Annotated in this window: 229 protein-coding genes, 2 tRNA genes and 1 pseudogene (1 of these 232 cut by a window edge); 104 read left to right on the forward strand and 128 right to left on the reverse strand. The window is 59.5% G+C overall.

Features of this window, described 5'->3' with window-relative positions; all coding sequences use genetic code 11:
* The 4 genes from V5N12_RS00005 to V5N12_RS00020 form a co-directional block, all read right to left on the reverse strand.
* Window positions 1-2,186: NADP-dependent malic enzyme (locus V5N12_RS00005; RefSeq protein ID WP_332897097.1), on the reverse strand; the 2,186-nt coding region annotated here is incomplete at its 3' end.
* 24 nt (window positions 2,187-2,210) lie between these two features.
* Window positions 2,211-2,957, reverse strand: a complete 747-nt coding sequence (locus tag V5N12_RS00010) for a hypothetical protein (protein ID WP_332897098.1) — start codon at window positions 2,955-2,957, stop codon at window positions 2,211-2,213.
* Between the two features lie 136 nt (window positions 2,958-3,093).
* Window positions 3,094-4,266, reverse strand: a complete 1,173-nt coding sequence (locus V5N12_RS00015) for an MFS transporter (RefSeq protein WP_332897099.1) — start codon at window positions 4,264-4,266, stop codon at window positions 3,094-3,096.
* Window positions 4,267-4,292: 26 nt separating this feature from the next.
* Window positions 4,293-6,002: a Na+/H+ antiporter gene (locus V5N12_RS00020; RefSeq protein WP_332897100.1), complete on the reverse strand. Its 1,710-nt coding sequence runs from the start codon at window positions 6,000-6,002 to the stop codon at window positions 4,293-4,295.
* A 599-nt stretch (window positions 6,003-6,601) separates the two neighbouring features.
* Between V5N12_RS00020 and V5N12_RS00025 the strand changes: the two genes are divergently transcribed.
* On the forward strand, window positions 6,602-7,708 hold the full coding sequence (locus V5N12_RS00025) for a PKD domain-containing protein (protein WP_332897101.1): 1,107 nt from the start codon (window positions 6,602-6,604) through the stop codon (window positions 7,706-7,708).
* Between the two features lie 33 nt (window positions 7,709-7,741).
* Here the strand turns inward: V5N12_RS00025 and V5N12_RS00030 are convergent, their stop codons facing one another.
* The 4 genes from V5N12_RS00030 to V5N12_RS00045 all read right to left on the reverse strand — a co-directional run bounded on the left by V5N12_RS00030 (window position 7,742) and on the right by V5N12_RS00045 (window position 11,707).
* Window positions 7,742-8,041: a winged helix-turn-helix domain-containing protein gene (locus tag V5N12_RS00030; protein WP_332897102.1), complete on the reverse strand. Its 300-nt coding sequence runs from the start codon at window positions 8,039-8,041 to the stop codon at window positions 7,742-7,744.
* 328 nt (window positions 8,042-8,369) lie between these two features.
* Window positions 8,370-9,401, reverse strand: coding sequence for a glycosyltransferase family 2 protein (locus tag V5N12_RS00035; protein ID WP_332897103.1), 1,032 nt, complete (start codon window positions 9,399-9,401; stop codon window positions 8,370-8,372).
* Between the two features lie 32 nt (window positions 9,402-9,433).
* The gene (locus tag V5N12_RS00040) at window positions 9,434-10,378 is read right to left on the reverse strand and encodes an NAD-dependent epimerase/dehydratase family protein (RefSeq protein WP_332897104.1); all 945 of its coding nucleotides are present in this window, start codon (window positions 10,376-10,378) and stop codon (window positions 9,434-9,436) included.
* 324 nt (window positions 10,379-10,702) lie between these two features.
* Window positions 10,703-11,707 carry a GNAT family N-acetyltransferase gene (locus V5N12_RS00045; RefSeq protein ID WP_332897105.1) on the reverse strand — a complete coding sequence of 335 codons (1,005 nt, stop codon included), beginning with the start codon at window positions 11,705-11,707 and terminating at the stop codon, window positions 10,703-10,705.
* Between the two features lie 247 nt (window positions 11,708-11,954).
* Here V5N12_RS00045 and V5N12_RS00050 point away from each other — a divergent pair, with 247 nt between their 5' ends.
* Window positions 11,955-12,926, forward strand: coding sequence for a class I SAM-dependent methyltransferase (locus V5N12_RS00050; RefSeq protein ID WP_332897106.1), 972 nt, complete (start codon window positions 11,955-11,957; stop codon window positions 12,924-12,926).
* A complete protein-coding gene (locus tag V5N12_RS00055) occupies window positions 12,927-14,003 on the forward strand; it encodes a Kelch repeat-containing protein (protein WP_332897107.1) in 1,077 nt (358 codons plus the stop codon).
* Between the two features lie 3 nt (window positions 14,004-14,006).
* On the opposite strand, the gene V5N12_RS00060 is transcribed toward V5N12_RS00055, so the two are convergent.
* Window positions 14,007-15,053, reverse strand: coding sequence for a DUF1616 domain-containing protein (locus V5N12_RS00060; protein WP_332897108.1), 1,047 nt, complete (start codon window positions 15,051-15,053; stop codon window positions 14,007-14,009).
* A 185-nt stretch (window positions 15,054-15,238) separates the two neighbouring features.
* Complete coding sequence (locus V5N12_RS00065; protein WP_332897109.1) at window positions 15,239-17,170, reverse strand: hypothetical protein; 1,932 nt, start codon at window positions 17,168-17,170, stop codon at window positions 15,239-15,241.
* Between the two features lie 504 nt (window positions 17,171-17,674).
* On the opposite strand from V5N12_RS00065, the gene V5N12_RS00070 reads away from it, so the two are divergent.
* Together V5N12_RS00070 and V5N12_RS00075 are read left to right on the forward strand one after the other, a co-directional pair.
* The gene (locus tag V5N12_RS00070; RefSeq protein WP_332897110.1) at window positions 17,675-18,781 is read left to right on the forward strand and encodes a DUF354 domain-containing protein; all 1,107 of its coding nucleotides are present in this window, start codon (window positions 17,675-17,677) and stop codon (window positions 18,779-18,781) included.
* Window positions 18,778-19,773: a glycosyltransferase gene (locus V5N12_RS00075; protein ID WP_332897111.1), complete on the forward strand. Its 996-nt coding sequence runs from the start codon at window positions 18,778-18,780 to the stop codon at window positions 19,771-19,773. Before V5N12_RS00070 ends, V5N12_RS00075 begins: the two co-directional genes overlap by 4 nt.
* Window positions 19,774-19,783: 10 nt before the next feature.
* Here the strand turns inward: V5N12_RS00075 and V5N12_RS00080 are convergent, their stop codons facing one another.
* Window positions 19,784-20,749, reverse strand: coding sequence for a polysaccharide deacetylase family protein (locus tag V5N12_RS00080; RefSeq protein WP_332897112.1), 966 nt, complete (start codon window positions 20,747-20,749; stop codon window positions 19,784-19,786).
* Window positions 20,750-21,009: 260 nt separating this feature from the next.
* Here V5N12_RS00080 and V5N12_RS00085 point away from each other — a divergent pair, with 260 nt between their 5' ends.
* The 4 genes from V5N12_RS00085 to V5N12_RS00100 all read left to right on the forward strand — a co-directional run bounded on the left by V5N12_RS00085 (window position 21,010) and on the right by V5N12_RS00100 (window position 26,537).
* Window positions 21,010-22,815, forward strand: coding sequence for a hypothetical protein (locus V5N12_RS00085; RefSeq protein ID WP_332897113.1), 1,806 nt, complete (start codon window positions 21,010-21,012; stop codon window positions 22,813-22,815).
* A 109-nt stretch (window positions 22,816-22,924) separates the two neighbouring features.
* Window positions 22,925-24,505: an alkaline phosphatase family protein gene (locus V5N12_RS00090; protein ID WP_332897114.1), complete on the forward strand. Its 1,581-nt coding sequence runs from the start codon at window positions 22,925-22,927 to the stop codon at window positions 24,503-24,505.
* Window positions 24,506-24,623: 118 nt separating this feature from the next.
* Window positions 24,624-25,961, forward strand: a complete 1,338-nt coding sequence (locus tag V5N12_RS00095; protein WP_332897115.1) for a hypothetical protein — start codon at window positions 24,624-24,626, stop codon at window positions 25,959-25,961.
* Window positions 25,962-26,072: 111 nt separating this feature from the next.
* Window positions 26,073-26,537: a hypothetical protein gene (locus V5N12_RS00100; RefSeq protein WP_332897116.1), complete on the forward strand. Its 465-nt coding sequence runs from the start codon at window positions 26,073-26,075 to the stop codon at window positions 26,535-26,537.
* A gap of 33 nt (window positions 26,538-26,570) precedes the next feature.
* Here the strand turns inward: V5N12_RS00100 and V5N12_RS00105 are convergent, their stop codons facing one another.
* From V5N12_RS00105 to V5N12_RS00135, 7 genes are all read right to left on the reverse strand, one after another.
* Window positions 26,571-28,100: a flippase gene (locus tag V5N12_RS00105; RefSeq protein ID WP_332897117.1), complete on the reverse strand. Its 1,530-nt coding sequence runs from the start codon at window positions 28,098-28,100 to the stop codon at window positions 26,571-26,573.
* Window positions 28,101-28,292: 192 nt separating this feature from the next.
* Window positions 28,293-29,438: a GNAT family N-acetyltransferase gene (locus V5N12_RS00110; RefSeq protein WP_332897118.1), complete on the reverse strand. Its 1,146-nt coding sequence runs from the start codon at window positions 29,436-29,438 to the stop codon at window positions 28,293-28,295.
* A gap of 163 nt (window positions 29,439-29,601) precedes the next feature.
* A complete protein-coding gene (locus tag V5N12_RS00115; protein WP_332897119.1) occupies window positions 29,602-30,405 on the reverse strand; it encodes an FkbM family methyltransferase in 804 nt (267 codons plus the stop codon).
* A complete protein-coding gene (locus tag V5N12_RS00120) occupies window positions 30,402-31,691 on the reverse strand; it encodes a carboxylate--amine ligase (RefSeq protein ID WP_332897120.1) in 1,290 nt (429 codons plus the stop codon). The genes V5N12_RS00115 and V5N12_RS00120 overlap by 4 nt, the downstream gene beginning before the upstream one ends.
* A gap of 225 nt (window positions 31,692-31,916) precedes the next feature.
* The gene (locus V5N12_RS00125) at window positions 31,917-33,059 is read right to left on the reverse strand and encodes a GNAT family N-acetyltransferase (protein ID WP_332897121.1); all 1,143 of its coding nucleotides are present in this window, start codon (window positions 33,057-33,059) and stop codon (window positions 31,917-31,919) included.
* A gap of 106 nt (window positions 33,060-33,165) precedes the next feature.
* Window positions 33,166-33,303 (reverse strand): hypothetical protein, encoded by a 138-nt coding sequence (locus tag V5N12_RS00130; RefSeq protein ID WP_332897122.1) that lies wholly within the window; start codon window positions 33,301-33,303, stop codon window positions 33,166-33,168.
* A gap of 242 nt (window positions 33,304-33,545) precedes the next feature.
* Window positions 33,546-34,403 carry a TrmB family transcriptional regulator gene (locus V5N12_RS00135; protein WP_332897123.1) on the reverse strand — a complete coding sequence of 286 codons (858 nt, stop codon included), beginning with the start codon at window positions 34,401-34,403 and terminating at the stop codon, window positions 33,546-33,548.
* Window positions 34,404-34,491: 88 nt separating this feature from the next.
* Here V5N12_RS00135 and V5N12_RS00140 point away from each other — a divergent pair, with 88 nt between their 5' ends.
* Together V5N12_RS00140 and V5N12_RS00145 are read left to right on the forward strand one after the other, a co-directional pair.
* The gene (locus V5N12_RS00140; protein ID WP_332900111.1) at window positions 34,492-34,623 is read left to right on the forward strand and encodes a hypothetical protein; all 132 of its coding nucleotides are present in this window, start codon (window positions 34,492-34,494) and stop codon (window positions 34,621-34,623) included.
* A gap of 198 nt (window positions 34,624-34,821) precedes the next feature.
* Window positions 34,822-36,120, forward strand: coding sequence for an alginate lyase family protein (locus V5N12_RS00145; RefSeq protein WP_332897124.1), 1,299 nt, complete (start codon window positions 34,822-34,824; stop codon window positions 36,118-36,120).
* 48 nt (window positions 36,121-36,168) lie between these two features.
* Here the strand turns inward: V5N12_RS00145 and V5N12_RS00150 are convergent, their stop codons facing one another.
* Window positions 36,169-36,909, reverse strand: a complete 741-nt coding sequence (locus V5N12_RS00150) for an alpha/beta fold hydrolase (RefSeq protein ID WP_332897125.1) — start codon at window positions 36,907-36,909, stop codon at window positions 36,169-36,171.
* Between the two features lie 209 nt (window positions 36,910-37,118).
* Here V5N12_RS00150 and V5N12_RS00155 point away from each other — a divergent pair, with 209 nt between their 5' ends.
* A complete protein-coding gene (locus V5N12_RS00155; RefSeq protein WP_332897126.1) occupies window positions 37,119-37,964 on the forward strand; it encodes an alpha/beta fold hydrolase in 846 nt (281 codons plus the stop codon).
* 11 nt (window positions 37,965-37,975) lie between these two features.
* Here the strand turns inward: V5N12_RS00155 and V5N12_RS00160 are convergent, their stop codons facing one another.
* On the reverse strand, window positions 37,976-38,398 hold the full coding sequence (locus tag V5N12_RS00160; protein WP_332897127.1) for an ArsR family transcriptional regulator: 423 nt from the start codon (window positions 38,396-38,398) through the stop codon (window positions 37,976-37,978).
* Window positions 38,399-38,536: 138 nt separating this feature from the next.
* Window positions 38,537-38,968, reverse strand: coding sequence for a pyridoxamine 5'-phosphate oxidase family protein (locus V5N12_RS00165; RefSeq protein ID WP_332897128.1), 432 nt, complete (start codon window positions 38,966-38,968; stop codon window positions 38,537-38,539).
* Between the two features lie 280 nt (window positions 38,969-39,248).
* Between V5N12_RS00165 and V5N12_RS00170 the strand changes: the two genes are divergently transcribed.
* From V5N12_RS00170 to V5N12_RS00180, 3 genes are all read left to right on the forward strand, one after another.
* Window positions 39,249-40,658 (forward strand): sugar transferase, encoded by a 1,410-nt coding sequence (locus V5N12_RS00170; protein ID WP_332897129.1) that lies wholly within the window; start codon window positions 39,249-39,251, stop codon window positions 40,656-40,658.
* A 171-nt stretch (window positions 40,659-40,829) separates the two neighbouring features.
* Window positions 40,830-41,600 carry a glycosyltransferase family 2 protein gene (locus V5N12_RS00175; protein ID WP_332897130.1) on the forward strand — a complete coding sequence of 257 codons (771 nt, stop codon included), beginning with the start codon at window positions 40,830-40,832 and terminating at the stop codon, window positions 41,598-41,600.
* Between the two features lie 39 nt (window positions 41,601-41,639).
* Window positions 41,640-42,854, forward strand: a complete 1,215-nt coding sequence (locus V5N12_RS00180; protein WP_332897131.1) for a glycosyltransferase — start codon at window positions 41,640-41,642, stop codon at window positions 42,852-42,854.
* 161 nt (window positions 42,855-43,015) lie between these two features.
* Here the strand turns inward: V5N12_RS00180 and V5N12_RS00185 are convergent, their stop codons facing one another.
* Window positions 43,016-44,230, reverse strand: a complete 1,215-nt coding sequence (locus V5N12_RS00185) for an O-antigen ligase family protein (protein ID WP_332897132.1) — start codon at window positions 44,228-44,230, stop codon at window positions 43,016-43,018.
* 328 nt (window positions 44,231-44,558) lie between these two features.
* Between V5N12_RS00185 and V5N12_RS00190 the strand changes: the two genes are divergently transcribed.
* The 3 genes from V5N12_RS00190 to V5N12_RS00200 all read left to right on the forward strand — a co-directional run bounded on the left by V5N12_RS00190 (window position 44,559) and on the right by V5N12_RS00200 (window position 48,059).
* Window positions 44,559-45,707, forward strand: a complete 1,149-nt coding sequence (locus tag V5N12_RS00190; RefSeq protein WP_332897133.1) for a glycosyltransferase family 4 protein — start codon at window positions 44,559-44,561, stop codon at window positions 45,705-45,707.
* A 75-nt stretch (window positions 45,708-45,782) separates the two neighbouring features.
* The gene (locus V5N12_RS00195) at window positions 45,783-47,003 is read left to right on the forward strand and encodes a glycosyltransferase (protein WP_332897134.1); all 1,221 of its coding nucleotides are present in this window, start codon (window positions 45,783-45,785) and stop codon (window positions 47,001-47,003) included.
* A gap of 123 nt (window positions 47,004-47,126) precedes the next feature.
* A complete protein-coding gene (locus V5N12_RS00200) occupies window positions 47,127-48,059 on the forward strand; it encodes a glycosyltransferase family 2 protein (protein ID WP_332897135.1) in 933 nt (310 codons plus the stop codon).
* 8 nt (window positions 48,060-48,067) lie between these two features.
* On the opposite strand, the gene V5N12_RS00205 is transcribed toward V5N12_RS00200, so the two are convergent.
* The 7 genes from V5N12_RS00205 to V5N12_RS00235 form a co-directional block, all read right to left on the reverse strand.
* A complete protein-coding gene (locus V5N12_RS00205) occupies window positions 48,068-49,366 on the reverse strand; it encodes an MJ0042-type zinc finger domain-containing protein (RefSeq protein ID WP_332897136.1) in 1,299 nt (432 codons plus the stop codon).
* Between the two features lie 168 nt (window positions 49,367-49,534).
* Window positions 49,535-50,344: an FkbM family methyltransferase gene (locus V5N12_RS00210; RefSeq protein WP_332897137.1), complete on the reverse strand. Its 810-nt coding sequence runs from the start codon at window positions 50,342-50,344 to the stop codon at window positions 49,535-49,537.
* 441 nt (window positions 50,345-50,785) lie between these two features.
* Window positions 50,786-52,582, reverse strand: coding sequence for an ABC transporter ATP-binding protein (locus V5N12_RS00215; protein WP_332897138.1), 1,797 nt, complete (start codon window positions 52,580-52,582; stop codon window positions 50,786-50,788).
* A 289-nt stretch (window positions 52,583-52,871) separates the two neighbouring features.
* Complete coding sequence (locus V5N12_RS00220; RefSeq protein WP_332897139.1) at window positions 52,872-53,795, reverse strand: GDP-L-fucose synthase family protein; 924 nt, start codon at window positions 53,793-53,795, stop codon at window positions 52,872-52,874.
* Window positions 53,796-53,824: 29 nt separating this feature from the next.
* Window positions 53,825-54,886 carry a GDP-mannose 4,6-dehydratase gene (locus V5N12_RS00225; protein WP_332897140.1) on the reverse strand — a complete coding sequence of 354 codons (1,062 nt, stop codon included), beginning with the start codon at window positions 54,884-54,886 and terminating at the stop codon, window positions 53,825-53,827.
* A 70-nt stretch (window positions 54,887-54,956) separates the two neighbouring features.
* Window positions 54,957-55,415 carry a GDP-mannose mannosyl hydrolase gene (locus V5N12_RS00230; RefSeq protein ID WP_332897141.1) on the reverse strand — a complete coding sequence of 153 codons (459 nt, stop codon included), beginning with the start codon at window positions 55,413-55,415 and terminating at the stop codon, window positions 54,957-54,959.
* Window positions 55,416-55,519: 104 nt separating this feature from the next.
* Window positions 55,520-55,681, reverse strand: a complete 162-nt coding sequence (locus tag V5N12_RS00235; RefSeq protein ID WP_332897142.1) for an HVO_A0556 family zinc finger protein — start codon at window positions 55,679-55,681, stop codon at window positions 55,520-55,522.
* Window positions 55,682-55,919: 238 nt separating this feature from the next.
* Between V5N12_RS00235 and V5N12_RS00240 the strand changes: the two are divergent.
* Together V5N12_RS00240 and V5N12_RS00245 are read left to right on the forward strand one after the other, a co-directional pair.
* Window positions 55,920-56,462 (forward strand): annotated as a pseudogene (locus V5N12_RS00240) (dTDP-glucose 4,6-dehydratase); the annotation flags it as partial.
* A gap of 192 nt (window positions 56,463-56,654) precedes the next feature.
* Entirely contained in the window at window positions 56,655-56,924 is a 270-nt protein-coding gene (locus V5N12_RS00245) for a DUF7571 family protein (RefSeq protein WP_332897144.1), read from the forward strand.
* 44 nt (window positions 56,925-56,968) lie between these two features.
* On the opposite strand, the gene V5N12_RS00250 is transcribed toward V5N12_RS00245, so the two are convergent.
* The 5 genes from V5N12_RS00250 to V5N12_RS00270 form a co-directional block, all read right to left on the reverse strand.
* Window positions 56,969-57,319 (reverse strand): hypothetical protein, encoded by a 351-nt coding sequence (locus tag V5N12_RS00250; protein ID WP_332897145.1) that lies wholly within the window; start codon window positions 57,317-57,319, stop codon window positions 56,969-56,971.
* Between the two features lie 1,024 nt (window positions 57,320-58,343).
* A complete protein-coding gene (locus tag V5N12_RS00255; protein WP_332897146.1) occupies window positions 58,344-58,844 on the reverse strand; it encodes a hypothetical protein in 501 nt (166 codons plus the stop codon).
* 195 nt (window positions 58,845-59,039) lie between these two features.
* Entirely contained in the window at window positions 59,040-59,444 is a 405-nt protein-coding gene (locus tag V5N12_RS00260; RefSeq protein WP_332897147.1) for an SWIM zinc finger family protein, read from the reverse strand.
* 106 nt (window positions 59,445-59,550) lie between these two features.
* Window positions 59,551-59,982, reverse strand: coding sequence for a PIN domain-containing protein (locus tag V5N12_RS00265; RefSeq protein WP_332897148.1), 432 nt, complete (start codon window positions 59,980-59,982; stop codon window positions 59,551-59,553).
* The gene (locus V5N12_RS00270) at window positions 59,983-60,234 is read right to left on the reverse strand and encodes an AbrB/MazE/SpoVT family DNA-binding domain-containing protein (RefSeq protein ID WP_332897149.1); all 252 of its coding nucleotides are present in this window, start codon (window positions 60,232-60,234) and stop codon (window positions 59,983-59,985) included.
* 764 nt (window positions 60,235-60,998) lie between these two features.
* On the opposite strand from V5N12_RS00270, the gene V5N12_RS00275 reads away from it, so the two are divergent.
* The 4 genes from V5N12_RS00275 (at window position 60,999) to V5N12_RS00290 (ending at window position 66,342) form a co-directional block, all read left to right on the forward strand.
* A complete protein-coding gene (locus V5N12_RS00275; RefSeq protein ID WP_332897150.1) occupies window positions 60,999-63,533 on the forward strand; it encodes a PAS domain S-box protein in 2,535 nt (844 codons plus the stop codon).
* Window positions 63,526-63,975 carry a response regulator gene (locus tag V5N12_RS00280; RefSeq protein WP_332897151.1) on the forward strand — a complete coding sequence of 150 codons (450 nt, stop codon included), beginning with the start codon at window positions 63,526-63,528 and terminating at the stop codon, window positions 63,973-63,975. The genes V5N12_RS00275 and V5N12_RS00280 overlap by 8 nt, the downstream gene beginning before the upstream one ends.
* Window positions 63,976-63,981: 6 nt before the next feature.
* A complete protein-coding gene (locus tag V5N12_RS00285; protein WP_332897152.1) occupies window positions 63,982-65,673 on the forward strand; it encodes a bacterio-opsin activator domain-containing protein in 1,692 nt (563 codons plus the stop codon).
* A 189-nt stretch (window positions 65,674-65,862) separates the two neighbouring features.
* The gene (locus V5N12_RS00290; protein WP_332897153.1) at window positions 65,863-66,342 is read left to right on the forward strand and encodes a helix-turn-helix transcriptional regulator; all 480 of its coding nucleotides are present in this window, start codon (window positions 65,863-65,865) and stop codon (window positions 66,340-66,342) included.
* A 43-nt stretch (window positions 66,343-66,385) separates the two neighbouring features.
* On the opposite strand, the gene V5N12_RS00295 is transcribed toward V5N12_RS00290, so the two are convergent.
* Entirely contained in the window at window positions 66,386-66,601 is a 216-nt protein-coding gene (locus tag V5N12_RS00295) for a hypothetical protein (protein WP_332897154.1), read from the reverse strand.
* 353 nt (window positions 66,602-66,954) lie between these two features.
* Entirely contained in the window at window positions 66,955-67,242 is a 288-nt protein-coding gene (locus tag V5N12_RS00300; protein ID WP_332900058.1) for a glyoxalase superfamily protein, read from the reverse strand.
* On the opposite strand from V5N12_RS00300, the gene V5N12_RS00305 reads away from it, so the two are divergent.
* Window positions 67,192-67,320, forward strand: a complete 129-nt coding sequence (locus V5N12_RS00305) for a hypothetical protein (protein WP_332900112.1) — start codon at window positions 67,192-67,194, stop codon at window positions 67,318-67,320. The genes V5N12_RS00300 and V5N12_RS00305 overlap by 51 nt on opposite strands.
* Window positions 67,321-67,680: 360 nt before the next feature.
* On the opposite strand, the gene V5N12_RS00310 is transcribed toward V5N12_RS00305, so the two are convergent.
* Entirely contained in the window at window positions 67,681-68,574 is an 894-nt protein-coding gene (locus V5N12_RS00310; protein WP_332897155.1) for a hypothetical protein, read from the reverse strand.
* Window positions 68,575-69,479: 905 nt separating this feature from the next.
* Here V5N12_RS00310 and V5N12_RS00315 point away from each other — a divergent pair.
* Window positions 69,480-69,680 (forward strand): DUF7557 family protein, encoded by a 201-nt coding sequence (locus tag V5N12_RS00315; RefSeq protein ID WP_009365528.1) that lies wholly within the window; start codon window positions 69,480-69,482, stop codon window positions 69,678-69,680.
* Window positions 69,677-70,072 carry a type II toxin-antitoxin system VapC family toxin gene (locus tag V5N12_RS00320; RefSeq protein ID WP_332897156.1) on the forward strand — a complete coding sequence of 132 codons (396 nt, stop codon included), beginning with the start codon at window positions 69,677-69,679 and terminating at the stop codon, window positions 70,070-70,072. The genes V5N12_RS00315 and V5N12_RS00320 overlap by 4 nt, the downstream gene beginning before the upstream one ends.
* 264 nt (window positions 70,073-70,336) lie before the next feature.
* Here V5N12_RS00320 and V5N12_RS00325 read toward each other — a convergent pair whose 3' ends face one another.
* Window positions 70,337-70,783, reverse strand: coding sequence for a VOC family protein (locus V5N12_RS00325; RefSeq protein WP_332897157.1), 447 nt, complete (start codon window positions 70,781-70,783; stop codon window positions 70,337-70,339).
* 338 nt (window positions 70,784-71,121) lie between these two features.
* Here V5N12_RS00325 and V5N12_RS00330 point away from each other — a divergent pair, with 338 nt between their 5' ends.
* From V5N12_RS00330 to V5N12_RS00345, 4 genes are all read left to right on the forward strand, one after another.
* Window positions 71,122-71,559: a hypothetical protein gene (locus V5N12_RS00330; RefSeq protein WP_332897158.1), complete on the forward strand. Its 438-nt coding sequence runs from the start codon at window positions 71,122-71,124 to the stop codon at window positions 71,557-71,559.
* Window positions 71,560-71,765: 206 nt separating this feature from the next.
* Window positions 71,766-72,206: a TRAM domain-containing protein gene (locus tag V5N12_RS00335; RefSeq protein WP_332897159.1), complete on the forward strand. Its 441-nt coding sequence runs from the start codon at window positions 71,766-71,768 to the stop codon at window positions 72,204-72,206.
* Window positions 72,207-72,692: 486 nt separating this feature from the next.
* Window positions 72,693-72,872: a hypothetical protein gene (locus V5N12_RS00340; protein ID WP_332897160.1), complete on the forward strand. Its 180-nt coding sequence runs from the start codon at window positions 72,693-72,695 to the stop codon at window positions 72,870-72,872.
* A gap of 171 nt (window positions 72,873-73,043) precedes the next feature.
* The gene (locus V5N12_RS00345; RefSeq protein WP_332897161.1) at window positions 73,044-73,547 is read left to right on the forward strand and encodes a universal stress protein; all 504 of its coding nucleotides are present in this window, start codon (window positions 73,044-73,046) and stop codon (window positions 73,545-73,547) included.
* Window positions 73,548-73,616: 69 nt separating this feature from the next.
* Here V5N12_RS00345 and V5N12_RS00350 read toward each other — a convergent pair whose 3' ends face one another.
* Entirely contained in the window at window positions 73,617-74,360 is a 744-nt protein-coding gene (locus V5N12_RS00350) for a hypothetical protein (protein ID WP_332897162.1), read from the reverse strand.
* A 306-nt stretch (window positions 74,361-74,666) separates the two neighbouring features.
* Between V5N12_RS00350 and V5N12_RS00355 the strand changes: the two genes are divergently transcribed.
* From V5N12_RS00355 to V5N12_RS00370, 4 genes are all read left to right on the forward strand, one after another.
* Window positions 74,667-75,317, forward strand: a complete 651-nt coding sequence (locus V5N12_RS00355; protein ID WP_332897163.1) for a helix-turn-helix domain-containing protein — start codon at window positions 74,667-74,669, stop codon at window positions 75,315-75,317.
* 94 nt (window positions 75,318-75,411) lie between these two features.
* Window positions 75,412-75,771: a group I truncated hemoglobin gene (locus tag V5N12_RS00360; protein ID WP_332897164.1), complete on the forward strand. Its 360-nt coding sequence runs from the start codon at window positions 75,412-75,414 to the stop codon at window positions 75,769-75,771.
* Between the two features lie 67 nt (window positions 75,772-75,838).
* Window positions 75,839-76,288, forward strand: coding sequence for a universal stress protein (locus tag V5N12_RS00365; protein ID WP_332897165.1), 450 nt, complete (start codon window positions 75,839-75,841; stop codon window positions 76,286-76,288).
* Between the two features lie 53 nt (window positions 76,289-76,341).
* Window positions 76,342-76,899 (forward strand): metal-dependent hydrolase, encoded by a 558-nt coding sequence (locus V5N12_RS00370; RefSeq protein WP_332897166.1) that lies wholly within the window; start codon window positions 76,342-76,344, stop codon window positions 76,897-76,899.
* On the opposite strand, the gene V5N12_RS00375 is transcribed toward V5N12_RS00370, so the two are convergent.
* Entirely contained in the window at window positions 76,900-77,730 is an 831-nt protein-coding gene (locus tag V5N12_RS00375; protein ID WP_332897167.1) for a ZIP family metal transporter, read from the reverse strand.
* 86 nt (window positions 77,731-77,816) lie between these two features.
* Entirely contained in the window at window positions 77,817-78,686 is an 870-nt protein-coding gene (locus V5N12_RS00380; protein ID WP_332897168.1) for a hypothetical protein, read from the reverse strand.
* Window positions 78,687-78,870: 184 nt separating this feature from the next.
* Between V5N12_RS00380 and V5N12_RS00385 the strand changes: the two genes are divergently transcribed.
* Entirely contained in the window at window positions 78,871-79,584 is a 714-nt protein-coding gene (locus tag V5N12_RS00385; protein WP_332897169.1) for a YqjF family protein, read from the forward strand.
* Window positions 79,585-79,596: 12 nt separating this feature from the next.
* On the opposite strand, the gene V5N12_RS00390 is transcribed toward V5N12_RS00385, so the two are convergent.
* The 4 genes from V5N12_RS00390 to V5N12_RS00405 form a co-directional block, all read right to left on the reverse strand.
* Window positions 79,597-80,547: a DUF4352 domain-containing protein gene (locus V5N12_RS00390; protein ID WP_332897170.1), complete on the reverse strand. Its 951-nt coding sequence runs from the start codon at window positions 80,545-80,547 to the stop codon at window positions 79,597-79,599.
* Window positions 80,548-80,630: 83 nt separating this feature from the next.
* Window positions 80,631-81,605, reverse strand: coding sequence for an NAD-dependent epimerase/dehydratase family protein (locus V5N12_RS00395; protein ID WP_332897171.1), 975 nt, complete (start codon window positions 81,603-81,605; stop codon window positions 80,631-80,633).
* Window positions 81,602-82,534, reverse strand: coding sequence for an NAD-dependent epimerase/dehydratase family protein (locus V5N12_RS00400; RefSeq protein WP_332897172.1), 933 nt, complete (start codon window positions 82,532-82,534; stop codon window positions 81,602-81,604). Before V5N12_RS00400 ends, V5N12_RS00395 begins: the two co-directional genes overlap by 4 nt.
* Window positions 82,535-82,537: 3 nt before the next feature.
* The gene (locus V5N12_RS00405; protein ID WP_332897173.1) at window positions 82,538-83,707 is read right to left on the reverse strand and encodes an NAD-dependent epimerase/dehydratase family protein; all 1,170 of its coding nucleotides are present in this window, start codon (window positions 83,705-83,707) and stop codon (window positions 82,538-82,540) included.
* Between the two features lie 151 nt (window positions 83,708-83,858).
* Here V5N12_RS00405 and V5N12_RS00410 point away from each other — a divergent pair, with 151 nt between their 5' ends.
* Together V5N12_RS00410 and V5N12_RS00415 are read left to right on the forward strand one after the other, a co-directional pair.
* Complete coding sequence (locus V5N12_RS00410) at window positions 83,859-84,548, forward strand: DUF7504 family protein (RefSeq protein ID WP_332897174.1); 690 nt, start codon at window positions 83,859-83,861, stop codon at window positions 84,546-84,548.
* Between the two features lie 100 nt (window positions 84,549-84,648).
* Window positions 84,649-86,739 (forward strand): hypothetical protein, encoded by a 2,091-nt coding sequence (locus tag V5N12_RS00415; protein ID WP_332897175.1) that lies wholly within the window; start codon window positions 84,649-84,651, stop codon window positions 86,737-86,739.
* A gap of 6 nt (window positions 86,740-86,745) precedes the next feature.
* Here the strand turns inward: V5N12_RS00415 and V5N12_RS00420 are convergent, their stop codons facing one another.
* A complete protein-coding gene (locus V5N12_RS00420) occupies window positions 86,746-86,880 on the reverse strand; it encodes a DUF7503 family protein (protein ID WP_332897176.1) in 135 nt (44 codons plus the stop codon).
* A 242-nt stretch (window positions 86,881-87,122) separates the two neighbouring features.
* Here V5N12_RS00420 and V5N12_RS00425 point away from each other — a divergent pair, with 242 nt between their 5' ends.
* Window positions 87,123-87,665, forward strand: coding sequence for a hypothetical protein (locus V5N12_RS00425; protein ID WP_332897177.1), 543 nt, complete (start codon window positions 87,123-87,125; stop codon window positions 87,663-87,665).
* On the opposite strand, the gene glmS is transcribed toward V5N12_RS00425, so the two are convergent.
* From glmS to V5N12_RS00440, 3 genes are all read right to left on the reverse strand, one after another.
* A complete protein-coding gene (glmS, locus tag V5N12_RS00430; protein ID WP_332897178.1) occupies window positions 87,666-89,465 on the reverse strand; it encodes a glutamine--fructose-6-phosphate transaminase (isomerizing) in 1,800 nt (599 codons plus the stop codon).
* A complete protein-coding gene (glmU, locus tag V5N12_RS00435; RefSeq protein WP_332897179.1) occupies window positions 89,465-90,658 on the reverse strand; it encodes a bifunctional sugar-1-phosphate nucleotidylyltransferase/acetyltransferase in 1,194 nt (397 codons plus the stop codon). The genes glmS and glmU overlap by 1 nt, the downstream gene beginning before the upstream one ends.
* A gap of 61 nt (window positions 90,659-90,719) precedes the next feature.
* Window positions 90,720-91,535, reverse strand: a complete 816-nt coding sequence (locus V5N12_RS00440; protein WP_332897180.1) for an undecaprenyl-diphosphate phosphatase — start codon at window positions 91,533-91,535, stop codon at window positions 90,720-90,722.
* A 155-nt stretch (window positions 91,536-91,690) separates the two neighbouring features.
* On the opposite strand from V5N12_RS00440, the gene V5N12_RS00445 reads away from it, so the two are divergent.
* From V5N12_RS00445 to V5N12_RS00465, 5 genes are all read left to right on the forward strand, one after another.
* The gene (locus V5N12_RS00445) at window positions 91,691-91,990 is read left to right on the forward strand and encodes a DUF3303 family protein (RefSeq protein ID WP_332897181.1); all 300 of its coding nucleotides are present in this window, start codon (window positions 91,691-91,693) and stop codon (window positions 91,988-91,990) included.
* Window positions 91,991-92,033: 43 nt separating this feature from the next.
* The gene (locus V5N12_RS00450) at window positions 92,034-93,140 is read left to right on the forward strand and encodes a mechanosensitive ion channel family protein (RefSeq protein ID WP_332897182.1); all 1,107 of its coding nucleotides are present in this window, start codon (window positions 92,034-92,036) and stop codon (window positions 93,138-93,140) included.
* 68 nt (window positions 93,141-93,208) lie between these two features.
* Window positions 93,209-93,478, forward strand: coding sequence for a hypothetical protein (locus tag V5N12_RS00455; protein WP_332897183.1), 270 nt, complete (start codon window positions 93,209-93,211; stop codon window positions 93,476-93,478).
* 215 nt (window positions 93,479-93,693) lie between these two features.
* Window positions 93,694-95,454, forward strand: a complete 1,761-nt coding sequence (locus tag V5N12_RS00460) for an outer membrane protein assembly factor BamB family protein (RefSeq protein WP_332897184.1) — start codon at window positions 93,694-93,696, stop codon at window positions 95,452-95,454.
* 199 nt (window positions 95,455-95,653) lie between these two features.
* Complete coding sequence (locus V5N12_RS00465) at window positions 95,654-97,408, forward strand: outer membrane protein assembly factor BamB family protein (protein ID WP_332897185.1); 1,755 nt, start codon at window positions 95,654-95,656, stop codon at window positions 97,406-97,408.
* Between the two features lie 7 nt (window positions 97,409-97,415).
* On the opposite strand, the gene V5N12_RS00470 is transcribed toward V5N12_RS00465, so the two are convergent.
* Window positions 97,416-97,925: a hypothetical protein gene (locus V5N12_RS00470; protein WP_332897186.1), complete on the reverse strand. Its 510-nt coding sequence runs from the start codon at window positions 97,923-97,925 to the stop codon at window positions 97,416-97,418.
* A 106-nt stretch (window positions 97,926-98,031) separates the two neighbouring features.
* Between V5N12_RS00470 and V5N12_RS00475 the strand changes: the two genes are divergently transcribed.
* The 4 genes from V5N12_RS00475 to V5N12_RS00490 are packed head-to-tail and all read left to right on the forward strand — an operon-like array spanning window position 98,032 to window position 100,791.
* A complete protein-coding gene (locus tag V5N12_RS00475; RefSeq protein ID WP_332897187.1) occupies window positions 98,032-99,315 on the forward strand; it encodes a tRNA pseudouridine(54/55) synthase Pus10 in 1,284 nt (427 codons plus the stop codon).
* Window positions 99,316-99,356: 41 nt separating this feature from the next.
* Window positions 99,357-100,004: a ribonuclease HII gene (gene rnhB, locus V5N12_RS00480; RefSeq protein ID WP_332897188.1), complete on the forward strand. Its 648-nt coding sequence runs from the start codon at window positions 99,357-99,359 to the stop codon at window positions 100,002-100,004.
* Window positions 100,005-100,050: 46 nt separating this feature from the next.
* Complete coding sequence (locus tag V5N12_RS00485) at window positions 100,051-100,374, forward strand: DMT family transporter (RefSeq protein ID WP_332897189.1); 324 nt, start codon at window positions 100,051-100,053, stop codon at window positions 100,372-100,374.
* A gap of 39 nt (window positions 100,375-100,413) precedes the next feature.
* Window positions 100,414-100,791 (forward strand): hypothetical protein, encoded by a 378-nt coding sequence (locus V5N12_RS00490; protein WP_332897190.1) that lies wholly within the window; start codon window positions 100,414-100,416, stop codon window positions 100,789-100,791.
* Here V5N12_RS00490 and V5N12_RS00495 read toward each other — a convergent pair.
* Window positions 100,788-102,344, reverse strand: a complete 1,557-nt coding sequence (locus V5N12_RS00495; RefSeq protein ID WP_332897191.1) for a preprotein translocase subunit SecD — start codon at window positions 102,342-102,344, stop codon at window positions 100,788-100,790. The two genes, V5N12_RS00490 and V5N12_RS00495, sit on opposite strands and share 4 nt — an antisense overlap.
* Complete coding sequence (gene secF / locus V5N12_RS00500) at window positions 102,341-103,213, reverse strand: protein translocase subunit SecF (protein ID WP_332897192.1); 873 nt, start codon at window positions 103,211-103,213, stop codon at window positions 102,341-102,343. The genes V5N12_RS00495 and secF overlap by 4 nt, the downstream gene beginning before the upstream one ends.
* A gap of 110 nt (window positions 103,214-103,323) precedes the next feature.
* Between secF and V5N12_RS00505 the strand changes: the two genes are divergently transcribed.
* The gene (locus V5N12_RS00505) at window positions 103,324-103,638 is read left to right on the forward strand and encodes a hypothetical protein (RefSeq protein ID WP_332897193.1); all 315 of its coding nucleotides are present in this window, start codon (window positions 103,324-103,326) and stop codon (window positions 103,636-103,638) included.
* On the opposite strand, the gene V5N12_RS00510 is transcribed toward V5N12_RS00505, so the two are convergent.
* Genes V5N12_RS00510 through V5N12_RS00520 form a run of 3 tightly spaced genes read right to left on the reverse strand, consistent with a single transcriptional unit; the run spans window position 103,626 to window position 105,527 of the window.
* Entirely contained in the window at window positions 103,626-104,087 is a 462-nt protein-coding gene (locus tag V5N12_RS00510; protein ID WP_332897194.1) for a DUF5812 family protein, read from the reverse strand. The two genes, V5N12_RS00505 and V5N12_RS00510, sit on opposite strands and share 13 nt — an antisense overlap.
* Window positions 104,088-104,132: 45 nt before the next feature.
* Window positions 104,133-104,927: a helix-turn-helix transcriptional regulator gene (locus V5N12_RS00515; protein ID WP_332897195.1), complete on the reverse strand. Its 795-nt coding sequence runs from the start codon at window positions 104,925-104,927 to the stop codon at window positions 104,133-104,135.
* Window positions 104,928-104,969: 42 nt separating this feature from the next.
* Window positions 104,970-105,527 carry a hypothetical protein gene (locus V5N12_RS00520; protein WP_332897196.1) on the reverse strand — a complete coding sequence of 186 codons (558 nt, stop codon included), beginning with the start codon at window positions 105,525-105,527 and terminating at the stop codon, window positions 104,970-104,972.
* Between the two features lie 147 nt (window positions 105,528-105,674).
* Between V5N12_RS00520 and V5N12_RS00525 the strand changes: the two genes are divergently transcribed.
* From V5N12_RS00525 to V5N12_RS00535, 3 genes are read left to right on the forward strand one after another with little or no spacing between them, the layout of a single operon-like run.
* Window positions 105,675-106,964: a glucose-6-phosphate isomerase gene (locus tag V5N12_RS00525; RefSeq protein ID WP_332897197.1), complete on the forward strand. Its 1,290-nt coding sequence runs from the start codon at window positions 105,675-105,677 to the stop codon at window positions 106,962-106,964.
* Window positions 106,965-107,003: 39 nt separating this feature from the next.
* Window positions 107,004-108,101, forward strand: a complete 1,098-nt coding sequence (locus tag V5N12_RS00530; RefSeq protein WP_332897198.1) for a CPBP family intramembrane glutamic endopeptidase — start codon at window positions 107,004-107,006, stop codon at window positions 108,099-108,101.
* A gap of 32 nt (window positions 108,102-108,133) precedes the next feature.
* Window positions 108,134-108,280, forward strand: a complete 147-nt coding sequence (locus tag V5N12_RS00535; protein ID WP_332897199.1) for a CopG family transcriptional regulator — start codon at window positions 108,134-108,136, stop codon at window positions 108,278-108,280.
* On the opposite strand, the gene V5N12_RS00540 is transcribed toward V5N12_RS00535, so the two are convergent.
* A complete protein-coding gene (locus V5N12_RS00540) occupies window positions 108,277-108,741 on the reverse strand; it encodes an NOB1 family endonuclease (protein WP_332897200.1) in 465 nt (154 codons plus the stop codon). The genes V5N12_RS00535 and V5N12_RS00540 overlap by 4 nt on opposite strands.
* Window positions 108,742-108,987 carry a PRC-barrel domain-containing protein gene (locus V5N12_RS00545; RefSeq protein ID WP_332897201.1) on the reverse strand — a complete coding sequence of 82 codons (246 nt, stop codon included), beginning with the start codon at window positions 108,985-108,987 and terminating at the stop codon, window positions 108,742-108,744.
* 106 nt (window positions 108,988-109,093) lie between these two features.
* Between V5N12_RS00545 and V5N12_RS00550 the strand changes: the two genes are divergently transcribed.
* The 4 genes from V5N12_RS00550 (at window position 109,094) to V5N12_RS00565 (ending at window position 112,634) form a co-directional block, all read left to right on the forward strand.
* The gene (locus tag V5N12_RS00550; protein ID WP_332897202.1) at window positions 109,094-109,621 is read left to right on the forward strand and encodes a cupredoxin domain-containing protein; all 528 of its coding nucleotides are present in this window, start codon (window positions 109,094-109,096) and stop codon (window positions 109,619-109,621) included.
* 156 nt (window positions 109,622-109,777) lie between these two features.
* Window positions 109,778-111,577, forward strand: a complete 1,800-nt coding sequence (infB, locus tag V5N12_RS00555) for a translation initiation factor IF-2 (RefSeq protein ID WP_332897203.1) — start codon at window positions 109,778-109,780, stop codon at window positions 111,575-111,577.
* Window positions 111,578-111,646: 69 nt separating this feature from the next.
* Window positions 111,647-112,297, forward strand: coding sequence for a hypothetical protein (locus tag V5N12_RS00560; protein WP_332897204.1), 651 nt, complete (start codon window positions 111,647-111,649; stop codon window positions 112,295-112,297).
* Between the two features lie 79 nt (window positions 112,298-112,376).
* Entirely contained in the window at window positions 112,377-112,634 is a 258-nt protein-coding gene (locus tag V5N12_RS00565) for a hypothetical protein (RefSeq protein ID WP_332897205.1), read from the forward strand.
* Here V5N12_RS00565 and V5N12_RS00570 read toward each other — a convergent pair.
* The 10 genes from V5N12_RS00570 to V5N12_RS00615 form a co-directional block, all read right to left on the reverse strand.
* On the reverse strand, window positions 112,603-112,986 hold the full coding sequence (locus V5N12_RS00570) for a DUF5811 family protein (protein ID WP_332897206.1): 384 nt from the start codon (window positions 112,984-112,986) through the stop codon (window positions 112,603-112,605). The genes V5N12_RS00565 and V5N12_RS00570 overlap by 32 nt on opposite strands.
* 81 nt (window positions 112,987-113,067) lie before the next feature.
* The gene (locus V5N12_RS00575; protein WP_332897207.1) at window positions 113,068-113,547 is read right to left on the reverse strand and encodes a pyruvoyl-dependent arginine decarboxylase; all 480 of its coding nucleotides are present in this window, start codon (window positions 113,545-113,547) and stop codon (window positions 113,068-113,070) included.
* Window positions 113,548-113,592: 45 nt separating this feature from the next.
* Window positions 113,593-114,813 carry a proteasome-activating nucleotidase Pan2 gene (gene pan2, locus V5N12_RS00580; protein ID WP_332897208.1) on the reverse strand — a complete coding sequence of 407 codons (1,221 nt, stop codon included), beginning with the start codon at window positions 114,811-114,813 and terminating at the stop codon, window positions 113,593-113,595.
* A gap of 116 nt (window positions 114,814-114,929) precedes the next feature.
* Window positions 114,930-116,717 (reverse strand): oligoendopeptidase F, encoded by a 1,788-nt coding sequence (gene pepF / locus V5N12_RS00585; RefSeq protein WP_332897209.1) that lies wholly within the window; start codon window positions 116,715-116,717, stop codon window positions 114,930-114,932.
* Between the two features lie 37 nt (window positions 116,718-116,754).
* Window positions 116,755-117,567: a tRNA pseudouridine(38-40) synthase TruA gene (gene truA, locus V5N12_RS00590; protein WP_332897210.1), complete on the reverse strand. Its 813-nt coding sequence runs from the start codon at window positions 117,565-117,567 to the stop codon at window positions 116,755-116,757.
* Between the two features lie 47 nt (window positions 117,568-117,614).
* Window positions 117,615-118,919, reverse strand: coding sequence for a histidine--tRNA ligase (hisS, locus tag V5N12_RS00595; protein WP_332897211.1), 1,305 nt, complete (start codon window positions 118,917-118,919; stop codon window positions 117,615-117,617).
* A gap of 40 nt (window positions 118,920-118,959) precedes the next feature.
* Complete coding sequence (locus V5N12_RS00600) at window positions 118,960-119,550, reverse strand: DUF7411 family protein (protein ID WP_332897212.1); 591 nt, start codon at window positions 119,548-119,550, stop codon at window positions 118,960-118,962.
* The gene (locus tag V5N12_RS00605; protein ID WP_332897213.1) at window positions 119,550-119,903 is read right to left on the reverse strand and encodes a DNA-binding protein; all 354 of its coding nucleotides are present in this window, start codon (window positions 119,901-119,903) and stop codon (window positions 119,550-119,552) included. Before V5N12_RS00605 ends, V5N12_RS00600 begins: the two co-directional genes overlap by 1 nt.
* Before the next feature lie 82 nt (window positions 119,904-119,985).
* A complete protein-coding gene (locus V5N12_RS00610; protein WP_332897214.1) occupies window positions 119,986-120,441 on the reverse strand; it encodes a 30S ribosomal protein S19e in 456 nt (151 codons plus the stop codon).
* A gap of 39 nt (window positions 120,442-120,480) precedes the next feature.
* Window positions 120,481-121,500 carry a lysylphosphatidylglycerol synthase transmembrane domain-containing protein gene (locus V5N12_RS00615; RefSeq protein WP_332897215.1) on the reverse strand — a complete coding sequence of 340 codons (1,020 nt, stop codon included), beginning with the start codon at window positions 121,498-121,500 and terminating at the stop codon, window positions 120,481-120,483.
* A gap of 97 nt (window positions 121,501-121,597) precedes the next feature.
* On the opposite strand from V5N12_RS00615, the gene thiL reads away from it, so the two are divergent.
* Entirely contained in the window at window positions 121,598-122,473 is an 876-nt protein-coding gene (gene thiL / locus V5N12_RS00620) for a thiamine-phosphate kinase (RefSeq protein WP_332897216.1), read from the forward strand.
* On the opposite strand, the gene V5N12_RS00625 is transcribed toward thiL, so the two are convergent.
* From V5N12_RS00625 to V5N12_RS00635, 3 genes are all read right to left on the reverse strand, one after another.
* Window positions 122,470-123,585, reverse strand: coding sequence for a site-2 protease family protein (locus V5N12_RS00625; protein ID WP_332897217.1), 1,116 nt, complete (start codon window positions 123,583-123,585; stop codon window positions 122,470-122,472). The genes thiL and V5N12_RS00625 overlap by 4 nt on opposite strands.
* Window positions 123,586-123,778: 193 nt before the next feature.
* Complete coding sequence (locus tag V5N12_RS00630; RefSeq protein WP_332897218.1) at window positions 123,779-124,030, reverse strand: DUF7123 family protein; 252 nt, start codon at window positions 124,028-124,030, stop codon at window positions 123,779-123,781.
* 270 nt (window positions 124,031-124,300) lie between these two features.
* Complete coding sequence (locus V5N12_RS00635; protein WP_332897219.1) at window positions 124,301-125,089, reverse strand: molybdopterin synthase; 789 nt, start codon at window positions 125,087-125,089, stop codon at window positions 124,301-124,303.
* A gap of 87 nt (window positions 125,090-125,176) precedes the next feature.
* Between V5N12_RS00635 and pyrH the strand changes: the two genes are divergently transcribed.
* From pyrH to V5N12_RS00660, 5 genes are all read left to right on the forward strand, one after another.
* Window positions 125,177-125,893, forward strand: coding sequence for a UMP kinase (gene pyrH, locus V5N12_RS00640; protein ID WP_332897220.1), 717 nt, complete (start codon window positions 125,177-125,179; stop codon window positions 125,891-125,893).
* Window positions 125,890-127,506 (forward strand): lysine--tRNA ligase, encoded by a 1,617-nt coding sequence (lysS, locus tag V5N12_RS00645; protein WP_332897221.1) that lies wholly within the window; start codon window positions 125,890-125,892, stop codon window positions 127,504-127,506. The genes pyrH and lysS overlap by 4 nt, the downstream gene beginning before the upstream one ends.
* A gap of 54 nt (window positions 127,507-127,560) precedes the next feature.
* Complete coding sequence (locus V5N12_RS00650) at window positions 127,561-129,333, forward strand: site-2 protease family protein (RefSeq protein ID WP_332897222.1); 1,773 nt, start codon at window positions 127,561-127,563, stop codon at window positions 129,331-129,333.
* Between the two features lie 40 nt (window positions 129,334-129,373).
* Window positions 129,374-131,197, forward strand: coding sequence for a heme-binding protein (locus V5N12_RS00655; protein WP_332897223.1), 1,824 nt, complete (start codon window positions 129,374-129,376; stop codon window positions 131,195-131,197).
* 213 nt (window positions 131,198-131,410) lie between these two features.
* Window positions 131,411-131,857: a CBS domain-containing protein gene (locus V5N12_RS00660; RefSeq protein ID WP_332897224.1), complete on the forward strand. Its 447-nt coding sequence runs from the start codon at window positions 131,411-131,413 to the stop codon at window positions 131,855-131,857.
* A gap of 42 nt (window positions 131,858-131,899) precedes the next feature.
* On the opposite strand, the gene V5N12_RS00665 is transcribed toward V5N12_RS00660, so the two are convergent.
* From V5N12_RS00665 to V5N12_RS00675, 3 genes are all read right to left on the reverse strand, one after another.
* Window positions 131,900-132,667, reverse strand: a complete 768-nt coding sequence (locus V5N12_RS00665; RefSeq protein ID WP_332897225.1) for a methyltransferase domain-containing protein — start codon at window positions 132,665-132,667, stop codon at window positions 131,900-131,902.
* Between the two features lie 54 nt (window positions 132,668-132,721).
* Window positions 132,722-133,093 carry a DUF6176 family protein gene (locus V5N12_RS00670; protein WP_332897226.1) on the reverse strand — a complete coding sequence of 124 codons (372 nt, stop codon included), beginning with the start codon at window positions 133,091-133,093 and terminating at the stop codon, window positions 132,722-132,724.
* Between the two features lie 247 nt (window positions 133,094-133,340).
* Window positions 133,341-134,399, reverse strand: coding sequence for an aldo/keto reductase (locus tag V5N12_RS00675; RefSeq protein ID WP_332897227.1), 1,059 nt, complete (start codon window positions 134,397-134,399; stop codon window positions 133,341-133,343).
* A 133-nt stretch (window positions 134,400-134,532) separates the two neighbouring features.
* Here V5N12_RS00675 and V5N12_RS00680 point away from each other — a divergent pair, with 133 nt between their 5' ends.
* The 4 genes from V5N12_RS00680 (at window position 134,533) to V5N12_RS00695 (ending at window position 137,777) form a co-directional block, all read left to right on the forward strand.
* Window positions 134,533-135,435 (forward strand): acyltransferase, encoded by a 903-nt coding sequence (locus V5N12_RS00680; protein WP_332897228.1) that lies wholly within the window; start codon window positions 134,533-134,535, stop codon window positions 135,433-135,435.
* A 201-nt stretch (window positions 135,436-135,636) separates the two neighbouring features.
* The gene (locus V5N12_RS00685; protein WP_332897229.1) at window positions 135,637-136,716 is read left to right on the forward strand and encodes a PQQ-dependent sugar dehydrogenase; all 1,080 of its coding nucleotides are present in this window, start codon (window positions 135,637-135,639) and stop codon (window positions 136,714-136,716) included.
* 50 nt (window positions 136,717-136,766) lie between these two features.
* Window positions 136,767-137,048, forward strand: coding sequence for a DUF7577 domain-containing protein (locus V5N12_RS00690; protein WP_332897230.1), 282 nt, complete (start codon window positions 136,767-136,769; stop codon window positions 137,046-137,048).
* Window positions 137,049-137,078: 30 nt separating this feature from the next.
* Complete coding sequence (locus V5N12_RS00695; protein ID WP_332897231.1) at window positions 137,079-137,777, forward strand: hypothetical protein; 699 nt, start codon at window positions 137,079-137,081, stop codon at window positions 137,775-137,777.
* Between the two features lie 10 nt (window positions 137,778-137,787).
* Here V5N12_RS00695 and V5N12_RS00700 read toward each other — a convergent pair whose 3' ends face one another.
* Window positions 137,788-138,411 (reverse strand): RAD55 family ATPase, encoded by a 624-nt coding sequence (locus tag V5N12_RS00700; RefSeq protein WP_332897232.1) that lies wholly within the window; start codon window positions 138,409-138,411, stop codon window positions 137,788-137,790.
* Between the two features lie 366 nt (window positions 138,412-138,777).
* On the opposite strand from V5N12_RS00700, the gene V5N12_RS00705 reads away from it, so the two are divergent.
* The 5 genes from V5N12_RS00705 to V5N12_RS00725 all read left to right on the forward strand — a co-directional run bounded on the left by V5N12_RS00705 (window position 138,778) and on the right by V5N12_RS00725 (window position 144,615).
* Window positions 138,778-140,592, forward strand: a complete 1,815-nt coding sequence (locus tag V5N12_RS00705; RefSeq protein ID WP_332897233.1) for a hypothetical protein — start codon at window positions 138,778-138,780, stop codon at window positions 140,590-140,592.
* Window positions 140,593-140,653: 61 nt separating this feature from the next.
* Window positions 140,654-141,889, forward strand: a complete 1,236-nt coding sequence (locus tag V5N12_RS00710) for an MFS transporter (RefSeq protein ID WP_332897234.1) — start codon at window positions 140,654-140,656, stop codon at window positions 141,887-141,889.
* 148 nt (window positions 141,890-142,037) lie between these two features.
* Window positions 142,038-143,291: an RNA-guided endonuclease InsQ/TnpB family protein gene (locus V5N12_RS00715; protein WP_332897235.1), complete on the forward strand. Its 1,254-nt coding sequence runs from the start codon at window positions 142,038-142,040 to the stop codon at window positions 143,289-143,291.
* Window positions 143,292-143,463: 172 nt separating this feature from the next.
* Window positions 143,464-143,534, forward strand: a tRNA-Gly gene (locus tag V5N12_RS00720).
* A gap of 247 nt (window positions 143,535-143,781) precedes the next feature.
* Complete coding sequence (locus V5N12_RS00725) at window positions 143,782-144,615, forward strand: NAD+ synthase (RefSeq protein WP_332897236.1); 834 nt, start codon at window positions 143,782-143,784, stop codon at window positions 144,613-144,615.
* On the opposite strand, the gene V5N12_RS00730 is transcribed toward V5N12_RS00725, so the two are convergent.
* Both V5N12_RS00730 and V5N12_RS00735 read right to left on the reverse strand, forming a co-directional pair.
* Entirely contained in the window at window positions 144,612-145,193 is a 582-nt protein-coding gene (locus V5N12_RS00730) for a hypothetical protein (RefSeq protein WP_332897237.1), read from the reverse strand. The genes V5N12_RS00725 and V5N12_RS00730 overlap by 4 nt on opposite strands.
* 24 nt (window positions 145,194-145,217) lie before the next feature.
* Window positions 145,218-145,916, reverse strand: a complete 699-nt coding sequence (locus V5N12_RS00735; RefSeq protein WP_332897238.1) for an enoyl-CoA hydratase/isomerase family protein — start codon at window positions 145,914-145,916, stop codon at window positions 145,218-145,220.
* Between the two features lie 60 nt (window positions 145,917-145,976).
* Here V5N12_RS00735 and V5N12_RS00740 point away from each other — a divergent pair, with 60 nt between their 5' ends.
* The 4 genes from V5N12_RS00740 (at window position 145,977) to V5N12_RS00755 (ending at window position 148,171) form a co-directional block, all read left to right on the forward strand.
* A complete protein-coding gene (locus V5N12_RS00740) occupies window positions 145,977-146,651 on the forward strand; it encodes a DUF7114 family protein (protein WP_332897239.1) in 675 nt (224 codons plus the stop codon).
* 48 nt (window positions 146,652-146,699) lie between these two features.
* Window positions 146,700-146,771: transfer RNA gene (locus V5N12_RS00745), tRNA-Thr, on the forward strand.
* A 150-nt stretch (window positions 146,772-146,921) separates the two neighbouring features.
* Window positions 146,922-147,407, forward strand: a complete 486-nt coding sequence (locus V5N12_RS00750) for a DUF1269 domain-containing protein (protein WP_332897240.1) — start codon at window positions 146,922-146,924, stop codon at window positions 147,405-147,407.
* Between the two features lie 113 nt (window positions 147,408-147,520).
* Window positions 147,521-148,171: a DUF3267 domain-containing protein gene (locus V5N12_RS00755; protein ID WP_332897241.1), complete on the forward strand. Its 651-nt coding sequence runs from the start codon at window positions 147,521-147,523 to the stop codon at window positions 148,169-148,171.
* Here V5N12_RS00755 and V5N12_RS00760 read toward each other — a convergent pair.
* Window positions 148,147-149,007, reverse strand: coding sequence for an alpha/beta fold hydrolase (locus tag V5N12_RS00760; RefSeq protein ID WP_332897242.1), 861 nt, complete (start codon window positions 149,005-149,007; stop codon window positions 148,147-148,149). The genes V5N12_RS00755 and V5N12_RS00760 overlap by 25 nt on opposite strands.
* A 148-nt stretch (window positions 149,008-149,155) precedes the next feature.
* Between V5N12_RS00760 and V5N12_RS00765 the strand changes: the two genes are divergently transcribed.
* Both V5N12_RS00765 and V5N12_RS00770 read left to right on the forward strand, forming a co-directional pair.
* Window positions 149,156-149,461, forward strand: a complete 306-nt coding sequence (locus V5N12_RS00765; RefSeq protein ID WP_332897243.1) for a DUF5789 family protein — start codon at window positions 149,156-149,158, stop codon at window positions 149,459-149,461.
* 410 nt (window positions 149,462-149,871) lie between these two features.
* Entirely contained in the window at window positions 149,872-150,549 is a 678-nt protein-coding gene (locus tag V5N12_RS00770) for a potassium channel family protein (RefSeq protein WP_332897244.1), read from the forward strand.
* Here the strand turns inward: V5N12_RS00770 and V5N12_RS00775 are convergent.
* The 3 genes from V5N12_RS00775 to V5N12_RS00785 are packed head-to-tail and all read right to left on the reverse strand — an operon-like array spanning window position 150,546 to window position 152,971.
* On the reverse strand, window positions 150,546-151,298 hold the full coding sequence (locus V5N12_RS00775; RefSeq protein WP_332897245.1) for a phosphate ABC transporter ATP-binding protein: 753 nt from the start codon (window positions 151,296-151,298) through the stop codon (window positions 150,546-150,548). The genes V5N12_RS00770 and V5N12_RS00775 overlap by 4 nt on opposite strands.
* Window positions 151,295-151,984, reverse strand: coding sequence for an ABC transporter permease (locus V5N12_RS00780; RefSeq protein WP_332897246.1), 690 nt, complete (start codon window positions 151,982-151,984; stop codon window positions 151,295-151,297). Before V5N12_RS00780 ends, V5N12_RS00775 begins: the two co-directional genes overlap by 4 nt.
* Window positions 151,985-152,032: 48 nt before the next feature.
* Entirely contained in the window at window positions 152,033-152,971 is a 939-nt protein-coding gene (locus V5N12_RS00785) for a substrate-binding domain-containing protein (RefSeq protein WP_332897247.1), read from the reverse strand.
* A 141-nt stretch (window positions 152,972-153,112) separates the two neighbouring features.
* On the opposite strand from V5N12_RS00785, the gene V5N12_RS00790 reads away from it, so the two are divergent.
* On the forward strand, window positions 153,113-154,318 hold the full coding sequence (locus V5N12_RS00790) for a putative sulfate/molybdate transporter (protein ID WP_332897248.1): 1,206 nt from the start codon (window positions 153,113-153,115) through the stop codon (window positions 154,316-154,318).
* Entirely contained in the window at window positions 154,311-154,781 is a 471-nt protein-coding gene (locus V5N12_RS00795) for a DUF7384 family protein (protein ID WP_332897249.1), read from the forward strand. The genes V5N12_RS00790 and V5N12_RS00795 overlap by 8 nt, the downstream gene beginning before the upstream one ends.
* Here V5N12_RS00795 and rdgB read toward each other — a convergent pair.
* The 10 genes from rdgB to V5N12_RS00845 form a co-directional block, all read right to left on the reverse strand.
* A complete protein-coding gene (gene rdgB, locus V5N12_RS00800; protein WP_332897250.1) occupies window positions 154,778-155,341 on the reverse strand; it encodes an RdgB/HAM1 family non-canonical purine NTP pyrophosphatase in 564 nt (187 codons plus the stop codon). The genes V5N12_RS00795 and rdgB overlap by 4 nt on opposite strands.
* Before the next feature lie 79 nt (window positions 155,342-155,420).
* Complete coding sequence (locus V5N12_RS00805) at window positions 155,421-155,696, reverse strand: DUF5808 domain-containing protein (RefSeq protein ID WP_332897251.1); 276 nt, start codon at window positions 155,694-155,696, stop codon at window positions 155,421-155,423.
* Window positions 155,697-155,726: 30 nt separating this feature from the next.
* Window positions 155,727-157,304, reverse strand: coding sequence for a bifunctional N(6)-L-threonylcarbamoyladenine synthase/serine/threonine protein kinase (locus tag V5N12_RS00810; protein WP_332897252.1), 1,578 nt, complete (start codon window positions 157,302-157,304; stop codon window positions 155,727-155,729).
* A gap of 3 nt (window positions 157,305-157,307) precedes the next feature.
* On the reverse strand, window positions 157,308-157,442 hold the full coding sequence (locus V5N12_RS00815) for a 30S ribosomal protein S27ae (RefSeq protein ID WP_332897253.1): 135 nt from the start codon (window positions 157,440-157,442) through the stop codon (window positions 157,308-157,310).
* Entirely contained in the window at window positions 157,443-157,760 is a 318-nt protein-coding gene (locus tag V5N12_RS00820; RefSeq protein WP_332897254.1) for a 30S ribosomal protein S24e, read from the reverse strand.
* 63 nt (window positions 157,761-157,823) lie between these two features.
* Window positions 157,824-158,375: a GTP-dependent dephospho-CoA kinase family protein gene (locus V5N12_RS00825; RefSeq protein WP_332897255.1), complete on the reverse strand. Its 552-nt coding sequence runs from the start codon at window positions 158,373-158,375 to the stop codon at window positions 157,824-157,826.
* On the reverse strand, window positions 158,375-158,575 hold the full coding sequence (gene spt4, locus V5N12_RS00830; protein ID WP_332897256.1) for a transcription elongation factor subunit Spt4: 201 nt from the start codon (window positions 158,573-158,575) through the stop codon (window positions 158,375-158,377). The genes V5N12_RS00825 and spt4 overlap by 1 nt, the downstream gene beginning before the upstream one ends.
* A gap of 2 nt (window positions 158,576-158,577) precedes the next feature.
* A complete protein-coding gene (locus tag V5N12_RS00835) occupies window positions 158,578-159,147 on the reverse strand; it encodes a DNA-directed RNA polymerase (protein ID WP_332897257.1) in 570 nt (189 codons plus the stop codon).
* Window positions 159,148-159,149: 2 nt separating this feature from the next.
* On the reverse strand, window positions 159,150-159,518 hold the full coding sequence (locus V5N12_RS00840; RefSeq protein WP_442904948.1) for a twitching motility protein PilT: 369 nt from the start codon (window positions 159,516-159,518) through the stop codon (window positions 159,150-159,152).
* A 16-nt stretch (window positions 159,519-159,534) separates the two neighbouring features.
* Window positions 159,535-160,767, reverse strand: a complete 1,233-nt coding sequence (locus tag V5N12_RS00845; protein ID WP_332897259.1) for a translation initiation factor IF-2 subunit gamma — start codon at window positions 160,765-160,767, stop codon at window positions 159,535-159,537.
* 175 nt (window positions 160,768-160,942) lie between these two features.
* Between V5N12_RS00845 and V5N12_RS00850 the strand changes: the two genes are divergently transcribed.
* The 6 genes from V5N12_RS00850 to V5N12_RS00875 all read left to right on the forward strand — a co-directional run bounded on the left by V5N12_RS00850 (window position 160,943) and on the right by V5N12_RS00875 (window position 165,644).
* The gene (locus V5N12_RS00850) at window positions 160,943-161,857 is read left to right on the forward strand and encodes an ArsR/SmtB family transcription factor (protein ID WP_332897260.1); all 915 of its coding nucleotides are present in this window, start codon (window positions 160,943-160,945) and stop codon (window positions 161,855-161,857) included.
* 97 nt (window positions 161,858-161,954) lie between these two features.
* Window positions 161,955-162,221, forward strand: a complete 267-nt coding sequence (locus V5N12_RS00855) for a hypothetical protein (protein ID WP_332897261.1) — start codon at window positions 161,955-161,957, stop codon at window positions 162,219-162,221.
* Window positions 162,222-162,286: 65 nt separating this feature from the next.
* Window positions 162,287-163,195: a winged helix-turn-helix domain-containing protein gene (locus V5N12_RS00860; protein ID WP_332897262.1), complete on the forward strand. Its 909-nt coding sequence runs from the start codon at window positions 162,287-162,289 to the stop codon at window positions 163,193-163,195.
* Between the two features lie 110 nt (window positions 163,196-163,305).
* Entirely contained in the window at window positions 163,306-163,551 is a 246-nt protein-coding gene (locus V5N12_RS00865) for a hypothetical protein (RefSeq protein WP_332897263.1), read from the forward strand.
* A 39-nt stretch (window positions 163,552-163,590) separates the two neighbouring features.
* A complete protein-coding gene (locus V5N12_RS00870; protein WP_332897264.1) occupies window positions 163,591-164,274 on the forward strand; it encodes a haloacid dehalogenase type II in 684 nt (227 codons plus the stop codon).
* A 404-nt stretch (window positions 164,275-164,678) separates the two neighbouring features.
* A complete protein-coding gene (locus tag V5N12_RS00875) occupies window positions 164,679-165,644 on the forward strand; it encodes a DUF5787 family protein (RefSeq protein ID WP_332897265.1) in 966 nt (321 codons plus the stop codon).
* Here V5N12_RS00875 and V5N12_RS00880 read toward each other — a convergent pair.
* Together V5N12_RS00880 and V5N12_RS00885 are read right to left on the reverse strand one after the other, a co-directional pair.
* Window positions 165,639-166,463: an MBL fold metallo-hydrolase gene (locus V5N12_RS00880; RefSeq protein ID WP_332897266.1), complete on the reverse strand. Its 825-nt coding sequence runs from the start codon at window positions 166,461-166,463 to the stop codon at window positions 165,639-165,641. The genes V5N12_RS00875 and V5N12_RS00880 overlap by 6 nt on opposite strands.
* Window positions 166,463-167,821, reverse strand: a complete 1,359-nt coding sequence (locus V5N12_RS00885; RefSeq protein ID WP_332897267.1) for an ATP-binding protein — start codon at window positions 167,819-167,821, stop codon at window positions 166,463-166,465. Before V5N12_RS00885 ends, V5N12_RS00880 begins: the two co-directional genes overlap by 1 nt.
* A gap of 117 nt (window positions 167,822-167,938) precedes the next feature.
* On the opposite strand from V5N12_RS00885, the gene V5N12_RS00890 reads away from it, so the two are divergent.
* The 3 genes from V5N12_RS00890 to V5N12_RS00900 all read left to right on the forward strand — a co-directional run bounded on the left by V5N12_RS00890 (window position 167,939) and on the right by V5N12_RS00900 (window position 171,210).
* A complete protein-coding gene (locus tag V5N12_RS00890; RefSeq protein ID WP_332897268.1) occupies window positions 167,939-169,075 on the forward strand; it encodes a thiolase family protein in 1,137 nt (378 codons plus the stop codon).
* A 451-nt stretch (window positions 169,076-169,526) separates the two neighbouring features.
* Window positions 169,527-170,141 carry a molybdenum cofactor guanylyltransferase gene (locus tag V5N12_RS00895; protein ID WP_332897269.1) on the forward strand — a complete coding sequence of 205 codons (615 nt, stop codon included), beginning with the start codon at window positions 169,527-169,529 and terminating at the stop codon, window positions 170,139-170,141.
* Between the two features lie 46 nt (window positions 170,142-170,187).
* A complete protein-coding gene (locus V5N12_RS00900) occupies window positions 170,188-171,210 on the forward strand; it encodes a BtrH N-terminal domain-containing protein (RefSeq protein WP_332897270.1) in 1,023 nt (340 codons plus the stop codon).
* Between the two features lie 26 nt (window positions 171,211-171,236).
* Here the strand turns inward: V5N12_RS00900 and V5N12_RS00905 are convergent, their stop codons facing one another.
* Both V5N12_RS00905 and V5N12_RS00910 read right to left on the reverse strand, forming a co-directional pair.
* On the reverse strand, window positions 171,237-173,099 hold the full coding sequence (locus tag V5N12_RS00905; protein ID WP_332897271.1) for a cation:proton antiporter domain-containing protein: 1,863 nt from the start codon (window positions 173,097-173,099) through the stop codon (window positions 171,237-171,239).
* Between the two features lie 149 nt (window positions 173,100-173,248).
* Window positions 173,249-174,157, reverse strand: a complete 909-nt coding sequence (locus V5N12_RS00910; RefSeq protein ID WP_332897272.1) for an MBL fold metallo-hydrolase — start codon at window positions 174,155-174,157, stop codon at window positions 173,249-173,251.
* A gap of 86 nt (window positions 174,158-174,243) precedes the next feature.
* Between V5N12_RS00910 and serS the strand changes: the two genes are divergently transcribed.
* Window positions 174,244-175,605 (forward strand): serine--tRNA ligase, encoded by a 1,362-nt coding sequence (gene serS, locus V5N12_RS00915; protein ID WP_332897273.1) that lies wholly within the window; start codon window positions 174,244-174,246, stop codon window positions 175,603-175,605.
* Between the two features lie 42 nt (window positions 175,606-175,647).
* Entirely contained in the window at window positions 175,648-175,827 is a 180-nt protein-coding gene (locus tag V5N12_RS00920) for a hypothetical protein (protein ID WP_332897274.1), read from the forward strand.
* An 18-nt stretch (window positions 175,828-175,845) separates the two neighbouring features.
* Here V5N12_RS00920 and V5N12_RS00925 read toward each other — a convergent pair whose 3' ends face one another.
* From V5N12_RS00925 to V5N12_RS00995, 15 genes are all read right to left on the reverse strand, one after another.
* Entirely contained in the window at window positions 175,846-177,612 is a 1,767-nt protein-coding gene (locus tag V5N12_RS00925) for a PhoX family protein (protein WP_332897275.1), read from the reverse strand.
* Window positions 177,613-177,706: 94 nt separating this feature from the next.
* Entirely contained in the window at window positions 177,707-178,054 is a 348-nt protein-coding gene (locus tag V5N12_RS00930) for a nuclear transport factor 2 family protein (RefSeq protein WP_332897276.1), read from the reverse strand.
* Between the two features lie 119 nt (window positions 178,055-178,173).
* A complete protein-coding gene (locus V5N12_RS00935) occupies window positions 178,174-179,115 on the reverse strand; it encodes a branched-chain amino acid transaminase (RefSeq protein WP_332897277.1) in 942 nt (313 codons plus the stop codon).
* An 87-nt stretch (window positions 179,116-179,202) separates the two neighbouring features.
* A complete protein-coding gene (gene ribB / locus V5N12_RS00940; RefSeq protein WP_332897278.1) occupies window positions 179,203-179,856 on the reverse strand; it encodes a 3,4-dihydroxy-2-butanone-4-phosphate synthase in 654 nt (217 codons plus the stop codon).
* Window positions 179,856-180,563, reverse strand: coding sequence for a DUF120 domain-containing protein (locus V5N12_RS00945; protein WP_332897279.1), 708 nt, complete (start codon window positions 180,561-180,563; stop codon window positions 179,856-179,858). Before V5N12_RS00945 ends, ribB begins: the two co-directional genes overlap by 1 nt.
* 168 nt (window positions 180,564-180,731) lie before the next feature.
* Window positions 180,732-181,712, reverse strand: a complete 981-nt coding sequence (twy1, locus tag V5N12_RS00950; RefSeq protein WP_332897280.1) for a 4-demethylwyosine synthase TYW1 — start codon at window positions 181,710-181,712, stop codon at window positions 180,732-180,734.
* A 126-nt stretch (window positions 181,713-181,838) separates the two neighbouring features.
* A complete protein-coding gene (locus tag V5N12_RS00955; protein ID WP_332897281.1) occupies window positions 181,839-182,273 on the reverse strand; it encodes a metal-dependent hydrolase in 435 nt (144 codons plus the stop codon).
* An 18-nt stretch (window positions 182,274-182,291) separates the two neighbouring features.
* Window positions 182,292-182,813 (reverse strand): DedA family protein, encoded by a 522-nt coding sequence (locus tag V5N12_RS00960; protein WP_332897282.1) that lies wholly within the window; start codon window positions 182,811-182,813, stop codon window positions 182,292-182,294.
* Between the two features lie 80 nt (window positions 182,814-182,893).
* Entirely contained in the window at window positions 182,894-183,958 is a 1,065-nt protein-coding gene (locus V5N12_RS00965) for a lysylphosphatidylglycerol synthase transmembrane domain-containing protein (protein ID WP_332897283.1), read from the reverse strand.
* Between the two features lie 2 nt (window positions 183,959-183,960).
* Window positions 183,961-185,442 (reverse strand): sulfatase, encoded by a 1,482-nt coding sequence (locus V5N12_RS00970; RefSeq protein WP_332897284.1) that lies wholly within the window; start codon window positions 185,440-185,442, stop codon window positions 183,961-183,963.
* 21 nt (window positions 185,443-185,463) lie between these two features.
* Window positions 185,464-187,326, reverse strand: a complete 1,863-nt coding sequence (locus V5N12_RS00975; protein ID WP_332897285.1) for an ArnT family glycosyltransferase — start codon at window positions 187,324-187,326, stop codon at window positions 185,464-185,466.
* Between the two features lie 398 nt (window positions 187,327-187,724).
* On the reverse strand, window positions 187,725-189,152 hold the full coding sequence (locus V5N12_RS00980; RefSeq protein ID WP_332897286.1) for an arylsulfotransferase family protein: 1,428 nt from the start codon (window positions 189,150-189,152) through the stop codon (window positions 187,725-187,727).
* A 199-nt stretch (window positions 189,153-189,351) separates the two neighbouring features.
* Window positions 189,352-190,476, reverse strand: coding sequence for a helix-turn-helix transcriptional regulator (locus tag V5N12_RS00985; protein WP_332897287.1), 1,125 nt, complete (start codon window positions 190,474-190,476; stop codon window positions 189,352-189,354).
* A gap of 272 nt (window positions 190,477-190,748) precedes the next feature.
* Complete coding sequence (locus V5N12_RS00990; RefSeq protein WP_332897288.1) at window positions 190,749-191,312, reverse strand: HalX domain-containing protein; 564 nt, start codon at window positions 191,310-191,312, stop codon at window positions 190,749-190,751.
* Between the two features lie 91 nt (window positions 191,313-191,403).
* The gene (locus V5N12_RS00995; protein WP_332897289.1) at window positions 191,404-192,414 is read right to left on the reverse strand and encodes a helix-turn-helix transcriptional regulator; all 1,011 of its coding nucleotides are present in this window, start codon (window positions 192,412-192,414) and stop codon (window positions 191,404-191,406) included.
* Window positions 192,415-192,943: 529 nt separating this feature from the next.
* Between V5N12_RS00995 and V5N12_RS01000 the strand changes: the two genes are divergently transcribed.
* Both V5N12_RS01000 and argS read left to right on the forward strand, forming a co-directional pair.
* Window positions 192,944-193,387, forward strand: a complete 444-nt coding sequence (locus tag V5N12_RS01000; protein WP_332897290.1) for an HTH domain-containing protein — start codon at window positions 192,944-192,946, stop codon at window positions 193,385-193,387.
* A gap of 39 nt (window positions 193,388-193,426) precedes the next feature.
* Window positions 193,427-195,175 (forward strand): arginine--tRNA ligase, encoded by a 1,749-nt coding sequence (gene argS, locus V5N12_RS01005; RefSeq protein ID WP_332897291.1) that lies wholly within the window; start codon window positions 193,427-193,429, stop codon window positions 195,173-195,175.
* A 157-nt stretch (window positions 195,176-195,332) separates the two neighbouring features.
* On the opposite strand, the gene V5N12_RS01010 is transcribed toward argS, so the two are convergent.
* A complete protein-coding gene (locus V5N12_RS01010) occupies window positions 195,333-196,358 on the reverse strand; it encodes a P-loop NTPase (RefSeq protein WP_332897292.1) in 1,026 nt (341 codons plus the stop codon).
* 390 nt (window positions 196,359-196,748) lie between these two features.
* Here V5N12_RS01010 and prf1 point away from each other — a divergent pair, with 390 nt between their 5' ends.
* Together prf1 and V5N12_RS01020 are read left to right on the forward strand one after the other, a co-directional pair.
* Window positions 196,749-197,993, forward strand: coding sequence for a peptide chain release factor aRF-1 (gene prf1, locus V5N12_RS01015; protein ID WP_442904917.1), 1,245 nt, complete (start codon window positions 196,749-196,751; stop codon window positions 197,991-197,993).
* 127 nt (window positions 197,994-198,120) lie between these two features.
* On the forward strand, window positions 198,121-198,879 hold the full coding sequence (locus V5N12_RS01020; protein ID WP_332897293.1) for a helix-turn-helix transcriptional regulator: 759 nt from the start codon (window positions 198,121-198,123) through the stop codon (window positions 198,877-198,879).
* Here the strand turns inward: V5N12_RS01020 and V5N12_RS01025 are convergent.
* The 10 genes from V5N12_RS01025 to ahaH are packed head-to-tail and all read right to left on the reverse strand — an operon-like array spanning window position 198,876 to window position 207,895.
* Window positions 198,876-199,268 carry a DUF6276 family protein gene (locus V5N12_RS01025; RefSeq protein WP_332897294.1) on the reverse strand — a complete coding sequence of 131 codons (393 nt, stop codon included), beginning with the start codon at window positions 199,266-199,268 and terminating at the stop codon, window positions 198,876-198,878. The genes V5N12_RS01020 and V5N12_RS01025 overlap by 4 nt on opposite strands.
* A gap of 45 nt (window positions 199,269-199,313) precedes the next feature.
* Complete coding sequence (locus V5N12_RS01030; RefSeq protein ID WP_332897295.1) at window positions 199,314-199,988, reverse strand: V-type ATP synthase subunit D; 675 nt, start codon at window positions 199,986-199,988, stop codon at window positions 199,314-199,316.
* A 24-nt stretch (window positions 199,989-200,012) separates the two neighbouring features.
* A complete protein-coding gene (locus V5N12_RS01035) occupies window positions 200,013-201,419 on the reverse strand; it encodes an ATP synthase subunit B (protein WP_332897296.1) in 1,407 nt (468 codons plus the stop codon).
* On the reverse strand, window positions 201,419-203,179 hold the full coding sequence (locus V5N12_RS01040) for an ATP synthase subunit A (RefSeq protein WP_332897297.1): 1,761 nt from the start codon (window positions 203,177-203,179) through the stop codon (window positions 201,419-201,421). The genes V5N12_RS01035 and V5N12_RS01040 overlap by 1 nt, the downstream gene beginning before the upstream one ends.
* Before the next feature lie 3 nt (window positions 203,180-203,182).
* Window positions 203,183-203,506, reverse strand: a complete 324-nt coding sequence (locus V5N12_RS01045) for a V-type ATP synthase subunit F (RefSeq protein ID WP_332897298.1) — start codon at window positions 203,504-203,506, stop codon at window positions 203,183-203,185.
* A complete protein-coding gene (locus V5N12_RS01050) occupies window positions 203,503-204,564 on the reverse strand; it encodes a V-type ATP synthase subunit C (RefSeq protein ID WP_332897299.1) in 1,062 nt (353 codons plus the stop codon). The genes V5N12_RS01045 and V5N12_RS01050 overlap by 4 nt, the downstream gene beginning before the upstream one ends.
* Window positions 204,561-205,139, reverse strand: a complete 579-nt coding sequence (locus tag V5N12_RS01055) for a V-type ATP synthase subunit E (protein WP_332897300.1) — start codon at window positions 205,137-205,139, stop codon at window positions 204,561-204,563. The genes V5N12_RS01050 and V5N12_RS01055 overlap by 4 nt, the downstream gene beginning before the upstream one ends.
* Before the next feature lie 20 nt (window positions 205,140-205,159).
* Window positions 205,160-205,423, reverse strand: coding sequence for a F0F1 ATP synthase subunit C (locus V5N12_RS01060; RefSeq protein ID WP_276246214.1), 264 nt, complete (start codon window positions 205,421-205,423; stop codon window positions 205,160-205,162).
* 11 nt (window positions 205,424-205,434) lie between these two features.
* Entirely contained in the window at window positions 205,435-207,576 is a 2,142-nt protein-coding gene (locus V5N12_RS01065) for a V-type ATP synthase subunit I (RefSeq protein WP_332897301.1), read from the reverse strand.
* Complete coding sequence (gene ahaH / locus V5N12_RS01070; protein WP_332897302.1) at window positions 207,563-207,895, reverse strand: ATP synthase archaeal subunit H; 333 nt, start codon at window positions 207,893-207,895, stop codon at window positions 207,563-207,565. The genes V5N12_RS01065 and ahaH overlap by 14 nt, the downstream gene beginning before the upstream one ends.
* A gap of 151 nt (window positions 207,896-208,046) precedes the next feature.
* On the opposite strand from ahaH, the gene V5N12_RS01075 reads away from it, so the two are divergent.
* Window positions 208,047-208,670 (forward strand): methyltransferase domain-containing protein, encoded by a 624-nt coding sequence (locus tag V5N12_RS01075; protein WP_332897303.1) that lies wholly within the window; start codon window positions 208,047-208,049, stop codon window positions 208,668-208,670.
* Window positions 208,671-208,673: 3 nt separating this feature from the next.
* Here the strand turns inward: V5N12_RS01075 and V5N12_RS01080 are convergent, their stop codons facing one another.
* Together V5N12_RS01080 and V5N12_RS01085 are read right to left on the reverse strand one after the other, a co-directional pair.
* A complete protein-coding gene (locus V5N12_RS01080; protein ID WP_332897304.1) occupies window positions 208,674-209,129 on the reverse strand; it encodes a type IV pilin in 456 nt (151 codons plus the stop codon).
* A 31-nt stretch (window positions 209,130-209,160) separates the two neighbouring features.
* Complete coding sequence (locus tag V5N12_RS01085) at window positions 209,161-210,354, reverse strand: DUF7094 domain-containing protein (RefSeq protein WP_332897305.1); 1,194 nt, start codon at window positions 210,352-210,354, stop codon at window positions 209,161-209,163.
* 155 nt (window positions 210,355-210,509) lie between these two features.
* Here V5N12_RS01085 and V5N12_RS01090 point away from each other — a divergent pair, with 155 nt between their 5' ends.
* The 3 genes from V5N12_RS01090 (at window position 210,510) to V5N12_RS01100 (ending at window position 213,471) form a co-directional block, all read left to right on the forward strand.
* Window positions 210,510-211,595 carry a helix-turn-helix transcriptional regulator gene (locus V5N12_RS01090; protein ID WP_332897306.1) on the forward strand — a complete coding sequence of 362 codons (1,086 nt, stop codon included), beginning with the start codon at window positions 210,510-210,512 and terminating at the stop codon, window positions 211,593-211,595.
* 66 nt (window positions 211,596-211,661) lie between these two features.
* Window positions 211,662-212,456 (forward strand): electron transfer flavoprotein subunit beta/FixA family protein, encoded by a 795-nt coding sequence (locus tag V5N12_RS01095; protein ID WP_332897307.1) that lies wholly within the window; start codon window positions 211,662-211,664, stop codon window positions 212,454-212,456.
* A 58-nt stretch (window positions 212,457-212,514) separates the two neighbouring features.
* Complete coding sequence (locus V5N12_RS01100) at window positions 212,515-213,471, forward strand: electron transfer flavoprotein subunit alpha/FixB family protein (protein ID WP_332897308.1); 957 nt, start codon at window positions 212,515-212,517, stop codon at window positions 213,469-213,471.
* A 160-nt stretch (window positions 213,472-213,631) separates the two neighbouring features.
* On the opposite strand, the gene V5N12_RS01105 is transcribed toward V5N12_RS01100, so the two are convergent.
* Entirely contained in the window at window positions 213,632-215,137 is a 1,506-nt protein-coding gene (locus tag V5N12_RS01105; protein WP_332897309.1) for an amidase, read from the reverse strand.
* Between the two features lie 154 nt (window positions 215,138-215,291).
* On the opposite strand from V5N12_RS01105, the gene V5N12_RS01110 reads away from it, so the two are divergent.
* Together V5N12_RS01110 and V5N12_RS01115 are read left to right on the forward strand one after the other, a co-directional pair.
* Window positions 215,292-216,134 (forward strand): polyprenyl synthetase family protein, encoded by an 843-nt coding sequence (locus V5N12_RS01110; RefSeq protein ID WP_332897310.1) that lies wholly within the window; start codon window positions 215,292-215,294, stop codon window positions 216,132-216,134.
* Entirely contained in the window at window positions 216,131-216,643 is a 513-nt protein-coding gene (locus V5N12_RS01115) for a GrpB family protein (RefSeq protein ID WP_332897311.1), read from the forward strand. The genes V5N12_RS01110 and V5N12_RS01115 overlap by 4 nt, the downstream gene beginning before the upstream one ends.
* A gap of 143 nt (window positions 216,644-216,786) precedes the next feature.
* Here V5N12_RS01115 and V5N12_RS01120 read toward each other — a convergent pair whose 3' ends face one another.
* From V5N12_RS01120 to V5N12_RS01130, 3 genes are read right to left on the reverse strand one after another with little or no spacing between them, the layout of a single operon-like run.
* The gene (locus tag V5N12_RS01120; RefSeq protein ID WP_332897312.1) at window positions 216,787-217,074 is read right to left on the reverse strand and encodes a hypothetical protein; all 288 of its coding nucleotides are present in this window, start codon (window positions 217,072-217,074) and stop codon (window positions 216,787-216,789) included.
* A 44-nt stretch (window positions 217,075-217,118) separates the two neighbouring features.
* Window positions 217,119-218,204: a DUF373 family protein gene (locus V5N12_RS01125; protein ID WP_332897313.1), complete on the reverse strand. Its 1,086-nt coding sequence runs from the start codon at window positions 218,202-218,204 to the stop codon at window positions 217,119-217,121.
* 43 nt (window positions 218,205-218,247) lie between these two features.
* On the reverse strand, window positions 218,248-219,558 hold the full coding sequence (locus V5N12_RS01130) for an MFS transporter (RefSeq protein WP_332897314.1): 1,311 nt from the start codon (window positions 219,556-219,558) through the stop codon (window positions 218,248-218,250).
* 88 nt (window positions 219,559-219,646) lie between these two features.
* Between V5N12_RS01130 and V5N12_RS01135 the strand changes: the two genes are divergently transcribed.
* A complete protein-coding gene (locus V5N12_RS01135) occupies window positions 219,647-220,639 on the forward strand; it encodes a radical SAM protein (protein ID WP_332897315.1) in 993 nt (330 codons plus the stop codon).
* 38 nt (window positions 220,640-220,677) lie between these two features.
* Here V5N12_RS01135 and V5N12_RS01140 read toward each other — a convergent pair whose 3' ends face one another.
* On the reverse strand, window positions 220,678-221,937 hold the full coding sequence (locus tag V5N12_RS01140; RefSeq protein WP_332897316.1) for an outer membrane protein assembly factor BamB family protein: 1,260 nt from the start codon (window positions 221,935-221,937) through the stop codon (window positions 220,678-220,680).
* A gap of 152 nt (window positions 221,938-222,089) precedes the next feature.
* Between V5N12_RS01140 and V5N12_RS01145 the strand changes: the two genes are divergently transcribed.
* From V5N12_RS01145 to V5N12_RS01155, 3 genes are read left to right on the forward strand one after another with little or no spacing between them, the layout of a single operon-like run.
* Window positions 222,090-222,536, forward strand: coding sequence for a TRAM domain-containing protein (locus V5N12_RS01145; RefSeq protein ID WP_332897317.1), 447 nt, complete (start codon window positions 222,090-222,092; stop codon window positions 222,534-222,536).
* A gap of 12 nt (window positions 222,537-222,548) precedes the next feature.
* Window positions 222,549-223,025: a Tfx family DNA-binding protein gene (locus tag V5N12_RS01150; RefSeq protein ID WP_332897318.1), complete on the forward strand. Its 477-nt coding sequence runs from the start codon at window positions 222,549-222,551 to the stop codon at window positions 223,023-223,025.
* A 39-nt stretch (window positions 223,026-223,064) separates the two neighbouring features.
* On the forward strand, window positions 223,065-223,850 hold the full coding sequence (locus V5N12_RS01155; protein WP_332897319.1) for an SDR family oxidoreductase: 786 nt from the start codon (window positions 223,065-223,067) through the stop codon (window positions 223,848-223,850).
* Here V5N12_RS01155 and V5N12_RS01160 read toward each other — a convergent pair.
* On the reverse strand, window positions 223,847-224,092 hold the 3' end of the coding sequence (locus V5N12_RS01160) for a mannose-1-phosphate guanylyltransferase (protein ID WP_332897320.1). It continues 735 nt past the right edge of the window; the window shows 246 of its 981 coding nt (coding positions 736-981); its start codon lies off the right edge, out of view — the gene reads right to left on this strand; the stop codon is at window positions 223,847-223,849. The genes V5N12_RS01155 and V5N12_RS01160 overlap by 4 nt on opposite strands.

Consider the following 224,092-nt stretch of genomic DNA (forward strand, 5'->3'; position numbering starts at 1 on the left):
CGCTGGAGGACGTGGACGGGTTTGTCCATGCCAACGAGCATCGGCCCAATCGCCTCTGCGCCGCCGAGGCGCTGGAGGAGTTTGTACGCGATGTTCCCCGCCTCAAGGTTCGGGAACACAAGGATGTTGGCGGGTTTGTCTAAGGCCGCAAACTCGTAGGTACCGTGGAGCATGTCTTCGACGACGGCGGTGTCCGCCTGCATCTCCCCGTCGACGGGGAAGTCAACGGTCGAGTCAGCGCGCAGGAGTTGGGCCGCACGCCGGGGTTTTCGGGTGCCGTCGTTGTCCACCGAGCCGAAATCGGAGTACGAAAGTAGTGCCGCGCGCGGTTCAACGTTGAACTTTCGGGCGAGGGTCGCGGTGTGTTTCGTAATCTCTGCGAGCACCTCCTCGGTCGGGTCGAGATTCACCGTCGTATCGACGCAGAACACCACGCGGTCTTTGAAGGTGAGCATGTACACCCCAGCGGCGTACTCGGCGTCCTCTGCGGTGCCGATGACTTGCAGGGGCGGGCGCAGGGCGGAAGGATAGTGGTGGGTGAGGCCCGTGAGCATCGCGTCTGCATCGCCCATTTCGACCATCACGCTGCTCAGATAATCGCCGTCTGTGATGCGTTCTGCTGCCTCGCGACGGGTGACGCCCTTGCGCCGTCTGAGTTCGTACAGCCGGTCTGCGTAGGCGTCGAGCGAGTCGCCGTCGGGGTCGACGATTTCGACTTCGTAGTCGAGGCCGAGTTCGGCCATACGCGCCCAGATTTGTCGCCGGTTCCCAATCAAGACGGGCTCTGCGATGCCCTGTTCTTTGAGCTGGGCGGCAGCGCGAATCACTTTGTCGTCGTCGCCTTCCGCGAACACGACCCGTTTCGGGTCGTTCTGGGCTTTGTTGAGGACGACGCGCATCATCTCACGGGATTTGCCGAGGCGCGCTTCGAGCCGTTCGCGGTAGGCATCGAGGTCGATGTGGTGGCGGGCGACGCCGCTTTCCATCGCCGCCTCAGCGACGGCCGACGACACGTCGAACAGGACGCGCGAGTCGAGCGGTTTCGGGATGATGTAGTCAGGGCCGAACTGGAGCGGGTCGTCGCCGTAGGCCTTGACGACCGCGTCTGGGACGTCCTCTTTGGCGAGGGCGGCGAGGGCTTCTGCAGCGGCGACTTTCATCGCTTCGTTGATTTCGGTGGCGCGCACGTCGAGTGCGCCGCGGAAGATAAAGGGGAAGCCGAGGACGTTGTTCACCTGATTCGGGTAGTCAGAGCGCCCCGTCGCCATAATCACGTGGTCGTCTCGGGCGGCTTTCGCCTCGTCGTAGGTGATTTCGGGGTCGGGGTTCGCCATGGCGAAGATGACCGGGTCTGCAGCCATCGACTGAACCATCTCCTGGCTCACGATACCGCCGACAGAGAGACCGACGAACACGTCTGCACCGTCGATGGCGTCTTCGAGACCACCTTCAGGCAGGTCTTTTGCGAACGGTTCGTTGTGCGGGTTCAACTCGCCCGCCTCGGCGCGCGTCTCGGTGAGGATGCCGCCGATATCGACCATCGTGATGTTCTCGCGTTTCGCGCCGAGCGAGACGTAGAACTTGGCCGTCGCGGTGGCCGCCGCACCCGCGCCCGAGAACACGATGTTCACGTCTGCGATATCTTTTGCTGCGATTTCGAGGGCGTTGAGGAGGGCAGCCCCGGAGATGATGGCGGTGCCGTGTTGGTCGTCGTGGAACACGGGAATCGACATGCGCTCGCGGAGTTTCTCCTCGATTTCGAAGCACTCGGGAGCCTTGATGTCCTCTAAATTAATTCCGCCGAAAGTAGGTTCCATCATGGCGACCGACTCTATCATCTTCGCCGGGTCGTCGGTATCGAGTTCCACGTCGAAGACGTCGATGTCGGCAAAGCGTTTGAACAGCACCCCTTTTCCCTCCATCACGGGTTTCGAGGCCTGTGCGCCGATGTCGCCGAGGCCGAGCACCGCAGACCCATTCGAAACAACGCCAACGAGGTTGCCTTTCGCGGTGTAGGCGTAGGCGTCGTTTTCGTCGTCGGCGATTGCGAGACACGGTGCGGCCACACCCGGAGAATATGCTAGGCTCAGGTCGCGCTGGGTGTTCGTTGGTTTCGTCGTCGAAATTTCGAGTTTGCCGGGCGGGTCGGTCCGATGATATTCAAGTGCGTCCTCGTCGAGTCCCATACCTCATGTGGGACGGGCAAGCACCTATAAGATGTTTGTCAGCGAGGTGTTTCGTGCAGGGGTGGCATCCCACAGCGTAAGAGTGAACAAAATGCCGCCGCCGTCGCCATCTTCTCTGCTCTCGTGGGCTTGCTCTTGAGCGTCGTGTTCGTCTTGTAACTGGCTGTGTTCTGCCTCACGGTCTTCGTGATGTTGGATGTCGGCTTGGTGAGCGTCGTAGTCACCGAACTCTTCGAGGTGTTTTTTGAACTCGAAACGGTGGTCTCTGAACTTCTCGCGGTGGTCGTAGTATGCCTTTAGGTGTTCCTCGTGGGCTTTCTCGTGTTGCTTCCACTCGCCCTCTGAGGCGTTCGTCTGCACCAGATACTCGTGTTCCTGTTTCAGTTGCTCGTGGCGCTCTACGAGTTCGTCGTGTTCTGCGTCGAGTTCCGCACGCACTTTCTCGAACTCCTCGTGTTCCTTTCGGGCGTCTTCGTCTATCTCAGTCGTGGTCGCCGCCGTGGTCGTCGTGTCGAACGGGTCGTCCGTGGTGGTTGCAGTGGTCGTCGTGGTCGTGCTCATCGGCGTTGCGGTAGTGGTTGCCGCCGTCGTGGTCGCTGCCGTGGTCGTCTCGTTCGAGACAGGCGTGGAGACCGGTGCGGACGGGCCGAGCGAGGCGAGGACGACGGTGGCCGTCGCGCCGAACAGGGCCGCACCCAACAGCATGAGCATGAGGTTTGCTTTGCCTCGCTTGCCGGTCACGAGGGGCGTTACAGTCGAGAGGCCGCGCATAGTCGGGGCTAGTTCCCTGACCACCATTATTACGCGGCGGATAAGCGAGTCAGTAGATTGACCTGTGTGAACCGTCCAGTCTGCGTCGTGACTGGTTTATTTTCGAGTGGCGAAGCCGGTTTCGGCGCGATTCTTACTAGAGGCCGAGATTGAACAGTCGGTTCGTGAGAACGCCACCCATGCCAATCGCCATCACGCCCGCGAGAAGCGCGAACGCAACCGACCACCCAGCCACGTCAGAGAGGGTGCCAACGACGACGCTTCCGAGTGCGCCAAGGAGCACGTAGACTGTCCGCATGAAGCCAAATCCCGCGCCTTTCTCTGCGCTGGTGAGCGTGTCCATCAACCGCGCTTGGAGGGGTGCCCCCCAACTCATCGAAAGGCCAACACAGACGATGGCCCCGCCGAGGGTGAGCCACGAATCTCCGACGACGAGGAGGGTATAGCCCACCACGCCAGCCCCCATACACACCGCGACGGCGAGGTCGCGGGGGATGCGGTCTGAGAGGCTTCCCATGAGCGGTTGGGAGACGCCCTGTACCACGAAGTACGCGGAGAACACGAGTCCGGCCGTCGTCCGAGAGGTTCCCTGATACTGCTCGAAAAAGGCAGAGAGAAACGACGCCGTTGCCTGCCACGCGAATGCGCCGAGCACCGCGAGTGCCACCATAAACGCGATGTCCGGGCGGGCGAGCAACGAGAGTAAGGGTCCCGGAGCGAGGCGGTTTCGAATCGAGGCGTCGGGCTGTGACGGCGGAGTTGGGTGCACCCGCCACGCGAACACGAGAAACACCGGGAGCGCGACGACGGCACCGAGACCGAGGGCGTACCGCCAGCCGTAGACCGAGCCGACGTAGGCGGCCACGACGGGGGCGAGGAGGCCGGCAACGGGCGCGCCGGCTCCGTGGACGCCGATTGCGCGGCCGATACTGTCGAATTGCTTCGTTAGGAGCATCGTCGCGGGGCTGTAGTGGAGGCCCGCACCCGCTCCGAGCACGATGGCGAACACGACGAATGTGAGAAACGAGGGTGCAGCGGCGAGCAAGAGGCTCGCGGCGGCCGTGAGACCAACGGCCGTGAGAATGATGCGGCGTTCGCCGTAGCGGTCTGCGACGATGCCACTCGGGAACTGCGAGAGGGCGTAGGCCATCCACATCCCCGTGAGTGCCGCGCCAACAGCGCTGTTTGTCACGTCGAAATGGGCCGTAATCGCCGGAACGACGGGGCTGATGACGAGACGCGCCACCATCGTGCCGAAAAAGGCGAGCGTACAGAGAAAGAGGATCGAGCGGCGATAGGGCCAGCGCATCTATCGGGAATCAGTGATGGCGCGGTTTACCCGTTCGGTTCGCGGTCAGTTTCGTTTTCGGTCGGTGCGTCCACGTCGAGGCCGAACTCGGCTGCCTTTGCCCGCCAGAACTCCTCGTAGCCGTCCACGTCGGGTGAGGCGGTCACGGTGCTCTCCCCCGCGTTCACGCGGCTGAGTTTGAGGTCGACTTCTTCGAGCAGTTTCTCACCCACGTCGTCGCTGAGCGTGCCAGTGCGCATCGCGTCCATGATGGCGCTTTTCTCGCGTTTGAGCACCTGTCGCTCCCCGATGAGCAGCTCCTCGCGATGGATTTGGGGGTGTGAGGTGAGCAGCGAGGAGATGGCCCGGTTCAGGTCGTCTTTCTCGGCTTCGTACTCGGTGGTGAACTGCTCGTACACGTCGGGGGGAATGGCACCCGTCCGGCGGAGTTCCTCTGCGGCTTCGAGGGCGTTGTCCACTGCGCGGGCGCGGCCGACGAGCAGTTCGTACAGTTCCTCCTCGTCAGACCGGGTGACGATATCGAGTGCGTCGAGCAGGCGCTCCATCGAGAGGCCTTGGACGACGAGGCTGAACGCCGCGACGCCGAACACCATCGCACGCAGTTCCTCGCGGAAGGGAATCGACGGCGGCAGTCCGAGGACGAGCGCAATCGGAATCGAGGCGTGAAGCCCGCCCCACACGGCGACGTGCTGATACGAGCGGGGGACTGTAACGTCGAGTCGCAGGTTCGTAAGCGAGAGCAGCGGGTAGACGGTGAGCGCGCGGACGACGACGACGAGCACGATTGCGACGGCGATGAGCGGGAGGTGGGTCACCAGTTGGGTGACGGGCGTCTTCGCGCCGATGAGCAGGAAGATGAGCGTGTTCACGAGGAACGCCGCCGTCTCCCAGGTGTTGAACACGGCAATCTTCGTCTGCGGGCTCATCGCGTACTCCGCGCCGCGATTGCCGATGAACAGGCCTGCGGAGACGGTGGCGATGACCCCACTCACGTGCAGGTAGTGCTCTGCGAGCAGGAACGAGCCGTAGGCGAGGATGAGCGTGAGGACGATTTCGGTCATGTGTTCGTCGAGGTTGGCCATTACGCGGAAGACCGCGTAGCCCGCCGCGAGGCCCACGACGAGTCCGCCAAGACTGGCGATGGCGATGTCTACCCCGACGGTAGCGAGTTTTTCGGGTGTGAACAGCGCAGCCGGGTCGGTGCCAGTCTCGACGATGATGGCGAGCAGCGCAGAGAAGACGACGACGCCGACCCCGTCGTTCAGCAGGCTCTCGCCTTCGACGAGGATGGAGAGTCGCCGGGGGGCACCGAGTTCTTCGAACAGTGCGAGCACCGAGACGGGGTCGGTCGGGAGGATGGTCGCCGCAAACAGCAGAGCGATGAGCAGCGGGAATCCGAAGGCGAACTGGCCTGCAAAGCCGAGGATGAGCACGGAGATGATGAGGCCGGGCACGGCGAGGACGAGAATCGGGACGATGTTCGCACGAAATCGCGCAAGGTCAGTCGTCGCGGCCCCTTCGAACAGCAAGGGTGGGAGGAGAACGAGCAGAATCATGTCGTGAGAGAGTTCGAGACCAATCTCGACGCCGAGGATGGAGACGGCGAGTCCGGCGAGCAGGAGCGCAATAGTGTAGGGAAAACGCCCCACTTTCGCGACGAACACGCCCACACCGGCCGCGAGAATGAACACGGCAAGCAGTGAGAGGAGGCTGGCTTCGATTCCGGCAGCAGTCATTGCCGGGTCTTTTCGCGTCAGCGTGTTAACTTGGGTGGCCGCGGCGAACGGCCGACGGCGTGCGCGCCAGGATTTTTTCGACCACATCATGACGTAATAGATCTATGTCCTGATTGGTTATCGTGGCACAAGTGAGGGTGGCCGTTGCGCGAGATCGGTCGTGTTACTCACAGAGACTGCCAGCGTGACAGACCAGTCTATGCAGCTGAACTATTGGCACCCGGTGTGGGCCACACGCACGACCGCAGAGGCAGACAGCGGTGAGACGCGGCCAGGAAACCGAGCTTTCACCGTGTTTGTCCCCTCCGACACCCTCGGCCGCTGGACACACGCACAGAGAAGCGGCAAACCGCGTGTGAGCGCATGGTGTCTGAAGCCACAGAAATCCAAACCGAAGAGGTTGTGAAAGCTACAGAATCGCTAGAGATACCAACCAAAAAATAAATAGAACTATTCAATTTAATTCACGCATTTTTAGCCAATCGTTTCTAAAATACTCCTGTCAACCATATTTATTTGCTATTGAGATACAAAATGTAGTGAATGTCCACATTAGTAGGTGGATAATAAACACCGACACGGACGAAGCAACCGATGGAATGTCAGATACGAACTATCCTCGAAGAGCAGTTCTTGCGATGGCTGGGGTTGCGCTTGGTGGCGCGAGCCTCATCCGGGCAACTGGAAGTGCGAATGCAGCTACCCGCGAATCATTTTTACTCCTCGAAGGCACCGAACACGAGACGGAAGTGTTCGTCACGCAGGGTGAAGCAGACGGCCCGACCGTCCTCGTGATTGGTGGCATCCACGGGAACGAAACGGCAGGCTACGAAGCAGCAGCCGAAATTGCTGAGTGGGACATCGAGTCTGGAACGCTCGTGACGATTCCGCGCGCGAACGAGGTTGCAATCAGCAACGACTCGCGAATCGGTGACGGCGGCGACCTGAACCGACAGTTCCCGACCGGCGAAGAGCCAACGACAGCCCTCGCACGCGCCATCTGGAGCGTCGTCGAAGAGTACGAACCAACCACGGTTCTCGACCTCCACGAGTCACAGGAAATCTACGACGGCAGCGACTTAGACGGCGTTGGCCAGACCGTGTTCCACTCCGCTGGGGAGAAAGCAACGCGTGACGCAGAAGACGCCGTCAACTTCGTGAACAACAACTACATCGACGACAGCACGTACAACTTCAAACTCGGCGGTTTCTCCAGCCCCGATACCGACCCGAGCGGCTTGTTCGTCCACAAAGCCGCACGCGATGCCGGTGCGGACGCCTTCCTCGTCGAAACCCTCTCCACGGACATCGCTCTCGACACTCGAATTGAGTGGCACAGCGTGATTACCCGCCGCGTGACCGGCGAAGAACTGTTCGCAGGCGACGAATCCACCCCGACGCCAACACCCGAACCGGAGCCGAAACCAGAACCGCCAACGGCGAGAATTACGACGGACCCAGCGAATGCAACCGACGTGACCCTCGAAGAAGACACGACTGTCCAACTCGACGCCTCTGGCTCTGAAGCCGGAAGCAGTGAAATCGTGAAGTTCGCGTGGGACCTCACCGGTGACGGCGCGACCGACGCGACGGGCGCACAGACGAGCCTGACGCTCGGTGAGTGCCAGAAGTATCCCATCGTGCTCACCGCGACCGACGCCGAAGGGATGACGGATACGACCGAGATTACACTCTCGACGCTCTAAACGCCTCGGTGGGTGTTTTCGTGCGCGGTGGGACTACGCCAGTCCCTTTGAGTCAATAACGTCCCAGAGCTTCTCGCCGTCTTCGGTTATACCGTAGACGCGTCCCTTTCGTTGTTGCTCTGAAACGAGCAACTCGACGAGCGAGCGGCGACGAAGCTGCCCAAGCGCCCGCGAGATGTGTGAAATCGCGTTGTCAGAGTCACTGGCGAGTCGAGACGGTGTTGAGGGGCCGTCTGCGAGTTGTGCGAGAACGATAACCCGGTACTGTGAGCTGATTATGTAGCTGACTTCGTCCCAGTCATCTACCGATTGTGTCTCCTGCGTCCAGCTCATTGGTTGAATTCGGAACGGCCATCGCACTGCGCCGCACGTCGGCGTGGCTCCGGTGCGCAGGTACGCCAGCTACGTCTCCGCGGGTACTCACGAGCGCCAGACGAGGACGCCCTCAGCGGCGCTGCTACGTGTATAAGTCGGTCACTTCCCAGTTCGCGTGCCATTACGTGGGGTAAGCCACCGAAAATTACATAAATCTTCCGTCCGCAAATATTACAGATTTTGTGAATGTCTTTCGTGATTGAGCGTGAAAGTTCGATATAACCGCCAACGAGCGCCCAAAACGACCGATTAAAAGAGAGTTGGAATAGTCAGAAAGTCACGCATTCTATGGTGTTTGTGACCGCGTCGCAGGGGGCGCGTCAACACGCCCGTCTTCGACTGGCAGCAAGGCCGTATCGAGGTGGTCGTTCGCACGCTTGTCGAGCAGCATGCCAAGGGCAGCGAACGTCGAGATGAGGACGAGTCCACCGAGGGCTTGGAACGGCCGCGAGATGCCAGTCGTGCCAAGGACAATCGAGACCAGCGCGAACAGGCCAATCACGACGGCAAGCGTGTAGCAGCCAACGACCGAGAACTCACCGTTGTTCAGGTACCGAGCTCGGAGCCGCCAGAGGAAGTTGCGAAACAGCATCTTAGAGACGTTTGGGATGTACGTCGAGTAGCGGATGTGGCTCACCTCGTCGCCGTAGATGGCGGGCATCGGCACGTCCACGACGCGGAGTTTGTAGACGTTGAGCCGGACGAGCAGGTCGTTGCAGTAGCCGTAGAACTCGTACATGTTCTCTATGTCCACCGTCTCAAGGGCGGTGAGCGAGATGGCCGTGTAGCCGCTCTGTGGGTCGCCAATGCCCCAGTACCCGCTGGCGATGCGCGTGAGATAGGTGAGGATGACGTTCCCAATGTAGCGGAACCTCGGCATCGACTGGCGGTGATCTGCCCGCAGGAGCCGATTGGTTTTGACGTACTCTGCGTCGCCTTCGGCAATCGGGTCGATGACGAGCGTCAGCAGCTCTGGGTCCATTTGCCCGTCGCCGCCGAGGACGGTGACGATGTCGACCTTGTCGTCTCTCGCCCGGAGATAGCCCGTCTTGATGGCCGCGCCTACACCCCGATTCTGTCCGTGTTGGATGGCGATGACGCGTTCTGCGCTCGACCCCCCATCGGTCATCGGCTGAGCGAGCGGCGTCCGGCTCGCAGAGACTGCAGCCTGAATTTCCGCCCACGTGTTGTCCGTAGAGCCGTCGTCGATGACGTAGATGTGGTCGACGAACGCTGGCACTGATTCGATAACTTTCCCCACAAACCCCTGTTCGTTGTACGCCGGTATGACGACGCCAACTGATTTTCCTTTATACATCTGTAGTTCTCCGCTGTGTGCGTGTGTTCTCCCTATTCCGCGAGCTGTTCGCGCTGATTCGTTGCGACGAGACGTCGTAGTCCGTCGTCGAGTGCGACCTGCGGGTCGTATCTGAGGCGGTCGCGAGCCCGCGAGATGTCGGCACAACTGTGCTGAATATCGCCCGTCCGTGCGTCGGTAAACTGAATCTCCGCCCGCAGGCCGGTCGCCTCACGAATCAGCGTCGCGAGGTCGAGAATCGAGAGCGCCACGCCCGTCCCGACGTTGAATGCCTCGCCCGTGTGGTCGGTGGTCGCCGCGAGCAGGTTTGCCTGCACGACGTCATCGACGTGGACGAAGTCACGAGTCTGCGAGCCATCGCCGTGGACGACGAGTGGCTTGCCGTTGGTGGCGCGGTCGACAAACGTACTGATGACGCCGCTGTAATCGCCCGCGGTCTGGCGCGGGCCGTAGACATTGAAGTAGCGTAGCGCAACCGTGTCCAACCCGTAGAGCCGGTTGTAGGCGCGGGCGTAGTGGTCGCCTGCGAGCTTGTCGATGCCGTACGGTGAGTCGGGCGCGGTGGGCGCGTCTTCGGTGATAGGCACCGTTTCGGGTGCGCCGTAGATGGCCGCACTCGATGCCGTCACGACGCGAGCGTCGTTCTCGCGGGCCGCTTCGAGGACGGCGACGGTGGCGTTCGCGTTCACGAGATTGCTGAAGTACGGCGCTTCGACCGAGCCTTTGACGCTCACGAAGCCCGCCTCGTGGAACACGAGATCAACGCCCGCCATCGCCGCGGTGAGCGCGCTTGCATCGCAGACGTCGCCCTCGATGACCGTGATGTTCGTGGGTAGATTTGCGCGGCGTCCCGTCGAAAAATCGTCTAAGACGCGAACCGTGTTCGACGGTGCAAGCGCGTCCACGAGGTGGCTCCCGATGAACCCAGCGCCACCCGTCACGAGGACGGTCTGACCAGAAATCGGTGAGTCACGCATTGTGGCCCCCCGGCGAAGTGTAGGCCACCACGACTCGCTGTGGAGCGGTGGTGGGTGCTGTGCCTATCATCATACCAATACAGCGAATAGTAGCGTGATTGTTATATTCGGGCTATAACCCAGCAGCCTCAGCTTGAAAATGAAAACCATACCTAATCGAACAGGTCTTTTCGGTTGCCATGCGCCTGCGGGATGGAACGATGCGATGGGGTCTCGCGCGGGCGCAAAGTGACTACTGCGGCGTGGTACAACCGACGGGTAAGCGCGCATTACAGGTGGGTAGACGTCGATTTCCCATCCCGAATCGAGCGATGAAAAGACCAGCTATCGTTTGACCACGTTGTAGGCGGTCTTCGCCACGTCCATGAGCGGGTTGTTGGTCTCGACGACGTAGTACGGCACGAGGTGCGCGCCGAATTTCGACTTGTAATCACAGAGGCGTTTGGTGTTCGCACCGACCATGTCGTAGGTGGTAATCGACGAGAGCGCCGGGTCTTCTGCCATGTCCTTGAGGATTGCCCAGTGCAACAGCGTGTTGACGCTCACGTTCTCGTAAGAGGCGCGCATCCCGCCAAGCCAGTAGTACGCCGTGTCGTTCGAGTAGAGCGTGACGATGCCGTTCAGGTACGCGCCCGTGCCGTCGCGGGCGACGTAGACGCGACAGCGGTCGCCAAGCGAGAGCAGCAGGTCGCGGACGTACTCCCACGAGAGGGTGAACGTCTCACCTTGCTCTGCGTAGCGCGCGACCTGGTCGTCGTAGATGATTTTGGCCGACTCGATGCCTTCGACGCTGAAGGTCAAATCGAGGTCGTCGAGGCGGCGAATCTCGGTGCGTAGACTCCGGCTAAAGGAGCTCATGACTGAGTCGAGTGACCCGTCACCGACGGTGAGGTGGTAGGTGAAATCCGACGACACCCGAAAGTCGTCCCAGCGATACGGCCGCGGGTCGTGATACGACGGCGAACACACCATTCGCAACAGCGTCCGTGGGCTGTTTGCGTCGAGTTCTTCTATCACCCCCTCGGTGAACTGCTGGTTCAGTTGTTCGTGTTTGCGGCGCTTCGGGCTGTTTGGCATCAGGACCGGCCCGAGGTGGGGAATCCCCATCGCGGGTGGCGGCGACATGATGGTCCGCCCGACCGAGCGGTCTTTGACGAACGTTGGCAACAGCGCGACCGGCTCCTCGCCGTTGAAGCCGCCAAACAGCTGCATCTCCGCTGAGGTGTGGTCGTCGATGACCCGGAGTGCCTCTGGCGTGTGAAATACCTCAAAGCCTGCCGCGGGGAGGGCTGCCTCCCACTCCGACAGGTCAAGTTGCTCTATACGCATGTGAGTTCAGCCTGTGTATGCGTGAGGGATACTCTTTGTAACGCAGAACCTACCGGGAGAAGGAACCGATTACAGGCGACAGTTGTGCGATACGATCACAAGTGCAGCGGTCTCGTAGACGGCCGGTAAGAACGGCCATCAGCGCATAGTGAGTCCGTAACTATACTCATGGTTTTCGAACATACAGGTGATTCAAACTGACTGCTGTGCCGGATGGTTCGTCGTCACAGCCAGAGAGTGATTCCACGTGTTCCAAGAAACAATCAATAAGGTGTATCTACAGACACCAGAAGCCTATCAGGAATTCCTCCGGAAATGGTACTACGTCCTCAACCCGAAGATGTCGTGGCGCGACCGAAAGAAGACGCTCCAGACGACAGCCCAGTTCTCCGGCCGCTTTTTCGACTGTGAAGAGACGATGCAAAAGTACGAAGATGAGTTCAACGAGAGCATCATCGGCCCGGCCATCTACGAAGGGATACAAGAACTCCCCGAAGGCGTGTCGCTGTTCGATGCACACAAAGACGAGTGCATTCGACTGTACGCGCTCATCCGGGAGTACAAACCCGCCGTCATCGTCGAAACCGGCGTCTACAGCGGTGTCTCGACGATTTCGATTCTCGCCGCGCTCGAAGCAAACGAGTTCGGACGGCTCTACTCGATTGACTACTCACACGTCCTGAGCGACGAGTCTGCAGCAGTAGACCCGATTACAGAACAGAGCTACTACCGTGGTCGCCCGTCGTGTGCAGAGGAAGGAACGCATGTCCTCCCGAAAGGCAAACAGCCGGGCTGGCTGATTCCAGCCGACATGCGCGACCGCTGGGAACTCATCCCCGGCAGACCACAGACCGAGTTACCGCGGCTGCTCGACCGTCTCGGTGAAATCGACCTGTTCCACCACGACTCATCACACGCCGCCTCAAGCATGATATTCGAGTTCGAACTCGCCTGGCAGTACCTGCGGCCGGGCGGCCTCATGGTCTCTAACCACATCGGCTGGAACGACGCCTTCGAGACGTTCGTCTCCGAGCACTCTGATGACTACGGCCTCATGACGTGGCACTACAATCCCGGCGCGGACTACCCGTGCCCGGGAAGCAGTGGCTACATCGTCAAATCGGCAGCCAACACCAACGCCACCGACAGCAGCGGCGTCGTCCAATCGGTGGTGCACGTCCAGCCACCGGAGCAGGTGGCAGAGCCAGCAACTGACTGAATGACCATTCCCCCATCGTTTTCTCACCCGACACGGCGCTCGTTTCTGACCACGACAGGACTCCTCTTTGGGACGCTCTCGGTCGCGGGCTGTTCATCGCTCATCGCGCCACCATCGCTCGACACGGAAACCTCGTGGGAGCGCGGCGCGTCGCTTTCGCTCGACCGAACCGAAGTCGCGGCCACCACGCTCGGCACGTCGCTCTACGTCATCGGCGGCATCGAACCCGGGAGGCAAGCAAGCCGGGCGGTCGAACGCTTCGACCCCGAACGCGGCTCGTGGGAGCGTGCGCCCTCGCTCCCCGTTGGACTCCACCACACCGCGGCCGTCAGTGTCGGTAACGCCATCTACGTCATCGGGGGCTACCAGAATCAGTGGGACCCCGTGAACACCGTCTATCGCTTCGACGGGACGGCGTGGACCGAACGGGCGACGATGCCGACCGTCCGCGGCGCCCTTTCGGCGGCCGCCCACGACGGCATTATCTACGTCGCCGGTGGCGCAGGTATTGATGGCGTCCTCGCCACGTTCGAACGCTACGACACCGCGAGCGATTCGTGGGCGCGTGGCCCGCCAATGCCCACCGCGCGCGAACACCTCGCATCCGCGGTCGTTGGCGGGAAGTTCTACGCCATTGGCGGGCGAACCGGCGGACTGCGCACGAATCGCAGAACCACCGAAGTGTACGACCCAGAGACGAACGAGTGGCGCGCGGTGGCAGGAATGCCCACCGCACGCAGCGGCTTTGGGGCCACCGTGTTCGACGACACCATCGTCGTCGCAGGCGGTGAAGGGGCTGGCGGGACGATCGAAGAAGTCGAACTCTACATGCCAGAAACAGACGAGTGGCTCAGACTCCCCGACATGCCAACGCCGCGCCACGGCCTCGGCGTGACGGCGCTCGGAAATCGTATCTTCACGACCGCAGGTGGGCCTGAGCCGGGCTTTTTCTACGCGAACTCGGTCGAAGTGCTGACCTTCGAAGCCGGGAGCGTGCGCCCGGTCGTGAAAACCTCACAGTCGCTCGCCTGTGACCTGCCGTTGCTCGGCGGGTTGCTTCGCGGAACGCTGTGTTAAAAATTAGTTCGCTGCCGTAACGTTCACCCAGAGATAGAGGTGACGGTAGGCGTTATCTTCCGTTGGATTTGCGGGGACGTCGCCCTTATACAGCATGTAGCTGAGTCTGAGGTGGTCGCCGGTCATGGTTGGCGTCAGTGAGTGTGATTGGTACCACGTCCGGTCGTTTGCGACCAGCGCGGCGAACCGGTTGAGTTCCTCTCGCTCGACAACGGTGAGCGTGCCATCGCCCGTCTCGACCCGTTGGAGTTCGACCACCACGGTGTAGTCGGTGGTCGCACCCTCCTTGTTCTCGATGGCGACGTAGAGCTCCTGTGGAACGCCCTGGACGAAGTCAGTTGGATAGTCCGCGAACACGAACGACCCGGCGTCGTTCTGTTGGACCAGCGAAAACTCCGTGTACTCCTCGCCGTAGTTCGGCACCGCGAGCGCGTACGTAAAGCCAGTCATCGCGAGGATGACAGTCACCGCAAGGGCGATGTTGAGCGTGGTGTCGAGGCGCGTATCGGCGTTGAACAGCCACGCAGACATGTCGGAGTAGTACTGTTCGAACGGAAGCGAGAATCGCTCTTCTTCCGGCAGCGATTTTCTGCGCATCGAGCCGATGACGAGCGTGACCGTCGCAAAGACGCTGAGGCTCCCGAGGAGCGTTTCGAGCGTGAATCCGAAGCCAAACAGCGCGAGGGCGATGGCGAGTGGCGCGAGCAGCCCGAGGCTCAGCCCAAACGATAGGGCAAGTCGGGTGCTGAGTTTGATGCCGCGCTCTGCGGTTCGCGTCCCCGCCGGAACCGGCCCTTCGACCGTCGGGTCGCTGAACCAGCCTTCGATGTACTCTTCGACGAGATATTTGTGCGGGTACAGCGCCAACAGCAGCGTGTATCCGGGCACGAACAAGATGAGTGGCAACCCAACCAACGTTCGCGTGATTGGTTCATCTACGTACATCACAAGAGAGATTGTGAGGAGCAGATACACGAGACCCATCCCGAGGTCCATCCCGGGAATGTGCATTTGCGAGGAGTCGTGGCCAAGCGTCGGTTCGTCAGTCATTGTAAATCTAAAGCGGTTCCGGCTCTCTGACCAGTCCCGTCCACGAGAGGTAAAAGGACGCAAACGCAGTTTGTTATACGCCTACTTCCGGCGCTCACCGACGCTGAAACAGTCAAAAAAATTAACGGGAAAAATAAGCTGATGTCTGTCGATTTAGTCGCGTTTTAACGCCACATTATCGAGGTTTACAGTGAACTTGCGTCAATCGCTGAGTCGTTGAGCACGACCGACACGGTGTCAGAGGCTGAGAAGTCCGTGATTTCACCGGAGAACTCGTAGCTGTCGGTACCGCCACCGAGCGTCCCGGTCGCCGTGCTACCGGAGATCTCGTCGTCAGGGTTGATCGAACCGCCGTTTGCCTCGCTTTTTGTGATGTCACCGGTCACGGTGAACTCGTAGGTGACCGTGTTCGATGGGCTGCCGCCGCTTAGGCTGATGACGTTGTTTGACGAAGTCGAATCGAAGTTGTCCGGGTTGATTTCGGTCCCGTCTACCGTGACCGTCGCCTCGCCGTCGAGCGAGAAGTCGACGATTTCACCGACGATTTCGTAGCTGTCGGTACCGCCTGCGACCGCACCCTCTGCGGTTGCGCCGGAAACGTCGTCGCCATTGTCGATGGTCGCGTCGTTCGCATCACTCTTCGTGATGTCCTCAGCGACGGTGAGTTCGTACTTGGCAACACCAGCGCCGCGCTCACCGGCGATGCTCAGGATACGCGGTTCAGTGGTGGTCGTGGTGTCCTCCACAACGATGTCTGCCGGGACGACTTCGTCGCCGTCAACCGTAACCGTCGCGTCGCCATCGAGGGTGAACGCCGTGAAATCACCGTTGAAAATGTAGCTGTCGGTGCCGCCTGCGACTGCACCGGTCGCGCTGGAACCGGAGATGACGTCGCCGGAGTCGATGGTCGCGTTGTTGTCCTCGCTCTTTTGGAGCGAGCCAGTGACCGTGAACTCGTAGTTCGTGACCTGCCCGTCTACTCCCGTGATGGAGAGGACGCTGCCGCCGGTTGCCTCGTCGGTCGTACTGTCCGTCGTGCTGTCCGTGGTCGAGGTCGTACTGTCCGTCGTGCTGTCGGTCGAAGAGGCCGTCCCGTTTGCGGCTTCTTCGGGCGTCGTTGGGACGCCTGCAGGCACGCGAATGTTCGGCGCGTCGGAGCCGGTTTCGGTCGAGGAGGCGACTTCGACGAAGTCACCGTAGGTGTTGCCGTTGATGCGCGAGTTCTCGAAGCGGACGGTACTGCAGTCGCCGTAGGTGCTGTGGGTGGTCGATTGCGCCACGGACGCCCCACACACGCTGTAGTCCCAGTTATCGCTGTTACAGGTGTTCTCGCCGATGATGTTGAAGTCACAGTTGTCGACGGTGATGACCTGCGATGGGTCACCGTAGCCAGTGTAGATACCACGGCTGTTCACAACGTCTGAGTCGCCTGCGGACGTGTTCATCTCTGGCCGAACGTTGTTCGTGTTGTGGAACACACAGTCACGGACGACGGTGCCGTCTGCGGCGAGCCGCAGGTGGCTGATGTTGTTGTCGCGGAAGTAACAGTTCTCGAACGTGTAGTTGCCGCCTTGGCCGTCGGTCGTGCCGGGACCGGTCGTGCGTCCGGAGCCAGCGGCGTAGATTGCGTTGTCGCTCCACCCAGCGATGTACATGTTGCGAAGCGTGACGTGCCCTGCGTGTTCTGGACCCGAAAGCATCGCACCTTTGCTCGAAATCCCCCATTCGAAGCCGTCACCCATATACACGTTCTCGATGAGGCCGTTGCCGTCGAAGCGGAAGACGTAGCCAACACCGCTTTCTTCACCGTTGGAGAACTGGCCGCGAATCCCGATGTTTCGGATCACCCAGTCGTCGCCTTCTGCTTTGATGTGGAGGTCTGCGTCCTCTGCCGTCACGTCGATGAGCAGGTTTTCGAGCGTTTCACCACTTCCAACGCGGTAACTCTTCATTTCGCCTGCGCCGACTGTAACGGTGGTGTACTCGGCTGCTGCAGTGCCACTTGCAGCGCCGACTGCACCCGCCGCGACGGCCGAGGTACCTAAGACTTTGAGATAGTCTCTGCGGTTTATTAATTTATCATTATCACCGAATGTCTCACCACTGCGTCGTTCCATATTTGGGGAATCTACACGCTATTAAAGACAGTTACGCCTAGTTACCTACCACCTGATTGCGCACGGCGGTCAGTTACCTTTTTTTCACTACCACTTACATGGATATCAGCCATTAGTCGCAGCATAACGGGCGTGAAATAAGCAAAACTCACTGCAATACATGTGATATCAAACCTGCGGATATGTGGCGACACGCGCCCGTTACCGGGGTTTTCCCATTTTTCTAGGCTGGCAAGTCCATTGACACACCCCCAAATCGCGCACACTCAACGAAATCTGGCACCGTTGCTGTCGGGCGAATCGAACGCACCCCCTTCCGTGATACCCCCTCACACGGTTGTGTTACGGTGTCTAGGCAGGCGGTAGCACGCGACGAGGGCGACAACGAGCCGGGGCATTTGTGTCAGTCGTAGCATAACAATAGGCCAGTGTCGCATTTGTTTCGAAAATGCACCACGTACGGTCAGATAACGCAGCCAGCGCATTGACGGGGGGTGGACCACGGTGAAAGTCCTCTTCGACGTGAACCACCCGGCACACGTCCACCTGTTCAAGCACGCCATCTGGGAACTCGAAGCAAACGGCGTTGAAGTACTCGTCACCTCACGGCACAAAGAGATGACCACCGAGTTGCTAGACGCCTACGGCATCGAGCACGTCCCGCTCTCGGGTCGCCGCCCCGGGACACTCGGGCTGTTCGCAGAGTGGGCCATCCGCGAAGCCCGGATGCTGAACGTCGCCCGCAAGTTCAAGCCAGACGTGGTCGTTGGCCGACTCAATCCGCCGCTCGTCCACGTCTCGAAGCTCCTCGGCGCACGGAACGTCATCGTCATGGACACGGAAATCAAGTCCGCGACAATCGACCGCATCTACTCGGTCATCACCCACCCGTTCATCGACGTCTACTGCACGCCACCGAGCATCGAGCCGCCGACCGACCGCATCGACCACCACTTAATGGACTTCCAAGAGCTTGCGTATCTCCATCCGAACTACTTCACGCCCGACCCGAGTGTGCTCGAACGCTACGGCGTGAACCCGGAAGACACCTACTTCGTCCTCCGGTTTGCGGGCTGGGACGCCTTCCACGACGTGGGCTTTAGCGGCATCTCGCCGGAGACGAAACGCGAACTCGTCGAGTATCTCTCTGCCCACGGCAAGGTCTACATCACGAGCGAGGGTGACCTCCCCGAGGAGTTCGCTGAGTACGCCCTGCCGCTTCCCTCGCATCTCGTCCACCACCTGCTCGCCTTTGCAGACCTCTACGTGGGCGACTCGGGCACGATGTCCTCTGAGGCAGCGATTCTCGGCACGCCCGCCATCCGCGCGAGTTCGATGGTGAGCCACGACACAGAGAGCATCTTCTACGAACTCGAACACGAGTACGGTCTGATGTTCGCGTACGCGGACGAGCAGGCCGCACTCGACAAGGCAAAGGAACTGGTCGAATCGCCCGCAACCGCCGACGAGTGGCGCGAAAAGCGCGAGCGCCTCCTCGCGGAGAAAGGCGACGTGACCACGCAACTCGTGGACATCATCTGGGAGGCAGGACGCGCCGTGCGCCCGAACGCCACCGACGCACAGACGCCCACACCGGAGGCGCAGCTATGACACAACAGATTCTCATGCAGAAAGAAGACAGCGTACAGGACGACGAACAGCTCCGGGTGCTGAATCTCGTGACGAGCAGCGAGTCGACGTTCTTCAGACAGCAGGTTCGCTCGCTCGAAGATCGCGGCGTCTCGTGTACGAACCTCGCCGTCTCTCCAAAGCGGCCGAAAACGGACGAGAAAACCGAAACCCGTCCCGTCACCGACTACATCCGATTCTTTGGAACCGCAACCAAGGAGTCGTTCGGTGAGTACGACCTCATCCACGCCAACTCCGGGTTGATTGCGCCTGCGGCAGTGTTCCAGCCAAACCTTCCCGTGGTACTCTCACTGTGGGGCTCTGACCTCATGGGCAAGTTCGGGCCGGTGAGCAAGTTCTGCGCCCGACACGCAGACGAAGTCATCGTGATGTCAGCAGAGATGGCGGAGTTGCTCGGTCAAGACTGCCACATCATCCCGCACGGCGTGGACACAGAACGGTTCAAACCCATGGACAAAGCCGCCGCACGCGCCGAACTCGGCTGGGAACAAGACGAAACCTACGTCCTGTTCCCCTACGCCGCGTCGAAAAGCGTGAAAAACTACCCGCGTGCAGCGCGCGTGGTGGACGCCGTCCGCGAGCAGTACGACGGCACGCTCAACCTGCAGACGGTGTTCCGTGTGCCCCACGAACAGATGCCCCTCTACATGAACGCCGCGGACGTGCTGTTGCTCACCTCACACCGCGAAGGCTCGCCAAACGCGACCAAAGAGGCGCTCGCGTGCAACACGCCCGTCGTCTCCGCCGCGGTTGGCGACGTGCGCGACCAACTGCGTGGCATCTCGCCGTCTGCCGTCGGTGAAACCGACGAGGAACTCATCGATGGCCTGCTCTCGGTGCTCGAATCCACCAAAGAGCCAAACGCGCGTGAGAAAGTGCTCAAGGAGATGAGCGCAGAGCGCATGGGCGAGCGCATCCACGAAGTGTACGAACTCGCGCTCGCAAAGCAATAACACGGTAAAATCAGGGGGACGTGACCCGGGTGGTCGCGTCCGGCGAATTTTCTAACTGTTCATACAGGTCGCGTGGCGGGCCAATCCACGCGCCGAGTTCCTGGGCGTATTCGATGATGCGTTTGTAGAGTTCTCCCTGGCCGGGGAAGTCGCGGGCGGCGAACTTCATCGGGTGCCAGAGAATCGTCATGACGGCGTTGTTTGCTGCGGCTTCGTCGAGAACCGCCTTGCACTCGCTCCACGCGTACTCGAAGTCCACCCCGGGGTCGGGGATGGCGTTTTCCATGAACGTGAGCGGGAACACCACGAAATCGTCGTCGAACGGTCGGACGATGTCATAGCCGTGCTGGAAGCCGTACTCGCTGCTCGACCCGAGCGAGGCGTCGTACTTGAGGCCGAGGGCGGCGTGGTACTCCCACGTCGTCGGAACGTCGAGGTTGAGGTAGTGCTGGCGACCGCCCGTAATCTCGTGGCCGAGGATGGCTTCGAGCGTTTCTTTCTCGTAGGTGAGCCGCGCGAGGTCGGTGGGCGAATCGTACGAGCCGTGTATCCCGACCTCCCAGCCGCCGTCGTCTAAGCGGTGGATGACGTCCACGATGGCCGGGTCGGTAATCGCGTATCGCCCGGCGTACAGCTGCCAGCTTTTCGGGCGAAGCCACTCGCGCGGGTGTTTGTCCCCGAACAGCCGCTTTTCGTTCAGGAAGTAGAACGCAGAGCGCACCCCGAGGGCAGCTTCGAGTTCCATGATGGTCTCGAACTGCCAGTAGGGGTTGTGCCCCGGTACCAGCGTCTTCAGGTGGTACGGGTCGCGGTTTTTGAGTGCGTAGTAGAGCGACTGGTACCGCTTGTACGGCCGGTCTACGTCGTGGGTGAGACAGAGCCAAAACGTCGGGGCTGTGTCCTCTGGCGTGACCGGCTGTGCTGCGTCCTTCGCCTCCGGTGCGTGCGCGTGTGAGGGCTTCGGTACGTGTGTCATTCCGTACATAGAATCCGCGATAAACGCCCATTGTTATGGACTGCGTTCGAGTGGTCGAGAGTCGGAGCCCCTGAACACGCGGACACGGAAACGGCGTTCTCGACAGTTTCTGGCTGGTAAGAGCCCCATAACAAAACAGGTTGCAAGACTATGACAGGTAACACGCAGCTATGACTCATGCTACCCGAGGGAGACACGCACGCCAGAAATCTGGTGGACACGCATTCAGGAATACGCGGGTTAGCAAATTCGCCTTGATTGTGGGGTTCGCAGCACTGTACATCGGCCTCATGGCGGCGCGGAGTGCGCCTGCCCGCGGCTACGAGATTTCCATCTACGACGCCACCCCCGTCGCGTTTTGGGTGTGCATCGGCCTCGCCACGTTCATCGCGCTCGCCGTCTCGTTTTACGTCGCGCCAGAGAGTAACCTGCGAAAGCTCGCGGTGGTGCTCGCAATCAGTGCCATCGTCGCCGTCGCCGCACTGCCGATCGTCCGCGGCTATTTCTTCGTCGGCGCGGGCGACTCGCTCACCCACCTTGGCTGGATGAAGGATATCGGAAACGGCGTGCTCAACCCCGTGAACTTCCTCTACCCGGGGATTCACACCTCCGCGTTGTTCATAGAGCGCGTCGCGGGGATGCCGCTCGAACGCGCGACGGAGTTCCTCGTGCTCGCCTACTTCGTGGTGTTCATCGTGTTCGTCGGGCTCACGGTGCAGCTCATCGCCAAGACCAAGTACGCGCTGGTGTTCGGCGTGTTCTCGGCGCTGCTTGCGCTCCCCATCAACAACATCAGCGTCCACCTCCAGCCACACCCGTCCACGGAGGCGATTTTGTTCGTCCCCGTCGTGCTCTATCTGACGGTTCGCTACCTGACGAACACCGAACAGCCCCTGTTCTCTGTCGGGCCGGTGTCGGTCGCCCCAACGGGGATTTTGCTCGCCATCGTGTTACCCGCGATTCTCTTTATCCACCCGCAGGTGACGGCGAACGTCATCCTCATCTACGCCTCGATTGCGTTCGTACAGTTCTTCCTCCGCCAACTGCGCAGTGAACACCCCATCAGCCAGCACCGCCCGCTTTATCTCCACACGACCTACCTCATCACCATCTTCGTCCTCTGGGCACCGCGCAACCCGCGGGCGAGCAATACGGTTGATATCATCATCAACGCCCTGCTCTACGGGTCGTCGGGGGTAAACGCGGTTTCCCAGCGCAGTTCGACGCTCTCTGAGATTGGGGGCAGCCTCACTGAGCTGTTCTTCAAGCTGTTCTTCGTGAGCCTCATCTTCGGCGCGCTCGCCGCGTTGCTCATGAGCCTGAGCCTCCGCAAGAAGTTCGCCCAGTCGTTCCCCTTCGGAGACGGCGTGGTCAAGTATTTCACCCTCGCCATGTTCCCGCTCGCGGGGATGTTCCTGCTGTTCTCGCTCCTGCAGAGCTCAACTCAGCGGTTCCGCTACATCGGCTTCGTGATGGTGCTGCTCACCATCCTCGGCGCGATCATGCTCGCGTGGGGCTTCGACTGGCTGTCGAAACACGTCTCGACGCGGCGGCTCAAACAGGTCGCCGTCATCGCGTTCGTCCTCATGTTGCCGGTGAGCACCATCACCATGTTCGCCTCGCCGTACATCTACCAGCCGTCGGGGCACGTAAGCGAGATGCAGATGAACGGCTACGGGACGGCGTTTTCCTATCAGCCAGACGCTATCCCCGTGACCGGCGTCCAACAGGGCTCAACGCGCTACGTCCACGCCATCTTCGGGACGCCGTTCGTGAACGAAAATAGCTACGTGCCGGGGGCTGACTCCACGGTCCAAGACGAGGTGTTCGCAAACGGCACCTTGCTCACCTACTACGACGAGAGTCGCTACATCATGTTCAGCGAGACGACCCTCGAACTGGAACTCGATGTGTACAAGGGCGTTCGCTACCCAGCGATTGGGTTCGACTACCTCGAAACGACGCCCGACATCGCCAAAGTGCACACGAACGGGAACGTTCGCGTCTTCCTACTCCACGAGAAGCAGGCGACTAACCAGCCCACAAATTCGACGGCCAGCGCGTAAGTCACGCATAACAAAATGAGAATCTGCTGAACGGAGAATACGAACACAGACGTGTAACATTCTGGGTTGTCAAACCGACAGTTGCAGAGTTCTCACGCAGTCACACATCATGTCACACCAAGCACAATCGAAAGCGTTCGTCCTCGGGTTAGACGGCGTTCCCTGGTACCTTATCGAACAGTGGGTCGAAGCTGGCGAGCTCGAACACTTCGCCACCCTCATGGAAGACGGGGCCGCAGGCTCCCTCGACAGCACGACGCCCGCGACGACGCCGCTCGCGTGGCCGTCGATTGCAACGGGCGTCCGCCCGGACAAACACGGTCTTTACGGCTTCAGACGCCTGAGCGAGAGCTACACGCATCACGTGTACACGGGCAACGACCTGCAACGCCCTGCGCTCTGGGACATGGTCTCGCCTGCGGTCGTCGGCAACGTCCCGATGACCTACCCCGCCCGCGAGATTGACGGCGTCATGGTCACGGGGATGATGACGCCGGAAATCGGCCCCGGTTTTACCCACCCGGAGAGTCTCACCGACGACATCCGCTCGCGGATTCCAGACTACCGCATTGGCCTCAACTGGAGTCAGTACTTCGACGCGAAAGACCAGTTCCTCGCAGACCTAAACGACCTCGTCCGCACCCGACGGCAGCTCATGGAACTGCTGATGGAGCAAGACGACTGGCGGCTGTTCTTCTTCGTCTACACCGCGCCAGACCGCCTCCAGCACCTCATCTGGGACGACGACGTCCAGCTCACCCACTACAAGCTGCTCGATGAAATCCTCGGGCAGGTCATGGACTACGCCACAGAGCGCGACGCGACGCTCTACGTCGTCTCCGACCACGGCTTTGGCCCGGTGCACACGAAAGTCGCGCTCAACTCGCTGCTCACAGAAGAGGGCCTTCTCAAGCCGCGCACCGAACGCGGCGTCCGAGGCGCGCTCTCGCGGCTTGGCGTCACCAAGGAGGGCGTCATGGGCGCGCTCTCAAAAGTCGGCATCGACGAGGAGATGGTCGTCGAACACCTGCCCCAGTCGCTCACGACGCAGGTGGCAAAGCAGATTCCGGGCGACCACCCGCTGTTCGACGTCGATTACGCGGAGACCGCGGCGTTCGTCTACTCGCTCGGTGAGGTGTACGTAAACGATTCCCGGCGGTTCACTGCGGGTATCGTCGACCCCGTCGAGGTGCCTGCGGTCAAACGACAGGTCAAGGCACTGTTCGAGGGCGTCACCGACCCGGAGACGGGCGAGCAGATGCTCATGGTGTTCGACGGCGACGACCTGTTCCCGACCGACCCGAACTCACCAGACCTCGTGGTCGAACCACGCCCCGGCTTCGACATCTCGACGGCGCTCGCAGACGACATCATCTCGCCGACGCGGATGGCCGCAAACCACCTGCCAGAAGGCATCTTCTTCGCGTGGGGACCGAACATCGAAGCCGGTGTCTCGACTCACGAAGCGACCGTCTACGACGTTGCGCCAACCATACTTCATGGCCTCGGTGAGGCGGTGCCAGACGACACCGACGGCCGCGTGCTGAGCGAAATCTTCACCACCGACTCTGCAGCCGGGCGCACCGCGGTCAAACGCGGCTCCTACACGAAAGGGGCGGCAGCGGCGACGGCCAGCGACGACTTCAGCGACGTGGAAAATCGCTTGCGCGGGCTCGGATATATCGAATAAGGCGACGGTTTCACCAACTGCGGATGGCGGTCGTATCAGGTGGTTTTACACCGCTCACGGCGGCTGTCACGATTAGTCTCGCTATAACAAAACGAATTCTCTGAGAAGTTACTCTCCTATGACTGGGACGCCCGAGAGTCGACCGAGCCGCCGCGACGTGCTTCGCCTCGGCTCGCTCGCCGTCGTCGGGGCGCTTGCGGGGTGTTCGAGCAATCGACCGACCGAGCAACCGCCATCCGACGGTCCCGACTCACCGGGCGAACAACCCAGCTACCCGTACGACGTGAGCGAGTTCGACCGCGTCGTGAACATGCAAGAGGTTGGCGCAGACCCGACCGGCGCGACCTCGATTGTCCCGTTGCTCACGGCACACGCCGCGTCGAACACGGTACTCTACTTCCCGCGAGGGCGCTACCTGATGGACGACATCTGGGAGTTTCCTCGATTCGATACGTTCGGCATCATCGGTGACGGCGCCGTGATCGTCCCCGAACGCGGGTACGACCGCTATCTGTTCAACATCGGGACGGGCCGGGCGTCGCCACGGGGCTTTCTGTTCGCTGGCATCGAGTTCGACTTCTCCGCGCCGAACACCTCACCGCGTCCGCTGCAGGTGACGGTCGCAGACCGACTCGTGGTGCGCGACGTGCGCGCCTTCGGCCCGAGCGGTGCCGCCCGCTTTAGCATCACCGACCCGGAGGGAACCGGCCTCGTAGAGCGCCTCTCGCTCCACAACGACGGCGACATGGAGGCGTTTTCGGTGGGTATTTTCGTCGGCCCGGACAGCGTTGGCGAGCTCACGTTCACCGACTGTGAAGTGAGTGGCTTCCCGAACAATGGCCTCTATGCGTCGAGTTCGGTTGGGCCAGTGTACGTCTTCGGCGGCTCATACCAGAACAACGGGATTGCGAACGTGCGCGTGAGCAGCCCCGCGGAGGTGCGCGGCGTCCACGTCCGGTGTGATGCCTCGCCACCGGGCTTTCAGAACATGCGCGGGATTCGCCTGCGAAACGGCGACAGCATCCTCGTCGACGACTGCACCGTCGAGATGCTTGATGTGACCTACAGCGAGGGTGGCATCGTCATCGAATCCGACATGGCGTCTGCGTTGATTCGCAACACGACCATCATTACCTCAGCAGACCGCGTCCCCGCGATTCACGCGAAAACGCTCGGCGACGTCGTTGGTAGCGTGGATGGAGCCATCCGGTGTGAGTCGGTGACGATTAGCGGCGATGCGAGCGAGGATGCGGCCATCCGCATCGTCGACCGCGACAACAGCGTCCTCGAAGACGTCCACATCACCCAGTCGGGGTCGAATCGAAACGGGATTCACCTGCTGCGGGCGAACAACACGCTGCTTCGCAACGTCGATATTACCGTGACGAGCGTGCCCGTCGTCCTCGAACAGTCGGGGTTCGTCAGCGAAAATGTGACCATCAACACGGCACGCTGAGCCCGTGAGGTGATTGGGTCAAGGGCCAGCAGAGCGTCGAAGCGTCGGTGTTCTCCAGGGCACGTTATAACCGGCGGTACATATGTTACACCGCGAAATGACAATTATCTAATGGACATCTCTCGACGGAAGGCGCTTCTATCTGCAGGGAGCCTTGGTGTCTCCCTGTTCGCGGGCTGTGCGAGCCTCCCCTTCACATCGCAGCGGCTGACGCTGAAGCTCTACAATTTTGATTCAGAGCAACACGAGCTTGATGTCGAGATGCTGCGTGCAGAGGGAAGAGAGCATAGCGAATCGGTGGTACTGCGAGAAAGCTACGAGATGCAGCCCCCGAACGGCCAAGGGAGGTTTGAAATCGTAAAGTCGGACGTGCTCGAAAGTAGAAAATACGTCGTCCGTGCGGAGCTTAACGACAATCGCTCCGTGCGAGCGCGCTACCTGTTCTATCCGGATTGTACCGAGTCCGATAGAGTGGACGAAGAGCTCTATGTCGAGATTCATCGAGACAATGCAACTGAGGAGCCCTACATTCGATTCCAACAGAGTGCCTGTGGCTCAGATTCGTGGTGGTACTAGCAGAATGAATCGAGCCGTCACTGGGGTCGAACCTCACTCTTCTACGGGTTTCGGGAGGTAGTTTCTGAGGAACGTGAGTTCCCTGCCAATCGACTTCTCGACGAAGTCTAAGAACACGGCGTCCTCAGGCTGGAGGCAGCCAGCGAACGTAATGACGACGAGTTCTGCGAGGCCGATGCCGACGACGAACGCGACGAACGTGAGCGGCGTGAGCGCCATAACCGTCGAGAGCAGATACGCAATCGGCCCGAGGACGAGGGGCACCACGAGGTAGGTGGTGACGGTGATGCGCGAAAACGGCGTGATGCCGAACTTCAGCTTCAACACGAAGTAGACGACAGTGTTGCGGGCGACGTAGGCCGCCGTGGTGGCGACCGCCGCACCCACGAAGCCGTAGCGTGGAATCAGGTAGATGTTCAACACCAAGTTGAGCGAGAGCGTGATGATGTCCGCGAACAGCATGTGGGTCGTGTAGCCAAGCGCGGCGAGCGTCGTCCGGTTGTGGCCCATCGCGGCGTCCGTGAGGAAGCCAAGCGAAAGGATGGTGAGCGCGAGGCCCGCGGGGGCGTACTCGGGCGAGAAGAACATCGTGAGCAGGTCACTCGAGAAGATGAACACGGCGGCGAACGCCGGGAACGAGGCGATAAAGCCCCACTTGGTCGTGACTTGGTAGATAGAGGAGATCTCCTCGTGGTTGCCCTCGGAGTCGAGTCGCGAGACGATTGGCAAGTAGAGGTAGCCAAACGCGGAGACGAACAGCATCAGGCTGCTCGCAAGCGGGTAGGCGGCGTTATAGAGGCCAACCTCTGCCGACGAGCGGAAGAAGCCGACCATGAGCGTGTCCATCTGCGTGAGCAACACGGTGAGAAACATCGCAAGCGTGAGCGGAGCCGAGTAGGCGACGATTTCGCGGGTGTGCGTTTTCACCGGGCCGAACAGCGGGACGAGGCGGTTGGCGTAGTAGTGGACGACGAACAGCCCGAGCACCGACGCGATGGCGTAGGCGTAGCCAACTGCGATGATGGAAAAGCCCATCGTGAGAATCCCGATGAGCAACAGCAGGCGGACGCCGGGGCGGATGAGGTCTTCTGCGTAGAATTTGTACTTCGTGTTCTCCATGCCCCGGAGGAAGCCAACCCCGATGTTGACGCCGACGTTCACGGGGATGAGGATGATGAAGATGGTGAGCAGGTCAGTCGAGACGGCATCGTCGAACAGGTACGTCGTGAGCAGGTCCATGTTCACGTAGAGCGCGACTGCAATGAGGAGGCTCGTCACCATCGACGCGAGCAGGCCAACGACCCACACGCCCCGGATTTCAGCGGGGTCGTCGTAGCGCGAGACGAACCGCGGCATCCCGTGGTTGAGGCCGATAAGCGAGATGGTCAGGCCAACAGAAAGGATGGCGAGGCCGATGGTCACCTCGCCGTAAACGGCTGGCGTGAAGGTGCGGGCGATGATGATGCGCTCTGCGAATCGGGATACCGATGAGAGCCCGACGCCGAGGAAGATGAGCGCCGAACTCGCAAGGAGCGCTAAGAGGTTATCATTCTTTGCAGACATATTTTGACAGGTGACACCGTCCCCGTGCCAGCGAACCGGTGGGCAGGTGGGTAGCGTGTGGGCACTGTATGGCTAGATACACTCCCAATCCACATTTCGTTATTCGTCGGCTACCAGCCACCGTCGCGATTGTTGCGGGCGTTACCAGCCGCCAAACGGGCGAATTGACGATGAAGAAGAAAACAGCCGCGCTTAGCCGAACAGCCGTTCGCAATACGACATGTTCCATCCGGGCGGGTTCACGAGCGCCGCCTCGATACCCGGCTGTGAGTGGTCGAGTCCGCCGAGCGGGCAGACGAGGAACGACGACGCCTCGACGAACTTAGAGAGCGGGTAGGAGTTCCAGCGGGCGAAGCCGTGGGCCGCGAGAATGCGGTGGGGGATGACGTTGCCCGTCGCGCTGATGTGGTCAACGAAGTCAACCTCCGAAGTGATGCGCGAGAGGAGACACGAGAACGCCGCGCCGAGTTCGAAGCCGCCTGCGAGCGGTAAAATCTCCGTCAGGTTGGCCGTCGTTGGCCCATCGACGGTCTGGTCGAAGCCGACGACGATAGCTGCCTCTCGCACGCCGTTGCGGCTGGCAGAGTACATGACGAATTCTGTGTCGGGTTCGGCAAACCGCCAGTTGTAGAACTCCGCGTCCCGGCGGACGTGTGGCTGGTCTGTGTGTACCCTCTCGTGAATTTCGAGCAGGATGTCCGTCCGAACCGAGTCGTGGCGCGTGACGACGATGTCGTTGTCCGTGAGCTTGAGCATGTCTTGCACGCGGAGTTTGAGCGTGCTAACCGGGTTTGCGACCTTCGCGCCGAACTGGAGGGCTGGTGGGTGCTCGTCGGTGGTGAACGCCGTAAAGTTGTGAATCCGTTCGTACTTGTCGAACTGGCCGAGGTCGTGGTGTGTCCAGCGCTCGTCGTTCATCTTCATCATCCCCCGGCGTGAGGGCTCGTTTGCGTAGGTGAACGTCGCGGCGTAGTCGTCCCAGCACTCGTCTCGCATCCACTCGTACATCTTCGTCATCAGCCCCTGGCGGCGGTGGTCTGGGTGTACCATCAGGTCGATGAGCTGGAGCGCCATGACGGTCTCATTGCCTACTTGAATCGGGAGGGGCAACACCGGCCGGAAACCCCCAATCTCGCCGTCTTTCTCCGCGACGATGATGGGGACGAAATCCGCGTAGGGAAGCTGTTCGTACTTCCACGCGAACCACTCTGGCGTACAGCCGCTGAACGCGAGATTGTACAGGTTGAGAAACGCCTCTCGGTCGCGCTCATCGTACCATCTAATTGAATATTCGTCATTTGAGGAGTCGAGACTCGATGCCGTTCGTGGGACGGACATATGGAGAGAGGTTCTGCTGGAACCTGAATAAGAATGAATCTCCTAACGAGTGATGGGTCTGAGAGGTAAGTAGAGGTTAATCGCCCGCAGCAACCCGTGTGGCGAAAATCGGGCAACGAAGCGACACGACGGGCGGCATGTCGCTCGTTTTGTCACGAGCGACTCACGAACTGCGAGCCGCCCGCACGTAGTAGACACCCTCTCGACTCCCGGCTGGCGTACCCAGGTTCGTGAGGGTGAATCCGGCGTCCGTGAGGAACTGTTCGACTTCCTCGACGGTCGTTCCGTACCGCTGCGGGCACTTTTCGGTGTGGAGTTCGGCGTAGATGAGCGAGACGTCTGCGAGCGCATCACCCATCCCTTCTAACACCTTCATCTCCGCGCCTTGGACGTCGATTTTCAACACGGTAGGCGCGGGAACCCCCTCCGTGATGGCCGTCTCGCCGCGCCGACACTCGACGGGCAGCCAGCCATCGGGAGCGAGATAGTGGTGGCCCGCTCCTGCCTCTGCGCCCTTCGCTCTGTCGTCTGCAGACGCCATCCGGCCGGGCCCGTCGTCGTCTGAGAGCGCAACCGACGAGGTCTGCCACCGTTCGGATGGGGCGTTTGCTTCGAGGTTGGCGCGCAACCGAGCTTCGTTCACTGGCTCCGGTTCGAAGCCAACGACGACCCCCGTGGTGAGTTTGTTCGCGATGAAGCAGGCGTAGATGCCGACGTTTGCGCCGATATCCCAGACGACCTCGTCGCCGTCTAAGTCGGCAAGGAGCGCCGCGAGGATGTCTTCTTCACCGAACAGCGTCGTCACCCGCTGGTATTCGAGCAGCGACGTGGTCGCAAACTCAGCCGTGACGTCGCCAACCTGACCGCGATGTCGCCACCCTTTCGGGGCAGCGCGCACCAGCAGGTAGCTTTTCCGGGCGAGCGGAGCGAGTCCCGCAGCCTCGACGAACTGCCAAACGCGGCTCATCGGTCGTAGACGGAGATACCTTTCTTCCGGTTCGACCGCACCTTAAGCGAGCGCGGAATGAGCCCGAGGAAGGGCAGCGGATCGTCAAGGTTGAGGAACACATCGCGCGTCGTGAAAAACGACGTCGTGAACGGGATGAGCGCCTGGTATTGGTTGCGCGAGAGCTGCTCTCGCAGCCACATGATGTCCGTGTAGAACAGCTTTCGCTGTTTGACGTCCGTCCGATACTCTGGCTCCGGAATCGTCTGCCAGTTGGCGATATCGACGCCGCCACTCGTCGCCACGACGGGCTGTTCGGCACGCGGCTTGTCGAAGGGGAACTGGCCGGTCAGTTGCTTGTAGTGAAGCCACGGCACGTCAACGCCGCTGTTGATGGTGAGCGCGAGCGACCCCCAGTAGCGACCGTTCACCTCGAGCAGGTAGAAGTCGCCGTCTGGCATCTTCATGAACTCGACGTGTACCGGCCCGTTCCAGTCGAGCGCCCGGACGATTTCGTCCGCGTAGACTTTCATCCGCGGCTCCCACGTCCCCTGTCTGACTGCGCCAATCCCACCGGAAGGTGGATAGACGCGATACTTCTTGTGCTGGAAGAACGTCACCAACTCGCCTTCGTGTGCGAGACCGACCGTCGCCATGGTCTCGACACCGTCTTTGAACTCTTGGACGAGTGGGTACTCGAACTGGCGTCCCGACCACTTGCCGATAATTCCTTCGAAGCGTTCGACGAGGTCTTCCTCTGGACCGACGTAGTTGACCCCCGACATCCGATTCGTCGTCGACTGGCCACTGTCCGTGGTGAACGTCGTCCGACGCGGTTTGATGACGACCGTATAATCGCGGTCTTTGTCGATTTCCGCGACGTCCGCAAGCGACTGCGGCGAGAACGTCCTCGGGCTCGGGATTGGCAGCCCTTCTGCCAACTCGAACAACCGCTTTTTGTCGTTCGCGTTGAGGTGGGTCTCCCAGTCTTCGGCCCCCACTTTCGTGCCCGTCGATTCGAGCCGCTCTTTGTGCCGCGACAAAACCGTGGTCATCACGTCGGTTACGGGGAACACCGCCGCGTAGTCATTCGTGGCTAAATGCTCATACAAATGGTCGACGAATACACCCTCGTCTTCTGAAACGTCTGGATAAATGTACGACCCGTCGGTATACTTAGAAAGCATTCCGGGCAGATATTTCGTGTTGCCGCCTGAAATCACCGAAACCCCCTTCTGCCCAAGCGTCCGACACAACGCCAGCGAATTTGGCCCCTGTCCATCAAGGACGAGAACTTTGTGCCCCATTACACCCGCATATACAGTGTAATCTTGCTTAAGTAGTAATCACATATACATGACTTTCTTCGTAATGCCAACAACTAACGCCCCCATGCCCACTGTGGGTTTGGCAAAATCATGCGACGAGAAGGCCGCAACCCCATCATCCCACCCGAATACCCCCCTGAGTGAATGGCGGTTATTAGTTGTATAACGAGCGTATTTCCGCGAGATCGAGGCCACCCTTTGGCCTCAGCCCAACAACCGTTCGCAGTAGGTCGTGTTCCAGCCGTTGTGTCGTGTCAGGCCCTCAGTAACTACGGCGTCATCCGCCGAGCCGCCGAGCGGGCAAACGAGCAGGTACGAAGGAGTCACGAGCTTCGAGAGCGGGAAGGAATCGGTTGGCGAAAAGCCGTGGGCTGAGAGCACGTCCCTGGAGAGTGCCCCGCTCGTCGCACAGATGTGGTCAACCCCGGCATAGTCGCGCGTGATGTGTGAGACGAGCGCGGAGAATTCGGGGGCGCGTGCCTCACTACCGGTGAGTGGCACCACCTCGACGAGCTGTGCGGTCGAGGGCGACTCGGCGACGTGGTTGGTGCCGACGACGATGGCGGCGACCGGCAGCGCGTCGCGCATGGCAACGTAGGTCACGAACTCCCGGTCCGGTTCGGCAAACCGCCAGTTGTAGAACGTTTCGTCGCGCAGGATGTGTGCCGTTTCTGGCACGGCCGTCTTGTAGAGGCTCGCGAGCAACGAGACGGGCACCGACTCGTGGCGAACGACGCGAATCGTCGGATCGACCGTAGCGAGGCGGTCACCGAGGCGGTGTTTGAGTCGGTAGGCGGGCGTGGCGAGAGTCGCGCCGAGGCGGACCGAACGCGAGTGGTCGTCGCCGACGAACGCAGCGACGTTGTTCAGGCGTTCGTACTTGTCGAACAGGCCGAGGTCATGGTCGGTCCACCGCTCGGCTTGCATCTTGAGAATCCCATCGCGCGCCGCTTGCGTCGCGTAGGTGAACGTCGCGGCGTAGTCGTCCCAGCAGGTGGTTTTCATCCAGCGCGAAAGCGTCGTCATCAGCCCATTTCTGCGGTGGTCGGGGTGGACAACGAGGTCGGCCAATTGGATGACGGGGACGGTTTTCTCCGCCACGCGGAGCGAAAGCGGGATGAAGGGCCGAACCGCGCCAATCTCGCCGTCTTTCTCCGCGACGATGATGGGGACGCGCTCTGCGTACGGGTTTTGCTCGTATTTCCACCGAAACCACTCCTCGCCGCGGCTGGCGAATGCGAGCGAATAGAGGTCGATAAACGCTGCTCGATCACGAGTCTCGTACCACCGAATCGTGTACTCTCCACTGTCCGCTACAGCAGTTTGGACATCCCCTTTAAGTGACATACACTCTTGGTTCTGCTGGAAATAGGTTAAGAATGAATGTCTTAACAGCGTAGTTGAATCTCAGAAACCGCGGTCTGTCTGTGAAACGAGTGCGAGAAAAACCGGCCTACGACGTGTGCGTCGCGTCTGATTGTGTCTCTGCAGTAACTGGTTCTGCATCGAATGCACAGCAGTACATCGCAACAGAGAGGTCTGCTCGCCGGTGGGCCGGTCGAAGCGCGGAGAGGAAAGTGAACACGCCCATTTTAGGCTAGCCTAAAACACGGACGAGGAAAAAGCTGTTGGCGGCGATACGGAGATAAGAGTCGTCCTCATAACAGGTTACAATGGGCATCCTGACCAAACTCCTCGGCGCAAAATGGGAGTGTGCCAACTGCAAAAAGGCCTACCGAAAGGCACCACGAAAATGTTCGAACTGTGGGCACACAGTGTACAATCGAGTCCGTGACGACTGACGATAAGAAGAGGCGCACACACGCGCTGTTCTTAGCGGGAGTGGCCAACGTCATTGACGCTTTCGTAGTTCCAGATGAGGTCGAAATAGCGCTTCAGCCCCGCGACGAACGAGCCGTTTTCCGTGACAGCTGCCTGCCGCATGTGGAGGGGCACGTTTAGCTCTTCGACGAGTAAGATGGCGCGACCCGAATCGTAGGCCATACTCGGGTCGATGAACGTGCCGCGCCACGGCAGCTTTTCTTCGCTATAGCGAATCGAAACGTCAGGATACGCCGTTTCGAGCGTGTCAACCCGCGCCTGTTGGATGTCGCGGTTCTGCTCGGTGAGGTGGTCGGGATGGAGGAACAGCACTTGGAGTGTGACGCCGCGGTCGAGGGCTGCCGCGAGGGCGGGTTCGATGCTCGGCAGGTACTCAAAGCTCTTGGTGAGGACGGACACGGTGTCTGTTGCATCGTGGTACAACTGGCGGGTTTCTGTCTCGCTTGGGTCGCCCACATCGACCGCCCAGAACAGCTCTTCGGTCGGGCGGATGTCCTCGCTCGCGCGTTCGTAGCGTGGCTCGAAGGTTTCGAGAAACTCCTCGCGGATGTCGTCGAGCGAGGCACGATACGACTCGAACTGTTGGCGCTCGTTTTCCTCCGCACGGGCGAGGATTTCAGCGGGTGCTTTTGGCTGGTACTGCTTTGGTCGCCCGGGAATGATTTTGATGAACCCACGGTCACCGAGGCCATCGAGGACGCTGTAGATGCGTGCCCGGGGGATGCCCGTCGCCTCAGCGAGATTCGGCGCTGTGGTGCGCCCGAGCGACAGCAGATGTTCGAGCGACTGCATCTCATACTCCTTGAGATTGAGCCGTTCGAGCAAGCGCCGCGTGTCGTCGTCGGTCATGTAGTCGTACGCATGGGATGCAGGGATAACAGCGGTTCGGGTTTGAGAAACGTTTATACTATCAGCCGAGACATTCGTTACTAAGATTGTGAGTAACATAACTGACTGCCAAACTGACGACCGAGCACACCTCGCCGATATCGAAGCGGGAGCCGGCTGTGTCGAAATCTGGGAGAAACTCAGCGAGCGGCGCGCAGCGGCGGAGAACGAAGAAGAGTAACTCGGCAGATTCGGCAGGCGAGTCGGTCTGCGGTTTGTGTGAGTTGGACGGTTTCTACTGGCACCGTACGGAGTCCGTGCGGGATGCTATCATTGAGTGGGAAGGTGCATTGCTAAATCTGTGGCCCACGTATCTGCAGACAATTCACCGATTGCAGACGGTGTGTACCGAGTTCTGCAGGGGTATGGGGTGTCTCACTTGGAAACTGCGGATGAAAGCGATGGGGGAGACGGGTTACGGAGTGACGATGAAACGCCGCGAGGGCTGTATCGACGGACGTTCCTCGCAGCCGCACTCGGGGCGGGCGTCGCGCTCGCGGGCTGTGGCCAGCAACCAACCGAACAGCCAACGACAACAACACAAACGGGAGACGACCTCGAGCCGACGACGACAATCACGCCGACTGAGCCAGCGTACGTCACCTATGCGGGCTTTCTCGACGAAGACGAACTCACTGCGATTCAGCGGAAGGTTGCGGCGCGCGAAGACCCGTGGTACAGCGGCTTTCTCGCACTCAGACGGAGTGCGAACCGGGCACTCGGGACGAGGCCGACGAGCGTGGTGACCAACGGCGCGCCTGATGGCGTGGCGGCAAACCGGTTTGCGACCGATGCAGACCGCACCGACTACTCGAACGCCCTCCAGATGAGCCACGCCATCCGCGACCTCGGGATGGGATATGCGTTCACCGGCGACGACCGCTACGCACAGAAGGCCATCTCGCTGCTCGACCACTGGTGTCTCGACCCCGAGACGGCGATGTACCCCTCCGGGCGAAATCACGGAGAGGCGTACTTCTCGATCGAGATTTACATCACCATCCCCACGATGATTTATGGCGCGTCGTTCCTCTCGGGTCACCAAGCGTGGGCAGAGACCCACGGCGGCGAGACGGCCTTCAGAGCGTGGGTCGAGGCGTTCCGCGAAGACCTCGAAGCCGGGCGCGAGCAGAACCGCTATACTGGCGTGGTCAAGAACAACATCTTCGCGTGGTGGATTTTCTCGCGTGCGACCGCTGCCGCGTATCTGGACGACAGAGACGCGCTCGACACGGCGTTCGACGACTGGCGAAGTGGCGCACTCGACCAAATTACCGAAGACGGACTGCTCGAATACGAACGCCAGCGCGAAGACGGCCTGCAGTACTCGATGTACGGCCTGAAAGCGCTCACCATGACCGCCGAAATCGCGCGCCACTACGACGAAGATCTCTATGACTATCGGACAGCGGATGTTCCAGAAACGAGCGCCCTCAAGCGGGCGTTCACCTACTACGCGAGATACGTCGCAAGCAGTGACGGCTGGGAGTGGGGCATTGGGGATAACGGCTATACCAAAGACGAACAAGAGGAGGGTGCATCGGTGTACGAACTCGCCTACTCGCAATGGAGCGATGATGCCTACCTCGATGCGGTCAATGCGGTGGGCAGGCCAGTGTTCGACCGTCGGATTTTGGGGTGGACGTCGCTCACGCACGCGAATCGGTTTGCGTTGTAACGTGGTGATTTCGAGTGTTGGAGTTGGTTCAAATAGTGCTCCACCTCGTTACGCAACCTGCTCGATGAAACCCAGCACTGTCTCTACAAACAGTTCCGGGTTTGTGTAGTAGGCGACGTGTTCCTGGCCGTCCAACGTGACGATTCGACTGTTGGAGAGCGCGTCAGCCACCGCCGCCGTCGCGTCACGGAAAGAAGATGGACTGTTTCCACCATCCAGCAAGATGGTTGGCGTCGTCACCGCAGCGAATCGGCGTGGGTCGAACACATACGCCTCTTCTGCGTACGCCTCGCGGAGCACTGTGTGGGCCGCCTTCACGCGAGACGGCCAGGCGGGAGAGGCGCGCAGTGCGTCAATTTGGTCACCCGAGAGTTCCGCTATCTCCCGCAAGAACAAGAGGAGCATCTGTTCGTTTGCTCCGTCAGTGAGAAGCGACTGCATCTCGGCGAGCACCTCTTCGTCGTAGAGATGGCCGCGCATCGGAATCGCTGGTTCGTAGAGGATGAGCCCGCAGAGCGTGTTCGTGTGCACGGCCGCCTCCAGCGCACAGAGTCCGCCGAACGAGTGGCCGAACAACACCACGGGTTGGTCGATGGCTTCGACGAGCGCCACAACGTCTTCTGCCTCCCGTTCGAGGGCGTACTCGGCTGCATCGCCGCTCTCCCCGCGCCCCCGGCGAATCATCGCGTACAGCGTGACGTGGTCTGCAAGCAAGGGACTAATCGCGCGCCAACTCGTGTGATCCGCACTCGTCCCGTGAACGAGGACGAGTGGAGGACCACGTCCCATTCGTTCGTATGCAATCTGCGTTCCATCCGGCGATACTACCGTCTCAAAGGTACCTGAAGAGTTCATCACCACTCACCGCACCCCATTTGCCTGCGCCTGAGCAGGCACTAACCGCTAGTAGGATTCGCAGAGTGGTAACCATTCGCAAACGTCGGGAGAGGTGTAGTCTTGGCGAGTCTCTTTGACAGTGGAGAAACAAGTCTCTCTGAATGAGTGACCCGCAAAGCCACTACGCGACTGTCGATGGGCACCGACTCCACTACCTGCGAGCGGGAGAAAGCGGCCCACCCGTCGTCTTGCTCCACGGTGGCATCATCGACGCCGCACATCTCTCGTGGGGTGCCGTCATCGAACCGCTCGCAGAACAGTTTCAGGTGTACGCCCTCGATTTGCTTGGCTACGGCAAGAGCGACATTCCCGCGGGCCCGTACACGACCGACCGTCACATCGGCATGCTCGACGGGTTCCTCGATGCAGTTGGCCTCGACGAGACAAATCTTGTGGGTATCTCGCTCGGTGGGGGCATCGCGTTGGGATTCGCCCTGCGAGCACCAGACCGCGTCTCTCGGCTCTGTCTCATCGACAGCTACGGCCTCGGCAGTGAGTTGCCAAACGGCCGCCTTTCGTACGTCCTCGCGCAAATCCCGCAGTTCAACAAGCTCTCGATTGGGCTGTTGAAACGCAGTCGTGGTCTTGCGCGGGCGAGTCTTGGGTCGATTGTCTACGATCTCGACACGGTGAGCGAGCAGGTGGTGGACGACTTCTACGAACAGTTACAGCGACCCGGCGTGGCGACGGCGTTTCGAAGCTGGCGCAAACACGAGGTTACTCCTTCTGGGTACAGAACCGTGTACACCGACCGGCTGGACGAAGTCGAGACAGAGACACTGTTGCTGCACGGCGCGGCAGACGAAGTGTTTCCCGCGGCGTGGAGCGAACGCGCTGCTCGGCAGTTGGCGAATGCAGAGTGTACCGTGATAGCCGAGTGCGCCCACTGGCTCCCCCAAGAAAAGCCCGAGTTGTGCGTGGAGCGACTCACAGACTTTCTGGAGTAGGTGTGAGAACCCTATGCGTCCTCCCCAACTGCGGGGCGAGGCATCGACTGCATTTCGAGGATTTCGGGCGTCTTTTCCACCTTCGCGTAGGTTTCTCGCCACACCGATTCCGCAAAGAGGTTGTTGCGGTCGAACAGTTCCCGGACTTCCGGCGTGATTCGGTAGAACTTGTACGGGAGGTCACGACTGCGTTCACCGGCAGGGAGTTCGACCGCCTCGATAACACCCGCCTCGATGAGTTTCCGGAGGTGGCCGTCGATGGCGCTCCGGCCGATGCTTGGGTTGGTGTAATCGAGTTCGGGAACGCTCGGCATCCCTTTTGGGTGACCAACGATGTCGGCGATGAGGTTAGCGCGCGTGTCCTGCTTGATGAGTTTGAGCGCCGTCCACGTGTCGAACCCATCCGAGTCAACCGACTGGCTACTGTTGGCCATTAGCTACGGGTAAGTCCGTAGATTGAATAATTGTACTGGTCATGACCAGTATGGTTGAAACTGGTATGGTTGTGACTGTAATGGCTACTGTCGTGATGCCCCGTACGCTCACAGTCAACCACTGTTTGAAGGTTTGACTTACTCAGCCTCGAACCCAGCCGGAAGCCCGAGGTGCTTGATGCCCGTCGACTCCGTGATATCGAAGCGATAGAGCACTGTCTCCTCTGCGTCGATAACCTCCTTGAACAAGTCGGGACGCTGTGGGACAGCCAGGAGTTCCTCAACTGCATGTTCATCGGTGTCCTCGACCCGATTGATGCTGCCCGTAAGGAGAACGCTCCGCCAGTTGAACATCGCCTCTGCACGATACACGAGGAAGCGTGCGGTGTCGGCCGCGTCGCTCAACAGCGCTTTGCGTCCGGTCTCACCGCCAACGTAGAGGAAGTAGAGACCCCGCTCGCCGTCGAACCAGAACGACAGCGGGCGCATGCTCGGTGCACCCTCGGTTGGAAGCGAGAGCACGCCAACGTGCTGGCTTGCGAGGAATCGAGCCACCTCGTCGTCGTCCATTTGAACTACCCCATACTCCCCCAGGTCGTCAATTGTCATCAGGTGAATAGACGATGATACGTTGGATAAAGCGGGCCGCTGAGTCTCAGCGAGTGAGATTGATAGCACGGGACAGGGTATGGGAAATGCCGCACGAAAATACAGGACGGCTCACGCGAGGATAACATTTCGTGACGAAGGGAGACTGAATCAATTAGTAGAATTCATTGAAAATTAGAACCCCTGACCGGTCACATCATTTACAGAGAATTTATGCCGTATGAGTGCAGTTTTATTGACAATGGTATCAGGGTGGGCGTATCGCACCGCGAGCGTCGCGGGCACGCTGCTGTTAACGGTTTTGGCCGTCCAAGTGGCCAATCATCCGATTGCTCAGCAGCTGTTCACGATGCTCCCTGTTTTAGAGCGGCTGCCCGCAACGACGCTTACTGGTGGGTCGCTCGTGTTGGCAGTTCTGACTGCAGTACTCGTCGTGATTGGTGTGATGTTTCCGCTGTTCAAGCCTCAGCCACGGCGCATCCTCGACGTGATTGCCGTCACCCACAAGCGCGTCCTGATCGCGGGGCTCGCCCTCGCCGCGATTGGCTACTTCGACTATACGTATCGCCTCCCGCGGACGACGCTGTTGTTAGTGGTTGGTCTCTTGTTCGGCCTGCTCCCCGCCTGGTTCGTCAGCATTCGCAAATCACCGGACGTCGGGGAGCGAGCCATCTTGGTTGGGGACGACCTCCGTGGCATGATAGAGCTGTTAGACGAGACGGAGCTGCCGGTGCTCGGGTACGTTGCCCCGCCCATGCCCGACCGCGGCATGGAACACGCACGCAAACAGTCGGTGACGCCGGGAGCTGCGATGGCAGACGGCGGCGTGAGTTTCTCGGAATTGCCGTGTCTCGGTGGGCTGTCTCGCTTGGAGAGCATTCTCGTCGAGTACGACGTGGACACCGTCTTGTTGGCGTTTTCGAGTACGGACAGAGCCGAGTTCTTTGGGACGCTTGAGACGTGTCATGCTACGGGTGTGAACGCGAAGATTCACGAGCGCCACGCAGACGGCATACTGACCAGAGGGACGACGCACGAACCGATTAGGGATGTGGACATTGAGCCCTGGGACTGGCAGGACTACATTGTCAAACGGGCATTTGACGTGGTGTTTTCGCTGGTTGGATTAGTAGTGTTAGCGCCATTGATGCTCCTGATTGCACTCGCAGTGGTACTTGATAGTAAAGGGCCGATCCTCTACAGTCAAGAGCGGACTGCAGAGCGTGGTGAGACCTTCCGTATTTACAAGTTCCGGACGATGCTTCCAGAAAGTGAGGATACGGCACCCATCAGAGATGCTGAAAACACGCGAATCACACGGGTCGGTCACATGCTTCGGGTCACGCACCTTGATGAGATTCCACAGCTCTGGTCTATTTTGAAAGGCGATATGAGCGTCGTGGGTCCTCGTGCTGTCTGGACGGACGAAGAGTTCCACTTAGAAAATGGGATGGGAGCGTGGCGAAAGCGGTGGTTCGTGAAGCCAGGACTGACTGGGCTAGCGCAGATTAAAGGTGCATCCAGTACAGCACCAGATGCAAAATTACGTTACGACATCGAGTATATTCAGCAGCAATCGTTTTGGTTCGATATAAAAATAGTAACGCGACAAATGTGGTTAGTCGCTGAATCAATAGTATTCAATCAGTAGGGATCTACTTGATCTTGTCAACACTTCTGAACCGATTTCCAGCCAACGTTATACACATGTCATATGAGTCATATAGTTTGATTCGTCCGTATCTTCGTAAGGTACGTTTCTTGAAGAGAGAACCCGAAAACAATCTATCGACTACTGGTAAACTAATTAGAACCGGTGAAAATGAAAGTTAGTATTATTACACCTGTATATAACGACCCCCGCGTCAGTGAAGCACTCAAATCGATTCGTAAACAGGAGGGTGTCTCTAGCCCAGAGATTATAGTCGTGGATGGCGGCTCAACAGATAAGACCAGTGAGATTCTCGAAAACCTTCGAGATAATATTGATGTTCTCATTCGGGAACCTGATGAGGGGATTTACGACGCGATGAACAAGGGCATTCAGAAAGCCAGTGGGGACATTATTGGTGTACTGAATGCTGATGACCAATACCAAGATGAGTATGTTCTCCGAGATGTACTCTTAAAAATGGAGAAGACAGGGGCTCAAACGTGTTACGGAGATCTTGTCTACGTAGACAATACTGACGACGTAGTAAGATATTGGAATAGTGGTCCATTTAACCAAAGGAGAGTATTTTATGGCTGGATGCCACCACATCCGACGTTTTTCGTGAAGAAAGAGGTCTACGAGAACCACGGCTTATTTGATTTAGACCTGCAGATTGCAGCAGATTACGAACTGATGCTTCGTCTATTGTTGAAAAATAACGTATCAACCACTTATATTGACAGAATACTTGTCAGGATGGCGGTCGGGGGGAAAAGTAACGAATCTATGTTGACTATTATCAAAGCAAATTGGGAAGTGGTCAAATCTTGGCGAAAGAACGATCTCAAGGGAGGTCTGCTCGTAGGTGGAATCAAACCTCTAAGAAAAGTTCCACAGTACGTGAGGAAGCCAGCCAGAAAAGTGCAAAGAAGTGGATAAAAACATTCTATAATGAGGAAGAAACCAGCACCAATTTCAGTGGAACATTTTGCCACAACGACAGCAGGCGGCGCAGGAACAGCTGTAACACGCTTAGACGATGCATTAAACAAAGCAGGTGGTGTGGATTCTAACATTACCTCCTTATTTGATGGCAAATATTCTAGTGGATACATTCGGTACGTACTCAATCACCTCCCAATTGGTCATAAGTTACTAAGGGGTCAACTTGACCGAAAATTCACACCTACATGGTTGCCAAATCTGAGCCATCAAACAAACAATGCTGATGTTGTTCATCTCCATTGGGTTGCAGGATTTTTGTCTCCAAGAACCATTAGAGAATTTGAAGCGCCAATTGTATGGACGTTACACGATATGTGGCCGCTGACTGGCGGATGCCATCATGCTGAGAATTGTGATGGATTTATCCAGCAATGTGGCCAGTGCCCAGCGTTGAATAGTACACACCAACAGGATATTTCGACTAATCAACTCCAAGCTTATCAAGCGGCTTTGTCCGGGAAAAAAATCTACTACATTGCGCCATCTAAATGGATGGCAGCTAAGGCTGAGGACAGCTCCATAGTTCAGGGGCCAGTCAAAACGATACCAAACGGTATAGATACAGAGTTATTTTCACCTAATGACAAGGAATTGGCTAGGAAGGAACTTTCGATTCCAACTGAAGCAAATATTATCCTGACTGGAGGGGTGAACATGAAGGACGATCACATAAAGGGAGGAGATCTCTTGCGAGAGGCATTGGGTGATTTGAAAAACAACGTAAAAGTTGATCAAACCATCGTGCTTCAGTTCGGGAATGGAACAATTGATAATATTCCATTCAAAACTCGCTCACTTGGTTGGGTTAATCCTGAGCAGCTTCCCCAAGTTTACTCTCTCGCCGACGTCATGGCGGTCCCATCCCGTTACGAATCGTTCGGTCAAACCGCAGCTGAAGCATCCGCATGTGGCACTCCGGTTGTTGCCTTCGATACGAGTGGGCTACGTGATGTAGTAATTGACGGTGAAACAGGGCTGTTGGCGAAATGCTACGACATCCAAGATTTTTCGACAAAACTTGCAAAAATACTAACTAGCAGAAAGAACAGGAAAATATTTGGGCGCCGTGCTAGGGACCACGCCGTCACATCCTGGTCATTCGAGACGGTTTCCAGCAAGCATACTAGACTTTATCGAGACCTATTCACATCTGTTGAAGACGAAGTTAATAAGTTGCAGCAATATTGATAGCTCGGTCGGCAAATAATAATCAAAATAATCAACCACATCCTGCTGTTATATATTTTCTTAAGAGATGCTAAAACAGAATTTTTCGATGAAATCCAAAATCTTCTATATGTATCTATCCTGTGAATATTGATGATTGTCACAAGGAGTGGGACACTCTGCTAAATAGCCCTATCCATTTCAGAAGAGACTGCTAAAAGTCCGAGAATTGAAAATAGGTATTTGTTAATGTAAATATCGCCAGAAAACTGTGCATTAATCATCATGTATGTGGCAAGACCTAATATTGTAACGTGTTCCGGTCGCTTAAGGGCCGGTGGAGAAGTAGATCCCCTTACAACAAATGTTAGGAAAGTTATAAATAGTACGAGTGCAACCAACCCACCTCCGTGAGCAAGTTCTACGAAGATATTATGAGGGTATGCATACCATGACGCATTGGAGTAACTCTCAGCAAATGCTCCCATCCCATTTCCAATTACAGCAGATAGCGGTGAGGATAACCACGATTTAATAGACCAAGTATAGAAATCAACCCGATTATTTAATGATGGGCCACCCCCCTCGAGAAGAAGTGAAAATCGTCTCATAGTTGGAAATGACTCTATTTGATATGTTAAAATTGGAATCATAAGGATTATGCCAGAAATTGCCAGAACAACTTTTTCCAAGATTTGCTTGGGAAAGCGATCTTCTCCTCGACTCAGATACATTCCCACTCCTGCAATACAAGAAGCGATTATTGAAGCGCCGGTCGGTCCTCTTGCACCAGTCTGAAACAATACAATGAATAGTAATAAAGCTAGGATCCCCCATACAACTGACGTCCTACCTTTTTTTCCAACTGCCATAACTGTCAGGATTACAGCAGCAAGTCCGATAGGCCGAGAGAGTGAGATTCGATTTGGAACTATCCCCGGAACGTAACCATATATTCCATAGGCAAGCGCTAAGAAAACTCCGAACCCAGCGATGAACCAAAGAACTCTAACGAGTCGATCTCGGTCTGGTCCAATCATCCATATTGGATACACAAATGCGACAGAAACTCCTATGATTGCCCGTAACATCGCGGAAGCAGCAATATTAGATGGTGCCCAAAATAGTGTCATTGCAAGCCATCCAAGTAGTGTAAATAATAATACTTGCGCAAAAATACTCTTCTGAGAGAATACAATTCTTGATTGAGAAGCAAATGTGAGTGCCATACCAAGACCAAGAATAACACCAACTATGATTGTTACATCAATGGGAAGTTTGGAAAGTGGTGGCCCACTATCTACAACCCCAATAAAAAGAAACATGAGATAGAGTATATCCAAGACGCAACTACGGATTTCAGGCTTTCTTGACGGCCTGAGACTCAAACTGGACATATCAAATAATAATATACAGGTACAAAATACGCTTTGGTTCTTGTACCAGCATCAAAAACAGACAAGAATTTGTAATTCGAGTATCGTATTAGAGATACGTCAAGTGCACTTGCGGAAACAAATAATTTTATTCGCCACAACTACTGAAAAGCTGCGGTTGCATCTGTAAATTATTGCAAGAAATAGTGTGAATCGATATACTAATCAAATTTGAGCTGGTAGATTTATTACCTGACTCACTCCACCGTTGATAAAACTAAGGTTGACTAATGTGCCCTACAATTGAATTACGACATCACCAACGATTTCACCTAAGGCCATACTTACGATGAGAGTAGCACTTTATGATCCTACATTATCAGGTCATCATCCAGAATATGCAGCGAATATCGTCCGATATCTTTCAAATATAGGGGATGATGTTCTATATATAACACCAGATCAGTCAAATCGCGCTACAATCGTAAAGAACGCCGGTGCAAAGATTCTGTTCGTTGGTCGCCCATCAGTAGGTAATGCTATTCAATCGTTTCATCGTACAGTATCTAATGTACGATCTGGACTTGAAATCGCACGTGAATGGAACGCAGATATATTCCATCATTTATTCGTAGATACACGTGAACCAGCCATTACTACAGCGCTTTCTACGACATCAACTCCGATATTGTTCACACTCTTCAACCCACATTATCATCGAGAGGGGGCAATTCGTCAAAGAGTATATGGGAATTTTTGTTTCAAATTTATTGATATTTTCTCATTAAAGAGTAGTTTTATGGGGATGTTTGTCCATACCCCTCAAATTAAAGAGCGTATTCACCAACGATCACAATTCCTCGAGGAAAAGGACTTGCACGTCGTTCCTGACCCAGTAGCTTTACCTGACCACAGACTTTCAAAAGAGGAAGCTCGTAGAAATTTAAATATTAAGGGTGAAGATCCTATTTATTTATTTTTTGGAGGGTTACGAGCGGAGAAAGGAGCAAAGTTATTAATGGAGGTGATTGGAAATTTAGATAGGGATGCAACGTTCGTAATTGCAGGTTCAGAGGGTGTGATTGGTCAAACAGAAATAGAGGTGGCTAACAACCAATCACGGGCAGTAATTGACGCTAGACTTGATTTCATTCCCGATTCAAAGGTCTACACCTACTTTTTTGCATGTGACGCAGTTGTATTGCCGTATCTATCTGAATATTCTGGCACTAGTGGCGTATTACAGCGTTCTGCTGCAGCCGGACGCCCTGTTATTGCTACTAACGTTGGAGAAGTTGGGCCGCTGGTCAAAGAGTACGACTTGGGCTATGTGGTCCAGTCGGATGTTCAATCAATCACTCGAAAGTTAAAAACCTTCGATCCTCAAACTGCGCTCAAAAAATTTGAATCAGCGCTACTCACATATGCCGAAAAGCATTCTGTTGATCGATTCTCGCGAGAAATTCGGTCTGTGTATTCAGATGTTACCCACGAGTAGATTCATATCACTGTAGATTGAGTTTAGGTGTGATTATAAAGGATGAAATAGCCACGTGTTCACTTGGTAGCCAGTGTGAGAGTCCTTCATATAAATACCACAACAACAGGCGGGGCAGCCAGAGCAGTATTTCGTCTTCATAGGGGGCTTCGGTCTCAAGGTGTTGAATCAAGAATGTTGGTAGAACAAAAGAAGGGCAATGACGCCTCGATATTTGGATCAGAAGGATTAACTGGAAAGGTAAAGTCACGAATTCGAAGAGAGATTGATCAACTACCCTTGAAACGGTATCTAAATCGAAAACCCGAAATTTTCTCACCGGCTTGGACACCAGAATGGAGGGCTAAGCAAATTGCCCGACACGATCCAGATATCGTGCATCTCCATTGGATTGGTGGTGGGTTCATGCGTCCAGAAACCATAAGCCAGATAAATGTACCTATAGTGTGGACGCTACACGACATGTGGCCGTTTACGGGTGGATGCCACGTGTCCAATTCGTGTACGAAGTACCAGGAAAGTTGTGGTGCGTGCCCACACCTGGCAAGCACAAAGCGAACCGACTTGGCTAATTCAGTTTGGACACGGAAGCAAATTGCGTGGGAAGAAAATACATTCAATCTTATTGCACCCAGTCGATGGATTGCTAGTTGTGCAGAAAAGAGTTCATTGTTTTCAGGCCAACCAATTACAGTTATTCCGAATGGTTTAAATACAAATTTATTTCGTCCACATCCTTCTGGTGTATTTCGTGAGCAACTAGATGTTGATCCCTCAGAAGACCTTGTTTGCTTTGGCTCATCGCATCAAGCTCAGTATAAAGGGTATGATTTATTACACGCCGCGTTATACCAATTGGTTGATAGAACGGACTCAATAAAATTGCTTAGCTTTGGCGCTAAACCAAAGAAAAACATACTATCTAACATTCCAGTAAAACATCTTGGCTATTTAGAGGGAAGTTCTCTCCATGAATTATATAGTGATGCAGATGTAATTGTGGTTCCCTCAAGAAAGGAGTCTTTCGGCCAGATGGCCTCCGAAGCACTTGCATCGGGCACGCCAGTTGTTGCTTTTGATGCAACGGGATTACAAGATATTGTTGAGCATAAGAAGACGGGGTATCTAGCTGAACCCTATGATCCAAAAGCACTTGCCGAGGGGATAATGTGGGTTCTTGAAGAAAACAAAAAGAGTCATCGCATGAGTAAAAGAGCGCGTAGGAGTGCCCAACGTGAATTTGCTATTGAGAATGTTGTAGATCACCATTTAAAACTGTATAATGAGCTTGTGTGACTGTGGCAAAAATTTGGGAAATCGCCAGAATATTTTAGTCCAATTCGAATAATCTCAAAATCAACTATTGTTGTAGACGCTACATCAAAAAAACCAAGCGGGCCGACTGTGAGTGAACCATAGATGAAGTCAACCGGTATTGCCGTATTCGCATACAATCGTCCAGACCATTTGAAGCGTGTGCTAGCTGGATTGCAAAAGAATAATGTCGACCACATATATTTTTTTGCGGACGGGCCAAAAAACAAGCAGGACAAGCGCCAAGTTGAGGCAGTCCGAGAAGTAATTGATAAAGTAGATTGGTGTCAAAAAAATGTAACATGTTACGACCACAATCTCGGGTTGGCAAAGGCAGTTGTGCGTGGGGTTAATAGAGTATTTGAGGATCATGACCGTATTATTGTAATTGAGGACGATTGTGTCCCAGCGACAAATTTTGTATCGTTTATGAACACCTGTCTTGACCGGTATGCAGAAGACAGTCAAGTGATGAACGTAAACGGCTACAGCCTACCCATCGAGATACCTGAAGATTATCCATACGACGTGTACTTTACTTATCGTAGTTCCTCTTGGGGATGGGGCACCTGGAAATCAGCGTGGGAACATTTTGAACAGAACCCAATGACTCTAGCGGAGTTAAATGCAAGAGAAGACGAGTTAACGGAAAAGATTAGAAAGGCGGGTACAGATCTTTTCCCAATGATGCGCGATCAACTTAGTGGGCGGATTGACTCTTGGGCTGTATGGTGGTCATTTGCTATCGCTTCGAATGGTGGAGTTTGTGTTAATCCAGTCAATTCCAAAATACGCAATATTGGGCATGATAATACCGGTACTCATACTGGAAGATCCGATAGGTATGACGTAACCCCGGATACTACATCTGTAGGACTAATGTCATTTCCTAAGAGTGTATTCGTGGACGACCGCATTAATTCGAGGCACAACCGATTCGTTATTGGAGGCACTCGAGGGAAAATGAAACAACTCGGGGCAGAGTTACTCAAAAGCGTTGGGCTATGGAACACGTTTCAGAAGCTTCGATCTCTGTGAGGATATTGTCATCCCCTGTCTGACCATTCAAACCTGAGATCACTATAATTTACAATTCCATGATGGTTCCACTTACGTTCCATATGAAGTGAATGTCGTAACCTATCCTTTATAAGCGATTCAACTATTGAGGCAACTCGCTCTGGTGGAGTAGAGGTTGGAATATGTCTGTTTACAAAAACAGATTGTCGGTAGTCAAATTCATTTTCAAAAAGCAAGTCCTGCATCATGTTCCCCCATCGATCCGGTGGGACTAATTCCACAACACTACCAGCATGTGCTGATGGAAGTAACATATTAGAACCGTGCACACCCACAACAACGTGACTATTTGAATATTGTCTACAGAGTTCACGTTCCGCATTCGCGTTTGGTGATGGAGTTCGAAGGTCAGTAATCGAATCAGATAAACCACCTGGTTCGCCAATTCCTGCAACAGCGAAATTAATTTCTGGAAAAGCAGATTTGAGTTCCGTCGCTAGCGTTTCTACGTTATGGCGTTGCTCGTATATAGCTAGATTTTGTCCGAGTTTCTCTCCGAGACGGTATGCCGTTCCCCTTGCGCGACGTAGAAACTGAACTGAAGAACGAGTCGGAGCCCATAATCGATCATCTCGCCAAATATATGTCACCGTTGGCGTTGTCTCTGGCCACGAGTTGAGAGCAAATGGTTCAACACCAGTGAACCGAGAAATGTTGTAGTCATCTGGGTGTGGATGGGAGAACGCCATACTCGCCCAAGCTTCATCAAATTCCGTGAGGAAGGATTTGATCTCTTTTGCTAGCCAGTCGTTCCACTCTTTCCCACGGGGGAGTGATATTTCAATACTCCACACCATGGCGACACCATCCGGAACCAACCATTTGAGGTTCGAAGGTACGATGACGAAAAGATCGTACTCTGGTGTTGAGTCAAGATAATATTGGGCGTTTAATAATTTCAGTAGACTATGTCCGTATAGCCCATCAAGACAGTTGAGAACGATCGGTCGATTAATCGTCTTATTCTTTGTTTTCTCAATTTGTATTGACTCGTGTTTCTGTTCGCTATAGCAAGTTTCTAACCAGTTAGCAAACCAATCCCCTCCAAACTCGTTGTAGACTTCTCCACTTTCTATATCAACCAATGCTGGATAAACAAGGCCGTGACCGACGGGAAGATCTCCGTAGAATTTGCGGCCGCACTGAGGACACTTGACTTCCGCTAACATTCGCATGCCAGGGATATACCAGTCTTTTACGAGGAGCGCTACGTCACACTCCGGGCAGTTCAGATCGAATTCCGGCACAGGGTGGAGCTTAATCATTTGTAGAAATAATTTGATTGGTTAATATAATCATATTTTGAGGTCATTTCAGACTTGCGAAACTCGAATAATCTGAAAGCCCGCCATTGGCTTTCCAGCTTAGAAGGAATACAGATTCAACCAAATTCTCATTAATTTTCCCGATGTCCAGAGTTGTCATCCCTAATTTCACAGTGATGCACTTGCCCTGGGGGAGATGGCTAAGTAATTTGTTGTTCGGAATTTTTCATCTATCTCCCTATATCGATCTATTTTGGATAAATCTGAAGAGGGTAATATTCGATATATATTGTAACCATATTCCTCAAAGAAATACCAGTAATCCTGGAAATACGTTCTCGTATCGATGTTCGCCCCTCCAAATTCAAAAGAAATATAATCAACAGAATGGCTGGAAATCATTTGTTTTGCGCCTTTTAGGACATTCAACTCATACCCCTCAACATCAATCTTTAACAGATCAATATGATTAATATCATGTTGTTCGCAGTACCAGTCAACAGTTCTCACATTTACTGATTCACTTTTTTCGAAAGATATGTTGAAATGGTCAAGATTTCGCTTCGACAATGATGCTAATCCAGAACCCATTATATCGTAATATAAGGTATCTTCACCGCTTGCATCAGATAGAGCAAATGAGTTGACCATTTTCCTATCATCTTTAAGATATTTAGTCTCTAAATCATTCACCAGATTCTTCTGAGGTTCAAATAAGTGGAATGTCGCCGGGAAGACAAATGAATCTGCCATTTCAGTAAATCCACCAATATTGGCACCAACATCAAATATTGTCTTATGACCATCTATATGCTGCAATTGCTTTGCGATTACAATTTCCCCACTTTTTCTTATGCCAGCCCCAGCTCCTATACCTTGCAGATATTCAAATTCGGAAACAAGATATCTTAATAGTGATTGGACAGTCGGTAGTGACGCAAACTTTTTGGTGAATTTACTTCGAATGAGTCGTGTCATGCATCTCGTCAAGATTGAATTACTACTCTTCATTAGATATACCTATAGAGTTCACCACTTAACGTTTTACAGATGAGCCCCTGAATGTTTACACCGTTTTGCAAGGAATGTTCTGTGAGATGGCAACATCCCATCTGCTTCAGTAAGGGGAGAAATGTCACTTAAATGATACCGGGCGATTTCGGAGGGGGGGAGGCTTTCTGTTAGTTTGAACGATATGCAGAGAATTAACTCGAAAGTTGGTGGAACAGAATGAGAATCAGACACTGGAGTAAGAATATTGGTTCGAACCAACGGGAGTCTACAGAGAAGTACATTCCTATAAACCCCAAGATATATACACAGTGCTTGTTCACCACTCCCCTAAGTGAGTGTCGACACAGCCGGTAATAATTCCACTCTCGAGAAGTAAGACGTCCACTTTAAGAGCCTGATATAGGTTTATGGCCGATGAGTCTGTGTCGCGTACAATTCGGAATATTTGCCATCGTCGGCCACAAGTTCCTCATGCGAACCAACCTCAATAATCTCTCCGTGATCCATGGTATAGATACGGTCGGCGTTCATGACCGTAGAGAGACGGTGTGCGATTACGAGCATCGCCCGGTCGTTATCTATCGCCTCAATTGCCGAATGCACTCGCGATTCAATCGTACTGTCGAGGTCACTCGTCGCTTCATCAAGCACTAACACGTCGGCATCCTTCAACAGTGCGCGGGCAATAGAGATTCGCTGTCTTTGCCCGCCAGACAAACGAACCCCGTTGTCACCTAGAATCGTATCGTACCCGCACGGAAGATTCTCGAGAAACTCGGTGACTTGAGCAATTTCGCATGCTTGTTCGATTTCCGCTTGTGAAGCGTCACGATTTCCAATCGTAACGTTGTACCGAAGTGTGTCATTGAACACGAACGGGTCTTGTCGAATCACCGCAATCCGGGACCGCCACGCCTCAATGCCGAACTGCTCGATTGAGGTTCCATTCGCCTTAATCTCTCCCGAATCTGGCTCGTACATCCGGGCAAGCAACGAAACAATAGTTGATTTTCCGGCTCCCGAGGAGCCGACGAACGCGACGAACTCGTTTCGATTTACGTTGAAGGAGAGGTCCCTGAGGACGTAGTCATCCCCCGAATACGCAAAGGAAACCTCCGAGAATTCGAGCCGTTCGATTTCGGACGGCAATTCTTCGATGTTTTCGCCTGGTTCGGCCATCGTGTCCAATTCGCTAATAAATGCCTGTGTCCGAACGATATGTGGTAAATTTCCTTCGACTTGGTAAATAAGATTGTTAAGCGTACTCACGCGAGGTGCAAGCCGGAACATGGCGAACAAAAACACACCCAGCGACGCAATCGACATCGAGGCGACTCCTACGGCGACATAGATGAGCCCAAAGACTGTCACTGCCGTTACCAGCTCATTAAAGCTTTGAACTGCTGCCTGATTCCGACGTAACGTGATAATAGAGTCCTCAAACTGTCTAACGGCGCGCTCGAAATCCGCGAGAAGCTCACTGGCCATCCCGAACAACTTCACGTCACGGATTCCCTGTGTCCCCGCTTGGGCAGCCTGTTGGAGTCGCTCGTTTGCATCGGCGACGCGGTCACCGACTGCGTACCCAGATTCAAGTCGCCCCCGTATCACGACCGTGAACCCCCCAAGAGATACCGCAGCGATAATTGTTAGAAGGGGAGCGAAGTACAACGCAACAACGAGATACATCAAGCTCAAAAAGCCTTGTTCGACAATCCTGACAATGTACACAATCGCTCGTCCAGCATACGTCGCTTGGGTAACAATCGCATTCAAGATGTCATCTGATCCCTCGTCGTCAAAGTAGCTAATCCTCGCGTTGAGTGCATTGTCGAACGCTCGGGTCTGGAGGTCACGGACGTACATAGTCTGAAGTGTTGCCCGTAGCCAGGCCACCAGAAAGCTCGATGTGTAGCGGACAATCATCACCACAGCGACACCGATTATCGCGGTTTCAAGCGAAAATGGGATGCCGACCAACTGATATACGGAGACGAACATTCCAAGCACTCCATCGGCATTCCCGAGGCTCCCGGAATGTTGCGCCAACTGGATGATTGGCAGCAAAAAGCTCACGCCGATGCCCTCAAGAAGCGCCGCGAATATACTCAATCCAATAATACCAACAGTTAGCACGGGTTGAAACTGCCCAACTTGCACAAGTGCACGGGCTTGTTCACGTCTTGAGAGATTGTCGCTCATAGGGTGTAGAAGGGTTAGTGAAACCCTTGGTAAGTGGTCAGAATTCGATTCTCTCTGTATAAAGGATATGCGGTTTGCTAAAAGCTATGGTGGCAACCTATCAGACAGCGACCCGGTGCAAACTGCGATAGGGGTCTGTAATAATTCCTCAAAGTTCTCTAACTCAATTAGCTGCCGACTTACGAATATTTGAGCAAGATCAATATTGAGAATCTATTAAGACGGTTTCAGGAGAGGGTAGGCGATAATTACGGGGGTTATTTATATTTGTATGTGAGTAGGATTGGTTCTATTCGGAAAAGCGTCGACTATTACTAAACCACTCGATTGTCTCTTGAAGTCCCATCTCAAACTCGGTCGAGGCTTCCCAACCGAACAGTTCCTTCGCAAGAGAGGTATCAAGCCGCCGCCGAGGCTGTCCATCTGGCTTCGACGTATCCCAGTGGATTTCACCCTCAAACTCAGTGAGTTCAGCGATGAGGAGAATAAGGTCCTTGATACTAATCTCCATTCCACTCCCGAGGTTTACTGGAACACTTTCGTTTAGTTGTTCGGTCGCATCGAGGATACCCTCTGCAGCATCTTTCACATACAGGAACTCTCGAGTTGGTTCTCCAGTCCCCCAGGCAGTAATAGACTCGTCACCCTGATCACGAGCCTCGATACACTTCCTAATTATTGCTGGAATCACGTGACTTGTCTCTAAGTCAAAGTCGTCCCGTGGACCGTAGAGATTTACCGGCATCAGGTAGATACTGTTGAAATTGTATTGCTCACGGTAGGCTTCTGATTGAGTCAACAGAGCTTTCTTCGCAATCCCATACGGAGCATTCGTTTCTTCTGGATACCCGTCGAAGAGATCTTCCTCACTAAATGGAACAGGGGTATGCTTCGGATACGAGCAAATCGTTCCGAGGATGGTAAACTTCTCCACATCCATCTTCCGAGCCATCTCCATGAGCTCGATGCCCATTATCGCATTATCGTAGAAATAGCGACCCGGATTCTTCTGATTAGCCCCAATTCCCCCGACCGATGCGGCAAGGTGGATAACGATATCTGCCGCTGAATCCTCAAACGCTCGACGGATATCGGACTTCTCACGAAGGTCGTACTCGTTACTACGAGGAACGAATATGTCTACAGAATCTGAGCGAGCCTCGAGCTGTTCAACGAGGTGGCTCCCGAGGAAGCCAGCGCCACCCGTGACCATGACTGTCTTCTCGTCCCAATATCCACTACTCATCGCCAATCAACCCGCCCGTCCCACCGTTCCTTATTTGCTGCGTACCACTCAATTGTCTTGAGCGCACCTTCACTCCACGAGACTTGGGGCTCCCAGCCGGTTTGTTCATTCAATTTTTCGTAGCCAACGAGCAGTTCCTCTACGTCACTGTCTCCCGGTCGGTATCGGTCGTCTCGTTGCACGATTTCAGGCTCGTCCCAGTATCCATTTTCGCTCCCTACCGAAAGGAGCAGTTCAGTCCAGTCGCGCATCGAAATATTCTCACCGTACCCATAGACGTACTCTTCGCCAGGATTCCCCTCAAGTGCGACGTGCATGTGTCCTCGGACACCATCACTCACAAAGCACATGTCGCGTTTTGGCGTGAGGTTTCCAAGTTCGACAATATCGCGCTCAAGCGCTTGCGTAATGATGGTTCCTGTAATATAGCGAGGGTTCTGCCGAGGACCATAATTGTTGAACATACGCGTGGTGACGCCCGGAACCGAGTAGGCGTCGTGGTAGTTCATCGTCAGGAAATCAGCAGCCAATTTCGAGGTGGCGTAGATAGACGTTGGATTGACTGGTGAGCGTTCACTTAAGAGAACACCACCATCCTCTGAATAATCGTGTTTATCGGACATTTGATCGTCAACGTTACCGTACTCTTCAGAGGTTCCAGCCGTATCGAACTTGTAGATGTCAAGGTCGAGGTCGACCACTGTCTGGAGAAGGTTGAGCGTCCCAGTGACGTTCGCGTCAATGGTTTCGTAGGGACGTTCCCATGATTCACCGACGTGTGCTTGCGCACCTAAATGGAAAATAATTGTATCTGAGTACTCTTGGAGCGATTTCATTGCTCGCTCAACAGAGTGTTTGTCTCTTAAGTCACCTCGATGAACCGTGATGTAATCCCGCAAGTGGCGGATATTCCGAAGTTCTCCACTCGAAGTTGCTCGGACAAATACGTGTACATCTGCACCGAGTTCGACAAGTTTCTCGGTTAAGTGAGAACCGACAAACCCGTCAGCACCAGTAACGAACACGGGTCGGTCTGTGAATTCAGAAGCAAGTTCCATTGTATAGGTCAGTGTGAATATCCGTTATCTAACTTTTCATTTGCCAGTAAATCAGTATTATTGAGGAGACTTACGGCCACTCCGGTAGCGAAGTCGCGTCAGTCAGAAATTGCTTGATATACTCATGGAGTGGAGTCGGAGGTGAGTTGAACAGGCGAAGAGATTCGTGTTGGTCGTCAGCCTCTAACTCCCCACTCAAGCAGGTTACCACATACCCATTTGCGAGATAGTGTTTACTATCAACTCCAGCAACGTCTGCCGTATCGTAGAAATGTTCGTAAGCACCAAGCGATTCAACAATCTCTATTTCTAATCCAAGTTCCTGCTCAGCAATTCTGTGGGCGGCTTCTTCTCGGGTTTCTCCCTTGTAAACACGGCCACCAGGAACAAACCAATAATCCTTGGCTGGTTCATTTTGACGTTTTCCGAAGACAAGCTTTCCCTCATAGACTACGAGCAGATCGACCGAGACGATTGGGACATTTTCGACAATTGTGTGCCACTCTTCTGGGGAAATCCATTGTGACATGCATCATAGCGAGTGGGTGCAGGTATTGATTCCTCTGATACAGTTTGAGTGAATCAATCAGCGCAGCCTCAGTCACTAAGCTGTTCTCTTCCGGAGAACCGAGATTACCAAAATCGTGCAGCGGGTGTCCCACATCTGTCACAGACAACAGCCTCAGTTCCTTTGAACGTTGTTGATGATAATGAGCCAGCAGAACACCATTGACACTCCTGACCGGAAAGAGACTTGATAACTGAGCTTGAACCCTGAAATTGCATGTTTTCCATTACTGATACCGTGAACGCATACAATATCAATGTACTGATGTTATTAGAACAGCAACAGTGCACTGACGATATAACTGAAACTGTTCTGAATTAGGAGAGTATCCATGGGCTGTTAGATGTTTGAGTTGAGTGGGAGACAACCTCCTTGGACAACGGGGCCAGTAGTCATTGGTACTGTAAGCCCTACCTCGTCTATTCTAGCAAACTCGGAGAAATTCGAAGCCACAGACGCGAATACCAAATCATCGACGGCGAATCCACCGGAGCCGATGCGCTGAATCCACGAAATCCATATGCTGCGACGAAAGCAGGTGCAGACCTTCTCGCACTCAGCTATTACACAACGCACGACGTTCCAGTGAAAATCACTCGCTCGTCGAACAACTACGGCCCACGACAGCACGCAGAAAAACTCATTCCAAAGCTCATCCACAGAGCAAGCCAAGGAAAAGCACTTCCAATCTATGGGGATGGCACCAACGTGCGAGAATGGACGTACGTTGAAGACAACTGTGCGGCGATCGAAGTGGTTCGTAACGAAGGGACGGTTGGTGAGATATACAATATAGGGAGTGGCTATGAACGGACAAATATTGAAATTGCAAAAGCGATTATTGAGGGTGTAGGTGCAACTGAAGAGCTTATCGAGTTCGTCGAAGATCGACCTGGCCACGACCAACGCTATGCACTAGATGCAGGAAAACTCAGAGACTTGGGCTGGGAGCCAAAATGGTCGTTCGAAGAAGGGTTAGCGCGGACGATTGATTGGCACTTGCTGTAGAGTACCTCTGCGGGAGTAATCCACCAACCTGTGTTTCGGTTTTATTAATCGTCAACACTTCACCAACCAGGGCCTTCCCGACGAAAATTCGAGTATATTAGTAAGCGAGTAGTCCATGGGATGCCACCGATTCGCCATACTCACGGGGAACAACTATTTGTAGCATGGTAACATCCGCCAGTATGTACCGCTATGAAACCGTGCCACAGTTGTCAGTCGGTCATCGACGAGTACTACTTGGACAAACAACTCGAACCCCTCCGTGACCTCACCGTAGACGATTTCAACCTCTGTGCGGACTGTGTGGTCATTGTTGCAGATGCGTGCGTAGAATGCGACGGCGGCGTGTACGTTCCCCGAGCCGAAGCCGCCACACCCGACTACTGTCCGGCGTGTCGAGCTGACCTCATCGCCGACACCGGCCACGACCCTGGCTGGCATTGCGATGCCGTGTCCCTCTGACTGACACCCCATTTTTGGAAACGACACTGACGACTAAATTCGACCTACAGAGACGTCCGTATCTCCTGACTGTCGTTACGGGAAAGTCCGTCTCGGATTGCATCCTCAACTGAGTAGTCCGGTTGCCAGCCAAGTACTGCGGTTGTTCGAGATGTATCGACGTCGAAGCGCTCTACCAGCGTCTCAGTTCGTGGATTTTCGAGCAGACGACGAGGCGGTTCGTCTCCGAGAATAGCTGTCGCGTGTTGTTGGACGAGCGATGCAACCTTGGCCACAGAGGAATCTTCCTTACCAGCGAGGTCAAACTTCGAGACACCGGTCTCGTTTGCGTCCAAGGCCTCCAGTAGCTTCTCCGCGCTCAACACGTACGCCTTTGCCACGTCCTTCACGTGCACGAAGTTCCGCGCCTGAAAATACCTTCATAATCGAGACGACGGTGTCTCCGGCCACGAGACGCCGTATTCTCGGATTTACACCGCTCACGAACGGTTCATAATCGAATCCTTCTCCGCAAGGAAAGGAGAGCAGCTACTTGGCAATGCATTTTGAGAGGAATCCCGTGTTCACAGCGTAAGGCAGTAGAGGTATCAAGAGAAGGGAGGAGGAAAGCAGCGCGTCCGCTGTCGAATCCGACTTTTCGATGTGTGCGGGCTCATCTCACCAACGCGGACAGAAATGGCAGACGGGAACCGATTATGAAGAATTGAGCCCCCCCTTGAGAGAAACTGAGAGTAGGCGAGAACAGCCACTCATGCAGCCACAGCGTTTCTCCGGCCGGAATTCGGCAGCGAGAGGGAATACAACCAGTTCCACTAATTTTCATAGTTCCCTTCGACGGAGGTCTCCACAGTTCACTTCCGGGGAATTGAGCCGATTATGAACGACACATGGCGGCTTTACTCCACCCTAAAACTCTCATAATCGGTTCTCGTGTCCTGATTCCAATTATGATAGTGGGAAGCAATACCCAGTCCACAGACGGTGAATAAGACACCATTGGCCACGAAAAGATGCCGTTCCACCCAGTGAATGGGTAGAAACGAGCAATATTGGGGGATTGGAGGCGGAATATTCAATCACAAAACACCGGACGAAAGCCGATTATGAAAATCAAGTGTGGTAGCATCAACTTGAGAAGCAAGAGTTGCAAAAATGTTGTTGTGGCTTTTGCCCAGATCCGTTACTTATAGTGATAGCTCTAACTCACGGAATTCGAGAGAAGGGTTTGAATCCAGAAATGAGAGAGTACATTTCGTATGTTTTAGTGGGAGACGCAAACCCATTCTTGCACCTGAGTGAGAGTACGTTTCGTATGTTCTCACCGCCCATTTGCTCAGTATCGACTAATACAGAGAGCCAAGCCTGTACTGAATCGAGCGCCAACGGTTGAACCATCGAGCGTAACGTGCTCAGTACCGCTTACTGCAACTGGAGCATCGCTCGTCGGTTCACCAAACAGTCCGTACACACCCAGTGGCCCTCGGGACAGATCAACCCCGCTCTGAGTGCGAGTACGATGGGGTCTTCTGGGTCGTCATCCGCAAGGTCTTGCTCGTAGTCGTCTCGGTCGATGGGGGGTTCGCCGTTTGCGATTCGGCGGGTGGTTTCGACTTTTGATTTCCCACACACCATGCACTCAGCGTCAATCGCAGGGATGGGAACGAGTGACCGCTTGCAGTAGGCACACTCCATCGTCTGGGTGGGGTCTTTCCCCATCGCGTGTTCATCGGGGAGTTTCCGAGAGAGCGTATCCCAGAGTTCGAACCACTCGGCTTGCGACAAGCGGTAATTCGTATCCGATTCGATGACGATATCGCCGTCGAGGAGTTTGTTGAGCTCATCTGTCAGCGTGTCATCGTATCCAATATGGACGGTGACCGCTGGAAGTAGGTCGATGGTTGAAACACAGGTTTCGCACATGGGTTAACGCATTGCGTGCACGTTGGCGGACGTCGTCCCCCGAGAGGAGACGGTAGGTGAGAGGGGCACACGCGATGATAAATTGAAATGTGTGTAAATATTATATAAAAGTTCGGTGTACACAGTGAAAGTTGACTAATTCGACCGCACTGTGGAGCCGGGTAGAAGAGGTGGAGATGTGAGCCAAGCGGCAGGCTAGTCAGGGAGTTCCTTCTTCCCACTCCGATAGCACTCCCAACACGGAATTTCCTCAAGACACATCTCACACTCAACTGGTTCTGCGCTCGATGTGGGTTCGACAGCCCCACCATCGGCCATGATACGCTCGACCTTCTGAGCTGCCTGCAAGATGGGAGCGCGAATCGCGACGGCGAGTCGATGCTTGCACGCACCCTTGAATCGGGCATTAGCAGGACAGGTACAGGCCACTGGACTACCGTTCGTGACGGTGACGAGGTACTCGTGATTCTCAGGGTCTGCGTAACTGCCGTTTCTGACGAGGACGCCGCGATTGGTGAGTGAGAATTCGAAGGCTTCGTACTGGGCGCGTTTCAGTGAGCGATTCGTGTACTGCAGTCGGTCGAGAATGTGTTTCGACATGGGGATTCAGTGGAGCCGGTAAGTGGCCCCGCACCCCTCGGGGGCGGATAAACTCCCAGAATTGTGTATCTAACTTAGTGAATTCAAAATATATCCACCTCCGATATCAGGGACTGTACGGGTTCGTGGGAGTAGCGAGGCGATATACATCATCTGCAGCGTCGAAATCGTCGTCAAACGCATACAGATGCCCCAACCCTTCAGTTTGCATATAGGCTACAATACACGCATCAACGAAAGAGAAAGGTGCATGTTGTTTGAATAGCGCTTTTGCTGTCGCAAACGCATCCGCAGTCAGAAACTCGACGTGAAACCGTTGATTCTCTTCAATCCGGTTCAAGAGGTCAACTGACGCAGCATGTCCCGCATGCGTTGTAAGGCCATTCAGCGTTTCAGCCAGCACATAGTCGAGGACGACACCTTCTGGCAGAGCGTTTTCATCGATACCTTGGATAATCGGAAGCGCCTCAGCGTGTGCGTTGTCCCGGCGATATGCTGCTGCAAAAAGAACGGATGTATCGATGAGTGCACGGGGCATCTACTCGACGTCAACTCCCCAAGCATCATGCTCCGATGTGACATCCGTTTCTTCAGCCCCATCGTATCCATCGAAATTGGCGAAGGTCCCCGTCCGCTGCTGAACAACTTCGATCCTGACGCTCCCATCCGATTCAACATGCCACCGAAGGCGATCGCCATCATTAATCCCAAGCTCACGACGGATCCGAGCAGGGATGTTCGCTTGATTGCCCGAGACTTTACTCTCAGCGTCAACCCGTTCACTACTCATATCGCTCAGTTTGTATTCCAGTTACAAAAGGGTAGTGTGCAGGCACACTACGCGCACTGGCATTCGGATTTGAGTCAACACAACGGCTACCCTCGACGATTGAGTACTGGGTCAATTTCATATGTAGCGATGGCTGACGGGCCACAGTACGGACACGGGTCATCGAAGCCACCGACAGTCGTCACACACCGTCTCGTGTGAATTTGTAGTAACGCGTCCCGCAATTCAGGGCAGGTGTTCATTGGCTGTACGTCTTCGTCGAACGATGTTTCGTAGATGTTGCTCGTCGCCATTCGAAGTCACGAGGAACTGTGAGAAGCCCCTCGCCCATCAGGGGCAGATAAACTGGCATTCGCCACACCGGGCAAGATACACACGTCGCCCGACTGCACAAGAACCCCAGTCGCCAGACTGCCAGAGTGGTCACGACCGGACGTCGGGTGTGTGGAAAGTACCCTGACGATGGCCGAACCCCAGCGACGGATTCTCGACGATGCGAGCGAGCGTGAACCCGTGAACATACATGAAAACAGATTGTAAAATAGAGAGCTCCACCACCGTCTCGTGAGACTCCGTCACGATAATTCGGGACGATACGCCGCTGAGAATGGAAAACAGAGCATGTTGAGATGGCGTGTCCAGTGATAGCAGTCACGTTAGCTAGGGAACACGTTTATTATCGAACATTGTGTTTTACCCGTATGGAAACTCCTGAGAAAAAATCCCCCACCACGCTCGAGGGCACACTACGGGTGTTCGACGATATGGATCACCCCTGTACGCCACATACCGCTCAGGAGGTGGCAGACGAACTGGGAAGTACCCGCAACATCGTACAAGAACACCTCGCTCGACTTACAGAACGGGGCACGCTTGGCTCAAAAATCGTCGGCGATACGCGCATCTGGTGGCGCCTTGCCGATCGGACACACCGGGAAGCAGAACTCCGCCGCGAGCGCGAGCTGACCGAACAACTTCTGAAGACGGCGCCAGTCGCCATTTCCGTCCAGAATGCAGCCGGTGAGACGATACTAGCGAATCGGCGCGCCCAAAACCTCCTCGGGTTGTCAGAACGAGAAATCCTGGACGAACCCGAAGACATAGACGAGTGGGAGATTTTCGACGCCAATGGCGACGTCCTGAACCCCAAGGACAAACCAGCAACACGCGTCCAGCAAACGGGTGAGCCGGTGTTTAACGAAGAAATCGCCATCAGACGCCCATCTGGAGAGCAGATGTGGTTCTCGGTCAACGCCGCTCCGATGTTCGACGCCAACGGCAACCTCGACCGAGTGGTTTCCGCTGGTGAGGATATTACCGAACTCAAGAAACGAGAGCGACAGCTCGAACACCGAAAGAGCGAACTCGAGACGGAATTGAGCGAAATTCTCGGGCGGATTTCAGACGGCTTCTACGCACTCGACGACCAGTGGTGCTTTACGCACGTAAATGGCCGCGCAGAAGAAATTCTCCAGCACACAGAAACGGAACTTCTTGGAACGCAAATCTGGATGGCGTTTCCGAATGCCGAAGACGGTCCTTTTTGGGAGCAGGTTCACAACGCGATGGACACTCAGGAGCCCGTCTCGTTCGAGGTGCACGACGCGGGAGTAGACCGCTGGCTCGAAGTGAACGCCTATCCATCGAAGACGGGACTTTCAGTGTACCTCAGAGACATCAGTCAGCGTGTCCAGCGCGAACACCAGCTCGAGCGCTACGAGAAGATTTTCGAGACGATTCAGGATGGCGTGTACTCCGTCGATGAGGACAACCGATTTACTATGGTTAACGACGCCTACGCCGAGATGATTGAATATTCGCCAGAGGAACTCATCGGGGCGCATTCCTCGACAGTGGTTGATGCCGAAACAACCGCAGCAGCCCAAGAGATCAAACAGAACCTCGAAAGGGGCGAGGCGGAGACGGCAAAGCTCGAAGCAGACGTGCATACTGCCTCCGGAAGAACGATTCGAGCAGAAGCGACGTTCGCCCTCCTTCCCGCAGACGGTGACAGTTATGAGCGAGTCGGCGTCGTTCGTGATATCAGTGACCGCGTTGCACGCGAGCGCACCCTCCAGTCGTACGCTCGCCAGCAACGAGCCGTCTCGGAACTCGGCCAACTCGCCCTCGAAAATCCCGATCTCGATGACTTGTTTACGCACGCGGCACAACTCGTCGTAGACGTCCTCGACACCGACTACTGCAAAGTGCTCGAACTCGACGCCGCGGCAGAGCGCCTCCTGGTACGCCACGGAGTCGGGTGGCGTGACGGAGTCGTCGGCTCGGTCTCGGTTTCGAGCGTCGAACCGGAGTCACAAGCCTCGTACACGCTTCTCTCTGGAGAACCCGTCGTGGTGACCGACCTTCCGAACGACACGCGATTCTCCGGGCCCCACTTGCTCACCTCACACGGCGTCACCAGCGGTGTCAGTACCATCATCGGGTCACTCGAGTCGCCGTGGGGAATCCTCGGAGCCCACGATACAGCACAGCAGTCGTTCACCGAAGAGGACGTCTCCTTCGTCCAGAGCGTTGCCAACATCCTCGCAGAAGCCATCGAGCGCCACCGATATCAAGACGAACTCGAAGCCCTCATCGAAGAACTCAAAGAGTCGAACGAACGCCTCGAACAGTTCGCCTACATCGCCTCACACGACCTGCAAGAACCCCTGCGGATGGTCTCGAACTATCTCCAACTCATTGAACGTCGATACAGCGATACACTCGATGAAGACGCTCGCGAGTTCATCGAATTCGCGGTCGATGGAGCCGAACGAATGCGGGCGATGATCAACGACCTGCTCAGATATTCACGCGTCGATACAGAAACCGAGCCATTCGAACCGACAGCAAGCGAGGCGGTGGTCGAGCGAGTGCTCTCGAATCTCCAGATGCAGATTGAGCAGACTGGAATCGAGGTAACTGTCGAGTCGCTACCGACGGTCATCGCAGACCGCAACCAACTCGAACAGGTGTTCCAGAACCTCCTCTCAAACGCCATCAAATATCGGAGCGACGAGGCACCACGCGTCGAAATCGACGTCACAGAACGCGAGACCGACTGGCTGTTCGCCATCTCAGACAACGGAATCGGAATCGCGGCCGACCGCCAAGAACGCATCTTCGAAGTGTTCAGACGTCTTCACTCTCGCGAAGAATATCCAGGAACGGGCATTGGCCTCGCCCTCTGTCGGAAAATTGTCGAACGACACGACGGCCGCATCTGGGTGGAGTCGACACCCGGCGAGGGGTCGACGTTCTACTTTACGCTCCCACGAGTGGAGGCTCACCATGAATAACCGCGACACACGGCCAATCGACATTCTGTTAGTCGAAGACAACCCGGGCGACGTACGACTCACAGAAGAGGCGTTCAACGAGGGCAAGATCAACAACGAACTCCACGTCGTCACCGACGGCGTGGAAGCCCTCGATTTCCTGTATCGACGTGGTGAGTACGAATCGGCGATTCGACCACAACTCATCCTCCTCGACCTCAATTTACCGAAGATCGACGGCCTCGAGGTGTTAGAGCAACTCAAATCGGATGCAAAGTTGAAACACATTCCGATCGTCGTCCTGACGAGTTCGGCAGCAGAAGCGGACATCGTCAAAAGCTACGAGTTACACACAAACGCCTATCTGACAAAGCCAATCAATCCTGATGAGTTCATCAGCCTCGTCCAGACGTTCGAGCAATTCTGGTTTGAATTCGTCCAGTTGCCACCGCAGGAGGACTGACTCCACATGGCCGAACACGAATCCACGTTCGACAACGCACTCACGATACTTATCATCGAAGACAATCCCGGTGATGCCCGATTCATCAGAGAGTTACTCCGTGGGGTTGAAGAACTGTCTGAGCGTGCGTCGCCTCCGGGCGGACCCTCACTCACCGACCAGGCCGTTACGGTGTCCCCGGCTGAGCCAGCGTTCGTCCACGAAACGCGGCTGTCAGACGGTCTCGAACGGCTCTCAGAGAGCCCAATCGATGTTATTCTGCTGGATCTGAACCTGCCAGACAGCGATGGGCTCGCGACGGTCGAAACGGTTCGAGCGCACGCGAACGACACGCCGATCGTCGTGCTCACTGGGCTTCGTGACCGGAAACTCGGATTGGAGGCCCTCCGCAGAGGGGCCGAAGAGTATCTCGTCAAAGACGAAATCAACGCGGATATGGTGATTCGGTCGGTGCACCACGCAATCGAGCGGAAAGCCCACGAACGTGAACTCGAGCGACAGCGAAACCAGCTCGCGACGCTCAATTCGCTCAACGAACTCGTCCACGAGATTTCGCATCTCGTGATCGAATCGACCACCCGCGAACAGATCGAACAACTGGTCTGTGAACACCTTGCGGATGCAGATGCGTACGAATTCGCCTGGATTGGCGAGATAAACCCCACCAAAGAGACAGTCACCATTCGCGCCGAAGCCGGCGTCACTGGCTATCTCGATTCGACGACTATTCGAATCGACGACAGCGACGAAGGGCAGGGCCCAACTGGGAAGGCGATTCGAACCGGCGAGGTACACGTCGTCCAGAACATCTCAGAAGAGACGAGCTATGCACCCTGGGTAGACCATGCCCGCGAACACGGCGTGTGTGCGTCTGCGGCCATTCCAATCGAGTACGAAGACACCATCTACGGCGTGTTGAACATCTATTCTGCGGTTGCGAATAGGTTCGATGAGAACGAACGGCTGGTCGTCGCCCGGCTTGGGAAAGTGATTGGCCACGCGATTAACGCTATCGAGCGAAAGCAAGCGTTGCTCAACGAGGAAGTGGTCGAACTCAGATTCAAGGTACAGAACGTGCTTGGCCTCCCGACCCCGTCCACTGGAAAGATAACCTTCGATCGGACGATACCGATTGGTGAGGACAACTTCCTGCAGTACGGTACTGTGACACAAGACGCGATGGAGACGCTCACGGCCCTCGTTTCCGAACAGCCCCACTATCGAAACGTGACGATTGACGCTCCCGAGGCAGACGAATCTCGATTCGACCTGCAGCTTTCAGCGCCGCCCGCCATCTCCTCGATAGCCGCGATTGGAGGACGAATCAACACGGTAACCATCGAGGATGGAGATATCAACATCGTGGTGCACATTCAACCGGGGGCAGATGTTCGCCGGATTGTTGACGCCGTCAAAGCTGAGTACCCGTGTGCGGAGATGATAGCCAACCGTCAGACGGTTTGCACCACAGCGGCAACACCCAATCTCCACCAGGTATTACACGACCAACTCACCGAGAAACAACGAACGGCGCTCGAAACCGCCTACTTCGCTGGCTTCTTCGACTGGCCGCGCAGGAAATCAGGCGAGGATATCGCCACGTCAATGGGGGTATCCCCGTCCACGTTCCACGAACACATCCGCACGAGTCAGCGCAAACTCATCCGCTCAATTTTCGACAATTCCGGACGAACATAGTGTGACGTCGGGCGACATAACTGTGAGAGACTCGAAACCAGATAGATTTCTAATGCAGCCAAATTCGCCCAGAAAAGGCAGTATGAAGCCTGTAGAGTGAATTTTCCAATAGTTAGAGATACTGAAAGAAAATAAATCCGAAAATATTGGGTGGTGGAATATTGGGGATCCCCCATATATGATACATCAATGATGCACTCAGGTTTAGGCCTCGCTGAACACTTACAGCACTTCAAGGCTCAGTTGCGAAAGTGGCAGCCGACCCACACCGGCGCGACAAGTAGCGACACAGCGGACGCATCGACCGAGAGTGAGCGGGCTGTCGAACGAACCGACACGCCCGAAGAGGGAGCCGAACTAACGGGTATCTCTGCTAACATAGAGACCCCTGCTGACGTGCTGATTGAACTAGGACAGCTGCCAGCAGAGTTCGTCGTTCACCTACTCGAAGAGAATGGTGGACAACTGAAGCAAAAGGCGTTCACCGAATACACCTCCTGGTCTCCCTCGACGATTAGTCGCCTCCTCACGGAAGTAGAAGAAGAGGGGCACATCGTCCGTGTGCAGATCGGTATCGAAAAGATCGTCTATCTTCCCGAAGCGGCACCAACTCCCGAGATCGACGCACACGGTGCGCCCAATCGCAATGTGTCAGTAACCCACGATTGAATTCGTGGGTGTTCTCACGAAACTGGAGAGTCTTCCTCAAAGGTCAGAAATCGGCGCGCTTGAGCCACTCGATGGCGATGAGAACGAACCAGGCCATCCAGACGGTGAAGCTGACCAACAACGCGCCGTAGTAGGCCTCATTCGACCCAATCAGCCTCGCACCGAAGAACGCGATGGCGACGACGAGAAGTGCGGCCACGTTACGTTGCCAGTCACTGAGCGCCTCGATTAACGCAGTCGTCCCAGTGTGTGCGCCCATACAAACTAATCGGCCAGCGACCGCATTAGTCTACGTCCACCACGCACCCCGCTCTGGGAACGCCGTGTTACTACGCTGTTCGACCGAAGCTTCTTGTCCGATAGTGCGTTTAGTGCTCATTGGTAGTTCTCCAAGAGGGATTACCGCAGAAGGCGCTCACTCGGCGTCTTCTTTTGAACCACAACTCACTGGTCGTGGCTCTGTTGAAACCCACAGCAGTTGCGAGAACGTACGTGGTGAACACAGAGGGTGGAGTCAGCAGACGGGCCCGCTTCTCTATCGACAACGGAGTAGTGAGATGAACTGCAACAGTGTTGTGCTATCGTTTCGAAACCAATCTGTTTTGAGCCCCCTCAGTCCGTCGGCGTACCGCTTCGCAACCGATTGCCGTCGGGGTCTCGAAGCTCTATCTCGCGGGCCCACGGCGCGTCTTTGATGTCTGCGTTGAACTCGGTGGCAATGGATTCGATGTCATTGACGCGGAGATACACGAGCGTGTCGGGACGGGCGTCACCTTCGTGCTCGGAGAGGAAGAGGCACATTCGTCCCCGTTGGATGGTCAGAAACGCTGGCATCCCAGGTCCGTATCGATGCACAGACTCCTGTTCGAACCCCAGGCGTTCGTACCATTCGACGGCCACGGCGGCATTCTCGGTATGGAGAATGGGAATCACTTCCCCATCTATCGCTCGTTCTTTTTCATCGGCCTTGCAATCTGAGCGGGAGAGCGGCTTCATAAGCTGTGATAGAAGTAGAAGAACACTGCGCTACTTCATTGCTGACTATGCGCCCTGAGTTCAGCACGTCTACAGAGACCTCTCCAGGCACTGTCAGTAGCGGCGTGCACCACACAGAGGGTGTGTCAACCGGCTGATTATGACCACAGAGGCTACAATATATTTATACGTCACCGAACCACTCGTTCACCTAAGCACCATGGACTTCAAGAAGACCGTTCGAAACCTCGAACGTCGGTACAACTTTGAGAACGGAGAGTACTGCCGAGCGGTTGGTCGGTCGAACGCTCACCTCCAGGACTGACTCGTCGTCCATTTTCAGCTTCAACACCACGTCAAGAGCTACGGTTCGTGTCCGGCAAGTAACGACGCAAAGTCTGCCTGAGAGAGTCCAGCCCGCTCGCTCAATTCAGGAACGCCCGCTCGCTCAGCGATTTCCTCGGCAAATAGAACACAGAGTTGTTCGTGCTTTCGGGCGTAGTGGGTCCACGCGTCTCGATAGTGCATGCCGAGGTTCCATTCACCCAACGCGATCTCGATACCGCCTTTCCGGATTACAGTTTCAACACCGTACTCACTGAGCTTCTGGAACCGAACGTTGTTCCGTCGGACTGTCAGAATCCGCTTCGACTGTGTGATGTACGGATCGACCCACGCTCGCCACTCGTTGTCAGCAGTGTGGAGTCGAAGTCCGTTGTACTCAACTTCACGGCCGAACGTGCAGAAGTCGAGATAAATCTGGAGCATCGAGATGCTGGACCGATGGTTTGCGTTCGGAAGGACATGTCTCAGGATGAGGTTCGACATCAGTTCCCCGGCCACGTTGGTTGCTGTCCCGTTCCAGTTCACTTCATCGAGCGCTTCCGGGACACGACTGAGTTCCAACTCTTTGTAGATCTCTAGTCCATCACCGGTTTCTTCGGCTTCCTCACGGACGCCTTCCCATGCCTCGAATAGACCGATTGCAATCGGACGCTCCCGATCTGGATGCATATCGTCCAATGCAGCAACAATCTCGGTCTCGCTGGTTTCGAGGTCGTCAGCTGTCCCAGACTCGCCAGTCTGCGTGTACAGACAGTAGATTTCGGCCTCTCCAATCGGATACCCGAGTGCCTTCACCGTCCCTGAGTCGTATCCACCGTATCGCTCAGCGAACTGTGTCGCATCGTCGTCAACGTACTCTAACGAGTATCGTTTATCGAGCGGATAGTGATAGTGGACAACTCGGTGCTCCATACTAGAGAGCCTCAACCGAGTGGGAAAATGGTTCCGTCGTGGGTTTTCCAACCGAAACTGAGCGCTCAAATCAGCGAGCTTACAGAGACCTCACCGAATGCTGTCAGAAGTGGTGTGCAACACTCAGAGGGTGTATTCAGCAGCGTACCATGTGGGGGAACGCAGGATTAGGACGGGCAAGGATTGTTGACGGGTCCTATAGTCGCAGTACCATCAGGGACTTCTGTGGGAGAGACTGCACGGCATCTGTAATACCCATCTTGCGTACGAATGTAGTAGAGGACACTCACAGGCTCGTCCCAGAAATCCTGTGACTCGATGGTGACAAAGGATGGAATCGTCGTACTGTTAATCGAAATATTTCGCTCCTCTTTAGCTGCGATTGTCCCAAGCGAATACGACCGCATTGGGGTTTCTCCGTCGTCATAGAGTCGAACCGACACACCATGGTACAACTCTTGGTCGGGGTGACCAACTATGTAGATCACACCATCCATGTGAAATTCGGAGTCCGTAACTCCGATTGTTCCAGTGTGGCCAACGAGCATCTGACTATCACTCGGTACGTAACATCCCGCGAGAGCCACTGCTAAAACGACGAGCAAAATTGAGGTGACTCTCGATTTCATGGCTCCCTTACGGTGATTACCTCTTTAGGGCAGAATGCGAAATACTTCACGCACATTAGGGAACCGAGTGAGCATTCGAGTACCCTGAGCCTATGATGGATGACCGACTTGCGCCCTGTATTCAGCACTGTCGTAGAATTCTACTCAGAAGGTGTCAGAAGCAACGTGCGAGATACAGAGGGTGTATGCAACAGCCTTGACCCCGAGAGTCACTGTCACAATCCAACAGTGGCGGTTTGCTCAAATTACTTCTGTCTGCATACACAATGTATGCATATGAGCACATCAATCCGCGTCTCTGATGAGACGAAGGCGAAGCTGGCGCGGCTGAAGCGTGAAGACGAGAGTTGGGATGAATTCCTCGATCGATTGGCGAATGAGGGATCGGGAATGAAGGCCGGTGCGTGGAAAGGAACTGATAAAGCTGAAAAGGCACGCGAAGCAATCAAACGTTCCCGAGAGAGCTTCCAGCAGTGACCGTTCTCGATTCGTCGGTTATCATCGATTACCTCGATGGTGTCCAAGACGTAGTCAAGTTCGTCGATGAACAACCGACTTTGGTCACTTCCAGCATCTGTATCTATGAAGTTCTTACTGGTGAGGTGTTTTCAGCGGGTGAGACAGACCTCATCGGGGCGCGTGAGAACTTCGGGCGAGTCACTGCTCATGACTTCTCCGAAGAGGTCGCGTTTGAAGCTGCCCGGATGCAGAACCGCCTTCTCGAATCTGGCAACCCTCTGTCGTCACGTGACCTCATGATTGCAGCTACGGCTCGATCTGAAGGGAAGGAACTGGCCGTCTCCGACGCTGACTTCGATACAGAAGGCCTCCATGAACTCCTCTCTGTCCGCATATTTGGGCCGTATTAGTCTCTCTGGACAGTTCTTGGGCGTGTTATTATACATGGCCGCACCCAATCATCCCAACCGTTGTCAGAAGGTGCGTGCTGAATAGAGAGGGTGTAGTCAGCAATCCGACGCTCTTTGTTTCACACTGCAGGGGTGTACCACTGATAGGAAAAATGTGCGTAGTTACTGCTAGGTAGCGACTAGCCGCCCTAGTTCTGGCTAGTCATGATTCTCGCGGATGCTTGGGGTCAAAACAGTGACTGCCAAGAACGCGGGGGCGACCAGCTAGGCTTCGTCGAGCTCCTCGGCCAACCCGACGATGATGCCTTCGGGGCCGCGCACGAAGCAAAGACGGTACACGTCCTCGTACTGGGCGACTTCTCCCACGAGTTCGGCTCCGTGGGAGCGGAGGCGGTCAAGGACATTGTCGACGTCGTCGACGGTGAACATGATGCGGCGGATCCCCAGCGTGTTCACCGCCGGTTCCTCGGATCCGTCTTGGGTGGCCTTGGGCGTGATGAACTTCGAAAGCTCGACGCGGCCGTGGCCGTCGGGGGTCCGCATCATGACGATGTCGCTCTGGACGTTCTCAAGGCCCACGACGCGGCCCGCCCACTCCCCCTCGACGCGCGTCTCGCCCTCCAGCTGCATACCGAGCTCCACGAAGAACGCCTTCACAGCTTCGAGATCCTCGACCACGATGAGGACGTTGTCCATCCGCTTGATCGCCATAGGCTGGAAAAATAGGTGAAGGATGCGCAAATATGTTTTGCTGGCGGGGGAAGCGAGGCGGGAAGTTTCGTCGCGTCCGTAGACTGACCCATCTGCTAAGTCAGGTGAGTCGGTACCAGATTCTCCCTATGCCCACTCCAGCCGGGACGTCGATATGCGCTTGAACTGAATCCAAGGATACCTCGTTATTTGACGGAACCGGTCTGACCGATACGCGCTCTGTATTCAGCAGGATTGCTGAAACCGATCACTGATTGAGGGGGTCAACAAGGCCAGCTCGGTAGAGCGCGCCACTAGCCCGACAGAATCGTTACGATTTCGCGTCGCCTACAAGCACCATGAATCAAGAGTCTCGGTTTTCGAGAGGAACCAGCGCAGGGCTTCTTGGGTTGGGACTGGGCGTGCTCCTGTCGCTCGTCATCATGTTCATCCCGCTCGGAACAGGCGAAGAGTGCACGATTGGTGGCGAATGCATCCCTGTCCGGGGTGCGGTTGGAATCGACTATCTCCTCGGCGTGGAAGGGGCAGAGCCCGTCCTCTTTTTCTGGTCGCTGTTCATCCTCGGGTTCGCGCTCCTCGGCGGCTATGGCGCGTGGCGTGAACGCCGCGTGCTCGTGTGGGTGGCTGCCGTTGTTCTCCTCGCGTTGACGATTGTTGGCCTCGCCAGCATCGGCTTGCTGGTCGCGCCTGCAGCCCTGTTGTTCCTGCTCTCGGGGTTCTGGCTCCGTGAGACACAGCCACCGACCACCAAGGGACGGTCGGTACCTCGCTCGTGAATGCTAATCGCCGGGATTCGGTTGTTTGTGGGCCTCAGAATGGCGTGAACAGACGAGAGCGAAGGAATTCGAGGCACTTGCGGTGAGTCGCTGTAGAACAGAGAAGGGCTGTGGTGAATCAACCTCGCTGGAGAGAACGAGCGACAAATGCTAAGCGGTAACTACAAGCATCACCCCTCGAAATTCTGCCAGAAGAGGCGATAAAAATGGAGTTTTTAGAGCAATTTCAGTGTCTGTTTTCTGCACAAATCGAGAAGCACGGAGAGGCGTACCACATCGAAGTTCCAGAACAGGAACTACGCGTTGGCGACCTCGAAGCAGGGAAAACGTACCGCGTGGCGATTGTCTCAGAACCGACTGAGACTGAGACGGAGCCCGCGTCTGAACACCGCGAGGGAGAACCAGTACAATCCTCAGCATCGGGTGTGTCTGTCGAGGCGGAACAGCCGGTTTCAGAAGGCGAGCAGCGCACGGTCGAAATCGAGAGTCTCGGTGAACAGGGTGACGGCATCTCCCGTGTCGAACGTGGGTTTGTCGTCATCGTTCCCGACACTGAACAAGGCGAACGAGTCAGGGTCAAAATCACCGACGTGCGACAGAACGTTGCCTTTGCCGAGGTCATAAAGCGTCTCAGTTATTACGAGTAAGGAGGCGGATCAGGTAGCCCACCCGATGGTTTGTGAAAACCTCGCGAAAATCGGCGAGTTCGTCATCAGTATTGAGACCAGACAGGGGATAGAGTTCGGCTGTTCGAGATTCGCGAGAAAGCAGTCCAACTAACCGTCGCTCATCGAGATGTCCGCACGGACTGGGTGACGTTGCACGTCATCGCACAGCAGAGAGGGCGCGGCCAGTTTTTCGTACCAAACATAGGCCACAGAGTCAGTTCCTGCTGGTTGATACGATTCCGTTAGCCACCGGAACCGGCCGGTTCCTGCAACGAAGCTCAACCGTTGGAGCACTCATCTTGAAGGGGGGTTGCAGCCAGAACGGGAAGGCTGTCGCTTGCAAAATGAGGAGATGGAGCAGGGGCGCAAGCCGGATGACCCACAAAGATGCCTCCGAGACGTGAGGTCACGACCGCTCTCCCACCGAACGCTTATCCCCAGTATCCCCCTTTCTTGAGAGGACACATGGGGTTTTTCAAGCGCGTTGGCCGGCAGGTCGAACAGTTCACGCAGACAGCCAAACAGACAGCCGAAGAGAACGCAGCGTATCGCTGTCAGGCGTGTGACGCTCGATTTCACACCTCGCATGACCAGTGCCCAGAGTGCGGGGCAGAGACCGTCGTTCGGGCGTCGACCGAAGAGTGAGTTCAGTGATGTATGCCTTCGTTGGCGTCCGTCTCCAGCATACCTTGTGACTGCCACGCGCGACTAAGAGTAACAATAACAGACTGTTCAATATACTTATATTCCTGACGTGCGTTTTGTGAATCAATAGACTCCGCTCGAGGGAGCAATTCCCCACTCAGGAGAACAGCCATGACCGACCGTACAACCATCCTCGTCCCCATCCGATATCCGCTAACCCAACAGAGTGCACACACGCTTCGATTCGCCGCGAAACTCGCTCGAGAAGCCACCGCTGCTGAGCTTGTAGTGTTACACGTGAACCTCTTTCAAACGAATGACAAAGCACGCATGAGCGAGATCAGTCAATCGATTGTTCCGCTCTTAGACGGAGTTGAGGCAACGGTACTCACCCGACGGGGGTTCCTCGTCGAGGACGTTATTCTCGAAGAAGCCGCCCAAACGGAGGCGACCACCGTCGTCGTCGGCGCGAATCAACGCCCGACGTGGCGAAAACTGCTCAGTCGGCTAACCGGGAACGAAATTGTCGTCGCCGACTACCTCCGTGAGCGGCTCACAAACGTCGAAATCGTGGAGGTGAACTCGCAAGGTAAAACGCCGGCTGCCACGACAAAGCGAGGGGCGAACCGGAGCCACTGGAACCGAACCGTCGACCGCGCAACCGACCTCGATTGAGTCCACGCAGCACGTAATCACCTACGGGTTCGCATCTTCCATCCTTCGTAAAAACATGAGGTTTCGCGCTTACAGCGTCAGGTCTTCCCACGCGACCGACCCTTCGCTCACGATGTTCTCCGGGGTGAGTTCCGGTGCGCCGAGGACGTCCCCAGCGTTCGGAATTGGGAGTGGTCCGTAGGTGTCAGCGGGGACGTTTCCGTCGCCGGAGACCACGATTCGCACGACCATCCCGAGTTCGAGGTGTGGTAGACACAGGATGTCGTACACGCCTTGGGTAGTGAACCGGTAGAGCCACGAATCGGCGGTCGACATTGGCGGTGACGTGAATCCGTAGTTCGTCGCCACGCGGTCTGGGAGGGTGAAGAACGGTGGTTCGCTAAACTTCGGGTGGAAGGAGGTCACGGTGTGCAGCCCGTTGTGGTCGGTGAAGTTGACGACTTCGCCCGGTCGGACGTGGAGTCCAACTGGGTCGAAGAAGGTCTCGACGGGGATCTCCTCGCCATTTTCATCGAGTGGGAAGTCCGGGTGGTCGCCCGCCCCCTCGTGGATGTGAAGCGTTACGGTGTGGTCGACGAGTCCTGCGGGGACGTTGTCGTCGGCCGAATACGGTGCCCCATAGGTTTTATCGATTTTCATACCCTGCCGTGAGTCCGGCAGTGCTGCTGCGGTCCCGCCGAATACCGAGAGGGCGGCTCCCGCACCGAACACCTTCATCAGGAGCCGGCGGCTCACTCCATGGTTCTTCAGTGCAGTAATGAGTTCTGCGTCACTGAGTGTCAGGTCGTCTACTGCGTCGTTCTCAGGCCTCATCGCACTACGTAAATTCGCCCAATCGATGGAAAGTTATGCGCGGACGTGACCCATTAATGTACAATAAATAGAACGAGTTAGACGAACGTCAAATTGCACGCACTGTTCTGGTTAGAGAGATGGTTGGAAAAGTTCAGTCAACATTGTTGTTATGAAAATGGGAGTCAGAATATATGTCCAATTAGACATTCGGATGAAGTGGCCAAACTGTCAGCAAATCTTCGAACAGTCGCAATCGACCTTGTCGGGGACGCGTGGTCGAACGCAGCCAAGACCCATTTATCCATGCGTCCGATAGAGTGACCAATGGACGCTGGAATCCACGTCCGTCTGGTTGTCCGCGGTGTTGATGCATGTCCCGTTGCCTCCTTGAGCGAGGACTTCGAGGTTGAGTCAATCACCACTGACCGCCGAGCTGACGCTGCAGGCGGTGGAATCGTCGGTGAGGTCACGATAGACCACACCGTCGCGTCTGCAACCGAACCGAAACAAGCAGATCTTGTCTTCCGTGACGGCGACCGCTCGGTGTACAGGTACACGAACGAAAGCGGTGAGTGCCCGTGTGGACGTATCCCTGACTCCGGGTGTCCGATCCGAGACCTCCGCGCTGGGGCTGGGGTACTTGTCGTGACTTTCATCGCACCGGACATAGAGACAGTCCAATCGGTCGTCGCAGACCTCCACTCGTGCTGTGCAAGCGTCCGCGTACAGCGACTGACGCAGCGGACGGCGGACGACCGAACGGCACTCCTGTTCGTCGATCGAACCGCGTTCACCAACCGGCAGTTCGAAGTGCTTCAGACCGCCCACGAGATGGGGTATTTTGAACAGCCAAAGCAAGCTGACTCGGCGGACGTGGCCACAGCACTCGGTATTTCGGTCGCGACGTTTAGCGAACACCTCGCTGTCACCCAGGAGAAACTGCTCGACCAGCTCCTTGCCGAGTCAGAGGTGTGACTGTGTGATGCGTTTTCTTAGCACGGAGGTATAAAGACCCGAATAGCTTCGCAATCGGTCGTATCCCCATTCGGCTCTGAGACACACCTAGTCAATGTCCCAGACCGTATACCGAGAAATCGGCGGACGAGAGGCAATCGAGAACGTCGTTGAAGACTTTTATTCCTCCGTGCTCGCAGACGACCGACTCGTTGAATTCTTCAAGGGGATGGACATGCAAGCACTCAGAGCCCACCAGGTTCAGTTCATCAGTTCAGTCACTGGTGGCCCCGTCGAATACGCTGGGGCAGACATGCGAGAAGCGCACGCGCATCTCGATATCGACGAAACCGACTTCGATGCCGTTGGCACACATCTAGAAGGTGCCCTGCGAGAAAACGGAGTCGAGGAAGACGCGGTCACCGACATCATGTCGAAGGTGGAATCGCTCAAAGACCCGATTATCGACGCGTAGATTGTCGAACAGATGCCGGGTTCGCGCCACAACAAGAACAAAGAGACTCCCCCACAATGGGTGACACATGGTACTCCTCGTTCCCTTCGATGGCTCCCCACTGGCTGAAACCGCCCTGCAACGGGCCGCAGCGTTCGGGGAAGCCTTCGAGAAAGACGTCGTCGCGCTCGTCGTCGTCCCCGACGACGAAACGTACGCAGAAGAGCGCGGCTGGACGGATGGTGACGGCTTCGATGCAGAGGCGTTCACCGAGAACCTCCGTGAGCGCGTCGAATCCCTCGCCCCTGAAGCGACCTTCCGCGTCGAGGAAGCGAGCGACCCCGAAGACGAACCGTACTCGTCGGTGACGATGAACATCGTGCGCACCGTCCGAAAGGTCGCAGCCGAGGTCGATGCGGACATCGTCTTCATCGGCAGCGAGAACGCCGGGCGCGTCTCCCAGCCGCTCACGAGCGTCGGCGCACCGGTTTCTGCAGACCCGCAGTACGACGTGCACATCGTCCGTCACGCGAAGTGACGCGACAGCGGACAAACAAAGTGCGTAAACCCCCCGGCTGAGAACTCCCTCGCATGTGGCCATGGGGACATCTCGCGGTCGGGTATCTGCTGTACTCGTTGTTTTATCGCGCGAAAGGCACGGACATCCCCAGTGCGGGCGTGTTCCTCGTCGCCCTCGGCACGCAGTTTCCCGACCTCATCGACAAGCCACTCGGCTGGACGTTCGGCCTCCTCCCGAGCGGACGGTCGCTCGCCCATTCGCTCTTCACGACGCTCGTGGTCATCGCCATCGCCGTTGCCATTGGGAAACGCCTCTCGCGGGTGCGGTTGGGGTGGGCGTTCGCGCTTGGCTACCTCTCACACCTCGTGGCCGACGCCCTCTATCCCGTGCTCGACGGGGAGTTTATCTTCCTCTCGTATCTCGGCTGGCCGCTGCTTCCGGTTGCGCCCTACGAACACGAACCGGCGAGCATCCTCGCTCACTTCCTCTCGATGCAGTGGTCTGCGTACTTCGCCCTCGAACTGGTCCTCACGGCACTGGCGCTCGTCGTGTGGGTGACAGACGGCCGACCCGGCCTCAACGTACTCAGACAACAGGTCAGTGGACGCAGGCAGGCGAGCGACGAGTAGCTACCCAAGTGAGATGTCGAGATACAGCATCACGACGGCCCCGAAAATCACGCCGAGGGTGGCGACGCGCTCGTTGCCGCTCGTGTGCGTCTCGGGGATGATTTCGTCACTGATGACGAACAACATTGCACCCGCGGCGAAGCCCATCGCGTAGGGGAGGAGGGCAGAAACAGTCTGGACGGCGTACGCGCCAAACACGGCGAGGGGGATTTCGACGACGCCCGAGCGAATCCCGGCGAACGCGGCGTAAAAGCGCCGGTCTAATCCGGCGTTGATGGCGGCGACCGACACCGCAAGCCCCTCTGGAATGTTCTGGATGCCGATGGCCAGCATGAGCGGGATGGCCGTGTCGATGTTCCCACTGCCGAAGCCGACGCCGACGGCGAGCCCCTCTGGCATGTTGTGAAGCGTGATGGCGAGGATGAACAGGATGACGCCGGACAGTCGCTCGTCCGTCACGGGCAGGTTCGTCGAAGGGTGGGCGGCGTCCGGACGCGAGCGACCCGAAAGCAAATAGTGAGCGTGCGGGACGAGCATGTCAGAGCGGTCTAAAAACAGCGCGCCGAGGACGACGCCCACGAGGACGGGGACGGGATTGCCGTTCGAGTACTGCTCGATGCCGGGGATGATGAGGCTCGTGAAACTCGCCGCAAGCATGACACCCGCAGCGAAGCCCAGTGCGGCGTCGAGCGCTTTCTCAGAGGGGTTGCGCCAGATGAGCACCAGCGACGCACCGAGCAGGTTGAACGAGGCGATTATCATCCCGCCAATCAGCCCGTGGACGACGGGATTAGACCCAAACAGGCGGACGAATTCGTCAGCGAGCACCATTGCTACTCTTGGTCATACGAGAGGATTGCGAACCAGCGATTAAATCGTTGTGACATTGGCATATCCGGCGGCTGTATCGCGGAAGGTCAGCGCGGGTCGCCACGAGAGGTCATCGATTCAGCCGTGTCGCGGCGTGCGACGCTGGTCGGTTCTATCGCCCGAAGGAAGCGAACGACCAACACCAACCCGAGAAGGCTCAACACCGCGAAGATAACAACCTGCGGGAGGGCGACCGGCTGTCCATCGCGCACCATGAACGCAATCATCGCAAGGACGGCCAAGCCAAGCGTCGTGCCTTTCACGAGGAGGATGCCGGTGAAGACGTAGCCCCACGGCCGACGCTGAGACAGCCAGTAGGCAGTGAGGGCAAACGCGGGGACGACCACGCCAAGGTCGAGCGCGTAGATGACGTTGGTCGGAAGGTTCGCCGCCACGATGCTTTCGGGAACGACCCCCGCGACGGTAGCCGAGAGGATATCACTCAGCCACAGCCCGGAAATGAGGATGGCAACGAGCAGGTGGAAGCCAACGTAGGGACGAACCGACCGATCGCCAATCGACTGCGTGAGCACCGCTGGGTCGAGGTGCACGAGTCCACCAACCAACGTAATCAAGGTGAGCGAAAAGAGCGCGACGTAGACGAGAAACAGCTCGTTGAACGCCGTCATGAACGCGTAGGAGGCGTAGGTATAGCACAGGTAGCCAGTCATGCCGAGCCAGACCACATACCCACGAAGCGACCCGCGAATGGCCGCACGCACGGAGAGCGCAAAGGCGGGGACTGCGACAACGAGCGTCAGCACATCCTGTCCGTACACTTGCGGGAGCAACACCGCTGCATCGTGGTAAAACCCCTCGACGAACAGCCCAACGGTGGTCGCAAGCACGGCCAACACCAGGATGGAGAGCGACGTTACGAGATACGGCCGGGGAAGCGAGACGCGCACATCGTTCATGCACGCACCTCAAAGCGGTCAAACACCCTCATACGTAGTACGTGGGTCGCACTGACCCTAACTGTGTACGCAGAATCTCTAGATGTGAGACTGCGAAGCCACCACCGCCGTCAACGGTTATGGCAGTAGTCTGAGTATGGAGCCTGTACAGAGTCACACCCAACAGCCCTCTCTATACCCACTAATGTCACGTTTTTACAACCTCCTGTCACTCCCCGTCTCGATGGGGTGGCGACACGTCCTGTTCGCAAACTGGCCGGTTGCCCCCGAAGTCGTCGCCGCACACCTCCCCGACTCGCTGTCGGTCGATACGTTCGACGGACAGGCGTGGCTCTCTGCGGTTCCGTTTACGAACGTCGCGGTGCGCCCGGCCGGTGGGCCACAACGGATGGGCTTTCGACTGCCGGAGCTCAACTTGCGCACCTACGTCACCCACGACGGCGAGCCGGGGGTCTACTTTTTCAGCCTCGACGCGCAGGGCGTCTTCGGCGTGGTCGGCGCGCGCCTCTTTCACCACCTCCCCTACTACTACGCCCGGATTTCCCTCACAGCCGAAGCCGACCGCATCAAGTTCTCGAGTCGGCGCGTCCACCCGGGCGCGCGGCCGGTTCGCTTTCACGCGACCTATGGCCCGACCGGCGAGCAGTTCCGCGCAGACCCGGATTCGCTCGAAGCGTTCCTGACCGAACGCTATCGCTACTACACGGAAGCCCTGAGCGGGGAACTTCGCTACGCGGCGGTGAGCCACGAACCGTGGCCACTCACGGAGGCGAGCGTCGAGTGGGGTGAAAACGGGTTGTTTCGGGCGAACGGGTTTGCCGACCCGGCGAGCGACCCGGTGTATCTCTACAGTCCGGGCGTGGATACCGTCGCCTCGGGGAGCAAGCGCATCGAATAGCAAAACGCCGATTCAGAGCATCCAGAATGCCTTGGCGTACTCGGCATCGAGGTTGTACCAGTCGAACATGAAATAGCACGCATCGCGGTCGATTGGGACGTGAAAGGCGAGTTCACCCCGTTCGGTCGCGCCCGCGTCGATACGTCCCTCCTCGAAGCCATTTCGCAGCGACGCCCACGCCGCGAGGTCTGCGGTGGCCACCAATCCATTCGCTCGTTTCAGCCGTATGTTCCAGAGCGGGGTGATGGGAATTGAGTCAGAGCGGTCATTTGTGAGTTCCAGGGTAGGAAGCACGAATTCGTGACTCTCCTTCGCTGTCAGCTCTCCGAGTTCGGTTGCAGTCCGAACGTCAGTGACGGTCACGCGCACGTCATTGTTGGACACTGCTTCGCCAAGCGGATGAACCGTCTTCAGGGACTGTTCGAGGTCAGCCACCGGTGTTACCGTTGCTTCGAGGTCGATTGAAACAGTCGAAAGCGCCACTTCCGAACGGTTGCTGAAGTCGAGCGAGTAGGTGAGGTTCTGGGCGGTTTCCGGGACTTCGTACACCACGTCGCCCCGTGAAACTTCACCAGGGAGGAGGTCGTGGTTTTTCGGGAGGCCGTGGGTCGTCGTCGCGTCGGCCAGATAGTACGTGTTTCCCTTGCCATCGGCAATGTACGGCTCTATCCGCGGGAACCAGTGGACGATTTCGTCGCTCGTGTTCCTCGCGGCGAATCGAAGGACGACGTACGTGTTGCCACGGCTTGCTTGGCGTGTGTCGGTGAGCGCCGTCGTCTTCGTCACTCCTCGCAACACGAAGCTGAACGACGACGTTTCGATGAGGTCACCAACGGCGACCGTCAGCGGTGTCGCAGTGTCGGTCTCCTCGCCAGTCGAATCTGTACCACCGACACACCCGGCGAGGAGCGACGCGGCTCCGGCACTCAACACCCGTCTCCGAGTGACTGGGCGGAACGTCATGCAAGCACCTACACCGCAAGCTGTTAAAATACTAGACACACAAGAAGTTCGACCTATCGGTAGGGAGTGGGTGCGGTCTGTGTTCAGTGCTCGGCGTCCGACAACAGGTCGCGCACGCTCTCTTCGATGGAGTGTCTAACCTCCCAGCCGAGGCGCTCGTGGGCTTTCGAGGTATCGACCGTGAACGAATCGACGAGCGTCTCAGTTCGCGGATTGTCGAGCAGCTTGATGTCGAGGTCGGTGCCGAGGAGGGAGACGGCGTGGCGCTGGACTAGTTCAGCCACGTCCATCACACTCGGGTCTTCGTCGCTCGCAATCTCGTACTTCTCGACGCCGGTTTCATCCGCGTCGAGCCGGTCGACGAGGCGCTCTGCGCTGCGGACGTAGGCGTTGGCAACGTCTTTGACGTGGACGTAGTTTCGCGCTTGGGTGCCGGGTTTGTACACCGTCAAGTCCTCACCTGCGAGCGCGCGGTTGACGAAGAAGTTGATGACCGTGTTCTTCGAGATGGGCTGCCCGTCGAGTTCGTGTTTGCCGTACACGTTCGAAATCATGAACAGGTGAGCCGGAAACGCACCCTCGGCCATCGTCTCGATTGCGCGCTCGCCGAGCAGTTTCGTCCGCCCGTACCAGTTGAGCGGGGCGCGCGGCTGGTCTACGGTGATGGGGAACGTTTGGGGGTCGCCGAGCACGGCCATACTGAATGGGAAGACGAGCGCTGCGCCGGTTTTCTTACAGAACCACGCGACGTTGTTCGTCCCCTGGACGTTCACCTCGTAGGCGAGGTCCGCGTTCTGGTCGCAGTCTTTGACGCCGCTCACGGCGGCGAGGTGGATGACCACGTCCACACCCTCTAGGGTCTCCTCTAGGCGGTCGCGCTGGCGGATGTCGAGGTGGGAGATGTCCACGTCGCCGACCGAGCGAACCTGCCCGAGATAGAAGTTGTCGAAGGCGACGAGGTCCCAGTCGGGGTGTTCGTCCTGTAGTTTCGAAATGACGCGACTGCCGATGTAGCCCGCGGCCCCCGTGATGGCGACGCGCGGCGTGTCCGTGCTCATGGTTGTCTGAAGTGGTCTGCGAGTTCGCGGACGCCCTCGCGGAGCGTCCATTCGGTCCTGAAGCCGGTGTTCGCCAGCCGGTCGAAGTTGACGTGGTACGACGGGCCGGGGTGTTTATCCTCTAAGTAGGTGATGGTGACCTCGCCCACCTCCTCGCTCACGACCTGTGCGATTTCTGCGATGCGGAAGTTCTGGTCGTTCGACCCGACGTTGTAGACGAATTCGTCCCAGTCGTCGGGGTTGAGCGCGGCGTGGGCGTAGGCGCGCGCGGCGTCTTTGACGTGGATGAACGGCCGCCAGTTGCTCCCGTCGCCGTAGACGGTCAGCGGGCGGCGCGTGAGCGCGCGAAAGACGAAGTGGTTGACGACGAGGTTAAACCGCACGCCGGGGGCGTAGCCGTAGTTCGTACTCATGCGGAGTGCGACCCCTTGCATCCCCGACTCGTCGATGGTGTCGCGCAACAACTCCTCTGCGGCCTGTTTCGACTCGGCGTAGGGGTTGAGCGGGTCGGTCGGTGTGTCCTCGGTGAGGTCCATGCTCGTCGCCCGGCCGTAGTTGTTACACGACGAGGCGAAGACGACGTTTTCGACGTCGAGCTTGCGGGCGGCAGTGAGGACGTTTTTCGTCCCTTCAAGGTTCACGTCGAAGGTCTCCTCGCGGCGGTCGTGGGTGCTGTCTGCGCCCGTGATGGCGGCGAGGTGAATCACCGTCTGCACGTCGCGCATGGCGCTTTCGACGTCGCCGTACTCGCGGACGTCGCCCCGGCGAAAGTCGATAGAATCGTCTAAGTTCGCCCCCATCAGGTTGCGCGGCGACCCGAGCGAGTAGTTGTCGAGGATGACGATGTTCTCGATTTCAGGGCTCTGCTGGAGCAGGGGGACGAGCGCGCTGCCGATGTAGCCACACCCGCCGGTGACGAGCACGTTCATGGCTTAGTCCTCTAAGACGCTCGGAAGGAAGCGGTCTTCGTAGGCGGTGATGGTGTCCTCATAGCGTGCGAGCGTCGTGAGGATGTCGCGGGTGCCGCTCTCGAAGTCCTGGGCCTGCTCGCCGATGAGCGCCATGTACTTCTCGTTTTCAATCTCCATCTTGTGCGTCTCGTCTTCGTCGCGTGGGTTCTCGAAGTGTTTGACAGCGGCGTCGTAGTCGAACTCCTGGGCGACGTCGGAGATGGTGTTCGCCATCTCGACGATGCTGATGGCGCGGGTGACCTGATTGTAGACGGTGAGGTCGTCAGGTCGGTCGTCTGGGTCTGCGAGGGCGAGCTGTGCGAGGCCCTCGACGGCGTCTTCTAAGCTAATGAACGGCTTTCGCTGTTCGCCTTTCCCATAAACCGTGAGCGGGTAGCCCGCGACGGCCTGGGCGGCGAAGCGGTGGGAGACAACGCCGAAGTAGTAGTCGAAGTCAAAGCGCGTCTTCAGGCGGTTGTCCTCGCGGGTCTCCTCGGTTTCCGTACCGTAGGTGATGGCCGTGCGCACGTCAGAAATCGGGATGCCGAACTGCTTGTTTGCGAGGCGAAGGTTCGCCGCGTCGTGGCTTTTCGTGAGGTGATACCAGCTGCCGGCCATGGCGGGGAACGGCACCTCGTCTCGCTCGCCTTGGTTCTCCATCGTCGCGCCGCCTTCGGGAATCGGGAAGGTCGGTGCGCCGTAGACACCGGTCGTCGTGGTCTCGATGAAGTGGGTGTCGGTCAGGCCGTGTTCCTCTAAGCCCCAGACGAGGTTGCGGGTGGCCTGCATGTTGTTGTGCTGGGTGTAGTTCGCGCGCTCGCCGTTGATTTGCGAGTAGGGCGCAGACGGCTGGGCCGCGGTGTGGACAATCGCGCGCGGCTCGTGGACGGTCAGGAGTTCATCGACGAACGACTTCTCGGTGAGGTCGCCTTCGATAAACGAGAGGTTCGAGAGGCCAAGGGATTCCTCTGCGGCCGCGAGGCGCTGGTCGATGCTCATGATGGGGACCGCGCTCGTCGCGCCGACCTCTTCGACCCAGCCGCGGCGGGCGAAGTTGTCGACGAGGATCACGCGGTCATCGGTTCGGTCTGCGATGCGGAGGGCGGTTGGCCAGCCGATGTAGCCGTCGCCGCCAGTGACGAGAATGGACATTAGTTACTCTAGTTCTGAGTAACTGAGCTTTTCAATAAATACTTTCTCGTTGTCGGCACAATGGCGTGATACCACACCACATCGATGGTGCGATTCGTCTGACAATCATAATATTAGAAACAATTATGCTGCTTGCGAGAGGGTATCAGCCATGAGCCCCGGTGCGCTGGAGGAGGCGGACGTACTGGAGTTTGGGCGGGCACTGACCCAGCTAAAGCAAGCTGGAAGCATGGTTCTCGTGACCGGAAGTGTCCCTCAGACTGCCTTTAGCGCCGTCTCGCGCCAGATGCTCGGGGATTCCACGCTACCACGACGACGGCTGTTCGTGCTCACAGACACCACCGCAGATGCCATCCGCGAGCGCGTGCCAGGAACCGCAGACCCACGCCAGACGCGCATCATCGAGCAGTGTTCGGTCACGCGAAGCGTCGCCACCGCGACGACGGGGAGCGACCACACCGTCGAGTACGTCTACGACGACGAGTTGTCAGCGCTCATCGAGACCGTGTTCGACGCCATCGGTGCGCTCGAAGTGGGCGCTGCGCCCGCAGAGTTGCGCGTGTGTGTCGATTCGCTCACGCCGCTCATCGAGCGCTATGGCAACCAGCAAACCTTCACGGCGTTACACGCGCTGTGTTGGCGCGTTCGCCACGCTCGCGGGCTTGGCCACGCCCACTTGCAGACGGACGCAGCGGACGTCGTCGCGCTCTTTGCCGAGCTGTTCGACGCTCATGTCGAGCTTCGGGAACGAGCGGGCACGTTCCAACAGCGCTGGCATCTCCGCGACGATGATGTGACAACGGCGTGGCTGACATTCGAGGCGGTGGACGACCTACAATGACCACACACAGAATTTCTAAGCTAGTAGATACATTTTTACCTTCATACAACAGTAAGGTAGCAACGACTGTCAGGTATGGGAGAGCCGGACAATCACCGAGGTGAGCGCACACGTGTACATTACGTATCGAGAATTAGACGGGGGAACCGGGCTAGAGATTACGGATACCATCGAACGGAAACGGTATTCACTACTTTCTGAGACGCCCGTCACACCAGCGGGTATCGACACGGACGAGTTCGTCTTTCCAATAGACGAGGCAACCGCGATCCACACCGAACGGCTAACTCTCCCAACCGTTGTGCCGGTGTACGTCCGCAACGTAGCAGGCGAGATGGTTGCGGAAGCAGAACACTTCGCAGATGTTGAACTCCCCGACGGCGAGTACAGCCTCGAACTGTGCGCGCCGATGAAGATCTACTTGCGCGCACGTGGGCCGCTCACCATCACAAGCGACGCACAACAACTCCACATTGAGTTCGACGAACCAACTGAGGTGCTCGTGGGTGCACGCTCACACCACAAACAACCGGCTGGAACCATTACCACGACCGAAGACCCACGCGACTTGATGGCGGCCATCTCGACATTTGGCTCTGCGCTCAAGGTGACGAACGCCGAGCGATCGTACCCAACGCTCAGAGGCCACCCGCCGCTGGTCGAACTCGGTGACGAACTCCACATCCCCGAGAATCTGGTGCGCCCCGACACGGGCGTCGCCATTGAGGTGCCCCCAGAGACGGGATACATCTTCTGTGCTGCGCCGCTGGTTTACTACCTCGGCGCAGAACTCGTTCCCGGCTTCGACGCCCGCATCGTCACCGACACAGGGTTTACCTACTCGCTTGGCGACACGCCACTGGAGTTCGAGGACACGGTCGAAGCCGTGCTCAAACATGTGTTTTTCCTCGACTGCATCACGCGCACGGAGGGACTGTATAAGCTGAATCTTCACGAGCGCAAAGAGGTCGAAGCGCTCGTCTCACTCGATTTCGCCGAACTCTACGACCAGCCACTCACCGAGCAACTCGAAGCGTATCTGTCGGTTCCATTCGACGTTGTAGAGCCGTTCTTACCAGAATGGAAGCTCACCTCGCACGTCTCGTTGTCGCCAACCAGCGTCGAGACGCTGCCGTTCCTCGTAAACGACCTTGCCGTTGTCCGGACGCCACAGGCAGAGCAGGTCGCGCACAGCGACGCCCAAATGGCGCTCGTCGATGAGTTCCTCCGCGATGGGAGTTTCATGCGGAGTTCGTCGGCTGCGTCCGCCGCACCGTCCTCGTACGTAAAGCCACAAGCGGCCCAGTCGCTCGAACAAGCGTGGGTCGGAGAGGGCGCACCGCTTGGAGCGAGCAAGACAACGGCCCAAGCATTCCACAACCGCCTGGCACGTGAGGTTTCTGACGGCGACATCGATATCACCGTCGTCTGCAACGACCCGCAGATGGACGAAGAGCGCGATTTCGTTGACCGAGTGTACGGGTCACGCTCTGAACTCCTGTTTGACATCGAACTCAAACACGACCTCACGATCGAGGAACTCAAGACAGTCCTCAAAACGCCGACGGAGTTCCTCCATTACATCGGTCACATCGACGCGGAAGGCTTCGAGTGTGCAGACGGCAAACTCGACGTGTCCACGCTTGACAACGTGGGTGTAGACGCCTTTTTCCTCAATGCGTGTTCCTCCTATGACCAGGGAATGGCGCTTATCGAAAAGGGTGCAATTGGCGGTATTGTCACACTCTCTGACGTTATCAACAGCGGCGCAGTGCGCATTGGGGCAACTGTCGCGCGACTGCTCAACGGTGGTTTCCCGTTGGGAACCGCCTTGAAAATCGCAAAAGATGAGAGCATCGTCGGCGGCCAGTACGCAGTGATTGGTGACGGTGGGCTTGCCGTGGCGCAGGCGGACGGCGGATTCCCACTGTTGTGGACGCTTAACAAAATGGACGGGAGTGACGAATACGAAGTAGAGATGCGCACGTTCCCGACATCAGACCGTGCGATGGGAAGTCTAGTCGTTCCGTACATCCAAGAGAACGGTAATTATTACCTTGGTTCGAGTGATATTGAGCCGTTCTACGTGAATCGGGCTGAGCTCCTTCGACTCTTCATGCTTGAAGATTTCCCCGTTAGAATAGACGGTCAGCTTCGGTGGTCGAGCGACGTAACACACAGCGACTTATAACATTTTTTACGGTCCAGTAACGGAACCGGACACGCCAGCGGCTGCAGTCCCGACGGAGCTGAGCAAGAGCATCAGCATGAACAGCGCGCCGGTCATCTGTGGGTTCTCTGCGAGGTATGCTTTGAATGAGCTGTTGGACATTACAACTTCTCAGATGCAGGGAGAGAATATATAATTATTCTAATATATCTGCTAAGTAATTAATGGAACAAATTATTCGTAATAAAAGTTACTGCTGGCACTAGCAAATGACACAGAGAAATAGTCGGGAAGTAAGAACAAAATTCTTTTCCCCGTATAGACACGACGTAGACGTAGAAATTCCGCGCTTTCCGTTCTTCCATATTTCCATGAACTCGGACACCTCCCGTCAACAAAACTCCATGACAGCGCGGCTTCGAGCGGCGATTGCCGAATCGAAAGTTGGCCGATTCAGCGCCACGATATCTCTGGCAATCGAAAACTCGGCCATCTCGCGCGCTGGACAACAGCTTTCGCAGTGGGTACAACAGTCGTACCTCTTTCGCTGGCTCACGGCGGAGCCGGAACCGGAGGTTATCGTCGTCGACCTGCGCGAGTCGTGGTTCGTTGGCCCCGTTATCGCCGCGCTCGACCGGTTCACGAAAGCGGTTGTACCCGCCGTAGAGACGTCGAGGGTGCGGCGCGCGACGAAGCGGCTTACAGCCCGTCTCTCGCGTGCACCACTGCGGTTCGCTGGCCTCGCGGGCGTGGTCGCCTTCTCCGCGCTGGTCGCGGCTGCGCTCCTCACTGGGACGCTCACACGGCCCGCAATGGGTGCGTATGCTATCTGTCTCGGCCTCGCACTCGCTGGGACGCGCGTGGAGCTGTCGTGGCGGGAACTCGGCGAGACGAAAATCGGAAAAGCAGTTTCGGCGGCGTTCGTCCCGCCCGAATACGACGACTGATTATTCGACCGTCACACTCTTTGCGAGGTTGCGCGGCTTGTCAATCGACCGCCCGAGCTGTGCGGCCGTGTAGTAGGCGAGCAACTGGAGGGGCACGTTCGCGAGAATCGGCGCAGTGCGCGGGTGGCTCTCGGGGATGCGAATGACGTGGTCTGCGTAGCGTTCGACGTCCGACTGGCCGTCAGTGACGGCGATGACCGGGGCGTCGCGCGCCTCGACTTCTTTGACGTTGCCGATGGTTTTGCGTGCAATCTCGTCGTCGCCGGTGACGATAGCGATGACTGGCGTCTTATTGGAGACGAGCGCGAGCGGACCGTGTTTGAGTTCGCCTGCGGCGAAGCCCTCTGCGTGCTTGTAGGTAATCTCCTTCATCTTGAGCGCGCCCTCAAGCGCGACGGGGAAGTTGAGTCCCCGGCCGATGAAGAAGTACGCATCGGCATCGAGGTACTCCTCTGCGATGGCTTCGGTGAGCGGCGCTTCGTCGAGAATCGCCTGCACCGCACTCGGGAGGTCGCGGAACGCCTCGATGATGTCGCGCTTGGTCGAGGATTTGACCGGCGCGGTTGCCATGACGAGCAGCGTCATCGCCGCGAGTTGCGAGGCGAACGTCTTCGAGGCGGCGACCCCGATTTCGGGGCCAGCGCGGATGTAGAAGACGTGGTCACACTCCCGCGAAACAGTGCTCCCGATGACGTTGGTGACCCCGAGCGTGGTCGCCCCACGGCGCTTTGCCTCGCGCAGCGCAGAGAGCGTGTCTGCGGTCTCACCGGATTGGGTGACGCCGATGACGAGGTCGTCGCCCGCGGGCGGTGGCGACGTGGTGAACTCGCTTGCGAGGAACGCTTGGGCCGGAATCCCGGCTTCGCGGAACAGTTCTGCGCCGTACATCGCGGCGTGATACGAGGTCCCACAGGCGACGAACTGGACGCCCGTTGGCTGTAACTCACCGAGTTCTTCGATGGTAATCGAGCCGGTGAGTTCGTTCATCCGACCGCGGAGACACTGACGGAGCGCGCGGGGCTGTTCGTGAATCTCCTTTATCATGAAGTGGTCGTAGCCACTCTTGCCCGTCTCCTCTGCGTTCCACTCGATGGTGTGAATCTCTTTGTCGTGGTGCGTCCCCGAGTGGTCGGTCACGTACCACTCGCGCTCGTTGATGACGGCGATTTCACCGTCTTCGACGTACACCACCTGGTCGGTGTAATCGCGGAAGGCGGGCACGTCACTGCCCAGGTACGTCGCGTCTTCTGCGATGCCGAGGACGAGCGGCGAGTCTTGGCGCGCCGCGTAGATGGTGTCGTGACCCGCGAACACGGCGAGAATCGCGTAGCTCCCCTCGATGGTCTTGATGGCGTCATAGAACGCCTCTTTCTGCGTCATACCCGCGTCGAGATTTCGCTCGATGAGGTGGGACACCACTTCCGTGTCGGTGTCGCTTTGGAACTCGTGGCCCTGGTCTGTGAGTTCGTCACGCAGCGTCTGGTAGTTCTCGATGATGCCGTTGTGAATCACCGCCACATCGCCCGTGCAGTCTTGGTGTGGGTGGGAGTTGCGGTCGTTTGGCGGGCCGTGCGTTGACCACCGGGTGTGGCCAATGCCGAGGCGCCCGCTCAAGTCGGTTCCCTGAATGGCCTGCTCTAAGTTTACGAGTTCGCCCTGGCGCTTGACGACGGAGATGTCGTCGTTTACGAGCGCGACACCCGCCGAGTCGTAGCCGCGGTATTCGAGCTTCGACAGCCCGTTCATCAGTACATCTAACGTTTCCCCCTCTCGGCCAACGCAGCCAATAATTCCACACATTATCTCATCACCTCTGCCCCTTCTACGATGTAGCCCGAAATCTGCACCCCCGTGTGGAGGTGGGCTCCCGAACCCACGAGCGTGCCCGGTGCGACGCTGATTGCCCCCTTTGCTCTGACTCGGTCTGCGAACACCGCGCCAAGTTCTTGATTTTCGTACACCTGTGCGTTGATGCGCACGTCCGCTGGACCACCGGGCACGATGGTGCTCGCGCCGAGGTGGACGTCCTGACCGGTCACACAATCGATGAGGACGCTGCCGGGGCCGACCCGGGTGTCCGCGTCGATGACCGACTGCTCGACGGTCGCGTTGGCACCAATCGTGACGTTGCGCCCGAGGGCGACGTTCGGGCCGACGACCGACCCGGGGCCGACCACACAATCGGGACCGATGACGACGGGGCCGAGCAGCGTCGCATCCTCGTGGACGAGCGCGCTGTCTGCGACCCACACCTCACCGTCTTCGCTTGGCTCCTCGACGCGCCCACGCGCGAGCAGTTCACGGTTCATGTGGAGGATGTCCCACGGGTAGGTCGCATCCACCCACATGCCTTCGGTGCGCACGCCGCGAACCACGGTGCCCTCGTCGATGAGCCGCGAGATAGTCGCGGTGAGCGCGAGTTCGCCGTCTTCGCGGGGCGTCTGGTCGATGGCGTCGAAAATCGACGCATCGAAGGCGTACACCCCGGCGTTGATGAGCCGTGAGATGGCCACGTCCGGCTTCTCGACGAGCTGTTGGATGCGTCCGCCATCTAAGACGACCGTCCCGTAGCGGTTCGGATGGTCGCGTTCGAGGACGGCGAGCGCGGGTGTGCCGTACTGTTCGTAGGCATCTATCACGTCTTTGATGATGCCCGCCTCAAGCGCGCGGTCGCCGTTTACGACGATCATCGACTCGGTGACGGCCTCCTGGACCTGTAACAGGGCGTGGCCGCTCCCGAGCTGTTTTTCCTGAACGTGGTACGTAAGTGGCACGTTCCGGTAGGAGTGGCCGAAGTACTCCTGGACGCGGTCGCGCTTGTAGCCGACGACCACGTGAATCTGTTCGATGCCTGCGTCGATGAGCGCATCAAAGACGTAGGCCATTACCGGACGGTTCGCCGCCGGAAGCATCGGCTTCGGACGGTTGCGCGTCAACGGATGTAACCGAGTCCCCTCCCCTGCCGCCAGCACGACGGCTGTTCTAACACCCATGTACACTACATTGACATCAGAGAGTAAGAACGTTCTGTGTAAAGACCTATAATGCGACAGGTCAGGCGAGTGTAAGCACCCCGCCAAGAATGGCGAGTGAGCCAAGCCCAACACACACCGCCCAGAACGCAACCCGGTGGACGACTCGCATGAGCGCGTCGATGGTCAGATAGCCCACGACGGCGGCGACACCGAGGGCGAACAGCGCCGGGCCGGGGTCAATGGCCGGAACGCCCTCGGTGAGCACGGTGAGCGCACCCGCGGCGAACGCCGCCGGAATCGAGAGCAAAAACGAGAGGCGAAGTGCAGAAGGCCCGTCGTGGCCGCGAAGGAGCAGCGCGCTCGCGGTGGTTCCAGACCGCGACACACCCGGGAGGATGGCAAGGCCTTGGAGGCCGCCGACGAGCACGGCGTCGAACAGGGTTGGTTCCTCGCGAGTCCCGAGCGAAAGCCGGTCTGCGCTCCGGAGGACGATGCCGGTCAGGACGAGCAAGACGCCGATGAGCGCGACGAACGCACTGCCCGTGAGCGCCGAGGCGAGGTCCATGAGCGCAGTGTAGGCGACGAGGCCGACTACGCCCGAGGCAAGTGTAGCGAGGGCGAGAAACGAGAGGTCTGCCGTGTCGCTCTCGAAGGCCTCGCGCGGTCGCCACTGTGGGAGCGAGGCGAGCACCGAGACCACCTCGTCTCGGTAGTACGCGAGCGCGGAAACCGCTGTCCCGCCGTGGAGAAACAGCGAGAACTGGACGGCAACCTGCGGCGAGACGCCCTGAAACGCCGTGAGAAAGAGGGTGATGTTTCCCTCGCTGGAGATGGGGAGCCACTCGAAGATGCCCTGTAAGATGCCAACGACGAGGGCAAGCAGCCACGAATTCATATCCTGACAGATTCGCGGGAGTACAAAGGTAGTTCGGATTTCCTGAGCGGGAGGTTTTCAGCCCAGCCACCGTATCTCCATAGAGAGGTGAACGGTGAGGGTGCTAGGTGAACGGATGGGATGGAGAATAGAGAGGTGAAAAACCAGACACAATCATGCAATTCATCGCAACGCTCACACACAGCCCAGACCATTGCTGGGCGCGCGAAGACCGAGCAGACGACGCCCGCGAGTGGATTTCGACCATGCACACCCGTGCAGAGGAACAGGGAATCCACCTCCAGGGCGCGTACGTCGCAACCAACGAACACACGTTCTACTTCATTCTCGAATCTGACGACTTTGGGGCCGTCTCTTCGTTCCTTGGCCCACCACTGCTGACCGACCACACGGCTCATATCACGCCCGTTGGAAACCTAGAGGAAATCGCCCGCATCTTCATCGAGATGGAGTGACGGCGACACCACGTTTTATCTCGCGTCTGCCCAACTGTCAGCTATGACAACGGTGGCGGAAATCGAACTGTTACTGCGCGAGGCGCTGCTCGCGCTCCCGCCGTGGCAAGGGGTGTTGGTGACGATTACCGTCTCGCTCCTCGTCGCAAAAGGGATTGAACTACTCGGGAAGACGGTCATTCCGCATCTGACCGCGCGCATCGAGGGCGAAGTCGATGATGTGATTTTCAAGACTATCCAAGCGCCGCTCTACGTCTCGGTCGTCCTCATCGGGGCGTACATCGCAACCGTCCCGCTCGGCCTCGCGCCGACGGTGGATGCACCACTGCTCGCCGGGACGCTTTCGACGCTCACCGTCCTTTGGGCGTTCACGCTCACCCGCCTCGGGCGGAAGGTGTCGAAAGTGGTTACCAACGAACGTGAGTTCGACCAAACGGTTGTCCCAATCTTCCAAAACGTCTGGACGGCGGTCATTCTCGGCGCAACCATCTTCCTCTTGCTTACACTCTGGCAGATCGACATCACGCCGTTTCTCGCGTCTGCGGGGATTATCGGTATCGTGGTCGGCCTCGCCGCCCGCGACACGATTGCGAACTTCTTCGGCGGTATCGCGCTCTACTTCGACGGCACCTACGCCGTGGGTGACTACATCGTCTTAGAGTCGGGCGAACGCGGTCGAGTCGAGGATATTTCGATTCGCAGCACCGTCATTCGCACGCGCGACGACATGCTCGTGACGGTGCCAAACGCCGTGCTCAACTCCGCGCGCATCGTGAACGAATCGACCCCCGAGCGCGAGCGCCGGATTCGTCTCCCCGTGGGCGTTGCCTACGGCACTGACATAGACCGCGTCGAGGAGGTGTTGCTCGCAGAGGCGGATGCTGAAAACCTCATCCTCGAACAGCCCCACCCGCGCGTGCGATTCCGGAGCTTTGGCGAGTCAGCGCTCGACTTTGAACTGCTGTGTTGGATTGGCGACCCCGTCTTGCGCGGCCGAGCCACCCACGAGATGAACAAGCGCATCTATCAGGCGTTCACCCGCGAGAGCATCGAAATCCCGTTCCCACAGCGCGTGGTCACGATGGCCAACGAGCTGCCAGCAGCGCCGGTTGCCACCCCCGACAGCGTCGTCGGTGACGGCGGCGAATGACCCGCCTCGAATAATGTATGTTTTTGGGATAGTCACAGTTCAAAGGATGACCCTATATCGGTCTCCATATGACACTGTTCGATAACGTCCGCAAGATTCTTGCTGTGACGGGCAGAACAGAGGATATGGGGGAGTACGGGATAATCACCTGTCCAGTCTGTGGCCAACGTTACGTCCGGAGTGGGGTGGAGGCAACAGACCGAACGACGTTGAAAGAATTGGCTCGAACCCACCTCAAGACGCATCGACTAGACGAGAGCAAGCGCGGCATCTACGGCGTGTTGATGGTTGAACAGATGGAGCGAGTGGGAGCCATCGAGGACGAAATCGCCACCTAACCGTGCACCGATACTGCCACGACGTGCCACCAATCGGATGAGACCGCTGTTTTTCGTCCCGAGAGACGCGAGCGGCCGCGACGGGATAGTTCAGAAAAATAACCCGAAATTGCCCGTCTGCGAGCGCTGAAACACCGGAAACGCAGATGAACAGTCAGCCCAGTTGATGTTAGCTAACCTATAGTTAGGTGTGAGATTCGTCTCTTGTCAAACACATGCCTCGACCCTCCAGACGGACGTTCCTGAAAGGTATCGGCATCACCGCCGCAACCGGCCTGCTTGGTACGAACGCGCTCGCAGTCGCTCCGGCCGGTGAGGAGCCTGACTGGCCTGTGAGCCGCGGCACAGTCGGGCGGACGGGGGAGACTACAGGGCAGGGGCCACGCCCCTATGCAGCCCCCGGCTGGACACCCGGCGACGATCTCTCCGGAGACCCGACCGACGTGACGGTGGTCTCCGGAACTGCCTACATCGGCACGGTCGCCTCCTACGACATCGACGAGAGTCGCGGCGAAGTTGCGGCGTACAATGCCACCAGTGGCGGCGTCCGGTGGATTCGCTCTGACGACACGATTGGCGGGGTGATGGCGGCTCCGACCGTCGCTGACGGCCGCGTGTTCGTCGCCGCAAAACCCGCAGTCGTCTACACGGGCGGCGACCGGCAGGACGAAACCCCGCCGAACGGCGGCGTCATGGCGCTCTCAGCAGAGACCGGCGAGACGCTCTGGACGAGCATGGAACCGAGAGAACCCGATGACGCGGTGCTCGTCCGCGACGGGACGGCCTACGCCGTCTCAGGGGCGACAATCTACGCCCTCGACACGGCGACGGGCGACGTGCAGTGGACGGCGGAGATAACCACCGACAACAGCATTCGCGCCCAAGCGGCGGGTGGGGACGCACTCTACGTCGCCACGCCACAGACGATTGGTGCAGTTGGCTTTGACGGCACCGTCCAGTGGGAAGCACCGCTGCCAGACGGCGCGGACGCCACGTCCCTCGTGGCCACCGACGCTCACCTCTATCTGACGATGAGCGACGGCGCGGCACCGACTTCGGACACGGTCTGGGCGCTCTCGACTGGAGATGGGTCGGTCGTCTGGGAGACGCAGGTGTTTGCGAACTTCGCAGACAGCGTCCCGAATCGGCTGAGCGCGCCCGCCGTGGCAGACGGGACGGTGTACGTCGCAAGCGACGACAGCACCGAACGCGCCGCAAACGGGCCGGCCGCACCGGAAGACAACGAACGCGTTGGCGCGCTCCACGCGCTCTCCGCAGAGACGGGTGAAGAGCAATGGCAGTTCACGACGGCAGCCGAGTTGCGAAGCATCCCATCGGTCAGCAACGGAACGGTGTACGTCGGGGGGACGTACCCCACCGAGGCTTCGGTCGAAGACGAAAAAGAGCTGGGCTACTTTGAGCACGGTTCGACGTACGTCGGGTCGAGTTACGCCCGCCCGGTGGTGTTCGCCATTTCCACTGACGGCGAAGCACAGTGGAGCTACGGCGTAGACGAGAACGCAGACGACAGCTACGTCAAAACGGCCGTCCCGGCGAACGACCACCTCTACGTGCAGGTGACTGGACCAGGAGTGCCACCGAACGGCGAGGCCGGAAGCATCCACGCGCTCGCCGCAAGCGAGAGCGCCCCAGGCCCGGAACACACGCTCGTAGACGACACGCCGTATCAGGAAACCGCACCCGTCGAGGCGATCATCACGACCGACCCGGAAAATGCGGAGAATCTTGACTTCGACTCGGGCGCGGTGGTGACCCTCTCAGGGAGTGAATCGAGTTCGCCAAACGGTGAGATTGTCTCCTACGAGTGGGACATCGACGGAGACGGTGAGTACGACGCCTCTGGGGAATCCGTGGACATTACACTCGACTACTGTGGAATCCTCGAAGTGACGCTGCGAGTGACAGACGGAACCGGGGTTACCCAAACGGCCACGGTTTCGCTTTCGACAGTATAACCTGCGTACGCTTTTCGCCATTTTAATTGCCGGAAAATTCGGCCTACCGCGTCGAAAAACGCTGAATTGTGCACAAACACACACAATAAATACACCCCATTATAGTTCGAATAAAACGGGAGAGTAAATGTGAAAAGGTTAACCAATTCGATATTAGTCACCCGATAGTTAGTAACCCGACACGTCTCTGGTCGAATGCATGGTACGACCCTCCAGACGGACGTTCTTGAAAGGCATCGGCGTGGCTGGCGCGGCTGGTCTCGTCGGAACGAACGCACTCGCAGCAAGCCCAACAGGTGAGTCAGCAGACTGGCCCGTAAGCCGTGGCACGGACGGGCAGACGGGGTACACTACAGGTCAAGGGCCACAGCCCTATGCTGGCCCCGGCTGGTCACCCGGCGACGAACTCTCAGACCCCACAGAAATGACGGTCGTAGACGGTTCGGCCTACGTTGGGACAGTTGGCTCGTACGACCTCGACGTGAGCACCGGCGAGGTCGCCGCCTACGACGGCACGGGCGGCGGCCTCCGCTGGATTCGCGACGACGACAGTATCGGTGCGGTAATCGCGGCCCCGACGGTCGCAGACGGCCGCGTGTTCGTCGCCTCCCGCCCAGCAATCAGCTACACAGAAGGTGGCCAACAAGATCAGACGCCGCCAAACGGCGGTATAATGGCGCTCAACGCAGAGACCGGTGAAACGCTCTGGACGAACAAGGAGTTGCGGTACACGAACGGTGCAGTGCTCGTTCGTGACGGCACGGCCTACGCCATCTCAGGGGCGACGGTGTACGCCCTCGACGCCGCGACGGGCGACGTACAGTGGAGCGTCGAAGGAGACGACACCAACTTCCTCAGCACGCTGGCTTTCGGTGGGGAGACGCTCTACGCGGCAGGCGGCCAAACGATTGTGGCGCTTGGAACCGACGGAACTACCCAGTGGCAGTCGGCTGCCCCCGACGGTGTCGATGCAAACACGCTCGCCGCCGACGACACCCACCTCTACTTGACGATGGCAGCTGGCGCGGCACCGACCTCGGACACGGTGTGGGCACTCTCACAAGCGGACGGTTCGGTGGTGTGGGAGACACAAGTCGCTGCCGACTTCGAAGACAGCAAGCCAAACAACCTGAGTCCCCCTGCAGTGGCCAACGGCACGGTGTACGTCGCCTCCGAGGACACGACTGACCCGAACCAGAACGATTCCGAGGATGACGACGAACGCGTCGGCGCGGTTCACGCGCTCTCGGCCGAGACGGGAGCAGAGCAGTGGCAGTTCGTCACGGCTGCGAAACTCGTGGGCAAGCCCGCCGTCACCGACGGCACCATCTACGTCGGGGGACAGTACACGACCATGGCCGCCGTCGAAAGCGAACGCGAAGCAGGCTACTTCGAACACGGGTCTGACTACGTCGATACGGCCTACGCCCGACCCGTCGTGTACGCACTCAACACGGACGATGGGTCAGAGCAGTGGAGTTACGGCATCGACGATGGCGGGGCTAACTACTTCGCCCTCTCGACCGTACCCGCAAACGAACATCTCTACGTGCAGGTCTCCGGTACGCGAACCCCACCGTATGGCGCAGTCGGTGGTGTGTACGCGCTCGCTTCGAGCGAAAGTGTTCCGGGCCCCGAGCACACGCTGGTGGATGATTCACCGTATCAGGAGGAAGAACCCGTAAAGGCGTTCATCACCGCTGACCCGGAGAACGCAGAAGAGATAGACTTCGACTCGGGCGCAACCGTCACACTCTCAGGGAGTGAATCGAGTTCGCCAAACGGTGAGATTGTCTCCTTCGAGTGGGACATTGACGATGACGGCGAGTACGAGCGAACGGGTGAAACCACTGAGGTCGAACTTGACTACTGTGGTGTCCTTTCGATGACCCTGCGGGTCACCGACGAAACCGGTGCGACCCAGACGACCAGCATCGAACTCTCGACCGTATAACCTGCACTCACTTTTTGCTCGTTGCCGCGAGCCAGTCGCCGTCCGTGCCAATTGGTTCGTGAAGCCCCTGTCTGAACGCCCTCACTGTCCGAATCACGACCCAACAGAGCGCAAGAACGACCGCCCCGATGAACACTAAATACACTGTATTGCCGGTGTCGACACTCCAATGGGTGATTGCGACGAGCAATGAGCCGACGGCGAAGAGCGTTGCGAGCGCCACGAGGACGTGGAGGAGATGACGTGCGAGGCGCAACCCTCGACGGCCTTGGTGTAGGTACGCGAAGCCGTGGAGTCTGACCGCAGCGATGTCGGAGGCGACTTGCGCACCGACGATGACCGCGGCGAAATGGAGCGCGGTTCCCGCAGTCCCGGTGAGCAGCGACGCTGCGCCTGCGGCTCCTGCAAGCAGTTCAACGCTGTAGACGAGAACGGACGCAGTCGGAAGGGTGAACAACAAAAATGCGCCAAACCAGACGGCTGCGGTGGTGAGAAGCGAACGGTTGGAGGACGCCATACACGCCGGTTCGTGAGCAGCACCCAAATATCTTAACCAACTAACACGTTCGCGCAAGCTACGGCAAAACCAAGACTGTTAATCCGAGCGGGACACAGATTCGATAATGACGATTCTCGACGATGCGCGAGCGGTCGGAGAGAACGGCCCCGTCTGCGATTCCTGTCTGGGCCGGGTGTTCGCCGAGCGGAGTTTCGGCCTCACCAACGAACAGCGCGGGAACGCGCTGCGGACCGCCGTTGCATTGGCAGACGACGAACCCTACGAAGCGACCGACGTTGCGGAGTGCTGGGTCTGTGAAGGCCTCTGTGCGACGTTCGACGAGTGGGCGCAACGCGCCGCCGAATCGGTCGAGGGCATCGAGTTCGACACGTATCAGGTCGGCACGCGAACGCCGCCGCTCATCGAGGAGAACGAACTGCTCTTGCGCGAGAGCGCGGGCCTCCCCGAGGACGCAGGCGAGCAGTTCAAATCCGAGTTCAACCGCGAGGTGGGCAAGCGCATCGGGCGGCTCACCGAGACGGAGGTTGACTTCGGCCGCCCGCACGTGATGTTCACGCTCGATTTAGAGGGTGATACAGTCGAGATGCGCAACCACTCGACGTTCGTTTATGGACGCTATCGCAAACTCGAACGCGACATCCCCCAGACGAAGTGGCCGTGTTCTGAGTGCAACGAGACGGGGACGATTCGCGGCAAGCCATGTCACGTCTGTGCCGGAAGCGGGTATCGCTACCCCGAAAGCGTCGAACAGCTCGCCGCACCGCCGCTGCTCGACGCGATGGATGGAGAGGCAACCACGTTCCACGGCGCGGGCCGCGAGGACGTAGACGCGCTCATGCTCGGGACGGGCCGCCCGTTCGTGATGGAGATTTCGAATCCGAAGGTTCGCCACGTCGATTTGGCCGCGCTTGAGGACGCGGTCAACGAACAGGCAGACGGCAAAATCGAGGTTGAAGGCCTGCGCGCGTGCACCTACGAGATGGTCGAGCGCGTCAAGGAACACGACGCGTCGAAGACCTACCGCATGGACGTGAAGTTCGCGCATCCGGTGACCGTTGAAGACTTACAGGCCGCAATTGGCGAACTCGACGGCGCGACCGTAGAGCAGTACACGCCCCAGCGCGTCGACCACCGCCGGGCGAACCTGACCCGCGTGCGCGAGGTGTACGACATCGAAGGCGAACTGGTGGACGAATACCACGCAGACCTCACCATCCACGGCGCGGGTGGGCTCTACATCAAAGAACTCGTGAGCGGGGACGACGGCCGCACCGAACCGAGCTTGGCCGGCATCCTCGGCGTGAATGCCGTCGTGACCGCCCTCGACGTGCTCGCGGTCGAAGGCGAAGACGAACCGTTCGAAGCCGAGGAGTTCTTCCTCGACTAGCGGGCAGAAACGTTTTTTAGTTGCTCTGCAACGTTCGGGTGATGACTGGGCACTTTGGTGCTGACGAGGCCGGGCGCGGGCCCGTCCTCGGGTCGATGTTCGCCGCCGCCGTGAGCGTGCCCGACGAGGACGTGCTCCCGGACGGCATCACCGACTCGAAGTTTCTCACGCCCGCCCGCCGCGAAGAACTCGCAGACGCCCTCCGCGCCTCGCCGAACGTCGCCATCGGCATCGCGGAGGTGACGGTTTCGCAGATTGACGACCCCGAAACGGACCTGAACACGCTCACCGTCCGCGCGCAGGCAGACGCCCTCCGCCAGATTCTCGAAGACGATATGGAAGGCATCGTAGACGCCTGTGACACCGACGAAGCGCGCTTCGCCCGTCGCGTAGCCGGCAAGCTCGACAAGAACGTCACCCTCCGCGCGGAACACGGCGCAGACGAAAATTACCACATCGTGGGCGCGGCGAGCATCATCGCCAAAGTCGCCCGCGACGCCCACGTCGCGGAGTTAGCCACGGAGTACGGCGAGGTTGGTAGCGGCTATCCGAGCGACCCGACAACGAAGACGTTTCTCACGGAGTTCGTCGAACATCACGGCGAACTACCCGACTGTGCGCGCGCGTCGTGGCAGACGAGCAAGGACGCGCTCGCCGCCCGCGAGCAAGCGGGCTTGAGCGAGTTTTAGAGCGAAAACGGCAGGTATAGCGGGCGGGCGGACAAAGCAGTCGGCAATGTCGTGGAACCTGCTGTTCGTCGCGGGGCTGTTCGAGATTGCGTGGGCAATTGGCCTTGGCTACTCTGAGGGGCTTACGAAACCCATTCCGACCGCCGGCACCGTCGTCGCGCTCGTCATCAGCATGGTGCTCCTCGCAAAAGCCGTCGAAAACCTTCCTGTTGGGACGGCCTACGCGGTGTGGACGGGGATTGGAGCCGTTGGAACCGCGATTCTCGGGATGTACCTGTTTGACGAACCAGCGACGCTCTCTCGACTCGGCTTCATCGGCCTGATCGTCGTCGGCGTTGTGGGATTAAATCTCGTCTCGGGTGGGCACTGAGCGCGGCGGAGTTAAGTGATGATGTACTGAACGGTTCGTATGGAACGGTCTGTTCGCTACGCCCTTTCGGTCGCCGTCGCCATTGGCGTCACGGGGTTCGTGTATCTGTTTGCGCCGCCGCCTGAGACCTCGTGGTTGGTGTTGCTCGGCGTCGCCCAAGTGTACGGCGTCGGAACGGCGCTCTGGATTCGCTATGCAGAGCTGCTGCGAAGCACTGAAGGGCCGAACTGGGTGAGCGGTGCGTTCGCCGGGGTGACGACGTTCGGGAGTATTGCATTGCTGAACGGGAGTGCGACCGAGATGACTATCGGGATTGCTGCACTCGGATTCGGATTAGCGTCGTTCGGGTTCGCCGCGGGCGTGGGCTTCGAACACGGGCGAGAGGCGAGTGCAGAAATTAAAAACGAGCCGCGTTAGTCGATGTTCATCAGGTTGCGCAGCACGTCACCGTAGGCCGGGCGGGTGACGAGCACGCCGATGAGCACACCAACGATGGTGATGATGGCGAACCCTTGGAGGTCACCGAGGCTGAGCACCGCGAGCGGACTCATGGCGACGATGGTCGTCGCGGCGGCCGCACCGATGACCCAGAACGCCTTGCGGAAGCGGTCGCGGAACACGCGACTGGTCTTGATTTCTCCCGACTGGATGATTTCGTCTGCGATGATCACCAAGTCGTCCACCCCGGTCCCAATCACAGCGATGAGCCCCGCGATGTGCGAGAGGTCGAGCGCGAGGTCGATGGCCGCGGCGAAGCCGAGCAGGATGACGACTTCTGCGAGCGCGGTGACGACCATCGGCGCGGCGATTTCGAGTTTGCCGTAGCGCAGGTAGGTCATCCCGGCGACGGCGAGGACGGCGATGATGCCGGTGATGAGGCTGAACAGCTTGAACTCGGAGGCGAGTGCGGGTTCGAGGAAGTACGTCGTCCCTTCACCCTCGATGTCGAGGGATGTCGGGAGCGCACCGGCCTGCAGGTTGACCTGCAGGGCGCGCGCCTCGGACATGTTCGTCGTCGTCATCGTGAACGACGGGTCGTTGACGAAATCGCCGTTCTGGATGATTCCCGCGAGGCCGGATGACATCGACGCCGAGTAGACGACTTGGCCGTCAACGACGGTGTGCAGACAGTATCCGGGGTCGTCGGGCGTCGATTCGTACCGACAGTTCTGGATGCCCTGTTGGCTCGTGAATCCGAACTTCTGCATCCCGTCTGAGAAGTTCTGGGCGGCTTCGTCGTTCAGCGCGACGGGTACGGATGGCGGGTCGTTGCCCTGCCCCTGCTGGGGCGCGCCGATTTCGGTGAAGTCACCCTGCGTGAGCATCGAAACCTGTCGATACTCGGTCGTGCCGTTGCCTTGGGCGGGGAACTCGGCGACGATTTCGACCTTCCCGCGGTCGCCGATGAGGTTGATAACGTCAGAGCGGTTCTGGTTTGGCACCTCAATCAGAATGAACGTCTCCTCTGTGGTCTCGACCTGCTGGACCGTCCCGCCAGAGAGACCGATGCGGTTGATTTTCTCCGTGAGCACCGCAACGGCCGTTTGACGGGTCTCTGCGGTGACGCCATCGCGGATGCTTTCCTCGCTCGCATCGAGGCCCGCCGCTTGCAGGGCGCTTGCGAACTCGGCTTTCGTCACGTTGTTCGTGAACACTTCGACCGTCCGGGTCTGGGGCGCAACGCGAACGTCCGTCCGCGAGATGTTGAGTTGGGAGGCGACGGTGCTTGCGACCTCGCGGTCGTTGTCGCCGGTGACCGCAACGTCCTCTGCGGTGAAGCCGACGAGCGGCGCGCGGATGCGCGTCCCGCCGGAGAGTTCGAGGCCGTACTTGAGGTTGGTCGGTCCTGTATCAGCAGTTCCGGCTTGACCGCCGCTTGCGCCGCCGGGCGGCGCGAACAGGGCGACCCCCGAGAGGACGATGAGGATGACCAACAAGAAAATCCGCCAGTTTTCGCGGACGGAAATCATCGAGCCACCCCCTCGAATTTGTACCAGCGAAGCAGGCTCAGATTGAGCATATATGTGTTCATCAGGTCAGCGGTGAGGCCAAAGACGAGGACGATCCCAATTGACGGCAGCAACGGAATCCCGAAGAGGAACGCTGTGACCGTCATCACAGCCATCGCGGTGAGCGATGTGAGCGTCATCGTGACACCCGTACGCATCGCACGATACGTGGATTCATAGAAGTCTCCGCTTCGGCGCAGGATGTGGTTGTTGAGCAGGAGGTCAGAGTCGACGCTGTAACCAATCAGCATCAACAGCGCAGCGACCGTCCCGAGCGAGAGTTTGATGCCGAAGATGTTCATCAGCGCAATCGGAATCACGATGTCCGAGAACGCAGAGAGGACGACGGCAATCGACGGGACGAACGAGCGAAACAGGATGAAGACGATGGTGCTCATCCCGAGGAACGCGATGAGCACGCCAAGCAGCGCGAGTCGCTGGGTCTCAGCCCCGAAACTCGGGGAGCGACTCTGTGAGGACTCGACGGTGTAGCCTGCATCCCGCGCCTGTTGCTCGATGGCGGTGGCGGACGTGCCGTCATCGGTCGCTTGGAACGTCACGATGTAGGTATCGTCCGTGGAACGAATCGGTTGGATTGACTCGACCGGCGTGTCGAACGTCGCTTCGATTTGGGCCGGTGAATCGGTCGTCTGTATCTGTAATTCGGTGCCGCCGGTGAACGCGATGCCAGGGGTGACCGGCGCACCCGTCATCGCGGTCCACCCAGCGATGATGAGCAGCGCAACGGCGAGCACTCCGAGGGGCACCGCCGCCAACTGGCGGTTGGTGTACCGGGAGAAATCGACTTCCGGTACCTCGAACTCGACCATACCTGTGGGTCCTTATTCCCGTCGAATAAGCCTTCTTATACGAAATTGTAATGTGAACGAAATTCGTCCGTCCCACAAGGTGCTTGTGGATGGCACGCATAGGGGATGCCATGAGCGATGCAGCGCGCGTTGTCGTCTCCTACCCGGCAGACCTGAGCGGGTGGGGACGGGGGCAACTCGACACGCCGTGGTTCCGCGCGTATCTCACGAAAACCCTCGGGAAACCCGCCGTTGGCGACGTATACGACGAGTTTCTCGACGTGGGCTGTTGTGGCGATTCACTCGACGTGCCGCTCAGAATAGAGGCCATAGAGGGTGGCGAGCGCGTCGGCAAAACCACCGAAATCGAGTACGTAGAGCGCGAAGCCTGTGGGATTCGGGGCGGCTGGCTCGTCCAGAGTCAGGCCGCGCCTCAGGGCAAGTAACGAACCGCCACGACGCCCGCCTGCGCACGGATTTCGACGCGGTTGACCCCGAGGCGCGCGGCGCGCTCGCGGGTCGCTTGGTCTTCAAGAACGTCTTCGACGGCCGCGTCAGTTCGGTCGGCGTCGACGGTCAGGACGTGAATCTCGCCGATGCCCGCGCGTTCGCGTGTGGTGAGTTCTCCTGTTTCTTGTGCCGCAGCGAGGTCTTTTTCGAGTTGCGTCGGCGTCTCGTCGCTGCGTTCGACCGGAATCTGCCAGCGGCGTTCGACGGAGACGAGTTCCCACGACACCTCCATCGGTGGTTCGGGCGCGAGGGTTCCCTCAATGGCGTCGCCCTCCTCGATGCCGGGGTTCGACCCGAGGGTGTGTACCTGCCCGGTCGAAACGTCGGTGAGAATCGCAGACTCCGCCTCGGCGTGCGTACAGAGAAACGTGCCCGTCTGTTCCATGGGCGGCGCTAGGCGCTCGCGGGTTTTCTGCGTTTCGTGTATGCCTCAGCCAGTAAACGACTCGACCGACAGCTCCATCGATTGCTCCCGATACCGGGCGATGGTCTGTTCTGCCCACGACCGCACCTCCTCGTCTACGACCTGGATAAGTCCCCGAGGGAGGCCGCCTTCGTCGGCAATCGCAATATCGACGAGGTCGTCAGCCACGGCGACGATGAACGGAATCTCGCCGTTGTAGCGCCGGATTTCCGCCTGTCCGGAGGCCAAAATATCGCGGAACATGGACGCCATCTGCTCGTCGTTCTGGATGGTGTCGATGACATCGTGGGTGAGGATGGCGTCGATGGTCAGGTCACCGGCGGTGGTGCGCCGCCAGATGACCTCGATGTTCTGGGGGGCGGTTGCGTTCGTGAGCACCGTAAGCGACGACGCTTGGCGCTGAGTGTGAGCGGCGCGACGGTAGGGTGCAAGCGGGTCTGAGTGCGTGGGGACGGTCACCGAAGCGTCCTCGAGTCGGTCGATGTCGAAGCCGAAGTCCTCGACCGGCAGCCACGGCGCGAGTGGCTTCAGCTGGGCGACCGTCTCCATGGTTTCGAAAAATGTCTTGTACGCGTTGGCGACGAGGCGACCAAGCCCGGTCACCTCGTACTGTCGCCCACGACGACGTATCCACCCCCGGTCGGTGAGGTCTGCGAGAATGCGGCCGAGCGTCACGCGAGATGCTCCAGTCTCTGCTTCGAGTTCGTCTCGGGTGTGCGGTCGCTCTGTGACGGCGAGTAAAACGGCAGGCCGATTCTCAGACCCGGCGAGAAACGCCAAGTCGTCGAAGGCTGTGCCCATGGTGGATGCTAGGAGGGCCCACACTTAAACCGTTGACAAATTTTAACGCAGGCGGCGATGGACTGCAAAGATAAGGAGAGCGGCCAGAAGCGGTGGCAGTAGGCTCGTGAGTGGTGGCAGTGCATAGAGGAGAGAGATTACCGGCGCAAACAGCCCGGTTGGTGGGTCACGACACGTCAGCTGGCCATCGAGGACGAAGCACTCTGGCACCGAGATGACGAGGCCGATGTAGAGCGAGCACAGAAACACGTAGCCTGCAACCGCGAGGAACGTGTCGTAGTTGTCGCTCACGGGCAGGTTGCGGCGGTGGCGACGGGCGACAAAGAGGATGGGTGCGAGCAGCGGGCCGAGGACGAGAATCCCGATGACGACGTAGAACGACCGCGAGAGAGTGAGCGAACCGCCGGGAACGTTCGACGTGGCGGCGATGAGTACGATAAGCGCGAACGTGATGATGAGCGTGACGAGCACCGAGGCGAGCGAGCCAACGACGACGTACGACCGAAACAGCAGTGAGTCGCTCGCCCGAAGCGCGTAGGGAATCGCGCCGAGCACGCCACGGTAGGCGTCGTCCGACTCGTTGGTACCACCGGCTGTCATGACCCGACGTTGGCGAGCGACCCGATTAAACCACGCGATATGCTCGTTCTGTCGGGCAACCGGAGACGGCGGCTGACAGCTTCTGTCGCATACCTCTCACGGCCGTGATACACCAATCATTTTATCCTTCCACCCGAGGGGTTCCCTATGCACCTGGACGTCGGAAACGCACTCGCCTCGGTCGCAAAGCCCGGTGTGACCGAAGCGGCCCTAGAACGATTAGATGCGCGTGTCGCGCTCGCCCACGAACGCATCGAACAGGGCCGCACTGCGCACGAACACGGCTACGAAGCGCTCAACCTCCCGCAGCGAACGGACGCAGCCGAGATTCGTGACGCCGTCTCCTCGCTCACGGACGCAGAAGCCGTCCTCACCGTCGGTATCGGTGGGAGCGCCCTCGGTGCGGCCACCATCTCCACCGCACTCGGCATCGAGAACGCCTACGTCCTCGACAACGTTGACCCCGAACACACCTCCGCCGTCCTCGACAACCTCCCGCTCGACAAAACCGCCGTCAACGTCGTCTCGCGCTCGGGCACGACCGTCGAAACGCTCGCCACCTTCCTCATCGTCCGCGACGCGATGGAAACCGCAGGCGTCGATTGGGCCAGCAGGACGCTCGTGACGACGGGTGACGAGGGACCGCTCCGGGAACTCGCAAACGCCTACGACCTCCCGACGCTCAAGGTTCCTGACGGCGTTCCGGGCCGGTTCTCTGCACTCTCTGCGGTCGGGCTCGTCCCGGCGGCCATCATGGGCGGCGACATCGAAGGCGTCCTCGAAGGTGGTAGAGATGCGATGGAGTCGCTCTCTGGGTCGCTGTTCGACTCGCCTGCCTACGCCTACGGCGCGATTGCCTACGCGCTTGACCTCCGGGGGGCGCGCATCAACGCGATGGTGCCCTACGCAGAGGCGCTAGAGCCGTTCGCCGAGTGGTTCGCCCAGCTCTGGGCCGAAAGCTTGGGTAAAGACGGCATGGGCCAGACGCCGGTGCGCGCGCTCGGAGCGACCGACCAGCACTCACAACTCCAACTGTACCGCGCCGGGCCGAACGACAAGCTCGTGACGCTCGTTCGCCCGCGCGACCGCGAAGACCGCGAGATTCCGGAGACCGACGCAGAAGAGCTTGCCTACCTCAGTGGGAACTCGCTTGGCGACCTCTTAGACGCCGAGTTCCGCGCGACCGAAGCCTCGCTCGCGGCGGCGAACCAGCCGAACGTCCGCATCGAACTCGACCGCGTCGATGCGGAAGGTATCGGGAACCTGCTCTACCAGATGGAAGCCGCGTGTGTGCTCGCGGGCGAACTCTACGGCGTCGAGACGTTCACCCAGCCCGCAGTCGAGTGGGGCAAGCGCGCCGCCCGCGGCCTGCTCGGTGGTGGCGACTTCGAAGAAGCGCAGGCCGTCGCGGACAAAGAACCGTATTGGATTCAGTGAGACCGTAGCGATTTTAGCCGTCCCCGCCTACCACCCGGTATGTCACAGAGCCCTGCGGCCAGCGTAGGGGTCGCGCTCGCGGGCGTCGCCCTCGCCGCCGCGTTCCTCCCGTGGATGGGCGCGGGAACGACCGTCGCTGGCCTCACCGTCGGCAGCGTTGTCGGAGCCGCTCTCGCCGGCGTTGCCCTGCTCGCCTTCCTCCTTCGCCGCCACGAACTGCTCCCCCGGGCATGGGGCGCGCCCCTCGCGGGACTCGCAAGCGGTGCCGTCGTCTGTGCCGCCATCTACACGCTTCTCGCGCCGGCGCTCACCGATGCAACCGCTGGAGCGCTCGGCAGCGGCCTCCCAGTCGCCGCGTTTTCCGGGCTGTTCGCCCTCGGGGCGGCGGTCGCAGACGGCGCGGACATCTCCGCAAAGCGCCTCTCACGGATGGTTCGCGACGTGGCGATTGCGTCTGCGGTCGGCCTCATCAGTTTCCTCGTCGGGATGGCACTTTCTATCATCCCAACCTCGATTGTCGCAGACGTTGGCTTCGCCGTCCAGTTCGGCGTGTTCACAACCTTCTTCGGCCTCGGACTCGCCCTCTCTGCGATTGCGTATCTGAAACTCCGGGAGATTGGCCTCGACTACATCGACATTCGGATGCCGAGCAAACGCGACCTCGCCTACGCCGTCGGTGGCGTGGTCGTGCTCTATGGCGCGGCAATCGCCATCAGCATCCTGCTCCAATCGCTCGGGCTGTCGGGCGCAGAGAGTAGTATCGAGCAACAAGCGCGCGAGGGGAATCCGACGCTGTTGCTCGTGCTCATTCCGCTGTCGTGGCTCGTCATCGGCCCGGGCGAGGAACTCGTGTTCCGCAACATCGTCCAAAAATCGCTCTACGACAGCTTCTCAGAGCGCGCGGCCGTCGTCGTCGCAAGCTGTATCTTCGCGCTCATCCACATTCCCCAGTACTACAGCGCGACGAACCCCGCCTCTACGTTCACGACGCTCGTCGTGATTTTCATCCTCTCGCTGCTGCTCGGTGAGACCTACCGGCGAACCGGCAACCTCGTCGTCCCCATTCTGATTCACGGAACGTTCAACGCAGTCCAATTCTTCCAACTCTACATCCAGCTGGCTGGCAGCCCGGTCTGACGGTTGTCTGACGGAAATTTATATGTCAAAGTGTGGTACAAACCCTCATGCGCCACTACTCACTCGTCTGTGAGGACCATCTTGCAGAGCAGGTCGCTCGGCTGGCGCAAGAGTACGGTCTCACGGAAGAAGAGGTGCTCAGGCAGTTGATTTCTGCCGGGCTTTCCTCGCTCGATTAGGCACTACTTGGATTCTTACGGGTGAGTCCAGTGCCGCAAATCGGACAGCGGTCTTTGTTCTCATCATAGACGCGGCCACAGCCCTGACACTGGAACTTCCAGTCGCGCTGTTGGTCAATGCCGTCCTGTGCGATGACCTCGACGGTGACTTCGAGGCGCTCTGCGACGTTCTGCATCGCGTAGTCGTCGGTGACGAGAATGCCTTCGAGTTCGTAGGCCGCCGCAATCAGCCGGATGTCCGTATCTGAGAGCTCGGCTAAGTCGCCCGACTTGCGCGCGGCGCGCTCGACGGTTTCGACCGACTGCTCGTCGGGGATGTGGATGTACATCCCAGCGCCTTCCATCGCGTCGAAACGGAAGGCGTGTTCGGCTTCAAGCTCCTCGCGGACGAGCGGGATAGAGGCCTTCTTCGCTTGCGTATGATACTCGTGGATAAAAGCGGACGTGTCGAGAACGTGCATTTAACGACGGATGACGATGTGGTCTTTGACTGCCTGGACGCGGTTTACGGGCACCTTGAACCGCCCGCTGTCGTTGACGCTGAAATCAACGTTGCGCGTGTTGGTCTGTTCTGTTGGTTCGACGATGAGTTCGTGGAGCGACCCCGTTTTGAGGTCCATCGTGATGTTGTAGAGCATCCCGATTTCAGCCCCGTCTGAGCCCATCACGGCCTTCCCCGACAGATTCTCGGCGAGTATTTCGGGCATACCCACCAGTTCCGAGCCAATTCATATAAACGGCACGGGGATGTCTGACACCCGTCGGCCAACACCGTAGCAAACGTTGATACATCGACACTCCGTATCCTGGGTTATGGATAGACGAACCCTCCTCAAACGCGGCGTCACGGTCGCTTCGCTCTCGTTTCTCGCCGGGTGTAGCGGCGGCGGTGGCGAAGAGACGACGACAACGGCGACGACCACAACCAGCGAAACCACCACCGAGACCACAACTGCCCAAGAGACGACCACGACCGAAGCGACCACGACGACCAGCGAAACCACCACTGAGGCGACGACTACGACCGCAGAACAAACGCCCGTCCAGTCGGCCATCACCATCACGGTCGGCCAAGGCGGCAACCTACGCTTTTCGCCCACCCGCGCGTCGGTCAAAGTCGGCGGCGAGGTGACGTGGACGTGGGATTCGTCTGGTCACAACGTGCGCCCGCGTTCGCAACCAGACGGGGCGAATTGGGAGGGAACTCCCGGCGGTGACGGCACCACGTACAGTAAGGGCGAGGAGTTCAGTTTCACCTTCGACGTTCCCGGCACGTACGAATACTACTGTGCGCCCCACCAGAGCTTTGGGATGGAAGGCATCCTCGAAGTCGTCGAATAGCGCCGGAACACGGCGACACGGTCGCCGTTCACCGTCCCTGTTGTCGGAGAGCCACGAGCGAACTTGGACAGCGACACCCACGTGTACACCCTTTTGAAAGACTTTTAAGCGGAGAATTGCTGGTCTAGGTAAGAACCTTTGTTACGGGTGGATTTCATGTCGGACAATAACACACCAGATACACATTCACTGCGGACTCCCATCGTCGCCGTCCTCGGTCACGTAGACCACGGCAAGACGAGTCTGCTCGACAAGATTCGCGGCTCCGCCGTCATCGAAGGCGAAGCCGGTGCGATTACCCAGCACATCGGGGCGACGGCCGTCCCCCTAGAGGTCATCTCTGACATCGCCGGTGACCTCGTCAACCCCGATGACTTCGACCTGCCGGGCTTGCTGTTCATCGACACGCCGGGTCACCACTCGTTTTCGACGCTCCGCTCGCGCGGTGGGGCGCTCGCAGACATCGCCGTGCTCGTCGTGGACGTAAACGACGGCTTCCAGCCCCAGACGCTCGAAGCCATCGACATCCTGAAACGCACCCAGACACCCTTCATCGTCGCGGCGAACAAAATCGACACCACGCCCGGCTGGAACGCCCAGCCAGACGCGCCCGTACAGGCGACGTTCGACAAGCAGTCAGACCGCGCCCGCCAGAAGCTAGAGCAGAAACTCTACGAAGTCATCGGCAACATGAGCGACGCGGGCTTCTCGGCCGATTTCTACTGGCGCGTCCAGAACTTCCAGAAGAACATCGGTGTCGTCCCCGTCTCCGCGCTCACCGGCGAAGGCGTGGCCGACCTCCTGACCGTCCTGATGGGCCTCTCCCAGCGCTACATGAAAGAGGCCATGGAAATCGACGTGACCGGCCCCGGCGCGGGGACGGTCCTCGAAGTCAAAGAAGAACGCGGCTTTGGCGCAACCCTCGACGTGGTGCTCTACAACGGGAGCGTACGCGAAGGCGACACCATCGTCGTCGGTGGGAAAAACGACCCCATCGTGACCGACGTGCGCGCCTTGCTGAAACCGCGCCCGCTCACCGAGATTCGCACCGAGAAACGCTTCGACCGCTTCGACGAGGTGACCGCGGCAGCGGGTATCAAAATCGCCGCCCCCGACTTAGACGACGCGATGGCCGGTGCACCCGTGCGCGTCGTCCGCGACCGCCCAATCGAGGAGGTCATCGAGGAAGTCGAAGCCGAACTCTCCGAAATCGACGTCCACACCCAAGACGACGGTGTGGTCGTGAAAGCCGACACCCTCGGCAGCCTCGAAGCAATTGCGAGCGCACTCAAGGAGGCAGAGGTGCCCATCATGCGCGCCGAGGTCGGTGACGTTGCCCCGCGCGACATCTCCGTCGCCTCCACCGCAGACGAAGAGCTGAATCGCGTCATCCTCGCGTTCAACGTCGGCATCTTAGACGACGCAGAACGCCGCGCAGAGGAATCGGAGGTCAAAATCTTCGAATCCGACGTCATCTACCAACTCATCGAGGACTACGAGGAACACGTCGATGAGATCAAGCGCGCCCAGCAAACGGCCGTCCTCGACAAGATTCGCCGCCCGGCACGCTTCCAGATTCTCCAAGACCACGTCTTCCGCCAGTCGAACCCGGCCGTGGTCGGCGTCGAAGTGCTCTCGGGAACGCTCAAGCGCAACACCCCGGTCGTTGACTTCGAAGGCGCAGAACCGAAGCGCGTCGGCATGGTCAAGGGCATCCAAGAACAGGGCGAAGACGTAGACGAAGCCCGCGCCGGAACCCGCGTGAGCGTCGCCATCGACGGCCCAACCGTTGGCCGCCAAATCGACGAAGGCGACACGCTCTGGGCGGAACTCCCCGAGAAACACGCGAAGATTCTCGAACAAGAGCTGAAAGAGGACATCCCGGCAGACGAGCGCGAGGCGCTCAGCATGTACCTCCAGAAACACCGCAAGCGCGACCCGTTCTGGGGGAAGTAGCCTCAGAAATCGGTTTTGCGAGTGTGGCCCGCGAAAAGAGCTAAGTGACAACAGTTTGTAGTTTTCATCATGCCCCTCACGCGACGAACGCTCCTGCTCGGGAGTCTCGTTGCCTTGGCCGGTTGTCTCTCAGAGAGCGACGAAACTCAACAGCCGACAGAGCAAACCACGATACAGACGACGAGCCAAACGACTGCGACAACGCCCGCAACAACGACGACGGAATCGACACCAACAGAGACGAGCAAGCCAACCACTACCAAGCCCGATGAAACACGAGCGTTTGGCGACTCATATGCGTTTTCTGGACTCGAAATTACAGTTGGCACGCCAGCTATCTCGACGACCTTTGACCATGACGGAGAAACGTACACGATGCCCGACGGGGACGCATTGCTGTTCGCTCCGTTGACCTTCTCCAACACCGCAGACGAACTCCGTCCGATTGCTGGCCCAGTGTTCACGGTGTTCGATGGCGAGGCGAGCAGCCGTGAAACCCACAGCGTTAGACACCCCGTGTTCGACCCCTCAATTCGAATCCGCGAGATGGACGACGTGCCAACCACGGGTCGCTGGAACGCAGAAGGAAGCGTGGTTGAGCCAGACGAGCAACTGTCAGGAACCGCGGTTTTTGAGGTGTCAGAGCGTATCGACGCAACGGATGTCAGTATCGTATTCGACTCTCAATTCAGGGAAACGATCGTTGCGTGGTCCGGCTGAGTTGAATCCGAGTCACACACCGAGATAGCTGACCGCTAGCCGCCACTGCTAAAAGGGTTCAGTCGGTCACTTGGATACAATGGTACTGAAGCGACTGGGCCACCGCCTGCTCTCGCTCGTCGTGGCCGTCTGGCCCGGCGAGACGGCGTACGACGCCGTGCTCGTGGTGATTCCAGTCGGGCTCGTCGTAGGTGTCGTTGCAGGCTGGTGGTTCGCGGTGCCGATGTACCTCGCCGTGTTGCTCGGCGCACTGCCGGTGCTCGCGGCGATGGGCTACGTCTTGTTTTATAATCCGCCCGACCCGGCTACCGGGCCGTCGCGTCAACGTCAGAATTGAGCGATTGTTTGACCTGCAGCGCCGCCTGTGCGGCGAGGCTGCGAGCGACTTCTTCGCGGTCTTCGGCGCTGATGATGCCGCCTTCGCGCTCGAAGTCGTCGTCGTCCGGCGAGATGCCGGCGCTTACGGGCGAGCCAATCGGCGGGTGGACTGCCACGAGGGCGTGGGGCGTACCGTCGAGTCCGGCGGTGAGCTCCGTGCCGATGACGTACTCGTCGGGCAGAAACGCCCGCGTTCGCGTCGCAACACCGACGACGCCCCGCCGGAGTTCTCGGCGCTGGTCGGGCGTCAGCACGGCCTGTGCTGCCCGGTCGGTGCTGTCGTCGCCCGCATACGGGGTGTTTCCATACATAAAATTGCTATCGTTCGTAGCAACTACTGAGGTAAAAACCCTCCGACGGCGTGCGAGTGGTTCGCACGGTTGTGTCGGCTATCAGATGATTGGCTCGCTCTCGCCGTAGGCGGCCACCACGAGCGCGGTGACGTACTCGGTCGAATCGGCCGGTGCGGACGCGAGTTGCACGTTCGTCTCGCCAAACTCCCAGTTGCGGATGGCTTTGCCCGCTTCCAGCCCTTCTTCGACCCGGGTGCGCACGTCCGCTGGGTCGTGTCCCGACGCTTCGTAGAAGATGCCTTTCCCCGAAGGCGTCTGTGCCCATGCGAGTGCCGCGACGGCGGTGTCACCAGAAGCAGGTGCGACGGTTGCCTTGCCTTCGACCACTGTCAGGCGATTTCCGACGGGCCCGAGGTCGGGTGCCGTGCCGACGGCTTCGACGGCCACGTCGTCTGGAATCACCGACGAGACGGTGACGAGGTTGTAGTTGTGGATGTTGGCCTCTCTGAGCGCGGCGTCGAACGAGGCCATGGGGGTGGGTGCGCTCGCCGTCCCCCAGACGACGCGGATGTGACTCATAGGTGTGGAAAACAGCGAAACAACGTAAGCGGTTACGATTCTCCCTCAGTAGAACGCAACCGGCTGGCCGACCGTCTCCTCTTCGGACGTGAGTTTCTCGAGGGCGGCATCGAAATCTGCCATCTCGACTTCCGTCCGCTCGTCACGTAGTGCGAACATCCCGGCTTCAGTGGTCAGACTTTCGAGTTCTGCGCCGCTGAATCCCTCCGTTTCAGCTGCGAGCGTCTCGAAGTCAATCTCCTCTGCCAGATTCATCCCGCGGGTGTGAATCTGGAGAATCTGGTGGCGACCCTCCTCTTCCGGTGCGGGAACCTCGATGAGGCGGTCGAACCGACCCGGCCGAAGGATGGCGGTGTCGAGCATGTCGTAGCGGTTAGTCGCCGCGATGATGCGGATGTCGCCACGGTCGTCGAAACCGTCCATCTCGGAGAGCAACTGCATCATGGTGCGCTGGACTTCGGCGTCACCCGACGTTTTCGAGTCCGTCCGCTTGCTCGCAACGGCGTCGATTTCGTCGATGAAGATGACCGCGGGTTCTTTCTCTGCGGCGAGTTTGAACAGGTCGCGGACGAGCCGTGAGCCTTCGCCGATGAACTTCTGGACGAGTTCCGAACCGGCCATCTTGATGAAGGTGGCGTCGGTCTGGTTGGCGACGGCTTTCGCGAGCATCGTCTTCCCCGTGCCCGGTGGGCCGTATAGGAGGACGCCACCCGGTGGCGTAATCCCGACTTCTTCGAACTGCTCTGGGTTCACGAGCGGCAGTTCGACGGTTTCGCGCACTTCGCGGACTTGGTCGTCAATGCCGCCGATGTCCTCGTAGGACACCTGCGGGTTGGCGGTGACTTCCATCGCCTGTGCGCGGGCGTCGGTTTCCTGTTCGAGGCGCGTCTGAATTCCAAACGAATCGTTGATAGCGACACGGTCGCCGGCTTCGAGGCGCTCTTTGAGCTGCTCCGAAACCTCGACGAACACTTCCTGATTGTTGCCGTGTTGCTTGATGACGACACCGTCCTCGGTGATGTCTTCGATGGTAGCGAGGTACAGCGATGCCGTCTTCAGCGCCTCGTTTTCGCGTTCGAGTCGCGAAATATCATCGCGCAACGTCTGGCCGTGTGCTTTGGTTTTCTCTATCTGTTCTCCGAGTTCGCGGTTCACTTGCAGTATTTCGGTGAAGTGGTCTTCGAGAACCGCGAGACGCTCGTCTTCAGACAGGTCGCTATCCAAATCCAACCGCGGCCTGTCAGGGAGAGAGGGACTACGTGACATCAGACAACGCCGACTAAGAACTCACCGTTAGAAGTGCTTTTGGGTCGCGGTTGATTTCGGCAACACTTGCTTGGAAACGTGAAAATCGACCGCCTGCACTCGAAAAATGGCGGTGATTACTGCAGGCTGGCGAACTCGTCGAGATAGTCGCCGTACACCGAGAGCGCGGCTTCGACTGGCTCTGGCGAGGCCATATCGACGCCCGCCCCACGCAGGAGTTCGAGCGGATAGGCCGCAGAGCCTCCGCGCAGGAAGTCGATATAGTCGGTTGCGGCGTCGTCGCCGCCGTCTAAAATCCCTTCTGCGAGCGCGACCGCCGCGCTGATACCCGTCGAATACTGGTAGACGTAGAAGGCGCGGTAGAAGTGCGGGATGCGCATCCACTCACGCGCGATGTGGTCGTCTACGACCGCTGGCTCGTAGAACTCCTTTTTCAGGTCGCGGTAGAGTCCGTCTAAGCGGTCTGGCGTGAGCGGTTCGCCGTCTTCGACCAACTTGTGCGTCTGGTGTTCGAAGTCAGCGAACATCGTCTGACGATAGAGCGTCGAGCGGAACCGTTCTAGGTACTCGTTTAAGATGTGTCGACGCAGGTTCTCGTCTTCGACCGTGTCGAGCAGATGGTGGGTCAACAATGTCTCGTTGACCGTACTCGCCACCTCGGCGACGAAGATTTCGTAGCCGCTGTAGACGTACGGCTGGGAGTCGCTCGTGTACTCAGAGTGCAGCGAGTGGCCGAGTTCGTGGGCGAGCGTGAACATCGAGGAGATGTCGTCTTGGTAGTTCATCAGGATGAACGGCTGGGAGTCGTAGGTGCCCCCAGAGTACGCACCCGACTGCTTACCCTTGTTCTCGTAGACGTCAACCCAGCGCGAATCGAGGCCCTTCGTGAGCCGCGACTGGTAGTCCGAACCGAGTGGCGCGACCGCGTCGATGATGTACTCACAGGCTTGGTCGTACGGAATCTCAGGAGTCTCTGAGTCCACCATCGGCATGTAGATGTCCCACATCTGGAGTTCGTCGACGCCGAGGCTGTCGCGCTTGAGTTCCGCGTGCTGGTGAAGCAAGTCGAGGTTGTCGCGCACCACCGACAGCAGGTTGTCGTACACCGAGACGGGGATGTTCGAGGAGTCGAGAGCCGCTTCGCGCGCGGAGTCGTAGTTGTGCGCTCTGGCGAGTTTCACGTCGGCTTTCACGCTGTTTTTGTACGACGAGCCAACCGCGTTGCGGATGGTCTCCCACTCGCCGTAGAACGTCTCGTACACCTTGCGGCGAAGTTCGCGGTCTTGTTCCTGCTGGAGCTTGGTGAAGTTGCTCTGAGTAATCGAAATCTCGTCGCCGTCGTGTTCGACAGCGGGGAACGTGAGGTCTGCGTTGGTGAGCATGTTGTAAATCTCACCGGACGCACCGGTCACCTCGCCGAGTTCTGCGAGCAGGTTTTCGACCTCAGCAGAGCGGGTGTGGGGCTTCATCCGCAGCACTTCGTCGAAGTAGTGGTCGTACTCCGCGAGCGCTTGTTCCGCTTCCATGAACGCCTCTAGTTGCTCGGTAGAGGACTGTTGAAGCTCTGGCTCGATGTAGCTCGCTGCACTGGAGGCTTGTGAGATGAGCGTCTGTGCCTTGCCAAGCAGGGCTTGAGCGTCCTGGTCGCGGGTGTCTTCGTCGCGGCGCATGCGGGCGAACGACGCCACGTTCGACACCGTCCGCATCACGTCTTCGCGGAGCCGGAGAATCGCAAGAAGCGTCTCCGCGTCGTCGGTGACGTGCCCTTCGTACTCCTCTAAGTCAGAGATTTGGGCGGCGGCCGATTCGTAGCGCTCCTCCCACGTTTCGACGGAGGCAAAGAGGCTGTCGAGGTCCCACTTGTGCTCAGCAGAGATTTCACTTCGTTCGGGAACCGAACTCATGGCTCACTCTTATACAGAGAGGGAAGTAAGCCTTCGGTCAGTTTTCGCCCGACACGCCCGCCCGAAGCTGGTCTGCAACGCGGGTTGCCGCCCGGTGATACTCGGCGTCTGCGGTGAACACACGACGGGCGCTTTTCGCCGCTTGCTCGTCCACCACGAAGTCGAGCATCGGGTACTCGACATGGCGCAACACGAGCGGTTCTGGAGCCGCCGGGCCGATGCCGTCCCCACCCGACAGCACCTCATCGGAGAGCGCCCGGTCGATGAAAGAGCGAGGGCGCTGGCCCGTCGAAACCTCTTCGACCACGGTCACGAACCGCCGGACGAACTGGCGTGGAAAACCATCCGACGAGATTTCGAGCACGAGAAAGTCACCGGCGCGTTCGACGGTTGCCTCGACGACGCGTTCAGTGTTGCGCGAGTCGGGCGTGAAGTTGTGATAGTCGTGTGCGCCCGTGAGTGTAGCGAGAAGCGCGGAAACGTGGTCACAAGACCGGTCGGGCGCGTAGAGATGGTAGGTGTAGTGACGCCGCGTCGCGTCGTGGGTCGCGTGAAAGTTCTCCGGAACCTCCGCCATCGCCCACGCACGAATCGACGCGGGCAACTCGCCGTTGAACGCCCGTGGTGTGAGCCAATCTGGACACTCGAAGGCAACGGTTTGTCCGAGCGCAGAGACGCCTGCGTCCGTCCGACCCGAGCCTGCGTAGTACGGTGGAACACGGGCGTCTTCCGGCATCGCACCGAGTTTTTTGAGATTCCGAAAAATGGTATCTTCGACGGTCTGTCCGTGTGGCTGGCGCTGGAAGCCGCGGTACTGCTTCCCGTCGTAGGCGACCCGAAACGCGCGCATGGCTCAGCGTTGGGAGAGCGAACTAAAAGCGTACTAGATTGTATCGGCTATTCGAAGTCAGCGACGCGCGGTTCGTCGTACTCCTCGGGGAAGCCTGCGACCGGAACCTGCACTTGGTCGCCCGATTTCATGTCCTTCAGCGTGACTTCGTCGTTTGCGAGGTCTTGCTCGCCGACGATGACGACGGTTGTTGCGTTGATGGAGTCTGCGTACCCCATCTGCGCGCCGAAGCTCCGGCTCGACACGTCAGATTCCACGACGTGGCCCTGCTCGCGGAGCGCGCGGGCGATGTTCGCGGCCTCTTTGCGCGTGTCACCGACTTGCAGGACGTAGTAGTCAGTTGAGAGTTCTTCTTCGGGCCAGACACCCGCGCGCTGGAGGAGCAGCGAGAGCGTTGCGTCACCGACGGCGAATCCGACGGCGGGGGTTGGCTGGCCACCGAAGCCTTCGATGAGGTCGTCGTAGCGCCCGCCGCCGAACACGGCGCGGCTTACTTCCCCAGTTGAGTCGAAGCACTCGAAGACGACGCCCGTGTAGTAGTCGAGCCCGCGGGCGGTTTCGAGCGAGAGGGTGCAGTACTCGCGCGCGCCAAAGTCGTCTGCGGCGGCGAGGACTTCTTGAAGGTTGGTGACCGCGTTCTCGACGCGCTCGGTTCCCGCGAACTCGATGAGATCGTCTAACTCGTCCGGGTCGCACTCAAGCAGGTCATCGAACTGCTCTGCCTGCTCAGCGGAGAGGCCCGCCGCGACGAGCAGGTTCATGTACTCGGCGTGGCTGATTTTGTCGCTCTTGTCCACCGTGCGGATGGCTTCCTCGGTGTCAACGTCTGCGTCGAACGATTCGAGGAGTCCTCCCAAAATGTCGCGGTGGGAGACGCGGAACTCGAAGTCATCGTTTTCGAGGCCGAGGTTGGTGAGCGCATCTGCGGCGGTAGCGATAATCTCAGCGTCCGCCTCCGGTTCTGCGGAGCCAAAGATGTCGATGTTGGTTTGGTAGAATTCGCGAAAGCGACCCTGTTGAACCTGCTCGTAGCGCCAGAAGGGGCGCGTCGAGAACCACTTGATTGGCTTCGAGAGTTCTTGTTGTTTGGCGACGACCATCCGCGCGACGGTCGGCGTCAGCTCCGGCGTGAGCGCAATGTCGCGCCCGCCCTTGTCCTCGAAGCTGTACAGTTCCTCGACAATTTCCTCGCCGGACTTGTCCACGTACATCTGCGTGCGTTCGAGCGCGGGCGTTCCGATTTCACGGAAGCCGTAGCCTTTGGCCGTGGCTTCGAGCGTGTCGAAGGTGGCGCGGTAGGCCTGCATCTCGTCGGGGTAGAAATCCCGAAAGCCCTTGATGCGGTCGTACATGCCCGCCCGTTGGGGCAGGGGTCGCTTGAAGCCTTTTGTTCTAGCGCCGCGCGACAACGCGCGTCTGGGTGTGGGCGGGGAACACCTGCGAGACGGTCTCGTCGTCGTACAGCTCGGCCATCAGCGCGCGCAAATCGACCTCGTAGTCGCCTTTCGGAATCTCCTCGCTCGGCCCGCTCTCGATTTCGAGCGTCTTTTCGACCATTTTATCGACCGCGTTGCGCCCGATGCCGGTCAGCGGGGCGAGGTAGTCGATGCCGTGGCGATCCTCTAAGCTCTGGGCTTGGGCGCGCGAGACGCTCGGGACGCGATCGTCGCGGCGCGTGCCGTCTGCGATGGCGTCAAATTCCATCGCCGCGACAGTCTCTAAGGTGTGGCGGTGAACCTGCTGGATGCCGTTTCGCGGAAAGCCGTCTTCGACCATCTGCTCAACCGCCGTCCGCGCAATCTCTCGGTCGAGCAGCACCTCCTCGAAGTCATAGCCGAGGGCGGTGGCGGTTTTTCTGGCGTGTTTCCACGCGCCGGTCACCTCGAAGTGCGCGCTCACGAGCGTCACGTCGAAAAATTCGTCTAAAAGCAACGCGGTGAGCGAGGAGTCTTTCCCACCGCTGAACAGTAAGCCGACCTCCATCAGCGACGACGGATGTTGAAGCTCTTGTCGTCGGGTTTCAGTTCACGCAGGAGGTTTTTCATCTGGTCTTCGTCGATGCGTCCGTCGAGACGGCCGCTCTGGGCGAGGGCGAGAATCTGTTGTTCGACTTGGTCTGCGAAGTCCGGTTTCGACATGCGCACAGAGTTGAGCCGCTTGCGCGCGCCGTCGGTCAGGTACTGGCGAAGCAGGGCGGTCTTCTGGGCTTCTGCCTGCTGTCGCTGGGCTTCCTGGGCGGCCTTGTTGGCTCCGCCCTGGCCCTGTTGGTCCTGTAGTTGCTGCATTTTCTTGCGTCGAAGCTCCTCAAGGTCATCTTCGTTCGGTGCGCCACTCATGGCTGTCACTTATAGATTGGTCGCCAAAACAATTACGGAGCGCTCAGAACGCAGAAAGCCTCAAGACCGCCGGCAGACGGACTTAGGCGTAGCGTTCGAGGTCGGGGCGGTCTAAGTCCGAAAGAACGTCGCCCGCGACGGAGTCGAGCAGGCTGCGGCCTTCGGCGGTGACGATGCGCCCGGCGCTGCCTTCGGTGCCGACGTAGCCCGCATCCTCTAGTTGCTGGAGGATGGTGCGGATGATTTTCTTGCTGCCCGAGCCTTTGTGGGCGGGAGCGACTTGGTAGCGGTTCGACCCCTTCTTGGTCTTCCCGTAGGCCGTCGAGAGACGGTCGACGCCGACGGGGCCGTCGGTGGCGACTTTGCGGAGCAGACTCGCGGCGCGAATGTGCCAGAAGTTGTCCTGTTCTGGCGGCAGTTCTCGGTCCGAGCCGGTCTTTGCGACGGCGGCCCATTCGGGCTCCTCGACTTCGTCTGCAAGACGTTCGGCGAGCGCCTCGATAAGCGCATCTGCCGGCACGTCATAGAGCGTTGGCATGGCTACGCCTTCCTTCGCACGAGGTTTAAATTCACTGTTTCACGTCCGGTTGGCGATGACTGCGGTTACCCCGCCGCCAAGCGCGGTTGGTAACCAGTAGGTGCCAAGCCGGTGGAGCACCACCGCCGCCCCTGCCGTCGCCGGGTCGATGCTCGTCACCGGAACGAGCAACCCAACCAAGACCGCCTCAACGCCGCCGAGGCCACCGGGCAGCGGCGTGATGCTCGCGACGCTCCCGAGCGGGATGACGAGCAACACCACCGGGAAGGGGACGGCGTGACCGAGCGAGAACAGTGCGAACCAGAGCGAGGTCGAGAGCGCGACCCACCCGAGCGCAGAGAAGCCAAGCGCACGCGCGAGCGACCACCGACTCGACGCGACGCGCTCGATGGAGCCAAAGAAACTGTCGATGCGCCGGATAACGCCTTCTCGCTCTGGCGGTTCGACGCGCGGGAGCACGCGCGCGATGAGGCGCGCGGTCGGAGTGAGTGCATTCACAATCCAGCTTTTCACCGTCTCACGGTTCTGCCAGAGGAGAAAGCCCGCGACGGGGACGGCAACCGCGAGCACGCCAACGGCGACGATAGCGACTTCGAGGCGGCCGCCGACGGTTGCCGTTGTCAGAAAATAGCCAACGGCGAACAGGCCGAGGCCAATCGAGGGCACAAAGTTGAGCGTATCGACGCTGGCGATGGCGGCAAGGCCAGTTTCGTACTCCGTCTTCGTCGTCCGCGAGATGAGGAGGGCGCTGAACGGTTCGCCACCGGCCTGCCCAAACGGCGTGATGTTGTTCGCGAAGATGGCCGCAGAATAGAGCAAGATGGCACGAGCCGCGCTCATCGGGCCGTTGAGCACGTTCACGACCGTCCAGAGCGCAAGCCCCCACGCCACAATCCAGACCGCCCCGGAGACGAGCACGCCGAGGAAAATCACCGGATTGGCCGTTGAGAGTGCTGCGACGATGGCGTCGATACCAACGAGCCAGAACACCACGGCGAGAACGACGAGCGCGCTCAGAAATCCGAGGATGATGGTGCGAACGTCGGCGTCGAGGCCCATTTGGTCAGACGAACGAGTGTGGGGCGCTTCAACCCTCCGACTACGGAATTTCGGGCAAACCGGACGCATTTTTGCCTCGGCACTGAAACCTCACAGTATGGACGAGCGGGCCGCCCTCAAACGCATCGCAGCAACCCTGCCAGCCGCGGGTGACGACGCCGCTGTCGTAGACGGGCAGGTCATCACCACCGACATGCTCCACGAGCGGACGGATTTTCCCGAGGGGACGACCCGCTACACCGCCGGATGGCGCGCCGTCGGCGCATCACTTTCTGATGTGGCCGGGATGGGCGCACAGGCGACGGTCGCGGTGTCTGCCTATGCCGCGCCGTCGTTCGACGAGGCGGAACTCGAAGCCTATCTCGAAGGCGCACGCGACGTGTGCGACGCCGTGGGCGCAGAGTACGTCGGCGGCGACTTAGATACGCACGCGGAGTTCACCGTCGCGACGACCGCGCTTGGCGAAACCGACACCCCGGTGTTGCGCTCGGGAGCGAATCCGGGCGACATCGTTGCAGTGACTGGCGGCCTTGGTCGGTCTGCGGCGGCGCTTCGCCTGTTCGAACAGGGCGAATTCGACCGCGCGAACGACCGCTTTCGGTTCACTCCACGCGTGGCCGCAGGCGTCGCACTCGCCCCGCACGCGAGCGCCATGATGGATATCAGCGACGGCGTCGCGCGGTCGCTCCACCAGCTTGCAGAAGCCAGCGACTGTGGCTTTGCGGTCGAAGAAGCCGCGATTCCCGTGGTTGATGCAGTAGAAGAGTTGGCAACCGACGCGACAGACCGCCGTGAGTTGAGCCTCTTTTTCGGCGAGGACTTCGAGTTGCTCGTGACGATTCCCGAGACCGAATGGGACGCGGCGGTCACCGCGTGTCCAGACGCGCTCACCAAAATCGGTGTGGTCACTGGTGGGGGGGTTGAGTTAGACGGAACCCCGCTCCCAGACCGCGGTTACACCCACGGCAGTTAGAGAAACTCGATTGGGACGGGCGTGAAACAGAGCAGTCCCAACACAAACGTCAACACGCCAATAGCGATGCGTTTGGTGTCGAGCGGGTCGTCGTGAACCGGGTGGGCGGGGCCTGCGTACGCAATCCCCATCGAGAACAGCCCCCAGAAGAACCAGATGCCCGCGGCGTTCGAGGAGGCGTGGAAGTAGTAGAGGTAGCCCGCAAGCCCGAACAGCACGGCGGGAACGAGCGCAGCGAGCGTCTCTTGGCGTTCACCAAGCATCGAGCGGACGAGGTGGCCCCCGTCAAGCTGTCCGACGGGGAGCAGGTTGAGGAACGTGACGAAGAAGCCAACCCACCCGCCCATCACGACGGGGTTCACAGACATCGCGGGGTCTGCGTATTCGAGTGGCCGCCCAACCGCCGTCGCAATCAGTTCGAGGATGAGGGGATTGTTGAAGCGAATCTGGACGGAGCCAGGGTCATTGAGGACGGCGGCGGGCGCGGTGACTGGGTCCATGTATAGGCCGATGATGGTCACGACGACGGCGGCGACGAGTCCGGCAAGCGGGCCCGCAACGCCGATATCGAACAGTGCCTTGCGGTCTGGCATCCGCCCGCGCATGCGGATGACCGCGCCCATCGTCCCGATGAGCGTCGGGAACGGGATGAAGTAGGGCAAACTCGCGTCCACGCCGTGATACCGGCTCATGGCGTAGTGGCCGAACTCGTGGACGCCGAGCACGCCAAGAATGGCGAGCGCGAACGGGAGCGCCTGCACGAGGTCGAGCGGGTTCTGCGTGATGTCGATGTAGTACCACGCCGTCCCGGCGTAGAGCGTCGAGAGAATCGTGAGCAGCGCCATGAGCACGTTCGTCCACGGGAATCCCCGAGAACCGCTCGTGTGTGGCTCTGCGACGAGGACGTGTTCGCCTGTCTGTTGGGTGAGCGTTACTTCGTAGCCGTGGTCTCTGAACAGCGGCCAGAGCTGTCGTTCGACGGAGTCTGCGGTGTCGAGGGGGACGCCGTAGTAGAAAAGGCGAGTGCCGTCGGTTCGCGTTTCATACACATGAAACGCGTTCGAAAACGCATCCACCGGAGGGCCATCGGCCGGTGGACTGGGGGTGTCCATTGGCACTCAGTAAGAGTGGAGTAGTGATAAATCCCGTGACGGGGACCACGGGAGGGTCTGGAACGACCTAGTGGTTTCCGTTGCGTGTGGTGGCACGCGGTGCCGGTCACGGTTGTGGCACGCAGTGACCGATTTGGAACGTCAGCGTGTGGTGGCACGCGGTGACTGTCTGTGTAAGGTGCAGTGTGACGCGTTATGCAGTAGCCTGTTGGACACGCCAGGTGGTGGCGCTCGTGTACGACCACTTCTCGATGGTGAGATCAGTGGCGGAGTCACAGAGCTTGACCATCAGCGCGCCGATTTCTTTTGGCGAGAGGCCAACGTCGTCGGCGATGAACTTCCCTTTGAAGAAGAATTCGCCCTTCTCCATCGCGCGTTGCTTTAGGTAGCTCTTGAGCCGGTCTTCTTTGCTGACAGTGGAGGGTTGCTCCGTTGTAGCGCTCATCTCTAACACCTCGACTACTCGTAGCCACTTCCAGAGCATATAAGCGGCAGAACCTTAGGATTGATTTGAGTCGTTTTAGCGAAGTCGAGGGGGTCAGACAACCTTTTACGAAGCCCTGAAAAGGCGTTTAATATTTTAAAACAGCAGGAGAATGCGTAACTCCCTATACAAAACCTTTCACGAAATACGCCCGAAGTTGGGTGTCAGACGGCCGAATACCCGGCAAAATATTCCTTGAAATGCTAGTTTGGCCGACTGCGCGCGCTCAGCTTACTGTCGTTCGTGGACCCAAAACTCCTCATCGACCGTCACTTCCTTTTTAAACAGCGGCACTTCGTCTTTGAGCCGGTTGATGCCGTCTTCGACCGTCTCGAACGCCTCCCCACGGTGGGCGGCGAGCACCACGACGAACACGATGTCCTCGCCATACTCGATGACGCCGGTTCGGTGGTGCATCACGACGGAGAGGACGCCCTCTCGCGCTTCGAGTTCGCGCGAAATCGTCTCCATGCGCTCCTCTGCGACGCCTTCGTACTTCTCGAACTGGAGATATTCGGTGGGTGCGTCGTCGGCCGACTCCTTTGCGCGGACGCGGCCGGTGAAGGTGGCAATTGCGCCCGACAACTCGGCCTTGTCTGAGGCTTTGACCTGTGCGACCAGCGATTCGAGCGTCTCGTAGGGTTCGAGTTCTCCGATGGCGTCGACGATGGCCCCAATGTCGGCCGAGGCTGCGTCTGCGACGCGATAGAGTACGTCGCCCGCGTGGGACACGTCGCCACAAACGACCTGTGGCAGGCGGACGCCGGGGTCGCCGTGGATGATGGCGTAGTCGTGGGTCGCCGCAAGGCGGTCGATGAGGTGGTCGAGGGAGTCGTCGCCAGCACCCGCCCACCCCGACTCAGCGAGGGTGTAGGCGGTCGTCACGCCGGTCGGTCGGTCGTCCATAGGGAGCGCATCGACGCAGGAAATCGTGGCCACGCGAGCGTCCGAGCCGAGGCGGGTAGCCAGTTGCTCGGCCAGCGCCGCCGCGTCGTCGCCGCAGACTGAGAAGACGTACATACCCCCGCAAACGCACGCGAGTCGCTTGTACGCTTCGCCGTCCAGTTGGCAACTCTTAAGGCTAACTCTGGGCAACCACGAACAGACATGAAGGTCGTCGTTTCTATCGGTGGGAGTGTGCTCGCACCATCGCTTGGGTCAGAGCGAGTGAAGGCACACGCCACCGTCGTCGAATCGCTCGCATCGGAGGGTATAGACCTCGGCATCGTCGTCGGTGGCGGCGGCGTTGCCAGAGAGTACATCAAGGCCGCGCGGAACCACGGCGCAAACGAGATTCAACTCGACCAGTTGGGCATCGACGTGACACGCCTCAACGCGCGACTGTTGCTCACCGCGCTCGGGGAGAAGGCTGCCCCAAGCCCTGCGCTCACCTACGAAGCCGCCGGTGAAGCCCTGCGCCGCGGCGATATCGCCGTGATGGGCGGGGTCACGCCCGGTCAGACGACCGACGCCGTGAGCGCCGCGCTCGCAGAATACGTGAACGCAGACCTGCTCGTTTACGCGACGAGCGTCAATGGCGTCTACTCGGCAGACCCACGCACGGACGAGGATGCGACGCGCTTTGACGAGATGAAAGCCGACGAACTCGTGGACGTCATTGCCAACATCGAGATGAACGCGGGTTCGAGCGCGCCGGTCGACCTGCTCGCGGCGAAACTCATCGAGCGCTCCTCGATGCGCGCCATCGTCCTCGATGGAACCGACCCAGAGCGCATCGGGACGGCCGTGCGAACGGGCGAACACGACGGCACGGATATCATCCCCGAAGGTGCGAAGGACGAACCGACGTTCTGGGTTCCATGAGCGACGCAGACGACCACCGCGTCTTCTGGGCCGACGAGGTAGCAGACCAAATCGAAGCACGCGACCCCGAAGACCCCATCATCATCAAGGGCGGCGTCTCGCCCTCCGGCATCCCGCACATCGGCCACCTGAACGAGATTCTGCGCGGCTACTTCGTCGCGCAAGTACTCAGAGAACGCGGCCACGAGGTGCGCCAAATCTTCACCTCCGACGACAAAGACCCGCTCCGCAAGATTCCCCGCCGCCTCGCAGACCTCGACTTCACCATCAAAGACCTCGGCGACCTCGAAAATCCCGGCGCGCTCGGGCGCAACCTCGGCAAGCCCCTGACTGCGGTTCCTGACCCGTTTGGCTGCTGTGGGTCGTTCGGTGAACACCAGACGAAACTCTTAGAAAAGAACGCCAAAGCCGTCGGCGTGCCCATCGAAGTCGTCTCGAACACTGAACTGTACGCAGACGGCAAGTTCGACGACGTGGTTGCCTTCCTGCTCGAAAATCAGCAGAAGGCCGCGGACGTGCTCTCCGAGTATCAGGATAAGGTTGACGCGGACTACATCCCGTTCAACCCGGTCTGTGAGAACTGTGGCAAACTCACCGAGACGGTGCTCTCGTTCGATTTAGAGGCGAGAACCGTCGAGTACGAGTGTACCGACCTGAAAGCCGGTGGCAACGTCATCGACGGCTGTGGCCACACGGGCACGGCGACCTTCCGCGAAGGCAAGCTACCGTGGCGCTTCGAGTGGCCCGCCCAGTGGCAGGTGCTGAAGGTTGACCACGAACCGTTCGGCAAAGACCACGCCGCAGGCTCGTGGCCCTCGGGTAAGGACATCGCAGAGAACGTCCTCGGCATCGACGCGCCCGTGCCGATGGTGTACGAGTGGTTCACCTACAACGGCGAGGCGCTCTCGTCGTCCGCAGGGAACGTCGTCACCGCCCACGAAATCCTCGAACTGCTCGAACCGGAAGTGTTCAAGTACTTCTTCTCACTCACGCCGAAGAAGGCCCGCGACTTCGACGTCTCGCGGTTGAATCAGTTGGTCGATGACTTCGACCGCTTCGAGGGCATCTACTTCGGCCGCATCGAAGACGAGGACCTGAAACCGCTCGCAGACCGCGTCTATCCGTTCCTCGTAGACGAAGTCAAGGCAGACCGCGTGCGCCTGCCCTACACCTTCGCGGCCGTCCTCGGGATGACCGACGACGTGGAGCTGCGCGAAGAGATGGCGCGAAACGAGGAGCACTTCACCGACGAGACGCCCGCGTGGGCAGTCGAAGACGCCCTCCAGCGCGTTGAGAAAGCGCGCAACTGGGCTGAGCGGCTGGACAACGAGTACAACTACCGCCTGCAGGTCGAATTGCCAGAAACGGACTTCGATGCGGCAACAAAAGCCGCGCTCTCCGACCTCGCGGAGTTCGTCGAAGCCGGACATGACGGTGAGGAGATTCAGGGCGAAATCTACGAGACGGCAAAGCGCCACGACGTTGGCGTTGGCGACTTCTTCAGCGCTGGCTACCGGCTGTTCTTCGACGCAGAACAGGGGCCGCGACTCGGCACGTTCCTCGGGGAACTCGACCGCGAATTCGTCGTCACGCGCCTCCGTCGAGAAGGGTAGGCTCAAACGACTGCCCCAAAACCCTCTTTGCGGTAAGGCACCTGATTCAGCGTAATGGTAAACACCCTCGTGTGGGTGCTCGCCGGTCTCGCCCTCTATTCGCTGGTTGCGATGGGCTTGCGAGCACGTGGACTGCTGCCCGACTCGGTTCGGGTGCAAGGTCCCATCACGACAATTCACACACAACGCGGCAAGGCATTTCTCGACTGGCTCGCGGGGCCAAAGCGGTTCTGGCGCGCGTGGGGCAATCTCGGCATCGGCATCGCGCTCGTCATCATGGTCGGGTCGTTCCTCGCCGTGCTCTTTTCTGCGTACACCACGCTCACCCAGCCAACGGCAAGCGCCATCACCGAGCCGCGAAACGTGCTCGTCATCCCGGGCGTCAACGACTTCCTCCCGCTCTCTGCGGCCCCCGAAATCGTCCTTGGCCTACTGATTGGCCTCGTCGTCCACGAGGGCGGCCACGGCCTGCTCTGTCGGGTCGAAGACATCGACATCGACTCGATGGGGCTTGCGCTGATTACGCTCCTCCCGGTCGGCGCGTTCGTCGAACCCGACGAAGAGAGTAGGCAGAAAGCAGACCGCGGCGGCCAGACGCGCATGTTCGCCGCCGGTGTGACGAACAACTTCGCCGTCGCGCTCATCGCCTTCGCGCTCCTCTTTGGCCCCGTCGTTGGCTCGATCGCCGTCGTGACGGGTGCGCCCGTGGGCAACGTCGCTGACGGCTCTGCGGCTGCGAACGCCGGCATCCAGTCTGGCGACGTGATTACCCAAATCAACGGCGTTGACGTGACGAGCGCGGGCGACCTCCCTACAGTCCTCGCAAACGAGAGTCGAACCGTAGAGGTCACCCTCAAGGACGGCGAGCAGAAAACCGTCGAGCGGTCGCTGATTATCACCGGCGCGGTCCCGCGAGTCGTCGACGGCATCGACCTCTCCGGAGAGGCACCGCCGACGATACAGGCGGTAAACGGGACGGAAGTCCACACGCGAAGCGAATTGCGCGACGCCCTCCAGAATCGGACGGTCGCGACCCTCCAGACCGACAAAGGGAGCGCCACCTTCGCCGCCGGGGCGCTCGTGCAAGTGAGCGCTGACGGCCCGCTCGCCGCGGCGGGTGCGCCCGCAGAGGAGACGATGGTCATCACCGCCGTGAACGGCACGCGGACGGTCGACCAAGAGGCCCTCCAAGCCGCGCTTGCGAACACGGAAGCCGACCAGCGCGTCACCATAGAGGGCGTGCTTGACGGCGAGACCGTGAGCTACGACGTGACGCTCGACGAGAATCCGCGAACCGGCGGCGGCTTACTCGGCGTGTTCACCCAACCCGGCATCTCGGGCGTGACCGTCGATGACTTCGGCGTCGACCCGTACCCCGCAGAGCAGTACCTCGCGGCGCTTGGCGGTGACGGCGAGGATGGCTTCGGCGCAGTGTCGTTCATCCAGCGCATCGGCGTCATCCTGTTCCTGCCGTTTGCGAGCGTCCTCTCGCCGGGGCTGAACTACAACTTCGCCGGATTCGTGGACATGGTCACGAACTTCTACGAAATCCGTGGCCCACTCGCGTTCATGGGCGGGAGCCTGTTCACCGTGGCAAACGTCCTGTTCTGGGGTGGCTGGGTGAACTTGCAGTTGGGCTTTTTCAACTGCATCCCCGCCTTCCCGCTCGACGGCGGCCACATCTTGCGGACCAGCACGGAGGCCATCGTCTCGCGGTTGCCGATTCGTGACGGCCGCGAAGTGACACGGGCGATTACGACTTCGATTACGCTCACGATGCTCGCGGGCCTCGTGCTCATGATTTTCGGGCCGCAACTGCTGGCCTGAAACTCATAACGCCCTTATCTCTGCCCACGAACACCCTGTCATGGAGCGACGCGAACCGCCACAGACCGACGAGGGTTGGTACGCACTGCACGACTTTCGGACGATAGACTGGGACGCTTGGCGCGAAGCGTCCGGCCGCGTCCGCGAGCGAGCCACCGAGGAGGGCATTGAGTTTCTCACCGCCCACGAGGCGTTAGCAGACACGTCTGAGGGAGCGTCTGCGGTGTTCTCAGTTCTCGGGCACAAAGCCGATTTGCTCATCTTACACCTGCGCCCGACGATGGCCCAACTAGACGTAGCAGAACGCCAGTTCGAACAGACCGCGTTTGCTGAATTTACCGAACAAACCTCCTCGTACGTCTCGGTCACTGAAGTTTCGGGCTACATGTCTCAGGAGTATTTCGAGGACGACGGCGAGGTTGACACGGGAATTGCGCGGTACATCGAATCGCGCATCAAACCCGACCTGCCCGACGCCGAGTTCGTCTCCTTCTACCCGATGAGCAAGCGTCGCGGCCCCGAGAACAACTGGTACGACTTGCCGTTCGACGAACGCGCAGAACACCTTTCGAGCCACGGCGACATCGGGAAACAGTACGCCGGAAAGGTAAAACAGGTCATCACCGGGTCGATTGGCATGGACGACTGGGAGTGGGGCGTCACGCTGTTTGCAGACGACATGACCGACATCAAGCAACTGCTCAACGAGATGCGGTTTGACCCCTCTACCTCCAAATTTGCGGAGTTCGGTCCGTTCTTCGTCGGGCGGCGCTTCCCGCCTGCGGACTTAGCAGCTTACCTCGCAGGCGAACACGTCCCGACCGGCACGGCCCCCGAAGTCGAACAAGAGAGCGCAGACAGCACCCACCGCGGGCCACCCGTCGCGGACGACGACGAGCCAACCCACGAAGAAGTGGATGCAGAACAGTTCGAACAAGCACTTCGGACCCACGGCATCTCGCTTGCCGAGTACGACGAAGCGGGCTACGGCCTCATCTTCCGGTCAACCGCCGACGCAGAAGACCTCGCCGCCGAGGTGAGCGGGCTGCGCAAAAACTTCGACCACTACGACACGCACGTCATGACCACGGTTCGCGCAGACGCAGGTCACGCGGGCGTCATCAGCCTCTGGAAGAATCAGCGCGCCGCGGAGACGGCCGCCGGCTTCCTCTCTGACTTAGATGGCGTCGAATCGGGGATGGGCGCACTGCTCGGTGACGAAACAGCGGACGAAGAAGATGCGGACACCGACGAGTCCGCCTCTCACGGCACCGAGGAGGACGATGACCTCCGCGCCGAATTGGAAGACCTCAACATCTACTCCGGACAGCCACACGGCGAAGACGTGTGGTCGATGGTGCTCTACTCCGAGGCCGACCCACAGGACGTGTACGACGAAGTGGACAGCATGCGCGAGCGGTTCGACCACTACGACACGCACGTCAAAACCGCCGTGTACACCGCCGAGGTGGCGGACAAGACGGCAATCGTCAGCATCTGGAAAACCCAGAGTGCGGCGAACACTGCGGGTGGGTTCCTCGCAGACCTGCCGGGCATCGTTGCCCGCGCAGGCGAGGAGTCCGGTTTCGGGACGATGGGTATGTTCTACACCGTGAAACCCGAGTACCGCGACGACTTCGTGGAGAAGTTCGAGGTCGTCGGCGGCCTGCTCGCGGACATGGACGGCCACTTAGAGACGGCGCTGCTCGCCAATCTGGATGACGAAAACGACATGTTCATCGCCAGCCAGTGGCGCGACCGCGACGCCGCGATGGCCTTCTTCCGGAGCGAGGCGTTCCGCGACACCGTCCAGTGGGGTCGCGACATCCTCGCAGACCGCCCACGCCACGTCTTCCTCGCGTAAGCGACAACCGACGATTTCTCGATTTTTCTGAAACCGGCGACATTTTTTAACGGGATTAAGTACTGCAGAAGTCAAACGCACAATTTCGAACATATTTGGCGGACAAACAACAGAGAGTGGTGCAGATTAGATGGTATTCACCTAGTTATCTAAAGAATATTAATGTGTATGTCCAGAACTATTAAACAGTGGTAGCTGCTTGTCACAGATAAGATGATACAGATTTACGTTGCTTCACTCGCGGCAACTGCGCTCCCGACTGTTCCACCAACTGCGACCGCCACGGAGGCCGCCTACTTGCTCAGAGAACCAGACGTGCCCGCGCTCGTCGTCATTGACGACACGGAAACGGTAGTGGGAGTGGTGACGGAGGCGGACATCGTCGCACTCGTCGCAGAGGAGAGCACGCACTTGCCCGTTTCCAGCTTCATGTCGAGTCCCGTCGTGACCGTGACGCCGGAGACGAGCGTCCACGTCGCGGCCGATACGATGCAAAAGACCGGCGTGAAACACCTGCCCGTGGTCGGAGACGGTGTCTACCGCGGCCTGCTCAGCGTCGAGGACATTGCGCCGTACGTCTCGCGCCACCGCCTCGATATCGAGTGGAAAGGTGAGACCTTTAGTGCACCTGAGGGGACGACGCTACAGCCCGCTGACTAAGGTTCGTTTTTCGCTGACGAGAGGCTCCTCCGACGGCCCGTTTCACGACTTGATCGCTCTGACCCGCAACCGCCGGTAGTCGGCCACCCAGTCTCCCTCTTCGAACAACACTGGTCGTAGTCGCGCAGTGACATCGTTGAGAACCGTTTGCTGGTCGTCTGCGGGAATCTCGTCAAGCATTGCGCCCGCGAACATCCGCAGCCAGTTTTCGAGGCCCGCCTCACCGTCATCGAGCGTCGTCGGTCGGTCGAAGAGGGTCGCATCTCGCACCTCGAAGCCCGCGCCTTCGAGCACGGTCGCGTACTCGCCAATGGAGGGGAAGTACCACGGGTTTGCGGGCGCAATATCGTACCCCGCGTCCGCAGCGGCGTCGATGAGGCCCGTCTCGATGGTTTCGATGTTGCCAGTTCCGCCGAGTTCGACCACCAATCGCCCGCCGGGTTTGAGGGCGGCCGCGAGCGTGTCTGCGACCGCAGCCGCCTCGGAAATCCAGTGAAGCGCGGCGTTCGAGAACACGGCGTCGAACGGGCGCTCGAACTCGATGTTGCGAGCGTCGCCTTGGATAAACGTGAGGTCAGAGTATTGCTCACGGGCCTGTGTGAGCATCTCGGCAGACTGGTCGAGGCCGACGACTTCAGCGCCGCTGTCCGCCAATTGCGCCGTCAGGTGGCCCGTCCCACAGCCCACGTCTAAGATGCGCTCGCCGGGTTCGGGGGCGAGCAGGTCGACGAGCGACGCGCCGTACTCGTGGACGAACGAGTGGTTCGAATCGTAGAGCGATGAGTCCCACGCAGAGTCATCTCGTGTCATTGATTGCCACGGCTACACGGCGGGGGACAAAGAAGGTGTGGCTGCGGGCAGGATTCAAGTCGGGCGTTCGGGATTCACGAGGTGATAGAGGACCTCAGACTCGACGAGATAGGGGTCGCCGTCCATCACGTCGTTGAACTCGGTGAGGAACGCGGCCATCTCGTCTGAAAGTTCGTCGGGGTTCTCGGTGACTTGCTTGAACACGTCGTACACCGTCGCGCGGTCTTCGGCTTCGATGTAGTAGGTAACGAAATCGCCGTCCTCGTCGGTTCTGAGGAAGGCGGATTCGGTGTGGACCCCCTCCGCATCGAGAATGGCGAGCACGGCGTCTGCGTACTCGGGGTTATCGAACTGCGAGAGCAACGCCTTCGCGCGCTCGGTTTGTCCGGGTGCAATGCGCTGGTTGACGAGCAGAGCAGCTCCCATATGTGAATCGACTCAGGAGTGTGCGATAAATCTTGGGTAGCCAACAGGTTTGCGCGCCTGACTCGCGGTTCATCTCGAACGTCAGACAGGTCACAGTCAATGTATTTCGACTCGCAATGAAGGGGTTCTGTCGGCCCGCAGTGTCGTTCTACATAACCAAACAAGTAAACCGTAGTGAAAGTGAACGAAAATCTGCGTCAGACGTCTTTCTCCCTGCTGTTTTCGAGTTGCAGTGAAGGGGTTCGGATTATGCGCCAGCGTTCTTAAGTTTCAGGCCTGCGGCGTCGATGTCTTCGCCGTCGACCGACGACCGAAGGCTGTCCATGCCGTCGTTTCTGTCGATTTTGAAGTTTGTTTCGTACAGCTCTGCGACGCGGGCTTGTTCCTCGACTGTGAGCGGTGGCGTCTCCGAGGCGGCGGCCCACTCGGTGATGTCGTCGGTCGAGTGGAACGTCGGCGTGACGGAGGCGACCTCGTCGTGGCTGAGGAGCCACTGGATGGCCGCCTGTGCCATGGTTCGTGCGCCGTCTTGTTCGAGGAAGCGCACCGTTTCGAGTTTCTCCCAGCCCGTCTCGTACCATTCGTCGGGGCGGAAGCCACGGTGGTCGCCGGCTTCGAGTTCCGTTTCGGGGCGAACCTGCTCGTTCAAGAGACCAGAGGAGTGGGGCACCCGCGCGATGACGGAGGTGTCCGCATTCTCCCGGCGGATGGTGTCGATGAAGTGCTGGCCAGGAACCTGCTCGAACATGTTGAACACGGTCTGGACGGCGTCGAAGTCGAGTTCGACGGCGCGGTCGCCCTCTGCGAGCCAGCCAATCGAGGGGCCAAGCGCCCAGCCGAGGGCGTCCACGCGGCCTTCGTCGCGCAGGTCGGAGAGCACGTCCATGACCTCGGGGGTGACTTCCGCGACGTTCGCGTTGTGCAGTTGGAGGAAGTCGATGTGCTCGACGCCGAGTCGGTCGATACTTTTCTCGACGCACTGGCGCATCCAGTCTGGGTCTAAGTTCTTCGGAATCTCTCCGTGGCCCGCCTGTGCGTGATTGTAGAAGTCGTAGCCGATTTTCGTCCCGATGGTGACCTCGTCGCGGTGTTCTGCGAGGGCTTTCCCGATGAGTTCCTCAGAGCGCCCGTGGCCGTACACGTCGCCCGTGTCGAAAAACGTAATCCCCTCAGAGAGGGCGTGTTGAACCATCTCTACGGACTCGTCTTCGGTTTTGTCGCCCCACCAGTCGGTGCCGACGACCCACGCGCCGAACCCGACTTCGCTTACCTCGACGCCAGAATCGCCGAGTGTTCGAGAGTGCATGTGCGCGGGTAGGTGAGAGAGGCACTTATCCGTGTGGATTTTCCGCCGTACGGCCGGTACAGTTATTGTGCCGGGCGCTACCGGGAGTGCCGTAACGGAAACCCCTATCAGTCACCAGCGTGAACCGGTGGACATGACGAAGCGACACGTTCACCTGCCCGCTGGCGCCGAGGCAGGTATCCGCGCTTTCATCGACGAGGTCGACGACCGCCTCTCTTCTGACGATGAAAGCACCTGTGAGGTCGTCGAAGACGTCCTCATTGACCTCTATGGCGACCGAGAAGCGTACGAGCGATGGCAAAACGGCGAGGACATCTCGACCGCAGAGCGCGTCCGCCTGCAGGGGTACGACCCGTGTAACTCCTCGCTCGAAAGCGAATACTACGCCGAAAAAGACGAAGAGCAGTTCAAACGCTCGAAACACCTCCAGTGGCTCTGGCGGCAGTTCGACGCCACGCCGATGGCAGACAACATTGAGTTCGCCCTCCGTTTCCGCCAGATGCTCGCAAACCATCTGTTCGAGGACGCAGGCGACAACCTCCGCATCTTCAAGGGCGTCACGATGACCTACGGCCACAACATTTCTGTGGGCGACAACACCGTCATCCACGACGACGTCCACCTAGACGACCGCGGCAAGCTCACCATTGGCAAGCGCTGTTCGATTTCTGATGGCGTCCACGTCTACAGCCACGACCACGACATCAACGACCAAACCGCAGTCGAAAACTTCCACACCATCGTCGAAGACGACGTGCGCCTCACCTTCGACGCGATGGTGCGTGCAGGCGTCAAAGTCGGTGAGAACTCCGTCGTCGGCGCACGCTCGGTCGTCCAACACGACGTGCCCGCCCACCACGTCGTCGTCGGCCAACCCGCAAAGAGCGTCCGCGTGAAACCCGGCTGGGAGTCCGTTGCCCACCCGGTAGACGAGAAATACGAAAGCCACCGCGACGACCGCAAGATTCCGTACGACCTCCCCGAGAATCTGGACGTGTTCGACGAGTTCGGGCGCGACCGAACGCCGCCGAACTGACTTCTGCGACAGCAACCTACTCGTGTCCCCCTCGTTGGTGAGCCATGCGTCGGTCATTCGAGGAGCCGGAACCGCACAGCATCACATGTGCCGACGTTTCCGCTGGCGCAGCCCACTACAGTGCGCTGGCAAAACACGACGCCAACTCCTCGAAAACCCTCCCAAAGGAGGGCTTTTCCCGCCGTGGCTGCTACCCAGTCTATGGACAGACGAACCTACCTCGCGGGCCTCGCCGCCGCGAGTGCAGGACTGGCGGGCTGTACGCTCCCCGGTGTTGGCGGCCCCGCCCCCGAGAACACGACGACGACCGTTGGCGAGCAAGAAATCGTCGTTGAGTCGGTCGTCTCCGACCTCGAAGTACCGTGGGAGGCGGCGTTCCGCGACGGCGACCTTTTCATCACCGAACGCCCCGGGCGCATCGTCCGGGCGCGAGACGGCGACCACGAGGTCGCCCTCGACATGAGCGATTCCACTGCTGCCCAGGGCGAAGGTGGCTTACTCGGTCTCGTGTTCCATCCCGAGGACGACGTGGCCTACACCTACCAGACGTACAATTCAGACGCAGGCCTCGCAAATCGCATCCTCCGCCACGACCTGACCAACGACTGGGCCTTCGAGCCGATTCTCGACGGGATACCCGGCGCGAGAACCCACGACGGCGGGCGGCTTGCGATTGGGCCTGAGGGCGCACTCTACGCGACCGCGGGCGACGCCCGACAGGAAGGCCCGCAAAATACCGAGACGCTGAACGGGAAGGTGCTTCGCCTGACCTTCGAGGGCGACCCCCACCCCGACAACCCGTTCGACAACGAGGTGTTCACCTACGGCCACCGAAACCCACAGGGGCTTGCCTTCCGCGACGGCGAACTGTTCTCGGTCGAACACGGCCCCGACCACTCTGACGAAATCAACGTCCTCGAAGCCGGGAACAACTATGGGTGGCCCGAAGTCATGGGTGACTCAGACGGCGAGTTCACCGACCCGCTTGCCTCCTACACGCCGACCATCGCGCCGGGCGGGGCGATGTTTTACGACGGCCCCATCACCCAGTGGCAAGGCGACTTCTTCTTCGGGACGCTCAAAGCGACACACCTGCGTCGAATCCGCTTCGATGGGCGAGACGTCGTCGAACAAGAGGAGCTGTTAGTCGATGACTATGGCCGCCTGCGAACGCCATTTTCGGGACCAGACGGCCACCTGTACGTAACAACCAGCAACCGGGACGGCCGCGGGGCGGCGAAATCCGGCGACGACCGAATTATCCGACTTCGGCCTGCCTAACCCCGTGTAACGCCGAAGAGACAAAGTACCTTGACAACGTATCTCAGGATATGCTCGACGCGTGGGGATGGGTCGTTGCCTACATCATCGGCTTTACCATCATCCACCTGCTGGTCTATCAGTACCTCAAAACGAGCGACGAATCTCGCTTCGAACAGTTCTCGCCAAGCGACGCCTCCGGCTTCGACGCCGCGAGCGCGAGCGCGGACTTCCGGAGCCACAGCGGGACGGTCGCAGGCGAGTTCAGAAGCTGCCCCCACTGTGGCACCCAAAACGAGCCAGACCCCATCTTCATTTTCTGCAAACAGTGTATCCAGCCGCTCTCCGCGTAGAATAAATTCATTGCCCGCTGAGTGACGACCATGCCGAGAAGCGTCGCCATCAACGTCGGTGCGAACACCAACGCTCCCGGCTTTCGTGGCCCGATTTACGACGACGGACGCTTCGAATACGTTCCGATTCCCGAAGAAAAAGCCACCATCGAACCGGTGGCAACGTACGCCGACCTCGGGCTCTCGATGGACATTCCAGCCGAGATACGAGACACGCCCGTCCACCTAGACCCCGAGTTCGCGGGTTATGGCCCGTGTGAGGCCTACACCTACGGCGACCCGTTTGGCGTGAAGGCAAAACCGCTCTCCGAGCTTTCGGCGGGCGATTACCTGTTTTTCTACGCGACGCTCTCGACGGTTGGTGACCAGCCCGCGTCGTGGATTTCGCCGCGCTGGGGCTGTTATCTCATTGGCCAGTTCGAACTCGCCACAGACCCGGTGACAGGCGAAGCGTTCGCACACCTCCCAGCCGAACAGCAAGCCGCCTTTTCGTCGAACGCGCACTTGAAGCGCGACCCGTTCGACGCTCGGGTGCTGGTGCGTGGCGACCCCGAAGGCTCGCGGTTGTACGAGCGAGCAGTGCCGCTGAGTTCGCCCGAGGCGGGCGCAACGGCAAACCATATCGTCACCGAGTGGTCGAATGACTCAGGAAACGGCCCGTGGTGGCGGCGACCGCTTCGCTTTTCAGAACGAGCAACAGAACGGCTTTTGGACGTAGTGACAGGGTGAAAAGTGCAGGTTAGGCGATGTCGCGGCTCGTATCGATAGCGACCCGGTTTGCCAACTGGAGCTTGATGACGTCGCCGGTCGCCACGCCGCCACGATATTTCGGAATCGTGAGGCGGGTTTCGATACTGTCGCTTTTCACGTCCATTGCGAGCGTGAACACGAGATCAGCCATGTATTCGGTGGTGTCGCGCATCGGTGGAACGGCACGCCCGTCGAGGCAGTGGAGGTAGGCAATACCGCCGATGTTCATCATGTGCGTCTGCACGTCGTTCAGGAAGTTTCGATACCGAATCCCGCCATCTTCTTCCAACACGTCGATGGGGTCGATGATGAGATTCGCGCCCTCTGGCAACTGACGAATCAGCCGCAGGGCGTGGTCGATCGGTGCGTCTGCCTCGACTTCCTTGATGGTTGGCGACCCAACCCGGGTGTTCGTACGCGTAAGGGCATCGCGGACGGCCGCCGTAGACCGTGCGGTCGTAAGATACAGCGTCTCGCGCGTCGCGGTCAGCTCAAAGAGAATTAACTCTGACTGACTCGCAGGCGGCGCAACGAGCGCAACAAGACTTCCAGCCGGGATTCCGCCCCCGAGCTTTCGGTCGAGAACCTCGATACCCGTCGGAACGGTCTTCACAGCCAGGCCCCACAGCGAATATAACCGAACACAGTTTCGTACACTCTTCTCCCCCAGCATCACTACGACGGCAAGTGGGTATTGTTACACAGCTTTTAACGGACGTTAGGCGGTGACTGCCGAGGATTGAGCGGCCTCAAAATCGGTGAAACAACGAGGAAATTGTGTCACACGTTATCTAGTGTATGTGTCAAATTCTAAAATGTCAAATTGGCTAGGCGAAATGTGCATGAAATTGTTTAAAACCCGAAAATTCGAGGTTTCAGTAGATGTAAACCCAGAATCACCATTTTGTTACAACATGATTTAATCAGGCTATAATAACAATCAGTACAGGACTACAGTCTCTCTAGAGTGAGAGTTAGAATGAGTAACAAATCAAACGAGCCTGACGAGTCGGATGAGTCGATGAACACAACGCGACGCGGACTGCTCGCGCTTGCGGGTGCCGCAGGTCTTGGGTTCACGTCGAACGGCAGGTTTGCCCCAGAACCGACGTTCAATAGTCTGACCCCAGAAGGGAGCGCGCTCTCTGTTGATGGCAACTTAGACCTCGAAGGGAACAACATCCTCAATATCGACGATATAGAGGCCAAAGACGACTTCTCTTCGTGGAGTACCTCGGGCACGGGTGAGGGAAGCGTTCAGCTACGCGATTCGGTGGCCCAGACGTGGTCGATGCGCGCCTACGAGGGCGACGAAAACGGGCCCGGCCCGGTGAAGTTCCAGTCGCCCATCACGGGCGCACAGGAAGACGACGCAGGCGTGACGAACCCCGGGAGCCTCAAAATCTCGGGCGGTGCCGTGCTCGAATCGATGTCGGTAGAGAGTTGGAACGTCGTGGACGTGACCGAACGCGGCGTCGAACCCGGCACCGACGACGACCTCGGCGCGTTCATCAAAAACGACTTCGACGGCGGCCTGAACAGCACGACGCTCTACGTGCTCCCGGAAGGCGAGTATACGTGGAACACAGCTGTGACCGTCGATAGATTCGACGCCTTCGGCATCATCGGCAAGCCACAGGCGAAGGTCAAATGTACCAACCCGCAGATGACGCACTTCCTGAAGCTAGGGAGTGGGGAACCGAACCGCGCGGACATGTTCCTCACCGAAAACATCACGTTCGACATCACCACGGAGAACGTGGCTGCGTCGTCGATTATTGCAGCAGTTGACGAATACCTCTACATCAACAACTGCAAAATCGTCGGTGAGATGGACCGCGAGTACGGTCAGGTGTACTCCATTCACCCGACGTTGCTCAAGGACACCGGCCGAGGCTACGTGAGCGTCACGATGCCAGACGGCGGATACTACGACCCCGCCCAGAACGAACAAGAGCACCCGATGGGGATTTCGCTCGAACGCGACCATCTCGGCCACATCGTCATCGAGAACTCGTTCATCGAGGGATTCATCAACAACGGCATCTACAGCGCGGGCCACCAGGGCCAGGTGAGCATCCGGAACACCCAAATCAAAAACTGTGGGGCGGGGATGCTTCGGCTCGGTGACGGCGACTTCGCGTACAAGTGCCACCTCATCAACGACAACGCAGAAGATCGCGGCTATTCGTACGCCGCCCTCTGGGTGGCCAAAGCCCGTCACGCCGTCGCAAACAGCATCTACATCGACGCAAAGCAGGGTACACCATCCGAACTCATCCGGGTGAACGGCGACACCAAACACTGCCAACTCACAAACATCCACGTCAATTCAGACCGCTCGCAGTACATCTGTGAGTTCACGGGTGACGGCGACGACGAGGGGATGATTATCTGCTCGAACTGGACGATAAACGACACCGGCGGCGAGGGCAGCCGCGCACAGCTCGGCAGAATCAGCCGCGCGAACGTGAAGATTCGCAACTGGGAGGTTCGATTGAATCCGGCGTCCGGCGAAAAGCGCCACGGCCTCGTCATCGACGCGCCGTGGGTGGACATCTCCGGATGTACGTTCTATCACAACAAGGGCGGAGACGGCATCTCGCTCATTCTGGACGACGGCGCAGACTACGTCAGACTCCAGAACAACGAGTTCAAGTCCGGAACCCTCTACCAGTACAGCCGCGCATCGGTCAAAGACGCAATCGTGAGCGGCAACCGGTTCATGGACGGCACGAGCCTGTCTGGCATCCAAGACGGCTGGAACACGCACACGAATCAAGGTGGTCTCTAAAAATCGGCAGCACCTGACGGCGTACATACGGTTTTCACCGAGCGCGAAAAAGACTCGGTGAATGGCCTCCGACCTCGCAGACCAGGGCTCGCTTGCAGCGAGCATTCGAAGCCTCTGGAGCAATGGGCGGGGGCCTATACTACTCTCCATTTCGTTTGGTTGGTTTCTCGTCTACGGCCTACGTGCCGCGATTCCTGCCTTACTCCCGCAGATAAAGACGACGTTCGCCCTCGACAACGCGGCGGCAGGACTCGCCTACTCCGCGCTGTGGGTTGGCTACGCCGTGTCGCAGTTTCCCGCTGGATTGCTCGTAGACCGCCTCGGTGAGCGAACCCTGCTCGGCGCGAGTATGGGCCTCACCGCGCTCGCCATCGTCGGGCTTGCTGGCGCGCCGGTGTTCGGGGTGCTCGTCGCCACGAGTGGAATACTCGGCCTCGCAATGGGCCTCTATGGCCCACCGCGCGGGACGCTCCTCTCTGCGGTGTACGACAAAAGCGACGGGACGGCGATTGGCGTGACCCTCTCTGCGGGCAGTATCGGCGGCGCAGTCCTCCCGTTTCTTGCGGGTCTCCTCGTCGTGACCATCGGGTGGCGTGCGACGCTTGGCCTCACCGTCCCGCTGTTTCTCCTCACCGGCCTCTACGTGTGGCGCGTCGTCCCGCACGCCCGGTCGGCGGCGGTCGGCAGCGACGGCCGAAGCGTCGCAGGCGACATGGACGGCATCATCAGCGGCGTGCTGACCCGTCCGGTCGTTATCACCGTGATTGCCGTCACGCTGTTGATTACGAGTTTTCAGGGGTTCGCCGCCTTCTTCCCGACCTACTTGACGGAGGCAAAGGGATTGGACCAAGGCACCGCCGCCGGCCTCTACGGTCTTATTTTCCTTGCCGCCGCGGTTGCCCAGCCACTGGCGGGCGGGGTTGCCGATGCGTACAACGACCGCATCGTCCTCGTCGCCTCGGCGGCCATCGCCGCGCTCCCGCTGTTCGTCCTGCCGTTCGTCTCCGGCCTCATCCCACTGGCCATCCTCGCGGTGGTGATGGGTGTGCGCCTCGGCGGCTACCCCGTGACCAACGCCTACATCATTCGCCTGTTGCCCGACGAGGTGCAGGGCGCGGCATGGGGCCTCGTGCGCACCGTGTTCTTCCTGATGAGCGCCTCCGGCCCGGCGCTCGTTGGCGTCCTCAGCGATTACACCGGCTTCGAGACGACGTTTCTTGTCCTTGGGGTGGTGACGGTGCTCGCCGCCGTTGCCTACGCCATGTTGCCCGCGCCGGGAACCTACGGGACGCGCTGAGAGGTTCAGACTGATTCAAGGAGGAACCCCACGGCTTTAGCCGTGGGAGGAATCCGACCACACACCACACGAACCACACTCAATGGCCAACCGACTCCCCACTGGAAGTGAATACTTATAAAAATGCACCCCAACATCTGAAGTACGGATGGAGGTTCGACGCACTGTCCCCGTCAAACTCGATGTGGCCGACAGCGATGCTGACCTCCTCCACGAAACCATCGCCGAATTTCTATGGGCTTCGAACTACGTCGTAGACCACGCATGGCGGGGTGAGTACAAGACGACGAGTAAAGCCCAACTCCAACGAGAAACATACACCAAGGTGCGTTCTCAAACGAGACTGCAAGCGAACCTCGTCCAAAACGCCCGCAACAAGGCCGCTGACGCCATCCAGAGCGTCGTTGCCAGATGGAAGCGAGGCGATTACGCGGGGAGACCGCACTTCTCCGCGCCGACGCTCGTCTACGATAAGCGGTGTGCGACGTTCAACGATGACCACGCCACACTGTCAACTGTTGAGGGGCGTATCACCGCCGACTACATTCTCCCCAACGAGAGACGGACGACGCCCCACTCGGCGTATCTGTTCAACGATGACTACGAGGTGACCGGCGCAGAACTACACTATCGAGACGGCGAGTTCTACCTTCACATCCGAACAAAGGCGGACGTGGAGGCTGAGATGTCGGACGAAGGCAACGACGGGCACAGCACAGTCCTCGGCGTTGACCTCGGCATCGAAAACACCGCCGTTACCTCCACGGGGAGATTCTGGAGCGGGTCTGAATTGAACCATTGGCATCGGGAGTTCGAGAAACGACGCGGGTCACTCCAGCAGCGCGGGACACGGGCCGCTCACGAGACCATCCAGTCGGTCGGCCACACCGAGACCGGACGATACGAACAGTTCTTGCACACTGTGTCTAAGGGTCTCGTCGCGGAAGCCGTTGAGAACGATTGTCGTATCATCGCGTTCGAGAATCTGACGGGGATTCGTGAACGGATGCCTCGCGCCAAGAAGTTCCACGCATGGGCGTTCCGACGCCTTTTCGAGTACGTCTCGTACAAGGCCGAAGTGGAAGGTATCTCGGTCGAACAGGTGAACCCACAGTACACGAGCCAGCGATGTTCTAAGTGCGGGTTCACCCACAGAGGAAACCGTCCGTCCTCGAACGGGCAGGACGTATTCGAGTGCTTGAAGTGTGGCTACTCGCTCCATGCTGATTATAACGCAGCGAAGAACATCGGTCTCAAACATCTCCGCTCGACGCAAAAGTCGTCGGATGGAGGCGCACCCGTAGGTGTGCGCTTGAATCGCGGGACGCTGAACGTGAGTGGTGAGTATTCACCCGCCAGCGATGGACAGAACGGGAGTCCACGCGAAAGCCCACGACTTTAGTCGTGGGTCACTTACAGAAACGCTACGTTCAAGTGCGAAGACGGAGAAGTGAAAGACGCACACTGAACGCCAGTGGCTCGCGGAACGAAGTAACGCGAGGCTCGGCGTGGACAAAGTGGGCGTCGGTGTCGTACCGAACGAAGTGAGGTACGGCTCGACGCAAGCGAAACGAGCGTCGGTGGTCTAATGGCATGACAGTGCCTTCCCAAGGCTCTAATCCGGGTTCGACTCCCGGCCGACGCACTCCCTGCGGTCGTTTGTCGGCCGACGTTCACCTCGCTTCGCTCGGTGAACTCCCGGAGAGACCACGTCTCTCCGTTGTTCGCACCGCTTTCGCGGTGCTCACTCCCGGCCGACGCATTTTCTAAACACTATCGGAGAGACTCGGCTTTGCGTCTTCGAAGCTACATACTACCAAAAGACGCAACAATCGTCCACAAAATCGCCGCAGTGACAAGGCTATTTGGCACTCCCGCCCATATTCTCGCCAATGACCGACACGCAAACGGTTGACGCCACAAAGCGTATCGACCTCTCGTTCACCGAGAACGAACTGGACGCACACCGCGAACACATCACCCAGTTCATCCGCGACCAGGTACGCGCCGCGGGCGTCGAAGGAGCCGTGCTCGGCCTTTCTGGCGGCATCGACTCGACGCTCACCGCCCACCTCGCCGTCGAGTCACTCGGGAAGGAGAACGTCCACGGCCTCGTGCTCCCGAGCGAGGTGAATGCCGCGGACAACATGAGCGACGCAGAGCGCGTCGCCCAACTGCTCGAAATCGAATACGACGTCATCGAAATCAACCCGATTGTGGATGCGTTCTTGGCTGCGGTTCCCGAGGCGAAAGACGACCAACTCGCCGCAGGCAACGTCAGGGTGCGCACGCGAGCGGTGCTCAACTACCTCGTGGCGAATCACGAATCGCGGCTCGTCCTCGGTACGGGCAACCGCTCTGAGGCGCTCGTTGGCTATTTCACGAAGTACGGCGACGGCGCGGTCGACTGCCACCCGATCGCGAATCTGTACAAAGGACAGGTGCGCCAACTCGCCCGCCATATTGGGGTGCCAGAAGACCTCGCCGCGAAAACCGCGACCGCAGGAATGTGGGTCGGCCAGACCGACGAAGAAGAGATGGGCGTCCCGTATGACACCTTAGACCAGGTGCTCGCGCTCTACATCGATGGCCCGCTTACCAAGGCCCAGACGATGACGGCACTCGGCGTTTCTGAGTCGGTCGTAGATCGCGTCGACGAACTGTACACGAACAGCGAACACAAGCGCAACATCCCGCCAGGACCTGCGCCGCTTTCCTCGCTCTAACCGCTTCGTGCGACAATCGTAATTCGGTCTCCCTCTTTGAGCAGATATTCGGCCGGGTTCACCGACTCACCGTTCACCTGGACGCGAACCGTGTCGCCGTTTGCCTGCGCGTAGGTGGTTCCATCGTAGGTTACAGAGGCTTCCGTTACCGAAATGTTGAGCGTGCCCATCGCGTATTTGAGGGTGATTTGATTCGCGTGGCCGTGCCACTGAGAGCCGTCGCCGCCCTCGAAGTGGAACGCCGAATCCTGATTCTGGAAGCGCGGCTGGCTGAAGTCGAGTTGCTCGCCGCCGATTTCTGCGGTGATGGGGCCGTGGTAGTGCGCCCCGCCGAGGTTGGTCGGCTGGATGTCGCCGCCCCCCGCGAAGAACATGACGTAGCCGACGACGCCCGCGACGGCGATGATGACGATGACGAGGGCGTAGGGAGCCACGTCGGTCGCGGTGGACTCGTTCCCAGTCAGCCCGACGCGACGGCGGTCGATTGGCCCGAGTTCTGTGGCGTGGGCACTCCGGAGGTGGTCGTGGTACGCTTCCGCAGAAGAAAACGACTCACCGCAGTACGAGCACTCGGGCATGGGTTAGCCACACATGGCGTAAACTCAACCTTTTCGGTGCGCGTCAAAATCGACCGCATTCTCGACGAGGTGGGCGAAGGCGTCGGCTTCGGCCTGCTCTTGGGCTTCGCGTAGAGCATCGTCGCGGACACGCTGTTTCACGATGCGGAGAGCGTCTGGATTGTTCGTCGCGATGCGCTCTGCGACCGCCTGCGGGTTTTCGGTAATTTGAGAGATAAGGCCCATCCGAAGAGCTTCCTCAGCATCGACGACGCGGCCGGTGAGCGCGATGTCGAGCGCCTCGCCCTGGCCAACAATTTTCGGCAGGCGAACCGTCCCACCCCACGCACCAAAGAGGCCGAACACGACGCCCGGTTCTGCAAAGGTTGCGCGAGGGGTAGCAACCCGCAGGTCACAGGCGAGTGCCATCTCGACGCCGCCGCCGCGCGCCGGGCCGGTGATGCCCGCGACGGTGACGGCCGCTGCATCTTCAATAGCGGTCGCCACGCGCTGTCCGAGTTCGGCAAATTCCTTGGCCGCCGGACCGTCTAGCTGCTGGACTTCGGCCAAATCAGCGCCCGCAGAGAACGCGCTGCCCGCGCCGTGGATGTAGATGACGGCGGCGTCCGTCTCGGTGACGGCGCGTTCGAGCGCGCGAAGCGCGTCCGTGGAGAGTGCATTTCGCTGGTCTGGACGGTTGAGGGTGACCACCCGCAGCCCGTCGGTGTCCGTGGTCGAAATCATGGCAGGAAGTGACCGTCCGTTTCCAAAGGTCTTTGCCCTTCCCGCCGCTAAATTGGGCCAATGGAGGAAGCCGATGCGGTTCGCCACGCCGCACTGGACGCGATACGCGATATCGAGCCAGCGCGGTTGCGTGGCGATATTGAGGCCATACTCTCTGCCGGGTCGATGGCCCCGGGCGTTCTGACACTTCTCTGTGCGCAGGCGATAGAAAACGTCGAACCAAACGCGATTCGCACCCGCGCCGCGGGTGTCCAACTCATCTACGAAGGCCTCCGGCTCACCCGGACGCTCACGCAGAACCCCTCGTGGGAAACCGACGTCGAGCAAGCGAACTTAGATGTGCTCGCCGCGGACGTACTCGTCTCGCGTGGCTTTCACCTCCTCGCGCGAACCGAGGCCGCGGACAATGCCGTCGCCACCGTCCAGGCGTTCGGCCGCGACCAGACCCGGCGCGCAGAAGCCGACGCCGACACCGACAGCCTCGACCGCAACTTAGAGCGCGATGTGTTCGACCTCGCGCTCGTCGCGGGAACCACCGCCGTCGGCGCGACCACCTCACCAACCCTCCGGGCGTTCGTCCGCGACCTGACCACCACCTACGACGCCGTGGTGTTTCCCGACCCGGAAACGCTGTTCTCAGACGCCGTCACAGAGTCGCTCGCGAGCCATCTCGCCGCCCACGACGCGGGGACGGCAGTCGATGACGGGGTTCGCACCTCGGCAACCGACCCCTGATGCGAATCGAAACGTCTAAAGACGGGTCGGCGTAAGTTGGTATTGCCTGCCTGGGTAGCTTAGCGGTAAAGCGCGTCCTTGGTAAGGACGAGAGCCCGGGTTCAAATCCCGGCCTAGGCTTCTTTCTCACGTCAACTCCCGAGCGACGGTGGTTCATCTCCGAAAAGTGGCTGACGGAGTGCCTGCCAGCTCCTCGCAGAATAGATACTCAAGATAGAAATTCAGGGGTAGTATAAAGTGTCTCAAGTGTATCAGTCTAGGTGTATTTTAATGAGTGAACTACTCGTCCTCTCGTTCGACAGTCAAGACGGCGCATCGAAAGTACGCGACAAGCTTGCCGAGCTACGCAAAGAAGAGCTGCTGACGCTGGCAGACGCGTGTGTGGTCTCTCGAAACAAGAAAGGGCGATTGAAGTTCAATCAGGCGCGTAATCTGGTCGGAGAAGGCGCGCTCGGCGGTGCGTTCTGGGGTGCACTGGTTGGAATGCTCTTTTTGAACCCAATCGCTGGAATCGCCGTCGGGAGCGTTATCGGTGGCCTGACCGGAAAGTTCGGTGACATCGGAATCGACGACGAATTCATGAAGGAAGTGAGTGAATCCGTCGGCAATGAGGAATCAGCAATCTTCATGCTCGTAAACCAGTGGTCAGAAGAGCGCGTCCTCGAGGAACTGAAAGCGTTCGACCCAGAAGTGCTCCGCACGAACCTCTCCCCGGAAGACGAAGCGAACATGCGGAAAGCCTTCGGCGCCGAATAATCGGCCAAAACGCGGGCCCTCATTTTCTAGCAGCACGAAGCCAATCGGTCCGAACAATCGTCACCCGCCCGCTGGGGTCTATACATTAGTTGGAGGCGAACAGTGGTGAGAGAATGCCACTGAGTGAACATGAACCGTCGGACACACTCGTTCCGACAACGCCAGCAGGCTATCGGGAACCGACCGAATTTCGGTACTCGCTACCGATACTGCTCGGGATCGTACTCGTCGTCTTGCCAGTCGCTGCACTCGTGTTCGGAAGCCTCCTCTGGCAGGCACAGGGTGCCGAAAGATTGGCGACGATATTCGAGTTCCAGGAGACACCGACGAGCGTCTCGTTCACGATTCGGTCAAGTGGGGTGGCGGTTGCGTTGGTCGCTTCGATTGGAATTACGACGGTGCTCCACGAGTTCGTCCACGGGCTTGTCTATCGGCTTCGGGGCTATCGCGTCTCCTATGGCATGGTGCCACAGCTGGGCGCATTCTACGCCTGCCCATTCCATCAGTTCCAGAAACGAGAGGATAATCTCGTCGTTGGTGCTGCACCGCTCTGCGTGTTGACGCTGCTCTTTGTGCCACTGTTGTTTGCGCCGAGTCCACTCCTCGCGTTTGGGGCGTTCATCGGGCTGTTGTTCAACACCGCGGGTGCGGCAGGTGACCTGTATCTCATTGCTCGACTTCTTCGAATGCCCGCTGGCACACTCCTCTACGATAGCGATACTCGAAACTCCTACGTCTTTTACCCTGAATCGGGGCTGTCCTGAAGCCCCGTGGCTCCAGAGTGGAGCCCTTCTCGGGTGAAAAACGCCCGCATCGCTCCCGCGAAGAACTCTGGGTTGTCGAGGTTCGAGGCGTGTCCGGCACCGGGCACCTCGCGAACCACTGCATTCGCAATTTCAGCGCCCAATTTCGGGGCGTGACGGCGCAAGAACGGTGGTTCGTGTTCGCCGTAGAGAACGAGCGTCGGGACGGTGATTGCTGAGAAATCGATGTTGGTCTCGTGGAAGCTGGCGACCGCGCGGATCACCTTTGCGAACTCGTTGGTTTCCATTTTCGGCCCCGCTCTACGGAGCTGTTCGATGTTCTCGTAATTACCACTCGCGCCCGCAGAGAGCCGTTCTTGGAACCACACCATCGCTTTCTCGACGCGTTCGTAACCAATGAGTCGAACCGGTGGAATAGTTGCTTTCAACATCACAGAGCGCTGGAACCATTCGCCGCGTGTGAGCAGTTCTGGCATGAAGGTGTCGGCAAGAATGAGCCCGGATATCTTGTCTGGATACCGGGCCGCATACACTTGCGCAATGCAACCACCTGTCGAGTGGCCAGAGAGAATGGGTTTTTCGAGGTTCAACGCCGTGATGAGGGCGTCAAGGTCGTCAGCGAAGAGGTCAATTGAGTAGGCATCCGTGGCCGAGCCGCCAGTTCGCCCGTGGCCTCGTACGTCATAGACGATGGTTCGGAAAACGTCGCTGAGCGCGTCGACCTGCGGCGTCCACTGGTTGTGGTCGACGATCGCGCCGTGGATGAACACAAGCGGTGGGCCGTCACCGACCTCCTCGTAATAGGTCAGAATGTCGTTCGTTTGAACAGTGGCCATAGTTGAGTTAGCTACTCGTGAGGAGATGAAGCTAGTTCAGACAGGCCATACGACGATATGAGACGGCGTTTCTAGCCAGTCTGGGGAGACATGACAGTGGCATCCAGACTGCCACAACACCGAAACGCCTGGCTCGCCATTCTACTGTATGGACGTTCACGAACTGCTGGAGTACCTCGAAGACGAACTCGACTATCCAACAGACCTCGAGACCGTCCGTAGCGAGGTCGGAGACACCAAGCTCGAATCCGCAAACACGGAAGACGAGATGACCATTTCAGAGGTTCTCAGCCACCTCGAAGAAGAGGAGTACGACTCCCCAGAGGAGCTGTTCGAGTCGGTCCAAGCGAATCTGCCCGAGGAGTACATTGGCAGGAAAGGCTACACTGACCGCGGGACGAGCGACCCTGAGGCGGATGGGGAACCAACGGACGAAGAAGACCAGTCGTTCTAACGGCCGAGCCATTAGCTACGCAGTCGGGTGGTACGGAGGGGTGGAACCGGAATGGACACGCAACCCACGAACCTTTGTGATGACGGACGTGGACGCCGTGTCGCCGTGAACGGAAGAGCGGGAACCGCCGCCAGAACCCCAGAGCCTGGCGGCAGTGCAGGGCGGCGTGCAACGAACCAGGCTACCGAGGTTCGTCGCGCAGTCACCGCGTCCCACCCCCTGCAGGTTATTGTCGATGTATGACCTTATATCTAGTGTCGTGTTTTGTGAAATTAACTAATCACCTACCTGAATTCGGCCGGTTTACGCCAAATCGCTGCGACACACACTGCAGGTGGGAACGAAATGGGCAGCCACAGCATGATAGACAGTAACTAACGTTTTTACGCCAGCCGACGTATGAAGCCCCGATGAGGTATGTGATTGTAGGATTTGGGCGTGTGGGGCACCGAACGGCGCGCATCTTGAAAGAGGAGGGCCACGACGTCACCATCGTCGAAATCGACGCGAAAAAGTGTGACCGGGCGCGCGAGGAGGGCTTTACCGTCATCGAGGGTGACGCGATGGACGAAGCCGTCCTCGACCAGGCCGACCTCGGCTCCGCAGACGCCTTTGGCGGCCTCTCTGGTGACTTGAACGTGAACTACGCCGCGTGCATCGTCGCCGCGAACCACGGCTGCAGGACGGTCATGCGCATCGATGAGGACTACCGCGAGGAGATTTACGAGAAGTACGCCGCGGACGTAGACGAAATCATCTACCCCGAGCGCCTCGGTGCAATCGGGGCGAAAAACGCCTTGCTTGGCGGGGATTTCAACATCATCGCAGACCTCACCGCAGACCTCTCGCTCGCCAGCTTCTCGCTGCCGGAGGATTCGCCCATCATCGACCTGCACGTGAGCGAAATCGACCTTCCCGAGGGAGCCGTGCTCTACGCCCACGGCCGAGCGCACAAGTCACAAACAATTCCGTTGCCACAGACCGTCATCCAGCCGGGTGACCGCGTCTCCATCATCGCGGAAGTCGGTGACATGGAAGCCGTAAAAAGCGTCCTGCTCGGCCCCGACCGAAAGGCGCCTGCGAGCTAGTACACGAGTTCGCCGGTGATGAATTTTCGCGCCCGCTCGTCGTGTGGGCGCTCGAACACCCGTTCGGTGTCTCCGTACTCGATACACGCACCACCCAACAGCACCGCAGTTTGGTCTGAAACGCGCCGCGCTTGTTGCATGTCGTGAGTCGCGATGACGACGCCGATACCGCGGTCACGCGCCCGGGTGACCGCTTCTTCGAGCAGGGCGGTGTTTCGCGGGTCGAGGTTCGAGGTGGGTTCGTCGAGCAACAGCACGTCGGGTTCGACCGCGAGCGCCCGCGCGAAGGCGACGCGCTGGGCTTCGCCCGCAGACAGCCCGCGCGCGTGCTGACTCACCTTGTCGCGCATGCCAACGGTGTCGAGCGCATCGAGCACCGCGGGCGGCGGTTGCTCGCGAGTCAACGCGTGTTTGAGCCGCGTTGGCCACGGCTGGCGCACCTCGAGGCCGTAGGCCGCGTTCTTGGCGACGGTTGTGCTGAACAGGCTCCGGTCTTGGAACACCATCCCGATGCGCCGTCTGGCCGCGAGGCGTGCTTCGCGGGTGAGCGACCAGACGTTTTCGTCATCGACGAGCACCTCGCCAGCCTGTGGTGGATGGAACAGTCCGAGCAGACGCAACAGCGTGGTTTTTCCCGTTCCTGAGGGGCCGACGATGGCGAGCACCTCGCCAGGATGCACGTCGAGCGAGATTTCTGTGAGCACGTCGCTTCCGTCGAATCCGTGTGAGAGCGAGCGGGCGTGAATCATGCGTCCCACCGCCCACGGTCGCGCACCCACGCGCCGAGTGCGTTCACGCCGAGCACGAGGACGAGCAATACGACGCCGAGCGCGATGCCGGTCTCGTAGCGTCCCCTGCGGGCTTCGACGGTGATGGCCGTCGTCAGCGTACTCGTGAGCGACGTTCCATCGGAAAGGACGATGTTCCCCCCGACGATGAGCACCGACCCGACTTCGCTGATGGCCCGCCCGTAGCCCGCGAGGATGGCCGTCACGATGCCGTAGCGGGCTTCTTTGATGACGACGAGGGCGACATCGAACCGGGTGCCGCCGCTCGCGTAGGCGGCGTCTTTGACCGATTGCTCGACGCCCGAGAGCGCAGAGAGCGTGACGCTCGTGATGACCGGCGTGGCGAGGATGACCTGCGAGATGACCATCGCCTCGATGGTGAACAGGAGGTCGAGACTGCCAAGCGGGCCGGAGTTAGAGAGCAAGAGCAACACGAGCAACCCGACGACGACGCTCGGAAAACCCATGCCGGTGTTGATAATCGACGTGACCACTCCCCTTCCGGGGAAGCGATTGAAACTCACGCCGAAGGCGATCGGGAGGCTGAGCAGGGTGCTCACCACGACGGCAGTCGTACTCACTTGCAGCGAGACGACGATGATGCTGACCAGATAGCGCCAGTTTAGGTCAGCGAAACTCTCTAACACGTGCTGTCCTCGGGTGGGAGGCGACTAAAAGGCCACGAGTGGCCCGATTTATCCCTCGTAGTCTTCGGGGACGTACTCGCCGAAGTTTGGGTCTTCTGCGAGCGCGTTCGGGTAGAACAACTGTTCGCCGTTCGCGGTGTAGTTCTCGATGAGTGACTGGCCTTCGGGGCCGGTGATGAACCCGATGTACGCCATCGCCATCGCGTAGTTCACGTCGGGGTACTTCGCCGGGTTCACCGCGATGACGCCGTACGGATTTTTCAGAATCTCCGGGCCGCCCTTGAGTGGGCCTTGTACCATGATTTCGAGGCCGATGTCGGCTTGCATCGAGAGGTACGTGCCGCGGTCTGCAAGCGTGTACGCCCCGCTCTGGTCTGCTTGCACCAGCGTGTCGCCCATTCCCTTCCCGATGGACTGGTACCACGTCCCGCCGGGTTCGCCCGGAGACTGTTCCCACAGGGCCTGTTCTTTCTTGTGCGTCCCCGAGTCGTCGCCCCGGGAAACGAACGTCGCCTGCTCGCTCGCAATCGTGGCGAGGGCGTCGGTCGCGCTTCCCATTCCCGAGATACCGGCGGGGTCGTCGCTCGGACCGACGATAACGAAGTCGTTGTACATCACGTCGCGGCGGTTCACCCCATAGCCCTGTTCTAAGAACTCGTCTTCTGCGCCGCGAGCGTGGACGAGTACGAGGTCCGCGTCGCCGTCTTCGGCGGTTCGCAGGCTCGCGCCCGTCCCTTTCGGGAGCGTCTTGATGGTGACGCCAAAGCGGTCTTCGAACGCGGAGTTGAGTTCGTCTAAGAGGCCGGAGTCGTACGTCGAGGTGGTCGTCGCGAGTACCAGTTCGGTGTCGCCTGTGGCACCACCCATCGACCCCTCGCCGGACGTGGTCGTTTGCGCTCCGCCGTTCGAGTCGTCGTTGCTGAGACAGCCACTGAATGCGAGTACTGCACCCGCGCCGGCGGCTTGGAGGAACCGTCGTCGTTGCATGTGTCTGGCTGTACCGAAGGCAACTCGCGCATTAAACCTTGGCGTGCTAACGTAACGTAAATTAGTTATTTTTCCAATCGAGTGTTCTGACTTTCGTTTACTGGGAAGAATGAAGCCAGTTCGAGTAAATCATCTAGGTGGATGGCGATTAGGTACGCAACGACCACCGAGTCCTCGGTGAAATTCACGACCGGTGAACTGACCGGCGCGTTAGGAGATTCGATTACGGCCCTCCCGCTCATCGTCGCGCTCGGGATGCTCACCGACGCCTCACTCGCCCACATGTTGCTGTTCTTCGGCCTGTTTCAGGTCGTCTGGGGCGTCTACTACGGCGTTCCGCTCTCGGTCGAACCGATGAAGGCACTCGCCGGACTCGCCATCGCCGGAGCCATCACCCACGGCGAACTCCTCGCCGCGGGCCTGCTCGCAGGCGGTATCTTGCTCGTCGCAGGGCAGGCAGGCTTGCTCTCGCGGCTCTCAACCGTGGTTGGCCTGCCCGTCATCCGCGGTATCCAACTCGCCGTCGCCCTCCTGCTCGCAGAAGCCGGACTCGCCCTCGGCGGGGGTGACCTCCCCATGGCGTTCGTCGGACTTGCCATCGTCGGCGTCGTCGCTCTCAGCGGCTACGCCCGGGCGAGTGCGCTCGTCGTCCTCGCCGTTGGCGGCATTCTCGCGGTTTCACAAACCCCGATTTCCGTAACGATTCCCTCGCTCTCGCTCTTTCCCGTCGCCCCGCCCACGTTCTCCCTTGCGGCCACAGAAGGGATGGCCGGCCAACTGGCGATGACGGTTGGCAACGCCGCCGTCGCCACCTCGCTGTTGCTCTCAGACCTGTTCGACCGCGACGTGTCCGCAGACGACCTCGCCACGAGCATGGGCTCTATGAACCTGCTCGCCGTCCCGCTCGGCGGCCTCCCGATGTGTCACGGCTCCGGCGGCCTCGCCGGAAAGTACGCCTTCGGGGCGCGAACCGGCGGCTCGAACGTGATACTCGGCGTACTCTATGGACTCACCGCGCTCGTCGCGGGCGTCCTCGTTGGCTTCCCGATGGCGCTGTTGGGCGTGTTGCTCGTCGTCGTCGCCGTCCAGTTAGGCGCGGTGTCGTTCGACTCAGACCACCTGCCCGTGACAGTGGCAGTTGGCGTAGTCGGCCTCGTCTTCGGCGTCGGCGTCGCCTTCGTCGCCGGCGTCGTGGGCTGGTGGCTGCTCGACAGGTCGCGTAACGGTTTTCGCCCGCCGGGAGTAAGAGCGGGTATGAGCTGGGCGTCCCTCTTCGAGCGCGCAGAATCCTACGACATTGCAGAACAAGACGTGCGCGACACCCTCACGAAGGTGCGCGATGAGTAAGCCGAATCCCGCCCGCGTCGTCGCAGACGCGGACGTACTCGCCGCCGACCTGCTCGTCGGTGGTTCCGCACGCGACGCCCTTGATCACATTCGACGCCACTCGTGGGTCGAGTTGGTGGCGACCGACGAGCTGCTGGACGACGCAGAAGCCACCATCGCTCGCCTCGCAGACGAAGCGTTAGCCACAGACTGGCGCGAGAAAATCGAAACGCTTCGCGTGCGGGTCGAACAACCCGGCCACGACCACCGCGCGCTCGCCTCCGCCTACCACGGGCAGGCCGCCCACATCCTCTCGTTCGACGAGGGCTTGCGAAGCGCAAAGGCGGGTGCGGCCATGCAAAAGCGCGTGAAAACGAGCGTCAAACACCCCGACGCCTTCGCCAAACTGTTCGACCCACAGTCGCTCTACGAGGTGGTGGTCGGCGGGGAGTATCCCGGCCCCGACCGCGACCCGCGCGCCTAGTCAGGCACGCCCGGATTCCACTCGCCGTCTGCGCTGAACCACTCTGCGAATTTGGCGAGCGCACGCCCGCGGTGGCTAATCGAGTTTTTCTGGTCTATGTCCATCTCCGCGAGCGTCACGCCGTTGTGTTCGAAGATAGGGTCGTAGCCGAAGCCGTCGTCGCCTCGGGGCGCGACGATACGCCCGCGGATGCTCCCCTCGAAGGTCTCTGCGCGCTCGCCGTCGTAGTAGGCGACGATGGTGCGAAACCGGGCGCGGCGATTCTCCTCCAACTCGGTGAGCTTCCAGACGCGTTCGACGCCGACCGTGTCCTCGACGTAGGCCGAATACGGGCCGGGAAAGCCGCCAAGCGTGTCGATGAAGAGTCCGGTGTCGTCGACGATGAGCGGGTCATCACCGTCGAGGTGGTCGAACGCTTCTTTCGCGCCGTGGACGGCGATGTCCGCGAGGCTATCGCTCTGGATTTCGGTGTAGTCGTACTCAACCTGCTCGATTGGGTCGGTGAGATAGTGTTGCGCCTCTTTGAGTTTCCCCGCGTTCCCGGTGACGAATCTGAGCATGCGCGAAGGCTAGCGGCGGGGTGAAAATAGCCTATCGACTGGTGGTGCGTGCTGGCAAGGAAATGATGGCAAAAACCGCCTAATCGACGATGACTTCGACGGGGCCGTCGTCTGCTTTTTTCGCGTCTTTCTCGCTGCCCTTACCGCGTTCGAGATAGAGCATGCCACCGACGACGGCGAGGACAATCCACGAGCGCCAGTTCGCGAGGTTCAGCGTGTAGCCGATGCCGAATGGCTTCTCTACGAGCATCTCCTCGCCGGGTTGCCAGTACGACTGGAGCATGCGCTTTACGCTCGGGCGTTCGAAGTTGTACGGAATCCCCAGTATCTCACCGGACGATGGTTTGTCAGCCATACGTCTACTACGCAGGGGAGGGTTAAGGAACTAGTGGCTCTGCTGATAGCGTCCCCGCCCTTCGATTTCGCGCAACTGCGTGAGGACGCGCTCGTCACCCGCCGCGCGATAGCCCGCCTCGAAGGCCTCCCGGAGCGGCGCGGGGTCGCGTGCCGTGCCCGTCAGACTCTGGTGGAAGACGTGGAGATCCATCGCGTAGTCCTCAATGTGGTCGGTGTAGAAGCCGAGACCGAAGTCGATGAGGTAGGTGTACGCGCCAACGCGCACGTTTCGCGTCGTCGGGTCGCCGTGGACGAAGCCCCCCCGATGGAGCGCGGCGAGGTGTTCGCCAACGTCACGGACCCGTGCGGGAGTTAGGTCGTCGCTCAAGTCACCCTCGCCGACGTGTTCGAGGGTGAGCGCACCTTCCCGCACGTCCACGTCGTAAACGACCGGCGTCGGCACGCCGTGTCTGCGCGCTTCGCTGAACAGACGCGCTTCCTGTACCGTCCGCGTCTTGCGGAGGTGGGCATCGAGGTCGGGGTGGCGGTAGTTCTTAGGCAGGCGGCGTTTCACGACGCGGTCGCCAGAGACGGTGACGGTCGCCTCCGCCCCGACGAGTTCGCGGCCCGTTTCTCCCACCACGGCGACGCTCTCGTTTTCGCGCCACGTCACCTCGACTTGGTCGGGGCGAAAGTCCGAGTTCACCGCCGACTCCTCGATTGCGATGGTGTCACCCGCGGCGGCCATCGTCGCGCCGAGCACCGCAATCATGCCCGCGTTGTCGCGGAGGAATCGGGGGTCGGGCGCATAGAAATCCGCACCGCGCGCTTCGCACATCGTCCGGAGCATCTCCTGTAAGCGGGCGTTCTGGGCGACGCCACCGCCGAGGACGAGTTCGTTGCTCCCCGTCAGCGAGAGCGCACGCTCTGCGACTTCGGTGAGCATCCCGAAGATGTTCTCCTGCAGAGAGAAACACACGTCTTCTATCTGTGCACCGTCGTCGTAGGCCTGTTTCGCGGCGCTCATGATGCCGGAAAACGAGAAGTCCATCCCCTTCACGACGTAGGGCAGGTCGATGAGCTCGCCGCCGTCTGCGTATTTTTCGACCTTCGGACCGCCGGGGTGCGACCAGCCGACGTGCCGGGAGAACTTGTCGATGGCGTTGCCGACGCCGGTGTCCATCGTCTCCCCGAGCACCTGATAGCGGCCGTTGTGGAAGCCAAGCAGATGGGCGTTCGCGCCGCTCGCGTTGAGACAGACCGGCGAGTCAAAACCCGACTGGTGGCGGCCGATTTCTAAGTGCGCCACCATGTGGTTGACGCCGACGAGCGGGACGGAAAGGGCCTGTGACAGCGAGCGAGCGGCCGTGCCGACGATTCTGAGACACGGACCGAGGCCGGGGCCCCGCGAGAAGGCGACGTAGTCTACAGGCCCACCTGTGTCTGCGAGCACCTCGCGGACGACGCGAGGGATGGCACTCGCCATGTGTTCTGCGGCTTCGCGCGGGTGAATGCCACCCGACGCCGGTTGATACGGGTCTGAGACAATTGTCGTCGAATCCGTCTCGGTGTCGTGAACCGCCGCGCTCGCCGCCCACGCGGTGCCTTCGATACCGAGAACGCGCATTCCCTATTTCCACTCGGTGAAGCCACAGCGGCCACAGTGGGTGCGGTCACTGTGTTCTGCGAGGAATGCGTCGCCACAGCTTGGGCACATCTCGTGGTCGGTCGTGCCATCGTCGTTGTAAATCTCGTAGCGGGACATCTATGCTTCCTCCGCCTCGGCGTCCGCGTCGTCTTCGCCTGCGAGGATTTTGTTGCGTTCGAGCATGTGCTCGTGTTCGACTTCGCGGGCGAACTCGGGGCTGTCGTACACCTTTGCGAGGCCGCGCGTCTTGCGCATGCCGAACTTCGTGTCCATCTTGCGGACGACGACTTCGGAGGCGTCTTTGTTCAGTTTGGCCGCGAGACTGTCGCGGACGGAGAGGCGCGACGGCGTGGCCTCATCGTGGAGAATTTCGAAGCGAACGTCTGTTCGGTGAAGCATCGGGTTTTCCGATTCTTCGAGGATTGTGATATCCATGGTAACTCAGTTACAGGGATTTGGCGGCGAACCGGCTAAAAGGATTTCGAAGGGACTGGCGGCTTATTCGGCGTCAACGCCGAGCGCTGCCCACGCCGCGGCGTGGTCACCGGTCATTTGCGAAAGCAGCCCCCGCATGCGATGGCGGACCTCTGGCGTGACCGTGACGAGCACCATCCCCTCGTCTGGCTGGCCGTACACCACGCTCGCACCCTCCGGCGCGGCGACGAGCGCCGGGAGCGTCGCTAAGTCCTCTTCTCCCTCGACCACGATGACCGCCGTCTCGGGGGCGTCGATGGCCGCATGCAGCACCGACAGCAAGTCGAGCGAGAGCGTCGCTGCGGGATTCTCGACTTCGTAGCGGCAGTCGTAGCCACCGATGGCCTCGGAGATGGCTGCATCCACCGCCGTGCGTTTCGTCTTCCCGTCGATGACCGCCACGTCGGGGATGACGCCGGCCTGGGTGAGGTGGTAGGTGACGATGTCGCCAACCGCAATGAGCGGCTCTCCTGCCGCCGCGAGCAGCGCATCTGCGTCAGTAAACAGCGAGCCAAGCGGGTCTTTGAACGCCGACCGCAGTTCCTCAGGGAGCGTGAGGACGGCGTCTGCTGGCACTATCGAACCTTCAGTGCGTAGGCGCCGGGGCTGGTGACGCCCATCTCTTTTGCGATGTCGCTTTGCTCCGGGTGGGAGATGACGACGTAGCCCGCCCAGTCTTCGGTGAGGCTCGTAGAGCCACAGTCCGGGCAGACGTCGCCATCGGCGACTTCGAGGACGCGGTGGCAGTCACGGCACACTTTCCGCTTTTTCGCCATGGTTATTCACCTGCGGCGGCCTGCCGGCTCTCGCGTTCCTCTTTCAGCCAGCCGTGTTTGCCAAGGCCGACCTGCTTGGCCGTGAGGCCAATCTTGCTGTCGCGTGGGTTGCGTTCGTCGATGCTCTTCGTGACGATGCGCGCGCGAACGGAGTCCCCAACACCGAGGGTGCGGTTGGACTCACGCGAGGCGAGCTGTTGGTTCTCGTCGTCGAAGGCGAGGTACTCGTCTGAAATCTGGGAAACGTGGAGCAGGCCGTCGACGGGGCCGATGCCGATGAACGCCCCGAAGTTGACGACTTCCACGACTTCCCCATCGACGACTTCCTGCATCTGTGGGTCGTACGTGACGGCGTCGAAATCCGCCTCGTAGTAGACGCCGGGCTTGTTCGGAATGACCGCCCCGTCGCCGATTTCGTGGACTTTCGTCACGCTGACGACGCTGCCCACGTCTTCGTCCATTCGTCCTTCGAGCTTGTCTTGCAGAAGCTGCTTTACCAGTTGTGGAGACACGTCTGCGAGATGCCGCGGTGGAACCTCAACCGTGTCCTTGAGTCTGACCCGTTTGTACATACTTATGGTCGAGTGATTGCCAGTTTGTTCCGGCCCCTTATACCAATTACTGGTACGCAGGCGGCCAGCAACCGCCGTTTCAGAGGTCCGTCGTTCGTGACGACGTAGTCGCACTCGCCGGCTGTTGCGAGTGCGACAATGGCGTCGTCTGCATACGATTCGTCGTGGGTGAGGAGTCGACAGCGCTCACGCGCGAGGTCTGTCCCCACGCTCGCCGCAACCGCCTCGCGGCCCGCGCCCGTCGAGAGCTTTTCTAGCTCGTCGACGACCGCTTCGGGCGTCACGAGGCGCACGTCACCGAGCAACCGGTCGAGTTCGTCGAACACGCGCACGTCGAGTTCGACCGGCATCATCAGTGCGTTTGCGTCCATGAGCACCGTCGTCATCCTATTCCGTGATTGTCCCGACGCCGATGAGTCGCCAGCGCGCGCCGACACGGCGGTTGATGGCGACTTTCGCACCGGCGGCCGCACAGACCGGCCGTTTCAGGCGAACTTCACACTCGCCCGCGCGAGCGCTCGTCACGGCACCGACCGTCGTGGCCGTGCCGACCGTCATCATGAGCGGTTCGCCCGTCGAAATTTCGTCGACCGTGTCCTCGTCGTCACCGACGACGCGGTCTAAGAGATCGACGTCCATCTCGAAGGCCTCGCGCGTTGGCGGGAGCGACCCCGGCGGGCCAGCGATTTGGCCAGCGAGGCCGTCACCTTTCGTGAGGCTTGGGTCGAGTCCCGTCCCGACACCGAGCAGGCCGCCAGGCGTGGCCGAATCAACCGACTGGCCGCCCGCTTGAATCGAGCGGACGTTCGTCGTGATTGGCCGCCATTCGGTCTGGCCGCCCTCTTCGACCTCGCGGCCGGGGCGGATTTCGATGTCTTGGCCGTTTGCAAGCGCGCCCGCGACGAGCGAGCCGCCGATGACGCCACCGGTGAGGCTGTCCCACGTCGTCCCCGGGCGGTTGATGTCGAAACTGCGCGCGATGTGCAGTCGGGCATCGTCGCTCGGGTCGCGTTCGGGCGTTGGGATTTCCTCTTCGATGGCCTGGATGAGCAGGTCTAAGTTGACCTCCTGTTGGGCGCTGATGGGGACGACCGGGGCGTCTTCTGCGACCGTGCCCTTCGTGAACTCCTTTATCTGCTCGTAGTTCTCGCGGGCCTGGTCTGCGTCGACGAGGTCGACCTTGTTCTGGGCGATGACGATGTTGTCGATGCCGATGATGTCGAGCGCCATCAGGTGTTCTTCGGTCTGTGCCTGTGGAACGGGCGAGGTGGCGCTCACGAGCAACACCGCGCCGTCCATGATGGCGGCACCGGAGAGCATCGTCGCCATGAGTGTCTCGTGGCCGGGGGCGTCCACGAACGACACCGTGCGAAGCGGTTCGCTTTCGGTGCCGTCTTCACACTCTTCCTTGACGGTGTAACACTCCGGTTCCTCGACGCCGGGGCACTTTCGGAACGTCGCGTCCGCGTACCCGAGTCGGATGGAGATTCCGCGCTTCATCTCCTCTGAGTGCTGGTCCGTCCACTCCCCTGAGAGCGCTCTGACCAGTGTCGTCTTTCCGTGGTCGACGTGGCCGACGAGTCCGATGTTCACCTCCGGTTGTTGATGTTTCCCTGTCATTTCGAGAGTAATCTTACAGAGTAATCACCCCGAGCGACGCATAAACCTACTGTTCTCGGGCTACAACGCGCGCTCGCGAGTTTCCGGCCGTCCGGCCGCCTGCTGTGGGTTTGCCCGAAACCTACTGAAAAAATTTTCAGGCAAGACCTTAGCTATCTCGTCGCGTAGCTTTGGTATGTCATCTCAGCCCACGCGAGAGGATGCTCCCGCCGAGCAGGCAGACCCACCGATAACCGAACCGGCAGAGGTGTTCGCCACCATCTCGAACGAGACGCGACTGGCCATCTTAGAAGCGCTCTGGGAGGCCGAAACGCGCCACGTGAGCTTTACCGAACTCAATCGGGCGGTTGGGATGAAAGACTCTGCACAGTTCAACTACCACCTGCGCCAGCTCCTCGGTCGGTTCGTCCACAAGAGCGACGACGGCTACAAGCTCACATACGCCGGGAAACACGTCCTCCGGACGCTCATTTCGGGGCGGTTTACCGACCAAATCAGCATCGACCCCTTCTCGATTCCCGGAACCTGTGTCGGGTGTGGCGAACCGCTCGTCGCGAGCTACGCAGACGAGGTGTTGGCCGTGCGGTGTTCCGCCTGCGAACGCCTCCACAGCGGCTATCCGTTCCCGCCCGCGGCCGTCCAAGGGCGCACCCACAAGGAGATGCTGGACAGCTACAACCGCTGGGTGCGCCACCTCTACAGCCTCGCCGCAGACGGTGTCTGCCCCGAGTGTGGCAGCCAGATGAAGTCGAAGCTCGTAGACGGCCAACAGTGTCTCCCCGAACTCCAGATTGCCGTGGGCCACGAATGCGTGCAGTGTCAGTCACACGTAACGGCCGCCATCGGGATGAATCTCCTCTACCAACCCGACGTGGTGAGCTTCTACCGCGACCACGACATCGACCTCGGGAACGTCCCCTACTGGGAGTTACCGTGGTGCGTCGGTGACGAGCACACGACGGTCATCGCAGACGACCCGTGGCGCGCTCGCGTCGCCATCACCCTCGGCGACGAAGAACTCCGCGTGACCGTCGATGACGACATCAGCGTGGTTGCCGTCGAGCGGACGAAGCAGTACACCAGCAAATAACCCAGTTTTTCGACAGAAGTAGACTTCAGTACCATCGCTTACAGAAATGTAATTCAGATTACTCTTTTTACCCTCCCTGTCCTTTACTCACCTGTCCATGAAGACCAACGCTCGCACCCTGTCTGCCACCCAGTACGCCTACCGCAGACCCACTCGGACGCCAACTGAGCGGGTGGTCGCGTTCCTCCGCACTGGCACGATTGTCCTCGCACTCGCCGCGCTCCTCGCCGTGCTCGCCCTCGGGGTCATCTCGCTGCTGCCCGCCCCCGCCGTGTTCGTGCTCGGGATGCTCGCACTCGTAAGCGGCCTCGTTCTCGTGCCCTTTGTCGCCGTCAAACTTGTCGTCGGCGCGGTCGACGTATAGTCACAAAACTTACAAAAAATTCGTTCACTGAACCTTTTTCGCGGTGGGGTACAATTGTTAACACAATGAAAGAAACATCTATCCAGGAGTGTGAGGAGTATCTCGCCCCCGCGGAGGCGTTTTCTACCATCGCAAACGAGACGCGCCTCGCCATCTTAGAAGCGCTCTGGACGGCTCCCGAACGGCCTGTCACGTTCTCTGACCTTCGACGGTCGGTTGGCATGCGCGACTCCGCACAGTTCAACTACCACCTTGGGAAGCTCACCGGCCACTTCATCACAAAAACTGAGGGCGGCTACGACTTCCGTCACGCCGGACAGAAAGTGGTTCGCGCCGTCCTCGAAGGCTCGTTCAACGAAGACCCGGAACTCCCCCCGTTTGGGATTTCCGGTGCCTGCACCGAGTGTGGCGCGGGCCTGCAAGCCGCCTACGCCGACGAACAGATTACCATCGACTGCACTGCCTGCGGGCGGATTCACTCGCGCTATTCGTTCCCGCCGGGCGGCCTGAACGACCGCACCCGCGAGGAGGTCATGGACGCGTTCAACCAGCGCGTGCGCCACCTGCACTGTCTCGCCGCAGACGGCGTCTGCCCCGAGTGCAACGGGAAGATGGGAACCACGCTCCGGCGCGCAGAAGACGAGGGAACCGCCGAGTTGTGCGTCGAACACCGCTGCGCCCAGTGTGACCACCGAATTCACTCGACTGCGGGGCTCAAACTGCTCGACCACTCCGACGTGGTCACCTTCCACCGCACCCACGGCATCGACCTCTGTGCGACGCCCTACTGGGAGTTCGCGTGGTGTGTCTCAGACGTGCACACGACCATTCTCTCTGCTGACCCGTGGTCGATTCGCGTGACGATTCCGCTCGACGACGAGGAGCTGCGCGTCACCATGGACGGCGACCTGACGGTGACCGACGTCGAAACGTTCCCGACGGGCACGCCCGCAGACTCGCGGACGACCGCCTGAACAGGCAAAATTTTTACAGAAGTAGGGTTCAGTACGACCGCTTACAGAAATGTAGTTCAGGAATCATATATGGTCACATAGTGCCTCTACTCACCTGAGGAAAAAGACCCATGGCCGCATCCAACTCACAGCTGTCATCCGCGACCCGACTTGCACCGAGAACGCCCGCAGACGCTGCTGTGGACGCGGCGGTCACGCTGCTCCTGGTGGCCCTCGCGTTCGCGGCACTCGTCGCGGTCGCCGTGGTCGCCACAGCCCTCCTGCCTGCACCGGCACTGTTCGTGTTGCTGTGGGTTGGCGGCGTCGCTGGCCTCTTTGCACTCCCGTTGGCCGTGGGCTCGTTCCTCGCTCGATAAGGGAAAACAGTTCTGTGACTCGGCCTGCAATGCACTGACATGGCATTCGACGCAGCCCGAGTCACGACCGTTACCTTCGATTCGTACAGCACAATCGTCGACGTAGACGCCGCAGAGCAGGCGCTCGCAGACCGCGTGTCTGACCCCGAGCCCGTCTCGAAGCTCTGGCGAGCGCGCTCGATTGAGTACACCATGGTGGCGAACTTCGTTGACGCCTACCAGCCCTTCTACGAGATGAACCGCGACGCCCTCCAGTACGCACTGGACGTCAACGGCGTCGATATGTCTACCGACGAGCGCGATGAGATTCTCGCCGTCTACCACGAACTCGACGTGTTCGACGACGTGCGCGACGGCATCCAGCGCCTGCGCGACGGCGGGTACGACTGCTACGTCGTCTCCAACGGGAACCCCGAAATGCTCGCCTCGATGGTCTCCCACGCCGACATCGGCGACCTGCTTTCTGATACGATTTCCGCCCACGAAGTCGAGACGTTCAAACCCGACGCCGAAATCTACCGCCACGCCGCCGGGCGGACGGGAACCCCAATCAAGGAAATCGCCCACGTTTCTGCTGGGTGGTTCGATGTGATGGGCGCACAACACGCCGGGATGCAGGGCGTGTGGGTTGACCGGAAGGGCACGCCCTACGAGACCTTCGGTGGCGACCCCGACCTGACGATTGAGACCTTCTACGAACTGGCCGAGGAGCTGGGCGTATAAACGTTCGAAATTGGAGATAGCGAAGTAGACAAGACCCAGCAAAGCCCTCGATTCCTCGACTCCCGGGCCTCGCTGCGCTCCTCGCTTCGCTGCGGTGCTTTCGTCGTCCAGGTTCGCCGAGGAATCTCGCCCTTTGCAATTCCACCAGGCCCGCCTGCCCTTCCCCGGGTCGCGCGACGAGACGCGCTCCCGGCCCACAGCCTGATTGAACAATCCACGGGGCGGGACTGAAAGGGGCCAGCGGTTCGGGGAACCCCGGTGCCGCAAGCACCGCAGGCCAGCGGCCGAGGAGCGCAGCGCGTACCGCGGGAGTCGAACCGCTGGGGGCTTTCGAGGTGGTAGAAACTCCAGAGTCAGTCGATTCAGCACGAGGTTTTTCCCTGCTTCAAACCAAGAAATCCCATATGTCCGAATTCGCGTTCGAGGTGGCCCTCTGTGCCCTCCTTGAGCGCGAGCGAGACGAGATTATCGCCCGTCAGCTCGGCGCAAGCGTCCACGGGCGGCGCATCATGGACATCGTCTGTGTCGAACCCGGCCCCGACTTCGCAAAACGGGTGGCCATCACGCCCCACGAGATTCCCGACGCGGCCATCGAGAGTCGCGCGGGAGTCGGGCAAGCCCGCTATTACCGAAACTGCTTCGACATGCACCCAGACCGGGCACGAAGCGTCGCAGAGCGCGCCATCGAGATTGGGTTTTTCGAGCGTGTGCGCCAGGGGTCGCGCCTCTACGTTCGGCAGACGGCGCGGTATCCCGACGAGTGGTTCGGCAAGTTGGTGGGAATCGAGAACAAGCCCGACCTCGCCGTGCCGGGTGACTTGGAACTCCAGTTGCGCAAAGACGTGTCCCTCGGCGTGTTCGACGAGGTGATTCTCGCCACCGAATCCTACGTCACCGGCGCGCATCTGAACCGCATCCCTGACGAAGTGGGTGTGTGGCGGTTTCGACCCGAAACAGGGGGCCTCGAAGTCGTCCGGGAGCCGACGGCACTCGACCCCGCCGCGTCGGGTGTCGATATCGTCGATGAGTACGCCGGGCGAACCGATATGCGGGTTGCGACGGCGGCAGAAAAGGCGCGACTCCGCCGTCGGATGGCCGAGCGCGCGTATGGCAAAGGCTGGCGAAGTTTCGACTTGCCGCCGTGCGTCCATGGGGCAGCAAAAACGGTTTCAGGGGCCGATGGCATCCCCTACTGCGAGTGGAAAGAGTCAGTGGTGAATCCGGCAGAAGAATGCGGCCCGGCGTGTCCGGGCTACGAACCCGCAGACCCGCCGGAGATCGACATCGAAGCCGTCCGCGACAGGCGGACGCCGTGGGTCGCGAATCCAAAAGGCCCGCGCACCCAGAGCGGCCTTGACCGGTTTCTATAGCTGATAGCGCTCGCCGTCGATGGCGAGCGGGTCTTCGAATGCCTCTTCGACGGGGTAGTAGTGGGCGATGTGGACGAGGCGGGTGAGTTCTGCGTTCAACTCGTTGCCGAGGGCAATCGCCCCCTCGCGGGTCATGTGTTTCGACCCGAAGGTGCGCGGATTCCCGTCCTCATCGTGGTGGTCGCCGCCAGCCGGGTGGTGTTCTGAGAGGTGGCCGGGGACGATGCCGTCTGCAAGTAAGAGGTCAGGGTCCGCGAGCAACTCACGGGACTGTGTGGGCATATCGAAGCTCGTATCGCCGGAAATAGAGAGCTTCGCGCCGGTCTCTGGGTCTTCGACGACGACGCCGTAACAGAGCAGCGGCGGGTGGTCAACCGGGACGAACGTTACGTCGAACCCACAGAGACGCTGGGTCTCGAAGGGCAGAACGTCGTGGACGGTGACGGCGCGCAGATAGTCGAACTTCTGTCGAATCGTCTCGGCGACGCTCTCGCCGGTGACGGGGTCTATCTCCGCACCCGCGTACACTGGCAGGTCAGAGAGCAGGCGATAGGCGTTCCCGAGCCCGTCGACGTGGTCGAAGTGGATGTGGGTGATAAGCGCCACGTCCGGGAGCGGGAGGTCGTTCGTGAGAAACTGGTGGCGAAAGTCCGGGCTCACGTCTACGAGCAGCGTTTCGTCGGTGCGTTCGTTGTAAACGTGCACGGAAAAGCGACTGCGGTGGACGCCGCGCTCCCGGGCCTCCTCGCAGGTATCACAGCCACAGTTCGGGGTGGGCGTCCCCGTCGTGTCGCCGGTGCCAAGGAGCGTGACCTGCATCAGTCGTGACTGTGGTCGTGATCGTGGTCGTGGTCGTGGTCTGAATCGGACCCGCCGGGCATGTCGCTGCCGCCCGCGATGAGCGCGTCGTGGTCGCCGTTCATCATGTCTAAGTCTTTCAGCGTGTCGCGCTCCTCGAAGTCGGTGATGGCGTCTAAGAGGTCTTGTTGGGTGAGCACCATTCGCTCTTCGGTCAGCGCTTCGAGCACGGCTTCGCGCATCACGAGCCGGAGGTCACTCCCGGTGAGACCCTCGGTGAGTTCTGCGACCTCGTCCGGGTCGAAGTCCACAATCTCCATGTTGCGAGTGATGAGCCAGAGGATGTCAGAGCGCATCTGCCGGTCTGGTTTCGGGAAGTTTACAATCTCGTCGAAGCGCCGCCACGCCGCCGCGTCGAGTTGGTCTGGGTGGTTCGTCGCGCCGATGAGGAGCACGTCGTCTTGAATCAGGCTGATGTTGTCGATGGACTTGAGCAGGGTGTTCACCGCACGCTTGATGGCGGCGTGTTCGTCCGACGCCCGCGTTTTGGCGACGAAGTCGAACTCGTCCATGAACAAGACACACGGCGAGAGGCGCTTTGCCACCTCGAACGTTTTCTCGACGTTTTTGGCCGTCTCACCGAGGTACTGGCTCGTAATCATCGAGAGTTTGACCTCGACAAAGGGCAGGTCGAGTTCGTGGGCGAGCGCGCGCGCCGTCGTCGTCTTCCCGGTTCCCGGTGGCCCGACGTAGAGGAGCTTGCCGATTTCGCGGAGGCCGATTTGGGCGAGGTAATCGCGGTGCTCGATGGCCTTCATAATCTTCAGGATCTCACCTTCTTGGTCTGCGGTGAGGACGAGGTCATCGAGACTCATGTCGATTTCTTCGGGCGCGAGGATGTCCACGAGGTCGAGCATCTCCTCTTCTTCCTCGCTCTCGAAGTACTCCTCTAAGAGGCTGTCAATCCAGACGCGGTCTGCGCGCAGGGGACGGTTCTGTGCCCGGGAGTGTTCGTAATCGAGGTCTTCCACCTCGTCTTCGAACGTGGCGGCGAGGGTGGGGACTTCCATGATGCGCTCTGGGCCGGCGCGGTCGAGATACCACTGCTTTGCGAGGTCGACTTCGGTGAGCTTGATGACCTGATTGAAGTCATCAAAGTCGGTGAACATCAGACCCGAGACCGCCTCCCACGGGTGTTCGACGCCGGTGGCCGCGGCGGCCTTTTTCAGGGTCGACGGAAGCGGGCGCTCGATACCCTCCTCACCCCAGAAAACCCGGCGATAGCGGGGTGGCAGGTCGTTCTCGTCGCGGTCGCGGTCTTGGTTGTAGAGATGTGTCGTCAACAAGAACTCAACGACGGAAAGCTCCGGGCTGCTCATTCTCGGGGGATTAAGGGGGCGAGTGGCATAAGACCGTCGAACGGTCTCAATAAACTCAGCACACTCGCACTGTGGGTTCGCGTGCCTTTAACAAACACCAAGCCCCTACGTACTCACATGGCAGACACCACTCCCGTCATCGTACAGGCGCTGAGAACCCCGCAGGGGAAAGACGGTGGCGTGTTCGCAGACGTCCGCGCAGAAGACCTCTCGATTCCACTCATTAACGAGATTCTCGCGCGAACGAATCTCGGCGGCGACGAGATTGACGACCTCATGTGGGGCTGTGCCCAACAGCGCGGCGAGCAAGGCAACAACATGGCGCGCGTCATCGCCCTGCTCTCGGAGCTCGGCGAATCCGTCCCGGCGACGACCATCAACCGCTGGTGTGCGTCCTCGATGCAGGCGGTCATCTCCGCCTCCGACGCCATCCGCGCCGGTCAACGCGACGCCATCATCGCCGGCGGCGTCGAAAGCATGTCGCGTGTCCCGATGGGCGGCAACACGCACAACACCCATCCACGGATGAACGACCTGTACAACGTCGCAGAACTCGACATGGGCATGACCGCAGAGAAGGTCGCAGAGGAGTACGACATCACCCGCGAGATGCAAGACGAGTTCGCCGCCCGCAGCCAGCAACGGGCCGTCGAAGCCACCGAATCTGGCCGCTTCGAAGACGAAATCGTCCCCATCGACAACGGCGAGGAGAAGATCACGAAAGACGAAGGTCTCCGCCCGGGGACGACCGCCGAAAAACTCGCCGGACTCCCCACCGTGTTCAAGGCAGACGGCACGGTCACACCGGGGAACGCCTCACAGATTTCAGACGGTGCGTCCGCCTTGCTCATCACCTCGAAGGCGTTCGCAGAAGAACACGACTTAGATATCCTCGCAGAGGTCGGCAACAACAACGTCGCGGGCGTTGACCCGACCGTGATGGGCATCGGTCCCGTCCCCGCAACGCGCGGCCTGCTCGAACGCTCCGGACGCGACATCGACGAGTACGACCTCGTCGAAATCAACGAAGCGTTCGCAAGCCAGTGTGTCTACTCTGCGAACGAACTCGGCATCGATCAGGACATCCTCAACGTAAACGGCGGCGCAATCGCCATCGGCCACCCGCTTGGGGCGAGTGGCGCACGGCTCCCGGTCACCCTCATCCACGAGATGATAAAACAGGACGTAGACCTCGGCCTCGCCACCCTCTGTGTCGGCTTCGGTCAGGGTGCGGCCATCGAGTTCAGCCGGTAGAGCCACACCGACCGCCGCGTTCGAATATTTTTCTGCGCTCGACACCGCCACCCTGTGCGCCCAGCATGCGCGTGTTCACATTTCACGGGCCACCACGCACGTCGCGCCAGCGAGCGAAATTCACACGTTCAGTCAGAAGAGCGCGGTGAAACTGGACAGAATATGTGTTAAAACAGTATAATCGCCATTGTAAACCGAACGTGCGTCGGCAAACCCAAGATATAATTTTAGATAAGAAACAATTATCGTTTTATTGCTGGCGTCAGCCACACTCTAGCGTGCAATACTATCGTTGCGTCAGGCTATTCGCCGATTTATTTGATAAATGTATGATTCTCAAGGGTGCGGGTGAGGGTCAGTGAACGGCCCTGCTGTTGGGTGGGGTGAGGGCGGTGTCCAGCCCGGTGAATGTGGCGGTGTCACGGTGAGCGATGACTGAGAGGCAGGTGTGATGAAACCGGACACGGGGCGTGCCGGAATCATCCTTGCTGGGGGTCGGTCGAAACGGTTCGACCAGCGAGACAAAGCGACGGCGACCCTCAACGGTACGCCGCTCGTCTGCTACGTCGTAGAGGCGCTCGCGCCAGTAGTTGACGAGGTCATCATCAACTGCAGACGACCCCAATGCGACGCGATTGCGGCGGCGATAGGCGACCGGTCCATCCAGTTTGCAGAAAACCGGATTCCAGACCGCGGCCCCGTGGCGGGACTGCAGACCGGCCTCCACGCGACGACGGCGAAGTACGCCGCGGTCGTGGCCTGTGATATGCCCTTTATCGCCGCCGGATTCTTGAACTTCCTGTTCGCGCAGGCGAACCACCGGACGGGGGCGGTGGCCAAAGTACGCGGACGCATCACCCCCCTCCCTGCGGTCGTCCACGTCCGGGCGGCCCAAGCCGCCTGCAGACAGGCACTCACCGAGCGCGACGGGCGACTGTACGACCTCATCGCCCTGCTCGACCCGGAGGTGGTCTCAGAGCAAAGCACCACCGCCCACGCCGGGCCGGATGCCTTCTGGAACATCGACACGCGGGCGGACTTACAGGGGGCGAGTGAGCGGGTCTGACCGCCGGCGTCACAATCGTTATCGCCCGCGCTCTCGAAGCGCCGCTATGCACCTTTCGGGCTACGCCCACGAACCCGGACGCCACTGTGGGTCGACCTCGCTTCGCAATCTCTCGTCCTACTACGACTGGGGCCTTTCTGAAGCCGAAAGCTTCGGTCTCGCTTCGGGACTCGGCTTTACCTACCTCCACATCTCTGACTCACCCTACCGCATCTTTCTCGGCCGCCCCCTCTGGATGGAGTCGGCGTTTTTCGCAAATTGCGACATCCCCCACATCGAACGCGAGGGACAAGAAAAAGCCGACGCGTGGGCCGCCGTCGAAACCGCCATCGACGCCGACAAGCCGGTCATGGCGTTCGTCGATTTGTTCTATCTCAAGTATTACGGCACGGACACCCACTTTGCGCCCCACATCGTCCTCCTCGTGGGATACGACGAGGAGTCGGTGACGATTTCCGATAGTGAGTTCAGCGAGGTGCAAACCGTCTCCCGCGAGGATTTCGAGCAGGCGTGGACCTCGCAGGCGATGGTGCCCCTCTCCCGGCGGTACATCGTCGTCACCGACCCCGAACCACGCGCCTCACTCGAAGACGCAGGGCGGCACGCAATCCAGACGACGGTTGCGTACATGCAAAACCCAGACACCTCGCCGTGGCCCCTCGGTGACGTTTCCGCGACCCACGGACTCGCCGGGATTCACGAGTTCGCCGCAGAACTCCCCGAATTCACAGCCCTTGGAGAGTTGGCCCAAGTCACGTGGACGGCGCGCTTTGCCTACCAGATGGTTGAGCGCCGGGGAACCGGCGGCGGGTCGTTCAGACGGCTCTACGCCGGATTTCTCGACTCGATGGCCGACGTGCTCCCTGAAATCTCCACCAGTCACGGCGAGCGAATGCACGAGATTGCCGACGACTGGACGGCGGTTGGCGAGAAGTTCAAAACCGCGAGCAGGGCAAAGAGCGAGGCTGAGTTACACGAGCAGTTTGTGGAGATTGGCGACGACGTTGCCGACCTCGCGGCGAAAGAAGACGCGCTCGTCGAAGCCCTCGACACCGCGCTCTCGGAGTGAGCAAGAAACGAACGAAAACCGCCGACTCAGTCGTGCGGGTGGAACGTCTTGAGCGCCTGGCGGACGGACTCTTTGCGCCCGAGCAGCGTGACGTGGTCGCCGTTTTGGAGGGTGAAGTCCTCGTCTGGCATCTGGTTTTTCCCGTCACGGCTGACGAGTGCGATGAGGACGCCGTCGGGGAGTTCGACGTCGATTTCGCCGATGGTCTTGCCCACGAGGTCCTCTGCCGTGACTTCGGTCTCTTGGACGTCGCCAGAGCGCCCGATTTCGGTCATCCAGTTCGAGAGCGCGGGCCGCTCGATGAGGTTGTCGAGGGCGTAGGCGGTTGCGAGCGCCGAAGAGATGGTGCGCACGCCGAGTTCCTCGAACGCATCGACGTTGTCGGGGTTGTTCGCGCGCGCCATGATGCGGTCGATGCCGAACTTCGAACTCGCCAGTTGCGAGACGAGCAGGTTCACGTCGTCGTCGCCGGTGGCGGCGACGATGGTTTTGGCGTTGTCCGCCCCCGCAGAGCGCAACACGTCCGTATCGGTGCCGTCGCCGTTGTGGACGGTATAGCCCGCGTCGCGGGCTATTTGGAGCACCGAGCTGTCTTGTTCGATAATCACTACATTCTCGCCACGGTCGACTAGGCGTTCGGCGAGCGCGCGGCCCACCTTTCCGCCGCCGACGATAATTACACGCATTGGAATCACATCCAGATATTCTGCGATGTACCGAGCGAAGCCACCCTCGAACACAACGGTCATGAGGATGACCAGAAACACCGTGCCGACAAGCACGGTCGCCGCCTCGTCTAAGCCCTGTGCCTGCAGTTCAACGGCGAACAGCGTCGCCACGGAGGCGGGGATTATCCCGCGCGGGCCGACGAAGCTCATGAACAACTTTTCGCCCTGCGTAAAGCGGTCACCTCGCGTCGAGACGAACACGAGTATCGGGCGGATGATGAGCGCGACGGCGAACACGACGACGAGGCCGCGCACCCCGAGTCCGAGCAGCGTCTCGAAGTCGAGCAGCGCCGCGAGGGCGATGAACACGAACGACAACACGAGCAGCGTGATGTCGCCTTTGAACTCGGAGATTTGCTCCTCGTAGGGCACGTCCGTGTTGCCGAGGAGGATGCCCGCGGTTGCGACCGCCGCGATGCCCGCCTCCGTGCGGACGGCGTCCGCGGCGGCGAAGGCCACGAGTGCCCCCGCGAGCGTGAGCAGCCGGGCGTTTTGTGGGGCGTTCGCGGGAGAGAGGTCGACGTACCGGAGCAGGTACCAGAGCACCGCGGCGACCACCGCACCGACGATCATCCCGACACCGAGGCGTTCGATGAACAGTTGCACGAATTCGAACGGCGTTGCATCGCCGACGAGGAGAATCTCGAAGACGACGACCGCGATGATAGCCGCCGTCACGTCGTTTACAATGCCCTCGGTTTCGAGCGCCGTCGCCACGCGGTCGCGGACGGGGACGACGACGAGAATCGGGGCGATGACCGTCGGCCCGGTTGCGACCAACAGCGCGCCGACGAGTGCGGCGACCGTCCACGACACGCCGAGAGCGACGTGGACGATGGCCGCGGTTCCGGCGAGGGCGATGGCCGCCCCGACGGTGACGAGGCGAATGGTCGCGGCCGGAGCCTCCCGGAGGTTGTTAATCCGTAGGTGAAACGCCCCCTCGAAGACGATGATGGCCACGGAGAGGCCGACAATCGTCGAGAGGCCGCTGCCGAACGATTCGCGGGTGACGAAGCCGAGTCCCTCCGGCCCGAGGAGGATTCCCGAGGCGATGAGGAAGATGATACTCGGCACCCGGAATCGATCTGCGAGCACCTGCGCGCCGACGCCGATGCCGATGATTGCGGCGACGAGCGGAATCAACGAGCCGCCTTCTGCCACAGTGTTTCCTCCATTAGTCGCGGTAACGGACGGACGAGTGATAAGCGCACCTCTTCGCGTGGCCACTAATCGGCAGACATCGCCGCTACATTGGTCTCAGCACGCGCCAAAGCCAGGTGATATGTTTCCGAACCATCTGTTATCCTGGCCTACGCGTCGCGCGAAAGCGCCAGCAACACGCCGGTGACGTTCATCGGAATCTCGTCGCGGGCCTTGCGTTCGCCCCAGAGTTCATCGAGGTCGGTGGTTTCGAGGAAATGGTCGATGACCGCCTCATCATCGCCAAGGTCGGCTTTCGCGGCGGACACGTCATCGACCCACTCGGTGAGAACGTTCGCGTAAGTCTGGAGCCGATCGTCGGTCGCCGCCGGACCGAAGTGGGCGTAGAGCAGCGTCGATGGCTGGAGGGCGTCGATGAGCTTCACGTCCGCGAGACACTGCGCTAAGTCGAAGTTTGGCGGCGGCGAGGTGACGAGCACGCGGTCTGCGTCCTGATGGTAGATGCCTGCGGCGTCGGCCGTGAACACGGCGTCGTTTCGGGGGTCGTGAAAGACGACCTGGTGGGGGGCGTGGCCGGGGGCGTGATGGACGCCGAGAGTGTGGTTCCCGAGGTCGATAACGTCGCCGTCGGTGAGTTCGAGGATGCGGTCTTCGGGGACGGGTTTCGGTTCTGCGTAGAACTCCCACGCGTCACCGACGGCCATTTTGGTGCCTTCGACGAGTCGAGAGGGGTCAACGAGGTGGCGCGCGCCAATTTTGTGGATGCCGACCGTCGCGTTCGGGAGGGCGTCTGCGAGGTAGCCCGCGCCGCCCGCGTGGTCTAAGTGGACGTGGGTCGGCAGGATGTATTCGACATCCTCGCGGGCGATGTCGAGTTCTGCGAGGGCGTCTAAGATGTTCTCATAGCGCGTGCCGATGCCGGTGTCGATGATGGCGGGATTGTCGGCGTCGAGGATGTAGACCGCGCCGTACTGGGGCGTGTCGTACATCCCCGTATCGATATAGTAGAGGTCAGAACAGTTGCCGGTCGTCACTTCGTAAACGTCACCAATTCCCATACGCGACCCACGGGCCGGAATAGAAAAAGCTCTCGGGGGTGAGAGCGACACGGTTTTGCCCCGGCGTCGTGAACCCTCGGCCACGAATGCTTGGGAGGCGATACCTTCGTGAGCACGCAAAAGAGGTCAGCGACGCTCTCGTCGCACGCGGGATGGCGAACGACGTGGACCTCGACTACGTGCTTGATTTAGACGAGCAGTGGCGCGACCTGAAAAGCCGCGGGGACGACCTGCGACACGAGCGCAACGAGGTGTCCAGTCAGATTGGCCAGCTCAAGCGCGAGGGACAAGAGAAGGCCGCCCAAGAGTGCATCGACCGCTCCAGCGAACTCAAAGAAGAGTTAGAGAGCATCGAGTCTGCCGCGGATGACCTCGAAGGGAAACTCGAACAGGAACTCTTAGAGTTCCCGAACGTTCCCCACGAGAGCGTCCCGGTCGGGGCCACTGAGCGAGACAACGTCGAAGAGCGCCGCTGGGGCTTCGACGACCGTCGCATCCTCCCGGCCTCCATCAAACCGCACTACGAACTCGGCGAGGAGTTAGAGATTATCGACGAAGCCCGCGGCGCGAAGGTCGCTGGCTCCGGCTTCTACTTCCTCAAAGGCGACGGCGCGCGCTTAGAACACGCGCTCATCCAGTTCATGCTGGACGTCCACCGCGAGCAGGGTTACGTGGACGTGATGCCGCCGATTCCCGTCTCCAGTGAGTCGATGACCGGTACGGGCCAACTCCCGAAGTTCGCAGACGACGCCTACAAACTCGAAGGCGAAGACCTCTGGCTCTGCCCGACGGCGGAGGTGCCCGTCACCAACATGTACCGAGACGAGATTCTCCTTGACGAGGACCTCCCGCTCAAACATCAGGCCTTCACGCCGAACTTCCGGCGGGAAGCCGGTGAACACGGGACGGAAACCCGCGGCATCGTCCGCGTCCACCAGTTCAACAAAGTCGAGCTGGTGAACTTCGTCCGCCCAGAAGAGAGCTACGACCGCCTAGAAGGCCTGCTCGGCGAGGCAGAAGAAGTCCTCAAACAACTTGGCCTGCCCTACCGCATCCTCTCGCTGTGTACCGGCGACCTCACCTTCGCCTCCGCGAAGACCTACGACATCGAGGTGTGGGCCCCCGGCGACGACATGGAAGACGGCCCCGAAGAAGGCGGCCGCTGGCTCGAAGTCTCTTCAGCATCTAACTTCGAGGAGTTCCAAGCCCGCCGCGCCGGACTGCGCTACCGGCCGGAACGCCACGGCTCGGCTGAGTACCTCCACACGCTGAACGCCTCCGGCCTCGCGCTTCCGCGCGTGCTGGTCGCGGTGCTCGAATACTACCAGAACCCGGACGGCACGGTCACCGTCCCCGAAGCACTCCGCCCGTACATGGGCGGCCAAGAGGTCATCGAGGGCCACGAACCGGTCGGCGAGGCAGCCCTCGGCGCGGGCAAGCGCGACTGACGGCCCCACTGCTTTTCGTTTTTCGGGACGTGCGTCACGACGATGGTTCGCCTCGGCGACCTCCTCGAACTAAAATTTCTGCTCCTCGGGCTTGCCGTGCTCTTTGTGGCCGTCGAATACGCCACGAGCGATTCCGAACTGCTGGCGCGCCTCGCGCTGTTATTCGCGCTCGCCTTCGTGGTTGCTGGCGCATTCGCTCACTACGCGCGTGACGCACTTTGAAAAAAGAGTGAATCGCGCCTACTCGCCGGGGTTGTAGACCCAAATCATGTTGTTGTCGTGAAGGCCGGAGTCTTCGCCGATGATAACGCGGCCGTCGTCCATCACGACCAAGTTGTCCGGGTTGGCGATGGTGTTGTCAGGGTCTTGATCCTGACTGCTGAAGGTTGCGAATCCGTCGTTTTCTTCGTTTTTCGGGTTGTGCGCGCAGTCTTGACAGGCGTTATTCGCAGAGTCAGGGCTGGCGTCGTACGGACAGCCGCCACAGACGTTCGCGTTCGGGCCGCCGGTGACGACGGGTTCCATGCGCGAGACGTCGTAGTCAGCCCCGAGTCGCATCCGGTACACCGCGCCGTACTCGTTGTCCGCGAGTTGAATCTCGCCCTCGTCGTCTGCCATCGTCTTCGTGACGGCGGACATGGCCATGTAGAGGTAGTCGCCGGGCCGGGCGTCGCGCTTGATGTTCACCCCCTCCATCTTGCGGAACTCGGCGGTTGCGCCGACGGCCTCTGCCGCCTTGCGCGATTCGAGGAAGGCAACACGGTCGTCGTCGGCCTCGCCGCGCGCCCACGCCTCGATTTCCGCGTCGGTGATGTAGGAGTTCTCGCCGGCGACGTAGTCGTCTTGGGTGATGCCATCGTACTCGGCAATCCACGCCTCGATTTCGTCGGTGCTGCCGTGGGCGAGTTCGAGCCAGTCGAGGTCGAAGCCGACCGTGTTGTAGTCGGTTCCCCTGTCCTGGCTGGCTTTCGCAGCGTAGAGCGTGCCCGCGGTGAGGTCGCCCGGCACGTCTGCGACGAACTTGAAGAACACCGTGCCTGTGCCGTCGTCGCTCAGGTACACCGTCCGCTCGTCGGGCATGACGACGGAGTTCTCGTGGGAGAATCGGCCCATCGGCGTCAGCTTTTGGGGGGTTGGGTCGTCGCTCTCTGGCTCCGTAATCTCCACGATGTAGCCGTAGCGGTACGGATTCGGGTAGTAGCCGAGGTGGGCTGCGAGATTTTCGACGCCGTCTATGTAGCCGTAGTCCGAATTGTTCCAGTCTGCGGTGTTGTCGAAGTAGAGTTCCTCCGAGGTGAGCGGCGTGTTCCACGGTGAGACGGAGCCAAAGCAGTTGACCCACGTCCCCTCGACGCCGGAGAAATCGACGTTCATCCGGTCGACGACTTCGTAGTGGTTGCCACGCTGTTTGAGGTGGAGTCGGGTCATCGCGCCGGGACGGGCCTCCCAGTTGGTGAACAGGTAGCCCTCGCGTCCCGGTGTCCGTCCCCGGCCTGAAGGTTCCACGGTGGTCGCCGGGACGAAGCCGTTGAAGTCGGGGTTCATCCCTTCGGTGAGTGGTTCGCCCTCGGGCGACGTTGGAATCCCGAGCAGCTCGCCGTTCGAGAGCGTCTCGCCACCGTGGGCAAGGAACTCGTAGCTGCCGCGAGCGGTTCTGACCTGCTCGCGCTGCGATTCGTTTTTCGGGAGTTGAACGCTCTCGAAATCCTCGGGGAGGTTGTGCATGTTGAACCCGCACAGGTGGCCAACGGCTCCCTGCTGGTATCCTTCGTGGACGTCGTTTTCCTCGGATGGGTGCTGGACGTTGAAGAACAACTGTCCACCCGCGGTGAGAAACAGGCCGGTGATTTCCGCGCCTTTCACGGTCGTCGCAAACCGGTTGAGCGTCGGCCCATCGTCGTGGTCGTGGTGCTCGCCGCGAGCAGCCTGTGCACTCTGTGCGTAACTGCCCATGGCCGCAAGCGCGCTTGCGAGCATGAGGTTCCGTCTAGAGAAGTTGGAAGGCATCCACGGAACACTGCGGAGTTTAATACAATAATTGTTGCTATTAAATATATAGTTTAGACAATAGTGAAAATAATTCGTAGAGGGCTCAATAGTCCTATTGTTCAGTCAGGCGAGATGCCACCTGCGTGGTGTAGGTCGTGATGGCGCTGATGCGTGCTTCGCCCTCGTGAACGTCCACGAATTTGAGGAGCCTCTCGTCGTCTGCATCTCTGAGCGTCCCTCGGACGGCGAGTTCCGACTCCCCCACATACACCGCCTCAATATCGTGGCGCGTTTCGGTGAGCGGGCGCTCGTCACGCATGAATGAAATGAACGCCTCGCGGCCGCGAAGCGTCTGGTCTGGCCGGTCGTGAACGAACTCGGGGGTGAGGAGTTCTTCGAGCTGGTCGTAGGCTCCCTCGTCTACGGCGGCGTAAAAGGCGCGGGCAGCGTCCTCGTGCATGGTCGTCACTCGGGGTGCGGAACCAAAGAAGGTGTACGTTTGGCTGTAACCTGTGAACACTCTCGCCCGCAAAAGAGGCGAAGTGACACAACGGGTATAGCCGAACGTACCGGGCGAGGTTACTGCTCGTCGACGTAGAGGAACCAGTCGTCGTGGGCGTCGGTGCGGCGTTCGACGAGGTCAAAGAAGGCACTCTGGAGTTCCTCGGTCACGGGGCCGCGCGACCCGTTGCCGATGACGACGTTATCGACCTTGCGGATGGGCGTGACTTCCGCCGCACTGCCGGTGAAGAACAGTTCGTCTGCGGTGTTGAGTTCGCCCCGGGAGATGGTCGCGTTGTCGTGGACGGTGTAGCCCTGCTCACGCGCGAGGGTGATGAGCGTGTTGCGCGTGATTCCGTCTAAGATGCTCTCTGCGAGGCCGGGCGTGAAGATTTCGCCGTCGCGGACGAGGAAGATGTTCTCGCCGGGGCCTTCTGCGACGTTGCCTTCTTTGTTGAGAACGACGGCTTCGGCGTAGCCGTTGCGGCGGGCTTCTTCGCCCGCGAGCAGGCTGTTGACGTAGAGGCCCGTCGTTTTCGCGTTGGTCGGAATCTGGCTCGAAGAATGCTTGCGCCACGAGGAGACCATCACTTCGACGCCGTTTTCTAAGGCGTCGTCACCGAGATAGGTGCCCCACGGCCACGCGCCGATAGCCACGTCAGTTGGGCAGTTACGCGGACTCACGCCGAGGGAATCGTAGCCGAAGAAGGCAATCGGGCGGATGTAACACGATTTGAGGTCCTGGCGTTTGAGGAGTTCGATGGTCGCGTTCGTGAGTTCCTCGCGGGAGTGTTCGATCTCCATGTTGTACGGTTTCGTGGAGTTGTAGAGGCGGTCTAAGTGCTCCTCCCAGCGGAAAATTGCGGGGCCATGCTCGGTGTCGTACGAGCGCACACCCTCGAAGACGCCCGTCCCGTAGTGGAGGCCGTGGGACATGACGTGAATCTTCGCGTCGTCCCAGTCGACGAACTCGCCGTTCATCCAAATCGTATCGATGTCCATGTCTGCAAAGCCACTCATACACCGAGAAATGGACGCCACCGGTATAAAGACTCAGAAACCCTCACCATCATTTCTCGTGGTTGAGAACCGCGAAAAGGAGCCGACTTAGAGCTCTGAGACGAGGCGTGCGCCTTCGATGTACGGGAAGCCGTGGCGCTCTGCGTAGGCGCGTGCATCCGCAGGCGAGAGTGCCTTGCCCGTCTCGTCGTCGAGCATCTCACAGACCACGACGGCGGGGGCGACGCCCGCGGCGTCCGCGAGCGCAATCCCGAGTTCGGTGTGGCCCTTGCGCTCTGCGAGCAGGCCGGGCGCGGCGCGAAGCAGGTGGACGTGACCGGGTGCGCGGAACTCGGCGGCGAAATCGACGGCTGCCGTGTCCGCGGCGGCCCGCCCCAGTTTCGAAATCGTGAGCGCGCGGTCTTCGTCGGTGATCCCAGTGAACGTGTCGCGGTGGTTCACCGTGAGCGAGAACGACGAGCGCTCGTCGTACCCGAGGTCGTGGGCGGCTGCGATTGGGTGGTCGAGCACGTCTTGGAGGAATGGCAGCGCAAAGTCGTCTGCCACCGCGTCGGAAACTGCCACGCAGACGAGGCCGCCCGCGTCGTTTCGCATCCGAGCCACGTCGCTCGGAGCCACGCTCGCGGCGGGGTAGACGAGGTCCGTTTCGCCTTCGCGGTCTGCGGCGTCGTGGATGAGCACGGGGCCACCGGCTTTGAACGCCGCAATCACGCGGTCTAAATCGCTCGCAGTTTGGGCCATCAGTTGTCCTCCACGACGTGAACGGTGACGAGATCGCCATCTTCGAGGCGTAATTCGTCACGGAGCTTTGTGGCCGCAATCAGTTCGAGTTGGTCTTCGTCGTGGTGGGTGCGCTCTGGGGCGACCACGTGGACGGGCGCGTATGATTCACCGTCTGCCGTTTCGATGCTCGCAGAGTAGCAGACTGCGGGGCCGTAGGTTCGCTCGTCGTCCTCCCAGCCGTCGATGGCGATGGGGTCGAGCGCGTGGAGGCCAGAGCGCGCACGCACGCTCTCGTCAGTGAGACTCACGTTCAGCGTGCCGGGGAACGGTTCGTAGCCGAGCCGAGAGACGAACTGTTCGTGGTAGCCGGGCAGGGAGATGTAGTGGCGGCCTTCACCCATGCCACCGGTGACGGTTCCGGCGAGGTCGATTTGGGTGTCCTGTTCGAAGATGCGTCGATAGTCGGCGAATTCGCGGCGAAGCGCGCGCTCGCCAGCGTCGGTAATCGAAATCCACTGGCCGTCGCTCACGATTTCGCGGTCGATGAAATCCGCTTCCTCAAGACGCTGGAGGCGACGAGAGGCGGTTTGATTCGAGGCGTCGAGGCGGGCGGCGAGATTGGCACAGGAGGCCTTCACCTCGCCGGAAAGCGCACCATCAAGGGCGAGGAGTTTGAGTGTTGCGAGGGCGTCGTGCCCGATTTCGAGCCGTGCGATTCCAGACATACCTGAGAATTCTCTCTCGCCAGAGATAAGTATAACGGAAGTGGAAAGCATCTCAGAAATGAGATGGGTGGCGCACCGAGCGCCGTGTCGTGTCCGTCCGGATGGCGAGGAGACGCCTAAAGGCTCCGGTCACGGCGGATTTCGTCGGCGGTGGAGAAAATCGAGTGCCTACGACTGTCCCGTAATCGGGTCGCGCGCCCAAAACTCGCTCCCCTTCTTGAGTTTCGGCACCCACGTATCCGTGTCTTTTGCGAGCAGGGTCACCCGCGAGGCGGGCACGTCCTTCAACTCGGTGTGTTCGGGCATGAACTCCTGTACGTCCTCCGTGAAGGCGATGACCTCCTCGTGGCTCGGCATCGAATCGCGGTCTAAGCGGCCGCGCGAGTGGCCGACGTGCATGTACGCCTTGAGTTCCACGAAGTCAGGGTCGGCGCGGTCGTAAAAGGCGGCGTACCAATCGGGGTTCTGCATGTTCACGCCCTTGACGAGCGTCGTGCGGAGCACGGTGCGCGTGTCCGTCTTCGCCGCGAGCACGTCCATCGTGTCGATGAGTCGCTCCCACGAATCGTCCTCGACCGAGCGAACCGTGTTGTCGAACGTTTTGCGGTCTGCGGCGTCCACGCTGATGTAGAGTTGGGTCGGGTCACACCGCTCGATGACCTCCGGGCGCGTCCCGTTGGAGACGAGGAACGTCGTGATGTCGCGGGCGTGGAACTCGTCGATGAGTTCGGGAAGGTAGGGATACAGAGACGGTTCGCCGTCTAAGGAGATGGCGACGTGGCGCGGCTCCATCGCTTGGTCGAACAGCTCGCGGGGAACGTTGTCGTTGCCGCCAAACCCGGAGAGGAGTTTTCGCTGGAGTTTGATACTCGCCTCGACGACGGCTGCGGGGTCGTCCCACTGCACGTCATCCAGTTCGTAGGCGTGCCCGCGGTGGTCACGCCAGCAAAAGACACAGCGCTCGTTGCACTTTACGACTGGCGTCATCTGGATGCAGCGGTGCGATTCGATGCCGTAGAAGATGTTTTTGTAGCACCGACCCTCCCCGCGCAGCGCGTTCGCCGTCCAGCCACAGGTTTGGGCGGCCGTGTGGTTCTCGTGGTGGTAGTTCGGCGTCCCCACCTGACCTGGTCCGTCCGAATCACTCATTGCTAACAGTGTGGACTCCGGGCATACAACACTCTTTCCTCATACGTGCTCCCCTGGACTCTGGTTGAACCCGAAAGCAGGCGCTTCTGGCTTCAAACCGAGCGCAAGGAAACGGCTAGCTCCCGTTCAGCGATTCACCCAGGCGAGAACGACGAACGAGAGCGTCCAAAAGGAGAGATTTCCGGCGAAACTGTGGATGTTGATGTCGTAGGCGTAGTGTTCTGTCGTTAGCGGATAGAGCCACAGAATTCCCGCGTTGGTGAATGAGTCGATGACTAGGTGAGACCCGAACGCGATACCGAGCGCAAGAACAATCCGTCTTGGCGTGCCGACGAGGAGAAGGACACCACTTAAAAGCCCGAGAAACACGGGAGTGTGGAGGAGTCCGCGGTGGACGAGCGGGAATGACCACACATGATAAAAGAACAGGTCGATGTCCGGGACGATTGCAAACTGGATTCCGACCGCTGGTGGAGCTGTGGTGAGGGTGCGAACCAGCACGTACCCGACGAGTCCGTGCGTTGCAATAGCGAAAATGAGGTAGAGCGCGTGGTCGAGCATGCCTGGAACCCGGTGTGGCTAGCCAAAGTGGGTCAACACACCCAGCGTGGCAAACGCGAGGAGCGTCTCGAAACACAGCGTTCCGAGCGCAGAATAGACAACGAACTGTCGGTCGCTCAGTTCGGCGACCCCTGCAGGGACAGTGAACAGCCCACGAACGAATGGGAGAGTGTTGCTAAGCAGGACGATTCCTGGTCCCCACCTGCTGAACCAGCGTTCGTACTTGTCGATTCGTTCGTCGTTGATTCTGAACCATCGGTTCTCAACGAGGTACTCTTTGCCACCTCGCTTCGCGAGGGTGAACAGGGCGTACTGTCCAATCGTCGCCCCGGTCACAGACAGGGCAATGACGAGTGCGTACTCTTGGGTTGTGGACATCGAAGCGATGGCGACCGGAACGAGACTCTCACTTGGCGCGATAAACAGGAGCATCGCCCCTTCGAGAATAAACAGGATGAACAGTGCTACCATCCCGTACCGCTGGATGATTTCGAGGCCGAGTGTCCCGAGTTCTGGTGGAATGAGTGATAGCTCAATCATGCACAGTCACCTCGATGACTGCCGGATGCGCTGTGGTCATGGAAGACGATTCGGTTTGAAGCGGTGGGAAGTGTCATGGCTTAAGCTTTCGCGATTACGTAGACAGTCGGGACAGCGGAGATGACGAGGGTGAACCAGTAGCTTGCGACGCGATATAGCACTGCGAGCGCGAACGCCTGACTCGCAGGAACGCCAACGATTCCGACGAGGAGCGCGACGAGTGCGACTTCCACGCCGCCGAGACCACCGGGCGTCGGGACGAACCCCGCAAGCGTACTCGCAGGGACGATAAAGAGGACGAGCCAAAGGTCGAGTGAGATTCCGAGAACGAGGCCCGCAAAGTAGAGTGGCAGGACGAAAAACACCCAGCCGACGAGTGAGTAGACGAGCGCGTAGGCGAGTCGCCGCGGCGCAGTCGCAATGGTATCGAGCGTTTCGTAAAAGCGGTCGATTCGCGCGAGGATGCTCGCCACCTCCACCCGACTGGTCAACCGAGCGACGGGGTTGGCGACGGCTGTAACCGCCCGTTTGACGCCAACCCGGTGGTTCCATCCGATGTAACCGGTCATCGGTACCACCACGACAAGAGCAGCCAGGCCGTAGGCAGAGGTTTGGACGATTGGCGGGAATTCCGCTCGCGTAAGAAGGATACCCAGTCCGACCGCAGAGAAGGTGAAAAAGGGAACGAGATTCAGTAGGTCAGCAGTGACGACGCTGGTGAGGCTGTTCTCGTAGTTCGTATCGAGGTCTTTAGAGATGATGTAGGCGATGAAGGGTTCGCCGCCAACCTGCCCAAGCGGGGTTATGTAGTTCGCAAACGTTCCTGCGAAGAATGTTTTCGTGACGTGGGGAAGGCTCGCGTCAATGCCGACGATAGAGAGGACAATTTGCCAGACCTTGCTCCACGCGACGAGGCCGAGGAACGTCGAGAGACACGCCACGGCGAGCCACTCGTGGTTTCCGTAGACGAGCGACTCTCGAACCGCGTGGAGGCCAGCGGCTTTGCCGACGAGATAGAGCATCGCGATGGCAACCAAAAAACTGAGGCCGATTTTGATGCTGGTTTTCCGGTCTATACTGAGCATCGAAAGCGGCCGCTCTGGTTGGTCCTCATCGGCTGCGGTGGTGTCGGCTTGGTTGGTCACGGTTATTCGAGGTAACCAAGTTCGCGGAGACGGGATTTCGCTTCGGTGCTCATCTCGTCGAGCGACCCGTCGCTTGCCGTTGAATCCGTCCAATTCGATCCGGTCGTTGCTTCGAACTCTTCGAGCGCCTTCACGAGTTCGTCCTCCAGTTCGACGTCACGACCGGCACGGTCTCGCAGTTCATCGGGGTCTTCAGCGAGGTTGTACAACTCGTCAGGGAGTCCCTCGTTCTGCACTAACTTCACATCCGCGCGCCGAACGCCGCGCATGCGCGAGTAGAATCGAGAGTTCTCGTCTAACTCGACTCCCGCATTTGCGGCCTTGGTTTCGAGCTGTGACAGTTCGATGACCGGCTGGTCGTACTCGATAAAGGCATACTCGCTTTGGGAGAAGGTTCGGTAGTCAGTAGAGAGAAGCGACCGTGTGTGATCAAGTGGAATCGCCGGTTCCCGGGGCGAGATACCAGCGTGATCAAGGACGGTGTGGTAAAGGTCGAGCAGTTCGACCTGTTCGTCGTACGTTCCCGGGTCGAGGTCAGGATGTGAGATCATGAGTGGGACGTTTACGAGGGGGTCGTAAATCCCGAACTCGTGACCGTAGAGTCCGTGCTCGCCGTGGAGTTCACCGTGGTCGGCGCAGATGGCAACCAGCGTATCGTCTTCGTCATTTTCTTGGAGCCAGTCGAGCAGGCGGCCGAGTTCGGCGTCAAGGTGGCGGATTTCTGCGGCGTAGAGGCTGCGTATCGCCTCCCATTCCTCGTCGTCAATGTCGCGGGCACCGGAGTTGTACTCCTTCGAGTTCTGACACACCTCGGTCGGGTCGACGTCCGGCGCGTACTGCTTCCGGTACTTTTCTGGGGGATAATACGGCAGGTGGGCGTCCATCAAGTTTACGAAGGTGAACGAGGGGTCGTCGGTTCGCTCGATGAACTCGATAGCCTGGTCGATGACGGCAGGTGTCTTCGAATCTGCGCCCTCACCCTCTGCGAGGTATTCGTGGACGTCGTTTCCGAGTTCGACGAGACGGTTCGTAACCGACCGGAGCGTCGAGTTGTCGTTGAACACCTTCCAGCATTTCGCGAGCGGCCCCGACATTAGATTGCCCGGGAGTACCTCGAAGAAGTTGTCCTGGACGTCGAACCCACTAGTGAGACCCGTGTAGGGCGTAATCCACGCGTTCGAGGTGAAACATGCGGTCGAATATCCCTCGTTCGAGAGCGTTTCGGCGAGGGTTATCGAGTCCGTGAGATAGGGCGTCTCTTGGCTGGCGCCGTGCTGACTCGGGTACTTGCCCGTGAACAGCGAGGCGTGAACCGGAAGCGTCCACGGCGCAGGCGAAACGGCCTGGTCGAAGACGACTGCGTTCGATGCAAACTGTTCGAGGTTCGGTGAGGTCGAACAGTTGGCGTTGTACACGGACAGTGCGTCCTTCCGAACGGTGTCCATTACGACGATGAGTACGTTTTTATTAGTTTTTTCTGACATGATTGCTCTCTGACAACGTTGTTAGTGTTCTTTGATTCCGGCAGGGTGATCGGACGGGATACGAGGGGCGAAGGCGGGTGACTCGACCTGCTGGTGAGTCGTCGAAGTGGTGGCGTCGTCTGTCACCCGGAAAATCACCACACCCTCGTTCTCGTAGGCCAGCGTGTAGCCATCCGCCTCGATGAGCGAGGCGCGAAGACTGTTCGATGGCGCGGTTTCCATACCGCGGACGGTGTAGTCGTCGGTCGGTACGTAGACGTAGTTCGGTTGCACGTTCGCCTGTTCGATGGAGTGGCTCACACACGCCGCGTCGGTACACGTCGAAGCGTCGATGAACTGGCTCAGTTGGGCGTCGTACGCCTCAGGCCCCTTCCATTCGACACCCCACGGTCCAGTGGTGATTGCACGGTCGGTTGACTGCGGGAACCACTCGGCCGCGTCCCCCATCACGAGGAACTGAGACGTTGGCTCCGTGTTCTCCGCTGCCCACGTCATCGCTGCGGCGTCATTGTCGTCGATGAAAGCAGGGAGAGACGAACTCCCCCCGTGGGTATCGAGCTCACTTGCAGCGTAGAGGACGCCACCGCTCAGACACGCTACTCCAAGGACAAGCAAGACGACGAATTCAAGATGGCCTCGCTTGATTCGAGGAGGAGTGATGTCCGAAAGCGTCGGAAGGAGGAATTCGTAGACGAGTACCGCGACGAAAATCGAGTGAATCAGGTAGGCAAACCGATGTTGTGAGATGACGGTGACGCTCAACAGGAGCCAACCGAGGAGGAAGCCAAGCACTCGAGGATACGGGAGCGAACTGAACACCGGGAGAGTGGCATGCTCTTTGCGAATTTTCTCGATATGGTCTGAAACGATTGCCGCGAATTTCGATTGTGACTCCTCATCGACGATGAAAGAGGCAACCGCTCCAATTGCGAGCATAACACCACAGATGAGCTGGAGAAGTCCCACCGTGCCGAGGCCAACTATCCACGGTCCAAGGCTGATAAGATCTCCTGAGTGCGTTCCACTAGCCACTTCGAGTCCACCCGGAAGCAACAGAGGGCGAACCCAGCCGAAGACGTTCGGAACGTTCTTGGCCAGGCCGCCATGGGTCCCCGCGGCACCGGAGAACACTGCAGTTCCGTGCGTGGCAAGTATCTGTCCCCACCAAACAAAGGTGAGGGCGATGCCACCACAGCCGACGATTGCGCCGTCTTTGAGACCCTCGAGGGTGCGAGAGAATCCAGCGAACAGACAAAGATAGCTCAGGACGAAAAAGACCGTGTAGGTGGGATGAGTCAGTATGGTGAGCGAGAACAATGCAAGCGAGACGACCAGCCACTTGACACGGCGGGTCTTGAAGAGCATGAGGCCAGTGTACAACCCAGTGACGAGAAACAGGAAAGCGGGTGCTCTGACGATACCACCGGCCGACAAATGCCACTGTAAAATCGGCGGCGAGACCGCGACGACAAACGTCGCAAGGCCAGCCTGGCGGGCAGAGCCGAGCAGCTCGCGGACGAACAGGAAACAGGGCACGAGCGCGAGGGTTGTGACGAGTCCGGGGAGAACGCGGCTAATGAGAAGCGGGTTCACTCCAAACAGGTCTCGTATCGCCGCGACAACGTAGAACATCAACGGCGGATAGGCGAACGGAATCGGACTCGCATAATGGGGAATCGTTGCCGGGAGCGCGTAGCCGTGCTGGCTTACTTGCTCTGCCATGAGCAAGAACAGTCCGGCTCCGAACGCCGGGTATGGGTGGGTTTTCAGATATACGAGGTAGACGGTGATTCCCGCCACAAGCGCGGGCAGGAGCCAGACGTATCCACTCTCGGCAGTGGAGTCGGTGAAGGCGTTCGTGATCTTTCGATTCGGGATGGCCATGTGGAGGGGTCAGTGGTGCTTGGCTCGCTACCGAAACGGGAACCGTACAATGGGGTATCGATGGGATACAAATGGCATGGTACGATTGTTGCATGAGTTGCAACCGATTCCTTTGCGGAAATAACCCAAAATCCCGAACTCTCACGCAGAATATAATGACTACTGAGAACGCCACAAATAGCCGTATTCGACGGTGAGCAGGAATCCAGTGTGTGAAATAGAACATTATCCCGATTCTAATGTATGCTAACCCCCAATGTTCACCGTCGAAACCCTGGCTGTCAACCAACTCAACGATTGGTGGGAAGTTCCGGGACACAGACTGCGTCAGCAACGGAGGTGGCCGAGCGAGTGCTGTGGGGTATAATCGTTCCAATTGACAGGAAAAACGGAAGCGGTTACGTTATAGAATCGTGATCGCGCTCTGCACGACGGTCACGAACTACCCAGAAGACTTCTGTACCCACCCAGGCGAGACAGGCGAGTACGCCGAGGAGGAGTCCGAGGATTTCGACGAATCCCATCCACACTGGCGTGATGTACATGAGTCCGTTGAGATACTTCCCAGGAATTAATCCCTTGAGACCAATGAGCGCCTTTCCGGTCACAGACGAGGAGTGCGATTTGAGACCGAGTTTGGAGGCGCTTTGCCCGCCGGCGCTTTCGTCACCGGTTCCCAGCCGTTCTGCCTCGTACGGGAAGGCGATGTTCACACTCCAAACGATTTTGCCGTTCTCATCAACCTCGAAGACGCGGTCTGCGTTCGAGTCGGTAATGAGGGTGTTACCGTTCGGGAGGCGGTCTGCGTCTCGTGGCCACTGCATCCTCGCGTCCTGCCACAACCACGTTTGCGTCCACTCGCCGTTTTCGCGCTGGTACTCGACGATACGGTTGTTCTCAGAGTCTGCGACTACTACTGCTGGGCCACCCCGGGTTTCTGGAATGTAGTCCGGATTGTGCTGCTCGTAGAGAATGTCGTGGTTATCGTCTGACCCAAGGGTCAAATTCTCAATTGCACCCTCTTTGTTCAGGAAGATTACCTCGTCGTGGTTGCGCATATCGACCATGATGCGACCATCGTCTAGAATCTCCACGTCGTTGATGTGGGTCCAGTCTTTCGGATACGGTCCACCGGAGCTGGTTTCGTGAACCTCGGTCGCGTTCCACGTCCACTCAATATCGTCCGTCTCTGTGTTCACGACGAACACGCGGTCGAGGTAGATGTCGGCGACGACAAGGCGGTTCTCGTCGAGACGATCGACGTCGTGATAGCGTGTCGCCTCTTTCCCCGGCGTGAACTGCGTCCAAACTGTTGTCACCTCGCCGGTTGTAAGGTTGACTCGTTCGACACCGTTCAAGGTGCACGCCTCCGTTCCGTGGACGCGCTCGTAGTGGTCCCACGTCTCTTGGTCTACGCCATAGCTATCCGCATCCCATTCGGTCGGACAGTCACCGTCTTCGAAGTGGTGGGAAAAGGAGTACTCGACCGTTGTGTCGGTCTCCGGAACTGGGTCTACGTCCCAGTATCTGTCATGGGTCCCGTTGTAGTACAACGTCGTCCCGTCTGGATTGAACGCGACCAGTTCCGAGGTTGCCCGGTGGCCCTCGGTTGGATTCCCTTCCCACTGATTCGAGTCGGCGGCGATAACGGTGATACCATCGGACTCTGGGGCAATCTGTGCCGACATATCCGGTGCCCCCGACTCATCGAGATGGTTTTCGAACGAACCGCTGTTCGACGACGTTGCTGCTCCGTAGCCAACAGTGAGAACCGACACTGCGAGCAGGACGGTGAAGAAGATTCGGAGTGGTCGTTTTGAACGCATGGAGGCAGGTATTGGAACCGAAGATAAGCGCCCGTATATAACTGAACAATTGTTGCATCGGTTGTGGACGGAAACAGTGCCGCCTGCTGACCGAAAACAACCGTCGTCGCGCAGGTGAAATCGAGTCGTGTGTGACCGAAAGGGGCGAACAGGAGTTGTTACTCGCTCGACGGACGCAGCGTCGGGGGTGATCTCAAGCCTACTCAGTGTTTGTCGAGGAACCGAATGGAGTTGGTTCCGATGGCGGGTGTTTCGGAATCGGCTCCTGTTCATGTTCACCGCTGTTTAATGCGGTACGGACGATTGATGGTTCCTCTCCCGGCAGACAGATGAGATTTTCACGTCCAATGGTGATTTTGATGACCGATCCGTTGTCTGCCATGGTTGAAAGAAGGCGGCTCACTTTCGACTTAGACCAATCAGTCTTCGAGACGATGGATGATTGATTCATCCGCCCTTCATTGCGTTCGAGGAGCTGTTCAACGCGTGCCTCATCCGAGTAGATTGTCTCTGGTTTCGGGTCTGACAAGTTGTTGTCCGCTACCTCTGAGACATCTTCTGTGGCTGGTCCCGAACGATTCGCGCGGTTTTCCCAAACACCTCCAAGCAGCGAGCGAACCGCCACCAACTCGTCGATAATGCGAACAAACCCAATCCGACGGTTCGAAATACTCACCGAGAGGACGACTCCAAAGAGGAAGCCTGCAAGTGTTCCGGGAACAGTAATTGGGGAGAGCCAATCGTTCGGATTGCCACCGAGATTCAATTCACTCTGGTCGCTCAAGAAATCGCCATCCGAATCGGTCACTAGCGGGTTGGAGTTGATTCGGTTGACTTCGGCACTGTCGGTCAGCCCATCGCCGTCCGTGTCAGGGAGCGTCGGAACCGTCCCTTGTTCGTTTTCTTCGCCATCACTGAGTCCGTCACCATCGCTATCTGCGGCGGTTGGATCGGTCGACCCCGCCAGTTCAGTCGCATCTCCGAGTCCATCACCATCAGAATCCGCACTCAGCGGGTCAGTGCCTCGATTCCGTTCGACACCGTCACTCACTCCGTCTCCATCGGTATCGCTCTCGCTTGGGTTTGTGCCAAGGCGTACCTCAGCGATACCACTCAATCCATCCCCGTCAATGTCGGTTGTTCCCGAAGTTGGGTCGAGAGATACGAGCGATGTTTCGGTGGTCTGCAGTGCGTCCGAGGTATCTGAGAGGTCTGCAGGGGTTGGAATCTGTTCGTTAGCAACCGCTGTCGATGGTAGCGCGGCGAGGGCTACGAGAACGACTGCCAACAAGAGTGTGTGTTTGAGTGTGGTACGAGGAGGCATTTGCAAATTGCCGTAAAATGGTGTAGTAACCACGTTATACGTTTTGGCCAAAGTTCGGGTAAGTATATATTTAAAGTAAAAATTTTGGGAAATACTAGATAGTACTGTAAGTATGTTTGGTTAATACGTCTGCAAACGGTTCAGTTTGGTGGTGGATATATCCACCAGGCACGGTATATGGCTGCGCGTACGTCTTGCAGGTCACCGCAAGCCAACCAGTACACGAACTGACGTGCTCGCTTCCATGAAGGCGGGTGCAATGGAGTGGAACATCAGCGACGGGGTTTGAACGTGGCCCGAAGGTCTTGGTCGTCGAGGGTGGTAGCCGTGTCCGAAAGCTCGTTTCGAAGCTGTAACAGCTCCGCTTCGAGTCCTGCGTACTCCTCGCTCGCTTCGAGTTCCTCGGGAGGTTTGGTCGCCTCCAGCGTCGCTTTTTTCGAAGCGAGTGCGAGGAACTCCTGCATCTGCTGGTCGTACGTAGCGCGCCGTGAGAGTGCTTGCACGGTGTCGAGGAGTTTCTCAGGCGACGACACGGGCTTTCTGAGATAGGCATCGAACCCGAGGTCGAGGATGTCGAAGTCGGGTTCGACACCGGTAATCATCACGACGCGACAGTCGAGGTCGCGGTCGGCGATGGTTTCGAGTACGGCTTCACCGTCCATATTCGGCATTCGGCGGTCGAGAAGCACGATATCGACGCTCTCGTCGAGTTGTCCGAGTGCTTCTTTGCCGCTGTACGTGGGTCGCACCGTGTACGTTTCCGATAACCACTGGGCAAACGCATCAACGATGGAACGTTCGTCGTCAACAATAAGTACAGTCTCTTGGGTGGACATTATTCTGCGGATGTAGCTACGGTGTTCGTGTGCGATGCAGTGAGACGGTTCTCGACGAACCGCGGTCTCGAGCGTGGACTACCAACGGCCATCACGGAGCGTTTTGCATGTTCGCGGGTTCATACCCCGCAAGGAAAACAACGTTTTCACGGCCGATTCGAACGCGTGTGATGGTTCCTTCACCCTCCAGTTTCGAGAGTTTGCGGCTCACCGTGGACTTAGACCACGCTGTGGCGTTGGCGATGTCGGTCTGTTTCATTCGCCCACCGGATTCGGTAAGCAACTGACAGATACGACTCGACGCGCTCATCAGGTCGACGTCGATTGGCCGTTCGCCCGAGGCGGCGTCCGTCGACGCGGACTCCCCGGTTGCGTCTGCTGTGTCGTCGGTGGCAGCGCGACTGGCTCCAATGCTCGAAAGCCGGGTTATGACACGGTTGAGCGCACCGAACAACCCTTCATCGTCGTCGGTGACAGCAGCGTCGCCAGCCCCCGCGTACGTCTCGACGACGCGCCAGCGACCGTCGTGGAGTTCGACAACAGCGTCAAAGAGCGACTTCAGGGTATTGACGGTCTGTGCGTCGTGAATCTCGGGGTCCATCTGGTAGAAGCCGAGTGCCGAAGGCTGCACCCGGTGGGTGAGAAGGTGGAGATAGCGAAACGCGGTGTCGAAATCGACGTACTCGAGTAAGATGCTGAGCGTCTGGACGGAAACGATCGACTGTCGGTCGGTGTGTTGCCATCGCGAGAGGTGTTCGGTCACCGGTGCGATGATATCCATCGGGTCACACGGGTCTACCTTCAACACCGATGTCGCCGCAAGCGCCGCTGAGTCGCCGCGTGGGTCGTTTGCAACGTTGGCCCCGTTTGCGTGAATGAACGTGAGCGCCGACGGAAGGTCGCCAACGGTTCGTTGCCAGTCGGCAATCCACGTTTCGGGCGGTTGGGTGTACGTGATGGCCACGATGTTCGTCTCAGCGGGCGCGCTCATCGCGGTCAACAGTTCGAGGAAGGCATCGTTACCAGCAGGCGTGAGCGGCGAGAGCACGAGCACGTTCGACGCACCAGCGAGCTTCGAGTCGTCGAGGGCGTCAGTAGTCATGCACGCTCCTGTGTGTGCGACTGCGAAGTGGGTGGGGACGGGGTAGTTTCACGAAGAACAGACTCCATCGGACACCGGCGAGGTGGGTCCAGGGTGGGAGGCGCCACGCGAGCACTGGCTCGTCGGTGGCTGTGCTCTACAGAGCACGGTTGTTCGGGAGGGAGTGACGGACGGGTGCACGGATATCTTTGTCCAACGCACGTAATGTGCAATAAATAACTTTGTGGTAACAACAGAGTAATATCAATAATTTAACTATATGACCCGAGGGGCGAACGTGGGAAGTGCGAGAAGCCGGAGGCGACAGAACCACGAAGTGACGCCAGAGAACCCATCAATTAAACAACAAATTGGTGCGATTCGAGCGACAGAGGGGCCACAAAAACAATCAATATATTTGATGTGTGTCTGACGGAGCTCAGAAAACCACTGGACTGCACCGATGTTAATATCTCCTAGCAGGATATAATTTTATCCAAAGTATTTGCGAGAAAACATTATATGTGGGGTTCACATAGTAAGGCCTACCATGAGTCTCGCGCTCACGAGGGAACTGACGGTGGAGGTGTACATGCGGGCGTTCGTGCCGTGGGAAGCACAACAACGCCAGCGGAAGATGGTCGAAACACTGCGCGACCACGCAGAAAGCGACGCACTCAGCGAGGTGTCGGTGAACCTGTGGAGCAGTCGCGTCGGCGTCGGTGACGACTCAGCAGAAGAGACACTCGAAACGGTCGCAGAAATCGAGGCGACACTCGAAGGGACGGACTATTCGATGGAACCGTTCTTCAAGACGCGCCCGGGGCGCAAACACGAACAGGAGAAACTCACCCTGCCCATCATGTGCGTGTTGGTGCGCGACGGAGACGATATTTGCGGTGTCTATCCCTGCTCGAAACCAGACGGCACTGAGAGCGTGCCCGACCTTCTCGACAAGCTTGCGAACGAGCAAGCGCTTTCGAATCTCGCGTAAAACCCGTTTTCTTATACCGACCGCTTCTAAACTCTGGGTATGTTCCTCTCATTTCGGACAGACGTGCAAGCGGCCCTGTCCGACGCGCTCGCCAGTCTTGACCTGCCGACAGACGACCTCGGCATCGAAGAGCCACCGGAAGACGTAGACGCCGTCCTCGCATCGAGCGTGTCGTTTCGCCTCGCAAGCGAAGTGGGTGCACCGCCGCCGAAAATCGCCCAAGACATCGCAGACGCCATCGACACCGACCCCTACGAATATCTCGATTCGGTACAAACCCTCGGCCCCTATGTGAACTTTCTCCCGACCCAGGCGTACTACGCGGGAACCATCGATGCCGCCCAGAGCGACGACTACGGACGCTTAGCACCGACCGGCGACACGGTCGTCGTCGAGCACACGAGCGCCAATCCGTCTGGGCCGATTCACGTCGGCCGGGCGCGCAACCCCATCATCGGTGACTCGCTGCGGCGCATCCTCGATTTCGCCGGCAACGACGTCGAGACCCACTACTACGTGAACGACGCTGGCCGCCAGATGGCCGTGTTCACGTGGGCCTACGAGACGTTTGACGAGGATGAATTGGACGAGCAACCGGCCCGCGACAGCCCCGAATACGACCTCGTTCGCTACTACCGCAAGGGCAACGCGTTCTTAGAAGACGCCGCCCCGGACGAAGTCGAGGAGGCGGAAGCCGAAATCGCAACCATCCTCCAAGGCATCGAAGAGGGTGACGAAGACACCTACGAGCGCGTCCAGTACGTCGTGGACACCGTCCTCGGCGGGATGCAAAACACCCTCAATCGCCTCCCCGCCGAGTTCGACCGGTTCGTCAAGGAAACCGAGTTCATGCGCGACGGCTCGTGTGACGACGTGGTCTCCCGGCTCAAAGAATCTGAATACGCCGTGTTCGAAGACGACGCGTGGCAACTCGAACTCGACGACTTTGGCATCGAGAAGAACCTCGTCTTCCTGCGCTCTGATGGCACCTCACTCTACACGACGCGCGACCTCGCCCACCACGAATGGAAGTTCCAGAACTTCGACCGCGCGGTGACGCTGCTCGGCGAGGACCACAAACTGCAGGCAGACCAGCTCGCCTGTGCCCTCGAAATTCTCGGCAACGACACGAGCCAACTCCAGTCGATTCACTACTCGTGGGTCAACCTCCCCGAAGGCGGCATGAGCACCCGCAAAGGCACGGGCATCGACTTAGACGACCTTCTCGACGAGGCAATCAGCCGCGCCCGCGACGAGGTCGAAGCCCGCATCGACACACGCCTGCGCGACAACGAACTCACCGAGGAGGACATCCAGCGCATCGCAGAACAGGTCGGCATCGGCGCGGTTCGCTACGACATCGTCTCGAAACAGCCAACCAAGGGAATCACCTTCGAGTGGGAACAGGCGCTCGACTTCGAAGCCCAGAGCGCACCCTACGTCCAGTACGTCCACGCGCGCACGTGTGGCATCCTCGATGAGGCCGACGTGCCAACAGCCATCGACGCGAGCGTGCTGACCGCCGAGGCAGAACGCGCCTTGCTCCGCCAGATTGCGCGCTTCCCGGCTGTCATCGAAGAGGCGGCAGATGAACTCCGCCCCCACATCGTCGCCACCTACACCCGCGAGTTCGCAGAGGCATTCAACCGCTTCTACCGCGAGTGCCCGGTGCTCAAAGAAGAAGACGAATCGGTACGCACAGCGCGCCTCGCGCTGGTCGCGGCGTCACGGACGACCATCGCAAACGCGCTGTCGGTGCTCGGCATCGCCGCGCCGACCTCGATGTAAGCGCGGTTCAGCCGAGGAAACTGCCACCCGCGCCAAGGAGCACAAGTGCCCCAAAGCCGAGGGCCATGACCAGGAACAGCAGTATCCAACTCAGTCGGACGGACTCATTTTTTGCCATATGCGTCTGTGGGGACAGGGGTTGCTTAGATGTTTTCTTTCAGCCGAACAGCCGGGCGAGCCGCGAAAACAGGCCGGATGACCTGTCATTCTCCGCGTCGGTCTCTGTCGCCGTCTGTGGGTTTTCCTCGTCAAGTGGGTCGGTGTCTGACTCGGCTGGGGTGTCACGTTCCTGGGTCGCTTCGGCGTCGAGTGGGTCTGTGTCCAACGAATCGTCAATCGCCTCCTCGGCGTCGGGGATGACGGTTTCAGCAGGCGCGGTCAGTTCAGCAATCGGTGGGTCGGCCGTTTCCTCGTTCGCTTCGTCGCCGCCGTCTGCCTCGACTGCCTCCTTGGTCTCGTCTGCAGGCTGCGTCTCGGTCTCGAAGAGGTGGACAAGCAACGCCTCGTAGGCGTCTTTCGCCGGACCGGACACTGAGGACAGCGGTTCGTCCGCGCCGAGTGCGGCGGTGACCGCGGGGTCGTTCGGGATGGCCGCACACACGGGATAGCCGAGTTGCGCCTCGATTTCGTCGGCCGAAAGCCCGTGATCACCCGACATCGTGACGACCACGCCACTGACGTTGCCGTCGAGACGTTCGGTGAGTGCTGCGGTTTTCGCCGTGTCACCGACCGCGACCGGAAGCGGCGTAGTGACGAGGACGGTTTTCGTCGCAAGGCGAAGGGGGATTGCCCCTTCGTGGGTGAGTCCAGCGCCCGTATCGACGACCACGTAGTCGAACTCCGTGGCGAGGTCGATGAGCACCGCCCCGAGGCGACTCGGGACGGCTGCTGCATAGCCATCGAGGGCGGCGTCGCCGGGGACGATGGGAAGGCCGGTCGGCCCTTCGGTAATCGTGTCAGCAAGCGATGCCTCACCCGCGAGCACGTCGTGGAGCGTCGGGCCGGTCACGTCGATGCCGCAGAGTTGTGCGATATTTGCCATTTCGAGGTCGGCGTCGACGACGACCACGTCGTGGCCAGCGTCGTGGGCCAAGAGGCCACAGAAAACGGCCGTCGTTGTTTTACCAACGCCGCCTTTGCCGCCTGCCACTGCGTATATTTCCCCTGTCATGTCGCGTGTCATACCTACCCACGGCGAAGGTGAATATAACAGTTGTTGATACTACGGGTTTTGCAACCAGTGACGAGGAAGTCGAGACCGTCGTCGTCAAACCCCAAGAGACGCAAACGCAGACGGCAGAACCGACCTAGTCAGCCAAGGCGTTGACGACCGTGACGCCAGCCGCCGAAGACGCCGGATTGAACCCGGTGTTCATGGTCTCATTGCCCCCTGTTGGTGGCCAGACTGGTCGTCGTCTACTGGCGGCGGCGAGACGACGAACAGTGACGGGGCGCTAAAGCGACGAACACCACCCACTCAGCACGTTGCCACAGAGACGGCGCACGACCGGCAGCGACGCGGCCGCGTGACGGGTCAAAGGTTACTTACGCGGCCGCAGGGTTATCATAGATAATGAGCAGGCAGGGAGAAGAGATGGATGACCGCCGAAAATACGAGTTCCAGAAGGTCATCGAGGAGCTAGACGAGTACTCTGGTTCCGGGACACAACTCGTCACCATCTACGTTCCAGAAGACAAGCAGATTAGTGACGTCGTCGCCCACGTCACCCAGGAGCACAGCGAGGCGGCAAACATCAAGTCAAAGCAGACGCGGACTGCGGTCCAAGACGCCCTCACCAGCATCAAAGACCGGCTTCGCTACTACGATGTCTACCCGCCGGACAACGGCATCGTGCTGTTCTCGGGGGCCATCGACGCCGGTGGTGGCCAGACCGACATGGTCACGAAAGTGCTAGAAAGTCCCCCAGAACCCGTCGAATCATTCCGGTATCACTGTGACTCGGCGTTCCTGACCGAGCCGCTCAGTGATATGCTCGTGGACAAGGGCCTCATCGGCCTCATCGTCTTAGACCGCCGCGAGGCGACCGTGGGCTGGCTCAAAGGCAAGCGCATCGAGGCGGTCAAATCAGCCTCGTCGCTCGTCCCCGGCAAACAGCGCAAAGGTGGCCAGTCCGCCCAGCGTTTCGCCCGGCTGCGCCTCGAAGCCATCGACAACTTCTATCAGGAAGTCGCGGGCATGGCCGACGACCTGTTCGTCCCCTACCGCCACGACATGGACGGCGTCCTCGTCGGCGGTCCCTCGCCCACGAAAGACGAGTTCTTAGACGGCGACTACCTCCACCACGAGATTCAACAGATCGTCATCGACAAGTTCGACGTGTCGTACACCGACGAGAGTGGCCTGCGCGAACTCGTAGACGCCGCCCAAGACTCGCTCGCAGACCACGAAGTGATGAAGGACAAGTCCCAGATGGACGAGTTCTTCAAAGAACTGCACGAGGGCGACCTCGCAACCTACGGGTTCGACGCCACCCGGCGCAACCTCATCATGGGGTCGGTCGACCGACTGCTTATCAGCGAAGACCTCCGCAAAGACGTCGTGACCTACGAGTGCAGTGATGGGACAGAAGAGTACGAACTTTTAGACCGGCGAAAGAACACACCGACCCACAAATGCGACGACGGCAGCGAAGCCGAGGCCACAACCCGCGAAGACGCCATCGAACACCTCATGTCCATCGCAGAAGAGCGCGGGACGGAAACCAAATTCATCTCGACGGACTTCGAAGAAGGCGACCAACTGCTCCACGCCTTCGGGGGCATTGCGGGCATTCTCCGCTACGCGACCGGCGTCTAAGCGCCGTCTCCTGCCTGTTTTCTCACGATTTTTCGGCCGACTACGGTGGGTTCCAGAACGTAGTTATGTGTACACGAGTAACATCGGCCACGAACAAATGGCGTCAAGTGAACCCCCGGAAGCCGTAGTGTCAGTCCTGACCCGTCGGAGCGAGCTACTGGAGGTTACACTCGGCGAGCCATTGGAGAAACCCGGCCTCGTAGACGCGCTCAATGTCTCGCGCTCTACGGTCGACCGCGGGCTGCGCGAACTCATGACCCACGGCTTCGTCGAACGTGTCGACGACGGCTTTACCGCCACGCTCGCAGGCCGTCTCGCCATCGATGTCTACGCCGAGTTCATCGACGACTCTGCGACCATAAACGAGGTGAAACGCCTCCTAGCACACCTCCCCGCAGACGTACCCATCACGACCGACCTGCTCTCTTCGTGTACGGTGTACGAAGCAACCCCACCCGCAGCCCACAAACCCATAAACTACCTCGAAGCTCAACTCCGTGAGGCGAACACGCATCGCGGCGTGACCCACACCGTCTCCCAATCGAGTACGCTGAACTGGTTTCTCGAATGCATCGAAAACGGGTTGGACGCAGAGAAGATTCACCGGGCCGAACTGCTCGACTACTTCTACAATGACAACCGCAAACACATGGAGCAGATGGTCGCAACCGGCAACTTCCGCGTGCTCCAAGTCGAGACCGTCCCCTTTGGCCTCGCCATCACGACCCACGACGACGGCACCCAGGTGAGCGTCGTCATCTACAACGAAAGCGGTAGCATGGAGGGCGTCATCGCGAACGATACCCGCGAGGCCTACGAGTGGGCCATGCGCTACTACGAATCACTGCGCGACGAGGCCATCGACATCACCGACCAGTTTCGTTAATCGAGGAACTGTTCGAGTTGCGTCTGCCTGCCCCGAAGGTCTGTTTCTGCGGAAATATCCGGGTCGCGGGCGAGCCTATCTAACACCAACAGCGGGTCGGTGCCGGTTCGTTCGACGCGTTCGACGAGCCGTTCGATTTCCGCGCGATTCACGGCGAGCGACGAGAGCAACCCGAGGAGCAACGCCATCGGAATCGCCGCGCCGCGAAGCGTCGGAAACTCCCGGCTGATGGCCGAAAAATCGGGGTCGTCGTCGGGTTCGTCTGCCGGAGAGAGGGTGAGACACGACGTACAAAGCGCGACAACCGGCTCTTCGCCCGCAACGCAGTCTCTGAGGTCTGCGGGCACGTCGAAGGCAACGACCGGCGCGCCACAGCGTGGGCAGTCCATAGCCACGGCTTGTCGCGGTGAGATAAAAGAGAATGGGATACGCCGTTAGTCGTCTGCGGGCAGCGCTTCGGCTTCGGCGCGTTCTGCCTTCTCTTCTTCTTCTTTCTTCGCTTTGATCTTCTTCAGCCGGAAGATCTCTTCGCGCTCTTGTTCTTCGAGTTTCTGCTCGATGTAGTCTTGGGCCTCGTAGAGCTCCGGGAGGAGCTTGAATTCGAGGGCGTTGACACGACGCTTGGTCGTCTCGATCTCGTCGAGCATCTTCTTCATCGCCGTCTCCACTTCGGCGGCGAGGATGATGCTTTCGAGCAGTTCCTCGTACGCCTCCGCGGCTTCGTCAATGCGAGCGCTGGTTCCGAGCACGCCGTAGCCACGCTGGTCGAGCGTCTTTCTGACGCGCGACGACTCGATTTGTGGCACCACGACGCCCATGATGTTCTTCGATTGGGTCGTGATTTCCGGGTGCTCTTTGAGTGCAGCAGCGGCCCCACGAACCGCAACGTCGCCCTCCATTGCGCGGGCCATGTTGATGGTTCGCTGTGCGTGCTGGTAGTTGTCCTCGACGCCCGCGCGCACGTCACGCGCCTGGTCGAGGATGTCCATGAACTCCATGATGAGGCCGTCACGCTTCTTTTCGAGCGTGCCGTGGCCTCGCTCGGAGAGGTCGATGCGATCTTCGATCGCCATCAGGTTTTTCCGAGTTGGTTTGACGTCAGTGGCCATTGTAGACTCCTCCGGGTGTGACCCTTATGCCTCCGCCTCGATGGCGTCTGCTTCCTCGTAGTACTTTTCGATGAGGTCTTCGTCGATACGGTTGAGTTCGTCTTTTGGCAGCATCGACAGCAGGTTCCAGCCAACGTTGAGGGTTTCCTCAATCGAGCGGTTGGTGTGATAGCCCTGCTGGATGAACTCGTTTTCGAAGCGCTCTGCGAAGTCGAGGTACTTGTTGTCGCGCTCACTGAGTGCCTCGCGGCCCACAATGTTCACGAGGTCACGAAGGTCTTCACCCTCTGCGTACGCCGCGTACATCTGGTCTGAAACGTCGGCGTGGTCGTCGCGGGTGAGCCCCTCGCCAATCCCGTCGTCCATGAGACGCGAGAGCGATGGGAGCACGTTCACTGGTGGCTCGATACCCTGACTGTTCAGGTCACGGTCCATCATAATCTGGCCTTCGGTGATGTAGCCAGTCAGGTCGGGAATTGGGTGCGTGTCGTCGTCACCCGGCATCGTGAGAATCGGAATCTGCGTCACGGAGCCTTCACGACCCTTGATGCGGCCTGCACGCTCATAGAGCGTGGCAAGGTCTGTGTACATGTACCCTGGGTAGCCACGACGGCCCGGCACCTCTTCGCGTGCCGCACCGATTTCGCGCAGTGCCTCACAGTAGTTGGTCATGTCCGTGAGGATAACGAGGACGTGGTAGCCCTTGTCGAACGCGAGGTACTCTGCGGTGGTGAGTGCGAGGCGTGGCGTGACCGTCCGCTCGACTGCGGGGTCGTCTGCCAGGTTCATGAAGACCACAGAGCGTTCGAGTGCGCCCGTGCGCTCGAAGTCTTCCATGAACTCGTTTGCCTCTTCTGCGGTGATACCCATCGCACCGAAGATGACTGCGAACTCGGTTTCCTCGCCTTCGTCGCCTGCTTCCTCAGGCACGGTTGCCTGGCGAGCAATCTGGAGTGCGAGGTCGTTGTGTGGCAGCCCGGATGCCGAGAAAATCGGCAGTTTCTGGCCGCGCACGAGGGTGTTCATACCGTCAACCGAGGAGACACCCGTCTGGATGAACTCCTCTGGGTACTCACGCGAGTACGGGTTGATTGCCTCACCCACGATGTCGCGGCGCTCTTCGGGAACGATGTCCGGGCCGCCGTCGATTGGCTTCCCCGACCCGTCCATGACGCGCCCGAGGAGGTCTTCGGTGACCGGCATCTTCATCGTCTCGCCAAGGAAGCGGACGGAGGCCTGACGGTTCAGGCCGGTGGTGCCCTCGAAGACCTGGATGGCCACGATACCCGTGCTCGATTCAAGCACCTGCCCACGCTTTATCTCGCCGTCAGGTGTCTCGATTTCGACGATTTCGTCGTACCCAATCGGTTCGTCAACTTCGACGAACACCAGCGGGCCACTGATTTCGGTGATAGTCTGGTACTCTTTCATTAGTAGAGCTCCCGGAGTTGTTCGGTGATTTCGGCCTCGAGGTCGTCTACGAACTCGTTGTAGTCCTCGGCCGTCCCGATGCGGTTCAGACGCGGCGCGGCATCGATGGCGGTGATTTCCTCGACCGGAAGCCCTGCTTCGAGTGCCTTGAACGCCTCGTCGTTGAACGTCTTGATTGCCTGGATGATGCGGTAGGTCTTCTCCGGTGGGCAGAACGTGTCCACGTCGTGGAACGCGTTCTGCTGGAGGAACGCCTCACGCAGGTAGCGAGCGACTTCGAGGGTCAGCTGCTGGTCTGCGGGGAGGGCGTCCTTCCCGACGAGCTGGACAATCTCGCGCAGCTCCGTCTCCTCGTCGAGCACGTCAACCGCCCACTGGCGCGTCTCCGGCCAGTCTTCGGTGACGTTCTCGACGAACCATGGGTCTAACTGCTCACGATAGAGCGAGTAGGACTCGTTCCAGTTGATGGAGGGGAAGTGACGACGCTCTGCGAGGTCAGCGTCGAGTGCCCAGAACGTTTTCACGATACGCAGGGTGTTCTGCGTGACTGGCTCTGAGAAGTCACCGCCCGGCGGGCTGACTGCGCCCACGACGGAAATCGAGCCGTCGGTGCCGTTCAGGTTCTCGAACATCCCAGCGCGCTCGTAGAACTGAGAGAGCCGCGCAGAGAGGTATGCTGGGTAGCCTTCCTCACCGGGCATCTCTTCGAGACGCGAGGAGATTTCACGCATTGCCTCTGCCCAGCGAGACGTGGAGTCTGCCATCAGTGCCACGTCGTAGCCCATGTCGCGGTAGAACTCTGCGATGGTGATTCCCGTGTACACACAGGATTCACGCGCGGCGACAGGCATGTTGGACGTGTTTGCGATGAGGCAGGTACGACTCATGAGCGGCTTCCCGGTCTTTGGGTCTTCCAGGTTCGGGAAGTCGTCGATGACCTCGGTCATCTCGTTGCCGCGCTCGCCACAGCCGATGTAGACAACGATGTCTGCGTCAGACCACTTGGCGAGTTGCTGCTGGGTAACCGTCTTCCCGGACCCGAACGGGCCGGGGATGGCGGCCGTCCCACCCTTCGCGATTGGGAACAGGCCGTCCTGGATGCGCTGCCCCGTGACGAGCGGTTCGCGCGGGGTCTTCTTGGTGACCGACGGGCGTGCCTTACGCACGGGCCACTCTTGGAGCATCGTGATTTCCTCGCCGTTTTCGAGTTCGACGACGGCCTCTTCGACGTTGAAGTTGCCCGATTCGACCGCGGCAACGACGCCGCCTTCGAAGTCCGGTGGAACCATCACTTTGTGCTCGATACTCTCGGTTTCCGGAACCGTCCCGACGATGTCACCGGGGGTGACTTCGTCGCCTTTCTCGACGGTCGGGGTGAACTCCCACGTCTTTTCTAAGTCGACACCGGGGGCGTCGACACCGCGGTCGAGGAACGCACCCATCTTCTCTTCTAAGACGTCGAGTGGGCGCTGGACACCATCGTAGATGGAGTACAGCATCCCCGGTCCGAGGTCGACGGTGAGCGGCTCGCCGGTACTCTCGACCGGTTCGCCGGGTGCGACGTTGGACGTTTCCTCGTAGACCTGAATCGTTGTCAGGTTACCTTCGATTTCGATGACCTCGCCCATCAGCCCTTCCTGGCCGACGTACACGACGTCGTTCATTCGGGCTTCGAGGTCCGTGGCGGTCACAACAGGACCACTCACGCTCTCGATGACACCATCTTCGCGGACGGTGTCGGATTCGGTTGCTTGGCTCATGGTTTAGTCTTGCTCCATCAGGTCGATACCGATAGCCCGCTTGATCTTATCGCGGAGGCCGCCACTGCCGGCGCCACCTCCGAGGGTCACGAGCGTCGGTTCAACGCTTGTTTCGACGTCGTTGCGAACGTTGCGCGAGAGGTGCTCGAGGTCTGGGTCGTGCATCACGATGATGCCGACGTCCTCGTCTGCGAGGATGCGCTCGACGGCGTCGTCGAGGTTCGCCTCTTTGTCCTCTTCTGCGACGTTCTCGAACTTGCGGACACCCGCAAGCCGAAAGCCCGTCGTGAACTCGGGGCTTCCAATGACGGCAATTTCCTGGCTCATTGTATCACCAGTTCGTCTTCAATTTCGTCTGCTTCGAGTCCTGCCTCAAGGCCGCGCGAGATGGCGCGGATGTTCTCGACCTCGCGCTCTTTGGCGAGGATGTACGCGAGCACCGGACACACCGACAGCGGGAAGGCGTGGCTCAGGTGGTCTGAGTATTCGAGAAGTGCGCCGTCGAGCGCGTGCTCGAACGCGATGAGGCTGTCTGCGGTTTCGAGGTCGTCGAGCGCCGCAGAAAGGTCGTCGCCGTACGGACTATCGCGGATGCGCGCGACCAGTTCGTCGGTGTTACTGACGAGTTGGCGCAGTTCCGACCCAGAGAACAACCGGCCGCCCTCGATGAAGTATTCAGAGGGGTCTACGTCCGCGCCACTTCGGGCGAGCCGAAGCGCGTTGCGGACGTTGCGGAAGTCGATCTCTGCGCGGAGGAACTCGACGTAGAGTCCCGTTGCGCGGTCTGGTTCTGGTGGCAGCGCGTTCACCAACGTCCCGTAGAACGCACGGTCGATGGCGTTTTCGAGGGGGACAAGCACGCCTTTCTCTTCGTACTCAGCGTACGCAGCAGCGAGTGGCTTGCCGAAAATCGTCCCCGAAAGCAGCTCAACGACGTCTTCGATTTCGCCTGCGTCGGTGAGACGCGAAAGGAACTCGTCGCTGAACTCTCCTGCACGGACAAGGTCGGCCTCAACGTCTTCGCGACCTGCGTCTGAGTAGATGCCGCGGATGATCGTCTTGACGTTCCAGGCGTCGAACTTGCGGAGGTAACGTGCGATGTAGTCGTAGAGTTTGCCGTCCGCCCAGCGAAGCAGGTCGTTGAAGTGCTTCGCCAAGTTGCGGTTGAGCGCGAATTCGATGAGATCGACCCCGCTGAATCGGGAGCCGAGCGCGTTCATCTCGTCTTCGTACTCGGTTTCCTCCATAAAGCGCGCAATCTCTCCCGGTCCCATCCGGACGAGCTTGCGGTAGTCCTCTTCGCTGAACAGCGATGCCCGGCGCGACCGAACACGTGCAGTGACGTACTCGTAGTTTGAACTGGTGTCGGTCACCCGTGCCTTCATTGGTCGAATAACCGTTCGCTTGTTTCTTTCAGGTTGTTCTCCCAGACGCGGTCGAGCACCGAGTCAAACGTGTTGTTGACCCGAATGCGCGACGCCTCGCTTTCGAGGACGACGCCACCGAGGCAGTCGTACTCGCCTTCGTAGGTGTAGCCGTAGTCGTCTGCGAGGGTTTCGAGCAGGGCAGCGTCGTCGGCACGGCCGTAGACCGTGACGGTGTCGCTGTCGTCGAACTCGGTGCTCGCGTCTTCGAGCAGCTCGCGGGTGAGCTCCTCACGCGTGTCGCCTTCGAGGTCGGCAACGGCGTCCTCGACATCCGTGCGAACCTGCGCAAGGACGTTGCGGCGTGCTTCGAGGCGCTTTTGTTTGGCCTCAAGCTTCGCACTCGACAGCTTCTGCTCTCGCATCTGCTTGATTTCGCGCTCTACTTCCCGTTCTTGTTCGTCGAGAATCTCCGCGGCGTCGGATTCGGCCTCAGAGACAAGCTCTTCGGCACGCTCCTCGCCCTCTGCGCGTATGTTTTCCGCACGCGCGCGGGCTTCTTCCCGGATATCCTCAACAACTGTCTCGAGACTCATGGGTGAAAGAGAAGGGGTGTTTAGACCACGAACACGACAACGAGTGCGAGAATCACGAGCGTCTCAGGGAGAACCGTGAGAATCAGCCCGCGACCGAACATCTCGTCGTCTTCTGCGATGGCGCCGACTGCAGCCGCGCCAATACCGCGCTCTGCGTAGCCTGCACCGAATGCGGCGAGACCGACAGCGAGGGCAGCAGCCGCGGTTGGGGGGATGGCTGCGACAGCCTCAGTGCTTCCTTCTTGCAGTACGACGCTCATCAGTGTCATGATAGTTTCGAACATTTGTGGTTTACTTAGTCCTCAGTGGTGTACGTTCTCTCGTAGCCGAACGGTTGGTACTTCTCCCCACCGCCTTCATAAAACTTCCCAAAGAACTCGACATACTCCAGACGCACGGCCTGTAGACCGGCGCTGGTGATGCCAAGCACGAGCACGAGCAGGTGCCCGATAACGAGGATGAGAAGTCCGGCGATGGCGCCGAGTAATAGCTCAGTTGGCGAGGAACCGTTGAGCATCCCGGCGAACATTACTTCTTCTGCAGGTATCTCCGACAGCGCGTGTTCGCTGAAGAAGATGAGGTGGAATTCGCCCTCGTGGACGTACGCGCCGAACACGAGCAGGTTCACCACGAATGCCATGCCCGCCTTTGCGAGCAGCACTGCGGCGATACGCGTGTACGACAGGACGTTCACGACGACGTTCAGGCTTTCGAGGAGGCCAATGGCACCCTCACCAGCCAGCAGCATCACGAGGCCGATGCCTGCGATGCCGAGCATTGCGAGGCCGACGGTCTCAGAGAAACCGCCAAAGCCGAGTGCGAACGGTTCGCCGTTGAACACGGTGAACATGAACGGTGGTTTCGAATCCGCGGCGTGGTGGCTGAAAATCCAGCCCCAGACGCCAGCCATCAGGACAATCCACGACCCCTTCTCTAAGACGGCGTGTTTGACGCCGTGTGAGAGGTAGTCGATGAAGCCGAAGATGTACCCGATGGTCATGTGGGCAAGCCCGAGCAGCAGGCTCAGGACGAGCCACGTCGAGGCGTACTCAGCGTAGTGTGGCTGGAGCCCCTTGTGGATTGGCGGGTGTCCGGCCCAGACGATTTGGCCGAGTTGGTGTAACCCGAAGATTTCGCCGTACAGGATACCGAACAGCGCCGTGAAGCCACCGGCCCACATCGCGATGCCGCCGAGGCTTTTGACGACCTCGTTTTCGAAGCGGCTGTAGATGAGGTAGCCAAGGCCCATGTAGATCAGCCCGTAGCCAAGGTCCCCAATCATGAAGCCGAAGAAGGCCGGGAAGGTCAGGAACAGGATGACCGTTGGGTCGAGTTCCGTGTACTTCGGCCGGTTGATGACACCCGTGAGCGCTTCGAACGGCTTCACCGTGCCAGCAGGGTTGTCCTGAATGACAGGCGGGTTGCCGTGGCTCATGGTCGTGCCACCGTCGGTGGCCGCCGCACCAGCGCCGGACGTTGCCGGTTCCGAGGCGTGTGCGTGGCCGTCTTCGTCGTAGTCTGCGCGTTCGAGTTCGTCGATTTCGACGTGGTCGTCGACGGCGTTCTTGAGCGCGCTTGCGAACGACGAGTAGTGCTCGGTTGGCACCCAGCCTTCCGCGACGAACGCGTTTTCGGTGGTCGCGAACGTCAGGGGTGCCTCGCGTTTTTGCACGTCAATCGAGAGGCGCTCTTCTGCGGCGAGCAGGAAGCCTGCCGCTTCGAGCTTCAGACTCTCAATGTCGCTCTCGACACCGTTCAGCTTCGAGCGAAGCTGTTGGGCACGGTGACGGAGCTCTTCGACGTACTCCTCTGGACTGCCTTCTGCGTCAGGGACGTCGAGCGGCGTGAACGCGTTGCCAACGAGAATGTCGTCGAGCGACGCCTCGCCTTCGAGGCGCGCGACGACGGCGATTGCTTTCTCGTTCGAGTACAGCTCGAACGCGGTGATCTCGTCTGACTCGACGAGGGCGCGTTCGACGGCGTCGCGCTTGCCTTCACCGACGACCACGGACACCGAGTCGTAGCCTGAGAGCAGGTCTAAGTCGATGCCGAGGGCGGCGAAGGGCGCCATCGTGCTGATTCGGTCTTCGACCGCGCGTAACTCATCGCGGAGTTCGTCGCGTCGGTCGTCGAGCGTGTTCACTTCGGTTCGAATCTCTTCGAGTTCGTCCTCGAGGGCATCGTCGGTGACAATGCGGGTCGGACCGGCATCCGCCTCGTCTACGTCTAAGATGCTCTGAATCGACCGAACAGTGACGAGCTTTTCCGACGCGTCGTCTGCCCCCGAAACCGGGTCGCCGGGAGCAAAGCCGTCCCATGCACCATCGTACTCAGAGAGGTGCACCATGTTCAGGTCGTGGACTGTCTCGATGACCTCGCCCATTACGGACTTTGAGCCGGTCACCGAGACACGGCTCATCTGTTTAGGTCTGAGCATGAACCGCCTCCTCGAAGGATTCGACGACGAAGGAAACGACGTCGTCTACCCGCGACTGCGCGCGTTCTTCGAGGGCCTCACGTTCCGCTTCACCTGCTGCGAGAATCTCCTTGCGTTCGGCTTCGAGTTCCGATTCCGCCGTTGCAAGTCGTTGCTCTTCAAGCTCGCGGGCCTCCTCGTGGGCCTCTTCGCGAATTGCTTCTGCACGCTCGCGTGCCTCTGCAATACGCTCTTTGCGCGCGGTCTCGGCCTGTTCGACAATTTCATCGGCCTCCCGCTCGGCCTCTTTGATTCGGTCGAGAACCTCTGGCCTAGCCATTCTTATATCAGCCGAACGTTGCACAAGCGCCTATATGGTAGTTGCGAATACGATTCGCGTACGCACGGGGGCGTGGGAAACGTCCCCACACGCGTGTCGTGTCAGTAGACAATCCGCAGAGTTATGCCCCACCCTTCCCTAGCCTCGCGCAATGGGAGTCCTCGAGCACAAGGCCCGTGCCCGCCTGTTTTACAAGTATCTCTCGAAGGTGTACGACCAGGTGAACCCGTACATCTGGAACGAGGACATGCGCGCCGAGGCCCTCGAACTGATTGACATCCAAGACGGCGACCGCGTGCTCGACGTTGGCTGTGGCACCGGCTTCGCCACCGAAGGTCTCCTCCAGTACACGGACGACGTCCACGGCTTAGACCAGAGCATCCACCAACTCGAAAAGGCGTGGGCGAAACTCGGCAAACACGAGACCGTCAAGTTCTATCGCGGCGACGCAGAACGGCTGCCGTTCCGCGACGGCCAGTTCGACAAGGTGTGGTCGTCCGGCTCTATCGAATACTGGCCAGAGCCGGTCAAAGCCCTCCGCGAGATTCGCCGCGTCGTCAAGCCCGGTAACAAGGTGCTCATCGTCGGCCCGAACCACCCACGGAACTTCGTCATGGGCAAACTCGCAGACGCGATGATGCTCTTTTACGACGAGGCAGAGGCAGACCGCATGTTCGCCGAAGCCGGCTTCGTCGACATCGAGCACACGCTGATGGGGCCACAGTACAGCCCCGAGATCGCCATCGTCACCGTCGCGCGCGCACCCGAGAAGTAGCCCTTAGACCACCACCTCCGCAACCGCAACCGTCGCGTTTTCGCTCGTCACTCGCACCGTCACCACATCACCCGGAGCGATGGCTGGGCGATTCGTCGCCGCGAGGGTGAACGTCGCCTGCTCCCCCGCAGACCACGCGGTGTTCGAAGCGACGTTGAACGGGCCGGTCGGCCCGCTCTCGAAGCCCGGAGCCGCGAAAAACGGAACCGGTGGCTGGTGTGTGAGTGGCGTTCCATTGACCAGAATCTGAATCGAAAGCGCCCGCACCGACAGCGTATCGCCACCGCGATGGACGAGCGTGAACTCACCAGCGGCGTCCACCTGCACGTCGAGCACCGCCTGGGGCGTCGGGTCGGGTGGGACGTGAAGCAAACTCGCCCCGACGAACCCGGCGCTCACGACCGTGAGCAAGCAGAGCAACACAACACCGAGGACGGGTGAGGTTCCACGACGAGACACACCGTCGCTGGGTGCGTGTTCGGTGATAAACCTACGCGAGTTGGAGTTGGACGGAGTTCCCGCCTACGGAGGCGACGAGCGTGCCACCTCCACGCGGTTGGATGAGCCACGTCGTCCCGTCTTCGCCGGTCGTTCCGACCTGCTGGCCATCGATGGTGAGGGTGGCGTCGACCGGGTCGCCCGTGCTCGCATCGACGAGCGTGACGTTCATTGGCCCGCTTGGATGCGTCGTTTCGACGGTGAGCGTGAGTCCGTCATCGCCGCTGGTCATCGGCGCGTTCGTCGGAATCTCATCGAGGTCTTTCGTCTGTGTTTCGTAGAACACGTCGCCCGTGCCGCCGTCGAGATAGCTCCGGAGCGTGCCGTGGATGTGGGGCAGTTCAATGGGGTAGACGCCAACGAAGCCGAATTCGAGTGAGCCGTAGTTCCGGCCACGGCTGTGGTTGACCGCCCACGGGTGCAGTTCTTCTGCGCGCTCTTCGACGCGGTCTAAATTACCGCTGTACTGGTCTGAGGCGTCGGGGTCTCTCGCGGTCGGAATCGAAACCTCGCGGATGTACTCGTCGCCCGCAATCGTCGCGAGAACGACGCCCCTATCGGAGGTCTCTACGTACACCGTCCGCGGCGTGGCGCGTCCCTCGACGACGAGCGAAGAGTGCTCGCGGACGGGGCCACGCAGTTCGAGCAGTGAAACCTGTAATCCACGAAGGCCCTTCTCGATACGCGTGTCTTGGATATCGTTGGCGGCGGCTTCGAGCGAATCGAGACGATCTTCGAGCGAATCCGCAACGAGCGCGATGGCGGCGAGTTCGCGCACGAGTTCGTCGGTCGTGAGCGCGTCGCTGTTGTACGCGGCGAGCGCGTCACGCTTTCGCTGTTCGAGTGCCGACACGGCTGCAGCGAGCTGGTCGAGTTCGCTCTGGAGAATCGAGCGTTGTTCTGCAGCCCCGCTCGCGACGGCGAGGCGTTCTTCGAGCGACAGCGCACCCCATCGCGCGTGGAGGCCCTCGTTTTGCGCGTCGAGCGCCGCGCCCACGTCGAGCGAGGCGGTGCCGTAGCCGGTGCGTTCGAGGTCTTCTGTGGCAATCGTGAGATAGGCAGTGGTGTTGTTGGCGGGAACGATTGGCGCAATTTGAGTGTATTGCTGCCCGCCGGCGGGCACGGCAACGGCGCTGGCTGAGACGACAACGACCAGCGCGAGAGTGAACGCGAGAGTGCGACGCATCTGTATCTATCTATCCGCTGGCAGTACAAAAAGTCAGTTGAAGCTTCGTCACGGCGAGAGCGAGCGTCTGAGCGGGGCCGAGACCGTTTAAAGCGGCCTGAGACGTTTTATATTGGATAGAAAGCGTTTTGCCCCCGTGCTGAGCAGAAAGGGGTATGCGGTCACGCGTCGCCGCGATCTGTGCCCTCCTGGTCATGCTCAGTGTTGCGGTGTCCGGAGCGGTTGCCACTAGTTCTGGGCAGGGAGCCACCGCCCTCCAAGCGGAACCGGCGAACGAAGGCGTGACGATGACGATTGACCTCCAGCCAAACGGCGACGCACGCTGGGAGGTTTCGACGGAGTTCAGTCTCGACTCAGAAAACGAGACGAAAGCGTTCGAGACGCTCGCCGCCGAGTTCGAAGACGGGAACTCAGACGTTGGCTTCTCGGTCGATATCTTCAAGCGAGCGAGTAAGGCAGCGAGCGAGCACACTGGCCGTGAGATGGCCATCGAGGGCGTCGCTCGCAGCCACAGTGTCGAAAATCAGACGGGGCGGCTGACGCTCATTTTCACGTGGACGAACTTTGCAACCGTCAGCGACGATAACTACCGCGTGGGCGATGCGTTCAACACGTCGAGCGGGACGTGGCTCCCCGAGCTTCGAGCCGACCAACAGCTCGTGATGTTGCCGCCAGAGGGCTTTGCGGTGAGCAGTGCGCCGATTGGCTTTCGAAACGAGACGCTGCGCTGGGAAGGGCCGGTCACGTTCACCGCAGAGGACCTCGAAGTGACCTACCGTCCCGCAGACGTAGACACCCAAACGCCAGGGCCGGAACGGAACGATTTCGCGCTCGTTGGCCTCGGCGTCCTCGCGCTCTCGGTGCTCGCGCTTGCCGTGTACATGTGGTACGTCCGGCGAGAAGACGACCCACCAGCGCCCACGGCGAGCGCGAACGGCGGTGATAGCGACCTAGAGACGGTGGACACAACCCCGGACGATGAGCCAGCCACCGAGCCTGCAGAGCCGGACGAAGACGTAGACCTCGACTTGCTGAGCGACGAAGAGCGCGTCGAACGCCTTCTGCGAGCAGAAGGCGGGCGCATGAAGCAGGCGACCATCGTCAAGGAGACCGGGTGGTCGAACGCAAAGGTCTCCCAACTGCTCTCTGCGATGGATGAGGACGGCCAAATCGAAAAGCTGCGGATTGGCCGGGAGAACCTCATCAGCCTGCCAGAACAGGATACAGACGCAGAAAATTAAATTCTACGTCATGTGCATGCCGTTTTGAAAACGTTTAACCAGCGCAGGAAGCCATTTAGAGTGAGCATGAAAGTCCTTGTCACCGTAAAGGAGGTGGCAGAAGTCGAAGACGAGTTCGAAATTGACGGACTCAAAATCGACGAGCGCTACCTTGACTACGACTTGAACGAGTGGGACGACTACGCGGTCGAAGAGGGTGTCCAAATCGCGGAGGAAAACGACGATGTCGAAGTCGTTACCGTCACGATTGGCCCAGAACGCGCAGAGGAGACCATCCGAATGGCCCTCGCCAAAGGCGCAGACCGCGCCATCCGTGTCTGGGACGACTCCCTCGAAGCGGCTGACTTCATTGACGTCGCCACCAAGACCGACATCCTCGCTGCCGTGGTCGAGGAAGAACAACCAGACCTCATCCTGTCCGGTGTGCAGGCTGGCGACGACGCCTTCGGCGCGACGGGCGTCTCGCTCGCAGACGCCATCGGCTTCGAGTGGGCGGCCGTCGTGAACGCCCTCGACCTCGACGTCGAAAGCGGCGTGGCCCACCTCCGCCGCGAACTCGAAGGCGGCATCGAGGAACTCGCAGACGTCGAGATTCCAGCCGTCCTCACCATCCAGACGGGTATCAACGAACCGCGCTACGCCTCGCTCCGTGGCATCCGACAGGCCCAGAGCAAGGAGATTGCGCCAAAAAGTCTCGGTGACCTCGGCCTCGACGCCTCGGTCACGGAGAGCGAGATTACCCTCACCTCCATGTACGAACCAGAGTCCGAGAGCGACGCCACCATCTGGGAAGGCAGCGCAGACGAGACCGCTGGGAAACTTGCTGAGTTCCTCCGCGACAAAGGAGTTGGTCAGGCATGAGTCCTGTCGAACACTCCGTGTCCGACAATCTCACGCTCGTCACCGGAGGTGAACTCGCATGAGCGGTGACGTACTCGCCATCACCGAACACCGCCGCGGCGACCTCCGCGACGTGAGCTACGAACTCATCACGGCTGGCCGCCAGCTCGCAGACGCCCTCGGCGGCGACCTCCACCTCGCCGTCATCTCGGGTGAGGTCTCCGACTTCGCAGACCAGCTCAACCGCGACGGCGTGGACGCCATCCACACCGTAGACGAAGGCGAGGAGTTCAACCACGACGTGTACACGCAGGTCATCACGCAGCTCTACGACGAGCTCCAGCCCGGTGCCGTCGTGATGCCGAACTCCGTAAACGGCCTCGACTACGCCCCGGCCGTCGCCAACCGCTTAGACCTGCCACTGGTCACCGACGCCATCGACTTCTCGGCGGACGGCACACTCGAAGTCACCCGCGAACAGTACGGCTCGAAGGTCGAGACGACCGTGGAAGTCGACGCAGACCACGTCGCACTCACCATCCGGCCCGGCGAGTGGCCAGCCGCAGAAGGCACGGGCGACGCAGAGATCGCCACCTTCGACGCGACCATCGACGAGTCCGCCGTCAAATCGACCGTCACTGGCTTCGAAGAAGTCGGCGGCGGCGACGTCGACATCACGGAAGCGGACATCCTCGTCTCCGTTGGCCGTGGTATCAAAGAAGAGGAGAACATCGAACTCGTCCAAGCGCTCGCAGACGCCCTCGGTGCGACGCTCTCCTCCTCGCGCCCGATTGTGGACAACGGCTGGCTGCCAAAGAACCGGCAGGTCGGCCAGTCCGGCAAAGTCGTCACGCCCGACGTCTACATCGCCATCGGCATCTCCGGGGCAGTCCAGCACGTTGCTGGGATGAAAGGGTCTGACACCATCATCGCCATCAACACCGACCCGAACGCACCAATCTTCGACATCGCCGACTACGGTATCGTCGACGACCTGTTCGACGTGGTGCCGGCGCTGACCGAACAGTTCGAGTAACGACCAAGTTTTTGGTCCAGATTTTTTCCGTCCGAACGCAGTGAGGGCGGGAAAAAGGTGGGCGCACGTGGTGCCGGCGCTGACCGAGCAGTTCGAGTAAGCGCCCTCGATTTTCCGTTTTTTCTCGTCGCAAAAAGAGCGAACAGCGCCAGGTGTGCTCTCAGTCGTCGAGCGGCGGCGCGGTTGCCGGTGGTTCTCTCGTGTCTGCGATCTGCTCAAACGCGTAGGCGAGCGAGAGCAACGTTGCTTCGTCGTACGGTTTGCCGATGAGTTCCACGCCTGCCGGGTGGCCATCGGGTGACAGGCCAGCGGGGACGGACACCGCACAGAGGCCGGACTGAGAGGCGAGGACGGTGTTCGTCGGGAAAGTCAGTGTGTCGAGTTCGCCGGCTTCGATGGCGTCGGCCGTCGGTGGGATGACCTGTGCGTCCGGGCACAGCAGCACGTCGAGGTCGTTTTCGGCGTAGACGTTCAGCACGTCGCGCTGGAATTTGAGTTGGGCGGCGACGCTTTTCCAGTAGCCCGGTTCGGCTTCCGGGTCGTCGGGGCCGTCTTCTGCGATACCGATGAACAGGTCGAGGATGTCGTGGTACTGGCCGGAATCGTAGAGTTCGGCGACCGAATCGACGGGCGCGTCGTCGCGGGCGGCGAAGAAGGCGTTGAGGTCGCGCTTCGACTGGAGGATGTAGAGCGACGTGGCGTCTAAGTGCTCGTCTAAGTTCGGAATTGCCACCGAGTCCACGATGGTCGCGCCCGCCTCGCGCATCGTTTCGATTGCTGCATCGACGAGCGCGGTGACCGGGCCGCTGTCGGGGTCGTCCGCCGCGCCAAACGCATCGCGCAGGACGCCGATTCGAGCGCCAGACAGTGCATCCGCGTCCAGTTGGTCGGTGTAGGAACCAGCGTCGTCGGTGAGTTCGGTGACGGCAGTGTACTCGTCGGTTTCGTCGTAGCCAACGGCGACGTCTAAGACGACGGCGAGTTCCTTTGCGCCTCGCGCCATCGGGCCGGGCGTGTCCTGTGAGACGACGAGCGGCGACATCCCATTACGGCTCAGCAGGCCCGGCGTCACGCGGATGCCAAACAGGTTGTTGTAGGCAGACGGGAGGCGAATCGACCCGCCCGTGTCCTCGCCGATACCGACCGCGCCGAGGTTGGCGGCGACCGCCGCGCCGGTGCCACTGGAGGAGCCACCGGGGTCTCGGTCGAGGTCATAGGGGTTCTTCGTCCGGCCGTTGACCGAGGAGTAGCCGAACCACGAGGTTGCCCAATCAGGAAGATTGGTTTTGGCGAGGATGACGGCGCCGGCATCCTCCAGTTTCGTGATGAGCGTGGCATTGGTCGTGGGCTGGTAGTCTGCGAACGCCTCTGAGCCGAACGTCGTCGTGATGTCTGCTGTCTCGACTTGGTCTTTGACGACGAACGGGATGCCGTGGAGTGGCCCAACGAGGCCACCGTCTTCGAACGCCGCGTCGAGTTCGTCGGCGCGTTCGGTGGCGTTCGGATTGACGGTGATAATCGAGTTGAGTGCGGGGCCCTTGGCGTCGTAGGCGTCAATGCGAGCGAGGTAGCGCTCTACGAGTTCCCGGCAGGTGAGGGCGTCTGCGTCGTAGGCGGCGTGAATGTCGTCAATCGTTGTTTCAACGACATCGAAATCGGAGGACATAGTGTTTCAAGGTGAACGTTTCTGAGCGAGGAGCATAGTCGTTCGTTCACCGGAGAGAAACGGTGTGTTCGAGACGAATGTTCGGCCCAGCCGTTCGTCCAGGCTGTCCGAAGAACCGTCACGTACTTTTTTCGTCCACCCTCAGTTCCCGGTAATGGAGTATCTGGAGCGCCGACGCGAGATGGTCGAGTCACGGTTGGAGGAGGTGCTCGGCGATATCGAGCCACCGGCGCTCGCCGCGCAGATGCAACACGTCACGCTCTCTGGAGGCAAGCGCGTCCGCCCGATGGTGACGGTGCTGTCGTGTGAGGCCGTTGGCGGCCGGGCAGAGGACGCCGTAGACTTCGGTGTCGGCATCGAACTCGTCCACAACGCCTCGCTCGTGGTCGACGACATCATCGACGATTCGGACATCCGCCGGGGGGTCACGAGCGCGTGGGCTGAGTTCGGCTACGGCCCGTCGATTATCGCCTCCGACGGCTTGCTCGGCGAGGCGTTCTCGCTGTTTTCGAGCAATGGCCGCGCCATGGAAGCCGTCTCGGAGTCGATGGTCGAACTCGGTGAGGGCGAGGCGACGGAGCTCGTCGCCAAACCCGAGAACGAAGCCGAGTACATGGTGCTCGCGCGCCGGAAAACTGGGTCGCTGTTTCGGGCCGCCGCCGAGTTGGGCGCAATCGCCGCAAAAGCCGACGAGGAGACGGTCACCGCATTTGGCGAGTACGCAGAGAAGGTGGGGATTGCCTTCCAAATCCGCGACGACGTGCTCGACGCGGTGGCAGACGCAGAGGAACTCGGCAAGCCAACGGGCATCGACGCCGAGATGGACCGCCCCTCGCTCGTCCAGATTACGGAACTCACCCCCGAGGAAGCGAACGAACGGGCGCGCGCCCACTCTGACGCCGCCCTCGACGCACTCGACCGCGTGAACGCCGCCGATTCGCAAGCCCTCGACTATCTGCGGGACTTAGCCGAGTTCGTCGTCGTCCGCGAGCGATGACCCTCGGTCTGCGTCGCGGGACCGTCTCGCTCCACCCCCACGACCCGGCGTGGCTGGAGGCGTTTTCGATAACCGCCCGCGAGCTACGCTCGCTCATTGGCGACGAAATCGAACGCATCGAACACGTCGGGAGCACCGCGATTCCCGACTTGCCCGCGAAACCCATTCTCGACGTGGTCGTGGTCGTCACCGAGTTGGAACGAGCCAAGAAGTTAGTGCCCAAAATCCAGAGCCTCGGCTACGAGTTCAAGCCCGACGACCCACTCGACGGCCGCCTGTTTTTCGTCCGCGGTCCTGAGGAGAGTCGCACCCACCACCTCGCCGTGGTCGAAGCCGGGAGCGAGTCGCTCGCGGAGTACGTGAACTTTCGAGCTGCATTACTCGCAGACCCTGAATTGGTCGAGGAGTATGCGGAACTGAAACGCGACCTTGCGGGAAAATACGCAGACGACCGAGAGACGTACACGGAGAAGAAGGCGGCGTTCATCCAGTCGGTACTCGAATCGTAAGTAACCTCGAAGGACTGTGAGCGAACGACGTGAGCGAGCAGGAGAGTGCGACTACCACGCTGCGGAGCATCGTGACTGGAGCACGCAGCGTTTTGCTCGAGCGTTTACCCGGGAGGCGAAGCCGACCGGCAGTGAACGGTCGTCTAGTACTCTTCGCGCTCGATTTCCGCCAGATGGGCCTCGATTTCTGGGTACTCTGAGGTGTCGATGTAGCCACAGATGCCGCCGCCGTAGAACGAATCGGGGATTTCCGGGCCGGAGAGCAACATTCGTGGGTCGCCATCGACGTGGTTCACCTTATCGAGTGGAATCACGCGGGCGAGGCGTGGCTCTTTTCGCAGGCACACCACCACGCTCTCTTGGACCAGAACGCAGTCGAACTCCTGTGGTTCGTACTCATCGACTTCGTAGACAGTCGGTCGCATGTTCATGCGGGAGTGTTAGGCGGCCAACCAGTAAATAGTCTCTTAGGGTTTCAGGCTTCGACGGGGCGAGTGAGGTGAGTTTCTGCCACCGCAAACGCGAGCGTCGAGGCGAGCGCGAGGAGTGTGCCGCCGGTGAGCGCCGCCGCGAGAAACGAGAGTGAGACGAGCCCGAGGAAGTAGGCGCTCACGGCGTGGAGGACGATGGCGATGGCGAGGACGTAAAACGGAGCGTTCAGATAACGCCACTTGAACGTCGAATCGAGGTACTCGTCGGTCACACGCCCGAGACTCGTCGTGATGCCCGCGGCGGCGAACCACCGGACTGCGCCGTAAAGAAGCGCCGCGATGACGTAGAGGGCGTTTGGCTGGCCACCGGGCGTCGCCGTCTCGATGCGATTCAACATCTCCATGCCGCTCACGCCGCCGATGAGGAGGAGGGTGCCCGCGACGACGTAGGCGATGAGCGTGACCCGCCCGGCGTAGAGGCCGCGACGCAAGCGGTCTGCCCAGCGGTCGATGGCCTCCTCCAAACCGAGGCCGCGAAAGAGGACGTACAGGCCGAGCAGGCCGGAGGTGACGCCGAACACCGACCCCGGCAGGTTGAGCGAGTCGGCGAGGATGGCGAGCGGATAGATGAGCAGGAGAATCCCGAGCGGGACGAGAATCGTCCCTCGGGTTTCGGGGTCGTTCAGCACCTGCTTGATGGTGTAGTACATCGACTCTAAGTCCTGGGCTTGACGGACGATGACCCGGCGGACGCCGTCGATGCGCACCCGCGAGCGGATGACAGGAATCACCGACTCGTCCTGTGCGCCGTCGGTGACGACGAGCGCGCGGATGTCCTCGCCCGTCGAGAGGCTTGCGAGGACGGTATCGACTTCCTCACCGACTTTCCGGTTTGCGGCGATGTCGCTGCCTTCGAGGCCGGTGACGGCGGCGACTTCGACGGTCTCGTCTTCGATGTTGTCGAGGATGTGAATGCCTTCGAACAGGACGTTCACGTCCGAGTCCTCGGGGTCTGCCGTGGCGAGTGCAACCGCGGCGGCTTCGACGGCGTCTCTGCCGATAACCGGGGTCTGGAGCCCCGTCTTTCGGCCGAGGTCGTCGTCCAAGTCGATGCACAAGACGAGCAGCATTATCGAAGGCTAGGAGAGACTGCCGTATAACTGTTTTCTGGCGCTATTTGGTCACGTCCGGTTCGGTCACCGGCGAGGTGTTTTTCTCGTCTGTTCGCGCGAGGTGGAGCGTGATAACGAGCACCGGGAGCAAAAGGAGGCCACCGAGGGCAAACGGCGACCAGTAGCCAATCGCGGCGTAGATACCGCCCATCAGGACGGGGCCGAACGTGCGCGCGAGACTCCCCGATCCTTGGGTCAGTCCGAGGGCGCTCCCCTGCCGGTCTGCGCTCGCGTTCTGGGAGACGAGCGTCGTAAGCGAGACGTTGACGACGCCGTTACCGAGCGAGAGCACCGCGAGAACGGCAAGCAGGCCGAGCAGTTGCTTGGTCAAGAATGGCTCGATGCTGGTGAGACTCGGAAACAGCGCTTCCCCGACGAGCGGCGCCGCCGGAATCCCGAACAGCGCAATCGTGAGCAGGGCGGTTCCGGCAACCGCGAGTCGGCTCTCGGTGTAGCGTTTGGTCAGCCGACCAATGAGCACGCCTTGGACGAGGACGCCGAGGACGCCAATGTAGGTAAGTAGGAGGGCACTCTGTGACTCTGAGTAGCCATAAATATCGGCGACGAAGGGGATAAACATGATTTGCACACCCGAGAAGGCAAACGAGATGAGGAAAAACGCGATGAGCAGCCCGCGGACGTTCTCGTTGGTCATGGCGCTTTTGAGCTGTGTGAACTGCGATTCGTAGGCACTGGGCGTGTCGGTGAGGGCGCGCGATTCGGGGAGGAATCGGTAGGCGACGAGGAAGTTGAGGAGCGCGAGGAACGCCGCGACGAAACTCGGCAGCGAGAACTGGTTGATGTCGAGCCACGGGATGAGGTTCTGGAAGAAGTCCACGACGACCTGAAACGTGAACACTGCACCGATGCCCGGGCCGAAGATGAACCCAAGGCCAAAGGCCGCGCCGAGGAGGCCAAGGCTCTTCGCGCGCTCTTCGGGCGGGGTCACGTCCGCGACATAGGCTTGGGCAGCGGCGATGTTTCCGCCCATTGCACCCGCGAGCATGCGCGAGACAAACAGTAGAAGGAGGCCTTCTGCGAGGCCGAACAGCGTCCATGCGATGGCGCTCCCGAGCACCGAAAGGAGGATGACGGGGCGACGCCCCCGGCGATCTGAGAGCTGGCCGAGGATGGGTGCGAAGATGAACTGCATCGCCGAATAGGAGGCCGCGAGCAGGCCAATGACGAGTTCATCTGCGCCAAACGCGCGGACGTAAAACGGCAGGATAGGGATGATGATGCCAAAGCCAAGCAGGTCGAGAAAGACCACCGCGAAGACGATACTGATAGTGCGCCGAGAGCGAGCAGCCATTACATTGATGCACGTCAACAAGCCTGATAAATCGTCCGCGCAAGTCGCACAGTTTTTAGGGCTCGACAGGCAAGAGAGCCGATAACGGATGATTTCGAAGGGCTGCGAACAGTGCGCCAAGGGGGGCAAAATGGTGCTGTTCGTCTATGGATACTGTGACCAGCGAGACTGCTTCTACTGTCCGCTTGGGGAGAATCGCAAGAACGTGACCCAGGTGTACGCAAACGAGCGGCAGGTCGAGTCCGACGAAGACATCATCACCGAAGCAAAGCGGATGGACGCCCTCGGAACCTCGATTACTGGTGGCGAACCACAAGAGGCGATGGACAAGACGTGTCGCTACCTGCGCCTGCTCAAAGACGAGTTCGGTGAGGACCACCACACCCACCTCTACACCGGCATCACGGGCGGGCGCGAGAACATGCGCCGACTCGCCGAAGCAGGCTTAGACGAGATTCGCTTTCACCCACCGTACGAACTCTGGGGCGACATGCACGGCACCGAATGGGAGGAGATTCTCTACATCGCCCGCGAAGAAGGCCTCACCCCCGCCTTCGAGATTCCGGGCATCCGCGCCGAACGCGAGTTCATCGACTTCTTAGATGAGGGCGCTGCCGACTTCTGTAACATCAACGAGTTCGAGATGAGCGAGGGCAACTACGAGCGCATGCAGCAGGAAGGCTACGAGCTGCGCGAGGGCCACATGAGCGCCGTCGAAGGCTCCCACGACATCTTAGAAGAGATGGCCTCTCACCCGAAGGTCTACTTCTGTACCTCGGTGTTCAAAGACGCCGCCCAACACCGCAATCGCCTGAAACGCATGGCCAAGAACCTCCGCCGGGAGTTCGACGACGTGACCGACGACGGCACGCTCGTCTACGGCAAGACGTGGATTACCCCCGCCGAACTCGAAGCCCTTGGCGTCCCCGAGGAGTTCTACACCGTAAAAGAGAGCCACGTCGAACTCGCGTGGTGGCTCCTAGAGGAGATGGTCGAAGACGGCGACGTGGAGAAAGGCGAGATAATAGAGCAGTATCCGACGGTTGACGGAACGGTTGTCGAACGTACTCCCCTCGCCTGAACGACCGGATTTTTGGTCCAGCTTTTTGCAAGTGAGCCTTAGGCGCGTAACGCCCGTATCCGGGTTCCGTCCGCGACGTAGAGCGTGTCTCCGGCGATGGCAAACTCGGGTGAATCCCGCAGTTCTGCACTCGTTGGCTCTTTTTGCCACAGCTCCTCTCCAGACGCTGCATCAAAGGCGATAAGCGGTGCGTCCCGATTGGCGAATGGGGCAGTGTAAACCGCGTTGTTGGCGACGACGGGCGGTTGCAGGCTCGCTTCCGGCGTGTACTCCCAGCGTACGTCACCTTCGTAGGTGAGCGCGACGAGTTTACCGTCGTTTCCAATTTCCCCAGCGTGGACAGTTGTCGTTGAGACGAACGTAGACCCGTTGGCAACAGCAGGAGAGTGTGGGACGGTTTCAAATGACACGGCGTTTCTTCTGTTTCCTGTTGAAGTATCGAGAACTGACAGCCGGCCCATTTTCACGTCACCGGAGGGATGGGCGAATTCAGGCCGAAAGACGAGGCCAGCATCGATTGCGGGAAATCCGTAGCTTTCGTACGGGGAGTTCTCCGTATCCCATCGCATTGGTAAGTTGCCGTCTTGTGCGCCTTGTATCTCATACGCTGAAAGAGAGAATTGACCAGCGTAGACAGACCCGCCAGCAGTCGCCGGAAAGTAGTAGTCAGCCTCGTCGGGCCGTGTATTCACGATACCCTCTCCCGTGTCTGCGTGGAGTGTGGCGAATTTATCACGGTACAGAAGGTATATCCGGCCGTCGCGTTCGAGAATCGAATACCAGAAGAAGCCCTCCAAGGACGCAGTCCACAGTTCAGTTCCGTCAGCCATCATCGCCGTGAGTCTGTCCGGTGCCCAGTCATACAATCGCCCTTCGATAAATTGCAATCCGCCCCGTGGGTCGCGCTGCGTGCGCCACTGTTCACGCCCTGAATCGGCAGCAAGTGCAACGAGTTCAGACCTCGTTTTCAAAAAGACAGTGTCGTCGCCAACGACGAGTGAACTGATGCTGTCTGTTACTTCGTCGAACATCCACGCCGTTTCCGGATTTTCACGAGGCGGCGTCGCAAACGGATTGTGACTCGTCCGAGCGTAGTTGTAGCCACCCATTGGCCACTCGCCGGGGTTCGGTTGCCAGTCGGCGGGAATCCGGCGTTCGGGCGTCGAGAGTTGTTGTTCACGGAGTTTCTGTTGGAGGCTCGAACACCCGGCGAGCGTAGTGGTTAGCGCGCCTGCTGCGAGTGAGAGAACGTCACGGCGGCGGATCGAGGGTGTCGAGTCGGGTACGTCGGAATGCAATACTGGCGCGTTCTTGTCACTCCACAATAAGTTTTCAGGGTCGAACAAGAACGCGGGTGCGAGCAACGCATACTGAAAATGCGGACAGTCACGCCTGCGTGGGTTCTGAGGAGACGCAAGCGTTTAGACTGCGGACTCTAAACGTAGGCCATATGCCCACCTGTCCACTCGCGGATGAATGCCCCAAGTTCAGCGAACATATCCAGGGGATGGGGTGCCAGCACTACGGCGACAAAGGCGGGGCTGAGTGGTGTAACCACTACAATCAGCCAATCCGCGACCTGAAGTCACAGCCGGTTAAAATCGGCGAGGAAGTCATCGTCGACGTCACCGACATCCACGAGAGTGGGGCCGGTGTGGGCCGGACGGAAGACGGCTTTATCATTTTCGTAGACGGCGTCCTTCCCGACGCCCGCGCACGCGTGAAGATTACGAAAGTACGGTCGAACCACGCTCGCGCAGACCCACTAGAGCGATTGCCGATGGAGCCGGAAGAAGAAGCAGACGAACCAGAGGTAGGAGATGACGACGACGGCGGATATAGCAAGCCAAAACGTCCCGAACGTCTTGGCAGCCGCGACAATTTCTGGGGCAGCTAAGTTCTGAAAGCGATGAGCGACGACCCAACACTCGACGTTGCCGCGCTGCTCGACCGCATTGGATTCGACCCCGAAAAGAGCATTCTCACCCGCCGACAAGCGGAGGTGCTCGCGCTGCGCGAACAGGGCGAAGCCCAAGCCACCATCGCAAACCTTCTCGGGACGTCGCGGGCGAACGTCTCAAGCATCGAATCGAGCGCCCGGTCGAACATCGAGAAAGCCCGCGAGACTGTCGCGTTCGCCGAAACGCTCCGCGCGCCGGTGCAAATCACCGTCGATGCCGGAACCGACCTCTACGACGTGCCCGCACAGGTGTACGGCGCGTGCGACGACGCAGGCGTGAAAGTCGGCCACACCGCCCCCGAACTCATGAAAGTCGTCGGAGACGAGGCGGGCGACGCCGTGACCGGCCGCCAAGTGGTCAAACCACTCCTGATTGGCGTGACTCACGAGGGTGTCGTCCGCGTCCGCCGCGCCGAGCAGTCATAGAGGGAAAACGCGTTGTCACTGGCCGCCGTGTGGCCGAGTATGGACTTTGGAATTGCTGGAGACAGCGCGCTTGTAACGGCGAGTTCGAGTGGCCTCGGACTGGCGAGCGCCATCGCCCTCGCAGAGGAGGGTGCGAACGTCGCCATCTGTAGTCGGGACGACGCTCGACTTGCCGCGGCAGAAAAACGAGTCGACCAAGCCGGACGCGGAGACGTCCTCGCGGTCGAAGCCGACATCACCGACCCCGACCACGTAAAGGCGTTCGTCGAGCAGACCGTTGCCGAGTTCGGCGGCCTCGACCACGTCGTCACGTCGGCAGGCGGCCCGCCCTCTGGTCCCTTCCTTGATACGCTCGAACGCGACTGGTACGCCGCCTACGATATGCTCGTGATGAGTGCCGTCTGGACGGCGAAAGCCGCCCAACCACACCTCGAACAGAGTGGGGCAGGCACGTTCGTCGCCATCACCTCGCTCAGCGTCCGCGAGCCGGTCGAAGGGCTTGTGCTCTCGAACTCGGTGCGAAAGGCGGTCATCGGCCTCGTCAAGACGCTCTCGCGGGAGTTTGCCCCCAAGATTCGAGTGAACGCCGTGCTCCCCGGCGCACACGAGACGGCACGGTTTACCGAACTCATCGAGCAGGGTGTCGAACGCGGCGACCTTGCAGATTACGAAGAAGGCCTCGAAAACTGGGCCGAGGACATCCCGCTCAACCGCATCGGTGACCCCCGAGAATTGGGCGACGTGGTGGCGTTCCTCTCCAGTGAGCGGTCGAGTTACGTGACCGGCGTCTCGCTGCCAATCGACGGCGGCAAGCTTCGGAGTTAGAAGCGCCCGGCTGCTTTGAGCTGTGAGACGAGTTCTCGCACCGCCTGCGCCTTTGCTTTCGGGACGACGAGCACGCGATTGTCGAAGGCGACGACCACAAGGTCTGAAACGCCGACCACGCTCACGTGTGCGTCGCCCGTGATGACGACCGAGTCCGTCGTATCGACCAGCGACACGTCCCCGAGCACAGCGTTGCCCGCCTCGTCGGCGTCGAGAATCCGCCCGAGCGCGTCCCACGCGCC

It is taken from the genome of Haladaptatus sp. CMSO5 (genome assembly GCF_036689885.1).
In the GTDB taxonomy this organism is placed as follows: domain Archaea; phylum Halobacteriota; class Halobacteria; order Halobacteriales; family Halococcaceae; genus QDMS2.

Coding starts and splice junctions, on each gene's coding strand:
- V5N12_RS00010 (WP_332897098.1), bottom strand. CDS start 2,957: ATGCGCGGCCTCTCGACTGTAACGCCCCTCGTGACCGGCAAGCGAGGC.
- V5N12_RS00015 (WP_332897099.1), bottom strand. CDS start 4,266: ATGCGCTGGCCCTATCGCCGCTCGATCCTCTTTCTCTGTACGCTCGCC.
- V5N12_RS00020 (WP_332897100.1), bottom strand. CDS start 6,002: ATGACTGCTGCCGGAATCGAAGCCAGCCTCCTCTCACTGCTTGCCGTG.
- V5N12_RS00025 (WP_332897101.1), top strand. CDS start 6,602: ATGTCAGATACGAACTATCCTCGAAGAGCAGTTCTTGCGATGGCTGGG.
- V5N12_RS00030 (WP_332897102.1), bottom strand. CDS start 8,041: ATGAGCTGGACGCAGGAGACACAATCGGTAGATGACTGGGACGAAGTC.
- V5N12_RS00035 (WP_332897103.1), bottom strand. CDS start 9,401: ATGTATAAAGGAAAATCAGTTGGCGTCGTCATACCGGCGTACAACGAA.
- V5N12_RS00040 (WP_332897104.1), bottom strand. CDS start 10,378: ATGCGTGACTCACCGATTTCTGGTCAGACCGTCCTCGTGACGGGTGGC.
- V5N12_RS00045 (WP_332897105.1), bottom strand. CDS start 11,707: ATGCGTATAGAGCAACTTGACCTGTCGGAGTGGGAGGCAGCCCTCCCC.
- V5N12_RS00055 (WP_332897107.1), top strand. CDS start 12,927: ATGACCATTCCCCCATCGTTTTCTCACCCGACACGGCGCTCGTTTCTG.
- V5N12_RS00060 (WP_332897108.1), bottom strand. CDS start 15,053: ATGACTGACGAACCGACGCTTGGCCACGACTCCTCGCAAATGCACATT.
- V5N12_RS00065 (WP_332897109.1), bottom strand. CDS start 17,170: ATGGAACGACGCAGTGGTGAGACATTCGGTGATAATGATAAATTAATA.
- V5N12_RS00075 (WP_332897111.1), top strand. CDS start 18,778: ATGACACAACAGATTCTCATGCAGAAAGAAGACAGCGTACAGGACGAC.
- V5N12_RS00080 (WP_332897112.1), bottom strand. CDS start 20,749: ATGACACACGTACCGAAGCCCTCACACGCGCACGCACCGGAGGCGAAG.
- V5N12_RS00090 (WP_332897114.1), top strand. CDS start 22,925: ATGTCACACCAAGCACAATCGAAAGCGTTCGTCCTCGGGTTAGACGGC.
- V5N12_RS00095 (WP_332897115.1), top strand. CDS start 24,624: ATGACTGGGACGCCCGAGAGTCGACCGAGCCGCCGCGACGTGCTTCGC.
- V5N12_RS00100 (WP_332897116.1), top strand. CDS start 26,073: ATGGACATCTCTCGACGGAAGGCGCTTCTATCTGCAGGGAGCCTTGGT.
- V5N12_RS00105 (WP_332897117.1), bottom strand. CDS start 28,100: ATGTCTGCAAAGAATGATAACCTCTTAGCGCTCCTTGCGAGTTCGGCG.
- V5N12_RS00110 (WP_332897118.1), bottom strand. CDS start 29,438: ATGTCCGTCCCACGAACGGCATCGAGTCTCGACTCCTCAAATGACGAA.
- V5N12_RS00115 (WP_332897119.1), bottom strand. CDS start 30,405: ATGAGCCGCGTTTGGCAGTTCGTCGAGGCTGCGGGACTCGCTCCGCTC.
- V5N12_RS00120 (WP_332897120.1), bottom strand. CDS start 31,691: ATGGGGCACAAAGTTCTCGTCCTTGATGGACAGGGGCCAAATTCGCTG.
- V5N12_RS00125 (WP_332897121.1), bottom strand. CDS start 33,059: ATGTCACTTAAAGGGGATGTCCAAACTGCTGTAGCGGACAGTGGAGAG.
- V5N12_RS00130 (WP_332897122.1), bottom strand. CDS start 33,303: ATGGGCGTGTTCACTTTCCTCTCCGCGCTTCGACCGGCCCACCGGCGA.
- V5N12_RS00135 (WP_332897123.1), bottom strand. CDS start 34,403: ATGACCGACGACGACACGCGGCGCTTGCTCGAACGGCTCAATCTCAAG.
- V5N12_RS00150 (WP_332897125.1), bottom strand. CDS start 36,909: ATGGGACGTGGTCCTCCACTCGTCCTCGTTCACGGGACGAGTGCGGAT.
- V5N12_RS00155 (WP_332897126.1), top strand. CDS start 37,119: ATGAGTGACCCGCAAAGCCACTACGCGACTGTCGATGGGCACCGACTC.
- V5N12_RS00160 (WP_332897127.1), bottom strand. CDS start 38,398: ATGGCCAACAGTAGCCAGTCGGTTGACTCGGATGGGTTCGACACGTGG.
- V5N12_RS00165 (WP_332897128.1), bottom strand. CDS start 38,968: ATGGACGACGACGAGGTGGCTCGATTCCTCGCAAGCCAGCACGTTGGC.
- V5N12_RS00170 (WP_332897129.1), top strand. CDS start 39,249: ATGGTATCAGGGTGGGCGTATCGCACCGCGAGCGTCGCGGGCACGCTG.
- V5N12_RS00175 (WP_332897130.1), top strand. CDS start 40,830: ATGAAAGTTAGTATTATTACACCTGTATATAACGACCCCCGCGTCAGT.
- V5N12_RS00185 (WP_332897132.1), bottom strand. CDS start 44,230: ATGTCCAGTTTGAGTCTCAGGCCGTCAAGAAAGCCTGAAATCCGTAGT.
- V5N12_RS00190 (WP_332897133.1), top strand. CDS start 44,559: ATGAGAGTAGCACTTTATGATCCTACATTATCAGGTCATCATCCAGAA.
- V5N12_RS00200 (WP_332897135.1), top strand. CDS start 47,127: ATGAAGTCAACCGGTATTGCCGTATTCGCATACAATCGTCCAGACCAT.
- V5N12_RS00205 (WP_332897136.1), bottom strand. CDS start 49,366: ATGATTAAGCTCCACCCTGTGCCGGAATTCGATCTGAACTGCCCGGAG.
- V5N12_RS00210 (WP_332897137.1), bottom strand. CDS start 50,344: ATGACACGACTCATTCGAAGTAAATTCACCAAAAAGTTTGCGTCACTA.
- V5N12_RS00215 (WP_332897138.1), bottom strand. CDS start 52,582: ATGAGCGACAATCTCTCAAGACGTGAACAAGCCCGTGCACTTGTGCAA.
- V5N12_RS00220 (WP_332897139.1), bottom strand. CDS start 53,795: ATGGTCACGGGTGGCGCTGGCTTCCTCGGGAGCCACCTCGTTGAACAG.
- V5N12_RS00225 (WP_332897140.1), bottom strand. CDS start 54,886: ATGGAACTTGCTTCTGAATTCACAGACCGACCCGTGTTCGTTACTGGT.
- V5N12_RS00230 (WP_332897141.1), bottom strand. CDS start 55,415: ATGTCACAATGGATTTCCCCAGAAGAGTGGCACACAATTGTCGAAAAT.
- V5N12_RS00235 (WP_332897142.1), bottom strand. CDS start 55,681: ATGGAAAACATGCAATTTCAGGGTTCAAGCTCAGTTATCAAGTCTCTT.
- V5N12_RS00245 (WP_332897144.1), top strand. CDS start 56,655: ATGAAACCGTGCCACAGTTGTCAGTCGGTCATCGACGAGTACTACTTG.
- V5N12_RS00255 (WP_332897146.1), bottom strand. CDS start 58,844: ATGTGCGAAACCTGTGTTTCAACCATCGACCTACTTCCAGCGGTCACC.
- V5N12_RS00260 (WP_332897147.1), bottom strand. CDS start 59,444: ATGTCGAAACACATTCTCGACCGACTGCAGTACACGAATCGCTCACTG.
- V5N12_RS00265 (WP_332897148.1), bottom strand. CDS start 59,982: ATGCCCCGTGCACTCATCGATACATCCGTTCTTTTTGCAGCAGCATAT.
- V5N12_RS00270 (WP_332897149.1), bottom strand. CDS start 60,234: ATGAGTAGTGAACGGGTTGACGCTGAGAGTAAAGTCTCGGGCAATCAA.
- V5N12_RS00275 (WP_332897150.1), top strand. CDS start 60,999: ATGGATCACCCCTGTACGCCACATACCGCTCAGGAGGTGGCAGACGAA.
- V5N12_RS00280 (WP_332897151.1), top strand. CDS start 63,526: ATGAATAACCGCGACACACGGCCAATCGACATTCTGTTAGTCGAAGAC.
- V5N12_RS00285 (WP_332897152.1), top strand. CDS start 63,982: ATGGCCGAACACGAATCCACGTTCGACAACGCACTCACGATACTTATC.
- V5N12_RS00290 (WP_332897153.1), top strand. CDS start 65,863: ATGATGCACTCAGGTTTAGGCCTCGCTGAACACTTACAGCACTTCAAG.
- V5N12_RS00295 (WP_332897154.1), bottom strand. CDS start 66,601: ATGGGCGCACACACTGGGACGACTGCGTTAATCGAGGCGCTCAGTGAC.
- V5N12_RS00305 (WP_332900112.1), top strand. CDS start 67,192: ATGCACAGACTCCTGTTCGAACCCCAGGCGTTCGTACCATTCGACGGC.
- V5N12_RS00310 (WP_332897155.1), bottom strand. CDS start 68,574: ATGGAGCACCGAGTTGTCCACTATCACTATCCGCTCGATAAACGATAC.
- V5N12_RS00315 (WP_009365528.1), top strand. CDS start 69,480: ATGAGCACATCAATCCGCGTCTCTGATGAGACGAAGGCGAAGCTGGCG.
- V5N12_RS00325 (WP_332897157.1), bottom strand. CDS start 70,783: ATGGCGATCAAGCGGATGGACAACGTCCTCATCGTGGTCGAGGATCTC.
- V5N12_RS00330 (WP_332897158.1), top strand. CDS start 71,122: ATGAATCAAGAGTCTCGGTTTTCGAGAGGAACCAGCGCAGGGCTTCTT.
- V5N12_RS00335 (WP_332897159.1), top strand. CDS start 71,766: ATGGAGTTTTTAGAGCAATTTCAGTGTCTGTTTTCTGCACAAATCGAG.
- V5N12_RS00340 (WP_332897160.1), top strand. CDS start 72,693: ATGGGGTTTTTCAAGCGCGTTGGCCGGCAGGTCGAACAGTTCACGCAG.
- V5N12_RS00345 (WP_332897161.1), top strand. CDS start 73,044: ATGACCGACCGTACAACCATCCTCGTCCCCATCCGATATCCGCTAACC.
- V5N12_RS00350 (WP_332897162.1), bottom strand. CDS start 74,360: ATGAGGCCTGAGAACGACGCAGTAGACGACCTGACACTCAGTGACGCA.
- V5N12_RS00355 (WP_332897163.1), top strand. CDS start 74,667: ATGGACGCTGGAATCCACGTCCGTCTGGTTGTCCGCGGTGTTGATGCA.
- V5N12_RS00360 (WP_332897164.1), top strand. CDS start 75,412: ATGTCCCAGACCGTATACCGAGAAATCGGCGGACGAGAGGCAATCGAG.
- V5N12_RS00365 (WP_332897165.1), top strand. CDS start 75,839: ATGGTACTCCTCGTTCCCTTCGATGGCTCCCCACTGGCTGAAACCGCC.
- V5N12_RS00370 (WP_332897166.1), top strand. CDS start 76,342: ATGTGGCCATGGGGACATCTCGCGGTCGGGTATCTGCTGTACTCGTTG.
- V5N12_RS00375 (WP_332897167.1), bottom strand. CDS start 77,730: ATGGTGCTCGCTGACGAATTCGTCCGCCTGTTTGGGTCTAATCCCGTC.
- V5N12_RS00380 (WP_332897168.1), bottom strand. CDS start 78,686: ATGAACGATGTGCGCGTCTCGCTTCCCCGGCCGTATCTCGTAACGTCG.
- V5N12_RS00385 (WP_332897169.1), top strand. CDS start 78,871: ATGTCACGTTTTTACAACCTCCTGTCACTCCCCGTCTCGATGGGGTGG.
- V5N12_RS00390 (WP_332897170.1), bottom strand. CDS start 80,547: ATGACGTTCCGCCCAGTCACTCGGAGACGGGTGTTGAGTGCCGGAGCC.
- V5N12_RS00395 (WP_332897171.1), bottom strand. CDS start 81,605: ATGAGCACGGACACGCCGCGCGTCGCCATCACGGGGGCCGCGGGCTAC.
- V5N12_RS00400 (WP_332897172.1), bottom strand. CDS start 82,534: ATGAACGTGCTCGTCACCGGCGGGTGTGGCTACATCGGCAGCGCGCTC.
- V5N12_RS00405 (WP_332897173.1), bottom strand. CDS start 83,707: ATGTCCATTCTCGTCACTGGCGGCGACGGCTACATCGGCTGGCCAACC.
- V5N12_RS00410 (WP_332897174.1), top strand. CDS start 83,859: ATGAGCCCCGGTGCGCTGGAGGAGGCGGACGTACTGGAGTTTGGGCGG.
- V5N12_RS00420 (WP_332897176.1), bottom strand. CDS start 86,880: ATGTCCAACAGCTCATTCAAAGCATACCTCGCAGAGAACCCACAGATG.
- V5N12_RS00425 (WP_332897177.1), top strand. CDS start 87,123: ATGACAGCGCGGCTTCGAGCGGCGATTGCCGAATCGAAAGTTGGCCGA.
- glmS (WP_332897178.1), bottom strand. CDS start 89,465: ATGTGTGGAATTATTGGCTGCGTTGGCCGAGAGGGGGAAACGTTAGAT.
- glmU (WP_332897179.1), bottom strand. CDS start 90,658: ATGGGTGTTAGAACAGCCGTCGTGCTGGCGGCAGGGGAGGGGACTCGG.
- V5N12_RS00440 (WP_332897180.1), bottom strand. CDS start 91,535: ATGAATTCGTGGCTGCTTGCCCTCGTCGTTGGCATCTTACAGGGCATC.
- V5N12_RS00445 (WP_332897181.1), top strand. CDS start 91,691: ATGCAATTCATCGCAACGCTCACACACAGCCCAGACCATTGCTGGGCG.
- V5N12_RS00450 (WP_332897182.1), top strand. CDS start 92,034: ATGACAACGGTGGCGGAAATCGAACTGTTACTGCGCGAGGCGCTGCTC.
- V5N12_RS00455 (WP_332897183.1), top strand. CDS start 93,209: ATGACACTGTTCGATAACGTCCGCAAGATTCTTGCTGTGACGGGCAGA.
- V5N12_RS00460 (WP_332897184.1), top strand. CDS start 93,694: ATGCCTCGACCCTCCAGACGGACGTTCCTGAAAGGTATCGGCATCACC.
- V5N12_RS00465 (WP_332897185.1), top strand. CDS start 95,654: ATGGTACGACCCTCCAGACGGACGTTCTTGAAAGGCATCGGCGTGGCT.
- V5N12_RS00470 (WP_332897186.1), bottom strand. CDS start 97,925: ATGGCGTCCTCCAACCGTTCGCTTCTCACCACCGCAGCCGTCTGGTTT.
- V5N12_RS00475 (WP_332897187.1), top strand. CDS start 98,032: ATGACGATTCTCGACGATGCGCGAGCGGTCGGAGAGAACGGCCCCGTC.
- rnhB (WP_332897188.1), top strand. CDS start 99,357: ATGACTGGGCACTTTGGTGCTGACGAGGCCGGGCGCGGGCCCGTCCTC.
- V5N12_RS00485 (WP_332897189.1), top strand. CDS start 100,051: ATGTCGTGGAACCTGCTGTTCGTCGCGGGGCTGTTCGAGATTGCGTGG.
- V5N12_RS00490 (WP_332897190.1), top strand. CDS start 100,414: ATGGAACGGTCTGTTCGCTACGCCCTTTCGGTCGCCGTCGCCATTGGC.
- V5N12_RS00495 (WP_332897191.1), bottom strand. CDS start 102,344: ATGATTTCCGTCCGCGAAAACTGGCGGATTTTCTTGTTGGTCATCCTC.
- secF (WP_332897192.1), bottom strand. CDS start 103,213: ATGGTCGAGTTCGAGGTACCGGAAGTCGATTTCTCCCGGTACACCAAC.
- V5N12_RS00505 (WP_332897193.1), top strand. CDS start 103,324: ATGAGCGATGCAGCGCGCGTTGTCGTCTCCTACCCGGCAGACCTGAGC.
- V5N12_RS00510 (WP_332897194.1), bottom strand. CDS start 104,087: ATGGAACAGACGGGCACGTTTCTCTGTACGCACGCCGAGGCGGAGTCT.
- V5N12_RS00515 (WP_332897195.1), bottom strand. CDS start 104,927: ATGGGCACAGCCTTCGACGACTTGGCGTTTCTCGCCGGGTCTGAGAAT.
- V5N12_RS00520 (WP_332897196.1), bottom strand. CDS start 105,527: ATGACAGCCGGTGGTACCAACGAGTCGGACGACGCCTACCGTGGCGTG.
- V5N12_RS00525 (WP_332897197.1), top strand. CDS start 105,675: ATGCACCTGGACGTCGGAAACGCACTCGCCTCGGTCGCAAAGCCCGGT.
- V5N12_RS00530 (WP_332897198.1), top strand. CDS start 107,004: ATGTCACAGAGCCCTGCGGCCAGCGTAGGGGTCGCGCTCGCGGGCGTC.
- V5N12_RS00540 (WP_332897200.1), bottom strand. CDS start 108,741: ATGCACGTTCTCGACACGTCCGCTTTTATCCACGAGTATCATACGCAA.
- V5N12_RS00545 (WP_332897201.1), bottom strand. CDS start 108,987: ATGCCCGAAATACTCGCCGAGAATCTGTCGGGGAAGGCCGTGATGGGC.
- V5N12_RS00550 (WP_332897202.1), top strand. CDS start 109,094: ATGGATAGACGAACCCTCCTCAAACGCGGCGTCACGGTCGCTTCGCTC.
- infB (WP_332897203.1), top strand. CDS start 109,778: ATGTCGGACAATAACACACCAGATACACATTCACTGCGGACTCCCATC.
- V5N12_RS00560 (WP_332897204.1), top strand. CDS start 111,647: ATGCCCCTCACGCGACGAACGCTCCTGCTCGGGAGTCTCGTTGCCTTG.
- V5N12_RS00565 (WP_332897205.1), top strand. CDS start 112,377: ATGGTACTGAAGCGACTGGGCCACCGCCTGCTCTCGCTCGTCGTGGCC.
- V5N12_RS00570 (WP_332897206.1), bottom strand. CDS start 112,986: ATGTATGGAAACACCCCGTATGCGGGCGACGACAGCACCGACCGGGCA.
- V5N12_RS00575 (WP_332897207.1), bottom strand. CDS start 113,547: ATGAGTCACATCCGCGTCGTCTGGGGGACGGCGAGCGCACCCACCCCC.
- pan2 (WP_332897208.1), bottom strand. CDS start 114,813: ATGTCACGTAGTCCCTCTCTCCCTGACAGGCCGCGGTTGGATTTGGAT.
- pepF (WP_332897209.1), bottom strand. CDS start 116,717: ATGAGTTCGGTTCCCGAACGAAGTGAAATCTCTGCTGAGCACAAGTGG.
- truA (WP_332897210.1), bottom strand. CDS start 117,567: ATGCGCGCGTTTCGGGTCGCCTACGACGGGAAGCAGTACCGCGGCTTC.
- hisS (WP_332897211.1), bottom strand. CDS start 118,919: ATGTACGACCGCATCAAGGGCTTTCGGGATTTCTACCCCGACGAGATG.
- V5N12_RS00600 (WP_332897212.1), bottom strand. CDS start 119,550: ATGGAGGTCGGCTTACTGTTCAGCGGTGGGAAAGACTCCTCGCTCACC.
- V5N12_RS00605 (WP_332897213.1), bottom strand. CDS start 119,903: ATGAGTGGCGCACCGAACGAAGATGACCTTGAGGAGCTTCGACGCAAG.
- V5N12_RS00610 (WP_332897214.1), bottom strand. CDS start 120,441: ATGCCAACGCTCTATGACGTGCCGGCAGATGCGCTTATCGAGGCGCTC.
- V5N12_RS00615 (WP_332897215.1), bottom strand. CDS start 121,500: ATGGGCCTCGACGCCGACGTTCGCACCATCATCCTCGGATTTCTGAGC.
- thiL (WP_332897216.1), top strand. CDS start 121,598: ATGGACGAGCGGGCCGCCCTCAAACGCATCGCAGCAACCCTGCCAGCC.
- V5N12_RS00625 (WP_332897217.1), bottom strand. CDS start 123,585: ATGGACACCCCCAGTCCACCGGCCGATGGCCCTCCGGTGGATGCGTTT.
- V5N12_RS00630 (WP_332897218.1), bottom strand. CDS start 124,030: ATGAGCGCTACAACGGAGCAACCCTCCACTGTCAGCAAAGAAGACCGG.
- V5N12_RS00635 (WP_332897219.1), bottom strand. CDS start 125,089: ATGTACGTCTTCTCAGTCTGCGGCGACGACGCGGCGGCGCTGGCCGAG.
- pyrH (WP_332897220.1), top strand. CDS start 125,177: ATGAAGGTCGTCGTTTCTATCGGTGGGAGTGTGCTCGCACCATCGCTT.
- lysS (WP_332897221.1), top strand. CDS start 125,890: ATGAGCGACGCAGACGACCACCGCGTCTTCTGGGCCGACGAGGTAGCA.
- V5N12_RS00650 (WP_332897222.1), top strand. CDS start 127,561: ATGGTAAACACCCTCGTGTGGGTGCTCGCCGGTCTCGCCCTCTATTCG.
- V5N12_RS00655 (WP_332897223.1), top strand. CDS start 129,374: ATGGAGCGACGCGAACCGCCACAGACCGACGAGGGTTGGTACGCACTG.
- V5N12_RS00660 (WP_332897224.1), top strand. CDS start 131,411: ATGATACAGATTTACGTTGCTTCACTCGCGGCAACTGCGCTCCCGACT.
- V5N12_RS00665 (WP_332897225.1), bottom strand. CDS start 132,667: ATGACACGAGATGACTCTGCGTGGGACTCATCGCTCTACGATTCGAAC.
- V5N12_RS00670 (WP_332897226.1), bottom strand. CDS start 133,093: ATGGGAGCTGCTCTGCTCGTCAACCAGCGCATTGCACCCGGACAAACC.
- V5N12_RS00675 (WP_332897227.1), bottom strand. CDS start 134,399: ATGCACTCTCGAACACTCGGCGATTCTGGCGTCGAGGTAAGCGAAGTC.
- V5N12_RS00680 (WP_332897228.1), top strand. CDS start 134,533: ATGACGAAGCGACACGTTCACCTGCCCGCTGGCGCCGAGGCAGGTATC.
- V5N12_RS00685 (WP_332897229.1), top strand. CDS start 135,637: ATGGACAGACGAACCTACCTCGCGGGCCTCGCCGCCGCGAGTGCAGGA.
- V5N12_RS00690 (WP_332897230.1), top strand. CDS start 136,767: ATGCTCGACGCGTGGGGATGGGTCGTTGCCTACATCATCGGCTTTACC.
- V5N12_RS00695 (WP_332897231.1), top strand. CDS start 137,079: ATGCCGAGAAGCGTCGCCATCAACGTCGGTGCGAACACCAACGCTCCC.
- V5N12_RS00705 (WP_332897233.1), top strand. CDS start 138,778: ATGAGTAACAAATCAAACGAGCCTGACGAGTCGGATGAGTCGATGAAC.
- V5N12_RS00710 (WP_332897234.1), top strand. CDS start 140,654: ATGGCCTCCGACCTCGCAGACCAGGGCTCGCTTGCAGCGAGCATTCGA.
- V5N12_RS00715 (WP_332897235.1), top strand. CDS start 142,038: ATGGAGGTTCGACGCACTGTCCCCGTCAAACTCGATGTGGCCGACAGC.
- V5N12_RS00725 (WP_332897236.1), top strand. CDS start 143,782: ATGACCGACACGCAAACGGTTGACGCCACAAAGCGTATCGACCTCTCG.
- V5N12_RS00730 (WP_332897237.1), bottom strand. CDS start 145,193: ATGCCCGAGTGCTCGTACTGCGGTGAGTCGTTTTCTTCTGCGGAAGCG.
- V5N12_RS00735 (WP_332897238.1), bottom strand. CDS start 145,916: ATGATTTCGACCACGGACACCGACGGGCTGCGGGTGGTCACCCTCAAC.
- V5N12_RS00740 (WP_332897239.1), top strand. CDS start 145,977: ATGGAGGAAGCCGATGCGGTTCGCCACGCCGCACTGGACGCGATACGC.
- V5N12_RS00750 (WP_332897240.1), top strand. CDS start 146,922: ATGAGTGAACTACTCGTCCTCTCGTTCGACAGTCAAGACGGCGCATCG.
- V5N12_RS00755 (WP_332897241.1), top strand. CDS start 147,521: ATGCCACTGAGTGAACATGAACCGTCGGACACACTCGTTCCGACAACG.
- V5N12_RS00760 (WP_332897242.1), bottom strand. CDS start 149,007: ATGGCCACTGTTCAAACGAACGACATTCTGACCTATTACGAGGAGGTC.
- V5N12_RS00765 (WP_332897243.1), top strand. CDS start 149,156: ATGGACGTTCACGAACTGCTGGAGTACCTCGAAGACGAACTCGACTAT.
- V5N12_RS00770 (WP_332897244.1), top strand. CDS start 149,872: ATGAGGTATGTGATTGTAGGATTTGGGCGTGTGGGGCACCGAACGGCG.
- V5N12_RS00775 (WP_332897245.1), bottom strand. CDS start 151,298: ATGATTCACGCCCGCTCGCTCTCACACGGATTCGACGGAAGCGACGTG.
- V5N12_RS00785 (WP_332897247.1), bottom strand. CDS start 152,971: ATGCAACGACGACGGTTCCTCCAAGCCGCCGGCGCGGGTGCAGTACTC.
- V5N12_RS00790 (WP_332897248.1), top strand. CDS start 153,113: ATGGCGATTAGGTACGCAACGACCACCGAGTCCTCGGTGAAATTCACG.
- V5N12_RS00795 (WP_332897249.1), top strand. CDS start 154,311: ATGAGTAAGCCGAATCCCGCCCGCGTCGTCGCAGACGCGGACGTACTC.
- rdgB (WP_332897250.1), bottom strand. CDS start 155,341: ATGCTCAGATTCGTCACCGGGAACGCGGGGAAACTCAAAGAGGCGCAA.
- V5N12_RS00805 (WP_332897251.1), bottom strand. CDS start 155,696: ATGGCTGACAAACCATCGTCCGGTGAGATACTGGGGATTCCGTACAAC.
- V5N12_RS00810 (WP_332897252.1), bottom strand. CDS start 157,304: ATGCGCGTTCTCGGTATCGAAGGCACCGCGTGGGCGGCGAGCGCGGCG.
- V5N12_RS00815 (WP_332897253.1), bottom strand. CDS start 157,442: ATGTCCCGCTACGAGATTTACAACGACGATGGCACGACCGACCACGAG.
- V5N12_RS00820 (WP_332897254.1), bottom strand. CDS start 157,760: ATGGATATCACAATCCTCGAAGAATCGGAAAACCCGATGCTTCACCGA.
- spt4 (WP_332897256.1), bottom strand. CDS start 158,575: ATGGCGAAAAAGCGGAAAGTGTGCCGTGACTGCCACCGCGTCCTCGAA.
- V5N12_RS00835 (WP_332897257.1), bottom strand. CDS start 159,147: ATGTACAAACGGGTCAGACTCAAGGACACGGTTGAGGTTCCACCGCGG.
- V5N12_RS00840 (WP_442904948.1), bottom strand. CDS start 159,518: ATGGACGCAAACGCACTGATGATGCCGGTCGAACTCGACGTGCGCGTG.
- V5N12_RS00845 (WP_332897259.1), bottom strand. CDS start 160,767: ATGACAGGGAAACATCAACAACCGGAGGTGAACATCGGACTCGTCGGC.
- V5N12_RS00850 (WP_332897260.1), top strand. CDS start 160,943: ATGTCATCTCAGCCCACGCGAGAGGATGCTCCCGCCGAGCAGGCAGAC.
- V5N12_RS00855 (WP_332897261.1), top strand. CDS start 161,955: ATGAAGACCAACGCTCGCACCCTGTCTGCCACCCAGTACGCCTACCGC.
- V5N12_RS00860 (WP_332897262.1), top strand. CDS start 162,287: ATGAAAGAAACATCTATCCAGGAGTGTGAGGAGTATCTCGCCCCCGCG.
- V5N12_RS00865 (WP_332897263.1), top strand. CDS start 163,306: ATGGCCGCATCCAACTCACAGCTGTCATCCGCGACCCGACTTGCACCG.
- V5N12_RS00870 (WP_332897264.1), top strand. CDS start 163,591: ATGGCATTCGACGCAGCCCGAGTCACGACCGTTACCTTCGATTCGTAC.
- V5N12_RS00875 (WP_332897265.1), top strand. CDS start 164,679: ATGTCCGAATTCGCGTTCGAGGTGGCCCTCTGTGCCCTCCTTGAGCGC.
- V5N12_RS00880 (WP_332897266.1), bottom strand. CDS start 166,463: ATGCAGGTCACGCTCCTTGGCACCGGCGACACGACGGGGACGCCCACC.
- V5N12_RS00885 (WP_332897267.1), bottom strand. CDS start 167,821: ATGAGCAGCCCGGAGCTTTCCGTCGTTGAGTTCTTGTTGACGACACAT.
- V5N12_RS00890 (WP_332897268.1), top strand. CDS start 167,939: ATGGCAGACACCACTCCCGTCATCGTACAGGCGCTGAGAACCCCGCAG.
- V5N12_RS00895 (WP_332897269.1), top strand. CDS start 169,527: ATGAAACCGGACACGGGGCGTGCCGGAATCATCCTTGCTGGGGGTCGG.
- V5N12_RS00900 (WP_332897270.1), top strand. CDS start 170,188: ATGCACCTTTCGGGCTACGCCCACGAACCCGGACGCCACTGTGGGTCG.
- V5N12_RS00910 (WP_332897272.1), bottom strand. CDS start 174,157: ATGGGAATTGGTGACGTTTACGAAGTGACGACCGGCAACTGTTCTGAC.
- serS (WP_332897273.1), top strand. CDS start 174,244: ATGCTTGGGAGGCGATACCTTCGTGAGCACGCAAAAGAGGTCAGCGAC.
- V5N12_RS00920 (WP_332897274.1), top strand. CDS start 175,648: ATGGTTCGCCTCGGCGACCTCCTCGAACTAAAATTTCTGCTCCTCGGG.
- V5N12_RS00925 (WP_332897275.1), bottom strand. CDS start 177,612: ATGCCTTCCAACTTCTCTAGACGGAACCTCATGCTCGCAAGCGCGCTT.
- V5N12_RS00930 (WP_332897276.1), bottom strand. CDS start 178,054: ATGCACGAGGACGCTGCCCGCGCCTTTTACGCCGCCGTAGACGAGGGA.
- V5N12_RS00935 (WP_332897277.1), bottom strand. CDS start 179,115: ATGAGTGGCTTTGCAGACATGGACATCGATACGATTTGGATGAACGGC.
- ribB (WP_332897278.1), bottom strand. CDS start 179,856: ATGGCCCAAACTGCGAGCGATTTAGACCGCGTGATTGCGGCGTTCAAA.
- V5N12_RS00945 (WP_332897279.1), bottom strand. CDS start 180,563: ATGTCTGGAATCGCACGGCTCGAAATCGGGCACGACGCCCTCGCAACA.
- twy1 (WP_332897280.1), bottom strand. CDS start 181,712: ATGAGTGATTCGGACGGACCAGGTCAGGTGGGGACGCCGAACTACCAC.
- V5N12_RS00955 (WP_332897281.1), bottom strand. CDS start 182,273: ATGCTCGACCACGCGCTCTACCTCATTTTCGCTATTGCAACGCACGGA.
- V5N12_RS00960 (WP_332897282.1), bottom strand. CDS start 182,813: ATGATTGAGCTATCACTCATTCCACCAGAACTCGGGACACTCGGCCTC.
- V5N12_RS00970 (WP_332897284.1), bottom strand. CDS start 185,442: ATGTCAGAAAAAACTAATAAAAACGTACTCATCGTCGTAATGGACACC.
- V5N12_RS00975 (WP_332897285.1), bottom strand. CDS start 187,326: ATGGCCATCCCGAATCGAAAGATCACGAACGCCTTCACCGACTCCACT.
- V5N12_RS00980 (WP_332897286.1), bottom strand. CDS start 189,152: ATGCGTTCAAAACGACCACTCCGAATCTTCTTCACCGTCCTGCTCGCA.
- V5N12_RS00985 (WP_332897287.1), bottom strand. CDS start 190,476: ATGCCTCCTCGTACCACACTCAAACACACACTCTTGTTGGCAGTCGTT.
- V5N12_RS00990 (WP_332897288.1), bottom strand. CDS start 191,312: ATGTCCACCCAAGAGACTGTACTTATTGTTGACGACGAACGTTCCATC.
- V5N12_RS00995 (WP_332897289.1), bottom strand. CDS start 192,414: ATGACTACTGACGCCCTCGACGACTCGAAGCTCGCTGGTGCGTCGAAC.
- V5N12_RS01000 (WP_332897290.1), top strand. CDS start 192,944: ATGAGTCTCGCGCTCACGAGGGAACTGACGGTGGAGGTGTACATGCGG.
- argS (WP_332897291.1), top strand. CDS start 193,427: ATGTTCCTCTCATTTCGGACAGACGTGCAAGCGGCCCTGTCCGACGCG.
- V5N12_RS01010 (WP_332897292.1), bottom strand. CDS start 196,358: ATGACACGCGACATGACAGGGGAAATATACGCAGTGGCAGGCGGCAAA.
- prf1 (WP_442904917.1), top strand. CDS start 196,749: ATGAGCAGGCAGGGAGAAGAGATGGATGACCGCCGAAAATACGAGTTC.
- V5N12_RS01025 (WP_332897294.1), bottom strand. CDS start 199,268: ATGGACTGCCCACGCTGTGGCGCGCCGGTCGTTGCCTTCGACGTGCCC.
- V5N12_RS01030 (WP_332897295.1), bottom strand. CDS start 199,988: ATGGCCACTGACGTCAAACCAACTCGGAAAAACCTGATGGCGATCGAA.
- V5N12_RS01035 (WP_332897296.1), bottom strand. CDS start 201,419: ATGAAAGAGTACCAGACTATCACCGAAATCAGTGGCCCGCTGGTGTTC.
- V5N12_RS01040 (WP_332897297.1), bottom strand. CDS start 203,179: ATGAGCCAAGCAACCGAATCCGACACCGTCCGCGAAGATGGTGTCATC.
- V5N12_RS01045 (WP_332897298.1), bottom strand. CDS start 203,506: ATGAGCCAGGAAATTGCCGTCATTGGAAGCCCCGAGTTCACGACGGGC.
- V5N12_RS01050 (WP_332897299.1), bottom strand. CDS start 204,564: ATGAAGGCACGGGTGACCGACACCAGTTCAAACTACGAGTACGTCACT.
- V5N12_RS01055 (WP_332897300.1), bottom strand. CDS start 205,139: ATGAGTCTCGAGACAGTTGTTGAGGATATCCGGGAAGAAGCCCGCGCG.
- V5N12_RS01060 (WP_276246214.1), bottom strand. CDS start 205,423: ATGTTCGAAACTATCATGACACTGATGAGCGTCGTACTGCAAGAAGGA.
- V5N12_RS01065 (WP_332897301.1), bottom strand. CDS start 207,576: ATGCTCAGACCTAAACAGATGAGCCGTGTCTCGGTGACCGGCTCAAAG.
- ahaH (WP_332897302.1), bottom strand. CDS start 207,895: ATGGCTAGGCCAGAGGTTCTCGACCGAATCAAAGAGGCCGAGCGGGAG.
- V5N12_RS01075 (WP_332897303.1), top strand. CDS start 208,047: ATGGGAGTCCTCGAGCACAAGGCCCGTGCCCGCCTGTTTTACAAGTAT.
- V5N12_RS01085 (WP_332897305.1), bottom strand. CDS start 210,354: ATGCGTCGCACTCTCGCGTTCACTCTCGCGCTGGTCGTTGTCGTCTCA.
- V5N12_RS01090 (WP_332897306.1), top strand. CDS start 210,510: ATGCGGTCACGCGTCGCCGCGATCTGTGCCCTCCTGGTCATGCTCAGT.
- V5N12_RS01095 (WP_332897307.1), top strand. CDS start 211,662: ATGAAAGTCCTTGTCACCGTAAAGGAGGTGGCAGAAGTCGAAGACGAG.
- V5N12_RS01100 (WP_332897308.1), top strand. CDS start 212,515: ATGAGCGGTGACGTACTCGCCATCACCGAACACCGCCGCGGCGACCTC.
- V5N12_RS01105 (WP_332897309.1), bottom strand. CDS start 215,137: ATGTCCTCCGATTTCGATGTCGTTGAAACAACGATTGACGACATTCAC.
- V5N12_RS01110 (WP_332897310.1), top strand. CDS start 215,292: ATGGAGTATCTGGAGCGCCGACGCGAGATGGTCGAGTCACGGTTGGAG.
- V5N12_RS01115 (WP_332897311.1), top strand. CDS start 216,131: ATGACCCTCGGTCTGCGTCGCGGGACCGTCTCGCTCCACCCCCACGAC.
- V5N12_RS01120 (WP_332897312.1), bottom strand. CDS start 217,074: ATGAACATGCGACCGACTGTCTACGAAGTCGATGAGTACGAACCACAG.
- V5N12_RS01125 (WP_332897313.1), bottom strand. CDS start 218,204: ATGCTGCTCGTCTTGTGCATCGACTTGGACGACGACCTCGGCCGAAAG.
- V5N12_RS01130 (WP_332897314.1), bottom strand. CDS start 219,558: ATGGCTGCTCGCTCTCGGCGCACTATCAGTATCGTCTTCGCGGTGGTC.
- V5N12_RS01135 (WP_332897315.1), top strand. CDS start 219,647: ATGATTTCGAAGGGCTGCGAACAGTGCGCCAAGGGGGGCAAAATGGTG.
- V5N12_RS01145 (WP_332897317.1), top strand. CDS start 222,090: ATGCCCACCTGTCCACTCGCGGATGAATGCCCCAAGTTCAGCGAACAT.
- V5N12_RS01150 (WP_332897318.1), top strand. CDS start 222,549: ATGAGCGACGACCCAACACTCGACGTTGCCGCGCTGCTCGACCGCATT.
- V5N12_RS01155 (WP_332897319.1), top strand. CDS start 223,065: ATGGACTTTGGAATTGCTGGAGACAGCGCGCTTGTAACGGCGAGTTCG.